General features: G+C 65.0%; 213 protein-coding genes, 1 pseudogene and 1 riboswitch (2 of these 215 running past the window's edge). Of the genes and pseudogenes, 97 read left to right on the forward strand and 117 right to left on the reverse strand.

The genetic code is table 11. The annotated features are described in order from the left end of the window. On the forward strand, positions 1–349 hold the 3' portion of the coding sequence (locus ACR42D_RS16100; protein ID WP_484567807.1) for a CBS domain-containing protein. It extends 143 nt beyond the left edge of the window; the window shows 349 of its 492 coding nt (coding positions 144–492); its start codon lies off the left edge, out of view; the stop codon is at positions 347–349. An 89-nt stretch (positions 350–438) separates the two neighbouring features. Here ACR42D_RS16100 and ACR42D_RS16105 read toward each other — a convergent pair whose 3' ends face one another. Both ACR42D_RS16105 and pyk read right to left on the reverse strand, forming a co-directional pair. Then, positions 439–1,449 carry an HD-GYP domain-containing protein gene (locus ACR42D_RS16105; RefSeq protein WP_484567808.1) on the reverse strand — a complete coding sequence of 337 codons (1,011 nt, stop codon included), beginning with the start codon at positions 1,447–1,449 and terminating at the stop codon, positions 439–441. Positions 1,450–1,456: 7 nt separating this feature from the next. Then, on the reverse strand, positions 1,457–2,899 hold the full coding sequence (pyk, locus tag ACR42D_RS16110; protein ID WP_484567809.1) for a pyruvate kinase: 1,443 nt from the start codon (positions 2,897–2,899) through the stop codon (positions 1,457–1,459). Positions 2,900–3,177: 278 nt separating this feature from the next. Between pyk and ACR42D_RS16115 the strand changes: the two genes are divergently transcribed. The 19 genes from ACR42D_RS16115 to ACR42D_RS16205 all read left to right on the forward strand — a co-directional run bounded on the left by ACR42D_RS16115 (position 3,178) and on the right by ACR42D_RS16205 (position 24,288). Then, entirely contained in the window at positions 3,178–3,624 is a 447-nt protein-coding gene (locus ACR42D_RS16115) for a division/cell wall cluster transcriptional repressor MraZ (protein WP_484567810.1), read from the forward strand. Next, a complete protein-coding gene (rsmH, locus tag ACR42D_RS16120) occupies positions 3,625–4,605 on the forward strand; it encodes a 16S rRNA (cytosine(1402)-N(4))-methyltransferase RsmH (protein WP_484567811.1) in 981 nt (326 codons plus the stop codon). Then, positions 4,602–4,883 carry a hypothetical protein gene (locus ACR42D_RS16125; protein ID WP_014322273.1) on the forward strand — a complete coding sequence of 94 codons (282 nt, stop codon included), beginning with the start codon at positions 4,602–4,604 and terminating at the stop codon, positions 4,881–4,883. The genes rsmH and ACR42D_RS16125 overlap by 4 nt, the downstream gene beginning before the upstream one ends. Before the next feature lie 52 nt (positions 4,884–4,935). Beyond that, positions 4,936–6,897 (forward strand): penicillin-binding transpeptidase domain-containing protein, encoded by a 1,962-nt coding sequence (locus ACR42D_RS16130; RefSeq protein WP_484567812.1) that lies wholly within the window; start codon positions 4,936–4,938, stop codon positions 6,895–6,897. Further along, positions 6,872–8,395: a UDP-N-acetylmuramoyl-L-alanyl-D-glutamate--2,6-diaminopimelate ligase gene (locus ACR42D_RS16135; RefSeq protein WP_484568472.1), complete on the forward strand. Its 1,524-nt coding sequence runs from the start codon at positions 6,872–6,874 to the stop codon at positions 8,393–8,395. The genes ACR42D_RS16130 and ACR42D_RS16135 overlap by 26 nt, the downstream gene beginning before the upstream one ends. Next, on the forward strand, positions 8,392–9,780 hold the full coding sequence (locus tag ACR42D_RS16140) for a UDP-N-acetylmuramoyl-tripeptide--D-alanyl-D-alanine ligase (RefSeq protein WP_484567813.1): 1,389 nt from the start codon (positions 8,392–8,394) through the stop codon (positions 9,778–9,780). The genes ACR42D_RS16135 and ACR42D_RS16140 overlap by 4 nt, the downstream gene beginning before the upstream one ends. After that, entirely contained in the window at positions 9,777–10,853 is a 1,077-nt protein-coding gene (mraY, locus tag ACR42D_RS16145) for a phospho-N-acetylmuramoyl-pentapeptide-transferase (protein WP_484567814.1), read from the forward strand. Before ACR42D_RS16140 ends, mraY begins: the two co-directional genes overlap by 4 nt. A 4-nt stretch (positions 10,854–10,857) precedes the next feature. Then, entirely contained in the window at positions 10,858–12,162 is a 1,305-nt protein-coding gene (gene murD, locus ACR42D_RS16150; protein WP_484567815.1) for a UDP-N-acetylmuramoyl-L-alanine--D-glutamate ligase, read from the forward strand. Then, positions 12,155–13,276 (forward strand): putative lipid II flippase FtsW, encoded by a 1,122-nt coding sequence (gene ftsW / locus ACR42D_RS16155; protein WP_484567816.1) that lies wholly within the window; start codon positions 12,155–12,157, stop codon positions 13,274–13,276. The genes murD and ftsW overlap by 8 nt, the downstream gene beginning before the upstream one ends. Before the next feature lie 2 nt (positions 13,277–13,278). Further along, positions 13,279–14,361, forward strand: coding sequence for an undecaprenyldiphospho-muramoylpentapeptide beta-N-acetylglucosaminyltransferase (murG, locus tag ACR42D_RS16160; protein ID WP_484568473.1), 1,083 nt, complete (start codon positions 13,279–13,281; stop codon positions 14,359–14,361). Positions 14,362–14,415: 54 nt separating this feature from the next. After that, positions 14,416–15,828: a UDP-N-acetylmuramate--L-alanine ligase gene (gene murC, locus ACR42D_RS16165; protein ID WP_484568474.1), complete on the forward strand. Its 1,413-nt coding sequence runs from the start codon at positions 14,416–14,418 to the stop codon at positions 15,826–15,828. Then, on the forward strand, positions 15,829–16,710 hold the full coding sequence (murB, locus tag ACR42D_RS16170; RefSeq protein ID WP_484567817.1) for a UDP-N-acetylmuramate dehydrogenase: 882 nt from the start codon (positions 15,829–15,831) through the stop codon (positions 16,708–16,710). Next, positions 16,707–17,600, forward strand: coding sequence for a cell division protein FtsQ/DivIB (locus ACR42D_RS16175; RefSeq protein WP_484567818.1), 894 nt, complete (start codon positions 16,707–16,709; stop codon positions 17,598–17,600). The genes murB and ACR42D_RS16175 overlap by 4 nt, the downstream gene beginning before the upstream one ends. A 40-nt stretch (positions 17,601–17,640) precedes the next feature. Beyond that, positions 17,641–18,879 (forward strand): cell division protein FtsA, encoded by a 1,239-nt coding sequence (ftsA, locus tag ACR42D_RS16180; RefSeq protein ID WP_338668172.1) that lies wholly within the window; start codon positions 17,641–17,643, stop codon positions 18,877–18,879. A gap of 80 nt (positions 18,880–18,959) precedes the next feature. Next, a complete protein-coding gene (gene ftsZ / locus ACR42D_RS16185) occupies positions 18,960–20,213 on the forward strand; it encodes a cell division protein FtsZ (protein WP_484567819.1) in 1,254 nt (417 codons plus the stop codon). Between the two features lie 34 nt (positions 20,214–20,247). Continuing rightward, on the forward strand, positions 20,248–21,915 hold the full coding sequence (locus tag ACR42D_RS16190; protein WP_484568475.1) for a radical SAM protein: 1,668 nt from the start codon (positions 20,248–20,250) through the stop codon (positions 21,913–21,915). Positions 21,916–21,934: 19 nt separating this feature from the next. Next, positions 21,935–22,696: a substrate-binding periplasmic protein gene (locus ACR42D_RS16195; RefSeq protein WP_484567820.1), complete on the forward strand. Its 762-nt coding sequence runs from the start codon at positions 21,935–21,937 to the stop codon at positions 22,694–22,696. A gap of 81 nt (positions 22,697–22,777) precedes the next feature. Next, complete coding sequence (locus ACR42D_RS16200; protein ID WP_484567821.1) at positions 22,778–23,518, forward strand: dienelactone hydrolase family protein; 741 nt, start codon at positions 22,778–22,780, stop codon at positions 23,516–23,518. 68 nt (positions 23,519–23,586) lie between these two features. Next, positions 23,587–24,288, forward strand: a complete 702-nt coding sequence (locus ACR42D_RS16205) for a M15 family metallopeptidase (protein WP_484567822.1) — start codon at positions 23,587–23,589, stop codon at positions 24,286–24,288. Between the two features lie 173 nt (positions 24,289–24,461). Here the strand turns inward: ACR42D_RS16205 and glyA are convergent, their stop codons facing one another. The 8 genes from glyA to ACR42D_RS16245 all read right to left on the reverse strand — a co-directional run bounded on the left by glyA (position 24,462) and on the right by ACR42D_RS16245 (position 31,525). After that, entirely contained in the window at positions 24,462–25,700 is a 1,239-nt protein-coding gene (gene glyA / locus ACR42D_RS16210) for a serine hydroxymethyltransferase (RefSeq protein ID WP_484567823.1), read from the reverse strand. A 450-nt stretch (positions 25,701–26,150) separates the two neighbouring features. Then, a complete protein-coding gene (gene fabF / locus ACR42D_RS16215; protein ID WP_484567824.1) occupies positions 26,151–27,389 on the reverse strand; it encodes a beta-ketoacyl-ACP synthase II in 1,239 nt (412 codons plus the stop codon). 106 nt (positions 27,390–27,495) lie between these two features. Further along, the gene (locus ACR42D_RS16220) at positions 27,496–27,729 is read right to left on the reverse strand and encodes an acyl carrier protein (protein ID WP_484567825.1); all 234 of its coding nucleotides are present in this window, start codon (positions 27,727–27,729) and stop codon (positions 27,496–27,498) included. A 36-nt stretch (positions 27,730–27,765) separates the two neighbouring features. Next, complete coding sequence (fabG, locus tag ACR42D_RS16225; RefSeq protein ID WP_484567826.1) at positions 27,766–28,509, reverse strand: 3-oxoacyl-[acyl-carrier-protein] reductase; 744 nt, start codon at positions 28,507–28,509, stop codon at positions 27,766–27,768. 140 nt (positions 28,510–28,649) lie between these two features. After that, on the reverse strand, positions 28,650–29,636 hold the full coding sequence (locus ACR42D_RS16230) for a beta-ketoacyl-ACP synthase III (protein WP_484567827.1): 987 nt from the start codon (positions 29,634–29,636) through the stop codon (positions 28,650–28,652). A 79-nt stretch (positions 29,637–29,715) separates the two neighbouring features. Beyond that, positions 29,716–30,765 (reverse strand): phosphate acyltransferase PlsX, encoded by a 1,050-nt coding sequence (plsX, locus tag ACR42D_RS16235; protein ID WP_484567828.1) that lies wholly within the window; start codon positions 30,763–30,765, stop codon positions 29,716–29,718. Next, positions 30,758–30,937, reverse strand: a complete 180-nt coding sequence (gene rpmF / locus ACR42D_RS16240; protein WP_484567829.1) for a 50S ribosomal protein L32 — start codon at positions 30,935–30,937, stop codon at positions 30,758–30,760. Before rpmF ends, plsX begins: the two co-directional genes overlap by 8 nt. Positions 30,938–31,003: 66 nt before the next feature. Next, a complete protein-coding gene (locus ACR42D_RS16245; protein WP_484567830.1) occupies positions 31,004–31,525 on the reverse strand; it encodes a YceD family protein in 522 nt (173 codons plus the stop codon). Positions 31,526–31,758: 233 nt separating this feature from the next. On the opposite strand from ACR42D_RS16245, the gene rpmB reads away from it, so the two are divergent. Next, positions 31,759–31,974 carry a 50S ribosomal protein L28 gene (gene rpmB / locus ACR42D_RS16250; RefSeq protein ID WP_319583315.1) on the forward strand — a complete coding sequence of 72 codons (216 nt, stop codon included), beginning with the start codon at positions 31,759–31,761 and terminating at the stop codon, positions 31,972–31,974. A gap of 298 nt (positions 31,975–32,272) precedes the next feature. After that, positions 32,273–32,566, forward strand: coding sequence for an SHOCT domain-containing protein (locus tag ACR42D_RS16255; protein ID WP_484567831.1), 294 nt, complete (start codon positions 32,273–32,275; stop codon positions 32,564–32,566). Between the two features lie 85 nt (positions 32,567–32,651). On the opposite strand, the gene gltX is transcribed toward ACR42D_RS16255, so the two are convergent. From gltX to ACR42D_RS16280, 5 genes are all read right to left on the reverse strand, one after another. Then, positions 32,652–34,049, reverse strand: a complete 1,398-nt coding sequence (gltX, locus tag ACR42D_RS16260) for a glutamate--tRNA ligase (RefSeq protein ID WP_484567832.1) — start codon at positions 34,047–34,049, stop codon at positions 32,652–32,654. Between the two features lie 282 nt (positions 34,050–34,331). Then, the gene (locus tag ACR42D_RS16265) at positions 34,332–34,553 is read right to left on the reverse strand and encodes a NifU family protein (protein ID WP_484567833.1); all 222 of its coding nucleotides are present in this window, start codon (positions 34,551–34,553) and stop codon (positions 34,332–34,334) included. Between the two features lie 121 nt (positions 34,554–34,674). Next, the gene (locus ACR42D_RS16270) at positions 34,675–35,742 is read right to left on the reverse strand and encodes an HDOD domain-containing protein (protein WP_484567834.1); all 1,068 of its coding nucleotides are present in this window, start codon (positions 35,740–35,742) and stop codon (positions 34,675–34,677) included. A gap of 102 nt (positions 35,743–35,844) precedes the next feature. Beyond that, positions 35,845–37,092 carry an OprD family outer membrane porin gene (locus ACR42D_RS16275; RefSeq protein WP_484567835.1) on the reverse strand — a complete coding sequence of 416 codons (1,248 nt, stop codon included), beginning with the start codon at positions 37,090–37,092 and terminating at the stop codon, positions 35,845–35,847. A gap of 114 nt (positions 37,093–37,206) precedes the next feature. Next, positions 37,207–37,833 carry an MBL fold metallo-hydrolase gene (locus ACR42D_RS16280; protein ID WP_484567836.1) on the reverse strand — a complete coding sequence of 209 codons (627 nt, stop codon included), beginning with the start codon at positions 37,831–37,833 and terminating at the stop codon, positions 37,207–37,209. Between the two features lie 77 nt (positions 37,834–37,910). Here ACR42D_RS16280 and ACR42D_RS16285 point away from each other — a divergent pair, with 77 nt between their 5' ends. Next, the gene (locus tag ACR42D_RS16285) at positions 37,911–39,083 is read left to right on the forward strand and encodes an SGNH/GDSL hydrolase family protein (protein ID WP_484567837.1); all 1,173 of its coding nucleotides are present in this window, start codon (positions 37,911–37,913) and stop codon (positions 39,081–39,083) included. An 87-nt stretch (positions 39,084–39,170) separates the two neighbouring features. On the opposite strand, the gene ACR42D_RS16290 is transcribed toward ACR42D_RS16285, so the two are convergent. The 7 genes from ACR42D_RS16290 to ACR42D_RS16320 all read right to left on the reverse strand — a co-directional run bounded on the left by ACR42D_RS16290 (position 39,171) and on the right by ACR42D_RS16320 (position 47,836). Continuing rightward, positions 39,171–40,004, reverse strand: a complete 834-nt coding sequence (locus tag ACR42D_RS16290) for an alpha/beta fold hydrolase (protein ID WP_484567838.1) — start codon at positions 40,002–40,004, stop codon at positions 39,171–39,173. A gap of 842 nt (positions 40,005–40,846) precedes the next feature. Then, positions 40,847–41,434 carry a hypothetical protein gene (locus tag ACR42D_RS16295; RefSeq protein ID WP_484567839.1) on the reverse strand — a complete coding sequence of 196 codons (588 nt, stop codon included), beginning with the start codon at positions 41,432–41,434 and terminating at the stop codon, positions 40,847–40,849. A 50-nt stretch (positions 41,435–41,484) separates the two neighbouring features. Continuing rightward, positions 41,485–42,633: an RHS repeat domain-containing protein gene (locus ACR42D_RS16300; protein WP_484567840.1), complete on the reverse strand. Its 1,149-nt coding sequence runs from the start codon at positions 42,631–42,633 to the stop codon at positions 41,485–41,487. Between the two features lie 455 nt (positions 42,634–43,088). Further along, positions 43,089–44,477 (reverse strand): sigma-54-dependent transcriptional regulator, encoded by a 1,389-nt coding sequence (locus ACR42D_RS16305; RefSeq protein ID WP_484567841.1) that lies wholly within the window; start codon positions 44,475–44,477, stop codon positions 43,089–43,091. Next, entirely contained in the window at positions 44,474–46,363 is a 1,890-nt protein-coding gene (locus tag ACR42D_RS16310) for a two-component system sensor histidine kinase NtrB (RefSeq protein ID WP_484567842.1), read from the reverse strand. The genes ACR42D_RS16305 and ACR42D_RS16310 overlap by 4 nt, the downstream gene beginning before the upstream one ends. 10 nt (positions 46,364–46,373) lie before the next feature. Further along, positions 46,374–47,192 carry a DUF4405 domain-containing protein gene (locus tag ACR42D_RS16315; RefSeq protein WP_484567843.1) on the reverse strand — a complete coding sequence of 273 codons (819 nt, stop codon included), beginning with the start codon at positions 47,190–47,192 and terminating at the stop codon, positions 46,374–46,376. Between the two features lie 158 nt (positions 47,193–47,350). Beyond that, complete coding sequence (locus ACR42D_RS16320; protein ID WP_484567844.1) at positions 47,351–47,836, reverse strand: Spy/CpxP family protein refolding chaperone; 486 nt, start codon at positions 47,834–47,836, stop codon at positions 47,351–47,353. A 285-nt stretch (positions 47,837–48,121) separates the two neighbouring features. On the opposite strand from ACR42D_RS16320, the gene ACR42D_RS16325 reads away from it, so the two are divergent. The 14 genes from ACR42D_RS16325 to leuS all read left to right on the forward strand — a co-directional run bounded on the left by ACR42D_RS16325 (position 48,122) and on the right by leuS (position 62,035). After that, entirely contained in the window at positions 48,122–48,319 is a 198-nt protein-coding gene (locus ACR42D_RS16325; RefSeq protein ID WP_484567845.1) for an FmdB family zinc ribbon protein, read from the forward strand. Positions 48,320–48,681: 362 nt separating this feature from the next. Then, complete coding sequence (locus ACR42D_RS16330) at positions 48,682–49,140, forward strand: deoxycytidylate deaminase (RefSeq protein WP_484567846.1); 459 nt, start codon at positions 48,682–48,684, stop codon at positions 49,138–49,140. Then, entirely contained in the window at positions 49,112–50,245 is a 1,134-nt protein-coding gene (ribD, locus tag ACR42D_RS16335; protein WP_484567847.1) for a bifunctional diaminohydroxyphosphoribosylaminopyrimidine deaminase/5-amino-6-(5-phosphoribosylamino)uracil reductase RibD, read from the forward strand. Before ACR42D_RS16330 ends, ribD begins: the two co-directional genes overlap by 29 nt. A gap of 61 nt (positions 50,246–50,306) precedes the next feature. Then, positions 50,307–51,059 carry a substrate-binding periplasmic protein gene (locus ACR42D_RS16340; RefSeq protein ID WP_484567848.1) on the forward strand — a complete coding sequence of 251 codons (753 nt, stop codon included), beginning with the start codon at positions 50,307–50,309 and terminating at the stop codon, positions 51,057–51,059. 120 nt (positions 51,060–51,179) lie between these two features. After that, the gene (locus ACR42D_RS16345; RefSeq protein ID WP_484567849.1) at positions 51,180–51,932 is read left to right on the forward strand and encodes a substrate-binding periplasmic protein; all 753 of its coding nucleotides are present in this window, start codon (positions 51,180–51,182) and stop codon (positions 51,930–51,932) included. A 65-nt stretch (positions 51,933–51,997) separates the two neighbouring features. Further along, positions 51,998–52,750 carry a substrate-binding periplasmic protein gene (locus ACR42D_RS16350; RefSeq protein WP_484568476.1) on the forward strand — a complete coding sequence of 251 codons (753 nt, stop codon included), beginning with the start codon at positions 51,998–52,000 and terminating at the stop codon, positions 52,748–52,750. Positions 52,751–52,795: 45 nt separating this feature from the next. Continuing rightward, positions 52,796–53,620, forward strand: coding sequence for a substrate-binding periplasmic protein (locus ACR42D_RS16355; protein ID WP_484567850.1), 825 nt, complete (start codon positions 52,796–52,798; stop codon positions 53,618–53,620). Between the two features lie 70 nt (positions 53,621–53,690). Then, the gene (locus ACR42D_RS16360; RefSeq protein WP_484567851.1) at positions 53,691–54,347 is read left to right on the forward strand and encodes a riboflavin synthase; all 657 of its coding nucleotides are present in this window, start codon (positions 53,691–53,693) and stop codon (positions 54,345–54,347) included. A 1,054-nt stretch (positions 54,348–55,401) separates the two neighbouring features. Continuing rightward, entirely contained in the window at positions 55,402–56,133 is a 732-nt protein-coding gene (locus tag ACR42D_RS16365) for a glycosyltransferase family A protein (RefSeq protein ID WP_484567852.1), read from the forward strand. Between the two features lie 115 nt (positions 56,134–56,248). Beyond that, entirely contained in the window at positions 56,249–57,022 is a 774-nt protein-coding gene (locus ACR42D_RS16370) for a GGDEF domain-containing protein (protein WP_484567853.1), read from the forward strand. A 251-nt stretch (positions 57,023–57,273) separates the two neighbouring features. After that, positions 57,274–58,485: a bifunctional 3,4-dihydroxy-2-butanone-4-phosphate synthase/GTP cyclohydrolase II gene (locus ACR42D_RS16375; protein ID WP_484567854.1), complete on the forward strand. Its 1,212-nt coding sequence runs from the start codon at positions 57,274–57,276 to the stop codon at positions 58,483–58,485. A gap of 77 nt (positions 58,486–58,562) precedes the next feature. After that, complete coding sequence (ribH, locus tag ACR42D_RS16380) at positions 58,563–59,030, forward strand: 6,7-dimethyl-8-ribityllumazine synthase (protein WP_484567855.1); 468 nt, start codon at positions 58,563–58,565, stop codon at positions 59,028–59,030. 3 nt (positions 59,031–59,033) lie between these two features. Continuing rightward, positions 59,034–59,483, forward strand: coding sequence for a transcription antitermination factor NusB (gene nusB / locus ACR42D_RS16385; RefSeq protein ID WP_484567856.1), 450 nt, complete (start codon positions 59,034–59,036; stop codon positions 59,481–59,483). Positions 59,484–59,533: 50 nt separating this feature from the next. Then, on the forward strand, positions 59,534–62,035 hold the full coding sequence (leuS, locus tag ACR42D_RS16390) for a leucine--tRNA ligase (RefSeq protein WP_484567857.1): 2,502 nt from the start codon (positions 59,534–59,536) through the stop codon (positions 62,033–62,035). An 84-nt stretch (positions 62,036–62,119) separates the two neighbouring features. Here the strand turns inward: leuS and ACR42D_RS16395 are convergent, their stop codons facing one another. Continuing rightward, the gene (locus ACR42D_RS16395; protein ID WP_484567858.1) at positions 62,120–63,490 is read right to left on the reverse strand and encodes an ankyrin repeat domain-containing protein; all 1,371 of its coding nucleotides are present in this window, start codon (positions 63,488–63,490) and stop codon (positions 62,120–62,122) included. Positions 63,491–63,664: 174 nt separating this feature from the next. Beyond that, positions 63,665–64,195, reverse strand: coding sequence for a cysteine hydrolase family protein (locus ACR42D_RS16400; protein WP_484567859.1), 531 nt, complete (start codon positions 64,193–64,195; stop codon positions 63,665–63,667). Positions 64,196–64,348: 153 nt separating this feature from the next. Between ACR42D_RS16400 and lptE the strand changes: the two genes are divergently transcribed. The 5 genes from lptE to lon all read left to right on the forward strand — a co-directional run bounded on the left by lptE (position 64,349) and on the right by lon (position 69,719). Next, positions 64,349–64,846 (forward strand): LPS assembly lipoprotein LptE, encoded by a 498-nt coding sequence (gene lptE / locus ACR42D_RS16405; protein ID WP_484567860.1) that lies wholly within the window; start codon positions 64,349–64,351, stop codon positions 64,844–64,846. A gap of 13 nt (positions 64,847–64,859) precedes the next feature. After that, positions 64,860–65,855 carry a DNA polymerase III subunit delta gene (locus ACR42D_RS16410; RefSeq protein ID WP_484567861.1) on the forward strand — a complete coding sequence of 332 codons (996 nt, stop codon included), beginning with the start codon at positions 64,860–64,862 and terminating at the stop codon, positions 65,853–65,855. 1 nt (position 65,856) lies between these two features. Next, positions 65,857–66,537 carry a RadC family protein gene (gene radC / locus ACR42D_RS16415; RefSeq protein ID WP_484567862.1) on the forward strand — a complete coding sequence of 227 codons (681 nt, stop codon included), beginning with the start codon at positions 65,857–65,859 and terminating at the stop codon, positions 66,535–66,537. 9 nt (positions 66,538–66,546) lie between these two features. Further along, entirely contained in the window at positions 66,547–66,810 is a 264-nt protein-coding gene (locus tag ACR42D_RS16420; protein ID WP_484568477.1) for an acylphosphatase, read from the forward strand. 392 nt (positions 66,811–67,202) lie between these two features. Further along, positions 67,203–69,719 carry an endopeptidase La gene (lon, locus tag ACR42D_RS16425; RefSeq protein WP_484567863.1) on the forward strand — a complete coding sequence of 839 codons (2,517 nt, stop codon included), beginning with the start codon at positions 67,203–67,205 and terminating at the stop codon, positions 69,717–69,719. Between the two features lie 73 nt (positions 69,720–69,792). On the opposite strand, the gene ACR42D_RS16430 is transcribed toward lon, so the two are convergent. Then, the gene (locus tag ACR42D_RS16430; protein ID WP_484567864.1) at positions 69,793–70,869 is read right to left on the reverse strand and encodes a linear amide C-N hydrolase; all 1,077 of its coding nucleotides are present in this window, start codon (positions 70,867–70,869) and stop codon (positions 69,793–69,795) included. A 370-nt stretch (positions 70,870–71,239) separates the two neighbouring features. Further along, positions 71,240–72,184: a tetratricopeptide repeat protein gene (locus ACR42D_RS16435; RefSeq protein ID WP_484567865.1), complete on the reverse strand. Its 945-nt coding sequence runs from the start codon at positions 72,182–72,184 to the stop codon at positions 71,240–71,242. A 238-nt stretch (positions 72,185–72,422) separates the two neighbouring features. Between ACR42D_RS16435 and ACR42D_RS16440 the strand changes: the two genes are divergently transcribed. The 3 genes from ACR42D_RS16440 to ACR42D_RS16450 are packed head-to-tail and all read left to right on the forward strand — an operon-like array spanning position 72,423 to position 74,023. Further along, on the forward strand, positions 72,423–72,671 hold the full coding sequence (locus ACR42D_RS16440; RefSeq protein WP_484567866.1) for an FmdB family zinc ribbon protein: 249 nt from the start codon (positions 72,423–72,425) through the stop codon (positions 72,669–72,671). Positions 72,672–72,705: 34 nt separating this feature from the next. After that, positions 72,706–73,638 carry a hydroxymethylbilane synthase gene (hemC, locus tag ACR42D_RS16445; protein ID WP_484567867.1) on the forward strand — a complete coding sequence of 311 codons (933 nt, stop codon included), beginning with the start codon at positions 72,706–72,708 and terminating at the stop codon, positions 73,636–73,638. A gap of 49 nt (positions 73,639–73,687) precedes the next feature. Beyond that, positions 73,688–74,023: a hypothetical protein gene (locus ACR42D_RS16450; RefSeq protein ID WP_484567868.1), complete on the forward strand. Its 336-nt coding sequence runs from the start codon at positions 73,688–73,690 to the stop codon at positions 74,021–74,023. Positions 74,024–74,472: 449 nt separating this feature from the next. On the opposite strand, the gene cobT is transcribed toward ACR42D_RS16450, so the two are convergent. Then, the gene (gene cobT / locus ACR42D_RS16455) at positions 74,473–75,540 is read right to left on the reverse strand and encodes a nicotinate-nucleotide--dimethylbenzimidazole phosphoribosyltransferase (RefSeq protein WP_484567869.1); all 1,068 of its coding nucleotides are present in this window, start codon (positions 75,538–75,540) and stop codon (positions 74,473–74,475) included. 145 nt (positions 75,541–75,685) lie between these two features. Here cobT and ACR42D_RS16460 point away from each other — a divergent pair, with 145 nt between their 5' ends. Beyond that, positions 75,686–76,519, forward strand: coding sequence for a WcbI family polysaccharide biosynthesis putative acetyltransferase (locus ACR42D_RS16460; protein ID WP_484567870.1), 834 nt, complete (start codon positions 75,686–75,688; stop codon positions 76,517–76,519). Positions 76,520–76,553: 34 nt separating this feature from the next. Here ACR42D_RS16460 and ACR42D_RS16465 read toward each other — a convergent pair whose 3' ends face one another. Then, positions 76,554–77,366: a class I SAM-dependent methyltransferase gene (locus ACR42D_RS16465; RefSeq protein ID WP_484567871.1), complete on the reverse strand. Its 813-nt coding sequence runs from the start codon at positions 77,364–77,366 to the stop codon at positions 76,554–76,556. A 191-nt stretch (positions 77,367–77,557) separates the two neighbouring features. Between ACR42D_RS16465 and ACR42D_RS16470 the strand changes: the two genes are divergently transcribed. Beyond that, positions 77,558–77,914 carry a hypothetical protein gene (locus ACR42D_RS16470; protein WP_484567872.1) on the forward strand — a complete coding sequence of 119 codons (357 nt, stop codon included), beginning with the start codon at positions 77,558–77,560 and terminating at the stop codon, positions 77,912–77,914. A gap of 3 nt (positions 77,915–77,917) precedes the next feature. Here ACR42D_RS16470 and ACR42D_RS16475 read toward each other — a convergent pair whose 3' ends face one another. From ACR42D_RS16475 to pyrR, 4 genes are all read right to left on the reverse strand, one after another. Next, entirely contained in the window at positions 77,918–78,169 is a 252-nt protein-coding gene (locus tag ACR42D_RS16475) for a sunset domain-containing protein (RefSeq protein ID WP_484567873.1), read from the reverse strand. Between the two features lie 96 nt (positions 78,170–78,265). Continuing rightward, entirely contained in the window at positions 78,266–78,868 is a 603-nt protein-coding gene (locus ACR42D_RS16480; protein WP_484567874.1) for a DUF883 domain-containing protein, read from the reverse strand. Beyond that, a complete protein-coding gene (gene thrB, locus ACR42D_RS16485) occupies positions 78,865–79,401 on the reverse strand; it encodes a homoserine kinase (RefSeq protein ID WP_484567875.1) in 537 nt (178 codons plus the stop codon). The genes ACR42D_RS16480 and thrB overlap by 4 nt, the downstream gene beginning before the upstream one ends. A 2-nt stretch (positions 79,402–79,403) precedes the next feature. Next, positions 79,404–79,946: a bifunctional pyr operon transcriptional regulator/uracil phosphoribosyltransferase PyrR gene (gene pyrR, locus ACR42D_RS16490; protein ID WP_484568478.1), complete on the reverse strand. Its 543-nt coding sequence runs from the start codon at positions 79,944–79,946 to the stop codon at positions 79,404–79,406. A gap of 162 nt (positions 79,947–80,108) precedes the next feature. Between pyrR and ACR42D_RS16495 the strand changes: the two genes are divergently transcribed. Then, positions 80,109–80,453 (forward strand): IscA/HesB family protein, encoded by a 345-nt coding sequence (locus ACR42D_RS16495; protein WP_484567876.1) that lies wholly within the window; start codon positions 80,109–80,111, stop codon positions 80,451–80,453. 385 nt (positions 80,454–80,838) lie between these two features. Beyond that, a complete protein-coding gene (locus ACR42D_RS16500; protein ID WP_484567877.1) occupies positions 80,839–81,159 on the forward strand; it encodes an IscA/HesB family protein in 321 nt (106 codons plus the stop codon). 564 nt (positions 81,160–81,723) lie between these two features. Here the strand turns inward: ACR42D_RS16500 and ACR42D_RS16505 are convergent. The 8 genes from ACR42D_RS16505 to ACR42D_RS16540 all read right to left on the reverse strand — a co-directional run bounded on the left by ACR42D_RS16505 (position 81,724) and on the right by ACR42D_RS16540 (position 91,125). Next, positions 81,724–82,962 (reverse strand): phenylacetate--CoA ligase family protein, encoded by a 1,239-nt coding sequence (locus ACR42D_RS16505; RefSeq protein ID WP_484567878.1) that lies wholly within the window; start codon positions 82,960–82,962, stop codon positions 81,724–81,726. Positions 82,963–83,223: 261 nt separating this feature from the next. Then, positions 83,224–84,024 (reverse strand): ABC transporter ATP-binding protein, encoded by an 801-nt coding sequence (locus ACR42D_RS16510; RefSeq protein WP_484567879.1) that lies wholly within the window; start codon positions 84,022–84,024, stop codon positions 83,224–83,226. A gap of 285 nt (positions 84,025–84,309) precedes the next feature. Then, complete coding sequence (locus tag ACR42D_RS16515; RefSeq protein WP_484567880.1) at positions 84,310–85,524, reverse strand: ABC transporter substrate-binding protein; 1,215 nt, start codon at positions 85,522–85,524, stop codon at positions 84,310–84,312. 91 nt (positions 85,525–85,615) lie between these two features. Next, on the reverse strand, positions 85,616–86,662 hold the full coding sequence (locus tag ACR42D_RS16520; RefSeq protein ID WP_484567881.1) for a branched-chain amino acid ABC transporter permease: 1,047 nt from the start codon (positions 86,660–86,662) through the stop codon (positions 85,616–85,618). Positions 86,663–86,664: 2 nt separating this feature from the next. Continuing rightward, positions 86,665–87,552, reverse strand: a complete 888-nt coding sequence (locus ACR42D_RS16525) for a branched-chain amino acid ABC transporter permease (RefSeq protein ID WP_484567882.1) — start codon at positions 87,550–87,552, stop codon at positions 86,665–86,667. Beyond that, on the reverse strand, positions 87,553–89,466 hold the full coding sequence (locus ACR42D_RS16530; RefSeq protein ID WP_484567883.1) for an AMP-binding protein: 1,914 nt from the start codon (positions 89,464–89,466) through the stop codon (positions 87,553–87,555). Between the two features lie 91 nt (positions 89,467–89,557). Beyond that, on the reverse strand, positions 89,558–90,355 hold the full coding sequence (locus ACR42D_RS16535) for an ABC transporter ATP-binding protein (RefSeq protein ID WP_484567884.1): 798 nt from the start codon (positions 90,353–90,355) through the stop codon (positions 89,558–89,560). Between the two features lie 113 nt (positions 90,356–90,468). Beyond that, positions 90,469–91,125 (reverse strand): CBS domain-containing protein, encoded by a 657-nt coding sequence (locus ACR42D_RS16540; RefSeq protein ID WP_484567885.1) that lies wholly within the window; start codon positions 91,123–91,125, stop codon positions 90,469–90,471. 260 nt (positions 91,126–91,385) lie between these two features. On the opposite strand from ACR42D_RS16540, the gene ACR42D_RS16545 reads away from it, so the two are divergent. Then, positions 91,386–93,059 (forward strand): cache domain-containing protein, encoded by a 1,674-nt coding sequence (locus ACR42D_RS16545; RefSeq protein ID WP_484567886.1) that lies wholly within the window; start codon positions 91,386–91,388, stop codon positions 93,057–93,059. A gap of 13 nt (positions 93,060–93,072) precedes the next feature. On the opposite strand, the gene ACR42D_RS16550 is transcribed toward ACR42D_RS16545, so the two are convergent. Beyond that, a complete protein-coding gene (locus ACR42D_RS16550; protein WP_484567887.1) occupies positions 93,073–95,745 on the reverse strand; it encodes a cobyric acid synthase in 2,673 nt (890 codons plus the stop codon). 233 nt (positions 95,746–95,978) lie between these two features. On the opposite strand from ACR42D_RS16550, the gene ACR42D_RS16555 reads away from it, so the two are divergent. Beyond that, positions 95,979–98,003: a molybdopterin-containing oxidoreductase family protein gene (locus ACR42D_RS16555; RefSeq protein ID WP_484567888.1), complete on the forward strand. Its 2,025-nt coding sequence runs from the start codon at positions 95,979–95,981 to the stop codon at positions 98,001–98,003. Between the two features lie 431 nt (positions 98,004–98,434). Here ACR42D_RS16555 and ACR42D_RS16560 read toward each other — a convergent pair whose 3' ends face one another. Further along, positions 98,435–100,576 carry a xanthine dehydrogenase family protein molybdopterin-binding subunit gene (locus ACR42D_RS16560; protein ID WP_484567889.1) on the reverse strand — a complete coding sequence of 714 codons (2,142 nt, stop codon included), beginning with the start codon at positions 100,574–100,576 and terminating at the stop codon, positions 98,435–98,437. Then, the gene (locus ACR42D_RS16565) at positions 100,573–101,037 is read right to left on the reverse strand and encodes a (2Fe-2S)-binding protein (protein WP_484567890.1); all 465 of its coding nucleotides are present in this window, start codon (positions 101,035–101,037) and stop codon (positions 100,573–100,575) included. The genes ACR42D_RS16560 and ACR42D_RS16565 overlap by 4 nt, the downstream gene beginning before the upstream one ends. Positions 101,038–101,313: 276 nt before the next feature. Here ACR42D_RS16565 and ACR42D_RS16570 point away from each other — a divergent pair, with 276 nt between their 5' ends. Both ACR42D_RS16570 and ACR42D_RS16575 read left to right on the forward strand, forming a co-directional pair. Further along, complete coding sequence (locus ACR42D_RS16570) at positions 101,314–102,555, forward strand: alpha/beta hydrolase (protein WP_484567891.1); 1,242 nt, start codon at positions 101,314–101,316, stop codon at positions 102,553–102,555. Beyond that, positions 102,552–103,352: an MlaA family lipoprotein gene (locus ACR42D_RS16575; RefSeq protein WP_484567892.1), complete on the forward strand. Its 801-nt coding sequence runs from the start codon at positions 102,552–102,554 to the stop codon at positions 103,350–103,352. The genes ACR42D_RS16570 and ACR42D_RS16575 overlap by 4 nt, the downstream gene beginning before the upstream one ends. Before the next feature lie 10 nt (positions 103,353–103,362). On the opposite strand, the gene ACR42D_RS16580 is transcribed toward ACR42D_RS16575, so the two are convergent. Next, positions 103,363–104,214, reverse strand: coding sequence for a LysR family transcriptional regulator (locus tag ACR42D_RS16580; RefSeq protein WP_484567893.1), 852 nt, complete (start codon positions 104,212–104,214; stop codon positions 103,363–103,365). A 114-nt stretch (positions 104,215–104,328) separates the two neighbouring features. On the opposite strand from ACR42D_RS16580, the gene ACR42D_RS16585 reads away from it, so the two are divergent. Continuing rightward, positions 104,329–104,913 carry a flavodoxin family protein gene (locus ACR42D_RS16585; RefSeq protein ID WP_484567894.1) on the forward strand — a complete coding sequence of 195 codons (585 nt, stop codon included), beginning with the start codon at positions 104,329–104,331 and terminating at the stop codon, positions 104,911–104,913. A gap of 342 nt (positions 104,914–105,255) precedes the next feature. Here the strand turns inward: ACR42D_RS16585 and ACR42D_RS16590 are convergent, their stop codons facing one another. The 3 genes from ACR42D_RS16590 to ACR42D_RS16600 form a co-directional block, all read right to left on the reverse strand. Beyond that, a complete protein-coding gene (locus ACR42D_RS16590) occupies positions 105,256–106,677 on the reverse strand; it encodes a carbon starvation CstA family protein (protein ID WP_484567895.1) in 1,422 nt (473 codons plus the stop codon). Between the two features lie 136 nt (positions 106,678–106,813). Next, a complete protein-coding gene (locus ACR42D_RS16595) occupies positions 106,814–108,514 on the reverse strand; it encodes a LytS/YhcK type 5TM receptor domain-containing protein (protein WP_484567896.1) in 1,701 nt (566 codons plus the stop codon). Positions 108,515–108,533: 19 nt separating this feature from the next. Further along, entirely contained in the window at positions 108,534–109,313 is a 780-nt protein-coding gene (locus ACR42D_RS16600) for a LytR/AlgR family response regulator transcription factor (protein WP_484567897.1), read from the reverse strand. A 237-nt stretch (positions 109,314–109,550) separates the two neighbouring features. On the opposite strand from ACR42D_RS16600, the gene ACR42D_RS16605 reads away from it, so the two are divergent. The 3 genes from ACR42D_RS16605 (at position 109,551) to ACR42D_RS16615 (ending at position 112,910) form a co-directional block, all read left to right on the forward strand. Then, the gene (locus ACR42D_RS16605) at positions 109,551–110,366 is read left to right on the forward strand and encodes a YkgJ family cysteine cluster protein (protein WP_484567898.1); all 816 of its coding nucleotides are present in this window, start codon (positions 109,551–109,553) and stop codon (positions 110,364–110,366) included. Between the two features lie 107 nt (positions 110,367–110,473). Beyond that, a complete protein-coding gene (locus ACR42D_RS16610; protein WP_484567899.1) occupies positions 110,474–110,803 on the forward strand; it encodes a cupin domain-containing protein in 330 nt (109 codons plus the stop codon). 178 nt (positions 110,804–110,981) lie between these two features. Beyond that, the gene (locus ACR42D_RS16615; protein ID WP_484568479.1) at positions 110,982–112,910 is read left to right on the forward strand and encodes a response regulator; all 1,929 of its coding nucleotides are present in this window, start codon (positions 110,982–110,984) and stop codon (positions 112,908–112,910) included. A gap of 188 nt (positions 112,911–113,098) precedes the next feature. Here ACR42D_RS16615 and lepB read toward each other — a convergent pair whose 3' ends face one another. Both lepB and lepA read right to left on the reverse strand, forming a co-directional pair. Then, on the reverse strand, positions 113,099–113,719 hold the full coding sequence (lepB, locus tag ACR42D_RS16620; RefSeq protein ID WP_484567900.1) for a signal peptidase I: 621 nt from the start codon (positions 113,717–113,719) through the stop codon (positions 113,099–113,101). Positions 113,720–113,743: 24 nt separating this feature from the next. Beyond that, complete coding sequence (gene lepA / locus ACR42D_RS16625; protein WP_484567901.1) at positions 113,744–115,549, reverse strand: translation elongation factor 4; 1,806 nt, start codon at positions 115,547–115,549, stop codon at positions 113,744–113,746. 387 nt (positions 115,550–115,936) lie between these two features. Here lepA and cfa point away from each other — a divergent pair, with 387 nt between their 5' ends. Then, positions 115,937–117,091 (forward strand): cyclopropane fatty acyl phospholipid synthase, encoded by a 1,155-nt coding sequence (gene cfa / locus ACR42D_RS16630; protein WP_484567902.1) that lies wholly within the window; start codon positions 115,937–115,939, stop codon positions 117,089–117,091. Positions 117,092–117,096: 5 nt separating this feature from the next. Here the strand turns inward: cfa and ACR42D_RS16635 are convergent, their stop codons facing one another. The 4 genes from ACR42D_RS16635 to ACR42D_RS16650 all read right to left on the reverse strand — a co-directional run bounded on the left by ACR42D_RS16635 (position 117,097) and on the right by ACR42D_RS16650 (position 122,172). Further along, complete coding sequence (locus ACR42D_RS16635) at positions 117,097–118,362, reverse strand: type II toxin-antitoxin system HipA family toxin (RefSeq protein ID WP_484567903.1); 1,266 nt, start codon at positions 118,360–118,362, stop codon at positions 117,097–117,099. Continuing rightward, a complete protein-coding gene (locus tag ACR42D_RS16640; RefSeq protein WP_484567904.1) occupies positions 118,352–118,693 on the reverse strand; it encodes a helix-turn-helix transcriptional regulator in 342 nt (113 codons plus the stop codon). The genes ACR42D_RS16635 and ACR42D_RS16640 overlap by 11 nt, the downstream gene beginning before the upstream one ends. 117 nt (positions 118,694–118,810) lie before the next feature. Continuing rightward, the gene (locus ACR42D_RS16645; protein WP_484567905.1) at positions 118,811–121,549 is read right to left on the reverse strand and encodes an ATP-binding protein; all 2,739 of its coding nucleotides are present in this window, start codon (positions 121,547–121,549) and stop codon (positions 118,811–118,813) included. 134 nt (positions 121,550–121,683) lie between these two features. After that, positions 121,684–122,172, reverse strand: a complete 489-nt coding sequence (locus tag ACR42D_RS16650; RefSeq protein WP_484567906.1) for a PocR ligand-binding domain-containing protein — start codon at positions 122,170–122,172, stop codon at positions 121,684–121,686. Between the two features lie 148 nt (positions 122,173–122,320). Here ACR42D_RS16650 and ACR42D_RS16655 point away from each other — a divergent pair, with 148 nt between their 5' ends. The 4 genes from ACR42D_RS16655 to sppA all read left to right on the forward strand — a co-directional run bounded on the left by ACR42D_RS16655 (position 122,321) and on the right by sppA (position 125,820). Then, the gene (locus ACR42D_RS16655; RefSeq protein WP_484567907.1) at positions 122,321–123,196 is read left to right on the forward strand and encodes a YitT family protein; all 876 of its coding nucleotides are present in this window, start codon (positions 122,321–122,323) and stop codon (positions 123,194–123,196) included. Continuing rightward, complete coding sequence (locus ACR42D_RS16660) at positions 123,197–124,021, forward strand: SAM hydrolase/SAM-dependent halogenase family protein (RefSeq protein WP_484567908.1); 825 nt, start codon at positions 123,197–123,199, stop codon at positions 124,019–124,021. Between the two features lies 1 nt (position 124,022). Then, on the forward strand, positions 124,023–124,754 hold the full coding sequence (locus ACR42D_RS16665; protein ID WP_484567909.1) for an adenosylcobinamide-GDP ribazoletransferase: 732 nt from the start codon (positions 124,023–124,025) through the stop codon (positions 124,752–124,754). Between the two features lie 82 nt (positions 124,755–124,836). Continuing rightward, positions 124,837–125,820, forward strand: a complete 984-nt coding sequence (gene sppA, locus ACR42D_RS16670) for a signal peptide peptidase SppA (RefSeq protein ID WP_484567910.1) — start codon at positions 124,837–124,839, stop codon at positions 125,818–125,820. 91 nt (positions 125,821–125,911) lie between these two features. Here sppA and ACR42D_RS16675 read toward each other — a convergent pair whose 3' ends face one another. The 5 genes from ACR42D_RS16675 to ACR42D_RS16695 form a co-directional block, all read right to left on the reverse strand. Beyond that, positions 125,912–127,024, reverse strand: coding sequence for an ABC transporter permease (locus ACR42D_RS16675; protein WP_484567911.1), 1,113 nt, complete (start codon positions 127,022–127,024; stop codon positions 125,912–125,914). A 4-nt stretch (positions 127,025–127,028) separates the two neighbouring features. Further along, positions 127,029–128,168 carry an ABC transporter permease gene (locus ACR42D_RS16680; RefSeq protein WP_484567912.1) on the reverse strand — a complete coding sequence of 380 codons (1,140 nt, stop codon included), beginning with the start codon at positions 128,166–128,168 and terminating at the stop codon, positions 127,029–127,031. 2 nt (positions 128,169–128,170) lie between these two features. After that, positions 128,171–129,916 (reverse strand): ATP-binding cassette domain-containing protein, encoded by a 1,746-nt coding sequence (locus ACR42D_RS16685; RefSeq protein WP_484567913.1) that lies wholly within the window; start codon positions 129,914–129,916, stop codon positions 128,171–128,173. A 2-nt stretch (positions 129,917–129,918) separates the two neighbouring features. Beyond that, positions 129,919–130,938 carry an HlyD family secretion protein gene (locus ACR42D_RS16690; RefSeq protein WP_484567914.1) on the reverse strand — a complete coding sequence of 340 codons (1,020 nt, stop codon included), beginning with the start codon at positions 130,936–130,938 and terminating at the stop codon, positions 129,919–129,921. Between the two features lie 62 nt (positions 130,939–131,000). After that, positions 131,001–131,498 carry a MarR family winged helix-turn-helix transcriptional regulator gene (locus ACR42D_RS16695; protein ID WP_484567915.1) on the reverse strand — a complete coding sequence of 166 codons (498 nt, stop codon included), beginning with the start codon at positions 131,496–131,498 and terminating at the stop codon, positions 131,001–131,003. Positions 131,499–131,667: 169 nt separating this feature from the next. Between ACR42D_RS16695 and ACR42D_RS16700 the strand changes: the two genes are divergently transcribed. Together ACR42D_RS16700 and ACR42D_RS16705 are read left to right on the forward strand one after the other, a co-directional pair. Then, complete coding sequence (locus ACR42D_RS16700) at positions 131,668–132,858, forward strand: pyridoxal phosphate-dependent aminotransferase (RefSeq protein ID WP_484567916.1); 1,191 nt, start codon at positions 131,668–131,670, stop codon at positions 132,856–132,858. 714 nt (positions 132,859–133,572) lie between these two features. Then, positions 133,573–134,250, forward strand: coding sequence for a substrate-binding periplasmic protein (locus ACR42D_RS16705; protein WP_484567917.1), 678 nt, complete (start codon positions 133,573–133,575; stop codon positions 134,248–134,250). 63 nt (positions 134,251–134,313) lie between these two features. On the opposite strand, the gene ilvD is transcribed toward ACR42D_RS16705, so the two are convergent. From ilvD to ribB, 3 genes are all read right to left on the reverse strand, one after another. Then, positions 134,314–135,975: a dihydroxy-acid dehydratase gene (ilvD, locus tag ACR42D_RS16710; protein ID WP_484567918.1), complete on the reverse strand. Its 1,662-nt coding sequence runs from the start codon at positions 135,973–135,975 to the stop codon at positions 134,314–134,316. Positions 135,976–136,302: 327 nt separating this feature from the next. Beyond that, positions 136,303–138,003, reverse strand: coding sequence for an FAD-dependent oxidoreductase (locus tag ACR42D_RS16715; protein WP_484567919.1), 1,701 nt, complete (start codon positions 138,001–138,003; stop codon positions 136,303–136,305). Between the two features lie 291 nt (positions 138,004–138,294). Continuing rightward, entirely contained in the window at positions 138,295–139,041 is a 747-nt protein-coding gene (gene ribB / locus ACR42D_RS16720) for a 3,4-dihydroxy-2-butanone-4-phosphate synthase (RefSeq protein ID WP_484567920.1), read from the reverse strand. Between the two features lie 126 nt (positions 139,042–139,167). Continuing rightward, positions 139,168–139,316, reverse strand: a riboswitch (FMN riboswitch). Positions 139,317–139,538: 222 nt separating this feature from the next. On the opposite strand from ribB, the gene ACR42D_RS16725 reads away from it, so the two are divergent. The 6 genes from ACR42D_RS16725 (at position 139,539) to ACR42D_RS16750 (ending at position 144,597) form a co-directional block, all read left to right on the forward strand. Next, positions 139,539–139,886, forward strand: a complete 348-nt coding sequence (locus ACR42D_RS16725; protein WP_484567921.1) for a hydrogenase maturation nickel metallochaperone HypA — start codon at positions 139,539–139,541, stop codon at positions 139,884–139,886. A 13-nt stretch (positions 139,887–139,899) separates the two neighbouring features. Continuing rightward, positions 139,900–140,559, forward strand: a complete 660-nt coding sequence (hypB, locus tag ACR42D_RS16730; RefSeq protein WP_484567922.1) for a hydrogenase nickel incorporation protein HypB — start codon at positions 139,900–139,902, stop codon at positions 140,557–140,559. Between the two features lie 117 nt (positions 140,560–140,676). Then, positions 140,677–141,684, forward strand: coding sequence for an alpha/beta hydrolase family protein (locus ACR42D_RS16735; RefSeq protein ID WP_484567923.1), 1,008 nt, complete (start codon positions 140,677–140,679; stop codon positions 141,682–141,684). An 85-nt stretch (positions 141,685–141,769) separates the two neighbouring features. Continuing rightward, complete coding sequence (locus ACR42D_RS16740) at positions 141,770–143,101, forward strand: sigma-54 interaction domain-containing protein (protein ID WP_484567924.1); 1,332 nt, start codon at positions 141,770–141,772, stop codon at positions 143,099–143,101. A gap of 311 nt (positions 143,102–143,412) precedes the next feature. After that, on the forward strand, positions 143,413–143,610 hold the full coding sequence (locus tag ACR42D_RS16745) for a NifB/NifX family molybdenum-iron cluster-binding protein (RefSeq protein WP_484567925.1): 198 nt from the start codon (positions 143,413–143,415) through the stop codon (positions 143,608–143,610). A 111-nt stretch (positions 143,611–143,721) separates the two neighbouring features. Then, on the forward strand, positions 143,722–144,597 hold the full coding sequence (locus ACR42D_RS16750; RefSeq protein ID WP_484567926.1) for a P-loop NTPase: 876 nt from the start codon (positions 143,722–143,724) through the stop codon (positions 144,595–144,597). 173 nt (positions 144,598–144,770) lie between these two features. Here the strand turns inward: ACR42D_RS16750 and ACR42D_RS16755 are convergent, their stop codons facing one another. From ACR42D_RS16755 to ACR42D_RS16765, 3 genes are all read right to left on the reverse strand, one after another. Next, positions 144,771–145,430, reverse strand: coding sequence for an IS1595 family transposase (locus ACR42D_RS16755; RefSeq protein ID WP_484566530.1), 660 nt, complete (start codon positions 145,428–145,430; stop codon positions 144,771–144,773). A gap of 414 nt (positions 145,431–145,844) precedes the next feature. Further along, complete coding sequence (locus tag ACR42D_RS16760; RefSeq protein ID WP_484567927.1) at positions 145,845–146,525, reverse strand: HD-GYP domain-containing protein; 681 nt, start codon at positions 146,523–146,525, stop codon at positions 145,845–145,847. A gap of 2 nt (positions 146,526–146,527) precedes the next feature. After that, entirely contained in the window at positions 146,528–146,851 is a 324-nt protein-coding gene (locus ACR42D_RS16765; protein WP_484567928.1) for a tetratricopeptide repeat protein, read from the reverse strand. Positions 146,852–147,106: 255 nt separating this feature from the next. Between ACR42D_RS16765 and ACR42D_RS16770 the strand changes: the two genes are divergently transcribed. Next, positions 147,107–147,565: a YbaY family lipoprotein gene (locus ACR42D_RS16770; protein WP_484567929.1), complete on the forward strand. Its 459-nt coding sequence runs from the start codon at positions 147,107–147,109 to the stop codon at positions 147,563–147,565. Positions 147,566–147,664: 99 nt separating this feature from the next. Here ACR42D_RS16770 and ACR42D_RS16775 read toward each other — a convergent pair whose 3' ends face one another. From ACR42D_RS16775 to rfaD, 8 genes are all read right to left on the reverse strand, one after another. After that, complete coding sequence (locus tag ACR42D_RS16775; protein WP_484567930.1) at positions 147,665–148,339, reverse strand: DUF47 domain-containing protein; 675 nt, start codon at positions 148,337–148,339, stop codon at positions 147,665–147,667. A gap of 45 nt (positions 148,340–148,384) precedes the next feature. Continuing rightward, complete coding sequence (locus ACR42D_RS16780; RefSeq protein ID WP_484567931.1) at positions 148,385–149,623, reverse strand: inorganic phosphate transporter; 1,239 nt, start codon at positions 149,621–149,623, stop codon at positions 148,385–148,387. 39 nt (positions 149,624–149,662) lie between these two features. Continuing rightward, positions 149,663–151,456 (reverse strand): HAMP domain-containing sensor histidine kinase, encoded by a 1,794-nt coding sequence (locus ACR42D_RS16785; RefSeq protein ID WP_484567932.1) that lies wholly within the window; start codon positions 151,454–151,456, stop codon positions 149,663–149,665. Between the two features lie 479 nt (positions 151,457–151,935). Then, a complete protein-coding gene (locus tag ACR42D_RS16790) occupies positions 151,936–152,157 on the reverse strand; it encodes a hypothetical protein (RefSeq protein WP_484567933.1) in 222 nt (73 codons plus the stop codon). A gap of 70 nt (positions 152,158–152,227) precedes the next feature. After that, positions 152,228–153,352, reverse strand: coding sequence for an alanine racemase (alr, locus tag ACR42D_RS16795; protein WP_484567934.1), 1,125 nt, complete (start codon positions 153,350–153,352; stop codon positions 152,228–152,230). Next, positions 153,352–155,229 carry a DNA mismatch repair endonuclease MutL gene (mutL, locus tag ACR42D_RS16800; protein WP_484567935.1) on the reverse strand — a complete coding sequence of 626 codons (1,878 nt, stop codon included), beginning with the start codon at positions 155,227–155,229 and terminating at the stop codon, positions 153,352–153,354. The genes alr and mutL overlap by 1 nt, the downstream gene beginning before the upstream one ends. Positions 155,230–155,311: 82 nt before the next feature. Continuing rightward, the gene (locus tag ACR42D_RS16805; RefSeq protein WP_484567936.1) at positions 155,312–157,699 is read right to left on the reverse strand and encodes an LPS-assembly protein LptD; all 2,388 of its coding nucleotides are present in this window, start codon (positions 157,697–157,699) and stop codon (positions 155,312–155,314) included. Between the two features lie 15 nt (positions 157,700–157,714). After that, a complete protein-coding gene (rfaD, locus tag ACR42D_RS16810; protein ID WP_484567937.1) occupies positions 157,715–158,695 on the reverse strand; it encodes an ADP-glyceromanno-heptose 6-epimerase in 981 nt (326 codons plus the stop codon). A gap of 234 nt (positions 158,696–158,929) precedes the next feature. On the opposite strand from rfaD, the gene ACR42D_RS16815 reads away from it, so the two are divergent. The 6 genes from ACR42D_RS16815 (at position 158,930) to ACR42D_RS16840 (ending at position 164,187) form a co-directional block, all read left to right on the forward strand. Next, on the forward strand, positions 158,930–159,982 hold the full coding sequence (locus ACR42D_RS16815; RefSeq protein WP_484567938.1) for an OmpA family protein: 1,053 nt from the start codon (positions 158,930–158,932) through the stop codon (positions 159,980–159,982). 72 nt (positions 159,983–160,054) lie between these two features. After that, positions 160,055–160,558 carry a hypothetical protein gene (locus tag ACR42D_RS16820; RefSeq protein WP_484567939.1) on the forward strand — a complete coding sequence of 168 codons (504 nt, stop codon included), beginning with the start codon at positions 160,055–160,057 and terminating at the stop codon, positions 160,556–160,558. A 204-nt stretch (positions 160,559–160,762) separates the two neighbouring features. Beyond that, positions 160,763–162,082, forward strand: coding sequence for a class I SAM-dependent methyltransferase (locus ACR42D_RS16825; RefSeq protein WP_484567940.1), 1,320 nt, complete (start codon positions 160,763–160,765; stop codon positions 162,080–162,082). Between the two features lie 177 nt (positions 162,083–162,259). After that, positions 162,260–163,450, forward strand: a complete 1,191-nt coding sequence (locus tag ACR42D_RS16830; protein WP_484567941.1) for an endonuclease/exonuclease/phosphatase family protein — start codon at positions 162,260–162,262, stop codon at positions 163,448–163,450. A gap of 75 nt (positions 163,451–163,525) precedes the next feature. Beyond that, positions 163,526–163,729, forward strand: a complete 204-nt coding sequence (locus ACR42D_RS16835; protein WP_484567942.1) for a YwbE family protein — start codon at positions 163,526–163,528, stop codon at positions 163,727–163,729. An 8-nt stretch (positions 163,730–163,737) separates the two neighbouring features. Continuing rightward, entirely contained in the window at positions 163,738–164,187 is a 450-nt protein-coding gene (locus ACR42D_RS16840) for a YaiI/YqxD family protein (RefSeq protein WP_484568480.1), read from the forward strand. Positions 164,188–164,619: 432 nt separating this feature from the next. Here ACR42D_RS16840 and ACR42D_RS16845 read toward each other — a convergent pair whose 3' ends face one another. The 12 genes and pseudogenes from ACR42D_RS16845 to ACR42D_RS16900 all read right to left on the reverse strand — a co-directional run bounded on the left by ACR42D_RS16845 (position 164,620) and on the right by ACR42D_RS16900 (position 177,133). Then, the gene (locus tag ACR42D_RS16845; protein WP_484567943.1) at positions 164,620–165,816 is read right to left on the reverse strand and encodes an FprA family A-type flavoprotein; all 1,197 of its coding nucleotides are present in this window, start codon (positions 165,814–165,816) and stop codon (positions 164,620–164,622) included. A 94-nt stretch (positions 165,817–165,910) separates the two neighbouring features. Further along, on the reverse strand, positions 165,911–166,099 hold the full coding sequence (gene rd / locus ACR42D_RS16850; protein ID WP_484568481.1) for a rubredoxin: 189 nt from the start codon (positions 166,097–166,099) through the stop codon (positions 165,911–165,913). 48 nt (positions 166,100–166,147) lie between these two features. Next, positions 166,148–166,360: pseudogene (locus ACR42D_RS16855) on the reverse strand (rubredoxin); the annotation flags it as partial. 93 nt (positions 166,361–166,453) lie between these two features. Further along, the gene (locus ACR42D_RS16860) at positions 166,454–166,843 is read right to left on the reverse strand and encodes a desulfoferrodoxin (RefSeq protein ID WP_484567944.1); all 390 of its coding nucleotides are present in this window, start codon (positions 166,841–166,843) and stop codon (positions 166,454–166,456) included. Between the two features lie 35 nt (positions 166,844–166,878). Beyond that, the gene (gene rbr / locus ACR42D_RS16865; protein ID WP_484567945.1) at positions 166,879–167,451 is read right to left on the reverse strand and encodes a rubrerythrin; all 573 of its coding nucleotides are present in this window, start codon (positions 167,449–167,451) and stop codon (positions 166,879–166,881) included. Between the two features lie 281 nt (positions 167,452–167,732). Continuing rightward, complete coding sequence (locus tag ACR42D_RS16870; protein WP_484567946.1) at positions 167,733–168,131, reverse strand: Fur family transcriptional regulator; 399 nt, start codon at positions 168,129–168,131, stop codon at positions 167,733–167,735. A gap of 241 nt (positions 168,132–168,372) precedes the next feature. Then, on the reverse strand, positions 168,373–170,394 hold the full coding sequence (locus ACR42D_RS16875; RefSeq protein WP_484567947.1) for a methyl-accepting chemotaxis protein: 2,022 nt from the start codon (positions 170,392–170,394) through the stop codon (positions 168,373–168,375). 9 nt (positions 170,395–170,403) lie between these two features. Beyond that, positions 170,404–170,889: a cytochrome c family protein gene (locus tag ACR42D_RS16880; protein WP_484567948.1), complete on the reverse strand. Its 486-nt coding sequence runs from the start codon at positions 170,887–170,889 to the stop codon at positions 170,404–170,406. Between the two features lie 144 nt (positions 170,890–171,033). Further along, on the reverse strand, positions 171,034–174,030 hold the full coding sequence (locus ACR42D_RS16885; RefSeq protein ID WP_484567949.1) for a phosphoribosylformylglycinamidine synthase subunit PurS: 2,997 nt from the start codon (positions 174,028–174,030) through the stop codon (positions 171,034–171,036). Between the two features lie 70 nt (positions 174,031–174,100). After that, positions 174,101–175,069 carry a polyprenyl synthetase family protein gene (locus ACR42D_RS16890; RefSeq protein WP_484567950.1) on the reverse strand — a complete coding sequence of 323 codons (969 nt, stop codon included), beginning with the start codon at positions 175,067–175,069 and terminating at the stop codon, positions 174,101–174,103. A 45-nt stretch (positions 175,070–175,114) separates the two neighbouring features. After that, entirely contained in the window at positions 175,115–175,804 is a 690-nt protein-coding gene (gene mqnB / locus ACR42D_RS16895) for a futalosine hydrolase (protein WP_484567951.1), read from the reverse strand. Between the two features lie 6 nt (positions 175,805–175,810). Then, positions 175,811–177,133: a nucleotide sugar dehydrogenase gene (locus ACR42D_RS16900; protein ID WP_484567952.1), complete on the reverse strand. Its 1,323-nt coding sequence runs from the start codon at positions 177,131–177,133 to the stop codon at positions 175,811–175,813. Positions 177,134–177,193: 60 nt separating this feature from the next. Between ACR42D_RS16900 and ACR42D_RS16905 the strand changes: the two genes are divergently transcribed. Further along, positions 177,194–177,400, forward strand: a complete 207-nt coding sequence (locus ACR42D_RS16905) for a DUF2065 domain-containing protein (protein ID WP_319583189.1) — start codon at positions 177,194–177,196, stop codon at positions 177,398–177,400. A 78-nt stretch (positions 177,401–177,478) separates the two neighbouring features. On the opposite strand, the gene ACR42D_RS16910 is transcribed toward ACR42D_RS16905, so the two are convergent. Further along, positions 177,479–178,423, reverse strand: a complete 945-nt coding sequence (locus tag ACR42D_RS16910) for a ubiquinone/menaquinone biosynthesis methyltransferase (protein WP_484567953.1) — start codon at positions 178,421–178,423, stop codon at positions 177,479–177,481. Next, positions 178,423–178,617, reverse strand: coding sequence for a hypothetical protein (locus tag ACR42D_RS16915; RefSeq protein ID WP_484567954.1), 195 nt, complete (start codon positions 178,615–178,617; stop codon positions 178,423–178,425). Before ACR42D_RS16915 ends, ACR42D_RS16910 begins: the two co-directional genes overlap by 1 nt. A gap of 269 nt (positions 178,618–178,886) precedes the next feature. Here ACR42D_RS16915 and ACR42D_RS16920 point away from each other — a divergent pair, with 269 nt between their 5' ends. Further along, positions 178,887–179,228 carry a DMT family protein gene (locus ACR42D_RS16920; RefSeq protein WP_484567955.1) on the forward strand — a complete coding sequence of 114 codons (342 nt, stop codon included), beginning with the start codon at positions 178,887–178,889 and terminating at the stop codon, positions 179,226–179,228. A gap of 170 nt (positions 179,229–179,398) precedes the next feature. On the opposite strand, the gene ACR42D_RS16925 is transcribed toward ACR42D_RS16920, so the two are convergent. Continuing rightward, on the reverse strand, positions 179,399–180,886 hold the full coding sequence (locus ACR42D_RS16925) for a sensor domain-containing diguanylate cyclase (protein ID WP_484567956.1): 1,488 nt from the start codon (positions 180,884–180,886) through the stop codon (positions 179,399–179,401). Positions 180,887–180,976: 90 nt separating this feature from the next. On the opposite strand from ACR42D_RS16925, the gene ACR42D_RS16930 reads away from it, so the two are divergent. Continuing rightward, positions 180,977–181,486, forward strand: a complete 510-nt coding sequence (locus tag ACR42D_RS16930) for a CreA family protein (RefSeq protein WP_484567957.1) — start codon at positions 180,977–180,979, stop codon at positions 181,484–181,486. A gap of 13 nt (positions 181,487–181,499) precedes the next feature. Then, a complete protein-coding gene (locus ACR42D_RS16935) occupies positions 181,500–181,751 on the forward strand; it encodes a hypothetical protein (RefSeq protein WP_484567958.1) in 252 nt (83 codons plus the stop codon). Between the two features lie 13 nt (positions 181,752–181,764). Here the strand turns inward: ACR42D_RS16935 and ACR42D_RS16940 are convergent, their stop codons facing one another. From ACR42D_RS16940 to ACR42D_RS16995, 12 genes are all read right to left on the reverse strand, one after another. After that, on the reverse strand, positions 181,765–182,709 hold the full coding sequence (locus tag ACR42D_RS16940; RefSeq protein WP_484567959.1) for a hypothetical protein: 945 nt from the start codon (positions 182,707–182,709) through the stop codon (positions 181,765–181,767). Positions 182,710–182,827: 118 nt separating this feature from the next. Further along, complete coding sequence (secA, locus tag ACR42D_RS16945; protein WP_484567960.1) at positions 182,828–185,374, reverse strand: preprotein translocase subunit SecA; 2,547 nt, start codon at positions 185,372–185,374, stop codon at positions 182,828–182,830. A 209-nt stretch (positions 185,375–185,583) separates the two neighbouring features. After that, positions 185,584–186,387, reverse strand: a complete 804-nt coding sequence (locus tag ACR42D_RS16950; protein ID WP_484567961.1) for a hypothetical protein — start codon at positions 186,385–186,387, stop codon at positions 185,584–185,586. A gap of 45 nt (positions 186,388–186,432) precedes the next feature. Beyond that, positions 186,433–187,341 (reverse strand): hypothetical protein, encoded by a 909-nt coding sequence (locus ACR42D_RS16955; protein WP_484567962.1) that lies wholly within the window; start codon positions 187,339–187,341, stop codon positions 186,433–186,435. Then, positions 187,341–188,159 (reverse strand): hypothetical protein, encoded by an 819-nt coding sequence (locus ACR42D_RS16960; protein WP_484567963.1) that lies wholly within the window; start codon positions 188,157–188,159, stop codon positions 187,341–187,343. Before ACR42D_RS16960 ends, ACR42D_RS16955 begins: the two co-directional genes overlap by 1 nt. Before the next feature lie 6 nt (positions 188,160–188,165). Beyond that, on the reverse strand, positions 188,166–189,308 hold the full coding sequence (locus ACR42D_RS16965; RefSeq protein WP_484567964.1) for a (Fe-S)-binding protein: 1,143 nt from the start codon (positions 189,306–189,308) through the stop codon (positions 188,166–188,168). A gap of 47 nt (positions 189,309–189,355) precedes the next feature. Further along, the gene (locus ACR42D_RS16970; RefSeq protein ID WP_484567965.1) at positions 189,356–189,907 is read right to left on the reverse strand and encodes a C-GCAxxG-C-C family protein; all 552 of its coding nucleotides are present in this window, start codon (positions 189,905–189,907) and stop codon (positions 189,356–189,358) included. A gap of 46 nt (positions 189,908–189,953) precedes the next feature. After that, positions 189,954–190,484 carry a rhodanese-like domain-containing protein gene (locus ACR42D_RS16975; RefSeq protein WP_484567966.1) on the reverse strand — a complete coding sequence of 177 codons (531 nt, stop codon included), beginning with the start codon at positions 190,482–190,484 and terminating at the stop codon, positions 189,954–189,956. Positions 190,485–190,515: 31 nt separating this feature from the next. Continuing rightward, on the reverse strand, positions 190,516–190,974 hold the full coding sequence (locus tag ACR42D_RS16980; protein WP_484567967.1) for a MauE/DoxX family redox-associated membrane protein: 459 nt from the start codon (positions 190,972–190,974) through the stop codon (positions 190,516–190,518). A 132-nt stretch (positions 190,975–191,106) separates the two neighbouring features. After that, positions 191,107–192,495 carry an FAD-binding oxidoreductase gene (locus tag ACR42D_RS16985; RefSeq protein WP_484567968.1) on the reverse strand — a complete coding sequence of 463 codons (1,389 nt, stop codon included), beginning with the start codon at positions 192,493–192,495 and terminating at the stop codon, positions 191,107–191,109. A 42-nt stretch (positions 192,496–192,537) separates the two neighbouring features. Then, positions 192,538–193,551, reverse strand: coding sequence for a DUF3089 domain-containing protein (locus ACR42D_RS16990; RefSeq protein WP_484567969.1), 1,014 nt, complete (start codon positions 193,549–193,551; stop codon positions 192,538–192,540). Positions 193,552–193,637: 86 nt separating this feature from the next. After that, positions 193,638–194,741: a Gfo/Idh/MocA family protein gene (locus ACR42D_RS16995; protein WP_484567970.1), complete on the reverse strand. Its 1,104-nt coding sequence runs from the start codon at positions 194,739–194,741 to the stop codon at positions 193,638–193,640. A gap of 135 nt (positions 194,742–194,876) precedes the next feature. Here ACR42D_RS16995 and ACR42D_RS17000 point away from each other — a divergent pair, with 135 nt between their 5' ends. The 3 genes from ACR42D_RS17000 to rsmI are packed head-to-tail and all read left to right on the forward strand — an operon-like array spanning position 194,877 to position 197,284. After that, positions 194,877–195,995 (forward strand): ABC transporter substrate-binding protein, encoded by a 1,119-nt coding sequence (locus ACR42D_RS17000; protein ID WP_484567971.1) that lies wholly within the window; start codon positions 194,877–194,879, stop codon positions 195,993–195,995. 33 nt (positions 195,996–196,028) lie between these two features. After that, positions 196,029–196,460, forward strand: coding sequence for a YraN family protein (locus ACR42D_RS17005; protein WP_484567972.1), 432 nt, complete (start codon positions 196,029–196,031; stop codon positions 196,458–196,460). Next, entirely contained in the window at positions 196,457–197,284 is an 828-nt protein-coding gene (gene rsmI / locus ACR42D_RS17010) for a 16S rRNA (cytidine(1402)-2'-O)-methyltransferase (protein WP_484567973.1), read from the forward strand. Before ACR42D_RS17005 ends, rsmI begins: the two co-directional genes overlap by 4 nt. A gap of 283 nt (positions 197,285–197,567) precedes the next feature. On the opposite strand, the gene ACR42D_RS17015 is transcribed toward rsmI, so the two are convergent. Continuing rightward, positions 197,568–197,783 carry a hypothetical protein gene (locus ACR42D_RS17015; protein WP_484567974.1) on the reverse strand — a complete coding sequence of 72 codons (216 nt, stop codon included), beginning with the start codon at positions 197,781–197,783 and terminating at the stop codon, positions 197,568–197,570. Between the two features lie 153 nt (positions 197,784–197,936). Between ACR42D_RS17015 and bioB the strand changes: the two genes are divergently transcribed. The 7 genes from bioB (at position 197,937) to smpB (ending at position 203,554) form a co-directional block, all read left to right on the forward strand. After that, complete coding sequence (gene bioB, locus ACR42D_RS17020; RefSeq protein WP_484567975.1) at positions 197,937–198,911, forward strand: biotin synthase BioB; 975 nt, start codon at positions 197,937–197,939, stop codon at positions 198,909–198,911. 5 nt (positions 198,912–198,916) lie between these two features. After that, the gene (locus tag ACR42D_RS17025; protein ID WP_484567976.1) at positions 198,917–199,498 is read left to right on the forward strand and encodes a biotin transporter BioY; all 582 of its coding nucleotides are present in this window, start codon (positions 198,917–198,919) and stop codon (positions 199,496–199,498) included. Positions 199,499–199,581: 83 nt separating this feature from the next. Then, positions 199,582–200,130, forward strand: coding sequence for a biotin transporter BioY (locus ACR42D_RS17030; RefSeq protein WP_484567977.1), 549 nt, complete (start codon positions 199,582–199,584; stop codon positions 200,128–200,130). 12 nt (positions 200,131–200,142) lie between these two features. After that, complete coding sequence (locus ACR42D_RS17035; protein WP_484567978.1) at positions 200,143–200,934, forward strand: PTS system mannose/fructose/sorbose family transporter subunit IID; 792 nt, start codon at positions 200,143–200,145, stop codon at positions 200,932–200,934. A gap of 48 nt (positions 200,935–200,982) precedes the next feature. After that, positions 200,983–201,288: an HPr family phosphocarrier protein gene (locus ACR42D_RS17040; RefSeq protein ID WP_484567979.1), complete on the forward strand. Its 306-nt coding sequence runs from the start codon at positions 200,983–200,985 to the stop codon at positions 201,286–201,288. Beyond that, a complete protein-coding gene (gene ptsP / locus ACR42D_RS17045; RefSeq protein ID WP_484567980.1) occupies positions 201,289–203,070 on the forward strand; it encodes a phosphoenolpyruvate--protein phosphotransferase in 1,782 nt (593 codons plus the stop codon). A gap of 4 nt (positions 203,071–203,074) precedes the next feature. Next, complete coding sequence (gene smpB, locus ACR42D_RS17050) at positions 203,075–203,554, forward strand: SsrA-binding protein SmpB (protein ID WP_484567981.1); 480 nt, start codon at positions 203,075–203,077, stop codon at positions 203,552–203,554. 212 nt (positions 203,555–203,766) lie between these two features. On the opposite strand, the gene ACR42D_RS17055 is transcribed toward smpB, so the two are convergent. The 9 genes from ACR42D_RS17055 to ACR42D_RS17095 form a co-directional block, all read right to left on the reverse strand. Then, positions 203,767–204,384, reverse strand: coding sequence for a hypothetical protein (locus ACR42D_RS17055; protein ID WP_484567982.1), 618 nt, complete (start codon positions 204,382–204,384; stop codon positions 203,767–203,769). A gap of 109 nt (positions 204,385–204,493) precedes the next feature. Then, positions 204,494–205,135: a ribonuclease HII gene (locus ACR42D_RS17060; RefSeq protein WP_484567983.1), complete on the reverse strand. Its 642-nt coding sequence runs from the start codon at positions 205,133–205,135 to the stop codon at positions 204,494–204,496. A 238-nt stretch (positions 205,136–205,373) separates the two neighbouring features. Then, positions 205,374–205,724, reverse strand: a complete 351-nt coding sequence (gene rplS, locus ACR42D_RS17065) for a 50S ribosomal protein L19 (protein ID WP_071544970.1) — start codon at positions 205,722–205,724, stop codon at positions 205,374–205,376. A gap of 58 nt (positions 205,725–205,782) precedes the next feature. Further along, the gene (trmD, locus tag ACR42D_RS17070; protein ID WP_484567984.1) at positions 205,783–207,078 is read right to left on the reverse strand and encodes a tRNA (guanosine(37)-N1)-methyltransferase TrmD; all 1,296 of its coding nucleotides are present in this window, start codon (positions 207,076–207,078) and stop codon (positions 205,783–205,785) included. Further along, on the reverse strand, positions 207,075–207,662 hold the full coding sequence (gene rimM, locus ACR42D_RS17075) for a ribosome maturation factor RimM (protein ID WP_484567985.1): 588 nt from the start codon (positions 207,660–207,662) through the stop codon (positions 207,075–207,077). The genes trmD and rimM overlap by 4 nt, the downstream gene beginning before the upstream one ends. 145 nt (positions 207,663–207,807) lie before the next feature. Further along, positions 207,808–208,041: a KH domain-containing protein gene (locus ACR42D_RS17080; protein WP_015414977.1), complete on the reverse strand. Its 234-nt coding sequence runs from the start codon at positions 208,039–208,041 to the stop codon at positions 207,808–207,810. Between the two features lie 110 nt (positions 208,042–208,151). Then, on the reverse strand, positions 208,152–208,391 hold the full coding sequence (rpsP, locus tag ACR42D_RS17085) for a 30S ribosomal protein S16 (RefSeq protein WP_484567986.1): 240 nt from the start codon (positions 208,389–208,391) through the stop codon (positions 208,152–208,154). 88 nt (positions 208,392–208,479) lie between these two features. After that, positions 208,480–210,015: a signal recognition particle protein gene (ffh, locus tag ACR42D_RS17090; RefSeq protein WP_484567987.1), complete on the reverse strand. Its 1,536-nt coding sequence runs from the start codon at positions 210,013–210,015 to the stop codon at positions 208,480–208,482. 126 nt (positions 210,016–210,141) lie between these two features. Beyond that, the gene (locus ACR42D_RS17095; protein ID WP_484567988.1) at positions 210,142–210,849 is read right to left on the reverse strand and encodes an SOS response-associated peptidase; all 708 of its coding nucleotides are present in this window, start codon (positions 210,847–210,849) and stop codon (positions 210,142–210,144) included. A 100-nt stretch (positions 210,850–210,949) separates the two neighbouring features. Here ACR42D_RS17095 and ACR42D_RS17100 point away from each other — a divergent pair, with 100 nt between their 5' ends. Together ACR42D_RS17100 and ACR42D_RS17105 are read left to right on the forward strand one after the other, a co-directional pair. Next, on the forward strand, positions 210,950–211,696 hold the full coding sequence (locus ACR42D_RS17100; protein ID WP_484567989.1) for a potassium channel family protein: 747 nt from the start codon (positions 210,950–210,952) through the stop codon (positions 211,694–211,696). Between the two features lie 116 nt (positions 211,697–211,812). Then, the gene (locus tag ACR42D_RS17105) at positions 211,813–212,787 is read left to right on the forward strand and encodes a 4Fe-4S binding protein (RefSeq protein ID WP_484567990.1); all 975 of its coding nucleotides are present in this window, start codon (positions 211,813–211,815) and stop codon (positions 212,785–212,787) included. Positions 212,788–212,790: 3 nt separating this feature from the next. Here ACR42D_RS17105 and ACR42D_RS17110 read toward each other — a convergent pair whose 3' ends face one another. Continuing rightward, entirely contained in the window at positions 212,791–213,126 is a 336-nt protein-coding gene (locus tag ACR42D_RS17110; RefSeq protein ID WP_484567991.1) for a TraR/DksA family transcriptional regulator, read from the reverse strand. After that, entirely contained in the window at positions 213,123–214,280 is a 1,158-nt protein-coding gene (locus tag ACR42D_RS17115; RefSeq protein WP_484567992.1) for a pyridoxal phosphate-dependent aminotransferase, read from the reverse strand. The genes ACR42D_RS17110 and ACR42D_RS17115 overlap by 4 nt, the downstream gene beginning before the upstream one ends. A 52-nt stretch (positions 214,281–214,332) precedes the next feature. On the opposite strand from ACR42D_RS17115, the gene ACR42D_RS17120 reads away from it, so the two are divergent. From ACR42D_RS17120 to ACR42D_RS17135, 4 genes are all read left to right on the forward strand, one after another. Next, positions 214,333–215,082: an SDR family NAD(P)-dependent oxidoreductase gene (locus ACR42D_RS17120; protein ID WP_484567993.1), complete on the forward strand. Its 750-nt coding sequence runs from the start codon at positions 214,333–214,335 to the stop codon at positions 215,080–215,082. A 70-nt stretch (positions 215,083–215,152) separates the two neighbouring features. Further along, positions 215,153–215,698, forward strand: coding sequence for a hypothetical protein (locus tag ACR42D_RS17125; protein ID WP_484567994.1), 546 nt, complete (start codon positions 215,153–215,155; stop codon positions 215,696–215,698). Positions 215,699–215,706: 8 nt separating this feature from the next. Then, on the forward strand, positions 215,707–216,648 hold the full coding sequence (locus ACR42D_RS17130) for a phosphotransferase enzyme family protein (RefSeq protein ID WP_484567995.1): 942 nt from the start codon (positions 215,707–215,709) through the stop codon (positions 216,646–216,648). After that, positions 216,648–218,093 (forward strand): protein adenylyltransferase SelO, encoded by a 1,446-nt coding sequence (locus ACR42D_RS17135; RefSeq protein WP_484567996.1) that lies wholly within the window; start codon positions 216,648–216,650, stop codon positions 218,091–218,093. The genes ACR42D_RS17130 and ACR42D_RS17135 overlap by 1 nt, the downstream gene beginning before the upstream one ends. Positions 218,094–218,220: 127 nt before the next feature. Here the strand turns inward: ACR42D_RS17135 and ACR42D_RS17140 are convergent, their stop codons facing one another. From ACR42D_RS17140 to hemL, 6 genes are all read right to left on the reverse strand, one after another. Further along, positions 218,221–218,679 (reverse strand): iron-sulfur cluster assembly scaffold protein, encoded by a 459-nt coding sequence (locus tag ACR42D_RS17140; RefSeq protein WP_484567997.1) that lies wholly within the window; start codon positions 218,677–218,679, stop codon positions 218,221–218,223. Between the two features lie 442 nt (positions 218,680–219,121). Then, complete coding sequence (locus ACR42D_RS17145; protein WP_484567998.1) at positions 219,122–220,519, reverse strand: hypothetical protein; 1,398 nt, start codon at positions 220,517–220,519, stop codon at positions 219,122–219,124. A 69-nt stretch (positions 220,520–220,588) separates the two neighbouring features. Next, the gene (locus tag ACR42D_RS17150; protein WP_484567999.1) at positions 220,589–220,996 is read right to left on the reverse strand and encodes a cytochrome c3 family protein; all 408 of its coding nucleotides are present in this window, start codon (positions 220,994–220,996) and stop codon (positions 220,589–220,591) included. 167 nt (positions 220,997–221,163) lie between these two features. Continuing rightward, on the reverse strand, positions 221,164–221,910 hold the full coding sequence (cobJ, locus tag ACR42D_RS17155) for a precorrin-3B C(17)-methyltransferase (protein WP_484568000.1): 747 nt from the start codon (positions 221,908–221,910) through the stop codon (positions 221,164–221,166). Next, positions 221,903–222,931: a cobalt-precorrin 5A hydrolase gene (locus tag ACR42D_RS17160; RefSeq protein WP_484568001.1), complete on the reverse strand. Its 1,029-nt coding sequence runs from the start codon at positions 222,929–222,931 to the stop codon at positions 221,903–221,905. Before ACR42D_RS17160 ends, cobJ begins: the two co-directional genes overlap by 8 nt. Before the next feature lie 148 nt (positions 222,932–223,079). Beyond that, on the reverse strand, positions 223,080–223,580 hold the end of the coding sequence (hemL, locus tag ACR42D_RS17165; RefSeq protein WP_484568002.1) for a glutamate-1-semialdehyde 2,1-aminomutase. Its footprint extends 759 nt past the window's final position; the window shows 501 of its 1,260 coding nt (coding positions 760–1,260); the start codon falls outside the window, past its right edge; its stop codon occupies positions 223,080–223,082.

The following is a 223,580-nucleotide window of genomic DNA, read 5'->3' on the forward strand; positions in this document are numbered from 1 at the left end:
CAAGGGCGGCAAGCTCAAGGGAACCATCAATCTCTGGCAGCTGTTCAAGGCGGTCAAGCAGTCCGTGCTCAAGGACGAGAACCTGACCCTGGACGGCGAGGTGGACTGGGACCAGCAGTTCGCCAACGCCTGCCTGATCTGCACCCAGCTGCGGCTCGACGAGTACATCATCCCCAACCCGCCGGTGCTCAGGCCCAACGATCCCATCCTGGTGGTCCTGGACGTGTTCCTCAAGTCCCGTCGCGACTGGGCCCTGGTGGTCGAGGCCGACAAGGTCATGGGCGTTGTCTACGTGACCGACGTGTACCGCGACATGACCCGCGACATGGTCCAGATCTTCAAGAAGTAGTTTTCGCGATTCCCCGAAACGCGCAGGGCCCGCTCCGGATGGAGCGGGCCCTTTATTTGTCGGTAATGTCCCGGCGTGCCGCGCCGGGGCTATTTCATCTTCAGGTCGATGAGCAGGAGCATCTGCAGCGCCTTGGTGATCTCGGAATCGTAGCGCGGGTCCTGGGCCAGGGCGTTGGCCGCCTGCACAGGGCTCATGGCCTCGGCGTAGGGCCGCTTGGTGATCATGGCGCAGAAGGAGTCGGCCACGGCGGTCAGCCGCCCCGGGAACTCCTGCTTGACCGACTTCAGCGGATAGCCCGATCCGTTCACCCGCTCATGGTGCTCGGTCACGCACTGGTCCATCTCGGCGTAACGCAGGCCGAGCTTGCCGAGCATCTCGAAGCCCACCTTGGTGTGGGCGTTGATCTTGTTGCGCTCGTCGCCGGTCAACGGCTTGTCCTTGGTGCGCAGGAAGGCGGGCACCTTGGCCATGCCCAGGTCGTGCAGGAAGAGCCCGGCCAGGACGCGATCAAAGGTGGCCCGTTTGACCCCGTCGGCGAACCCCTTCTCCTTGATCTTGCCCCACAGGGCCAGGCCGAGGAAGCCGGTGTTCATGGAGTGGTTCTCCAGGGTGTGCTCGCGATGCAGCCGCCGGACCAGCGCGCGGGCGCGGCGGATGTCCGCGTAGAGGTATTCGGACAAAACCATGAGGTCCACCCAGAGCTTGTCGAAGACCGCTTTCACGGGCTGCTCGAAAAACTCGGCCAGCCTGCGGGTCAGGGCCTGGGTGAAGATGTCCGCGATCTCCTTTTCCTTGAGATTCTTGTCCACCAGGACCAGGTCGAGCTGGAAGCTGATGTGCTTGACGTAGACCGGATGGTCTTCGCGGGAGACGAAGACCAGCCCCTCATTAGTCAGTCCGGCCAGTTCCTCCACCTGGTCGTTGGAAAGCCTGCCGCCCACCTTGTAGTAGGGCACCACCCGGGCGACATCCTCCTTGAAGGTGAAGATGTTCAGGGGGGGCCGGTATTTGTTGAAGCTGCCCAGGATATCTTGGCTGACCTGGTAATACTCCTCGTTGAGTCCGTCGGGAATGTCGTGCTTCTGGTCGGCTCGCATCTCTGGGCTAATCCTCTTCCTTGCTCAGTTTCTCGTACAGCTTGACCACGTTGGTCTGGGTGGCGGATTTGCCCTGCTCGGGCTGGCCCGCCGTGATGATGACGATGTCCCCTTCCGTGAACTCGGCGCACTGCCGGACAAAGACCTCGGCGCGCTCCTGATGGTCATGGATGACGTCCAGGGGTATGGCAGGGATAACCCCCCAGGACAAATTTGTGAAGTGCCTGACCACACGGTCGGACGACAGGGCGTAGACCGACTGCCTGGGCCTGCACGACGAGAGCAGCCGCGAGGTGGCGCCGGAAGTGGAGTGGCAGACGATGGCCCGGGCGTTGGTCTTGCCCGCCAGCATGGCCGCGGCATAGGCCAGGAAGGTCGAGGGGTTGTCCCTGGCCCCGCCCCGGTCCAGCTCCTCGGGCCCGGACTCGAACATGAAGGCCTCGATCTGGTAGGCGATCTTGCGCATGAACCGGACGGTCTCGCCCGGGTAGTTGCCGATGGCCGTTTCCTCGGAGAGCATGACGCAGTCCGCGCCGTCCAGGATGGCGTTGGCCACGTCCGTGGTCTCGGCCCGGGTGGCCATGGGCGAGTTGACCATGGAGAGCAGCATCTGGGTGGCCACGATGACCGGCTTACCCGCCTGGTTGCACTGTTTGATGATCCGCTTCTGGGCCACGGGCAGCTCGGCCAGGTCCAGTTCCAGGCCGAGATCGCCGCGCGCCACCATGATGCCGTCGGCCTCGGCTATGATCTCGTCCAGGCAGTCCAGGGCCGCGGTGCGCTCGAGCTTGGCCACGATGGGCAGGGGCTTGCCGTGTGTGAGCATCTCCTTGCGCAGATGGCGGATGTCCTCGGCCTTCTGCACGAAGCTCATGGCCACCACGTCCACGCCCAGTTCCAGGCCGATGACCAGGTCCGCCTTGTCCTTATCGGTCAGCGGGGCCAGCGGGGTCTTGGTGCCCGGAAAGGTGATGCCCTTGCGCGGCGGACACATGCCCGAATTGGTGGCCTTGAGGCGGATGAGGTTCTCGCCCTCGATCTTGACCACGTTGAAGCGAATCATGCCGTCGGACAGGGCCACGGGGTCGCCGACCTTCACGCCGTGGAACATCTCGGGGATGTCCAGGCAGATGAACGGCTCCTTCACGCCGTCGGCCTTGTCCGGGGTGCCGAGCAAAACCTCGGTCCCCTTGGTGACCTCGATGGCCCCCAGCCCCACGTCGCAGGTGCGGATCTTGGGGCCGGACAAGTCCTGGAGCACGGTCAGGGTCAGGCCGGTCTCCTTCTCCAGCCGGCGGATGATCTCGACCATCGTGGCGAAGAACTCCTTGCCGCCGTGGGAGAAATTGAGCCGGAAGATCTTGGCCCCGGACTCGACCAGCTCCTTGACCGCCTCGTAGGTATCGGTGCCAGGGCCGAGGGTGGCGATGATCTTGATATGCCTGTCCATGACAGCCTCCCCGCCCCGGCCCGCGCCTTGTGGGCGTCCCTGCCGGAGCTTGTCTTGTGTTTTGAATTTACAGAACAATTGCCGAAGGCACTCGTTCAAGAATGGTGCAAGTCTAGGCGCGGGGCGCAAAAAAATCAATGATACTCGGTGAATTTTGGCCGCCATTTCCGGGAGAACGGTTGACTTTCCCTTGATTTTCGCGCAGAGGTGGGAAGAAGTGGAATTTAGTGTAGACATAGTGTAAAGATGTGGAGCAAGCTGGCGCTCCGGGGAAAATGATGAAGTTTCGAGGTCACGCACACAGAAGCCTGGACGACAAGGGACGGCTGATCCTGCCGCCCGAGTTCCGGGATGCGATCCGGGAGGAATTGCCGGACGCGGTCATCGTGCTGACCATTTTCGACAAGCATGTCATCGGCATAACCCCGGACCAGTGGAACAAGCTCGAACGCGAACTGGAGTCCATCAAGTCGCCCAGCCGCGCGCTGCAGAACACCATTCGGCTGCTGAATCTGGGGTACACCGAGACCCCGGTGGGCAAGCAGGGGCGCATCGCCATTCCCGCGCACCTGCGCAAGTCCGGCAAGCTGGACAAGGAAGTGGTGGTCATCGGCGCGGGCAGGCGGCTGGAAATCTGGTCCGCCGAGGCATTTGAAGACCTGCTCGACCAGGACTACGACGTGTCCACGGAGCTGGCGGAAAACAACGTCTCCCTGCCCTTCTAGATGAAGACGGGAGAGGTCAACCCCGCCTCGCTGCACACCACGGTTCTTTTACATGAAGTGGTTCGGTGGCTGAATCCGCGCCCCGGAGGCCGTTACATGGACGGCACCCTGGGCATGGGCGGCCACAGCCTGGCGCTTCTTCAAGCGGCGGGCGAGGGGGCCGAGCTCGTGGGGCTCGACCGGGACCGGGAGGCGTTGGCGCTCGCGACCAAGCGGCTTGAGCCGTTCAAGGACCGCGTGCACCTCTTTCACCTGCCCTTTTCCCGGTATGAGGAAGCGCTCGACGAGGTCGGCTGGGAGTTTATCGACGGCGCGGTCCTGGACCTCGGCGTCTCCTCCCTCCAGCTGGACGAGGCTGATAGAGGATTCAGCTTCATCCACGACGGCCCCTTGGACATGCGCATGGACCCGGACGTCGGCCCCCCGGCCGAGGAACTGGTCAATACGCTGAAACACGGGGAGTTGGCGCGCATCATCCGGGTCTACGGGGAAGATCCCTTGGCCGGGAAGATCGCGTCCGCAATAGTGAGGGAACGGGAAAAGGGAGCGATCACGAGGACGCTCCAGCTGGCCGAGATAGTGCGGCTGGCCTACCCGCCGAAGATGCGGCACACGGCCCGCAACCACCCGGCGACCCGGACCTTCCAGGGACTGCGCATAGCGGTCAACAGGGAAACTGAGGAACTTGAACATTACCTTTCAACCATAGTCGGACGCCTGAAACCGGGCGCGAGGCTGGCCATAATCTCGTTTCACTCCCTGGAGGACAGGGCCGTGAAGCACGCATTTCGGGATGCCGCCAAGGGATGCAAATGCCCCCCGCATCAACTCCACTGCACCTGCGGCGGCGTGCCCGAAATGAAAGTGCTGACCAAGAAACCGGAGGCCGCCTCGGATGCCGAGAGGGATGCGAACCCCCGCGCGAGGAGCGCCAAGCTCCGGGTCGCGGAGAGGCTCGGCCCCGACGGAGAAGAAGCATGAGCAAGACCGACAAAACGCTCCTTTGGATGGTGCTGGGCCTCTTGGGCATGGCGCTGTTCCTCGGTTTGGGAGCGGTCTGGTTGAACATCGAGCGCATGGATCTGGCATACGACCTGCGCAAGATGGAGCAGAGCCTGGGCCGGAAAGAGGATCTGGCCGCGAAACTGACGGTTGAGAGGAACAACCTGGTTTCGCCCTACAGGCTGAAAAAGCTCGCGGGCCAACTCGGCCTGGGAGTGGCGGCGCCGGGCCAGATACGGCGCATTGCCTCGCAATAGCGACGCGCTTACGCCATACAACGCGCCGCCATAGTGGGAAACAGGGAATACGATGGCACAGGACAATACAAGGCGCACGGATCACAGCGGGATCAAGATGGGGTTCGTCACGGCCCTCTTCGCGATCGCCCTCGGTGCTCTGTGGGTGCGCACCGGCTGGGTGCAGCTCTACGAGGGCGACGCCCTGGCCGACCAGGCCTCCAGACAGAGCCTCGCCGCCGAATACGAATACGGCGAGCGGGGCCGCATCTTCGACCGCAACGGCGAGATGCTGGCCACGTCCGTGGAGGCCCAGTCCGTCTTCGCCCGTCCCCACGAGATAGAGAACGTGGACGTGGCCGCCGACACCCTGTCCCGGGACCTCAAGCTGTCCCGCCGCGAGGTCTACCGCAAACTCAAGTCGCACAAGAAATTCATCTGGATAAAGCGGCAGGTCTCGGACCGCGAGGCGGCCGCCCTGAACCGGGCCGACCTCAAGGGCATCCGGCTGACCACCGAATATTCCCGCATCTATCCCAACGGCCACCTGGCCGGGCAGCTGCTCGGCTTCACCGACATCGACGGCCGGGGCCGCGAGGGCATCGAGCGCATCTTCGACAAGCTCCTCGCCCCGAGCAAGGCCGAGTTCGTGGTCCAGCGCGATGCCACGGGCCGCCATCTCTACCTGGACGCCCACGGCCGGGAGATGGACGTCAACGGCCAGGACGTGCGCCTGACCATCGACACCCACATCCAGCACGCCGCCGAGCAGGCCCTGGCCAACTCCGTGGCCAAGTACGACGCCCGGGCGGGCATCGTCCTGGTGGTGGACGTCAAGTCCGGCGACATCCTGGCCATGGCCAGCGAGCCGTTCTTCAACCCGAACACGGTGCGCTCGTCCAAGCCGTCCCATCGCCGCCTGCGGCCCGTGACCGACATCTACGAGCCCGGCTCGACCATGAAGCCGTTTCTGATCGCCGCCGCCCTCCAGGAAGGGACCATCACCCCGGACACCCTGATCGACTGCGAGAACGGCCGCTGGAAGGTGGCCCGCCGGGTCATCCGCGACACCCACCCGTCCAGATGGCTCCCGGTCCACAAGGTTCTGCGCTACTCCTCGAACATCGGCATGGCCAAGATCGGCCTGAACCTCGGCTCCGGCGTGTACCACGACTATTTGACCAAACTCGGTTTCGGTGAGAAGACCCACCTCGGCCTGCCCGGCGAGTCCTCGGGCATCCTCCGGCCGCCGGGGTCCTGGACCTCCGTGGACCTGGCCTGCATCAGCTTCGGCCAGTCCATCGGCGCGACCGCCGTGCAGCTGGCCCGCGCCTTCCTCTGCCTGGCCAACCAGGGAGCCACCCGGGACCTGAATCTCATCGTGTCCCCCCGGACCGAGCGCAAGAACGCCTCCATCCAGGTCTTCACCCCCGAGACCGCCGCCACGGTCCTGAAGATGATGGAGGAGGTCGTCCAGGAGGACGGCACGGGCCGCAGCGCGCGCATCGAGGGCATCACCATGGCGGGCAAGACCGGCACCGCCCAGAAGGCTTCCAAGGAAGGCGGCTACGGCGATCAGTACCTGTCCTCCTTCGTGGCCCTGGTCCCGGCCCGGGACCCGGAGCTGCTGGTCATCACCATGATCGACGAACCGCAGAAGGCCAACTACGGCTCCATGGTCGCGGCCCCTGTCTGCCGCGAGGTGACCGTGCGCACCCTGGCCTACCACGGCCAGCTGTCCGAGACCCTGCACGCGACGGTGGAGGACGTGCCCACGGTGGACGAACTGGCCGACGAGCCGCTGGCCGAGGCCGTGCCCGCGCCCGTGGCCCGCATCGACGACGGCAAGGTTCCGAACATCGAAGGCATGCCCGTGCGCCGGGCGATCGAGACCCTGGCCAGGATGGGGATAGTCCCCGTGCTCAAGGGGAAGGGAATGACGGTCAAGCGCCAGGAGCCCGCAGCCGGGCGACCCTGGCCCGGAAACCGCAGCAAGGAGGGAGCGGATGATGTTTTTGTTCTCTGGCTCTCATAGCGAAAAGGAAAAGGAACGGGGCGTCATGGATTTCGAGACCCTGTTGGAAAAGGCGAGAAAAGGGATGGTCGTGCGCACGGATTCGCGCAAGATCCAGGACGGCGAGTGCTTCGTGGCCATGCCCGGCACGGCCGTGCGCGGAATCGACTACATCCCGGGCGCCATGGACAACGGCGCGCGCTACATCGTGGCCCCCGAGGCCGCCCGCGATCTGGTTGCCCCTGTGGTCGAGAAGCGGGCCGTGGCCGTGTACGTGAAAAACCCGGCCATCGCCCTGGGCGAACTGGCCCGGGCCCACTTCCAGGTCATGGACCGCGACCTCAAGCTGGTGGCCATCACCGGGACCAACGGCAAGACGACCACCTCCTACATCATCGAGCACCTGCTGGCCGCAAGCGGGCTCAAGGTCGGCGTGCTCGGCACGGTCAACTACCGCTGGCCCGGCTTCATGATGGACGCGCCCCTGACCACCCCGGACTGCTGGATGATCCACGAACTGCTCTTCAACATGAAGAAGGCGGACGTGGACGTGGCCGTCATGGAGGTCTCCTCCCACGCCCTGGACCAGTACCGCGTGGCCGGGCTGGACTTCGACGCCGCCGTGTTCACCAACCTGACCCAGGACCATCTGGACTACCACCACGACATGGAGACCTATTTCCGGGCCAAGGCCAAGCTCTTCGCCGAATACCCGCGCCTGGACAAGGCCGGGGTGATCAATTTCAACGACCCGTACGGCCGCCGCCTGCTCAAGGAGTGCGAAGGCGGCATCGGCTACGGCATCGGCGAGACCTCCCTGGTGCAGCGGGAGGTCGGCGACAAGCCCCTGGTCCAGGGGCGCATCCTGTCCATGACCGGCCAGGGCATGGAGATCGAGACCTCCTTCAAGGGCAAGACCTGGGTGGTCCAGTCCCCGCTGGTCGGCTCGTTCAACGCCCTGAACCTGCTGGCCGCCCAGGCCGTGGGGCTGCAGCTCGGCCTGAACTGCCGCGACATGCGCAGGCTGTCCACCTTCCCGGGCGTGCCCGGCAGGCTGGAGCGGGTCATGAACGACAAGAACCTGGACATCTTCGTGGACTACGCCCACACCCCCGACGCCCTGGAAAACGTCCAGAGCGCCCTGAAGAAGCTCGATTTCAAGCGGCTGATCACCGTGTTCGGCTGCGGCGGCGACCGCGACCGGGCCAAGCGCCCGCTCATGGCCGCGTCCGCCGCGCGCTACGCCGACGTGGCCGTGCTGACCTCGGACAACCCGCGCACCGAGGACCCGGCCGCGATCATGGACGATGCCCGCCCCGGACTGGCCGGGGCCAAACGCGTCATGGAGAACCCGGACCGGGCCGAGGCCATCAAAATGGCCGTGGCCGAGATGGAGCCGGGCGACGCCCTGCTCATCGCGGGCAAGGGGCATGAGGACTATCAGATCATCGGCACCACCAAGCGCCACTTCTCGGACAAGGAAGCCGCGCTCAAGGCCATAGAGGAATTGTATTCGTGAACCTGACCCTGGCTGAAGTCGCACGCTGCCTCGGCACCCTGGCCGACGAGGGATTCGAGAAGACCGTGGTCACCGAGGTGAAGACGGACTCCCGTACCGTGGAGCCCGGCGACCTCTTCTTCTGCATCGCGGGCGAGAATTTCGACGGACACGAGTTCGCCGGGCAGGCCGCCGAGAGCGGGGCCTGCGCCGTGGTCGCCTCGCGCATGATCGGCGAAGTGAAAGCGCCGATCATCATGGTCCGCGACACCAAGGCCGCCTTGGGCAGGCTGGCCGCCTGCTGGCGCGACACCTGCGGGGCGAAGCTCGTGGCCGTGACCGGCACGGCGGGCAAGACCACGGTCAAGGAGATGCTCCACGCCGTGGCCTCCCAACGTTTCGCCACGGCCAAGAACTACCGCAACTTCAACAACCAGATCGGGCTGCCCCAGTCCATGCTCAAGGCCTCGGCCGAACAGGAGCTGTGGATCATGGAGCTGGGCATCTCAAGACAGGGCGACATGGAGGAGCTGGCCCCGGTGGCCAGCCCGGACCTGGCGGTCATCACCAACGTGGGCCCCGGCCACCTGGAAGGCCTCGGCAACGAGGCGGGCGTGGCCCAAGCCAAGACCTCCCTGCTGCGCTATCTGCGCCAGAACGGCCGGGCCGTGATCTGCAAGGACTACCCGCTGCTCTGGAACGCCGCCCTGGAACTGGTCGACGCGCCCGTGGGCTTCTCGGGCCGGGACGACGCCGACACCGACTTTTTCGCCGTGTACCTCGGCTCCACGCCCGACGGGCAGGGGTGCTTCCGGCTGCGGACCCCGGACGGCGACGGCGAACTGAACGCCCCGTTCCGCGGGGCCCACTACGCCGAAAACCTGGCCTGCGTGGCCGCGGCCGCCCATTGTCTGGGATTGTCCCGCGACGACGTGGTCAAAGGGGTGCAAGCCATGGCCACAGACCCGCAGCGCTTCTGCTGCAAGATCGGCAAGGGGATCACGGTCATCGACGACACCTACAACGCCAACCCCCTGTCCATGGCCAAGTCCGTGCGCACCGCGCGGGAGATGGCCGGGGACCGGCCCCTGGTGTTGGTGCTCGGCGACATGCGCGAGCTCGGCAAGGAGGCCATGGCGCTCCACGAGGAGCTCGGCCGGGTCCTGCGCGAGGTCGCTCCGGCCATGGTCTTCTACAAGGGCGAGCACTTCCTGGACGTGGAGCGCGGCTTCGGCGGATACATGCGCGAGGCCGATAAACCCGAGGAATTTCTCGAGGCGTGGCGCGAGCTGTGCATCACCGAGGGCGTGGTCCTGGTCAAGGGGTCCCGCTCCCTGAAGATGGAGCGGTTCGCCAACGTCCTCTGCCGGTCGCTGGACGCCCGGCCCCAAGGAGGCGGCCTGTGATCTACAACCTGCTCGTTCCGCTGAGCACGGACGTCGGCGTCCTCAATGTCTTTAGGTACATCACCTTCCGTTCGGTCTGGGCCCTGTTGACCGCGCTGATCATCTCCATCCTGTTCGGACCGGCCATGATCCGCTGGCTGACCCGGATCAAGTGCGGCCAGTACATCCGCGAGGACGGCCCCAAACACCAGGCCAAGCAGGGCACCCCGACCATGGGCGGGCTCATGATCCTGCTGTCCGTGGGCGTGTCCACGCTGCTGTGGGCCGACCTGACCAACATCTATGTCTGGCTGACCCTGCTGGCCTTCGGCGGGTTCAGCGCCATCGGCTTCGCCGACGACTACATCAAGGTGGTCAAGCGGCGGAACAAGGGCTTGTCGGCCAAGGCCAAGTTCTCCCTGCAATGCTTGGTGGCGGCCACGGCCATCGCCCTGCTGATCAGCGAACCGGCCTACTCCACCCGGCTGTCCGTGCCGTTCTTCAAGAATTTCAACCCGGACCTTGGCTGGTTCTACCTGCCCTTCGCCCTGGTGGTCATGGTCGGCGCGTCCAACGCGGTCAACCTGACCGACGGGCTGGACGGACTGGCCATCGGGCCCATGGTCGTGGCCATGGCCTGCTTCGCCATCTTCATTTACGTGTCCGGGCACGCGACCATGGCCGAATACCTCCAGGTCCAAAACATCCAGGGCATCGGCGAGGTCACGGTCTTCTGCGGGGCCATGGTCGGCGCGGGACTCGGCTTCCTGTGGTTCAACGCCCACCCGGCCCAGGTCTTCATGGGCGACGTGGGCTCCCTGGGCCTGGGCGGCGCGCTCGGCTTCGTGGCCGTGCTGGCCAAGCAGGAGTTGCTCCTGGCCATCGTGGGCGGCGTGTTCGTCTTCGAGACCCTGTCGGTCATCCTGCAGGTCGGCTACTTCAAGCTCACCGGGGGCAAGCGCATCTTCAAGATGGCCCCCCTGCACCACCATTTCGAACTCAAGGGCATCCCGGAATCCAAGATCATCGTCCGGTTCTGGATCCTGTCCATACTCATGGCCCTGATGGCCCTGTCCACGCTGAAACTGAGGTAGAACCGTGAACCGCATCGTCCGCAACTTCATCAACGAGGCCATCCTCACCGGCAAACGGGCCGTGGTGGTCGGCACCGGCAAGTCCGGCCTGGCCGCCGCCCGGCTGCTCGACGTGCTCGGGGCCAGGGTGCGTGTGGTCGACCGCGACGAGACGGTCACCGAGGAGAAGCTCGGACCGCTGGCGGGCAAGGCCGAGCTGGTCACCGGCCCCCACGGGAAGGCGCACTTCGCGGACGCGGACATGGTCGTTTTCTCCCCGGGCGTGGCGGTGCGCAAGCTCGCCCCGGTGCTCGAAGGCATCCCGGCGCGCAATCTGGTGTCCGAGCTGGAGCTGGCCTCCTGGTTCATCGAGGCCCCGATCCTGGCGGTGACCGGTTCCAACGGCAAGACCACGACCACCACCCTGATCACCGAGATACTGGAAAAGGCGGGCCGCCGCGTGTTCACCGGCGGCAACATCGGCGTGCCCCTGTGCGAATACCTCCTGGACATGGACCCCGCCGAGATCATCGTGCTCGAGGTATCCAGCTTCCAGCTGCAGAACTGCCGCCTTTTCAAGCCGCACGTCGGCGTGTTCCTGAATTTCGCGGCCAACCACCTGGACTACCACCTGGACCTGGAAGAGTACCTGGACGCCAAGCTGCACCTGTTCAGCCGCATGACCCCGGGCGACACCGCCCTGCTGCACGAGTCCCTGCGCCCCCTGCTCGAAGGCCGGACCTTCACCGGCGCGCACATCGAGTGGTTCGGCCCCACCTCCCGGTTCGAGGCCCCGCACCTGCTGGGCGAGCACAACCGCTCCAACGTGGAGGCCGCCTGGCAGGCCGTCAGGCGTTTCGGGATCAGCGAGGAGCAGGCCGCCGAGGCCATCCGCGAATTCCGCCCCCTGCCCCACCGCATCGAGCCCGTGGCCGAGAAGAACGGCGTGCTCTACGTCAACGACTCCAAGGCCACTACCCTGGACGCGGCCGAGGCCGCCGTGCACGCCTTCGAGCGCCCGGTGCGCATCCTCATGGGCGGCGTGTGGAAGGGCGGCGACGTGACCAAATTCGCAAACGGCATCAAAGGGCATGTGGCCGCTGTCGGCCTGTTCGGCGGCTCGCGCGACATCCTGGAGCCGGAGCTGGCCAAGCATTTTTCCGTGACCTGGGACGAGACCCTGGAGGCGGCCGTCCGGCGGCAGGCCTCCCTGGCCGAACCGGGCGACGTGATCCTGCTCTCCCCGGCCACGTCGAGCTTCGACCAGTACGCGAACATGGCCGAGCGCGGCGCGGACTTCAAACGCGCGGTGGAGGGGCTCCATGGCTAGCACGCTGAACGCCAAGCAGGGCGGCGAAAGGGGCCGCATGGACTACTGGCTGCTGACCGCCACGCTGATGCTGGCCGGGTTCGGCCTGATCATGGTCCTGTCCTCGTCCGGCATCATGGCCGAGCGCATCTACGGCGACACCTATTTCTTCTTCAAGCGGCAGCTGATGTTCACGGGCGCGGGGTTGGCGGCCATGATCCTGCTGACCCGGATTCCGCTCAAGGCCGTCTACTCCCTGACCTACGTCTGGGTCGGACTGGCCATCGTCCTGCTCGCCCTGTGCGCCAGCCCGCTCGGGACCACCATCAACGGGGCCAGCCGCTGGGTGCGCGTGGGCCCGGTCAACGTCCAGCCCCTGGAATACGCCAAGGTGGCCCTGGTCCTGTACCTGGCCTACTTCTTCGCCCGCAAACAGGACCTGGTCCGAACCTTTTCCGTGGGCTTTCTGCCGCCGTTCTTCGTGACCGGTTTCCTGTGCGGCCTGCTCCTGCTCCAGCCGGACTTCGGCGGGGCCGTGGTCATGTGCGGCCTGCTCTTCTTCATGTGCCTGGTGGGCGGTACCCGGTTCAGCTACCTGTTCATCTCGCTCCTCTTCGCGGGCGGCGCGGGCTGGCTGCTCATTTCGTCCTCGCCCTACCGCTTCAAGCGCTGGACCGCCTTCCTCGATCCCTTCGCCTCGGCCCAGAACGAGGGCTACCAGCTGGTCCAATCCCTGTACGCCTTCGGCTCGGGTAAGATATTCGGCACCGGCATCGGCGCGGGCCAGCGCAAGCTCTTCTTCCTGCCCGAGGCGCACAACGACTTCATCATGGCCGTGGTCGGCGAGGAGCTCGGCTTCGTGGGCATGTCCCTGTTCTTCCTCCTGGTCGGCCTGTTCCTGTACCGGGCCTTCCGCGTGGCCATGAAACTCGAGGACCTGCAGGACCGGTTCACGGCCTTCGGCACCACCTGCATCCTGGCCCTGGGCATGGTCCTGAACCTGGCCGTGGTGCTCGGCACCGTGCCGCCCAAGGGCGTGGCCATGCCGTTCATCTCCTACGGCGGCTCCTCCCTGACCGTGTCCTTCATCTGCGCGGGCATCCTGCTCAACCTCTCCCGGAGGGTGCAGGCATGAGCCTGAACCGCGTCGTACTGACCACCGGCGGCACCTGCGGCCACATCTTCCCGGCCCTGGCCGTGGCCACGGCCCTGCGCGAGTACAACAAGGGCGTGCGCATCCTGTTCATGGGCGGCCCCGGCCCCGAGGGCGAACTGGCCCGCAGGCACGGCCTGGAGTTCCTGGAGCTGCCCGCAGGCGGCATCATGGGCAGGGGCGTCACCGGCCTGCTGTCCGGCCTGGGCTGGCTCGGCACGGGCATACCCAAGGCCGTGTACGAGGTCTGGCGCTTCCGGCCCGAGGCGGTCATCGGCTTCGGCGGATACGCGGGCTTCTGCCCGGTGCTGGCCGCGCGCCTGCTGGGCATCCCCACGGCGGTTCATGAACAGAACTCCGTGCCCGGCGTGACCAACAAGGTCCTGGGCAAAATGGTCAAACGGATTTTCCTGAGCTTCCCGGACGCCATGGGCGTGTTCCCGGCCGACAAGACCTTTTTGACCGGCAATCCGGTGCGGCCCGAGATATTCAAGGCGGGCGAGCGGCGGCGCGGCCGGATTCCCGGCAAGCGGCTGTTCGTCTTCGGCGGCGGCCAGGGTGCCCGGCCCATCAACGACGCGGTTATCGAGGCGCTGCCCAGGCTCATGGAGGCCGGGGTGGAGATCGTCCACCAGGCGGGAAAAATCGACTTTTCACGCGTGCGCGCCGCTTACCGGGCGGCGGGCGCGGACCCGGAGCAGGTCCGGGAATTCATCGACGACATGGGCGCCGAATACGCGGCCTGCGACCTGGTGGTCTGCCGGTCCGGGGCGTCCACGGTCTTCGAGATAGCGGCGGCCGGGGCCCCGGCACTGTTCGTGCCCTTCCCCCAGGCCACCCACGACCATCAGACAATGAACGCGCGCGCCATGTCGGACCTCGGCGCGGCCGTGCTGCTGCCCCAGTCGGGCTTGAGCGGCGCGGTCCTGGCCGACCGCGTGCTCGGGCTGCTCGCCGACCGCGAGCGCCTCGAATCAATGGAAACAGCGGCCAGGGGCATGGCCAGGCAATACGCGGCCCGCGACATCGTGGCCGGATTGACCGCCATGGCCGGGCAGGAGTTATAGATTATGGCAGCACAGGGACCCTATCTCACCGTGGGCGGCGAAGCCTGCCCGGCCATGCGGGCCAGGGTGAACAACATCCATATGGTCGGCATCGGCGGCTCGGGCATGAACGGCATCGCCGAGGTGCTCATCAACATGGGCTTCAACATCACCGGCTCGGACCTGTCCGCGTCGGCCGCGGTGCGCAGGCTGGAAAAGCTCGGGGCCACGGTCTTCATCGGCCACGGTGCCGACAACGTGGGCGAGGCCGACGTGCTCATCAAGTCCACGGCCATCCCGGACAAGAACCCGGAACTGGTCGAGGCCCGCGAGCGCGGCATCCCGATCATCCCCCGCGCCGAGATGCTGGCCGAGCTCATGCGGCTGCGCACGGGCATCGCCGTGGCCGGAACCCACGGCAAGACGACCACCACCTCGCTGCTGGCGACCATCTTCACCGAGGCGGGGTTGGACCCGACCGTGATCATCGGCGGCAAGCTGAACACCTACGGGGCCAACGCCCGCCTGGGCGAGGGCGACTACCTCATCGCCGAGGCGGACGAGTCGGACGGTTCGTTCCTGCGCCTGGCTCCGATCATCACCGTGGTCACGAACATCGACAAGGACCACATGGATTTCTACGACAACCAGGACGCCATCGACCTGTCGTTCATGCGCTTCATGAACTCGACCCCGTTCTACGGCATGAACGTGGTCTGCGGCGACGACGAGGGCGTGCAGCGGCTGCTCCCGCTGATCAAGCGGCCCTACCTGACCTACGGCCTGGGCAAGAACAACAAGCTGCGCGGCGAGATCATCAGCTCCCACCTGCGCTCCCTGTTCAAGGTCTGGCTCGACGGCGAGGAGTGGGGCGAGGTCACTGTGGCCCAGCCCGGCACGCACAACGTGCTCAACGCCCTGGCCTGCATCGGCGTGGCCCTGGAGGTCGGCCTGGAAAAGGACGAGATCATCAAGGGGCTGGGCAACTTCGGCGGCGTGGGCCGTCGCTTCGAACGCAAGGGCGAGAAAAAGGGCGTCATCGTGGTCGACGACTACGGCCACCATCCAGCCGAGATCGTGGCCAACCTGAAGACCGCCAAGGAGTGCTACCCTGACCGGCGGCTGGTGGTCGCCTTCCAGCCCCACCGCTTCTCGCGCACCCAGGCGTTGTTCGGCGAGTTCTGCAAGGCCTTCGCCGACGCGGACATCCTGCTGCTGACCGAGATCTACCCGGCTTCGGAGTCCCCCATCCCGGGCGTGTCCGGCCTGTCCCTGGCCCAGGGCATCAAGCAGGTCTCCGAGACCAAGGTGCAGTTCTTCCCGGACTTCGAGTCCCTGGAAAAACGGCTCAAGGACATTCTCAAGCCCGGCGACCTGTTCATGACCCAGGGCGCGGGGTCCATCTGGAAAATCGGCGAAAACTGGCTCGAACAGGAAGACGGCCCCGAAAACAGCCGTGAACACGGCAACGGAGACGAGGAGCGATAGATGCCTCTTGAACTGACCGCCAATCCCCTGCTCTCTCAGCGCACCACCCTGCGCCTCGGCGGCCCCGCCGTGGTCGAGGCGGTCGTGCGCGAGGCGGCCGACCTGGACGAGCTCTCGGCCTTCCTGACCAGGGAGACCCTGCCGCCGTTCGTCCTGGGCGCGGGCAGCAACCTGCTGGCCGGGGACGAGCCCCTGGAGCTGGCCCTGGTCCGCGTGGCCGACTGCCCGGGCCCGGAGCGCGTGGAGCGCGACGGGGAGGCGATCATCGTCCGCTGCGGCGCGGGAGCCCGGCTGCCCGGCCTGCTCGGCTGGGCGCAGAAGGCGGGCTTCACCGGCCTGGAAGGCCTGACCGGCATCCCCGGCACCGTGGGCGGGGCCGTGGCCATGAACGCGGGCTCCTACGGCGTGGAGATCGGCGACCTGGTCACCCGGGTGCGCGTCTGGTCCCCCACCGGCGGGCTCGCCTGGGTTGACCGCAGCCAGTGCGATTTCGGCTACCGCCATTTCTCTCCGGCGCAGGTGCCGGGCAAGTGTCTGGTCTGGGAAGTGGAGCTGACCCTCGGGGAATCCGACCCCAAGGGCGTGCGCCGGGCCATGCGCGACGTCTACGAAAAGAAGAAAGCCACCCAGCCGGTCACGGCCCGGACAGCGGGCTGCGTGTTCAAGAACCCGCCGGAAAAGAGCGCGGGCAGGCTGCTGGACGAGGCGGGCCTCAAGGGCGTGCGCCTGGGGCACATGGCCTTCTCGGACATGCACGCGAATTTTCTCGTCAACCTGGGCGGCGGCAAGGCCGCGGACGCGCTCGAGCTCATGGACATGGGCCGCCAGCGGGTCGAGGAGCAATTCGGCATAACTCTCGAACCGGAGGTCATCGTACTGTGAGCACCCTGACCATGGGCAAACAGAGCCGCCTGAACATCGGCGGCAAGCGCACCGCCCGCGGCAACACCCGCAAGCGCAGAAAATCCGCCAATCCCCTGCTGGCCGCCGACAGGTCTCCGCGCAGGCTGGCCGGGGCGGGCCGGTTCATGTTCCGCATGGTCATGCTCAGCCTGGCCCTGTCCATCGTGGCCGTGCTCGGCGTGGGGCTGCTCTACGGGTACCGCTACATCACCGCGCACCCCTATTTCGACCTCCAGGACATCCGCGTGGCGGGCAACGACCGGCTGAGCTACGAGACCATCCTCCAGACCGCCAAGGTGGAACTCGGCCGGAACTGCCTGGACATGAACGTGGGCGAGGTCAAGAACCGCCTGGACGCCAACCCGTGGATCGACTCCGTGGCCGTGCGCCGCGAGCTGCCCAACCGGCTGCTGATCGACGTGCGCGAAAAGGTCCCGGCCTTCTGGGTGCGCCAGGGCGACGGATTGTATTTCGCGGACGCGCGCGGCCGGGTCATCGCGCCCATGCACCCGGGCGAGCAGGCCTCCCTGCCGATTTTGAGCGTGGCCGAGGACCTGCCCGACGGGCCCGAGGTGCTGGCAGGCATCCTCAAGAAGATGGCCGACCAGCAGACCCCCTTCACCCAGGCCCAGACCGCCTGGATCAAGCTGACCAGCGCCCACGAGCTCGAGATCTACCTCGACGGCGCGGCGGGCGGCAGGGGGCTGACCGTGAAGCTGTCCATGGACCGCTGGGAGGTCCAGCTGGAACGGCTCAAGGTGGTCTGGCGCGACCTCATGCGGCGCAACGAATTCGACGCGGCCTCGATCATCGCGGCCAGCGGCGACAAGATATGGATACAGAAGCGCAACAACCCGGCAGCGGGTTAGCGCCCGACAATATCTCACAGGGAACAACCGAGGAGTCAGTATGGCAAGAAACGATCTCATAGTGGGCCTGGACGTGGGCACCACCAAGATATGCACCGTGGTCGGCGAGGCCACCGACAACGGCGTCGACATCATCGGCATCGGCACCGCCCCCTCCACCGGGCTGCGCCGGGGAGTGGTCGTCAACATCGAGAAGACCGTCCAGTGCATCAAGAAATCGCTTGAGGACGCCGAACTCATGGCCGGTTGCGACATCCGCACCGTGTACGCGGGCATCGCGGGCAGCCACATCCAGGGGTTCAACTCCCACGGGGTCATCGCGGTCAAGGGCGGCGAAGTGACCCAGCGCGACGTGGACCGGGTCATCGAGGCCGCCAAGGCCATCGCCATCCCCATGGACCGCGAGGTGCTGCACACCCTGCCCCAGGAATTCATCGTCGACGACCAGCGCGGCATCGCCGATCCGCTGGGCATGGCCGGAGTCCGGCTGGAAGTGAAGGTCCACATCGTCACCGGCGCGGTGACCTCGGCCCAGAACATCATCCGCTCCTGCAACCGGTCCGGCCTGGACGTGTCCAACATCGTCCTGGAGTCCCTGGCCTCCTCCAAGGCCGTGCTCTCGGCCGAGGAGCGCGAGATCGGCGTGGCCCTGGTGGACATCGGCGGCGGGACCACGGACATTGCGGTCTTTTCCAAGGACTCCATCAAGCACACCAGCGTGCTGGCGCTGGGCGGCCACAACCTGACCAACGACATCGCCTACGGGCTGCGCACGCCGATGATGTCCGCCGAAAAGATCAAGATGGACTACGGCTGCGCCATGGCCGACCTGGTCACCAGCGAGGAGATCATCGAGGTCCCCAGCGTGGGCGGGCGCGAATCGCGCAAGATGAGCAAGCGCGTCCTGGCCGAGATCTGCGAGCCCAGGTGCGAGGAGATACTCGCCCTGGTGGACCAGGAGCTGATCAAGTCCGGGTTCAAGAACATGATCGCCGCGGGCGTGGTTCTGACCGGCGGCACCGTGCTCATCGACGGCATGCAGGAACTGGCCGAACAGATTTTCGACCTCCCGGTGCGCATCGGCATTCCGGCCGAGGGCATCGGCGGCCTGGCCGAGGAGGTCAGGAGCCCCAAGTACGCCACGGCCGTGGGGCTCTTGCTCCACGGGGCCGAGGAGGAAGGGCTCCACAACAAGGTCCGGCCCTTCAAGATCCGCGACGACTCCGGTTTCGACCGCATCGTCGGCAGGATGAAGAAGTGGTTCTCGGACATCGCATAAACGAGGAATGATTTTGAGGATACAGGGAAAGAATCAACAGGGAAACGCTCAACAGGGAACAAACTGAGGAGGACATTGAAATGGAATATTTCGAAATCGAACATGAAACCAACGCCAAGATCAAGGTCGTGGGTTGTGGCGGAGGCGGCGGCAACGCGGTCAACAACATGATCCAGTCCGCGCTCAAGGGCGTGAAGTTCATCGTCGCCAACACCGACAGCCAAGACATCCACAAGTCCCTGGCCGAGCACAAGATCCAGATCGGCGAGAAGCTGACCAAGGGCCTTGGCGCGGGCGCCAACCCCGAGATCGGCCGGTCCGCCGCCATGGAGTCCATGGACCAGATCCGCGAGGCGCTGGACGGCTCGGACATGGTCTTCATCACCGCCGGCATGGGCGGCGGCACGGGCACCGGCTCCGCCCCGGTGGTGGCCCAGGTGGCCAAGGAACTGGGCGCGCTGACCGTCGGCGTGGTCACCAAGCCCTTCTACTTCGAAGGCAAGCGCCGCCTGGAACAGGCCGACGAGGGCACCCGCGCCCTGGCGGACGTGGTCGACTCCATCATCACCATCCCCAACGACCGCCTGCTCCAGCTGGCCGCCAAGAAGGCGTCCTTCTCGGACATGCTGAAAAAGGCCGATGAGGTCCTGTACTACGCGGTCAAGGGCATCGCCGACCTGATCACCGTGCACGGCCTGATCAACCTGGACTTTGCCGACGTCAAGGCGGCCATGTCCAATTCCGGCATGGCACTCATGGGCACCGGCATCGCCTCGGGCGAGTCCCGGGCCAAGGAGGCGGCCATGAAGGCGATCACCTCCCCGCTGCTCGAGGACGTGTCCATCGAGGGCGCCAAGGGCGTGCTGATCAACATCACCTGCGGCCCGGACATGCTCATCGACGAGGTCTCCGAAGCCGCCGACATCATCTACAAGGAAGCCCACGACGACGCCGAGATCTTCTTCGGAACGGTCTTCGACCCGGATGCGGGCGACGAGATGCGCATCACCGTCATCGCCACGGGCATCGAGCCCGCCATGGAGGAGCCGGAACCGGCCCTGTCCAAGGCCGAGCAGCAGAAGCTGCTTCTGCTCGGACCCCGCGGCGTGAACAAGGCCGCCGAACAGCCGCGCCGCTCCGGGCACCAGCGGGTCTTAAACACGGACCGCAACATCCCGGCGTACCTGCGCAAGGCGGGCGGTGAACTGAACACCACGGAGCTGCCCGCGCGGCAGGTCTCCCAGCGCGCCGTGGCCGGTCCCGGCGAGGAGGAGTTCATCTTCGAGGAAGACAACCTCGACGTTCCCGCGTTCATCCGCAAGAACGTGGACTAGACGCGATATGCGGCGCGTGTAAGGGGGTGCCCTCATCGGTACCCGTACCCTGTATCATGGCGTGTCGGAGCCCCCTGCTCCCGACCTCGGAGGACGGCTGCCCGTGGCGCTGGCCGTCCCCGGAGGCGACAAGGCGGCCCTGTCCGCGCTCGGCTGGCAGTCCGTGTACCGGACCCTGGCCGAAGCGCCCGGACTGGCCGTGGAGCGGGTCTTTCCCGACAAGCTCGGCACCACCGAGGGTGTTGATCCCCGGACGCGCGAATCAAAGAGCCCACTATCCTCATTCCCTGTAATAGCCTGGAGCATCACGTTCGAGGAGGACTTCCTCAGCCTACCTCGAACGCTCCTGGCAGCGGGCGTTCCGCCGCTTGCGGCGGAACGCCCATCTCTTCCCCTGGTCGTGGCCGGAGGCCCGGTGGCCTTTCTCAACCCGGCCCCCATCGCCCCGTTCGTGGACTGCTTCTGGGTGGGCGAGGCCGACGGTCGATTCCTTCATTTCTTCGACACCCTGCGCGAGCTGGTCTTTGACGGCGCGGACAGGGAGACCATCCTCGAAACGGTCAAGGACATGGACGGCGTGTACGCGCCGGGCCGGTCCAGGACCCCGGTCAAGCGCATCACCTCGGGCGGCCAGGGGCCGCTGACCGATCCCGCGTTCTCCTGCTTCATCTCGGGCCGGGCCGCCTTCCGCGACACCCTGCTGCTCGAGGTCAACCGGGGCTGCCCCTACGGCTGCCGGTTCTGCGCGGCGGGCTACATCTACCGGCCTCCGCGCCACGCCGAGCTCGACGAGCTCAAGCGCATCGTGGAACTGGCCGACCCGCCCAAGGTCGGGCTGGTGGGCACGGCCCTGACCGACTGGCCCGAGCTGCTGCCGTTCCTCAAGTGGCTGCACGAACGCAAAAAGAAATTTTCGCTGTCCTCCATGCGCGCGGACGGCATCACCGAGGAGCTGCTGGTCTACCTGCGCGAACGCGGCATCCGGACCATCACCCTGGCCCTGGAGGGAGCCAGCGAGCGGCTGCGCCGGATGATGAGCAAGAAGCTCGACCCGAAAGACTTCCTGAACGCGGTCCGGCTGTGCGCCCGGTACGGCGTGAACCACCTCAAGATTTACATGATCGCGGGCTGGCCCGGCGAGACCGATGAAGACTACGCCGAGCTGGCCGATTTCCTGGCCGAGATCGTGCGCATTCGAAGCGAGGAGCCCGGCGGGCGCAAGAAGCAGTTCATGCGCATCACCATTGGGGTCAGCTCGCTGGTGCCCAAGCCGTTCACCCCGTTCCAGTGGGCCCCGATGCTCTCCGAGGACGCGCTCAACAACCGCATGAAAGGGCTTGAGAAGCTGGCCAAGCCGTACAAGGGCGTGACCCTGCAGCACGACGACCCGTTCCAGGCCCGACTCCAGGGGCTGTTGGCGCGCGGCGGCGAGGAGCTGGCCGAATTCATCCTCCTGGCCGCCGAACACGGCGGCTGGAAAAAGGCGCTCAAGCTGTGGGACGGCGACCCGGCGGCCATCCTGGACCGCGAACGCGGGCAGGACGAGCCCTTTCCCTGGGAGGTCGTGGACATCGGCGTCAGGCGCGAATATATGTGGAAGGAATGGGAACGGGCCAAGGCCGCCAAGGTCAGCCCGGGCTGCTCGGCCCGGGGCTGCGGGCAATGCGCGGGCTGCGGCATGGAAACCCCGCCCGGACCATAGGCCCGAAAGGACACGCCGCATGCGCAACACCACTCTCCTCCTCGCTCCCCTCGCCCTGTTCGCCGCGCTGCTCCTGTTCTCCCCCGCCCCGGCCGCCGACCCCATCGTCATCTTCGGCAACGACTGCAAGCCGCCCGAGTCCTGGGTGGACAGAGGCCGCCCCAAGGGCTTGCTGGTGGACATACTGCACGAAATAGAGGCCCGCACCGGACTTTCCTTCGACATCCGGCTGGTGCCTTGGAAGCGGGCCTATATGAGCGCCCTGGAGGGGCGTGGCGGCATCTTCGGCCTGTCCAAGAACATGGAGCGCCTGTCCCTGTTCGACTTCTCCGAGGTCATGTACGTGGACGAGATGCGCCTGGTTGTCCTCAAGGGGCGGGAATTCGTCTACCGCTCGCCCGAGGACCTCAAGGGCATGACCCTGGGCGTCACGCGCGGAGCCTCCTACGGCGACGAGTACGACCGGGCCAAGGGCAGGCTGTTCATCCCCAGCGAGGACTCCGGCCCCATCTCCCGGCTGCGCATGCTTCTGGCCGGACGCATCGACGCGGCCCTGATCGGACCGGGCCCGGCCTCGGTCCGCTTCGCCATCAGCCAGGACAGCATGCTCCAGGAGAACCGCGACCAGTTCGTCATCCTGGACACCCCCTTTGTCCGGGACGACAACCACATCGGCTTTCCCAAGACATCGGAACGGCACGACGTGATCGACAAGATCAACCGCGCCCTGCTGGAAATGCGCAAAGACGGGACCATCCGGCGCATCGAGGACCGGTACTGACTGCCCGTTTTTCCTCACACCTGACACCCCACCTGTGGTATTCTCCCGGCAATGGACCCTATCCAAACCAAGGAGCAAGCCATGAACAAGCTATTCATCATATTGTCGTTGCTGCTGATTCCGTACACCGCCCTGGCGGCGGACGGACGAAACGTGGACTACGAGGTCAACGGCGAATCGTTCGAAGGGTATTACATCAGCCCGGCGGACAAGGCCCCGCTGGTCTTCCTGGTCCACGACTGGGACGGGCTGACAGACTATGAGGTCAAGCGGGCCGGGATGCTCGCGGACCTGGGCTACGCCGTGTTCGCCGTGGACCTGTTCGGCAAGGGCGTGCGGCCCGAGAAGATCGAGGACAAGAAGCGGCTGACCGGCGCGCTGTACGCGGACCGGCAGATGATGCGCACGCGGCTCATGGCCGGGCTGAACAAGGCCGCCGACCTCGGGGCCAACCTGTCCGACGCCGTGGCCATGGGCTACTGCTTCGGCGGCACGGCGGTTTTGGAGCTGGCCCGGTCCGGGGCGAAGCTCAAGGCGTTCGTGCCCTTCCACGGCGGCCTGGCCACGCCAGACGGGCAGGACTACAAGGCGACCAAGGGATTCATCCTGGTCTTCCACGGCACGGCGGACCAGTCCGTGCCCATGGCTCAGTTCGCGGCCCTTGCCAATGAACTGGAGGCCACGGGCATCCCCCATGAGATGACCACCTACTCCGGCGCGCCCCACGCCTTCACCGTGTTCGGCTCGGACCGCTACCGCAAGGACGCGGACGAAAAGTCATGGGCGCGGTTCACACAGTTCCTGGGCCAGACATTGCGGTAACCCGCCGGGGGGAGCTTTCCAGGGCTCCCCTCTGGCGTTGCGCGGGAAAAGGGGCTAGATAGACGGCCATGAAACACCGTCACGCACCGTCCGACCTTTACCGTGTATTCCCGGTCCTCCTGGCCCTCCTGCTGCTCTCGACCCCGGCTCTGGCCGAGCAGCGGCCCGAGAGATTCGTCACGCTCAACGAGTTCCTTCCGGGTGCGGTCTATGACGTCAAATACTACACGCGCGACAACTTCGTGGGCGCGCGGGTGGACGGCTACGAGGCCCCCAAGGTCCTGGTGACCGTGGAGGCGGCCACGGCCCTGAAAGCGGTCCAGGCGGACGTGGCGCGGTTCGGGCTGTGCCTCAAGTTCTTCGACGGCTACCGCCCGCAGCGGGCGGTGGACCACTTCGTGCGCTGGGCCGCCGACCTCAAGGACACGCGCACCAAGGCGGCGCACTACCCGGACGTGGACAAGCGCAACCTGTTCCGCGACGGGTACATCGCGGCCCGGTCCGGCCATTCGCGCGGCTCCACCGTGGACCTGACCCTGGTGGACCTGTCTACCGGCGTCGAACTTGACATGGGCACCCCGTTCGACTTCTTCGGCCCGGAGTCCTGGCCCGAGAACCCCGATTTCCCGCCCCAGGTCCGGGCCAACCGCGCTCTGCTCCGCGCCCTCATGCTCGGCCACGGCTTCAAACCCTACGAGGCCGAATGGTGGCACTTCACCCTCAAAGAGGAACCCTACCCTGAAACCTACTTCAACTTCCCGGTGGAATAGGCCACCCTTCCACCACGCTCTCCGCGAAGCGGCACTAAAAAGTTTTGGAGATTCTTAAGAACCTTTTCCAAAAGGTTCTTAAGCGGGTCCAGGGCAGCGCCCTGGCCGCCGGAGGCAAAAAAGCCCCGGTCCGCACACGCGGACCGGGGCTTTTAAAGCGTATAGATCTCGGCCTACCAGGCGTAGAGCGGGAATTCGCGGGCGAACTCTTCCACTTCCTCGGCGATGTTGGCCAGGGTCTTGTCGTCGTTCATGTTGTCGAGCGCGGCCACGATGGCTTCGGCGACCACGATCATGTCCTCTTCGATCATGCCCCGGGTGGTCAGGGCCGGGGTGCCCAGGCGGACGCCGGAGGTCTGGAACGGGGACTTGGTCTCGAACGGGATGGTGTTCTTGTTGGCGGTGATGCCCGCCTTGTCCAGGGCGATCTGGGCGTCCTTGCCGGTGTAGTCCTTGTCGGAGAGGTCGAGCAGCATCATGTGGTTGTCGGTGCCGCCGGAGACCAGCTTGTAGCCCGCCTCGGTCAGGGAGGCGGCCAGCTGCTTGGCGTTCTTGACCACCTGCTGCTGGTATTCCACGAAACCGGGGGACAGGGCCTCGCCGAAGGCCACGGCCTTGGCCGCGATGACGTGCATCAGCGGGCCGCCCTGGATGCCGGGGAAGATGTTGGAGTTGAGTTCCTGCTCCAGGTCGTCGGAGCTCAGGATCATGCCGCCGCGCGGGCCGCGCAGGGTCTTGTGGGTCGTGGTCGTGGTGTAGTGGGCGTGCTCGATGCAGGACGGATGCTCACCGGCCGCGATCAGGCCCGCGATGTGGGCCATGTCGACCATGAGCTTGGCCCCGACCTCATCGGCGATGGCCCGGAAGCGGGCGAAGTCGATGACGCGCGGGTAGGCGGACGCGCCGGCGATGATCATGGTCGGCTTGTGCTCCTTGGCCAGCTTCTCGACCGCGTCGTAGTCGATGGTCTGGGTGTCCTTGTCCACGCCGTAGTGAACCATGTTGAAGAGCTTGCCCGAAAAGTTGACCGGGGAGCCGTGGGTCAGGTGGCCGCCGTGGGACAGGTCCATGCCGAGCACGGTGTCGCCGGGTTTGCAGGCCGCGAAGTACACGGCCATGTTGGCCTGGGAGCCGGAGTGCGGCTGGACGTTGGCATAGGCCGCGCCGAACAGCTCCTTGGCGCGGTCGCGGGCCAGATCCTCGACCTCGTCCACGAACTCGCAACCGCCGTACCAGCGCTTGCCCGGATAGCCTTCGGCGTATTTGTGGGTCATGACCGAGCCCTGGGCCTGGCGCACGGCGGTGGAGACGAAGTTTTCGCTGGCGATGAGCTCCAGCTTGGAGACCTGGCGTTCGATCTCGTCGGCAATGGCGGAGGCGACCGCCGGGTCCTGGATAAACAGCTCTTCCATGGTGATATCCTCGTGAAGTAAAATGTGGATGCGAATGGCTTCCCAGCCCAAGCGAGGCGGCTGGCGATCCTCGCGCCACAATCAACGGTCACGGCTTTTTCACCGCTCCCGGCAGGCGCTCCCGCCGTGCCCCGTGCACTGGAGATCCGTCCTTATATCAATACGGAACACTCGTTCAAGCTGTCCCGGTTGTGCCATGGGGAGGAGGAAGAATGCCTCTGGACTCCCCTTCAAAACTTTTTATCGCCGCTTCGCGGGGTGCGGCGCTAACCCTTACGCCCGCCCCTTGTATCCGGCATGTGGACGATAAGGCAAGAAGCTTTGCCCCATTAATCCGAATTTACTTCCCTGCCCGCCCCTCGCGAAGCGACCCGAAAAGTTTGGGAGGGTGAGGGGGGAGGCAAACAAAAAAGGGCCGCTTGAGCGGCCCTTTTATTTGCTGATCGTCGCTTACCCGGTGAAGCGTTTGAACAGGACACAGGCGTTGGTGCCGCCGAATCCGAAGGAGTTGGACAGGGCGTATTCGGCCTGAATCTCCCTCGGCCCGTCGGCGCAGACGTCGAGGTCGCATTCGGGGTCGGGTGTTTCGCGGTTCATGGTGCCGGGGATAATGCCCTCGGCCAGGGTCTTGACGGCGAAGACCGCCTCGACGCCGCCCGCCGCGCCGAGCAGGTGTCCCATCTGGGACTTGTTGGCGCAGATCTTGATGTTGTAGGCGTGGTCGCCGAAGACTTTCTTGATGGCCCGGGTCTCGCAGAGGTCGTTCAGGTAGGTGGAGGTGCCGTGGGCGTTGATGTGGTCGATCTCGGAAGGATCGACCTTGGCCTCGCGGATGGCGGCGGACATGGCGTAGGCCATGCCAGCGCCGTCTTCGGGCGGCGCGGTCATGTGGAAGGCGTCGCCGGACGCGCCGTAGCCGACCACTTCGGCCAGGATGTTGGCGCCGCGCGCCCGGGCGTGCTCCAGGCTTTCCAGGAGCAGCAGGCCGCAGCCTTCGCCCATGATGAAGCCGGTACGATCCTTGTCGAACGGCCGGGAGGCCAGCTCGGGCTCGTCGTTGCGCACGGACAACGCCTTCATGGCGTTGAACCCGGCCACGGCCAGGGGCGAGATGGTGGATTCGGACCCGCCGCAGATCATGGCGTCCACACGGCCCATGGCGATGTCGGTGTAGGCCGTGCCGATGCCGTGGGTGCCCGAGGCGCAGGCCGTGGTGGTGCAGATGTTGGGACCCATGGCGCCGGTCTCGATGGAGACCTGGCCCGCGGCCATGTTGGCGATGAGAATGGGGATGAAGAAGGGCGAGACCTTTTTGGGCCCGCGATGGAGCAGCTTCTCGTGGCAATCCTCAATGGTCTGGATGCCGCCCAGTCCGACGCCGATGATGGTACCGACCCGGGGCCGCTCGTCTTCGGGAATGGTCCAGCCGGCGGTCTTGAAGAGCATGCTGGCGGCGGCCACCGCGTACTGGGTGAACGTCTCCATACGGCGCACTTCCTTCTTGCCGATGAACTCGGTCGGATCGAAATCCTTGACCTCGCCGGCGATGGTCGTGGCATAGTCCGTGGTGTCGAACTTCGTGATCTGGCCGATGCCGGATTTTCCGGCCAGGAGGTTCTGCCAGCTGGTCTCGACGTCGTTGCCAAGCGGCGTGACGGCGGCAACACTGGTAACAACTACCCTGTTCATAATACCTGCCCGTTGATGTGTCTGGGTTGGGAGAATGAAAAGGAGCGTCCTACACCACCGAGGTGCGTAAGACGCTCACAATATATGTACTTTTACTCGGTCAAGCTTAGATGGCCTTCTCGATGTGCGAGATGGCGTCGCCGACCTTGAGGATCTTCTGAGCTTCTTCGTCATCGATTTCCAGGTCGAATTCCTCTTCCATGGCCATGATCAGCTCGGTCAGGTCCAGGGAGTCGGCGCCCAGATCTTCGACAAAAGCGGCGGTCTCGACGACTTCGTCTTCGGACACACCCAGCTGATCCACGATGATCTCTTTCACTTTCGCTGCTACGTCGGACATAGTTTCCTCCACTACACAAATGAGTTTTTTGCTAGATTACATGTACATGCCGCCATTCACGCCCAGCACCTGGCCGGTGATGTAACCGGCTCCGGGGCCGGCCAGGAAGGAGACGGCGGCTGCGATATCCCCGGACTGCCCGAGGGTTTTTAATGGAATTTGTTCGAGCATGGCCTCGACCACCTTTTCCGGCAGCTCGGCGGTCATGTCGGTCTCGATGAAACCGGGGGCCACGGCGTTGACCGTGATGTTGCGACCGGCCAGCTCGCGGGCGGCGGACTTGGTCAGGCCGATGAGGCCGGCCTTGGCCGCACAGTAGTTGGCCTGACCCGCATTGCCCATCTGGCCGACCACGGAGGTGATGTTGATGATCCGTCCCGAGCGCTGTTTGCCCATGATCTTGGACGCTTCCTTGAGGAAGACGAAGCAGCCGGTGAGGTTGATGTGGAGGACCTTGTCCCAGTCCTCGTCCTTCATGCGCATCATCAGCCCGTCGCGGGTGATGCCCGCATTGTTGACCAGGACCTGGAGATCGACCTTGCCCTTGATCTCGTCCTTGAAGAACGCGGCGATGGCGTCCCGGTCGGCGGAGTCGAGCTGGAAGGCGCGGGCCTTGCCGCCCGCCTTTTCGATGGACGCGACCACCTCGTCGGCGGCCTCGGGACGGCTGACGTAGGTCAGGAAAACCTCGAAACCGTCGGCGGCCAACTGCTCGGCCACGGTGCGGCCGATGCCTCGGGAACCGCCCGTAACCAGGGCGACTTTGGGAAGATCGCTCATCAGGTACCCTCTTGTCGTTCTCTTGTGGTCAGGACCCCATATCCCAATTGCTTACGGACTGCAAATTGGCACCGGGATCGTAACCAAAAAGTTTATTCCCCATTTGCCTGCAAAAAGCAAACAAACAGCCGTTTTAAATTCTAGAACCGGATCAGGGCCGAGCCCCAGGTGAACCCGCCGCCGAAGGCCGGGATGAGGACCAGGTCGCCGGGCTTGATGAACCCGGTGTGCACGGCCTCGGTCAGGGCCACGGGGATGGCGGCCGCGGAGGTGTTGCCGTACTTGTGGATATTGGAGAAGACGCGTTCCTCGGGGATGTCGAAGCGGCGTCCCACGGCGTCGATGATGCGGTAGTTGGCCTGGTGCGGCAGGAGCACGTCCACGTCGTCCTTCTTCAGCCCGTTGCGCTCCAGGATGGCCTCGGAGATCTCGGTCATGTTGCGCACGGCGTGCTTGAAGACCTCGCGGCCCTGGAACTCGACGAAATATTCAGGGCCCACGGCTTCGCCCAGCTTGTAGGAATAGGCCGACCCGCCGCCGTTGACCGTGAGCAGGTCGCCCAGCGAACCGTCGGCCGCGAGCATGACGTCCAGGACCTCGGGCCCCTCGCCGGGCTGTCCGGCGGTCAGGACCGCCGCGCCCGAGGCGTCGCCGAACAGGACGCAGGTGGCCCGGTCCTCCCAGTTCATGCGCCGGGTAATGACCTCGCTGGCGACCACCAGGACCTTGGAATCCGGCTCCAGGCAGATCTGCCCGCGCGCGGTCTGCAGGGCGTAGAGGAAGCCGGAACAGGCCGCCTGCACATCCATGCACATCTGACCGGTGATGCCGAACCGCTCCTGCAGCCGGCAGGCGGCGGACGGGATCACGGAATCCGGCGTGAAGGTGGCGCAGATGATATGGGTCAGCTCGGACGGCTCGATGCCCGCCTCTTCCAGGGCCTGCATCGAGGCCTCGAGGGCCAGGTCGGAAGCGGCCTGATCCTCGGCGGCGAGGTGCCTTTCCTTGATCCCGGTGCGGGTGGTGATCCACTCGTCAGAGGTATCGACGATTTTTTCGAGATCGGCGTTGGTCAGGACCTTTTCAGGGGCGTAAAGGCCAAAGCCGCGAAGGATGAAATGAGTCATGGATTGGGTGTTTATGACAATGGTACGACGCGGTCAAGCTGCGCAAGATTTTTCACATCCCGTAGGGATGCGCACTGCGTCAGGCCGCGTCCCTGTCGGGCTTGGCGGCCAGCCCCTTGTGGGCGGCCACGCCTTCGGCCAGGTGGCCGTAGGCATTGTTGCGCACGCTGGTGGCGGCCATGCGGATGCAGTTGGTCATGGCCAGCTCGTTGGACTTGCCGTGGGCCACGATGACGATGTCGCGCAGGCCGAGCAGCGGCGCTCCGCCGTATTCGGCGTAGTCCACGATCTTCTTGAACCGCTTGAACGCGCCGAAAGACAGCAGCGTGCCGAGCATGGACAGCCAGCTGGACTTGAGCTCGTCCTTGAGGATGCGGCTCAGGGAGCGGGCCAGCCCTTCGGAAAGCTTCAGGGCCACGTTGCCGACAAAGCCGTCGCAGACCACGATATCCACCTCGCCGGTGAAGATGTCGCGTCCCTCGACGTTGCCGATGAACCTGAGCTGCGACCGCTTGAGCAGGTCGAAGGCCTCGCGCACGGCGGCGTTGCCCTTGCCCTCCTCCTCGCCGATGGACAGGATGCCCACGGACGGGTCCTTCACGCCCAGGACGTGCCGGGCCAGGACCTCGGCCATGAGGCCGAACTGGAGCAGATGCTGCGGCTTGGAGTCCACGTTGGCGCCCACGTCGATGAGCACCACCGGGTTCTTCTCGGTGGGCAGAATGCCGGCCAGGGCCGGACGCTGCACGCCGGGGATGCGCCCCAGGACGAACATGCCGCAGGCAACGGTCGCGCCGGAGTTTCCGGCCGAGACCACGCCGTTGGCCTTGCCTTCCTTGACCAGGCGGCAGGCCACCTGGATGGAAGAGTCCTTCTTGCGCCGCAGGGCGTCGGCGGGCTTGTCGTCCATTTCGACCACCTGGGAGCAGTGGACCACTTCGATGTCCAGCCCATTGGTGTCGAGCTTGGCGAGCTCGGCGCGCACCTTCTGCTCGTCGCCGACGAGCACGATGGCGATGCCTTCACGCGCGGCGCTGACCGCGCCGGGCACGACGACGCCGGGGCCGAAATCGCCCCCCATGGCATCCACGGCTATGCGTGGAATCCGAGTCTCTTCGGTCTTAGGCATTTTCGCCGTCAATGACCTGGCGTCCCTTGTAGGAGCCGCAGACAGAGCAGGCGCGGTGGGGCAGAGTGGGCTCGCCGCACTCGCAGTAAATGACGTTCGGAGCGGCAACCTTGTCGTGGGAACGGCGCATGCCCTTACGGGACTTGGACGTTTTCTTCTTGGGGACAGCCATGATATATACCTCGTATTGATTTGTTCTCAGCCATTTGCCACGGAGCCGGACTCCGGGCAAGGGGCGTTACTTTATCTTCAAGTCGCGGAAAACCGCAAGCCTTTCGTCGCCCTCTTCCGGCTGGCAGGTGCACTTGCCGGTATTGAGGTTGGCGCCGCAGCCGGGGCAGATCCCCTCGCATCCATCCGAGCACAGGGGCTTGAACGGCAGCGACAGGGCGAATTCCTCCCACAGGAGGGAGCCCATGTCGAGCTGCAACTGGCCGTTGTCCACGCGCATGCGCGGCTCGCCCTCGGCGTCTTCGCCGTCGGGCAGCTGCTCATAGGCGTCGAACGCCGCGTCGATCTCGAAAGGATACGGCTCGGCGCAGCGGTCGCAGACCAGCAGGACCGAACCCTTGAGGGTGCCGCGGATCAGCGCCCCGTCCTCGGACTGGGGCATGACCGTGTACTCGGCCACCAGGTCGCGGTCCGGACGGATGGACAGCTTGAATTCGCGCCACGCCTCGCGCCAGAAGTTCTGGTCGTCGAAGGTGAAGCCTCGGCCCTCTGCGGCAATGTCGCTTATAGTCAGCCAGAATTCAACCATGGTCTTCTCCGTTTTTTTCCCGGTCCTTTCCATACCGGCAGGGCCCGGCCCCACGGCCGGACAACCGGTGCTTCCTATATGGTAATAAAATCCCCTGTCAAGAAAAAAACCCTTGCCATTTGTTGCCGGGCTCGGTAAGGATTCTCTCCCGCCGCCTGGACAAGCTACCATTTTCCAGCGGCCCATTACGAGCGAAAACAAATTATTTCCTTAGAATACATTAGGAGGTCGCAATGTCCCAGGTTTGCGATATTTGTGGAAAGGGTCCCCAGAGCGGCAACAACGTGAGCCACTCCCACATCAAGACCAAGCGTCGCTTCATGCCCAACCTGCAGAAGGTCCGCCACCAGCTGGAGTCCGGACAGGTTGTCAGCATCAAGGCCTGCACCCGCTGCATCCGCAATGGTGCCGTGGTCAAGCCCGTGGCCAACCAGAAGCCCGAAGCCTAACCGCCGCAACACATTTCGTTTGCGAAAAGTTGCCGCCGAATCCTCGGCGGCAACTTTTTTGCGTCCTGTGAACGGCGGCCCATGCCGCCCCGCCGCCTCCGGTCACCGCGCGCCTCGGCGCGCATCCCCCACCCTGCTTCTTCACCCATTGTGCAGGTTCCTGCCCGTCCCGGGCGCAACCCCTTGCACGTTTGCACTTTTCCAGCTTGACCACTCACCATATAAGTCGCTGTAATTCCATACCAAAAACTTTGGCACGGTCCCTGCTTTCTTTAGGCAAACACGCTCTGGAGGCTTCATGGATTATCTGACCACATACGCGAACTGGTGTACCGGCCCGGGATTCGGGCACGGCCCGATGTTCGGCGGCGGGTTCGGCACCATGGGCATGGGGTTCGGCTTTCCCGTCGGGGGGATCGTCCAGCTCCTCATCCTGGGCATGATCATATACTTCACGGTGCGCCTGATCCGGAAACCCGCCACACATTCCGGTCCCGGCACGCCGGTGGATGTCCTCAAACGCCGATACGCGGCCGGTGAACTCGACCGGGAGACGTATCGCGCCATGAAGGATGAGCTCCGCAACAGCTAATGGACATACACACCTCCCCAAGCAAAGGCCCCCGCCGGACTCTCCTTCCGGCGGGGGCCTCCTCGTGCCTTGGATGCGATGAAACCTACAGTTCGACCGCCCGCTTGATCCGGGCCAGGGTCTGCTCCTTGCCGAGCACGACCATGGTCTCGAACAACCCCGGAGACTGGGTCTTGCCGGTGATGGCCACGCGGATGGGCTGGGCGATAACCTTGAACTTGATGTCCTTGTCCTCGATGAATTGCTTGTGCACGTCCTCCAGGGCGGACTCGGTGAACTCGGAAAGACCCTCCATGCGCTCGGCGATCTCGGCGAGCAGCGGCTTGGTCTCCCCGGTCAAAAACTTCTTCACCGCGCTCTCGTCGTAGGGCAGGAACGCGGCGTCCACGATGAACGGGCGGGCCTGCTCCAGCATGTCGATCACGGACTTGGCCCGGGGCTGCAACAGGGGCGCGATCTTCGCGAACCGCTCGCGGCTCACGGACTTGGCCTCCTCCTCGCCCACCTCGCGGGCCAGGAAGTCGCAGAGCATCCCGGCCAAGCGGTCCGGGTCGGCCTTCTGCATGTACTGGCCGTTGACCCACTCGAACTTGGTCAGGTCGAAAACCGACGGCGAGTTGCCCAAGCCGTCCGTGGTGAACAGCTCGACCATCTCGTCCATGGTGAACAGCTCCTGGTCGCCGTGGGACCAGCCCAGCCGGGCCAGGTAGTTGGTCACGGCCTCGGGCAGGTAGCCCATCTTCTCGTACTCCATGACCGACAGCGCGCCGTGGCGCTTGGAAAGCTTCTTCTTGTCCGGGCCCAGGATCATGGGCACGTGGCCGAACTCCGGCACGTCCCAGCCCATGGCCCGGTAGATCAGGATCTGGCGCGGGGTGTTGTTCACGTGGTCGTCGCCGCGCAGCACGTGGTTCACGCCCATGTCGTGGTCGTCCACCACCACGGCCAGGTTGTATGTCGGCGTGCCGTCCGAGCGGCGCAGGATCATGTCGTCCATCTCGGTGTTCTCCACCGAGATGAATCCCTTGACCATGTCCTTGTACCCGGTGGCGCCCTCCTGCGGGGCCTTCAGCCGGACCACGCCCGAGGTCAGCCCCTTGTCGCGGCAGGTGCCGTCGTACTTGGGCTTGCGGCCTTCCTTCATGGCCTTCTCGCGCATGGCGTCCACGTCCTCCTTGCTACAGTCGCAATAGTAGGCGTGGCCCGAGGCGATGAGCTGGTCGATGACCTCGTTGTGCCGGTCCGCACGCTCGGACTGGAACACGATCTCGCCGTCGTGCTCAAGCCCCAGCCAGCGCATGGAGTCGATGATGGCGTCGGTCGCCTCCTGGGTGGACCGCTCACGGTCCGTGTCCTCGATGCGCAGGCGGAACTCGCCGCCCATTGAGCGGGCCAGCAGCCAGGAAAACAACGCGGTGCGCGCACCGCCGATATGCAGGAACCCGGTGGGGCTCGGCGCGAAACGGGAAACGATCTTGGTCATGTGAATGCCTCCGGCGGCCAGGGAACCTTTTGAAAAAGGTTCCCTGGACCCTCCAAAACTTTTTAGCGCCGCTTCGCGGATGGTGCGAACGCGGCGGGTGTTTCTAGTATGTAATATGTCGATCCGATGCCTCTCGGCCCACCCACTCCCCTTCGCGAAGCGACCCAAATAGTTTAGGAGGGAGAGAGGGGATGGGGGTCCGGGGGAAGGGGGGAGAGGGAACCCTTTTCTGAAAGGGTTCCCTCTCCCCCCTTCCCCCGGCCGCCGGAGGCATCATCACCGCTATACGGCTTCGACGCCCTTCACTTGGGGGAGTTCCTTGAGGATAATCCGTTCGATGCCGTTTTTCAGGGTCATCTGGGACATGGGGCATCCTTTGCAGGCCCCGGTCAGGCGGACCTTGACGATGCCGGAGTCGGTGACTTCGACCAATTCCACGTCGCCGCCGTCGCCCTGGAGCATGGGACGGACCTTGTCCAGCACGGCTTCCACTTTATCTCGCATGACAAAACCTCCGTGAATTCGGGTTCGGTCGGAACATCTACGGCCTGGCGCGCCGGTTGTCAAACCCGGCGCGCGGGCCGGCGGGTTTATCGGGATTCGGGGGCCCTGTCGAGCGGCCCGGCTATTGGTCGAGGAGGATGGCGAAGGCCTCGTCGAGTTCCTCGTCCAGGTCCTCGACCATCTCGTCCATCAGCTCCGCGGTGAAGTTCATGGAGGCCCAGACCTCGGGGCACGGGGGCTGGACAAAGAACTCGCCGCTGGAGCCGACGCCCAGGCCGGTGGCGATGGTCTCGGCGCAGTGCACCAGGAGCGGCTCGGCCTCCTTGTGGCCCTTCTTGGGCTGGTGATGTTCCAGCACGGCGGAGACCAGGATATAGGGGAAATTCCACTTGCGCAGGAGCATGCCGCCCAGGGTGGCGTGGTCGAACCCGAGCAGTTCCTTTTCCTCGACGAACAGGACCGCGTCCTTGGCCCGGGCGTGGGCGTGCACGGCCGTGGCCCGCTCCGGCTCCACCTGGAGCAGGATGAGCTGGCCGATGTCGTGCAGCAGACCGGACACGAAAGCGCGTTCCGGGTCGCCCTGGCCGGTGATGCGGCACAACCGCCGGGCGATGAGGCCGCAGCAGATGGAGTGCTTCCAGAACTGCTCCATGTTGATGACTTCGGCGGGCACGTCCTTGAACAGGGACATGACCGAGGTGCCCACGGCCAGGGTGGACAGCTGGTTCACGCCGACCACGGTGACGGCCCGCGAGATGGTGTCGATCTGCATGGGCAGGGAATAGAAGGCGGAGTTGACCATGCGCAGGAGAAAGGCGGTCAGACCGGGGTCCTGGCTGATGATCTCGGCCAGGTCGTCGGCCGAAGTGGACCGGGAGCTGATGGCCTGCTGCAACTCCAGGAAGACCTGGGGCAGGGCCGGAAGCTGGTGGTCGTGCCGCAGGATGTCCAGAGGGTCCAGGGCCTGGACCTCGGGCAGCGGAGACTCGGCCTTAAGCCGTTCGTACCGGTGCGGATTGGCGGTCATGTCCGCGGCCACGCGCTTGACCCCGAGACGGGCCAGCCGCTTCAGGGAGTCATCCGGTTTCTTTATGAACTTGAACCGCTTGTTGAGCAGTTTTTTTGCCGCTTCGAGGGTTTCGGGCGCGTACGCCTTGTCGGCCTTCACCCGGGCGCTTTCTTCAGCCATCTGTCGTTCCTTAGTGGTTATGGAAGCCAGCCGACTGCAACATAATAGAAAGCACGTAGGATATAAAGCCCTTTTTGCCGAAAGCCGGAAGCCTCGCCCCTTCTAGAGCAACTGGAAGTTGTATTGCAGCCGCAGCCGGACCTGGTAGCCGTCCCGGCCGCCCATGCTCTCGTCCGCGTCCTGGTAGGAGAACCGGCTGAGCGCGGTGAGCCCCTTCAGGTCGCCGTCGAAGTCGTAATAGAGATCCAGGTCGTACTCGTTGCGGTCGAAGGAGGCGTTGCGCCCCGTGTCCGGCGTATCGCCGAAAACGGCCTTGATATCGGCCCGGTAGCCGTCCCAGCCGATGTGCGAAAAGTCGTAGGCCAGGCCGAGCAGGAGCGCCTTTTCCCCGGCCCGCGCAAAGTTGTAGGCCATCATGTTGTTGAAGAACGGATAGGTGCCCCAGGAGCTGCGGATGCCCTCCGAGTCGTCCACGATGGTCCCGCCCAGGTCGAAGGTGAAGCCGCCGTACATGAGCGAGCCCATGAGCCCGGCCTCGCCCGTGCTGTAGTCGCCCCTGAGCTGGTCGCCCACGCTGCGCTGGTCCACGCCCTGGAAGAGCAGAGAGTAGTGGACGCCTTCGGGGTCGCCGAAGGTGTACTTGAGCTGGGTGAAAAAGGTGTTGTCCAGGTCCGGGGCGTAATAGTTCCAGAAGCGCAGCGGCAGGTAATCGAAGGGTTTCCAGTCGGCCCCGGCCATGACCACGCCCCGGTCCTTGTCCCGCAGCCCGGCCATGTAGCTCATGGACTTGAACAGCTCGGTGTCGCGGCCCTTTTCCTTGTCCACCCAGAACAGGGACAGTTCCAGGTTGTCGATGTCGCCGGATTTCAGCCCGTAGGCCTCGAATGTCTGGGGAAGCATCCGGCTGTCGTTGCCGTTGATGAACGGGGTCTCGATGCGCTGCCGCCAGACGCGGGCTTCGGTCCCCGCGTACCGGGCCTTGAGGTACGCCTCGCCCAGGGCCGCGAACCCCTCGTTGTCCGAGGAAAGCAGCCCGGTGCCGCCCTGGTCCTCCTGGTTGAACTCGCCGGTCAGGGGCGCGGTGCCGTACACGGCCGCGCCCGCGCCGAAGTGGTCGGCAATCCACGGGGTCTCGTACTTGAGCCAGCCGCCCAGGGCCAGGGACTCCTTGATGTTGTCGAACTCCTGCCCTGTCGTGGTCTTGTTGCGCTGGGTGAAATAATAGAGCCGGACCTGGCCGGTGACGGTGCCCCACTCTGAGGGCTTCTTTTCATCGGCTGCGTAGCCGGGCTGAACGAGGATCAGAGAGAGGAGACAGGCCAGAACAAGATGCGAAAGTTTGGCGGACACGGCGAAAATCCTTGCGTTGAGACCTAAGAATACGGGGGACGCACCCCGAACGATGGGCTCACGCTACATCATCGGCGCGGGAAAGGTAACCATTATCTGGCCGGAATTAAGGGCTTAAAAAATAAAATGCGGATTGTTCGCCTTTTCGTGGCACACGGTGGTCATGGGCCCGTGGCCGGAATAGACGCGGGTGTCGTCCGGCAGGGTGAAGATGCGCGAACGGATGGAGCCGAGCAGCTCCGACGAGCTGCCGCGCGGCAGGTCGGTGCGGCCCACGGCGATCATGAACAGCAGGTCGCCCACGAATACGCACCCGGCGGCCGGGAAGAAATAGGACAGGCTGCCCGGCGTGTGGCCCGGCGTGTCCAGAACCAGGAGCGGCTGGCTCAGGGCGGTGCGCCGCCCCGGCACAATGGGCGTGTACGGGAAGTCGATGAACCGCGCGAACTCGCGGCAGCCGCCCGCCTCGAAGGAGAATTCCTTGAGGAACTCGTCCTCCCCGCTGGCATAGACCGGAGCGGGATGGGCCTCAAGCAGTTCCTTGACCCCGCCGATATGGTCCAGGTGAAAATGGGTCAGGTACACGCCTTCCAGGGTCAGGTTCAGGGCCTTGATGCGCTCGATCAACCGGCCCGGCTCCAGGCCGACGTCCACGACCACGGCGCGGCCGTCCAGACTCACCAGGTAGCAGTTGGTCTCGTCCGGACCGAGGATGAAGGTTTCGATGGTCAGTCTGGCCATGGCTTGCCCTGTCCCGCTTCCACGCGTATGCAGAAGATGACGTTAACGATTTCGCAAGGATAAGAACAAGGTAAAGAATGCTGTACTTTCTGGGCAACTGTCAAATGGATTTCCTGTCCCGGTCCGTGGCCGGGCTCGGCCTGCCTGTCGGACACTCCGAGCTGGCCTCGCCCATGACCCACGCCAGCCACCCGGACGGGATCCCGCCCGCCCTCGCCCGCTTGGTCCGCGAGCACGGCCTGGCCGACGCCTTCAACGGACGCCGGCCCGAAGACCAGTTCGGCCTGCCCGGACAAGAAAGCCAGCCGCCCGCCCTGCTCGTCCTGAACCTGTTCCATGAGACCGCTCCGCTCTTTAGGCACGAACGGAACGGCTTCATCTTCCACATGAACCCGGCGGCCTGGCGCGCCGCCCCGGTCCTGGTCGCCTGGATGGAGACCAACTGCCGCGCCATCGCGCCCAACCCGGCCACCTACCTGAAACGGTTCGGCCAGTTCCTCGCCTACATCCGCGAGCGGCTGCCGGACACGCCGATTCTCCTTGTCACCCGCCTGAACCATTACCCGGCATTCGGCCCGGCCCCGCATTCCTATCTGGAGAACTGGACGGCCCTGAGCCGCGAGGCCCCGGCACACTATGCTGTCTGGGAACGCGAACTGGGCGTGCGCACCCTCGACGTGAACCGCGTGTTCGGCGGGATATGGCGGGAATCCGGGGACGGCATCGAAACGCATTGCCCGTTTCTCAAGATCGAACTGGAAGAACGCGACGGCACGGTCACCGGCCTGCGCGCCTCTCGGGACGTGGAGCACATCGGCCCGCTGTGGGCCCGGCTGGCCGACAAGGTCGCGGACTTCACGCAGACCGGGGAAATCCGCTACGACGAGACGGAAACCACAGTGCCCGAGTGGGACCGGGCGTGGCAGCCCGCGGTCCTGGACGACGAGGCGGTCATCGACCGCTTCGCCAGCGAGCGCAACTACCCCTGGGCCGAGGCGGTGGGCAGCTTCTTCATGGACCTCTCCCGCGACCGCACCCCGCTGCTGGCCGCGTCCGGCGAATTCATGCCCGTATGCCACAACACCCTGCACATGGTCCGCGCCTACGGCCGCATCTTCAAGAATCCGCTGCTGGCCACCTTCTGCGACACCCACCGTCCGGCCGCCGAAGCCTTCGCCGACAACGGCCCCCTGTACCGAGCCGACTACCTGGCCCGTCTGGACGAGATCCGGGCGCATGCGTTGAGCTGACGGCATCGGCGGCGGAAGCCCGAGAAAGACGAGGACCGGCTCGGCAACGCCGAACCGGTCCTCTTGACGCATGCAGCGCCTGTCAGATCAGTTGTCCTGAATGAATTCGAGAATGTCCTTGTTGATGACGTCCGCATACGTCGTGGCCATGCCGTGGGGGTACCCCGGATAGGTCTTGAGCGTCCCGTTGCTGAGCATCTTGATCGAACGCATGGCCGAGTCCTTGATCGGCACGACCTGGTCGTCCTCGCCGTGCATGACCAGGGTGGGAACGTCCATCTTCTTGAGGTCCTCGGTGAAGTCGGTCTCCGAAAAAACCTTGACGCAGTCGTACTGCGCCTTGACCCCGCCCATCATGCCCTGGCGCCACCAGTTGAGGACGATGCCGGGCTGGGCTTCCACGTTGTCGCGGTTGAATCCGTAGAACGGCCCGGAAGCGATGTCATGGAAGAATTGCGCCCTGTTCTTGAGCAACTGCTCGCGGAAGCCGTCGAACACTTCAAGAGGCGTGCCCTCGGGGTTGCTGTCGGACTTGACCATGATCGGGGGCACCGCGCCGATCAGGACGGCCTTGGCCACCCGCCCCTTGTCCGCGCCGGCCACGTAGCGGGCGACCACGCCGCCGCCGGTGGAATGGCCGACCTGAATAGTGTCGCGCAAATTCAGCTTGTCCACCAACTCGGCGGTATCCGCCGCATAGTGGTCCATGTCGATTCCGGCCCCGACTTGCGAGGACCGGCCGTCACCCCGACGGTCAAACGCGATGACGCGAAAGCCCTTGTCCAGGAAGTAGAGCATCTGCGAATCCCATTCGTCGGCGGTCAAGGGCCATCCATGATGGAACACGATCGGCTGTGCGGACTCGGGGCCCCAATCCTTGTAATAAATATCAACGGCGTCTTTGGTTTGGAATATAGCCATGATTACATCTCCTTTGGTTTGCGAAAGCGATTCCACCCGGCTTCATGATCCCGATGAAAACAGTTTAAGGGACAACATAACACGGCTTGGATAAAAAATCTCGTCGTTCCCGTGAAAAAGGCGAAGTCTTGGCGGAACGCCGGGCAGGCCGACAGTCATTCGGGATCGTGGGAAGCGATGCGCACTCGCTCCCATCGCCAGCCTACGGAGGCAACCGCCCCCCTACCGGGCAAACGACCTGGCCGACCGGGGCGAAATCCGGGCGCACGCGCCGGACTGCGGGATCGCCCCCCGCCGTCCATGGAGGGGCGGGGAGACACCGCAAAACAAGAGGCCCCGTATGAAACGGGGCCTGTACTTTCATGCTTGTTTCTTCAACTCGGGATGGCGCACGTAGAAACCTTCCAGAGGTTCCATGGGAGTACCGCATCGAGGGCACGTTCCGTCTCGTGCTTTGGCAAGAGGCAGCGCGGTTTCGCAATGGGGGCAGACTGTAATCGGTTCGCTCCTCTTTCTCCCACAAAATGCGCCAACAATCATAAACACTCCGACACCACCGACACTGACACCCATCGCGAGGAGATACCGCCCCCACTCCCAACAATATCCGAAACGGGTACAGTATCCGAGATCGAATACCATAGTCGAGGCAACCAGCAGACTAGCGACCCCACCAGCCAGAGGCAGTAGGCTGAGACTTTTGTTTGCCCGAACGCTTTTCTCTTTTTGAGATTGAGTCATATATTTGTTTCCCCCCCTTCTATTGCGATTGTTGCGGTTTGCCCTTCGACCGTTTCGGGAGGCATATTCGGGCTAAACGGGTCCGTCGCAATCCTGCCTTTTCATCGGGGCGGATCAGGTGCTATTGCCGCAGCCGTCACGGTACAAAAGGTGAGCAGAAGTGCGAAAGAGCCGATGAGGGCAGTGAGGACCATCATGAGCGAAGAGGTTGAATGCCATATGGTTAGCAAATAATTGAACGGGACATACAAGGAAATGGTCGCGACAATGAAAGCGATTTTACCGGCTCCCTTCAACCTCCGAGATTCACCCGTGGCCACTCTTACAAGGAGCGGGGAAAAGGCGGTATATGCTCCTGAAAAAGACAAGACAGCCAACACGCGAACATAAAACGCCGACTGGCCCAATTGGACAGCGACCGCCAGCACAATGGACACAATGAGAAAGACAAGTAGCAACAAGAGCGAGTATCTCATGTTTCTCCAAGAAGCCATCAATCCAAAATACTCTCTGATAGTAATGGATTTCTCGCTGCTTATAGCGATCAAGAGCGGTGAAGCCACAAACGCGAACACGACAAACGCGAAAGGGCTGTTCTCCAAAACGACCACCATGAAATAGAATACAATTCCGGAAAATAATATTACGCGGCTGTTGTTCAGCAACCGAGTAGTGACAAACTGTAACATTGGCACCTCAAAAGGGACTGACGACAGGATTCGCCGCCAGCCCCCTCATGTCATTTCTTCCATGTTTGATTGTAATATTCGTCTATTTTCTCACCGCGTTTGCCGAACCGGCCTTCTTGTATTTCTTCAATCCGCTGATCGTATTTCCCAATACCATTTTCCCAGATACGCGTTCCAGCTTCCAAGAGAACATCCTTTACGCCTCCACTTGGAGGGAGAAACACATCCGCCGCTTCTCTACCAATTTTATTGATTGTGGGTGCCGCTCTCAAGAAGGGACCAGCCAATTGTACCCACAATCCCAATGGGTCGTTACTATTAACCGGGTCATCAAGACAATACCCGTACCAGTCCGGGTCGCCGCCCTTGTCCCCGATGGGGTCCGGCGCGGTCCACCTGCCGGTCCTGACGTCGTAGTCCCGCCACCCGAAGCGGACGAAGCCCAGGTCCCGGTCGTGCAGGCCGCCTGCAAAGCCGATGGGCAGGCGCAGGCTCGGGTTGGTGTCCTCGATGATGCCGCCGAACGGGTCGTACAGCACTTCCTTTATCACGTTGTCGTCCACGTCGGCAACCACGCGCAGGGAGCCGACCTGATCGTAGAAGAGCCCGGCCACGATCCCGTCGTCGCGGCGCATGGCGAAGGGCGTGCGCTCGCCGTCGCGGTAGGCGAATTCGTAGGCGTGTTGTCCGTCGTGGAAGGCGGCCAGGCGCACGAAATCGAGCCACTGGTAGGCCTCGACGAGCTGGCCGTTCCGGTACTTGGCCACGCGTTGCCCGTCCTCGTCGTGGGCAAAGGTGAAGACCTTGTCCCGGTCCTCTTCCTCGGCTTTGAGCAGCCGATAGTCCGGGCTGTACTCGTACAGGGTGTACACGCCCTTGTCCGACCAGATGGACCGGAAACCGCGCTCGTCATGGGAGTACTGCCCGCCCCCCGCGCGCATCAGCCGGTTGTCCGAGGTGTATTGGTAGTCCCGGTAGTTCGCCCCGGCCGTGGCGGGCAGGTAATCCCGCACCCGGCGGCCTTCGCGGTCGTACCAGCATTGGCAGATCAGCCGCCCGTCCAGTTTGGCCTCGGTCAGCCGCCCGCCGTCGTCATACGCATAGGTCCAGGTGGACTTGCGCCCCCTGACCGTCTCGGTTTTCTCCACAATCCGCCCGTCCGGGCCGCGCCTCACGTCACAGGTATATGGTGCTGCCATGGCAACCTCCTGGTTTCGCCCCCGAGGTCCATCCCCAGGAATCCAAACCAGCATACCCCCGGTTTTCGCCAACACCCTGTTTTGTCGAAGAATGACGCCCAAAAGCACCAGATAAGCATAAAAAAGCAACTTGACAGGGGGAGGAAGAATGCCTCCGGGCCTACAGCCGTTGGCGAGTCTTCGAGCCCTACGGATGAGGACAGCAGCGATCGGCCAGAGGGGAAACTTTCGAGAAAGTTTCCCTCTGGACTCCCCTTCAAAGCTTTTTGTGTGCCTTCGGCAAGGACGTGCGAACGCAACAAGACGGCCTCCGGCTCAAAAAGGCCGAAACACATCAACCGGCCCCGCCGAAGGCGGAAATAAAAAGTTTAGGAGGGAAAGGGGGATGGGGGTCCGGGGGAAGGGGGAAAGGGAAGCCCTTTTCAAAGGGTTCCCTTTCCCCCTTCCCCCGGCCGCTAGCGGCGGGTCAAACCGTACTTTTTAAGCTTATATTGCAGGGTGCGACGGCTGATGCCGAGGGCTTCGGCGGTGCGTTCGCGGTGGTTGCCGTTTTCCTCGAGGGCCTGGATGATGGCCTGTTTTTCAGCCTCTTCGAGGTTGGCGGGCGTGGGCGCGGGCCGTCCGGCGTGGTGGAACTCCATGTCGATGACGTTTTCGCGCGCGCCGGTGATCTGGGGCGGCAGGAGATCCGGGCCGAGCGCGTCGGACCGGGAGAGGATCAGGGCGCGTTCGAGCACGTTTTCCAGTTCACGGACGTTGCCGGGCCAGTCGTAGCCGGACAGGGCGTCGAGAAAGGCCGGGGTGACGGTACGGATGATCTTGTTGTTCTTGTTGCCCAGCCGCCGGAGCAGGAAACTGACCAGAAGCGGCAGGTCCTCCTTGCGCTCGCACAGGGGCGGGATGCGGATTTCGAGCACGGCCAGCCGGTAGTAGAGGTCTTCGCGGAAGCGGCCCGCCTCGACCTCTCTTTTCAGGTTCCGGTTGGTGGCCGCGATGATCCGGGTGTCCACCTGGATGGTACGCACCGAGCCCAGCGGCTCCACGGTCTTTTCCTGCAAGGCGCGCAACAGCTTGGCCTGGAGCGGAGCGGGCATTTCGCCGATCTCGTCCAGGAACAGGGTGCCGCCGTCGGCCAGCTGGAACCGGCCGGGCTTGTCCTTGACCGCGCCGGTGAAGGCGCCCTTTTCGTAGCCGAAGAGTTCGGACTCCAGCAGGTCGTCGGGCAGGGCCGCGCAGTTGACCTTGATGAGCGGCTTGTCGGCCCGCAGGCTGGCCTTGTGCAACCCTTCGGCCACCAGCTCCTTGCCGGTACCGCTGGGGCCGAGGATGAGCACCGTGGCCTCGGTGGGTCCGGCCTGGCCGACCAGGTTGCGGACCAGTTCGATGCCGGGGCTGGCCCCGATGAAATCCGGCTCACTGCCCACCTCGGCGCGAAGCCGGGCGTTCTCGTCGAGCAGCTTGTGGTATTCGAACGCCTTGCCGAGCACGGCGGTCAGCTCGTCGTTGTCCGCGGGCTTGGTCAGGTAGTCGAAGGCCCCGCGCTTCATGGCGTCCACGGCGCTGCCCACGGAGCCGAAGGCGGTCAGCAGGACCACGGGCATGGAGGGCCGCCGGACCTGGAGCTCCTTCAAAAGCTGCATGCCGTCCATGCCGGGCATCTTCATGTCGACCATAGCCACGTCCGGGTAGGTGTCGGACTCGGCCTCCTCGGCCAGCACGTTCAGGGCGCGCTCGCCGGATTCGGCCTCGAGCACGGTCCAGCCGTCGTCCTCGAGCACGGCGCGGACCATCATGCGATGGCCCGGCTCGTCGTCGACGATCAGCGCGATACGTTCTTCGTTCATGATTCCAATTCCTTATCTGGGGAGGGCTGCGGATCCGGGAAGAAAAGCTTCATCTCGGTCCCATGGCCCTGTTCGGATTCGATGATCACCCGGCCCTTGTGGGCGCGCATGATGTTCTGGACGATGGCCAGCCCAAGGCCGGTGCCGGTCTTCTTGCCGGTGACGAATGGCTTGAACGCCTCGTCCTGGATGGTCGGGTCCATGCCCGGCCCGTCGTCGGCCACGATGATCCAGACGCCCTTGTGGCCGCGCATGGAGACCAGCCGGACGTGTCCGGGCTTGTCGCAGTCCGCGCACCCCTGGATGGCGTCCAGGCTGTTGGAAATAAGGTTGAGCAGGACCTGCCGCAGCGCGTCCGGGTCGGCCCAGACCGGCTCGGGGCCGAAGTCGAACTCCGGCTCGATGAGCTTGTCCTCGAAGTCGAAGCGCATGAGCTGCCTGAGCGAATCGCCGACCTTGGCCAGATCGATGAAGGACGGGTCCAGCTGGCGCGGCCGGGCCAGGTAGAGCAGGTCCGTGACCACGCGGTTGAGGCGGTCCGCCTCCTGGACCATGGCTGTGGCGTACTGGTCGAGCGGGGCCTGGCCCTTGAGCTTGGTGGCGAAGAGCTGGGCGAAGCCGCGCAGGGAGGAGAGCGGGTTGCGCACCTCGTGGGCCACGCCCGCGGCCAGGGAGCCGATGGCGGCCAGCCGCTTGGCCTCGTTCAGGTCCTCCTCCAGGGAGCGGATCTGGGTGCGGTCGCGGATGAGCACCAGCTTCTGGGCTTGGTCCGGCCCGTCGCTGCCGCCGTATTCCTGGAACGGCAGGAAAAGTATCTCCAGCTGGCGGCCCTGGTAGTCGAACTGCTCCCACTCCACCGGGCCGGACGGCTGGTTCTCGTTGGTCTGCAGGCCGAAGTCGAAGTCCTGCCAATAGGTGCCCACGATCTCGGGCGGACGTGGAGGACCGTCCTCGCCCTTTTTGGCCGCGCCCGCCCTGGGCCCGGACTCGGCGTCCCCGGTTTCGGGGTCCTCGTCCGGCTCCGGGGCGAGCAGCTGGCGGGCCGAGCGGTTGGCGGCCAGAATCTCGCCGTCCTCGGCCAGGGTGACCAGGCCGTCTGGCATGTTGTCCAGAAGCTTGTTCTGGAACCGCTCCAGGCGGATCAGCTTGCGGCTGGCCCCCCGGCGGCGCAGGTAGGCGAAGGCCAGGGACCAGAGGACCACGGCGGCCAGGAAGACGTAGCCGGTCTGGTAGGTGGCGGCCTGGCGGTACTGGCGGAACTGGCGCATGTGCTTTTCCGCGTTGAGACCGACCACCAGGTAGACCTGGGACTGGGTGTTGTCGAACATCATGCCCGGCCCCATGTCGTCCATGTGGCCCTGGTTCAGGTTGCGCGCGCCGTCCTGGCCGTTCACGCCGAGCAGGGCCGCGATGCCGGACCGGACCTGAAGCCCGGACAGGAGCACGCTGGTCTTGTCCACCTCGGCCATGACGTGCCAGGCGCGGCCGGGCTCAATGTCCTCGGCCACGGCCTCGGGCAGCTGGAAGATGGGATGCTTGCCCTTCTTGACCGAGGTCACGATGGGATGCCCGGCGCGGTTGAACAGGGTCACGAACTCGATGTCGTCGGACTTGGCCAGCTCGGTGAAGAGCTCTTCGGTCATGGTCCGGAACAGGGTCGAGGACTGGTTGCCCATGCGCAGGGTGCGGGCGATGCGGAAGATGTTGTTGTCCACGCCGCGCAGGATGGAGTTGCCGGTCATGACCATGTGGTCCTCGACGATCCGCCGCTGCTGCGCGATGGATTGCCAGGTCAGGTAGAGGCTGCCCAGCCCCAGCACGATGAGCGCCAGGACCAGGGCGACCAGGGGCCCCTTCTCCCTGCCTTCCGGGTGAACTACATCCATACGGCCTCTGTTACTTGCCCTTGACGATCAGGTAGATGTCCCTGGGCGACATGTCGTGCTCGCCCGCCAGGCTCTTGAAGGAGGACTCCGGGGTGGCGTCGATGCCCGCGCCCCTGAGCCGGGCCAGGACCTCTTCCAGCTCCAGGCCGTAGGTCTTGCAGACGGCGGTGACCGTCAACTTGCCGGTGCCTTCCGGCGGCTGGGCGGGCATCAGGGAAAAGGGATCGCCCCCCTGCCTGGAGCGGATGATGTCGTAGACGTGCTGCGGGCTCACGCCGCGCGACCGGGCGATGTCCTTGATCAGGGAATTCTCGTTGATGGACGAATCGAACCCGGCCTCGTGCAGGGCGGTCACGGCCATGGCCGCGTCCAGGCCGAGGAAGCCGCAGAACTTCTTGAGCGGGCTGGTCTCGGCGTGGCCGTACGGCGGGTTGCCGTAGGTCTCGGTGGCCTGCTCCTTGATCTGCGCGCCGTAGTCGAGCAGCGTGCTCATGGGCGGCACGCCGATGAGCGTGCCCGCGAAGACCAGAAAAACCAGGATGAAGCTGACGATCATGGGCCCGGTCATGACCACCAACTCGCGCGAGCGGTTCTTCATGTAGTTCATGATCGGCTTCCAGTTGAGCCAGATGTGCAGGATCAAGGCGAGGAGGAACAGGGTGCCCACGGTGGTGTGCACGTCGCCCCACTGGCTCTTGGTCATGCCCAGCAGATGCCAGTCGGCCCAATAGGCCACGCGGCCTTCGGGCACGATGTACAGGATAACGCTGGTGATGGTCGTGACGACAAAGGACAGAAGCGCGGTGAGGGACGTGATTTTTCGGAACATCCAGGGACCTCCTCAAGAAAAATGATACGTTGCCGCCAATCCCCTGCACGCCCGCCATCGCCTGCAGATGATTACTCGCGGGACAGGCGGCCCCACGCCGCCTATCCCGCAATATCCTGTTTTCCGGGTTATCGGAAATATCGTTTCAATTCAACGGCCTAGTACATTCCTCTGTCCATGCCCTGGCCGCGCATGCCGCGTCCCTGGAAGGAGCCGTCGCACCCTCTGCCGTAGCCGGGGCCGGGGCAGGCGCCGAAGGAGGCGATGCCGGTGGTCTTGACCAGTTTGTCGGACATGTCCACGCGCAGGTCACGCAGCTTGTTGCGCAGGCTGGAGATGTCGGTGACCAGCTTGGTGATCGCCTCCTCGTCCGCCTGGCCGCCGTTGATCATGGCCTGGAGCACGGACTGCTTGGCCCAGATCCGGTTGCGGACGGTCTCGAACTGGGGCTGGTACTCGTCGATCACGGCCTTGACCTCGGCCTGCTTCTCCGGGGTCAGCTGGCTGAACGCCGGGCCGTAGCCCGGGCCGCCGCACGGACCGGCAAATCCCCGGCCCGCATTGGGTCCGGCCACCGCGAACGCGGCCAGCCCCAGGATCAGGACCGCCGCCAGAGCCGAGATGGAGATACTTTTTTTGGACATTTCGTCGCCTCCTAAAAAATGATGCTTTCATGCGAACAGGAAGAAGAGAGTGTGTGTGATCTTCTTGTCCCCCGACAAAGCATCGCCCGTGCCAAACGCCTAACCATAGGGAATACAGCCGGTTAATTGTGACAGACCGGAGACTCTGCACTTATTTTGTGCAGCTTGATGCACGCATATTGCACACATTTTGTGCAATGTGCAAGGACGCGTCCCTTGACAAGGTCCCTATCCTGCACAATCTACAACACATCGACAGAGAATATGTGCGCCGGAGATACGATCATGCCCATCTATGAATATATCTGTAAGCAGTGCGGGGCCGAGTTCGAGGAGCTCGTGTTCGGCGGCGAGGCCGTCCCCTGTCCTGAGTGCGGCGCGACGGAGACCGAAAAGCTCATGAGCGCCTGTTCCGCCAAGGTGGAGGGCGGCCTGAATCTCGACGCCCTGCGGGACTCGGGCTGCGGCTCGGGCGGCGGCTGAGGCTAGCGGCGCGTCCCGGTCCGGGACGCATCACTTTTCGAAAGGCCCGGCCGCATCGCGCGGTCGGATCTTTTTTTGGCCGGGAGAGAAATCAGGGTTGGAAGCCGCTTCGCGGCGTTTGTTAGGTGATTTCGCCTCCGGCGGGCAGCACTAGCCCTTAGGCGAGTCATCGAGCCTTAAAGACAGCAGCGATAGGGTTCGCACCCTTGCATCCCGTTTATGCGCCTTCGGCGCGGGTTTATTTGCGCTTCGCCAGGGGGATGGGCGGGCCGGGGCGGCGCAAAGGGCGGGCGTTTCCTTTCGGGACGAGAAGTGATAGGTGGTCCGAACCGACCTCCACTTCGAAACGAACGAGGAAACCCATGCCCAACAGACTGCCCTGGCCGGAATATTTCATGCGCATAGCCCATCTGGTGGCCCAGCGCTCCACCTGCACCCGCCGCGCCGTGGGGGCCATCGCCGTGCGCGACAAGCGCATCCTGGCCACCGGCTACAACGGCGTGCCCACCAACATCGCCCACTGCGAGGAGGTCGGCTGCCTGCGCGACCAGCTCGGCATACCGTCCGGCGAGCGGCACGAACTGTGCCGGGGGCTGCACGCCGAGCAGAACGTCATCATCCAGGCCGCCACCAACAATCTGGACCTCAAGGGGTGCGACATCTACTGCACCACCAAGCCCTGCATCCTGTGCACCAAGATGCTCATCAACTGCGGCGTGCAGAATATCTACTACGCCGAAAACTACCCCGACGATCTGTCCGAAGCCATGCTCGAAGAGGCAGGAGTGAACCATGTCTTCATGGAAGGCGACTTCAAATAGCGAAGCGTTCTTGGACCGGGCCGTGCATCTGGCCCGGCGCGGGCGCGGGGCCACGGCCCCGAACCCGTGCGTCGGCGCGGTGCTGGTCCGCGACGGCGCTGTCGTGGCCGAGGGCTGGCACACCCGGTACGGCAAGCTCCACGCCGAGCGCGAATGTCTGGCCGACGCCCGCAAAAAGGGCGTGGACCCGCGCGGGGCGACCATGTACGTCACCCTGGAGCCGTGCAACCATCACGGCAAGACCCCGCCGTGCACCGAAGCGCTCATCGAGGCGGGCGTGGCCGAGGTGGTGGTCGGCGTCCGCGACCCCAACCCGGTGGCCGCCGGCGGCGTGGAAAAGCTCCGCAGCCACGGCATCGAGGTCACCGTGGGCGTGCTCGAAGACAAATGCCGGGACCTCATCGACGACTTCCTGCTCTGGCAGAACACCCACTCGTCCTACAACATCCTGAAGATGGCGGCCACCCTGGACGGCAAGATCGCGGCCAGGGACCGCAGGCCCGAACCGGTCTCCTGCCCCGAATCCTTCGCCCGGGTCCACGACCTGCGCTCCATGGTGGGCGCGGTCATCGTCGGCGGCAACACCTTCTACGCCGACAATCCCAGCCTGACCTGCCGCAAGGAGAACCTGCCCGCCGACTTCGTCCAGCCCTGGGGCGTGGTGGTCACCTCCCGGCTGCCCGACGACCCGAGCCGCTTCACCCTGCTGCGCGAACGGCCCGAGCGGGCCATCTTCATGACCTCCAGGACCGCGGCCCACAGCCCGCAAGCCGACGTCCTGCGGCGGCGCGGCACCTCGGTCTGGCCCCTGCCCGGCCGGGCCGGAGCGCTGTCCCTGTCCTGCGGCTTCGAGCGCCTGCGCTACGACTGCGCCTGCCACTACACCCTGTGCGAGGGCGGCGGCCGGTTCGCCATGACCCTCATCCAGCAGGGTCTGGCCGACGAGATCGTCCATTTCGTGGCCCCGCGCATCCTCGGCGACGAGGACGCCCCGGCCGCCTACTCCGGCCGCCAGGCCCCGTCCATGGCCCAGGCCCTGGATTTTCGCATCGCCGATCTGGAGCCCGTGGGCACGGACCTGATGCTCACCCTGCGCAGCCGCTGAGGCCCCGCCCGGCACAAGGCCGAAGCTTGCCTTGTCATCCCCGCTTGGCTATTATTGTTGGATGATGGTAACCAGTCTCGTTGTCGTGCCGCTGCTCGCCTGCCTGCTCCTGGCCTCGCCGGGGCAGGCGCATGAGTCGAGCGACCCCGCCGAGGGTCTCACCTACCTGACCGAGGAGTTCAGGCCCCTGAACTATACGGTGGACGGCAGGCCCACCGGCCTGTCCGTGGTCCTGCTCAAGCTGATCTGGAAGGAGATGGGCGTCCCGGAACAGCCCATCCAGGTCATGCCCTGGCCGCGCATCTACGACAGCGCCCAGCGGGACCAACACGTGGTCATCTTCTCCATGTACCGGACCGAGGAGCGGGAGGCCTCCTTCAAGTGGGTCGGGCCCATCGTCAAGGGCAGGCTGGCCCTGTTCGCCCTGCGCTCCCGAAACCTCAGGCCCGGCTCGCTCAAGGATTTGGCCGGCCACAAAATCGCCTCCCTGCGCGACATCGCCGCGGCCACCAAGATGCTCCGGGCCGGATTTCCCCTGGTCTACACCTCCAGCGCCGAGCACGCCTTCCAGCTCCTCGAATCGGGCCGCGTGGACGCCCTGGCTCTGGACGAATTCAAGTTCCGCCAGACCATTACGGCCACGAACGCCCCACCGGACGCCTTCGAGGCCATCCTGGTGCTGAGCGAGGACTCCCTGTACTACGCCTTCAGCCGGGACGCCTCGGACGAACTGATCGCCCGGTTCCAGCGGGCCCTGGACACCATCGTCAAGCGGCCGGTCTACCGCAACCTGCTCAACTTCTACGTGTACTGAACCGCGCCCTGTTCACGGACCTTCCGGCTCGGGCGCGCGACGGCGGCCGCGCCCCCGGAGCAGAGGGACCGGACCGGCCTCAACCTTGCCTTAACATTACCGCTCGGTTAGAAATACAGCATGTTGCTTGCAAGGCTCGTCGCCGCGCCGCTGTTCGTCGGACTGCTCATGGCCTCACCGGGCCTTGCGCAGGCTTCAGACGACCCCGCTGCGGGAATCACGTATCTGGCCGAAGTATACAGGCCGTTCATCTGCATGGACCAGGGCAGGCCCACCGGCCTGGCCGTGGACCTGCTCAAGCTGATCTGGCGGGAGATGGACGTCCCGGAACAGCCCATCGAGGTGATGCCGTGGCCACGCATCTACGACTGCGGCCAGTGGAACAGGCAGGTCGCGATATTCTCGGTCTACCGGACCAGGGAACGGGAAACCATCTTCAAATGGGTCGGCCCCATCGCCAGAGGACGCCAGGCCCTCTTCCGCCTGCGATCGCGAAACCATGAGAAGCTGTCCCCCGGCGGCATGACAGGCCTGAGGATCGCCTCCCTGCGCGACACGGCCTCGACCTCCAAGGTCCTTCAGGCCGGAATCATCCCGACCTACGCCAGCCACGCCGAGCACGCCGTCCAGCTCCTGCAATCGGGACGCGTGGACGCCATCGCCCTGGACGAATCCCGCTTCCGGCACACCATAGCCGCCATGGGCCTCTCGGCCGAGGATTTCGAGACCGCCCTGATCCTGAGCGAGGACCCCCTGTATTACGCCTTCAGCCCGGACACCGACGACGCCCTGATCGACCGGTTCCAACGGGCCCTGGATGCGGTCACCAAGCGCCCTGTTTACCGGACGCTGCTCGATCGCTACGCGGATTAGGGCTTTTCAGCCCCCCGCTCCTTTTCCCGCTTGTCTTTCCTCCCGCCGTCGACTACCCCGTGACAATGCTCCGCCACCTACCGCCGTTCCTCCTGCTCGCCATCGCCCTGCTCGCGGCCGTTCCGGCCCGGGCCGCCGCACCCGCCGATCCGGCCGCGCACCTGACCTACATGACCGAGCAGTACTGGCCCATGAACTACGCCCGGGACGGCCGACTCACCGGACTGGCCGTGGAACTGCTCAGGCGCATGTGGCGGGAGATGGGCGTGCCGGAGCAACCCATCGAGCTGTTCCCCTGGCCCAGGGCGTACGACATGGGCCACGTCGATCCCCGGACCGTACTCTTCTCCATGTACCGGACCAGGGGGAGGGAGCGGGACTTCAAATGGGTGGGCCCCATCGTCCGGGGCAAGACCGAAGTCTTCACCATGCGCTCCCGCCATCTGGGCGCGCGCTCCCTCAAGGATCTCGGCGGCTGGCGGCTTACCGCCGTGCGCGACGTGGCCTCGGCCAACATCCTGCTCGACGCGGGGTTGCCCTACACCGGCTCGGGCTCGCCGGACACGGCCATCAAGATGCTACGGCGCGACCGGGTGGACGCCGTGGCCATGGACGCCATGCAGTTCCACCACTTCGCCGCCCGCATGGGCTGCCCCACGGGCGAGTTCAAGCCGATCATGACCCTGTGCACCGATCCGCTCTATTTCGCCTTCAGCCTGGATACGCCGGACGCCCTGATCCGCCGCTTCCAGAAGGCCCTGGACGCCGTGACCCACACGCCGGGCTACCGGGCGCTGCTCAACAAATACCTGAACTGACGTCGTTGATTTACAGCCCCCGTTTCTCCTGCTAGAGGTCGAAACATGCAGCCCCGTCAACGCCGTCTCCACCGATCCACAGCCGCCGGGGCCGCATACTTTCCGGCCGGGCCGCTGGCGGGCCTGGCCCTCTGCCTCCTGCTCCTTTTCCCGCCTCTCCCGGCCTCGGCCGCGAACCGCAGGTGTCCGGCGGACCGGCTGGCCGAATACGCATGGCTGACCGAGGAGTACTACCCGTTCAACTACGAGGAGAACGGAGTCATGAAGGGGGTCGCCGTGGACCTGCTGCGCATGGTCTGGGCCGAACTCGGCACGCCCGAGCAGCCCGTGGAGTCCATGCCCTGGGCCAGGGCCTACGAGCGGGTGCGGCACGAGCCCGGCACCGCGCTCTTCTGCGTGGCCCGGACCCCGGAACGGGAGAACGCCTTCCGCTGGGCCGGCCCCATCGCCTCGGCCCGGTTCGCGCTCATCGCCCGCAAAGAGCGGCGCATCAGCCTCACCTCCCTGGACGACATCAAGGGGCTGGCCGTGGGCACCGTGCGAGAGGACATCTCGGACGCCCTGCTCGCCGGGTACCGGAGCGTGGCCCGCATCCAGCCCGTGGCCCGCATGCGCCAGAACATCGACAAGCTCATGACCGGTCGCCTGGACATGGTGGCCTACGAGGAGGGGTGCTGGCACCAGATCACGGCCCGGGAGGGGCTCGATCCGGACAGCTTCGAGATCGTGTACGTCCTGCGGGAGACGCCGGTCTACTTCGCCTTCCACCCGGACACGCCGCCCGAGTTGGTGGACGCTTTCCAGGCCGCGCTGGACAAGGTCAAGGAGCGGCCCGGCTACCAGGACCTGCTCGGCGCTTTCCTGCGCTAGCCGCTGATTTACACCCGCTCCCCGGCCTGCTACAACGGCCGCATCCAACGCCTGAAACGAGGTATTTTGTATGTTCACCGGACTGATCATGGGCATGGGCCGCATCGAGGCCGTCGAGGCCAGGGGTTCCGAAACGCGCTTCCGCATCCGCCCCCTGTTCGAGATGGCCGACATGGAATTGGGCGAATCCATCGCCGTGAACGGCGCCTGCCTGACCGTGGAGACTTTTGCCGACGGCTGGTTCACCTGCTACGCCAGCCGCGAGACCCTGTCCGTGACCAGCCTGGGCTCCCTGCGGCCCGGGAGCACCGCCAACCTGGAACGGGCCATGGCCATGGGCGACCGCTTCGGCGGGCACATCGTGGCCGGGCACGTGGACTGCATGGCCGAGGTGGCCGAGGTGCGCCCGGCGGGCGAATCGAAGATATACCGCCTGTCCTTTGACGCGGCCCACGGCCGCTACGTCATCCCCAAGGGCTCGGTCACCCTGGACGGCATCAGCCTGACGGTCAACGACTGCGCCCCCACCTGGCTCGAGGTGAACATCATCCCCGAGACCCAGAAGGTCACGACCATCTCCGGCTGGACCCCGGGCACCAGGGTCAACATGGAGACCGACGTCATCGGCAAGTACGTGGAGCGGATGGTCCAGCCGTGGACCGCCGGTTCGGAAGCCGCCGAACCCGGCGGCATCACCATGGAGTACCTGCGGAAGAACGGCTTTTAAAAAAGCCGTTCTTTGGTCCCCTCGAAGAAGGGGGAAGAAGAGCACGCCTTATGGCGTGCTTTTTGGTGTGCCCGGAGGAGCGTCCGCGCATCCGCGTCCAGGCTTTGGGTTGTCCTCCTCACATTGTTTTTCGCCTTTACGGCGACTTCCTTTTTTGCTGGCGCAGAAAAAAGGAAGCAAAAACTGCGCTGTGGTGCGAGCGCGGCGGAAGCGGACCCAAGAGCCCGTAGGCGGCTTTCGCTGCCCGGATAGATGTCTGCTGCGCAGACTCGATCCGGTTTGCGCTTCGCCACCAGACACGGGCTCTAGGGGCCGCTTCCGATTGCTGGCCTACGCATGAATGTATTGGGTCGTGGCGTTTGGCTTGGCGTAAAGCCCGCCAGGAACTCATTGAGGCGCCCCTGGAGCGACTCGGACGCTTGCGTCCGACAGCGGCTCCCTCAATTACGAATCGCAGCACGGCCTCCCGCGTCCCGCCACACCTCTTCCTTTCACCCAAACGAGCCCTTGAACGTGAGGTTAGAAGCTGACCGCGAGGGGCGGCGGCTCTTCGAATCGTCGCGAGCGCAGCGAGCCTCGATTCGGGAGCCGCCCCGAGCGGATCAGCTTCTTGCCTCCCGTTCTCCGGGCGGCCGCCCCACACTCCAAGGCCCTTTTTTTCGTCTATTTTTTTGGGCCAGCAAAAAAATGGACCCCGCCGGGAGGGCATGGAGCATCGTGCAGGGGGCGCAGCCCCGCACGGCGGCTCTCGGAGGCTGAAGGGGTGCAATCCCTTCACCGGCTCTCGCGTGCCGCAGGCACGCTCTTCACCGCCCGGAGGAGTCTGCAACCCGCATACAAGTTATCCACACCCTATCATTTCGGTATTCAGAATAAACTCAAAATCACCGATATTCCGCGAAAATGAAGAAATCCCCCCGCTCCCCCTAAACAAAACAACTTCAACGCCGATACGTAGTAGGAAGCGCCGGGACCTTCCCGGCCTTGCAAAGAGCATCACAAGGGGCATGCCTGCCCCGCCAACCCCGCATGGACGCGGGAGGGAGACAACGGTATGGCCATGGACGGCGATATTCTGTTTTCGATCATCACGCCCTCGGCCGGAAATCGGCCGAACGCCCTGAAAAACGCGGTCTCGTCCGTGGAAAGGGCGGCCCGGTTCGCCGGGCTGGAGCGGAACCAACTGGAAATACTCATCGGGTTCGACGGAGCCAGGGGCGGCGCGCCCGCCTGCGACTACCCGGTTCGGACCTTCAGCCTGCCCGAAAGCCGCGACCGGGGGCACGGGGTCCGCAACACCCTGCTCAAGCTCTCGGGCGGGGAGAAAATCATCTTCCTGGACGACGACAACGTGCTCAAGCCGTGCGCCTTGAGCCGCTACCTGCGCCACCGGGACGCCGAGATGGTCATCGGACGGATCGACGCCCAGCTGGCCCTGGGCCAGCCCTGGCTGCCGGTCTTCGACGACGGGCCGCTGGTCAGGCCCGGCAACCTGGACCTGCTCTGCCTGTGCCTGTCGCGCAGGCTGGTGGTGGACCGCTGCGGCGGCTGGCGCTTCCGGGGCGAGTTCGACTCCTGCCAGCGGAACATGGCGGACTGGCACCACCGGGCGCGCAGCGTGACCGTCATCGAGGACGTGGTCGGCATCTTCGACGCCGGACGCAGCCTGGATCGCGCGGCCCTGTCCTCGCGGCAGAAGGCCCTGCTCGACGGGCTGATAGGCGAACGGGCGACGCCGCTCACCCGCCCGGTGGACCGGCGCGCGCCGGGCCTGGCCCTGGCGTAGCCCCTTTGCGGGGCCGGCCGGCTCCGCTGGATAACGTAGGGGCTCGGCCTCTTTCCTTTTTTTCGTGTTTTGGGTACAAGACAGACAAGTCCATACGCGAAACAAGGAAGGCAGCATGTCCCAGACTCTCAAAGGCCGCCTGCGGCAACAGGCCTGGCGGATTTTCCTGCTCCAGTGCGGCCTGTCCCTGACCGTCGTCGTTGCCGCCCTGCTGCCGGTCTCCCTGCTGCACGACCAGATGTACAACATGGCCGCCCTGATCCTGGCCGCCGCCCTCGTCCTGGGCATCGCCCTGTTCTGCGGGGCCCGGCTCATGCGCCTGCTCGAAGGGGCCCACGACAAGATCGCCGACCTGACCACCCACGACGACCTGACCGGCCTGCCCAACCGGAACTGGTTCTTCGACCGCCTGGACGAGGAGATCGCCCGGGCAGAGCGCTACGGCAACAAGCTCGCCCTGGTCATGGTCGACCTGGACCACTTCCGGCAGGTCAACGACGCCTTCGGCCATCCGCTGGGCGACCTGGCCCTGGCCGAGGTGGCCCGGCTGCTGGCCGCCAACGTCCGCACCTCGGACGTGGTCGCCCGCTACGGCGGCGAGGAATTCATGATCATCCTGCCCGAGACCGACGCGGACCGGGCCGCGCGGGCCGCCGAAAAGCTGCGCATGGTCGTGGAGGTCAACGACATCAGCCTGGAAGGCCCGGAGATCAAGGTGACCATCTCCTGCGGCGTGGCCGACCTCGCCTCGGTCAGCCCTCAGCGGGGCTCGCGGCGCGACGCCCTGGTGGTGGCCGCGGACAGGGCCATGCGCCGGGCCAAGCTCAACGGCCGCAACCAGGTGCTCGTGCACGCGCCCGAGCACGAACGCCAGCTCACATTGGTCTGACCGACTTTCGCCCTCGCCCGTTGCCAACGGCCGCGCAGTGACTATACTTGCGGGGAGCGGCCGGAACGGGCCCGGATCGTCCCCCTGTCCCGGCCTTTCTACAACCATCTGATATACATACGATTTCACCGGGGAATTTTCCCCTTCCCCAGCGAAGCCATTTACGCTAAATACATTGGTTCCCCGCCGGACGGCGTCGGGCGAGGATTTTCCGCACCCTTTACCGGGTAAACCATCATCGAGGTAGAAGCATGCCCCTCTGCAAAATCGAAGAAGCCATTGAGGATATCCGCCAGGGCAAAATGGTCATCATGGTGGATGACGAGGACCGCGAGAACGAAGGCGATCTGATCTGCGCCGCCGAGGCGGTCACGCCCGAGATCATAAATTTCATGGCCACCCATGCGCGCGGGCTGATCTGCCTGCCCATGTCCAACGAGATGGCCGACAATCTCGGCCTGGACCTGATGACCAAGAAGAACGAGTCCGGCTTCGGCACCAACTTCACGGTTTCCATCGAGGCGCGCGAGGGCGTGACCACCGGCATCTCGGCCAAGGACCGGGCCACCACCGTGCTGGCCGCCGTGGAAGACGGGGCGGGCCCCGACTCCATCGTCACCCCGGGCCACATCTTCCCCCTGCGAGCCAAGGACGGCGGCGTGCTGGTGCGCACCGGCCAGACCGAGGGCGGCTCCGATCTCGCCCGCCTGGCCGGGTTCAAGCCCGCCGCAGTCATCTGCGAGGTCATGAACGACGACGGGACCATGGCGCGCATGCCCGACCTGGAGAAATACGCCGACAAGCACGGGCTCAAGATCTGCTCCGTGGCCGACCTGATCGCCTACCGCATGAAGTTCGACGGCAAGTCCGTGACCAAGGTGGGCGAGGCCCATCTGCCCACCCGCTGGGGCAACTTCGAGTCCGCCGCCTTCCATTCCGAGGCCGACGGCAAGACCCATATCGCCCTGTACATGGGCGACATCCACCCCGACGAGCCGACCCTGGTCCGGGTCCACTCCGAGTGCCTGACCGGCGACGTGTTCGGTTCCCTGCGCTGCGACTGCGGCCCCCAGCTGCAGGACGCCATGTGCATGATCCGCAACGAGGGCAAGGGCGTGCTGGTCTACATGCGCCAGGAAGGGCGCGGCATCGGCCTGGGCAACAAGATCCGGGCCTACCACCTGCAGGACCAGGGGCTCGACACGGTCGAGGCCAACGTCAAGCTCGGCTTCCCGCCGGACATGCGCGAATACGGCACCGGGGCGCAGATCCTCGTGGCGCTGGGCGTGTCCAAGATGCGCCTGATGACCAACAACCCCAAGAAGATGGTCGGCCTGGAGGGCTATGGCCTGGAAATGGTCGAACGCGTTCCCATCGAGGTCGGCGCCTGCCAGCTCAACGAGCGCTACCTCAAGACCAAGCGCGACAAGATGCACCACCTGCTCAAGGTCGACAAAGACTAAAGCCCCGCAAGTTGACTTTTGGGGAACCGATAACATATTACACCGCTATATATTTCATACAGTAGGGAGAATACACCATGTCCGTGAAGACCATCGAAGGGATGCTGGACGCCAAGGGACTCAAGATCGCCATCGTGGCCGCCCGGTTCAACGACTTCATCGTTGACCGCCTGATCTCCGGCGCGGTGGACTACCTAGTCCGCCACGGGGCGTCCGAGGACGACCTGACCCTGATCCGCCTACCCGGCGCCTTCGAGCTGCCCATCGCCGCCCAGAAGCTGGCGCGGTCCGGCGAGTACGCGGGCATCGTCGTGCTCGGCGCGGTCATCCGCGGCGGCACCCCGCACTTCGACTACGTGTGCAGCGAGTGCGCCAAGGGCATCGCCCACGCCTCCATGGAGTCCGGCGTACCCATGGGCTTCGGACTGCTGACCTGCGACTCCCTGGACCAGGCTATCGAACGGGCCGGAGCCAAGGCGGGCAACAAGGGCGTGGAAGCCGCCTCCGCCCTGCTCGAGACCGTCCGGGTCCTGGAGCAGATCTAGCTCATGGGCTCGAAATCCAAGGGCAACAGGCCCGGCATCCGCAGGGTGGGACGCACCCTGGCCTTTCAGGTGCTCTACTCCACGCATTTCCTGGACAAGGACAACCCCCAGGACATGGACACCCTGTTCGACAGGAACCCCATGGTCCTGGAGCAGGAATCCGAGACCGCGTGCGCGTTTGCGCGCGACCTGGTCATGGGCGTGAACGTGAACCTGCACGACATCGACAAGACCATCGAAGCCCACTCCCAGCACTGGAAGATCGAGCGCATCGCCATGGTCGAGCTGTCCATCCTGCGCCTGTCCCTGTATGAGATGCTGTTCACCGACATCCCGGTCAAGGCGGCCATCAACGAGGCCATCGAGCTGTCCAAGACCTTCGGCGACGACAAGTCCCGTTCCTTTGTGAACGGCATCCTGGACGGCGTGGCCAAGACCTCGAACCGGTCCTGATCCCCGGCCTCCGGGCCACGCGAAACGACCACATTTTAGGATACACCATCATGGCATTAGGCAAATACTCCCCCGAGGACATCGAGAAGAAATGGCAGGGGATCTGGAAGGAGTCCGGCTGCTTCCAGGTCGAGACCGATCCGTCCAAGCCCAAGTACTACGTGCTGGAGATGTTCCCCTACCCGTCCGGCAAGATCCACATGGGCCACGTGCGCAACTACTCCATCGGCGACGTGGTGGCGCGTTTCAAGACCATGCAGGGGTTCAACGTCCTGCATCCCATGGGCTGGGACGCCTTCGGCCTGCCCGCCGAGAACGCGGCCATCAAGAACGAGACCCATCCGGCCACCTGGACCTACCAGAACATTTCCGAGATGCGCGAGCAGCTGCAGCGGCTGGGCTACTCCTACGACTGGCGGCGCGAACTGGCCACCTGCCGCCCCGAGTACTACAAGTGGGAGCAGATGTTCTTCCTCAAGTTCCTGGAAAAGGGACTGGCCTACCGCAAGGACTCCCCGCAGAACTGGTGCCCGACCTGCAACACCGTGCTGGCCAACGAGCAGGTGGAGGAAGGGCTGTGCTGGCGCTGCGACTCCGAGGTGGAGCAGAAGGACATGGAGCAGTGGTTCCTGCGCATCACCGACTACGCGGACGAACTGCTCAAAGACCTCGACACCCTGGAGGGCGGCTGGCCCGAGCGCGTGCTGACCATGCAGCGCAACTGGATCGGCAAGTCCTATGGCTCGGAACTCACGTTCCAGGTGAAAGACATGGACGAGACCATCGACGTCTTCACCACCCGGCCCGACACCCTGTACGGGGCGACCTTCATGTCCGTGGCCGCCGAGCATCCCCTGGTCGAGAAGCTCATCAGTGACGCCCCGAACAAGGCGGAGATCGAGACCTTCGTGACCAACATCCGGAACATGGACCGCATCAAGCGCGGGGCCGACGATCTGGAGAAGGAAGGCGTGTTCACCGGCAAGTACTGCGTCAACCCGGTGACCGGCAAGGACATCCCCATCTACGTGGCCAACTTCGTGCTCATGGGCTACGGCACCGGCGCGGTCATGGCCGTGCCCGCCCACGACCAGCGCGATTTCGAATTCGCCACCAAGTACGATCTTCCCAAGCAGGCGGTCATCAACCCGCCCGAACTGCAGGAGAAGGGCGAGAAGCTCGACGCGGCCAGCCTGACCGAGGCCTATTCCGCGCCCGGCTTTTTGATCCACTCCGGCGATTTCGATTCCATGCCCAACGAGGACGCCAAGAAGGCCATCGTCGAGCACCTGGACCAGTCCGGCAAGGGCAAGATGGCCGTCAATTACCGTCTGCGCGACTGGAACGTCTCCCGCCAGCGGTTCTGGGGCGCGCCCATCCCGGTCATCTACTGCGACGACTGCGGCGCGGTTCCGGTGCCCGAAAAGGACCTGCCGGTCCTGCTGCCCGAGAACGCCCAGGTGCGCAAGGACGGCAAGTCGCCCCTGCCCGCCATGGAGGAGTTCGTCAACTGCGCCTGCCCCAAGTGCGGCAAGCCCGCCCGGCGCGAGACCGACACCTTCGACACCTTTTTCGAGTCCTCCTGGTACTACATGCGCTACTGCGACCCGCGCAACGAGAGCGAACCGCTGGGCGCGGAGCACCTGGACTACTGGATGAACGTGGACCAGTACATCGGCGGCATCGAGCACGCCATCCTGCACCTGCTCTACTCCCGGTTCTTCACCAAGGCGCTGCGCGACTGCGGGTACGTCAAGAACGCCGAGCCGTTCGCCAACCTGCTGACTCAGGGCATGGTCCTCAAGGACGGCGGCAAGATGTCCAAGTCCAAGGGCAACGTGGTCGACCCCAACGCCATGATCAACCAGTACGGCGCGGACGCCACCCGGCTGTTCATCCTCTTCGCCTCCCCGCCGGTCAAGGAGCTGGAGTGGTCCGACCAGGGCATCGACGGCGCGTACCGCTTCCTGTCCCGCCTGTGGCGGCTGGTGGAGGAGCTGGAGGACGTGCTCACGCCCATGACCCCGGCCTCGGCGTCCCAGCCCGCGTCCGACGCGGCCAAGTCGCTGCGTTTCAAGGAGCACGACACCATCCGCCGGGCCACCCGCGACATCGAGAACGAGTTCCAGTTCAACACGGTCATCGCGGCCATCATGGAGCTGGTCAACGAGCTCTACCAGGTCAAGGACGAGCTCAAGGAAAGCGATCCGACGGCCCTGTCCTCGGCCATCGCCACGGCCGTGACCCTGCTCTCCCCGGTGGCCCCGCACATCTGCGAGGAGCTCTGGCAGGCCCTGGGCCACACCTCCCACATGACCTCCCAGCCCTGGCCCGCCTACGACGAAAAGGCCCTGGTCCTCGACGAGGTGACCATGGTCGTCCAGGTCAACGGCAAGGTGCGCGGCAAGTTCGAGGCCCCGAACAACGCGCCCAAGGACGCGGTCGAGAAACTGGCCATGGACCTGGAAAACGTCCAGAAGTTCATGGAAGGCAAGACCGTGCGCAAGGTCATCGTCATCCCCAACAAACTGGTCAACATCGTGGTCGGCTAGCCCGACAAATCATCGCAACGATAAAGGCCGGGAGGTGCAACCTCCCGGCCTTTTTGTTCACGCCTTGAAACGGATCTTTGTCCGCTACTTTCCCCCAACTTCCTTCAGGTAGGCCATGATATCCGTATATCCCCGGATCTCCGCGAATTTCAGCGGGGTATACTTGTGGAAGTCCAAGGCGTTGACGTCCGCCCCGTGCTCCACCAGGAAACGGCAGTTCTGCAATCTGCCACTGTTGGCGGCGACGTGCAGCGGAGTGCCTTTGTAATAATCCGTGGTGTTGACGTCCACGCCCGCGTCGAGAAAGACCTGCATTGCCGCCGGGTCCTTCCCTGCCGCCGCTGCGGTCAGGTACATGCCGCGCGGCTTGGCCCCCTTGCTCAAGAGCAGCCGGATCATCCCCGGATCGGATTTGGTGGCCGCCACCAGCAGCGGGGTGCGCCCGAAGACCCCCTTGGCATTCGGATCGGCTCCTCCCTCAACGAGGGCCGCCACGGCCTCCCCATGCCCGGAATCCACAGCCATGTTCAGGGGCAGCCCGTGTCCGCTCATGCGGTTGGCCTCCGCGCCCCGATCAAGGAGAATCCGGATCACGTCCGGGTTGCCCTGGCGCGCGGCCATGAGCAACGGAGCCCTACCCTGTGGGTCGGCGAGATTGGGATCGGCCCCAGCCTCGAGCATGGCCAGGACCAGATCGGGCTTCCCCTTGTCGGCCAGGAGGTAAAGCGGCGTGCGCCCGAGTTCGTCCATCACGTTTGGGTCGGCGCCCTGCCGCAACAGGGCGATCACGGCCGACTCCGCCCCCTTCTCGCAGGCATTGTGCAGCGGGGTCTTCCCCAAGCGGCCGGAGCTCTTGTCCCGCGCCTTACTACCCAGCAGGGCGACGACCTCGCCATGATTTCCGGCCGCCGCCTGGTCCAAGGCGCTCCGGCCGTGCCGGTCCCTGATGTCGGGGTCCGCGCCATGGCGCACAAGGAGCTTGCACAAATCAAGATGCCCCGCGCGGGCGGCCTGGTACAAGGGCGTGACGCCGTCGCTATTACCTATGTTCGGATCGGCCTTGTGCGTCAGAAGCAGCTCGACCACGGCCCCGGTGTCGTACACACTGCGCAGCCCCACCGCGCTAGACAGGGGGGTGCCGCCGCCCTTGGTCGCCAGGTTGGGGTCCGCGCCCTTTTCGAGGAGCAGCCGGACCACGTCCACCGCGTTATCGCCCGCGGCCATGTACAGGGGCGTGCCGCCGAATCGACTGTTCCGGACATTGGGATCGGCCCCGGCCTCGAGCAGGATACGGCACATCTCGAGCGTCTTGGCCGGGCCGTTGAAGCGGTAGCCGGACACGGCCCCGATCAGCGGCCCGCCTTTGCCGTCCTCGCCGTTGGGATTTACGCCTTCGGAGAGAAACCGCTGCACGGCCTTGACCTGACCCGAGGCCACGGCCATCCCGAATTCCATTGCCTCGGCCGAAACGGCCATAAGGAGGGGGAAAAACAGAAAAAGAAAAAACTGCGCACGCAAGGTTCGAAAAGCCACGGGGAATCTCCTCGGGTTTCGAAGCAGCGAGAGCAGTCGCCAGTGCGTATGTAATGACAGATTTTTCCGGCCCTGCCAACCCGGGTGACGCGATCTCTAGAAGATCATGTCCTTGGACGGGACCACCTTGCAGAACCGCCGGTTCAGGGTCTGGTTGTGGTGGGCCACTATCTGTTCGCCGGTGAGCACGCCGTTGTCGTAGGAGGTGTGGGCGTCGCCCACCAGCACGGACTCGTAGCCGTGGGCCAGGGCGCTGCGCACGGTGGTGTCCACGCAGCACTCGGTCTGCAGGCCGCAGAAGACCAGTTTTTTCGCGCCCAGCCTGTCCAGGATGGCCTTCAACTCCGTGTTCCAGAAGGCGTCGTAGGAATGCTTGCGCGACACGGTGTCGCCCGGTTGCGGGGCGATGGCCGGGTGGAAGAGCCAGTTGTGGGTGTCGGCCTCGAATTCGCTGCCCGCGCCCTGCGTGGTGTGCTGGACGTAGTGGACCGGCACGCCGTTTTCGCGGGCCGAGGCGATGAGCCCGGCAATGGTTTCGAGCACCCTTTCGCCTTCGAACGGGGGCATTCCCGGGGTTTCGAACATGATGTTCTGGACGTCGATGACGACAAGGACGGTTTCGGACATGTTTCCTCCGGGTTGCGGTACGTTTCCAGGCCCCTTGTTTTCACCATCCCGGAGGCCGCGTCAACCACCGGTGCCGGATCATCCGCCGACCCTCTGGACCTTTGCCGCGAATCCCTTTATCGTTCCCCAATCACTGAACACCTGGAGAAATTGATGTCCCTGCTTCGATATACGGCGCTCCTCATGCTCCTCGCCCTGTTGGCCGGTTGCGGCTACTCCTTCGGCGAAGGCGGCACCTCCGTGCTCGATCCGCGGTACCGCACCGTGGCCGTGGACGAGGTCCAAAACCCCACCACCCTGCCCTGGCTCGAACAGCGCCTGCGCAAGCTGCTGCGCGACGAGCTGCACAACCGGGGGACCATCACCTGGGTGGACGACAAGGACCAGGCCGACGCCCTGATCACCATCAACATCGAGCGGTACTATCGGCCCACCGCGGTCGAGGGCGTCAACGAACGGACCCTGCTGTCCGAGGCCATTTTCCGGTTCCAAGCGACCATCCGCTCGGCCACGGACAACTCCGTGATCTGGAGCTCGGGCCAGATATCCGAGAACTGGCCCTACGACTACGGCAGCGGACAGGAAGCGGACATGGAGGTCACCCGGCGCGGCATCCAGGTGCTGGCCGACCGCATGACCCAGGACTACTAGCCCCGGAAGAACCATGGCCAACCGCCCCCGATACCTCTTTCTCATCTGCCCCGATCCCCAGCTGATCAAGACCCAGGTGGACCAACGCCTGAAGGCCTCCGGCCAGGACGGCTGGGAGATCAAACCGTTCTGGGGCGATGACGACGATCCCCTGCCCCCGGCCTTCTGGACCGACCTGACCATCAAGTCGCTCTTCCCCCAACCCAAGGCCCTGGTCCTGCGCCGCGCCCACGCGCTCAAGGCGGACCAGTGGGACAAGCTCGACGCCTCGGTCAAGGGGCTGGGAACCGACATCTACCCGATCTTCTGCCTCGAGGGCGAATGGAAGGGCAAGAAGCCCCCCATCCCCCCGGCGCTCTCCCGGCGCGGGCTCTACAAGAAGGCCCGCGACGCGGGCTGGGTCTGGGAGTCCCCGGGCCTGGACCAGCGGTCCCTGACCGACTTCGTCAAGGGCTGGGCCGCCAAGGCCGGGCTGACCTTCGAGCCGGGCGCGGGCCAGGCCCTGACCATGGCCCTGCCCACGGACGCCGTGGCCGCCCGCCTGGAGCTGGACAAGATCGAGCTGGCCGCCGGCGACGAAAAGATCGTGCGCAAGGTGCACGTCGACCTGGTGGCCCGCACCGGCGAGATGCCCTTTTTCGACCTCATGGACGCCCTGGCGCAGCCCGGGGCCGAGGCCTCGGTCTGGAAGCGGGTCATCGACGACCACTCCAAGTCCGCCAAGGACCAGATGCTCTTCAACCTGATCGGATTCCTGGCCAGCCAGGCGCGCATGTACTGGCTGCTGGCCCACGGCGGCAAGGCCGCGGGCAGCCCGTTCATGCTCAAGAAAAAGGCCCCGCTGGCCAAACGCCTCGGCGCGCGCGGCATCGCCCGGATGATCGACCTGGCCATGGAGGCGGAACTCTCGCTCAAGACCGGCGAGCGCAAATACGAAGAGGCCCTGGACATGCTCATGGCCGGGCTCATCGACCTGTTCCAGCCCAAGGCCCAACCCCGACGGTACTGACATGAACAAGAACGCGCCCCACTATCTCGGCCATCGCCAACGCCTCAGGGAGCGGCTCGAAAACAACCCGCGCGGCCTGGCCGACTACGAACTCCTCGAACTGCTGCTGGCCATGACCCTGCCCCGGCGGGACACCAAGCCCCTGGCCAAGGAACTCATCGACCGCTTCGGTTCCCTCCAGGACGCCTGCTTCGCCCGGCCCGACCATCTCAACGGAATCAAGGGGCTCGGCCCGGCGGTCCGGTCCCAGTGGACGCTGCTCCAGGAATTTTACGCCCGCCTCGGCGAGGCCGGGGCCCGGCGCGGCCAGACCGTCAGCGCCCCGGACACCCTGGCCAAAGCTGCCATGGCCCGGCTCGGACACAAGGACACCGAGGAGTTCTGGACGGTCTTCATGGACACCAAGAACCGCATCATCGCCTGGGAACAGATGAGCAAGGGCACCACCAACGCCACCGCCATCTTCCCGCGCGAGATAGCGGCCGCCGCCCTGCGCCTGGAGGCCACCAACATCATCCTGGTGCACAACCACCCCGGCGGCGGCAGCGACCCGTCGTCCGAAGACATCCTGCTCACCGCCAAGGTGACCGAGGCGTGCGCCAGCCTCGACATAACCGTGCGCGACCACATCATCGTCACCGACCACGACTATTACAGCTTCAACGAATTCGGGAGGCTCTAGGTGCGCGAGATGGCCGCCATCGTTCGGGGCAGGGTACAGGGTGTCTGGTTCCGGGGCTGGACGCGCGAAACCGCCCAAGCCCTCGGCGTCACCGGCTGGGTGCGCAACCTGCCCGACGGGGCCGTGGAAGTCCTGGCCCACGGCACCGACCAACAACTCGACCAACTCGAAACCCAACTCTGGCAAGGCCCGCCCCTGGCCCGCGTCACCGCCATCGAATCCCGCCGCGCCGACACCGACACGCCATTGCCGAATTTCTCGGTGCGCCGCTGACGCGGCGAGGCCTCCGGCGGCCGGGGGAAGGGGGAAAGGGAACCCTTTGAAAAGGGCCTCCCTTTCCCCCTTCCCCCGGACCCCCATCCCCCTTTCCCTCCTAAACTTTTTACGCCGCTTCGCGGAACGTAGCAGCGCGACAAGGAGTGCTCCTTTTACTCGTCGCACGCCCTTGCGCGTTCGCACGGCCCTGCCGAAGGCACACAAAAAGTTTGGGAGGGTCCAGGGAACCCTTTTTAAAGGGTTCCCTGGCGGGGTCCGGGGCAGCGCCCCGGCCGCCGGAGGCAGCCATCACGAATAACAATTTACCATAATAATGGACTTGCCAACTCCGTTTGACGATATATGTAGGGTAACACCATCTGTTTGCACACAAATCAGAGGATATCCATTTGAGTCAAAAAAAGAAGAAAACCCCCATCCGTCCTTCGCGCATCAAGCGGCCGGAGTCGGATGTCGAGATCGATAAGTCCCCGGAAGTGACCGACGACAGCCGTGACGGCGAGGATCTGCCCGAGATCATCGAGGCGTTGACCGCCGGTCCCGGCACGTCCCTGTTCGGCGACGGAGAGGACATGTCCGGGCACAACCCGGCGGACATCCCGCAGGTCCTGCCCGTGCTGGCCGTGCGCGACATCGTGGTCTTCAACTACATGATCCTGCCGCTCTTCGTGGGCCGCGACAAGTCGGTCCAGGCCGTGGACGCGGCCCTGGCGGGCGACCGCTACATCCTCATCCTGACCCAGAAGGACGAGGGTGTGGAGGACCCGTCCCCGGACGACCTGTACATGACCGGCACGGTGGGCATGATCATGCGCATGCTGAAAATGCCCGACGGCCGCCTCAAGGTTCTGGTCCAGGGGCTGGCCCGCGCCAAGGTCAAGCGGTTCACGGCCAGCGAGCCGTACCACATCGCGGAGTTGTCCCCGATCATCGAGCCCGAGGCCGGGCCGCTCTCTCCGGAGCAGGAGGCGTTGGTGCGCTCCTCGCGCGAGCAGTCCGAGCGCATCCTGACCCTGCGCGGCATCTCCAGCGCGGACATCATGTCCGTGCTCAACAGCGTGTCCGATCCGGGCAGGCTGGCCGACCTGATCGCCTCCAACCTGCGCATGAAGGTGGAAGCGGCCCAGAAGATTCTGGAGTGCGTCGAGCCGTTCCGGCGGCTGGAGCTGGTCAATGAGCAGCTGCTCAAGGAGGTCGAGGTGGCCTCCATGCAGAACAAGATCCAGACCATGGCCAAGGAAGGCATGGACAAGGCCCAGCGCGACTTCTACCTGCGCGAGCAAATCAAGGCCATCAAGCGCGAGCTCGGCGACGAGGGCGACGAGTCCGAGGAGATGGAGGAGCTGCGCAAGGGGCTGACCGCGTCCGGCATGCCCAAGGAGGTCATGAAGGAGGCGTTCAAACAGCTGCGGCGGCTGGAGTCCATGCACGCCGAATCGAGCGAGGCCACGGTCATCCGCACCTATCTCGACTGGATGATCGACCTGCCGTGGAAGAAGCTCTCCCGCGACCGGCTGGACATCAAGAAGGCCGAGGAAATTCTCAACGCCGACCACTACGACCTGGAAAAGGTCAAGGAGCGCATCCTCGAATACCTGAGCGTGCGCAAGCTCAACCCCAAGATGAAGGGCCCGATCCTCTGTTTCGTGGGGCCTCCGGGCGTTGGAAAGACCTCGCTCGGGCGGTCCATCGCCCGTTCGCTGGGGCGCAAGTTCCACCGCATGTCGCTGGGCGGCATGCGCGACGAGGCCGAGATTCGCGGCCACCGGCGGACCTACATCGGAGCCATGCCGGGCCGGATCATCCAGGCCATCAAGCAGTGCGGCACGCGCAACCCGGTGATCATGCTCGACGAGATCGACAAGCTCGGCTCCGATTTCCGCGGCGATCCGTCCTCGGCCCTGCTCGAGGTGCTCGACCCGGAACAGAACTTCTCGTTCACCGACCACTACCTGAACGTGCCGTTCGACCTGTCCAAGGTCATGTTCGTGTGCACGGCCAACATGCTCGACTCCATCCCCGGCCCACTCATGGACCGCATGGAGGTCATCCGCATCCCCGGCTACACCGAGCAGGAGAAGACGGTCATCACCCGGCGCTACATCATCCCACGTCAGATCAGGGAGAACGGCCTGAACGACGACGAGTTGGTCATCTCCGACAAGCTGGTCTCCAAGGTGGTCCGCGAGTACACCCGCGAGGCGGGCCTGCGCAACGTGGAACGCGAGATCGGCACCCTGTGCCGCAAGATGGCCCGCAAGAAGGCCGAGGGCGAAAAGGGGCCGTTCAAGATCACGGCCAACAACCTGTACAAGCTGCTCGGTCCGCCGCGTTTCCTGGATGACGAAAAGGAACCGACCCTGCCTCCGGGCGTGGCGGTTGGGTTGGCCTGGACACCGGTGGGCGGCGAGATCCTGCACATCGAGGTGACGACCATGCCGGGCAAGGGCAAGCTGACCCTGACCGGCAAGCTCGGCGACGTGATGAAGGAGTCGGCCCAGGCCGCCCTGTCCATCGCCCGCGCCCGCGCCGACCTCTACGGCATCGACCCGAACTTCGCGGACAACCGCGACATCCACGTACACGTCCCGGCCGGAGCCACGCCCAAGGACGGCCCGTCCGCTGGCGTCACCCTGGTCACCGCGCTCATCTCCGCCCTGACCGACACCCCGGTCTCCCCGGACCTGGCCATGACGGGCGAGATATCCCTGCGCGGCCGCGTGCTGCCCGTGGGCGGCATCAAGGAAAAGATTCTGGCGGCGGTGTCGCGCGGCATGAAGAAGGTCCTCATCCCGGCCCAGAACAAGAAGGACCTGGCCGAGATTCCGGACGAGCTGCGCAAGCGCATCACCATCAAGACCATCGAGAAGGTGGACGAGATCTGGCCGCTGGCCAAGGCCAAGTAGCCCGTTCCCCCATACGAATGAAAAGGCCCGGACCAAATTGGTCCGGGCCTTGTTTTTTACGGAAAGCCCTCGCCTAACGCGGGGTCACGTCCTTGACGGCGTTGCCCGACGGCGCGGACACCGGGATGGGCGCGTAGTCCGAGCGGGTGAAATCGAGCCTCTTGAGGTCGATGGCCCGCAGGGTCTGGTCAGCGTAATCCGCGAAGTAGAGCACCCGGTTGGTCAGGTCCTCGATGGCCGTCCACTGCGTGTAGTCGGCCACTTCTCCCTGCGGGGTCTTGTCCCGGCTGACGCCCTTCATGACGTCCACCTGGTTGAGCAGGTGCCGGGCGAAGACCACGGCCTCCTCGGCGTTCTTGGGCTGATAGGCGAACGTGCCGAGCACGGCGGTGCGCACGAAGCGGGACGGCGGCGTGCAGTCGCCCGGCAGGCCGAACAACCCCGAGCCGTTGCCCGTGCCCTTGAAGGTCTTGCCGTTGAGCTCGAGCGCGGGCTGCATTTCGGCGGAAAGGTTGACGTAGTTGCGCATGTTGGCCCAATGGCCGGGCAGGGGCGGCTCGTTGGTCATGACGCCCAGCGGGTTGTCGTAGATGTTCAGCTTGCCGTCTATCCACTCGGCCACCATGCTGTTGCCCTGCGCGTCGTGCACGGCCAGGTGCAGCACCGGAATGCCGCCCAGCCCGGCCAGTTCCCTGCCCCAGACGAACACGCCGGGCAACGCCTTCTTGACCTCGGCCACGGTCTCGAAACTGCCGAGAATCCAGTCCGGCACCAGGGTCACGTCCAGGGCCTTGGCCTCGCTCCCCTTGGGCACGGCCTGGTAGCCGACCGACGGGAGCCAGAGCAGCTTGGCGGACAGCCCCTTCTCGTTCATGCCGTCGGTGGACGCCTCAAGCCCGAGGACGGAAAAGGCCACGAACCCATGACGCTGTTTCCACTGCATGCCCTGCTTCTTGCCGGGCGCCTCCGAACTCCACTGCTTACCCCGGGGGTAGACGGTCACCTTGGCCTGGTCGTTGACGCCGAAGTCCATGGACCGCCCGCCGACAACGGTCCCGTCCCCGGCCTTGACCACGAAGTCCGTGCACGCCATGGCCGGCGCAGCCGCCAGCAACAGGGCCAGCAACGATATAACCATACGGTATAGCATAAAAACTCCTACTGATAAGGGTGATCCCCACCCACCGGGCGGGGCAATCGAATGCACCCTGAATACCCCTCCCCCGCACAAAGTGTCGAGTCGTAAATAACATAATACCCAACTTGACGCCGCGCAGGTCGTGCCCCGGCCGGGGTTCCTTGATTTCGCAGAGGGAAAGATGTAGCAGACCGGGCCGACGCACCCTTGGAAGGCGCGGGTCGGGCGCCCTTTTCCTCCCGGAAATGGTTGATCCCCACGAAGCAAAACAGACCGCGCCGAAGGCGCAACATGGGGTGCAGGGGTGCGAACCCCTGTCCGCCGGAGGCGAAGTCACCCGACAACCGCCGCGAAGCGGCCTTCCAGTCCTGATTTGCTAGAACTAATCCTCGCTCCCGTGCCGCTTGAGCTCCACGTAGCCCACTCCGCCGGACCGGGCGCGGCCGGGTTCCACGGGGCGGCCGACGAGGGTGTCGTCGAGCTTGAGCCTGCCGGACCCGGCAGCCAGCAGCTGTCGGGCGCGGGCGGCCACGGCAGGCGGCACGGGCGGCTTATCGTAGCGGGCCAGCAGCCGCTCGTCCGCTTCCAGGCCGACTATGAGTTCGAGCAGGTCGTTGGTCACGGTCAGGGCGGGATTGAACTTGTGGGACTGGATCAGGTAATCCAGGGAGCGCGTCCAGTCGTTGTTCTCGTAGTGGGCGCGGGCCAGGTTGTAGAAGAGGTTCTCGTCGTCCTGGACGTATTCCAGGGCGCGGAGAAAGAAGGCGATGGCCAGGTCAAACAGGCCGCATTTGCGCAGGACGATGCCCAGGTCGTTGTACAGGAACTGGTCCCGTCCCTCGAAATCGGCCCCGCTGCGGGCGAGGTCGTTGAACAGGGAGGCGGCGCGGGCGGGCTCGCCCTGTTCCAGGTAGACCAGTCCCAGACCGAACAGCCCGTTGAACACGCGCCCGTCGATGGCCGAGGCCAGGGCGTCCTCCGGGGTGCCGCGCTCGAGCATGGCCGGGACGACCTGCTCCTCGAAGTAGGCCAGCTCGGGCGAATAGTCCTCGACCAGGTCGTCCAGAGTGATCAGCTCGGTCTCGCCTATGGGCAGGTGGCGGTCGCTGAGCAACCGGCTGGTGAAGTCGTCCTCGCCGGTCTGCTCCACGAAGCGGAAGGTCAGGCTCTCGTGGGTGCGGCTGTTCACGCCCATGCCCATCTTGACCGGGGTGGCGGCGGAGAAGACGCAGCGGACCAGGCCGCCCGCCATGAACACCCGGCCGGACGGACCGGCCAGGGACTCCTCTCCGTTGTCGAGATGCAGGGCAAAGAATTCGTCTTTCATGGACCCTCGGCAGGGGCTTGGGCGGGACCGAAGGGGCCCGCTTTTACGCATACTTTTCCTTAGCCGGGCGCGGGGTGCGGTGTAAAGCACGGATTTCGCGGACAGGGGTGGACACGGCGGGGTTCGGACTTACCTTATGTCCGGGCCGGGGGCGACGTTGCCAGTCCGGTCCTTTTCAGCTATGGAAACCCTCTGCCGGGAGCGCCCGGCCCATCAAAACACCGTTTCGGAGCACGACATGCCCATTTTCGAATACAAGTGCGATGCGTGCGGCAACGAATTCGAGGAACTCGTCTTCGACCGCGACGAATGTCCCCCCTGCCCCAAATGCCAGTCCGAAAAAACCGGCAAACTCATGAGCGCGGTCCGGTCCAAGGTCGGCGGCTTCTCGCCCGACGCGGGCGGCGATTCAGCCCCGGCGGCCCCCAGCGCGCCCTCTTCCGGCTGCGCCGGCTGTTCCGGCGGCAACTGCTCCAGCTGCGGCTAGCGTTCTCCTTTCACAGACCAAGGTTACATACAGCATGAAAAAGCTCACCATCGCCACCAGAGGCTCCGCCCTGGCCCTGTGGCAGGCCAATCACATCAAGGACCTGCTCGAGGCCGAACACCCCGGACTGTCCGTGGACCTGCTCAAGATCAAGACCAAGGGCGACAAAATCCTGGACGTGCCGCTGGCCAAGGTCGGCGGCAAGGGTTTGTTCGTCAAGGAGATCGAGGAGGCGCTGCTGGACGGCCGCGCCCAGCTGGCGGTCCACTCCATGAAGGACGTGCCCACCGAGCTGCCCGACGGCCTGGAGGTCGGCATCATCCCCGAGCGCGAGGAGTCCACGGACACCCTGTGCTCGGCCAAGTACGCCGGGCTGGACGAGCTGCCCCGGAATGCTGTGGTCGGCACCTCCTCCCTGCGCCGCCAGTCTCAGCTCAAGGCGCTGCGCCCGGACCTGCGCATCGAATCCCTGCGCGGCAACGTGGGCACGCGGGTGCAGAAGCTGCTCGACGGCGAGTTCGACGCCATCGTCCTGGCCACGGCCGGGCTGAAGCGTCTGGGCATGAAGGCCCCGCACATGGAGATCCTCGGCCCGCCGGACTTCCTGCCCGCCGTGGCCCAGGGGGCGCTGGGCATCGAGTTCCACTCCGAGAACCGGGAAGTGCGCGATCTGCTGGCCTTCCTGGACCACGAGCCGACCCGGCACCAGGTCCTGGCCGAACGCGGCTTCCTGACCGGTCTGGACGGCGGCTGCCAGGTGCCCATAGCGGCCTGGTCCGTGATCGACGGCCAGAACCTGCGCCTGACAGGCTTCGTGGCCGACGTGGACGGGTCCAACCCCATCCGGCGCATGGTCGAGGGCGACGTCAGGCATGCCTGGGACCTGGGCATGATCCTGGCAGGACAGGTCCTGGAAGCGGGCGGCAAGACGATCCTCGACGCGGTCTACGCCCGGGAAACCAAGTAATCCGCCCGGCACCCCTCTGTCCCACCGGCGGAACTATACATTTATTTATATGAAAAAGATCAGAAAAATAAAATTGTTGGGCGATCGTCAGCCGCGCGGGCCGATTCACGCCCTAAAGCTTTCTCAATATTTACCGATCAAGACGGCAAGGAATATGTTCAACACTCCATGGCAGGAGGTACGAATCATGGAAGTTGCCGGTTTTGAAGTACAGGGTCACACGATGGCCGAACAGATCAAGTCGATCCGCAAGGTTCGTCTCCAGCGCGAAGTGCTGGAGAACCCCGAAATGGCGCGCGAACTCGTCAAGGTCGAGTCCACGGGCACCTACAACGCGCGAGGCGATCTCGTACAGGCGGTCTCCACCGACTTGGGGGACGCGTAGTGTGTAGTGTGGCGAGTGCGAGTCGCTCAACCAAAAAGTAGGGCCGATCAGTTTGATCGGCCCTACTTTTTGGTTGAGCGACTCGCAGTGGAGGGGGGGGGCGGCTTCCGATAGCGGCGCGTCTGCACATTTTTTCCGGCCGCGCCAATCCTCACGGAGACGGCTACGCTGCGGTTGTCGCGGCCGGAAGAAAATGCACAGCCACACCACTCTCGAAAGCCTATTCCGAACGCGGGGGACTGAGCCGCTGTCGGGTGCTGCGCACCCGAATCGCTCCAAGAGGAAAGATGGGGTCCTCGGTTCATTGTTAAACTGAGGCTTTTGTGGCTTGTCACCCCGCGAAGCGGCGACAAAAAGTTTGGGAAAAGGAGGGGATGGGGGTCCGGGGGAAGGGGAGGAAAGAACCCTTTTCAAAGGGTTTTTCCTCCCCTTCCCCCGGCCGCCGAAGGCTACCTGCTTTCCGACACGCCGGCGGAGGCGAAGGTGGCCATCTGGTTGTAGATGTTGGCGGCGGCGCGGACGAGGAACATGGCGCAGGCCGCGCCGGTGCCTTCGCCCAGGCGGAAACCGAGATGGAGGTAGGGATTGACGCCCATGGCCTCGACCACGGCGGCGTAGCCGGGTTCGGCCGAGGCGTGGCTGAGCAGGCAGTAGTCCTTGACCGCGGGATGGATCTTCCAGGCGGCCAGGTAAGCGGCGGTGGAGATGAAGCCGTCCACGCAGACGAGCTGATGGTTCCTGGCCCCGCCCAGGATGAGCCCGGCCAGGGCGGCGATCTCGAAACCGCCCAGGGCGGCGAGGATGTCGACCGGATCGCCGGATTCGATGGTCTGTTTGTTGGCCTCAAGGCCGCGCCGGATGACGGCGGTCTTGGCCGGAAGGCTGTCCGGAGCCAGGCCCGCGCCGGGGCCGGTCAGCCCGGCGGGATCGAGGCCCAGGTAGGCGGAATACAGGGCCGTGGACGGGGTGGTGTTGGAGATGCCCATGTCGCCGGTGCCGATCACCTTGACGCCGTCCGCATGGGCGCGGTCGGCCAGGGACACGCCGAGCATGAGGGCCTCGAGGCACTGCTCGCGGGTCATGGCCGGGCCCTCGGCCAGGTTGGCCGTGCCGGGCGCGACCTTGGCCTGGATCAGGGCCGGGTGCTCGTCGAACGGCCCGCCGCAGCAGCCAGCGTCCACCACGAAGAGTTCCGCGCCCACGGTCTTGGCCAGGACGTTGATGCCCGCGCCGTCGGCAAGGAAATTGAGGACCATCTGGCGGGTGACCTCCTGGGGATAGGGCGACACGCCCTCGGCGTTGACGCCGTGATCCCCGGCCACGGTGTAGACCCGCATGGGGTCGGCCTGGGGCGGCTGGCCGCCCTGGATGAGATAGAGCCGCAGGGCCAGTTCCTCGAGACGGCCGAGGCTGCCCACGGGCTTGGTCAGGTGGTCGAGATGGGCCTGGCCCTCGGCCTCGGGCGCGCGGTCCACAGGGGATATTTCGTCGAGTATGCGCTTGAATGCTGTTTCCATTATGCGTTCCTTGCTGGTAATTTTCGGTCCGGGAGGCATACACCGGGGGCCGGGGGAATGCAAACCCCGGAACCCGTTGCGGTGATGGGATTTCCGTGCTATCCGTACGGAAATATTTGCCAATTTTCTTCGACCAGGAAAGTACATGAACCGGGAACTCTGTCTCATCCACGCCAACTGCCAGGGCGAACCGCTGCTGGAGCGGCTGAACTGCTGCCCGACCTTCCGCGAGCGGTACGAGTGCCGCCTGTACACCAACTACGTGCGCGAGCCCATTCCGGATGCGGATCTGGCCCGCTGCTCCCTGTTCCTGTACCAGCACCTGGGCCCCGACTGGGGCGAGTTGGCCTCGGAATCGCTCATGGGCAGGCTGCCGGACCACGCGCGAGCCCTGTGCGTCCCGAACATGTTCTTCAAGGGGTACTGGCCCACCTGGTCGGGCCGGGCCGGGTTCGACTACCGCTGCGAGCTGCTCGACGGCTACATCGACGCCGGGCTGTCCACGGACGAGATCATCCTGCTCTACCTGCGCGCCGACCTGGCGGCCAAGCTCGACCTGGAGGCGCTGCTGCGGGCCACGCTCACGCGCGAGCGCGAACGCGAGGCGCACACCCCAATCAAGTACATGGCCCTCATCGAGGAGCGCTTCAGCCGCGAGCCGCTGTTCAACACGGTCAACCATCCGGGCACGGCGCTTATGGACCACGCCGCGCGCGGCGTGCTGCGCGAACTCGGCCTGCCCGGGCCGGACGCGGACGGACTGGCCGCGCTGGGCGATCCGTTCCCGGATTTCGAACAGCCCATCCACCCGTCCGTGGCCGCCTTTTTCGGCTGGGACTTCGCCGGGCCGGGGCGAGAGTACGAGGTATACGGCCGCAAGCTGTCCTTCGCCGCCTGGACCGCCAACTACGTCCACGCGCGGCAACACGGCATCACCGACTTCATCGGATTTCTGCTGGGCGCTGCGAACACCCCCTAGAAAACGAGGCCCCCGGCGAACCGGGGGCCTTTCTTTATGCCTTGCGGGCCGAGACCAGGGCCATGGCGTCATCGGGCTGGGGCCAGTCCGCGTGGGACCGCACGCCGCTGAAGCCCGCCTCGCCGAGCAGGACCGCCATCTCGTTCCCGGTCCATGCCTTGGTGGTCGAGCGGTAGGACACCGGCTCGGCGCGGCCGTCGATACGCACCAGGAAGCGCTGCCGGGCCACGCCCTGCTCTTCGAACCAGTCGTTCTCGGTCAGGCAGACGTAGGGCTCGTCCGCGAACAGGCCGCCCTCGGGAGCGCGAACCTCCACGGCCTGACCCAGGCCCACCGAGCGCACGGCTTCGAACCGCTGGCGTTCGATGAGCAGCAGCCCGCCCGGCGCGAGCGCGGTATGCGCCTTGGCCAGCAGACGACGCGCCTGAGCCGGGGAGAAGACGTTGAACTCGCCATAAAGCATCATGACCAGGTCGAAAGGGCCGCCGAAGTCCGCCTCGGTCACGTCGGCCAAGCGGAATTCGCAATTGGCCGGGCCGTGTTGCCGGGCGTGGACGATGGACGCCGGGCTGAAGTCCAGCCCGACATAGCGGCGGCAGCGCGGCGCGAGTTGCCGGGCGTACAGGCCGGGGCCGCAGCCGAGGTCGAGCGCGGCGGGTTCGGGCGCGGGGAATCGGGCCGCGATCCAGGCCGACTGGGCCTCGACCACGGACAGCTTGCGGCTGGCCAGATGGTGCGCCTGGGAGAGGTGCTCCTTGAGGATGCGCGCGCTGAACGCGGGATCGTTCCAGGGAATCTTGTAGCCGTCGTCCCACAGGGACGTTATATCGTATAGCCTATTTTTCATGGTTCGCTCCAAATGAGTGGAAGGAGTCGCCGGACGCGGCGACGGGCCGAAACCGTATGGCAGGGCTAGGAGCGCATGGGCACAGGGGTATCCCGGACCGGGCATGCCGTCAACCCGGCCCGCCATCGAACGTTAAGTTTTGTTAAGGAGTGTCCGATAGGAGGTGTACGCGACCATCACGGAGGAAGGTCATGTACATACGGATGGACACCACACAGGTCGAGGGCGGCTCGGTTTTCGGACCGTTGCCCGAGGAGGACGCGCGGGAGCAGGCCATGTACTGGCCCGGCGACGCCGTGGACATCTCCGAGGAGGCGGTCAAGGCCTTCCGCGAGGCGGCCATCGAACCGATCAAGAACGGGACCTTCACCCTGGACCGGCTGGAGCAGCGCATCAACACGGTCCGGGCCGAGATCGCCCAGATCTGGAGTTCGGCCCTGCCCGACCACGAAAAGTACATGCAGATATCGGCCCGCGAAAACGAGATCGCCCTGCTCCAGGCCGGGCAGTTCACCTTTGCCAAGGCAGGATTCACGCTGTCGGTCTAGGGCTTACGGCTTGCAGACCTTGCACGGGCGGAACCCCGCTTTGAGGGCCGCCTGACGCGTGGCGAAGTACACGACGCAGTTCTTGCAGTTATAGTAGCGGCAGCCGGGCCGGTGGAAGATGTGCGAATTGCGGTTCCCGTGGTACTCGGCCGCGGCCACGGCAACGGGTTCGTTCCGGACCACGGGACGTTCCCCGGCCGCCGACCCGACGGCCATGAGAAGCAGCAGGAGCGCACAGGCAAACAGCTTTTTCATGGCTCCCTCCTACTCCCGGAAGGAAGAAAAATCCAGACCGCGAAAAAAAGCTGCCGGAAACAATTCCGGCGGCTTTTCTTTTTCCCGTCCAAAAGACTATTTCAATCGCGGCGGGCCGAGCACGATCATCTCGGCGATGGTGTGGTCCACCTTGGGGAGCATGCGCAGGTTCTTGCCCACGAACTGCATTTCGAGCATGACCAAGTCCTTGTACATGGGGGTGCGGTCCACGAACGGGGGATTGTCCATGCCCTCGGTCAGCTCCTGGCAGCGGTAGCAGCCCGGAAAACGGACCTCCTGGCCCGTGTGCCGGGTCAGCAGGTTGGGCACGCCGTGCATGCGGCAGATCATCAGCCGGTGCTCGTACAAGCCGCAGACGCCCTGCTTCTCGTCGATGTTCAGCGGGCACATGACGTGCGGGCGCTCGCCGCGCGACAGGGCGGCCTGGGCCTGCTCCACGTAGTCGCGCGCCCGTTCCCTGATCGCTTCGAGCCGATCGGCGGGGAGCTTGTTCAGCCCTTCCCACATGTAGGCCCACTCCACGTAGGTGTGGTGTTGGAAAAAGGACAGGCAGCAGTTGTCGGTGCAGCCCTCGCAGGTCATGCCGATGGGGCCGGCCGCCTCGTCGTAGCGGGCGACCATCTTGTCGTATATGGCGGCCAGCTTGCGGAAGGCGGCCTTGGGGGTCGGTTTGTTCATGCTAGGTGAAGGTGTTGAAGGATGATGTCCACGCATTCGTCCGGCGCGCACCGGTCCGTGCGGACCGTCAGGTCGGCCGCCTCGCGGTACAACGGCAGCCGCTCGTTGTAAAGGTCGCGCATGGTCTTGCCCGGGCCGATGGCCAGCCCCCGGTTCTCGCCGTCGCCCACGCGCTCGATGAAGGTGGCCTCGTCGATGTCCAGCAGGACCACCGGTCCGAGCCGCTTGAGCCGCTTCACGGCCCTGGGGCCGTAGATGACCGAGCCGCCTGTGGAGATGACCGTGCGCGTCAGGTTCAGGTCCGAGACCAGCCCCTCCTCGATACGCAGAAACTCGTCCAGCCCGTAGGTGTCCATGATCGCCTGGAGGCCCAGTCCGTAATAAGACTCCATGTAGCGGTCGGTGTCCAGCTGGCCCCAGCCGAGCCGCTTGGCCAGCAGTCCGCCCAGGGTGGACTTGCCCGCCCCGGCCATGCCCACCAGGGTGATGCACGGGCTGCTCACTTCGTCGCGCTGGATGGGCGTGAAGGCCATGCCTACTCGCCCCGGACCAGACAGACCCGGTCCTCGCCGTCGCGCTCGTTGACCAGCACGTTGACGTGCTCGTCGCCCATGGTGTCCAGCCGCTTGCCCACGTAGTCCGCCTGGATGGGCAGCTCGCGGTGGCCCCGGTCCACCAGGACCAGCAGCTCCACCCGCTTGGGACGGCCGTAGTCGAGGATGGCCTCCAGCGCGGCGCGCACCGTGCGGCCGGAATAGAGCACGTCGTCCACCAGCACGATGGACGTGCCCTCCACCTCGAAGCCGATCTCCGAACAGTTGATGGTCGGGGCCAGCTCCAGGTTGGTGGTCCAGTCGTCGCGGTACAGGTTGATATCGAGCTTGCCCAGCGGGACCTTGCGGCCCAACCGCTCGTCCAGGAGCAGCTTCAGCCGCTCGGCCAGGTCCGCGCCCCGGCGCTGGATGCCCAGGATGGCCAGGGACTCGTCGTCGCCCCTGCGCTCGTAGATCTCGACGGCCAGCCGCTCCAGGGTTCGGCTCATCTCCTTGTCGGACAATATGGTGCCGCAGTCTTTCATCATCTCGGCCTCGCATGGCTTAGCGGTTGAAGGAACATAGGAAATTAGCCCATCGACAAGGGGTGGTCAACTCCGCCCCGGGCCCGCAGCAACTTTCGATTTGACAAAGGGTACTATTGATCTTACCTCTTCATCTCCCGACCCAAATTAGGAGGCATTATAATGATCGAAGTCACTGAAGCTGCCCAGAAGCAGCTTGACGGCTACTTCCAGGACAAGGAAGCGTCCCCCATCCGCGTGTATCTCGCGGCCGGAGGCTGAGCGGGCCCGCGCCTGACCCTGGCTCTGGATGAGCCTAACGATAAGGATGACGTGTCCGAGGCCGCTGGATTCACCTTCCTGGTGGAAAAGGACCTGTTGTCCCAGACCGGCAACATCAAAATCGACATGACCTACTACGGATTCGTCGTGGAATCCGAGAACCCCGTGAGCGGAGGCGGCTCCAGCTGCGACTGCTCCTCGGCCGGTTCCTGCGGTTCCGCCGGCTCCGGCGGCTGCGGCTGCTAGCTGGCGATAAGCGGCGATCCACTTCGTTGCTGCAAAAAGCCCGGACCCTCGCGTATTGAGATACGCGTCGGTCCCGGGCTTTTTTTGCGCCTCGCGGCTCACCACTTCTCGCCAGCTAGCCCACCTCCCGCTAGGGGAATAAGACGAAAGCTCGGCCGGAAACTCGCGTATACAGATCCGGGCCGGGTCTTATTTTCGCCTCGCGGCGGACGGGTGACAGCCGGGCGGGCTGTACATGTACCCCCAGGGGGTTATTTTCCATTTTTATCAGCTGCAATTACACATGGTTGTCCGGGCTCTGCGGGCGTGGTGATCGTTTTTCTCTTTACAACGGATAGATGATCCTTATTGTTTTGAGGAACGAAACCAATCCAGGAGAGTAACTATGATCACTGTTTCCGAATCGGCCCAGAGCGAACTGACCAAATACTTCGCGGACAAGGACGTCCAGCCCATCCGCGTGCACCTGGCCGACGGCGGTTGCGCCGGACCGCGCCTGTCCCTGGCCCTGGACGAGCTGCGCGACGGCGACAAGTCCTTTGAGCAGGGCGACTTCACCTTCCTGATCAACGAGGAACTGGCCCAGGCCTCGGGCGCCGTGTCCATCGACATGACCCCCTACGGCTTCCAGGTCTCCTCCGAGAACGAAATGGGCGGCGGTGGCTGCGGCTGCTCCTCCTGCGGCACCGGCTCCTGCGGGTGCTAGCTGGCGATAAGCGGCGATCCGCTTCGTTGCTGCAAAAGGCCCGGACCCTCGCGTATTGAGATACGCTTCGGTCCCGGGCCTTTTTTGCGCCTCGCGGCTCACCACTTCTCGCCAGCTAGCCCATCTCCCGCTCAGGGAATCAGCCAGGGAGCGCCAGGGACGCCCGCATTCGCGGGCTGCTGACGCAGGAAAGGCGTAAAAGAAAAGCCGAGTTATGCTTTCCCTCTGAAGAGCACAACCCGACAGCCCCCTTACGCCTTCAGAACAGAAAAAACCTTACCCCTCACATCCTCCCCCTGGAGCACCTTCGGGTGCCCCCGGCACCCGAACCGGCTCTCGCGCCCGCACGCCATCAGGCTTGGGAGAGTGGTGCAGATGTGCATTTTCTCGGGCGCAGCCGCCCCGCAGTCGTACATCGGTACGGCGAGGACGCGGCAAGCCCGAAAAATGCGCAGATGCGCCGCTATCGCAAGCCGCGCCCGAAGAATACCAAGAAAAAGGGCGGTGCTCGCATGGCACCGCCCACTTCGATTAGGACCGCAATCCCGGCCCTGACAGCCGGGTTTAATCGAAAGTCCTTTCATCGACGAGACGGGGCGCATCATCCGGCAAGGTGCCGGGAGCGCAGGTCTCGACGACTGGTCGCAATTTCATCAAGGCCTGGAAGTCGGCCTCGAAACTTTCCGTATCGAAAGTATGGGCCGTTTCGGCCAACACCAGGAGTACGTCCCTGCCATTAACATGTTTTACACGAATCTGCCAACCGGAAATGGCCGGGAATCTCGAAAAGAGCGTGGCGGCCTGCCCCGGATAGATGAACTGGCCCTTGACTTTGGCCGTGTCGTCGGCCCGCCCTTTCCATCCGGAAAGCTTTCTGGCCGTGCGCCCGCAGGCGCACATGCCCAGGTCCATGGACGACAAATCGCCCGTGGCCAGCCGGACCAGCGGGTAGTCGGTGAAGAACGGGGTGACCACCACCTCGCCCACCTCGCCGTCGGGCACTGGCAACCCGGTGGCCGGGTCGCATATCTCCACGTGGCGGGAATTGGACAGATGCATGCCGCCCAGCTCCCGGCACTCGTAGGCGATGCAGCCCACATCCGCCGTGCCGTATCCCTGGCGGATAGTGATGCCGAACATCTCCTCCACCTCGGCGCGCAGCGTCTCGGGCAGCGGTTCGGCGGCCACGTACGCCTTTTCCAAATGGAAGTCCTCCTGCGGGTCGAGCCCCATGGCCCGGGCCTTCTCGCCGATGACCTTGAGGTAGCTGGCCATGCCGATGAAGGCGTTGACCGGCAGCCGGGTCATGAACTCGATCTGCTTCTCGGTGTTGCCCGGACCGGCCGGAATGACCGCGCAGCCGATGTCCTTGAGCGGCTCCTCGAGCATCAGCCCGGCCGGGGTCATGTGGTAGGAAAAGGTCATCTGGGCCAGGTCGCCGGGCCTGAACCCCGCAGCGAAGAACCCCTCGGACCACGCCCAGTAGTCCGGCTCGCGCCCCTCGGGATCATAGATCGGGCCGGGCGACTGGTAGATGCGCGACAGCTCGCCCGGCTTGGCCGCCAGGAACCAGCCGATGCCGTGCTCCCGCTGCCACTTGATGATGTCCCGCTTGCGCAGGGGCGGGATCTTGGCGTAGTCGTCCCAGTCCTTGAAATCCTTGGCGCACGCCCCGAGTTCCCGCAGCCGCGCCTGGAACTCGCCCGACGACCGCTCGGCCGCCAGGAGCACCTCCCTCACCCCTTTCCACTTGCGCTTCATCCGCTTGTCGCGCGGCTCCGTCTCATACTCGGTGTAGTACATGGATGAATGCCTCCCGAACCCCGTTCCAGTCGTTGTCGCCGCTCCGCCGGGTGCGGAGAAACCTGCCGATTCTTTTGTTCTGGAGCCTACGACAGATGCCACATTTTTGCCACCACTCTCCCCTTATCATTCCTTGAAAAGGCTTGGGAGAGTGGGTCAGCCGTGCATTTTTCGAGAGGGGATTTGACCGCAGCGTAGCCTTCTACGTGAGGATCAAATTCCCTCTCGAAAAATGTGCGGATGGCCCACTATCGCAAGCCGTCAACCAAGCCAGCGTTTTCTTCGGCGATAGTGTTTGACGTCGCGATAGCTCTTCTTGTCCCCGGCGCTGCCCATGCCGAGGTAGAATTCCTGGACGTCCGGGTTGTTGAACAGGTCCTTGGCCGTGCCGTCCATGACCACCCGGCCGTTCTCCATGATATAGGCGGTCTCGGCCACGGACAGGGCCGCGCGGGCGTTCTGCTCCACCAGCAGAATGGTCACGCCCTCCTTCTCGTTGAACCGCCTGATGATGTCGAAGATCTCCTCCACCAGCAGCGGGGCCAGCCCGAGGGACGGCTCGTCGAGCAGAAGCAGCCTGGGCTTGGCCATGATCGCCCGGCCGATGGCGCACATCTGCTGTTCGCCGCCGGACATGTACCCGGCCAGCTGTTTGCGCCGCTCCTTGAGCCTGGGGAAATACTCGTAGACCAGGGCCAGCGAATGGCCCATGTCCGAACCGGGCCGGGTGAACGCGCCGCAGCGCAGATTCTCCTCCACGGTCAGGTCCTCGAAGATGCGGCGGCCCTCCATGACCTGGAACACCCCCTGGCGCACGATATTCTCGGGCGCCAGCCCCTGGATGGGCTGGCCGCGATAGACCACCGCCCCGTCCGTGACCTCGCCGTCTTCACATTGCAGCAGACCCGAAATCGCCTTCAGCGTCGTGGACTTGCCCGCCCCGTTCGCCCCGAGCAACGCCGTGATCCGACCCTCCGGACAGGCCAGGGACAACCCCTTCAAGACCAGCACCACGTCGTTGTAGACCACTTCCAGATTCTCGACTCTGAGTATGTTGTTCAAGATTGCCTCCGGCGGCCTGAGGGGAAACTTTTGAAAAAGTTTCCCCTCAGGACTCCCCTTCAAAACTTTTTATCGCGCCGCAGGGCCTGCGTGCGAAATCGTCATATTTATGGGCGGCGGGAGACATACCGAGCCAAAATCCGACTTGTCGCGCCCGCACCATCCACGCCGCCATGGCGTCCCATCATGTTCCGCCCCCTTCCCTGGCGGCGTGGCCCAAAAAGTTCTGGAAGGGGGTCTGGGGGAAACCTCTTCCAAGAGGTTTCCCCCAGCTCTTCATATCGCCTAGTGGCCGAGCCAGTCTTCTCGGCGTTCGAGGATTTGTTCTTTCACGAAGGTCAGTTTGCCGTCCTGGATGGTGTAAAGGAACACGGCCATGTTCGGGCGGTGATCGTCGGGGTAGTAGGAGATGAGCGGGGCCAACCCCATGGGGTCGTATTCCCGCAGGGTTTCCAGGGATGTCTTGAGGGTTTCGCCGGTCAGCTCGCCGTTGGCCAGCGCCCGTTTCATGCCTTCGGCCATGACCAGGATGGACACGAAGCCGCGCGTGTAGTGGGTCATCTGCGGCTGGTTGTTGGTGATCTCCATGACGGCCTTCATGCCCGGCACATCCTGGCCGTAGACCGCGGCGGCCTGGTTGGAATAGGAGCCGTCCGCGTCGGCGCCCGCCAACTTGGGCAGGGTCTCGTCCGTGCCCCAGATGTCGGTGAAGAAAACGGTATCCAGGCCGATGTTCTTGGCCGACTTGAGGATGACGGAGGTGGACGGCGTGGTCCCGCCGATCCAGCAGAAGTCGGGCGCCTTTTCCTTGATGGGCAGCAGCTCGGTGGTGGCGTCCATGGCATTCAGGGCCACGTTGGCCTCGCCCACGATCTCGTAGCCGATTTCCTTCGCGTATTCCTTGCCGCCCGGAATGGGGGCCAGTCCGTACGGGTGGTCGGGGTAGATGAAGGCGACCTTGGGAGCGCGCGTCTCGGTCCAGTTATCCTTGAAGTACTTGAGCGCGGCGCGCAGCTGGGTGGTGTAGTCGGCCGCGATGAAGAAGTTGTACGGGGCCACTTCGGGGTTGGTCAGGTGGGCCGAATAGGAGGCGGACAGGTTGGGAACCATGTCCTTGGCCAGGGTACGCACCAGCGCCTCGGTCACGGCCGAGCCGAACCCCTGGATGCAGACCACGTGGTCGGTGTTGACCATCTTCTTGTACAGGGAGAGTCCCTGCTGCACCTTGTATGCGGTGTCCTGCAGATCGAATTCCAGGGGACGTCCGTTGATGCCGCCCTGCTTGTTGATGTACTCGACCCCGCCCTTGAGCCCGTCGGCGTAGGGCACGCCCACGGACGATGTCGGCCCTGACAGGTCCACCAGGCCGCCGACCTTGATGGGCGTGGCGTCCTGTTTCGCGGTTGCGGCCGGTTTTTCGTCTCCGCCTCCGCAGCCGACCAGCATCAGCCCGGCCAGGAGCAGGATGCAGACTGCGGTTATGATTTTTCCAACCCTCATGTGGTACTCCTCGAGGTTGAAGTTGATGCGCCCTTCCCCGGACGCCTCGTATGTCCACCCGCCGCCCGGCGGCGGGGTTGCGACCGCACCCCTAGTGGGCGAACGGATAGAGTTTCCAGTAGGCCTTGACCAGCCGCCAGCGGTGGGCCAGCCCTTCCGGCTCGAAGATCAGAAACAGGATGAGCACCAGACCGAACACGCCCTCGCGCAGGGCCACGATGTACTGGGCGATGTCCGGCAGCACGGCCGAGACCGTGTTGGACAGGCCGGTCAGGACCTCGGGCAGCAGGACGATGAACGCGGCCCCGAAGACCGAGCCGAGCACCGACCCCAGGCCGCCGATGACGATCATGGCCAGATAGGAAATGGACAGGCCGATGTTGAACTGCTCGGCCGAGATGTAGCCGGTGTAGTGGCCCCACAGGCCGCCTGCCACGCCCGCCAGGAACGAACTCACGCCAAAGGCCACGAGCTTGTAGCGGAACAGGTTCACGCCCACGATCTCGGCGGACAGGTAGAAGTCGCGGATGGACACGAAGGCCCGGCCGTACTTGCTGCGCATGATGTTGGTGACCATGAGCAGGGCCCCGGCGGCAAAGGCGAGGAGCAGGAAGTACATGCGCACCTCGGTGTCGAAGGAGAACCCGAGGATGGACGGCGGCTCCAGGAGCAGCCCGTTGGACCCGCCGGTCAGCGCCCCGCCGTGCAGGAAGACGTATTCGAGGACCAGCTGGGCGGCCAGGGTGGCGATGGCCAGGTAGATGCCCTTGAGGCGCAGGGACGGCACGCCGAAGACCATGCCGACCATGGCCGTGACCAGGCCGCCGGTCAGGATGGCCAGGGGGAACGGCACGCCGTGGACCGAGCACTGCCCGGCGGCGTAGGCCCCCACGCCGAGGAACGCGCCGTGGCCGAGCGATATCTGGCCGCACACGCCGGTCAGCAGGTTGAGCGACACCGCGCCGATGACCGAGATGAAGATCAGGTTCATGATCGAGGTCAGGTGCGTGTTCAGGATGAACGGCGCTGCGCACAGCAACGCCAGGAACAGGGAGACCATGAGTTTCTGGAACCCGGACGGGAAGACCTGGGTCTCGGCCTCGTAGGAGGTGAAGAAGAGTCCGCATTTGCCCTGCATGGCTAGACCCTCTCGATCTCTTTGGTGCCGAACAGCCCGTACGGCTTGATCATCAATATGACCACCAGGATGATGAAGGCCGCGACCTCGCGGAAGCCGCCCAGGCCGAGGAACTGGCGGGCCGCGCCGTCGCAGACGTTTTCGAGCACGCCGATGATCAGGCCGCCCAGCGCCGCGCCGAGCAGGGAGTCCAGGCCGCCGAGGATGACCGCCGGGAAGACCTTGAGCCCCAGGTGGCCGATGTGCGAGTTGATGCCGTTGATGTTGCCCAGGATGACCCCGCCCACGGCGGACACGACACAGGCGATGCACCAGCTCATGGCGAAGATGTTCTTGATGCCGATACCCATGGACTGGGCGGCCTGCTGGTCGAACGCCGTGGCCCGCATGGCCACCCCGGTGCGCGAGTACTTGAAGAAGAGGGAGAACACGGCGAACAGCACCCCGGACAGGATGAAGGCCGCGATGTACACCGGGGCCACGGGCAGCCCGGCGATCATGACCGGCTCGGTGGGCAGGACCTGGGGGTAGACCCTGATCTGCGTACCCCAGAAGAGCTGGACCAGGGACTTGAGCACCGAGCTCATGCCGATGGTGACCATGATGACCGAGATGTGCTCCTCGCCGATGAGCGGCCGCAGGACCATGCGCTCGATGGCCAGGCCGAGCAGGACCGAGAAGGCCAGGGTGATCAGGAAGGCCCAGATGAACGGGATGTGGAACTGGACCGTCAGGGCGAAGCAGACATAGGCCCCGACCATGACCAGCTCGCCCTGGGCGAAGTTGACCACCTTGGTGGCCTTGTAAATGACCACGAAGCCGAGCGCCACCAGGGAGTAGATGGAGCCGACCACCAGGCCGTTGACGATGAGTTGCAGGTAATATTCCACTTAGCCCTCCATGTCTTGGATGCGGATGTCGCCGCACATCCGGCGGACGCAGCCGTCCTGGTAGGTGATCTCGGTCTCGAGGCTGAGCGCGCAGACGTCGGTGTAGAGCGCCTCGATGAGCGCGCCGTACCGCTCGCCGATGGTCCCGCGCTTGACCTTGCGCGTGCGGGTCAACTCGTTGTCGTCCGGGTCCAGCTCCTTGTAGAGCAGGCAGAACCGGCGGATGCGCGTCTCCTCGGGCAGGGTCGCGTTGGTCCTGGCCACCTCGTCCCTGATCAGGGCGTAGACCTCGTCCTTGGCCGCCAGGTCCTGGTAGGTGGTGTAGGTGATCATCCTGGACTCGGCCCAGTGGCCGACGATGGCCATGTCGATGCACAGGATGGCGGCCACGAAGTCGCGGCCGTCGCCCAGGACCACGGACTCGCGCAGAAACGGCGAGAACTTGACCTTGTTCTCCAGGAACTGGGGCGAGAACCGGGTGCCGTCGGCCAGGTGCATGACGTCCTTGAGGCGGTCGATGACCACCAGCCTGCCGTTGTCGTCGAAGTAGCCCGCGTCGCCCGAGAGCAGCCAGCCGTCCTCGGTCAGGGTCTCCCGGGTGGCCTCGTCGTTCTTGTAGTAGCCCAGGAACACGGCGGGCGAGCGCGACAGGATCTCGCCGTCATGGGAGATGCGCACCTCGGTCTCGGGGATGGGCGCGCCCACCGAGGTGAAGTCCACCTCGCCCTCCTTGTGGATGCAGGAGATGCCCGCGATCTCGGTCTGGCCGTAGATCTGCTTGAGATTCACCCCGATGGCGTGGAAAAAGCGGAACACGTCCGGCCCGAGCGCGGCCCCGCCCGTGGTGGCGCTGCGCATGCGCGAGAAGCCCAGCCGGTCGCGCAGGGCGCGGAACAGCCCCTGGTCGGCCAGCAGGTACTTGAATTTCAGCCACGGGGATGGGGTGTCGCCCGCGAAGACCGTGTCCACATACTCGTAGCCCACGGGCAGGAAGCGGTTGTACAGCCAGCGCTTGACCGGGGTGGTTTCCATGATGTCGCCCGCCACCTTGGCCGCGATGGACTCGTACACGCGCGGCGGGGAGAAGATGAAGTGCGGGCCGATCTCGCGCGAGTCGGCGGAGGCCGTGTCCGGGGTCTCGGGGAAATTGACGCAGAACCCGAAGAGCAGGGCCGAGGCCACGGCCATCATCTGCTCGCCCATCCAGGCCAGGGGCAGGAAGGAGACGAACTCGTCGTTCGCGGTCTTGGGATCGTACTTGCCCAGGTTGTGGGCCATGGACAACAGGTTCTTGTGCGACAGCACGGCCAGCTTGGGGCGGCCCGTGGTGCCCGAGGTGGTGGCGATCAGGCACGGATCGTCCGGCCTGCCCCGGCGGATTCGCTCCTGGAACCGGGCCAGGCAGTCGCCGCCCTTCTCGCGCCCCAGCCGCCGGACCGCGTTGAAGCTCTTGAGACCCTCCACCCGCGACTCGTAGGCCTTCAGTCCCTTGGGGTCGTGGTAGACGATGTGTTCGAGGTCCGGCAGCCGCTCGCGGAAGGAGAGCATCTTGTCCACCTGCTCCTGGTCCTCGGCCACCACCAGCCGACACCCGGACAGATCGAAGACGTACTCGATCTCCTCGGCGGGCGAGTCCTGGTACAGGCCCAGCGCCATGCCGCCCAGTCCCTGGATGGCCAGCTCGGCCCAGATCCATTCGGGGCGGTTGTTGCCGATGAGGATGACGATGTCCCCCTTGCCGAGATCCAGGGCTTCGAGCCCGCAGGCGAACTCGGCGGTGATGCGCAGGGAATCCTCCCAGGAGACGGCCTGCCAGACGCCCCATTCCTTTTCGCGCAGGGCGGTCTTGCGGGGCCGGTCCCCGGCCTGCCGGGCGAGCAGCCTTGGCAGGGTGGTCATGTACGGTTTGGCCATGAAACGTCCTCTTGTCCGGCCAAGGGCCGGGGCTTCCTTGTCTGGTTCGCGACGGGCCGGCGGGGCGGCGCGCCCTGCCGGTCGGCGTCGGCTATCTGCCCATGAACGCGGCGTCTTCGGTGCCCAGGTAGGCCTTGATGACGTCCGTGTTCGCCTGCACTTCATCCGGCGAGCCCTCGGCGATCTTGGAACCGAAGTCGATGACCACGACCTTGTCGGAGATGTCCATGACAACTCCCATGTCGTGCTCGACCAGCAGGACGGTGACGCCCCACTCCTCGGCTATGTCCAGGATATATCGGGCCATGTCCTCGGTCTCTTCGAGGTTCATGCCCGCCATGGGCTCGTCCAGGAGGATGAGTTTGGGCTCGGCGGCCAGGGCCCGGCCGAGCTCCACGCGCTTGCGCACGCCGTACGGTAGTCGCCCGGCGTGCTGGTGGCGGTATGGGGATAGGTTCAGGAAGTCGATGACGTCCTCCACCCGGCGTCGGTGGCGGCGCTCCAGGCGCACGGTCCGGCCGAAGTGGAGGATGGACGAGAGCAACCCGTAGTCGATGCGGCTGTGCCGCCCGACCATGAGGTTGTCGAGGACGGAGAGGCCCTTGAACAGGGCGATGTTCTGGAATGTCCGGGACAGTCCCAGCTCCGTGCGCTTGTGCGCGGGCAGGGAGAGCAGACATTCGCCGTCCAGTTGAATGGAGCATGCGCCGCGCGCCGCGCCGTCGGGCGTGTAGCGGCCGCTGATGCAGTTGAGCATGGAGGTTTTACCGGCCCCGTTGGGGCCGATCAGGGACGCGATGGTCCCCTGTTCCACGGAAAAGGACACGCCCATGAGCGCGGCGATGCCCTTGAAGGTGAGCGTAACGTCGCGGACGTCGAGATAGGCCATAATCGTTCCATTATGGTCTCGGAACCCCCTGTCCCACGCGACGTCCGCACGGCCCGTCGGTGAATTCCAAAACACCGTCCGGGTCCATATGCTGCCGGGAGGCCAGTCGGGCCCTAGGTCCACTCCTCCTCGAAATCCTCGGGAGCGACCAGTTTGTAGCCCCGATCCTCGAGCGCCGCGGCGACCGTGGACGGGTCTTCGGTATCTATTCGGACGACCACGATGCGGCGTCCGCTGTAAAAGAAGGTGCCGGTGGAGATGATCGAAATCTTCATGTTGGCGATGACCCCGGCGACCTCGTAAAGTACGCCGGAACGGTCCTCCACCTCGAGGGTCAGGCGGCTGCCGCCCTCGCGATATCCCATCTCCTCGGCCAGAACGTCGAGCATGACGTTGCGGTTGATGTAGCCGATGAGCTCGCCGGTCTCGCCGACCACGGCCAGCCCGGCCAGATTCATCTCGTACATCATGTCGGCCGCGCCCTCGATCTCGGTCTCCGGGGCCACGGTCTTGATGTCCGTGCGGTAGATCTTCTCCACCGTGAGCTTGCTCATCAGGTAGTTGAGCTCGTGTTTCTCCAGGGAAGTCATGATGCTGGGCAAGGCGGCCGAGATGTCTTCCTTGCGCACGTAGCCGACCAGCTTGCCATCGTCGTCCACCACCAGGAGCATCCAGAGCTTGTTGTCCTCAAGCTGTTTCTGGGCGTCCTTGACCAGGGTCTGGGGGGTGACCTTGACGAAGTCGCGAAGCATTTTCAGTCCGACGTACATGTATTCCTCCTTGGCAGGGCAGCGCGTGCTCTGAGTTCTGTAAATGGCATGGATTCGTCCAGGCTGGATACACGTTTTCATTGAACGGCGCAATTCCAACCGTGAGCGGCGCGTTCCGGGACAAGCCCGCCTCCGCAAACGGCGAAGCGACAGCCCCCCGGCCTTGACCCTTTTGCATATCAAAGAGTAACTATGATATGCAGGGGAAGGTAAAGCCGCCGTTTAGCGGTGAGGCTACCTTCGTCAGGGGGCCAGCATTCATGTTTTTCAAGAGCAAACACCCGACCGACCAGGGCAAGCCGCCCGGCGAGGATCACGCGATCCCCGCGGGAGGAATCCGCATATTCCTCGTCCTGCTCCTGGTCGTGCTCGCCCTGCTGGCCCTCGGGGGAACGCTCCTCTACCATGTCGAACGGAACGACTACCTCGATAGGCTCGGTGCCGTGGAGGTCAACTCCCTGGACCGACAAAGCGGCGCCATATCCAGGGAACTTGACCACTTAGCGGGCGACATCCTGTATCTCTCCAAACAAAACGAACTCCTCGAACTTCTGGACTCAGGCGGCCAAAAGGCTTTTCTGGAAATGGAGCGGGAATACCTGCAACTGGTTCAGTTCCGACAGGAATACGACCAGATCCGCTTCCTGGACAAGTCCGGCCGGGAAAGAATCCGGGTGAACTGGGCCGACGGAAGCCCTCAGGCCGTGCCGCAAAGCCGGCTTCAGGACAAGGGGACGCGCTATTATTTCAAGGAGAGCTTCGCCCTGGGCAACAACGACATCTTCCTCTCCCCCATGGACCTCAATATGGAGCACCAAAAGGTGGAGGTGCCGTTCAGGCCCATGCTTCGCGTAGGCACGCCCGTCTTCGACTCCTTGGGGCGCAAGCGGGGCATCGTCCTGATCAACTACAACGCGCGGAACATGCAGGACCGCATACTGGCCGCCGGAGACCCCGCCGAGGGGCTTACCATGCTCCTCGACTGCCGGGGCTACTGGCTCTTGAGCCCGGACAAGAACCAGGAGTGGGGGTTCATGTTCCCGGATAAGCTCGACGTCTCCTTTGCCCGCCTGTTTCCCGACGAATGGGGTCGCATGAAAGGCGAGGATCAGGGCCAGTTTCTCACGGCCAACGGCCTGTACACCTTCTTGAAGGTATCCCCCCTGGCCGACATGCAGGTTCGCGATTCCCGATTGCACTCCTCCCCCTCCCCGGGGCTGACCGACAGAGGCAACCAATCCTATTCCTGGACGCTCATTTCCTGGGTTCCCACCCCGACCTTGGATAAGCAGGCCCACACCCTGCTCTTCAAGCTGTTCATCGGCGGCGGCGCGCTCCTCGCCCTGATCGGCTTCGGCGCATGGCATCTGGCCATGGCCGTTTCGCGGCGGCGGCTGTACCAGGAGCAGCTCGAGGAGGCGGCCATGTTCGACGCCCTGACCGGCCTGCCCAACCGCAAGCTTTTCTTCGACCGGCTGAACGAGTCCATGAGCCTGTCCGTCCGGTATGAGCGCAGGCTGGCCCTGCTGTACATCGACCTGGACGGCTTCAAGGCGGTCAACGACACCCTGGGGCACGAGGCGGGCGACGAAGTGCTCAAGCGGGTCAGCGCGCTGTTAATTGGCCTGGTGCGCCATTCCGACACCGTGGCCCGGCTGGGCGGCGACGAGTTCGTGGTGATGCTGAACGAAGTAGCCAACGTGGGGGACGCGGCCCTGGTGGGCGAAAAGCTCGTCTCGGCCCTGCGCGCGCCCTTCTCCCTCAGGGAAGGCCCGGCGGCTATAGGCGCCAGCGTAGGCGTCTCCGTCTACCCCGAGCACGGCACATCCGCCGATGTCCTGATCCAGAAGGCGGACCAGGCCATGTACGTCTCCAAGCACAAGGGCAAGAACACCTGCACCATGGCCGATTCGTCCCGCTGCGCGGACGCCTGAGCCCTCTCCCGGATCAACCCATGCGTCTGAACAGCGGGACCTGGGCGCAGCAGCCCGACAGCCCGAGCGCCCGGTAGACCGCGTCCATGTCCACGGCCTGGCGGACCACCGAGGCCAGGTGGTCCAGGGCGTCCTCCAGACCGAAGACGGACTGGACCCCCTCCAGCGGGGACAACCCCTTGTCCATGCGCAGCTGGTCGATGAACCAGCGGCGGAACTCGTCCGCGTCGAACAATCCATGCAGATAGGTGCCGATGATCCGGCCGTCCGGGCGCATGTAGCCCAGCGGCTCGCCCGCGCTGTCGCGCAGGGCCACGCGCAGGTCGTCGGACAGGGGCTCGGTATGGCCGTGGTGGATCTCGTAGCCGTGCACGGACAGACCCGAGGCCGAATGCGTGCCCCATGTGCGGGTCAGGGTCTTTTCCGGGGCCAGGGTGGTCTGGACCGGCAAAAGGTCGAAACCCTCCACGCGGGTAGTCTCGGACTCCAGGCCGTAGGGGTCGTCCACAAGGCGGCCGAGCATCTGGAACCCGCCGCAGATGCCGACGATGCGGGTGCGGCCCTCGGCCAGCTCGCGCAGCACGGCGGCCATGCCCGTGCCCTTCAAGGCGCGCATGTCCGGCACCGTGGACTTGGAGCCCGGGATGATCACCGCGTCCGGCGTGCCCACGTCGCGGGCGTCTGCGGCCACGCGCACGCGCACGTCCGGCTCGTTGTACAGCGGGTCGATGTCGTTGAAATTCGAGATGCGCGGCAGGTCCAGGACCACGATGTCCACGCACTGGTCCTCGGGCAGCTTGTCCGCCTCGGGCCGGAACCCCTCCTTGAACGAGACCGAGTCCTCCTCGGGCAGCCCGAGGCCGTGGATGTACGGCACGGTGCCGAGCACCGGCTTGCCCGTGCGCTCGAACATCTGGCCGAAGGCCGGGTCGAGCAGCGAGGCGTCGCCCCGGAACCGGTTGATGACGTACCCCTCCACCAGGTTGCGCTCTTTGGGCGTGAGCAGGCTCATGGTCCCGACGATGGAGGCGAAGACCCCGCCCCGGTCGATGTCGCCGGTGAGCAGGACCCGCGCCTTGGCGTACTCGGCCATGGCCATGTTGACGATGTCGTGGTGCTTGAGGTTGACCTCGGCCGGGCTGCCCGCCCCCTCCAGGACCATGACGTCGTGCTCGTTGGCCAGGGAGTCGTAGGCCGCCTTGACCGCGTCAAAGGCGCGCGGCTTGAACTCCACGTACTCGCGCACGTTCATGTTGCCCACGGGCCGGCCCATGACGATCACCTGGGAGCCGGTGTCCGAGCCGGGCTTGAGCAGCACCGGGTTCATGCGCACGTCCGGGTTCAGGCGGCAGGCCATGGCCTGGGTCACCTGGGCCCGGCCCATCTCCCCGCCCTGGTCCGTGACGTAGGAGTTCAGCGACATGTTCTGGGCCTTGAACGGGGCCACGTCGAACCCGTCCTGGAGAAAGATGCGGCAGAAGGCCGCCGCCAGCACGGACTTGCCCGCGTTGGAGCTGGTCCCCTGGATCATCAGGGCCGGGGTCTTGCGCGCGCGCCGGACCAGCGGAGCGCGCGCCGTGCCCGCCACCGCCTCCATGGCCCGGATGAGCCGCTCGTTGTCCTCGCGGCCGCGCACGGCCACCCGGAACCATTTGTCGTCCAGGCCGGTGTAGTTGCCGCACAGCCGGATGCCGATGCGGTGCTCCATGAGCAGCCGCTCCTGCAAAAACGTCGCGTCCCGGCCCACGCGGTCCATGCGGCAGAACAGGTAGTTGGCCGCGCCGGGCAGGACCTTGATGCCCGGCACCTGCCGCAGGCCGGAGGCCAGGGACTCGCGCAAGAGCCGGGTCTGCTCGCGGGTCTCGGCCAGGTAGGCGTCGTCCTTGAGGCAGCGCTCGCCCACCTTCTGGGCCAGGGTGTTCACGGACCAGGCGGGCATGTTGTGACGGATGCGCAGGATCACGTCCGGGTCGGCGAAGGCCAGCCCCAGCCGCAGGCCGGGAATGGCGTAGGACTTGGTCAGGGACAGGACCGTGATCACGTTGGACGGCCGGTCGCGGATCAGCCGGTCCGCGTCCCCGGGAAGGAATTCGGCAAAGGACTCGTCCACCACGAAGGTGGACTGGGGGAACATGGTCGCCACCTCGCGCAGGTCGTTGGCGGACACGAGGGTGCCGGTGGGATTGTTGGGCGAGCACAGAAAGACCAGGGAGGGCGTGGTCAGAAGCGGCCCCATGGACGGGAAATCCACCGTGAAGTCGTCGGTAAGCGGCGGCTCGGCCACGGGCAGGCGGTGGGCCCGGCAGGACCGCGCGTAGTCCACGTAGGTGGGCGACGGGATGACCGCCTGACGGAACCCCTTGAGCCCGGCGATGGCAAAGAGCAGTTCGGACGCGCCGTTGCCCGCCGTCACCTGGGTGGGCCAGACCTTGTAGCGCTCGGACGCGGCCATGATCAGCCGGGTGCACTCCGGGTCCGGGTAGGCGTCCACCTCCTGGAGCGCCTGACCGACCACCTGGCCGAGCCATGGCGGCGGCCCCAGCGGATTCACGTTGGCTGAAAAGTCGAGGATGTCCTCCACCGCGCACCCGGCCGTCTCGGCCATGCGCCTGCGGTTCCCCCCATGGGCGAACTTCCGCTCGTCCAACACCTCGGGTATCCCCGCGAAAAGATTCTGCTTATCCATGAAAATCCTGTCGCCTGCGCGTCAACTGTAGAAAATTTCGAGACTTTTCATTGGAATACGCGCAAAGCGGGCGGGTGTCCACTTGCAAAGGACGGCGATGGCCTTCCGGGGTTGCCTCCATTCACAAATCCGATTGGCAATCGCTCCCGCTTTGTGCGACCCTGCGCGAGCGTTTCGTCATGCTTTTCGGCGGGCGCGTTCCAAGACATCTCAAGACCAAGGCGGATAGCATCATGTGGAAGCGTGCGGTGTGCACCAAGGACTGCCCGGATACCTGCGGGCTGCTGGTCAAGGTGGAGGACGGCAGGATCACCAAGGTCAAAGGCGACCCGGAACACCCCTACACCCAGGGGTTCATCTGCAAGAAGGGGGCGCGGTTCCCGGAACACGTGCACGGCGCGGCACGGCTGACCACGCCGCTGAGGCGCACCGGCCCCAAGGGCGGCGGCCAATTCGCCCCGATCACCTGGGACGAGGCCCTGGACGAAGTGGCCGCCAACATCCGGCGCGTGGCCGACGAGTTCGGGCCCGAGGCCATCCTGCCCTACACTTACGCCGGGCACATGGGCATGGTCCACCGCAACGCCGGACACGCCCTGTTCAACAAGCTCGGCGCGAGCCGACTGGACATGACCATCTGCAGCGCGGCGGCCATCGCCGGGTTCAACGCCTCCCTGGGCTCCGGGCCGAGCACCGATATCCCGGAGGCCGCCAAGTCCGATTTGATCGTCATCTGGGGCAACAACACCCTGGTGACCAACGTCCACGCCTGGCCGCACTTCACCCGGGCCCGCAAGAACGGCGCGAAGATCGTGGTCATCGACCCCTACCGCAACGCCACGGCCCGCGAGGCGGACAGCCACCTCATGCTCCGGCCCGGCACGGACGCGGCCCTGGCTCTGGCCGTCATGCGCGTGCTCATCGACGAGGATATGATCGACCACGATTTCATCCGGGCGCAAACCATCGGCTTCGACCAACTCAAAGAGCGTGTTCAGGAATGGCCGCCGTCGCGAGCCGCCGAGGTCTGCGGCCTGTCCGAGGCCGAGATCATCGAATTCGCCCGCGCCTACGGCTCGGCCCGCGCCCCGTACATCCGCACGGGCTGGGGCCCGGCCCGGCAGTTGGCGGGCGGCATGGCCATGCGGACCCTCTGCCTGCTCCCGGCCCTGGTCAACGCCTTCGCCAAGCCCGGCGGCGGCATCACCCGGTCGCTGGGCGGCGCGCCCGGCAATGCCCCTTCCCTGACCCGCGACGACCTGCGGCCCCCGAACACGCGCATGGTGAACATGGTCCACCTGGGCCACGCCCTGACCGAACTTAACGACCCGCCGGTCAAGCTGCTCTACAATTACCTGTCCAACCCGGCGGCCGTGGCCCCGCAGTCGGCCCAGGTCATGGCCGGTCTGGCCCGCGAGGATCTGTTCACCGTGGTCCAGGAAATGTACATGACCGACACCGCCCGATTCGCGGACGTCATCCTGCCCGGCGCGAGCTTCCTGGAGGTGGCCGACCTGTACCGCTGCTACGGCCACAACTACATCCAGATCGGCAGGCCGGTCATCGCCCCCGTGGGCGACTGCCGGTCCACCCTGGGCATCTTCCAGGACCTGGCCAAACGGTTGGGCTACACCGAGGAGGTCTTCACCCTGACCGAGGACCAATGCATCGAGCGCTTCCTGGCCGAGTCCGCCGACTCGCCGTACCTGGCGGGCGTGGACCTCGACGCCCTGCGCCGGGGCGAGCCGATCCGCCTGAACATCCCGGCCAATCCCTTTGCCCAGGGCTTCAAGACCCCGTCCGGCAAGGTCGAGTTCTTCTCGCAGGCCATGGCCGACCAGGGGTTGGACCCGCTGCCCGACGGCACCCCGGTGCGCGACCCCGAGGGCGGCGACCAGTACCCGCTCGAATACCTCACCCCGCCCCACCCCCTGCTGCTCAACTCCGCCTTCAACGAGGTCGAGTCCATCCGCGAGCGGACCGGCGGCCCCTCGGTGCTCATCCACCCTGAAACCGCCGCCGCGCGGGGCATCATCCAGGGCATGACGGTACGCGTGTTCAACGGGCGCGGCCAGAACACCGCCCGGGCCGAGGTCACCGAGGACACCCGCCCGGACCTGCTCGTGGCCGAAGGACTGCACTGGCCGAACCGAAAGCCCGGCGAGGGCTCCAACCAGCTGACCAGCCAGCGATTGACCGACATGGGCAACACCTGTGCCTTCCACTGCAACAGGGTGGAGGTTGAGCCTGCCGGCTAGAGGGGAGCGGCTTCCGATAGCGGCGCGTCTGCACATTTTTTCCCGGGGGGCTTTCATCCTCACGTAGGAGGACTACGCTGCGGTGAAAGCCCCCCGGAAGAAAATGCACAGCTGCACCACTCTCGAAAGCCTATTCCGGGGCGAATTGGCGGCCGAAGAAAGAGCCGCTGTCGGGTGCTGCCCATCCGAATCGCTCCAATGGAGTGAAGAATCAAGAGCCCCAGACTCGAGTATGAGCCGGGGGCTTTCCTATGCACGACTACCCCGCGAAGCGGATAGAAAAAGTTTCGGAAAGGATGGGGATGGGGGTCCGGGGGAAGGGGAAGGAAAAGCCCTTTTCAAAGGGTTTTCCTTCCCCTTCCCCCGGCCGCCGGAGGCAACCAAAAAGCCGCCCAAGGGCGGCTTTTTGATTATCAACGAGTAGAGCCAGGCTAGGTCTTTTTCAGCTTGGCGGTGTCCAGGGGCAGGTCCCTCAACCGGACGCCGGTGGCGTTGAAGATGGCGTTGGCCACGGCCGGGGGGACGGAGGGGACGCTGGGTTCGCCGATGCCGCCCGCCTTGACTCCGCTGTCGGCCAGATGGAACTCCATCTTGGGCACCTGGGTCATGCTCAGGATCGGGTAGCCGCTGTAGTTCTCGGTCTGCGCGCCGCCGTCGGCGAAGTGCATGGCCTCGTTGAAGGCCATGGACAACCCCATGACCGCGCCGCCCTCCATCTGGGCCGTAAGCGCGTCCGGATAGACCGACATGCCGCTGTCGACCACGCCGACGATGCGCTGCACGGTGACGTTGCCGGTAGCGCGATCCACGGTGACCTCGGCCATGTGTGCGACCACGGTCTCGAAGCACTCGGCCATGGCCACGCCGCGCCCCACGCCTTCGGGGGCCGGGGTGTTCCATCCCGACTTCTCCGCCAGCAGGCTCAAGGCCCTGTGGGACCGGGAGCCGGGCTCGAGCATGGACAGGCGGAACTCGACCGGGTCGCGGCCCGCCTTGTGGGCCAGTTCGTCCATGAAGGATTCCACGGGGAAGACGTTGTTGGAATAGGCGATGGAGCGCAGCCAGCCGACGCGCATGGGCAGGTCCACGAGCGCGTAGTCCACGAGGAGGTTGTCGAGCTTGTAGGGCATGTCGTCGAGCCCCTGGATGGACGAGGAATCCATGCCGTCCTTGACCGCATCGGGCTGCACCCTGGACAGGATGGAGGGCGAGGCGATCTTGTGCCGCAGGGCCGTGAGGTTGCCCTTGGCGTCCAGCCCGCCCCGTGTCCGGCAGACGCTGGCCGGGCGGTAGACGTCGTCGCCGAACTCGTCCTCGCGGGTCCACATGAGCTTGACCGGTCGGGACACGGCCTTGGACAGGGCCACGGTCTCGGCGACCACGTCGGACTCGATGCGCCTGCCGAACCCGCCGCCGCAATAGGTGGTCATCAGTTCTATCTTGTCCTCGGGCAGCCCGGTGACTTGGGCTGCGGCCTTAAGCGAGTCGGTCTGGCCCTGGATCGGGACCCAGATGCGGCAACGGTCCTTTTCGACAAAGGCCGTGCAGTTGGACGGCTCGAGCTGGGCATGGGCCATGAACGGCACGGAGTAGGCGGCCTCGATGGTCGTCGCGGACTCGGACAGGGCCTTGTCCGCGTCGCCCCGGCTCTTAATGGCGCCGGTCCCGGCCATCTTGCGCTTGAAGAGCTCGGCGATGTATTCGTCGCTCAGTTCGGGCAAGGTGCCCTTGGACCACTTGGTGGCCAGGGCCTCCCGCCCCTTGAGGGCGGCATAGGTGTTGGTCGCGAGTACGGCGATCTTGTCGTCCTGGCGCAGGACCTTTTCCACGCCCTTGACCGCCATGGCCGCCTTTTCGTCAAACGACTCGGGTTTGGCCCCGTAGCTCGGCGGGCGGTCCATGACCGCGATAAGCATGTCCGGGACCTTGACGTCCAGGCCGAACGCGGTGCGCCCCTGGACCTTGTCGACCATGTCCAGCCGCTGCCGGTAGGTGCCCATGATGGCGTAGTCCTTGCGCTCCTTGAAAGGCGGCTTGTCCGGAACCGGCTGCTTCGCGGCCGCGCCGACCAGTTCGCCGTAGCCCAGGCTGCGCCCGTCCGGGCCGATCACGCGGCTGGCCTCGGCCCTGCAGCGGGCCGGGTCCACGCCCCATTGCTCGGCTGCCGCGCGGATGAGCATGAGCCGGGCGGCCGCGCCCACGGAGCGCAGCAGGTCCCAGCGGTGCCGGATGCTGGTGCTCCCGGCGGTCAGCTGGACGCCCCAGACCGGGTCCTTGAACACGTCGGCGGCCAGGGCCATCTGCACACCCACCCGGCTCCAGTCCGCGTCCAGCTCGTCGGCCACGATCATGGCGATGCAGGTGTGCGTGCCCTGGCCCAGGTTGGTCTGGCCGACCCACACGGTGATCCCGCCGTCCGGGGCTATCTCCAGAAAGGCGTGGGGCTTGAAGGTCTTGTCCGCGGCCAGGGCCGGGGAAAGGTTGACGAGGGTCATGCCGCCGGGCACGGCCACCACGGCCAGGGCCAGGCAGCCGTTCTTCAGGAATCGGCGTCGGGTCATTTCCTTGGTCATGACTTGCTCCCCTTCTTCATGGTTTGCGCGGCCTGCTTCATGGCCGGAAGGACCCTCGGGTGGGTCCCGCAGCGGCAGGTGAAATCGTCCATGGCCGAGGCCAGGCCCGCTTCGGACGTATCCCCGCCGTGGGTGAGCACGTCCACGGCCTGAAGCATCATGCCGGGCTGGCAGTAACCGCACTGGGGCACCTGGTGCTCGATCCAGGCCTGCTTCACGGGATGGTCCTCGGGCAGCCCTTCGATGGTCACCACCTTGCCCTCGCCCACCGCGGAGACCGGGGTCACGCAGGACCGCTCGGCCGCGCCGTCGATGAGCACGGTGCAGACACCGCACATGCCTTCGCCGCAGCCGTATTTGACGCTGGTCACACCGATGTCGTCGCGCAGGACCCACAGAAGCGGGGTGTCCGGATCGACGTCTACCCGATGGTCTTTGCCGTTGACGTTGATGACAATCATGTTCCCTCCGGTTGTTTGACGGGTTGGACAAGGAGCGCCAGGACGCCCGGGTATTCCGATTACCGCCTACATAGCACATTGTGCCCGATCAGACAGCATCTTCGATGCAAAAAATCATCCTCACCCCCTAGACCGGAGAAATCCGTTGAGAACCTCGAGTATTCTCTGATATCATTGCTTTTCCCCCCCGCTCAGGCTAGTAAGATCGAGCATTTCCGGACAGGCCCGTCACTTTTTAACCGCGAGATTATGCGAACGGCCCTAGCCCTAATCTTCATGTTGCTGTTCCTGCCGACGGCCGCCCCGGCTGCGGAGGACGCGCCCTATCCCTTCACCGACCCGTACCGGGCCACGGTGCTGGGCACGCCCGCCGACGTGCGCTACCGGTTCGCGGACCCGGTCCGGCCGGACGTCCGGGCCATCCGCATCGAGGGCCGCCAGGTGCCCGAGGTCTTTTCCTACAGCCGGGACATGTTCTTCACCACGGCCCTGCAGGACCACCCCGCCCCGCTCATGTTCGTCATCGCGGGCACGGGCGCGGAGCACAATTCCGGAAAGATGGCCTTCCTGACCCAGGTCTTCTTCGAAGCCGGGTACCATGTGGCAGCCCTGTCCTCGCCCACGCACATGAACTTCGTCATCAGCGCTTCGGAGCACCGGGTGCCGGGCTACGTGCCCTATGACGTGGCCGACCTGAACCGGGTCATGGGCTGGGTCCGCGAGGAGCTGTCCAAGGAGTGCGGGATCACCGGGTACAGCGTCTCCGGGTACAGCCTGGGCGGACTGCACGCGGCCTTCCTGGCGAAGCGGGACGCCGAGACGCATGAGTTCGGCTTCACCCACGTGCTGATGATCAACCCGCCCGTGTCCCTGTACACCTCGGTGACCCGCCTGGACTCCTGGCTGACCTGGGAAAACCTGGGCCGGACCACGGTGCACCGGGAGATCGAGGGGTTCATCGACCGCTTTTCCGACTACTACCTGCACGCCGACGTGACCGACCTGGACGACGATTTCATGTACGACATGATCACGGACATCCATCTCAGCGAGCGCGACCTCAAGACCCTGATCGGGGCCGCCTTTAGGGTCTCGTCCGCGTCCATGATCTTCTCCTCCGACGTCTGCCTGCAGGCCGAATACCTGGTCCCGCCCGACCACTATCCGCTGAAGACGTCCAGCCCGCTGCTGCCCTACGCCCGGCAGGCCTTCAACATCCCGTTCGAGGGTTATCTGGACGAATACCTGCTGCCCTACCTGCGCTACAACGACCCGACCGTCACCCGGGCCGGGGCGCTTGAGCGGTGCAGCCTGGAGTCCATCCGGGACTGGCTCGAGAAGACGGACAAGGTCGTGGTGGTGGGCAACAGGGACGACGTCATCCTGGACGGGAAGGACGTGCGCTTCCTGGAGACGGTCTTCGGCAGCCGGGCGCATCTTTTCGAGCACGGCGGGCACTGCGGCAACATGATGTACCCGGCGTTCGTCCGGGTGATGCAGGACATGGTGCGCCCATGAACGCGCGAAACGGTTGCCTGCTCGCCTCGGCCCTGCTGGCCCTGCTGCTCCTGGGCGGGTGCGGCCCCAAGGTGGTGGACGTGACCGACCCGCAGGCCGGGTTCCCGACCGCCGGGTTCAAGGCCTCGGCGCATCACTGGCCCCAGGCCGACTCGCAGTCCCTGCGCTTCCTGGACATCTACGACCCGTGGGAGCCCATGAACCGCAACCTGTACGAGATCAACGCCACCCTGGACAAGTACGTCATGCTTCCGGCGACCAACGTGTACAAGCTGGTCCTGCCCGCGCCGGTGCGCACCGGGGTGAAGAACTTCTTCGCCAACCTCAACGAACTGCCCACCGCGTTCAACAGCCTGCTGCAGGGACGGTTCAAAAAGGTGGCCATCTCGTTCTCGCGCTTTCTGATCAACTCCACCTTCGGCCTGCTCGGCGTGCGCGACCTGGCCTCGCACAACGAGAAGCTGCCGCGCCAGAACGAGGACGTGGGCCAGACCCTGGGCTACTGGGGGCTTGGACCGGGCCCGTACTTCGTCATGCCGATCATGGGCCCGTCCAACGTGCGCGACACCGTGGGCTTCGGCGGCGACATCCTGGTCCTGTACGTGGAGGTGGAGATGCTCTACCAGGCCGCGGGCATTGAGAACCAGACGCCCCTGGACCTGGCGGACCTGGTCCTGCGCGGCTTGAACATCCGGGCCAACACCGCCTTCAGCTACCACTCCACCGGCTCGCCCTTCGAGTACGAGATGGTCCGGTTCATCTACACCAAGAAGCGCGAACTGGACATCCAGCGGTAGGCGCGCCCGTTCAGCTGGAGGCTTCGTCCTCGGCGAGGAAGGCGGCAACCACATGCTCCCTGAAGCGGGCCACGTGCCCGGACAGGGGATTGCCCCGGGTATGCAGGACGATGCTCGACGGCGGCAGCGCGGGCAGGCCGTGCCGCGCGTCGTAGGCCGCCAGGTCGGACGGAAGCGTGCGCCCGATGGCCGGGGTTATGGCCAGCCCCGCGCGGGCCGCGTCCAGGACGCCGGACAGCCCCCTGCTCTCGTAGACGATCCGGTAGGCGCGCCCGGCATCCGTCAACGCCCGCTGTGCCCATTCATGAAAAATACACCCTTCCTCCACCGCCAGGGGAAGCACCCGGTCCAGGTCAAAGTCCGGGCGGGCCGCCCAAACCAGCCTGTCCCGGCAGATGACCTGCCCGCCCTCATAGTCGTCGGTGCACAGGCCGATATCCAGCTCCCCCTCGTCCAGCCCCTTCCTGACCACGTCGCTCGTGCGGCAGTGCACCTCCACGAAGACGCCCGGATCGGTCCGCGCGAACCCGGCGAGCAGCTTCGGCAGCAGCCCCAGGGTGTAGTGCTCGGGCGATCCGAACCGGACGATCCCCTCCGCCCGCGCGTCCGAGAGCGCCAGCACGGCGGCGTCATGGTGCCGCACGATATCCCGCGCATGGGCGACCAGCAGCTTCCCGTCCGGGGTGAGCCTGGCCGTCTTCCCGTCCCGCACGAACAAGGGGCGGCCCACTTCCTCCTCGAGCCGTCTGATCTGCACGCTCACGGCCGATTGCGAGCGGTTCACCTGCTCGCCCGCCCTGGTGAAACTCCGGGTGGAGGCCACAGCCAGAAATGTCCGTAAATACTCGGTCGGCAACTGCATTCGATGCAACCTGTTCATCGTTTTAAAGAAAACAATTCATTTCACACATCGTTTATGCGGGCTTAGCCTTGCCGTCAATCATCAACGCCAACCGCAGAACGACAAGGAGCGAAAATGGACATACTGACGCTGCTCGGCAGCCCCAGGGCCAGGGGGAACACGGCCACCATACTGGAGAAGGCGGAATCGGAATTCAGGGAACAGGGGCACCGCGTGAGCCGGATTCACGTCGCCCGCCGGGAGATCAAGGGATGCCTCGGATGCAACCAATGCAGGCAGTTCGCCGACCGGATCGCCTGCGTGCGGCAAGACGACGCGACGGAAATCCTGGAACGCATGATCGAGGCGGATGTGATCGTGTTCGCGACCCCGGTGTACTACTGGGGCATGACCGCCCAGCTCAAGGCCCTGGTGGACCGGACCAATGCGCTCATCACGCGGTACGGGGAACCGGAGCAGACCTCCCTGGTCCGGGGGAAGGGATTCGCCCTGCTGGCCACCGGCGCGGGGATTTACGAGAACAACGAACCGGTCTTCACGACCTTCCGCATGACCGTCGCGGCCCTGCAGGGCAGGCTGGTCGGCGAACTGCACGTGGGCGAATGCCGGGAGCCCGGCGACATGACCGACGAGACCAAGGCCAGGGGGACGGCCTTCGCCAGGCGGGTCCTGGAGCAATCCCTCCCGGCCCGGACATAGCCCCACAGGCGGGGAGGCCCGCTTTTGTCCGGCGGCTCAACCGCGTTCCAGGGCATGCTCAATGAAATCGAGCACCCGGACCGTGAACGGGCCGTCGGGCCGGTCGAGATCGCGGAACGAGGCGAAATGGTTCCTCCCCTCCTGGACGAGCAGCTCACCGTCATTACCCCGTTTGCGCCATGCGGTTAGGTATTCCCGCGCCTGCCGCCGGAATTCGGAGGATTCCTCCCCGCCCCCTGAGACGCAGGGTGCGTCCGGAAATGTCAACGGCGCACGCGAAGAGGCCCGCTCCTTTCGGGAGCGGGCCTCTTCCTATTGCAATGCCTATGTCGCCCGTTGCGGCTAGGCGGAGGTCTCCGCGGCGGTCTTTCCGGAGAAGACGTACTTGAACAGGAAGATGGCGAACGCAACCGCCGCGCCGATCAGGCCGATGATCACGGAGGTGTCGTAATCCAGTCCGAAGCCGATCTTGGCGTTGGCGATGAAGGTCACACAGACCGCGGTCATGAAGACTGCGGGCAGGGTGGCGATCCAGTGCAGCTTGCCGCGCTGGGCCAGGTAAGCGGCGGACGCCCACAGGACCAGGGCGCTCAGGCACTGGTTGGAGAAGCCGAAGTACCGCCAGATGGTCGAGAAGTTCTGGGTGGAGATGACGTAGCCGATGACGAACAGCGGCACGGAGATCAGCAGGCGCTTGCTGACCGCCTCCTGCTTCATCTTGAAGGTCTCGGCCACGATCAGGCGGGTGGACCGGAACGCGGTGTCGCCGCTGGTGATCGGCAGGACGATGACGGCCAGGATGGCCAGGCCGCCGCCGATGGAGCCGAGCAGGGAGTGAGAGACCTCGGCCACGACCGCGGACGGGGAGCCGGAAGCGATGACCGCGGACAGGGCCTGCGGGTTGTCGTAGAAGGACACGCCCAGCGCGCACCAGATAAGGCCGATGACGCCTTCGATGATCATGGAGCCGTAGAACACGGCGCGGCCCTGGCGCTCATTCTCGACGCAGCGGGCCATGAGCGGAGACTGGGTGGAGTGGAAACCGGAGATGGCGCTGCACGAGATGGTGATGAAGAGCAGCGGCCAGATGGGCTTGTCGCCGGGATGCATGTTGCTGAAGCTCAGATTGGGCAGCACCTGGTGGCTGGAGAACATCAGCGCGATGAACAGGGCGGTGGTCATGGCCAGGAGCAGGAAGCCGAGCAGCGGGTAGATGCGGCCGATGATCTTGTCGATGGGCAGGATGGTGGCCAGGAAGTAGTAGCCGAAGATGCAGGCCACCAGCAGGCCGGTGTTGATGCCGGTCAGGCCGTTGAGGAGCTTGGCCGGGGAGAGCACGAAGACCACGCCCACGAGCATGAGCAGGATGAACGAGAACAGACGCATGACCTGGCGGGCGGGCATGCCGAGGTACTCGCCGACCACCTCGGGGATGGACGCGCCGTTGTTGCGCACCGAAAGCATGCCGGAGAAATAGTCGTGCACCGCGCCGCCGAAGATACAGCCGATGACGATCCAGATCATGGCCACCGGGCCGTAGAGCGCGCCCAGGATGGGGCCGAAGATGGGGCCGATGCCCGCGATGTCGAGCACCTGGATGAAGATGAGCTTCCACTTGGGCATGACCATGTAGTCGATGCCGTCGGCCATGGAGACGGCCGGGGTCACGCGGTTTTCATCCGAACCGAAGATACGGTCCACGAACGTGCCGTAGACGAAGTACCCCGCGATGAGAAGGGCTATGCAGCCGAAGAAAAAGAGCATGTTTCACAACCTCCGATGAAATGTTACGCCGCCGGGCGGCGACTTTCATATAGGAGATTCCGTGAAGAGGATGCGACGGTTCCTGTCCGAACCGTCCGTTTTTCGGTCTGAAAAACCGTATCGGCTGACTGAGCGGTCAGGCGCGGGCGGGCACATGGAGCACGATGGTCGTGCCCCGGCCCGGGGTGCTGTCCACGCTGGGGGCGTACTGGCGGCCGTAGATGTGCTCCATGCGGCTCAAGCAGTTGCGCATGCCGATGCCGCCGTTCACCGAGTCCGCGCACTCGGTGTTCAGGACGCGGTCCAGGGTCTCGCGGTCCATGCCCACACCGTCGTCGGCCACGCGGACCTCGAGGCAGCCGTTTTCGCGCCGGGCGGTGAGCCGGACCGTGCCGCCCCGCTCCCGGCCGAGCACGCCGTGGCGGATGGCGTTCTCCACCAGGGGCTGGATGGTCAGCGGCGGAATGGGCCAGTCCTCGCACCCGGCCTCCACCTCGGACTCCACCCGGACGCGGTCGCCGAAGCGGGCCTGCTCGATGGCCAGGTAGGAGCGCACCTGCTCCAGCTCCTCGCTCAGGGGGATGAACCCCCGGCTCAGGTCCAGGTTGCGGCGCATGTACAGGGACAGATCCATGAGCAGCTCGCGGGCGCGCTCGGAATTGGTCCGGCAGAACGAGGTGATGGTGTTCAGGGAGTTGAACAGGAAATGCGGGTTGATCTGGGCGTGCAGGCGGCGGATTTCGGCCTGGGCCAGCATCTGCTCCTTGATCTGGATGTCCTCCAGCTCCACCTGGGTGGAGAAGAGGTTGGCCAGCCCGGCGGCCACCTCGAACAGGGTGGCGTTGAGCGGCCGCTCGCGGCTGCCGTAGAACTTGAGGGTGCCGACGATCTCGTCGTTCTTCTTCAGCGGCACGATGATGGCCGAGGTCATGGGGCAGTCGTCCTGGTTGCAGCCGATGGCGTCGGCGCTGTGCAGGAAGGTGGGCTGGCCGGTGCTGAGGACCTCGCGGGTGGCGTTGGTGCGTATCTCGCACCCGGCCAGGTGGTGGTCGTCGCCCGCGCCGATGTGGGCGAGCACGTCGCTGGTGTCGGTGATGGCCACGGCGGCCACGCCCACCCGCTTGTAGATGATCTCGGCCGTGGCCGCGGCGGTCTCCAGCGACAACCCCAGGCGCAGGTAGCTGACCGCCATGTTGGCGATGTCCAGGATGATCTGTGCGTGCAGGGACTCGCGCCGTTCGCGGTCGCGGGAGAACAGGTTGACGACCTCCACGAACAGGGCCGCGCCGAACGCGTTGACCAGGACCATGGGCGGAGCGATGAGCTTGACCAGCTCCCAGGCCACGGGGAACGGCCTGGACATGAGCAGGAGCAGCCCCATGTGCATGGTCTCGCCCGCCAGGGCCAGGACCGAGGCCATCCGCCAGTTCATGGCCTTGTCGCCGTATTTCCAGGCGATCATGCCCGCCACGAAGCCCTCGATGGCCGTGGCGATGCCGCAGGGATAGGCGCTGAAGCCGTTCAGATCGAAGACGATGCGGTGCACCCCGGCGATGAGCCCGGCGCCGATGCCGACCACAGGCCCGCCGAACAGGCCGCCGGAGATGACCACCATGGCGCGCAGGTTGGCCACGGAGTCGAAGACCGCGTTGCCGGTGTAGGTACCGAGGATGCCGAGCAGGCCGAAGAGGATGGTCACCAGGACCGTGCGCAGCCGGGAGCTCTCGCTGGTGAAGTGCATGCGCCGCACGGGCATGATGGTCATGAACAGGAAGACCACGCCCACCATGAGACCGAACCGCTCGGCCAGGGTCAGGGTGATTTCATAGGTGTTCAACGCGTTCTCCTACATTCACCTAGAGTTCCATGGCGTCTTTGAACGGACGCACCCGGGCCTTGCTGACCGTGATCTCGGTCTCGGCCTCGTCGCGCATGGTCAGCACGTACTTGCCGTTGAACCAGGGGGCGTAGGTCCGCACCAGCGCCAGGTTGACCAGCTGGGACCGGTTGGCCCGGAAAAAGGGAAATCCCTCCAGCCGCTCCTCGAGGCGGTCCAGGGTCACGTCGCTGGCGCAGGGGTAGAGGGCCTCGCGCGTCTTGGCGTGGATCCGGCGGTTCACGCAGTCGAAATAGACGATCTCCTGGGGGCTCAGGAGGATGTTGCGGCCCGAGTGCTCCACGCTGATGCGCGTCACGCCCGGCTTGATGCCCGCGCCCGCCAGCAGCCTGCGCAGGACCTCGCTCGACTCCCGGTTCTCGCTGGCGGCCAGCCGCCTGCGCACCCGCTCCAGGCTGTCGGCCAGCCGCTTGGGGTCCACGGGCTTGAGCAGGTAGTCCACCGCGTTCTCCTCGAAGGCGCGGATGGCGTAGTCGTCATAGGCGGTGACGAACACGACCAAGGGCTGGCCGTCCATGGCCATGACCTCCTGGAGCACGGAAAACCCGTCCCGGCCCGGCATCTGGATGTCCAGGAAGACCAGATCCGGGCGCTTGGCCGCGATACTCTTGACCGCGTCCGCCGCGTTGCCCACAGTGCCGACCACGTCGATGTCGCCGTGGGACGAGAGCAGGTAGTTCAACTCGTCCCGGGCGGGCGGCTCGTCGTCCACCAATATGGTCCGTATGATGTTGTTCATAATCATTCCTGCGTACGGGGGTACGCAAGGACGAAGTAAGGCATGCGCGGCCAGTTGGCAAGCCCGCACGACACCGCGCACCGGTTCGGCTTCCTCATTCCCGGCGGGCGCACCGGAAAACAGCACGCCCTCCGGGCTCGCGGCGACTATATATCTTGACAACATGGCCCCTCTGACCCGAAGGAGGTTATGGAGGGAAGCCCCTCCGAAATACACCGACCATTTCAGAGGTGACCCATGGCCGCCCGCTCCCGTTCCAAGACCGGCAAGGCGAAGCGTTCGCTCCGGCGTCCGGCCCGCAACAACCCCGCGCTCCCCCTGGCGTCCCCCGAGGCGCAGCGGGAGACCCTGGCCGACCGCCTTTCGCAGGAGCGCGCGGCAGCGTTTGTGGCGGCTCTGCGCCCGCAGGGCGAGGGTGCCGACCATACGGTCAAGGCGCTGCACGACGCCGGGCGCGAGGCGTATGACGTCTGCGAAGCCATGCTGGACGAGCTGGAGCTGGACCCGCCGCTGGCCTGCAAGCGCGGCTGCATCCACTGCTGCTACAACCAGGTGGCCCTGACCGAACCCGAGGCCCTGTTCCTGGGGCTGCACCTGCTGGGGACGCGCTCGCCCGAGCGGCTGCGGGACCTGGCCGACAAGGCGCAGAGACTGGCCGATGACCTGACAGGCAAGAGCTGGCAGGAGATCGGCATGATCCGCCACAAGCTGCCCTGCCTGTTCCTGGAGGACGGCGGCTGCTCGGTCTACCCGGCCCGCCCCCTGGCCTGCCGGGGCTGGAACTCGGTGAACGAGAAGATGTGCCTGCTCAGCAACCTGTCCGGGGACGCCCTGACACCCATCGAGAACCATCCCATTGTCCGGGAGATCGCGGACGGCATCCAGACCGGCCTGCTGCGCGGCGCAAGCGGGCTGGGCCTGGAGGCCGGCTACCTGCTCATGGCCCGCGCCACGGCCCTGCTCCTGTCGGGCGACCCGGAACAAGGGGTCATGGACACCACCGCCGACTGGCTGGACGGCAAGCCCTTCTTCGGGCGCAAGGCCAAGTGGTGACCGGCCCGTAGCCCCGCAGCGAGAAAGATATCGCGAACGCAAAGAGATCTTCCTCTGAAAGCTGGCCCACATCGCACGTCGGGTGTATAAGCCATACAGGAGGTCCCATGAGCAAGAACAAGAAGATCGGCGTCTCTTTCCCTGTCGAGGAATCCATTACGTATGCCGACGACTCCGTCGTAAGCCAGACCCTGCTGAACAAGGACACGGGAACAATCACCCTTTTCGCCTTTGACCAGGGGCAAGGCCTGAGCGAACACACCGCCCCGTTTGACGCCGTCGTCCACATCCTGGATGGCCAGGCCAGAATATCCATTGGCGGAGAGCCCCACGTTGTCGGCAAAGGCGAGATGATCATCATGCCCGCGAACATCCCCCATGCGCTGCAGGCGGAGCAAAGATTCAAGATGCTTCTGATCATGATTCGCGGCGAGTAAAAACAGCAATCTCCGATGGGATTGCATGTTCCCGTGAACTGCGGTTCGGTGCAAGGTAGGTATTTTCCCCTCTAAGCGCCTGGACAGAAGCCGCAACTTATGCTGTTATTTTTTACAAAATATGGAGTTGTCGATACAATTAATCTTATTTATCACAATTGGTTAAGTATTGAGAGCCATGCCTCGACTTAATGAACTCACCCTGCCGGTCAAACGATGGACCTTTCTCATTCTTGTCTGCTGGACATGTGTCAGCATTTTCTTTGTCGAATACACTTTTCATCTTCTCGAGGAATCCACCTTGGCGCAGGTCCGCACCAAGGCGCAGGAAGCGTTCAACAAGGACCAATCCTTCCGCTTCTGGGCCACCATGCACGGCGGCGTGTATGTTCCCATAACGGAGAAGACGCCCGCCAACAAATACCTGTCGCAGGTGGAAGAGCGGGACATAACCACGCCTTCGGGGCGGGAACTGACCCTCATGAATCCGGCTTACATGGTCAGGCAACTCAATGAGTCCTTCGGCTCCCTATACGGCGCCCAAGGGCACATCACGAGCCTCAACCCGTTGCGCCCGGAGAATGCCCCGGACGAGTGGGAAAGAGCGGCTCTCCTCCAGTTCGAAAACGGCGCGGATGAAGTCTATGCGATCCAGAATACAGGCGGGGAACGATTCGCCCGCCTGATGCAGCCCATGCAAGTGACCCGTGGATGCCTCAAGTGCCATGCCCACCAAGGCTATAAGGTCGGCGATGTCCGAGGCGGCGTGAGCGTAAGCGTTCCCATGGCTCCTTTCCTCGCCGCTCAGGCCGACCTCAAATTCAAATCGGGTCTTGTCGTTTCCGGGCTCTGGTTTTTCGGCGTCTGCCTCGTCCTTTTCGGTTCCTCGCTCCTCGCCCGGAACTTCCGGGAACGGGACATCCTGACCCGCAACCTTGAAACAGCCAAGACGAATGCGGAATCGGCCAACTCGGCCAAGTCCGTCTTCCTGGCGAACATGAGTCACGAAATCCGGACGCCGCTCAACGGCATCATGGGGATGCTGCAGCTTTTCAAGTCGACGCCCTTGACCGCGGAGCAATCGGAATATGTGGATGCGGCCCTCCAATCAAGCCAACGGCTGACATTCCTGCTCTCGGACATCCTCGACCTTTCCATGATAGAAAAAGGGGTTCTCACGTTCCGCCATGAACCGGTGGAGATCGCCTCCCTGGTCGACTCCATCCGGAATCTGTTCACGGTCGCAGCCAAACAGGCGGGGATCGACCTCGTTTTATCCGTGGACCCGGATGTGCCGCAACGCATCATGAGCGACCCGACCCGCCTGCAACAGCTTCTCACCAACCTGGTCGGGAATGCCATAAAATTTACCCCCAAAGGCAGTGTCCGGTTATCAATCCACAACCTGAAGCCCTCTCCTTCGGGCCAATGCAGACTGCTGTTCGTGGTCGGCGACACCGGAGAAGGCATACCGGACGACAAAATCTCGCACATATTCTCCCCCTTTGCCCAGGCGTCCGAAGGATACACGCGAAACTACCAGGGGGCCGGGCTCGGCTTGGCCATCTGCTCCCGGCTGGTGGACGCCATTGGCGGTTCCATATCGGTCAGCAGCCAATTGGGCCAAGGCACGGACGTATACTGCAGCCTGACGTTCGACCTCGTCCCGGGCGACCCGGTCGCAATTCCCGACACGCGGTCTGATGATACCCAGCCCTATTATGACATGGCTATCCTCCTGGCCGAAGACGACCAGGTCAGCAGAATGGTGGCCGAGCGGCTGTTGAGCAAGAGCGGCTGCCACGTCACCTGCGCCAGAGATGGCCGGGAAGCTCTCGACATCCTGAAAGGCGACCACTTCGACCTCGTGGTCATGGACATCCAGATGCCGGTCATGAACGGCCTGGAGTCAACCAGGGCCATCCGCAACGGCGAGGCCGGGGAATGGTGCCGCGGCATACCGATCATCGCCATGACGGCCTACGCCATGGACTCGGACAGGAAGCGCTTCAACGAGGCCGGAATGGATGACTATATCCCCAAGCCCGTGGACAATGAGACCCTGCTGGAAACATTGCGCAAATATTCCATTCTCTTGAAATCATAGCCAGCCCCGATTCGTCGGTCGACCCGGGACAGGACCTGATCGACACCACGGCCGACGGGCTGCGCGGCAGGCCCTTCTTCGGGCGCAAGGCCAAGTGGCGAGCCTCCCGGTATCGGACCGCCCAAGACAATCGCGCACAAAAAAGCCGCTCCAAAGAGCGGCTTTTTCATTCCGTATTGAACCGTCGGCTAGTTCAGCAACGTGCCGATTCGATTGAAGCGGATGTCGGTCAACGAGCCCCAGGACCAGTAGATGACCAGGGCCTTGCCCACGATCTTGGACCGTTTCACCGGGCCCCACCAGCGGGAGTCGTAGGAGCCCTCGCGGTTGTCGCCCATGACGAAGTACTCGCCCTCGGGGATGACCACCGGGCCGAAGTTGTCGCGCACGGGCAGGGTGTCGGCCTTGGTGTGCATCACGTACGGCTCGTCCAGGGGCTGGCCGTTGATGTAGACCACTTTGTCGCGCACCTCCAGGGTCTCGCCCGGCAGGCCGATGACGCGCTTGATGAAGTCCTTGGACTCGTCCTCCGGGAACAGGAAGACGACGATGTCGCCGCGCTGCGGGTCGCCGGTCTTCATCAGCACCTTGCCGTCCGTGGTGTCGAGCCAGATGTCGGACGGCAGGCGCACGTCGTAGGCGAACTTGGAGACCAGCAGGTGGTCGCCGATCTGCAGGGTCTCGAGCATGGACCCGGACGGAATCTTGAAGGCCTGGACGATGAAAGCGCGGATGACGAAGGCCAGGAGCAGAGCCACCACGATGGCTTCCAGGGTATCACGAAACGATTTGAGAGAGCTTTGAGTCATGGGATTCCTTATTGGGAGGGCCGACTAGTCCTCGTCGGCTTTCAGTACGGACAGGAACGCTTCCTGGGGGATTTCCACGTTGCCCATGCGGCGCATGCGCTTCTTTCCCTCTTTCTGCTTTTCCAACAACTTGCGCTTCCGGGTGATGTCGCCGCCGTAGCACTTGGCGGTGACGTCCTTGCGGAAGGGCGCGTTGCGTTCCTTGGCAACGATCTTGTTGCCGATGGCGGCCTGGATGACCACCTCGAACATCTGGCGCGGGATGCTGCGCTTGAGCTTGAGCGCGAGCGAGCGGCCGATGCGGGCGGAGTTCTCACGGTGCACAATGCAGGAGAAGGCGTCCACGGGGTCGCCGTTGATCAGGATGTCCAGCCGGACCAGGTCCGCCTCGCGGTAGTCGATGACCTCGTAGTCGAGGGAGGCGTACCCCTTGGTGGAGGATTTCAGCTTGTCGAAGAAGTCGTACATGACCTCGGCGAACGGGATCTCGTAGGTGATGACCACGCGCGTGGAGGTGATGTAGGCGATGTTCTTCTGGATGCCCCGCTTCTCCTCGCACAGGGCCAGGACCGCGCCCACGTACTCGTTGGGCACGTGCACCTCCAGGCGCACGAACGGCTCGTGGATCGCCTTGATGCGGGTCGGGTCCGGCAGCTTGGACGGGTTGTCGATGATCAGGTCCTCGCCGGTCACGGTGGTGACCTTGTAGATGACCGACGGGGCCGTGGTGATCAGCCGGGCCTCGAACTCGCGCTCGAGGCGTTCCTGGATGATCTCGATGTGCAAGAGCCCCAGGAAGCCGCAGCGGAAACCGAAGCCGAGGGCCTGGGAGGTCTCGGGCTCGTAGGTGAAGGCCGCGTCGTTGAGCTGGAGCTTTTCGAGCGCCTGCTTGAGGGTCTCGTATTCGGCGGGCTCCACCGGGTACAGGCCGGAGAAGACCATGGGCTTGACCGGCTTGAAGCCGGGGTACGGCACGGCCACCGGGTTGTCGGACAGGGTGATGGTGTCGCCCACGGGCGCGTCGCCGAGCTCCTTCATGGAGGCGCACAGGAAGCCGACCTCGCCCGGACCCATCTCCTTGATGTCCTTGGCCTCGGGCATGAACGCACCCAGCCGGGTGACCTCAAAGGACTTGCCGCTCGAGAATATCTTGATCCGGTTGCCCTTTTTCAGGGTGCCGTCGATGATCCTAAAGAGGACCACCACGCCCTGGTAGGAGTCGTACCAGGAGTCGAAGATGAGCGCCTTGAGCGGCGCGTCCGGGTCGCCCGAGGGCGGCGGCAGCAGATGGATGACCGCGTCGATGACCTCCTGCACGTTCAGCCCGGTCTTGGCCGAGACCATGATCGGGTTGGAGCAGTCCAGGCCGATGACCTCCTCGATCTCCTTGCTGATCAGCTCGGGGTCGGCGCTGGGCAGGTCGATTTTGTTCAGCACCGGGATGACCTCGAGGTCGTTGTCCAGCGCCAGATACACGTTGGCCAGGGTCTGGGCCTCGACCCCCTGGGTGGAGTCCACCACCAGGAGCGCGCCCTCGCAGGCGGCCAGGGACCGCGAGACCTCGTAGGAGAAGTCCACGTGGCCGGGCGTGTCGATGAGGTTGAGGATGTATTTCGACCCGTCGCGGTCGGTGTACGGGATGCGCACGGTCTGCGCCTTGATGGTGATGCCGCGCTCCCGCTCCAGCTCCATCTTGTCCAGGTACTGGTCCTTTTTCTCGCGGTCGCCGACCATGCCGGTGATCTCGAGAATGCGGTCCGCCAGCGTCGACTTGCCGTGGTCGATGTGGGCGATGATGCTGAAATTGCGTATTTTATCGATCTTGCTCATGATTTCCATTCGTAATGGGAATTTTCCGCCGGGCAAGGGGCAAGACCCCGTCCACCGGGCGCCGGAATGGTCTTGTAAGGCATTTGCACCCGGCTGTCCAATATATATGGGCGGCGGACGCCGGGCGCAACACTGTGCAGGACTTTGCCCTCCCCGGCCCACTCCTTCGGCCGCCCGCGCGCCGGGCACCCCCTTCAAGACCGGAACCAGGCCAGATGGGAACCGAAAGTATTGTGTCTTTTCAGGCGCATTGCGGAGTAATCGTCATTTTCCGCCAGCCCCTCTTGTTCCAGGCCCGGTGAAGTGCTACGTAATTCATAAACGTAAAAACCATGCCCGGAGCGCGGGAGGCAAGGCGACGGGCACCATGTGCAAGGAGTCTTCGAGATGTCTGCAAGCAGAGCTATATTGTCCGACCTGCTGGCCGAGGCAGGCGTGGCCGTGAACGGGAGCGACCCATGGGATATCCGGGTCCAGGACGAACGACTTTTTCACGACATCCTGCTCAGGAAGAACCTGGGCCTGGGCGAGGGATACATGCGCGGCTGGTGGAACTGCGAGCGGGTGGACGAGTTCATCTGCCGCGTGCTCAAGACCGGCGCAGAGAACCGGGTGCGCGACTCATGGCGGTTGGTGGTCAAGGCCCTGCCCTCGCTTGTCTGCAACCTGCAGAGCCTGTCGCGCGCCCGGATGGTGGCCGAACGCCACTACGACCTGGGCAACGACCTGTTCCAGGGGTTCCTGGACCCCCACCTGCAATACAGCTGCGCCTACTACAAGGGCATGAACGGCTGCCCCGAGACCCAGACCGACGAGGAGGTCTCCCGCGACCTGGAGCGGGCGCAGGAGGCCAAGATGCGGCTGATCTGCGACAAGCTGGAGCTTGAGTCCGGCGACCGGGTCCTGGACATCGGCTGCGGCTGGGGCGGGCTGGCCCGGTTCATGGCCGAGGAGCGCGGCTGCTCCGTGGTGGGTGTGAACATCTCCAAGCAGCAGATCGCCTTTGGCCGCGAGTTCTGCGCGGGCCTGCCGGTGGAAATCCGCGAGATGGACTACCGGCTCCTGGATGAGACCTTCGACAAGATCGTGTCCGTGGGCATGTTCGAGCACGTGGGCCCCAAGAACTACCCGGCCTTCATGCGCACCGTGGCCCGCTGCCTGAAGCCGGACGGACTGTTCCTGCTGCACACCATCGGCAGCAACACCTCGGGTCCGGGCCTGGACCCGTGGATCGCCACCTACATCTTCCCCAACGGCTGCCTCCCGTCCATCGCCGAGGTCTCCAAGGCCGCGGAAAAGCACTTCGTCATGGAAGACCTGCACAACTTCGGCCCCTACTACGACCGCACCCTGATGAGCTGGCTGCGCAACTTCCGCCACACCTGGCCGAGCCTTCGCGACAAGTACGGCGACCGCTTCAAACGCATGTGGGAGTATTACCTGCAGTCCTGCGCCGGAGCCTTCCGCGCCAGGGATATTCAGCTGTGGCAGTTCGTGTTTTCGCCCATCGGGCGGAGCCAGCCGGAATGCCGGTGGGGATAGACCCCTCACATCTCCATGGAAAACGGATTCAAGAACTGTCTGCCCCAGAGCGCGGCCCTGTCCACTTCGGACAGGGCCGCTTCCTCGCAGACCGTGTCCCAGTTCTCGCGGATGGATTCGACCATGGCCTCGGCCATGGTCCGGGCCTCCGCTTCAGTGAGCAGGAAGGACCCGGCGGCTGCCAGGCAGGTCTTGAGGCGACTCAACCGGTCGCTGCCGTGGATGAGCATGGCCTGAGTGGCCTCGTTGCCCGAGCGCCCCTGGGGGCAAATGTCATAGGCCGGGGTCAGGGAGAGGGTAGAACCGTTCCAGAAGGCGGCATGATTGCGCGCGTGGTCGTCGGTATTACCGGACAGAACGTTGAAGAGCAGGCGTGAAAAGAGTTCCCTGAGCGTCTCGCGCGGCGCGTCGAAACGGTGGCGGATGATCTCGGCCAGAATCTCGTAGCCGGCATAGCGGGCCTGCATCTCGTCCAGCCCGAACAGGGTCAGGGCCGAGACCATGGCCCTGCGCGTCCAACCGTTGTCCGTGGATTCGCGGTCGAATCGCCGGACGAGCAGGACGTCCTTGCCGCCCGCCGCCGCCAACCGGACCGGAGCCGCATCGATGCCGCAGAGTGCGGCCAGGCGCATGGCCGCATACTCCGCCTTGACCACGTTGAAATAGGTGTCCGTGGTCGAAGAAAACTTGGCCACGTACTTTTCGCCCCCATCCTCAATGAGCACCTTGGGCCGGGCTCCGCCGATGGAGCTGCCGTGGAGCAGCGCCTGATCCAGGGCGGGCGACAAGGGGACGCCCCGCTCCACGCGGTCCGCCGAGGCAAGCAGTTCTTCCAGGGTGGCGCTCTGCCCCGCGCGCGGTGCGTAATCGACCGCCGAGGCTTGGAAATCCAAAGCGCCGATGCGGTCGGAGCCCGATTCCAACAGGTAGGTCAATTCGTCCAGGGCGTCCGTATCCGCCTCGCGTCCTCCACCGCCCAGAAGCCGGTTCAGGATAACCCGGCGTCCCCAGGCGTCCGGCGCGGCGTCGCGGATGCAGCCCGGCATGAGCAAGCCGTCCGGCAGAGGCAGCACGCCCCGGCGCAATGGCAACTCCGGCTCGTACAAGGAAATAGCCTGGGGGTCACCATCCACTCTCTCCAGGTAGGACCGGCCGTAGTTGAACCGGAGATACGGCCCTTCGGCCTCCAGCTTCCCGGCCACCACCGGCTCGGTTTCGCCGGGCAGCCAGACCCAGACAAACGCCTCCCGGACCGCGCTCTCAGAAGTCATCGTCCACCTCCCTTGTCTTCACGCGCACCGATCGGGGCAGCAGCCGCAGCTTGTCCTCCATCTGCCGGACCTGCCGGGCCAAGGCCGGCGGCTCGGCCTCGAACAACGGCACGCCCACAAGGCTTGCCGCCTCGAAAACCCCGCCTATCCGGCAACTCGGATCGCCGTTTTCAATGCGTTGAAGGGTCCGACGGGAAACCCCTGCCCGATCGGCCAGTTCCCGCGCCGTCCAGCCGCGCTCCTTGCGCCCTGTCCGAATCAGTTGCCCGAGCAGGACCACCGCCTCCAGGGCGTAGCGGGAATATGCCGTTTCCGAACGCTTGGTCTTCATCCTTCACCTCGCATGAATGGGTCATTAAATACCCATATAATAGCTTTATGGGCAATATATAACCCACTAATATAAACATGGCAAGAGAGGGGGAGAGCCTTTCCTGTTGGACGGCGTCTAGGGAGCCACCTTCCTGAGCGCCCGCTCCAGGTCCGACTTCTCGAACGGCTTGGCCAGGTATTCGTCCATGCCCGCCTGTAGGGCGCGGACGCGGTCGTGGCCGGCGGCGTGGGCCGAGAGGCCGATGATGGGGATGGTTGCGACGTGGGCGAGTTCCGGGGTCGTGCGGATGGCGCGGGTGGCGTCCAGGCCGTTCAACAGCGGCATCTGCACGTCCATGAGCACGGCGTCGAAGGGGTGGTCGCGCAGCTGGGCCAGGCAGTCGCGGCCGTTCTCGGCCTCGGTCACGGTGTGCCCCATGCGCTCCAGCAGGCGGCGGGCCATGATCCGGTTGACGCGCTCGTCCTCCACCAGGAGCAGGCGCAGGGGCGCGCCCGCCTCCGGGCCGGGGGCCGGTTCGGCCGTATCCTCGAACTCGTCGATGTCCCCCACGGACAGGGTGCAGCGGATGGACGTGCCCCTGTCCGGCTCGCTCTCCACCTCGCAGTTGCCGCCCATGAGCCGGACCAGCTTGCTGACGATGGGCAGCCCCAGCCCCGTGCCCTGATAGGTCCGGGTCATGGAGCCGTCCACCTGGGAGAACGGGGCGAAGATGCGTGAAAGGTCCTCCTCGGCGATGCCGATGCCGGTGTCGTGCACGGAGAGAAGCAGCCGATTGCGCCCCGGCTCGGGGTGCCACAGCTCGCAGGCCTCCACGGTGATGACCCCCCTGTCCGTGAACTTGACCGCGTTGCCCACCAGGTTGAAGAGGATCTGACGGATGCGCCCGGCGTCGCCCAGGTAGTATTTCCGGGCCGAGGGGTCGATGTCCGCCCGCAGCTCCAGGTCCTTGTCGCGCGCCTGGAGCTTGAAGAAATCGAGGCTCTCCTCCACCAGCCCGGCCAGGTCGAAGGGGGCCTCGCGGATGTCCAGCTTGCCCGCCTGGATCTTGCTGAAATCGAGCAGGTCGTTGAGCACGCGCAAGAGGTTGGCCGATGAATGCAGGGCCGTGTCCACGAAGTCCCGCTGCTCGTCGCTCAACCCCGAGGTCTGCAGCAGCTGGAGCATGCCCATGACACCGTTGAGCGGGGTGCGCACCTCGTGGCTGATGTTGGCGATGAACTCGTCCTTGACCCGGTTGGCCGACTCGGCCGCTTCCTTGGCCTGGACCAGCCGCTCCTCGAATTGCTTGCGGTCGGTGATGTCCGCGTGCGTGCCGACCATGCGCTCGGGCCGCCCGTCCCGCGTCCAGGCGATGGTCTTGCCCCGGGCCATGACCCAGGTCCAGCCCCCTTCATTGTTGCGCAGCCGAAACTCGATGCGGAACTCCTCGCCGGACCGCATGTGCGCTTTCACCCGGGTCTCGGCCTCGTCCCGGTCGTCCGGGTGGAGCAGGTTGTACCAGGACTCGTAGGACGGGGGAAAGGCGTTCGCCTCGTAGCCGAGCATGGCGTAGTAGCCGGGGCTGAAATAGACCTTGTCCGCGTCCAGCCACCAGTCCCACAGCCCGTCGCTGGTGGCCTCCAGGGACATCTGCAGCCGCTCCTCGCTCTCGCGCAGCCTGATGCGGGCCCGGCGCAGGCTCGACACGTAGGCCAGCAGCAGGCAGACCAGCGCGGCCAGGACGGCCACCGCGCCCGCAACCAGGGAGAGCTCCGTCTTGTGCTTGGCCCACAGCGAGTCCGGGGCGTTCAGGAGCCGGGTGTCGGCGGGCAGGTCATCCGGGTCGATGCCGAACCGCTTGAGCACGTTGTAGTCGAAGACGAACTGGTTGGCCTCGCCGCCCTCGACCACGGACAGGTCGCGGACCGGCGTACCGTCGAGAATGGCCAGGGCCATCTGCGCGGCCCTGCGCCCCTGCTCGAAGTGGGAGATGATCTTGCCGCCCAGGACGCCCATCCCCAGGCCGTGCTCCCACAGGTCATAGATCGGAACCCGCGTATTGTCCTGGATGCGCCGGAGTCCTTCGTCGAAGGACACGGTCGCGCCCGAGGCGTCCTTGTAGGCCGAGAGCAGGAGTATGGCGTCCGACGGGCCCAGGGCGCGGGTCCGCTCGGCCAGCCCGGCCCAGGTCAGGTCGGTCAGGGACAGGACGGCCAGGCTCCGGTTGGGAAACTCGACCCGCTGGGACAGGTAGGTCAGCAGGTCCGCCCCGCCGCTGGTGGTCCCGTCCACCACGGCGTACATGGTCCGCAGGCCGGGCTGCAGATCGAACGCGGTCCGGAGGGTCGCCCCCATGGAAACCGCTTCGATGACCCCGGTGACGTTGTCGTCGTCCCCGGCGGAGTGGGCCAGGGACTGGTCGTTGACCCCGAAGAAGACCACCGGAATGCCTGGAAACAGTTCCTTGCGGTTGGCCAAGGCGAAGCGCAGGGCGTTGTCGTCGGCGGTCAGGATCAGGTCGTAGGCGGGCAGGCGCGAGAGCTTGTCGGCAAGCATGGCGCGGAAGGCGGCGATGTCCTCGGGCGCGCCGAACCGCTTGGAGTCCATGTACTCCACATCCAGGTCCACGTCCGCCGGATCGAAGACCGACTCGATACCCTCGATCTGATGAAAGAATGTAGGGAAACCGGGATGGTAGGAACTGATCAGCAGGACCTGCGGACCGGACCAGGACTGCACGACCTTGGCCGAGGCGTCCACCCCGGCGGCCCGGACGGACGCCGCGAGGCAGAGGACGAACAGCGCGGCGGGCACGGCCCTGAGGGCCGCGGACGCCGCGAGGACAAGAGCCCGCTCATTCACCTTCTCCATCATCACACCCTCATCTGTTTCCGCCGGATTATATTGCAATACCCACAGGCGGTCACGTGGAGCAATTATTACTTGCCCGGCCGGGCAAAAAAAAGCCGCCCGGAAGGCGGCTTGGATGCAATACGCCCGTATTCGGGCTAGGCCAGCAGCGCGTCCAGGCGTTGCGTGATGAACGCCTGAATCTCGGCCAGGCGCGCCTCGTCGGCGGGGCGCACGGTCCTGACCCGCTCGGCGATGGCCGCCTCGTCCAGGCCGCTCATCATGCCGATGGTGAACTCGTCCACCTCCTCGTCGGCGGGCACCAGGCCGCAACCGCCCACCGCGCCCACGACCTCGCCCTCGACCTTCACGGGCACGCTGACGCGGACCATGCCCGCGTCGCAGTATTCGACGAACGGCTCGCCCTTTTTCAGCAGCTGGGTGAACATCTGCCCGGCCGTGGCGCAGATGGCCCCGAACCCCTTCTCGTCGTTGCGGATGGCCCGGCACAGGTCGTTGCCCCAGGTGTTGCCGAGCAGCCGGCGGCCATCACTGTCCATGATGTCCGCGTTCAGGCCGAAACGGTCGTGCAGTTCCTGCTGCAATGCGGCCAGGTCCTCTTCCGAAATCAAATCCTTGAGCGTCATGCGGAGTACTTCCCGAAACTGAAGTTGTTGGGCGAAAGGCCCCAACCGGTTTACAGCGAATCACGGCCCCGCGCAAGGGACGCGGGCCGGTCGGTTTTTGGTTTCCAGCCCGGACAAAACCCGCTAGAACATGTGGCGGAGATCGACAATGACCAACACGTTCAAAGACACGCTGCGCGGCATGACCTTCGGGGTGCCGTGGAACCTCGCCCTGCTCACCCTGGGCTCCTTTCTCATCGCCTTCTCGGTCAAGGCCATCGCCGTGCCCCACGGGCTGCTCACCGGCGGCATGTCCGGCATCGCGCTGTTGTGCTACTACGCCTTCGGCGGGCTGACCACGGGCCAGTGGTACTTCGCCCTGAACCTGCCCGTGTTCATCCTTGGCTGGGTCTTCGTCAGCAAGCGGTTCTTCTTCTATTCGCTCTACGGCATGGTCATCTCGTCCGTGTTCATCGACGCCATCCCCTACACCCTGCACATGAAGGACATCTGGCTGGCGGTCATCACCGGCGGCGGGATCATGGGCGCGGGCGTGGGCATCGCCCTGCGCTCGCTGGGCTCCACCGGCGGGTCCGACATCCTGGCCGTCATCTGCAAGGAAAAGTTCAACATGTCCATGGGCTCCTTCGAGTTCTGGTTCAACATGCTCGGCTTCGTGGCCGGCTTCATCTACCTGGACATGAACATCGTCTTCTACTCCATCGCCATGACCTTCGTCATCGCCTTCGGCATCGAATACGTGCTCGGCATGTTCTCCGAGCGCAAGATGGTCATGATCGTCTCGGACCACCATGCGGCCATCAACGCGGCCATCCTGACCGACCTGGACCGGGGCGTGACCATCCTTGAGGGCACGGGCGGCTACTCGGGCGATCCGCGCAAGGTGATCATGACCATGATCTCGTCCATGCAGCTCAAGGAGCTGGAAGAGCTGGTCTACACCATCGACCCGGACGCGTTCTTCATCATGGGCTCGCACTTCCACGTGCAGGGCCAGGGGTTCTCGTCCAGGAAGGTCTACTAGATGATTTTCAAGGCAGAAAAGAAGGAGACGCCGCCGCCCCGGACCATCGGGCTGATCACGGACTTCGGCCTGACCGACCCCTACGTGGGACAGGTCAGGGCGGTCCTGGCCCGCAAGGCGCCCAACTGCCCGGTGGTGGACATCTCCCACCACGTGGCCCCGTTCAACGTGGCCCAGGCCGGGTTCTTCCTGGCCGCCAGCTACGAGCATTTCCCGAGCGACGCGGTCATCCTGGCCGTGGTCGATCCGGGCGTGGGCACGGACCGGCGCATTGCCTGCCTGGAGATCGGCAACCGGCTGCTGCTGGCCCCGGACAACGGGCTGCTCACCCTGGCCCTGAACCGCGCCTGGTCCGAGGTCCGCGCCTATGACCTGACCAAGGCCATGGACGCGCCCAGGAAGGTCGCGCACACCTTCCACGGCCGGGACGTGTTCGCCCCGCTGGCCGCCTGGCTGGCCCTGGGCGGCAGGCCCGAGGGCGTGGGCCGGGAGATCGATCCTGCGGACCTGGTCACGCAGACCTGGTCCAGCCCCGAGATAGACAGCGGCCGGGCCTCGGCCCACGTGGTCCACATCGACCGCTTCGGCAACTGCGTGCTCAACCTGGAGGCGGGCTGCCTGGGCACGCCGAACGGGCTGCGCATGGAATCCCCGGCGGGCGGCCCCCTGGCCTACGCGGTCAAGTACGCGGACATGCCCGAGGGCGAACCCGGCCTGCTCGAAGGCAGCCAGGGGTTCCTGGAGCTGGCCGTGAACCAGCGGTCCGCCGCGAAACGATTCGGCCTGTCCATGGGCGACGCCGTGGAACTGGCCTGGGAGGCATGACGTGCTGCGCGACTTTATCGACACCCTCGGCTTCCTGACCCGGCTGGCCCCGGCGCGGGTCATCCCGGAATCGGCCATGAACCGGTGCATCCGCTGGATGCCCCCGGCCGGTCTGGTCCTCGGCCTGCTCATCGTCCTGCCGCTGTGGCTCGGCCTGTTCGCCGCCTCCCCGTGGATCCAGGCGTGGCTCATGGTCGCGGCCTCCATCTACCTGACGCGCGGCCTGCACATGGACGGGTTGGCCGACGTCTGCGACGCGGTGACCACCCACACCGACCCCGCGCGTTTCTGGCAGGTGGTCAAGGACAGCCGCACCGGCGCCTTCGGGGTCATGGGGCTGGTCATGGCCCTGGCCGGGCAGGTGGTCCTGTTCCACGCCATGCTCGCGCGGGGCGAGTACTGGGCCGCGGCCTGGGCCTTCGTCCTGGGCCGGGCGGCCGCCGTCTGGCTCGCCTACCACGTGCGCCATCTGGTCCGTCCGGGCCTGGGCAAGCTGTACATCGACGGGGCCACCCTGGGCGTGGCGCTCACGGCCACCCTGTTCACCTTCGCGGCCGGATGGATCATGGCCGGGCTGCCCGCCACCCTGGCGTCCACGGTCATCGCCACCCTGGCCCTGCTCTGGCTGTACCGGCTGGCCGAGCGGGTCGGCGGCGCCAACGGCGACTTCCTGGGCTGCGCCGTGATCCTGGGCGAGCTGGCCGCCGGACTGGGCTTCGCCCTGGTCATGTAGCCCGTTTCACCCGATCTTTCCTTGGCAAGCCTCCGGCCCCCCGGTAGGATGCCGGTCATAAACCGACATCCCGGAGGATATCATGCATAAACGACTTCCGTTCCTATCCGCCCTGCTGCTCGCCCTGTTCCTGCTGCCGGGCTGCGCCCCCAAGATCAAGCTGTTCGCCTCCCCGGCTACCGAGCCCCTCAAGGAGTACGTGGTCGACGGCACGGCCGAGGGCAAGATCGCGCTCATCCACCTGCGCGGCTTTCTGTCCACCGAACCGGCCCAGGGCATGCTGCGCTCCCAGCCGAGCGCGGTGCAGGAGATGGTCAACGCCCTCAAGCTGGCCGAGGCCGATGACGAGGTCGGAGCCGTGGTCGTGGCCATCGACTCGCCCGGCGGGACCACCACCGCCTCGGACGTGCTCTACCACGAACTGACCGACTTCAAGAAACGCACGGGCAAGCCCGTGGTCGTGGCCATGTTCGACGTGGCCGCCTCGGGCGGCTACTACGCGGCCCTGCCCGCCGACTGGATCGTGGCCCATCCCACGACCATCACCGGATCGGTGGGCGTGGTCTTCATGCGGCCCAAAGTGAACGGCTTGCTCGACAAGGTCGGCGTGGGCGTCGAGGTCTCCAAGTCCGGCCGAGACAAGGATATGGGCTCGCCGTTCCGGCCCACCACCGAAGAGGAAAAAGCCTTGTTCCAAGGGATCATAGACGACATGGCCACGCGTTTCTACGCCCTGGTCCAGGCCCACCGCCACCTGACCCCGGCCAACCTCGAAACTGTCAAGACGGCGCGGGTCTTCACTGCGAACCAGGCCTTGGCCATCGGCCTCATCGACCAGATCGGCTACATCCAGGACGCCTTTGTCAAGGCCCGCTCGCTGGCCGGGCTGGCCCCGGACTGCACGGTGGTCACCTACCGCCGCGACCTGTACCCGGACGACAACCCGTACAACACCATGGACGCGGCCGAGCCGTTCAAGCCGACCCTGCTCGGCGTGGACGCCAGCTTCATCCTGCCCCCGCGCGCGGGCTTCTGCTACGTCTGGGAAGGCGGCGTGACCCGTTAGGCCCTGACCCCGATTCGCCACACGGCACATGAAGGCCCCGGCTCCATATGGAGCCGGGGCCTTTCCGGTGCGTTGCCGGTCGGCCGGGCGATCAGTAGATGCGGTTGCGGAACATGACCACGGCCAGGGCCATGCAGGCGAGCCCGATCAGAGCCAGGGGCCAGACCTGCATGAGCAGCACGTAGGTCGGCGAGTTCTCGATGAACACGCCCCGGATCAGGACCAGGACGTAGCGCAGGGGGTTGACCAGGGTGATCCACTGCACCGGCTCCGCCATGTTGGCGATGGGCGTGGCGAAGCCGGACAGGAGCACGGACGGCATCAGGAACAGGAACGAGCCGAGCAGGGCCTGCTGCATGGTCACGGACAGGGACGAGATCATCAGCCCCACGCCCACGGCCGCGAAGATGAAGAAGGACAGCCCCAGATAGAGCAGCCCCAGGTTGCCGCGCAGGGGCACCTCGAACCAGTAGACTGCGGCGAGCATGATCAGCGAGGCCTCGAACATGCCGATGATCAGCCCCGGCGCGGCCTTGCCTATGAGAATGCCGATGGGCGACAGGGGCGTGACCAGCAATTGGTCGAAGGTCCCGTGCTCGCGCTCGCGGGCCACGGACAGGGCGGTCACCAGCATGGTCACCACCATGGAGATGAGGCCGACGATGCCGGGCACGAAGAAGTCCCGGCTGAGCGCGTTTTCATTGTAGTAGATGCGCGAGACCAGGATGGACGGGCTGGCCTTGCCCGCCCTGGCCAGGCGCGCGGCGTTGTACTGGCCGACCACGTTGCTCAGATAGTTGCCGATGATCCCGGCGGTGTTGGAGTTGCGCCCGTCCAGCAACACCTGCACCGGAGCGGAGCGGCCCGCCTTGAGGTCCTTGGCGAAATTCTGCCCGATGCGCAGGACGAAGCGCACCCTCCGGCTGTCGATCATGTCCCGGATGACCTTTTCACCCCGCACCTCGCCCACCATGTGAAAATACGGAGACCCGGACACCCCGGACAAAAACTCCCGCGACTCCACGGACCGGCTCAGGTCCTCGAAGGCGTAGGGGATGTCGGTCAAATCGAAGGTGGCCGCGTAGCCGAACAGGATCAGCTGGATGATCGGCGGGCCGATGACCACGGTGCGGCTCTTGGGGTCCTTGAACAGGGTCAGGAACTCCTTGATGATCAGGGCGAAGATGCGGCGCACGTTTTCCATGGGCTCACTCCAGGCTCTTGCGGGTCTTGCGGAAGGCCAGGGTCATGAACACCAGGGCCAGGACGATGAGCCCCGCCAGGTTGGGCAGCAGGACCGAGGCCACGTTGCCCGCCAGAAACAGGGTCTGGACGATGTTCACGAAATACTTGGCCGGGACGATGTACGAGAGCACCTGGATGAAGATGGGCGTGCTGGACAGCTCGAAGATGAACCCGGACAGGAAGAACGACGGCAGGAAGGCGGCCAACAGGGCGATCTGCCCGGCCACGAACTGGTTCTTGGCCGTGGACGAGATGAACAGCCCGAGCCCCAGGGTCCCGACCATGAACACGCCGCCCAGCAGCAGGAGCAGCAGGAGGGAGCCCCGGAACGGGACGTGGAACAGGAACACGGCCATGACGATGCACAGGACCACGCCGCCCATGCCGAGCATGAAATAGGGGATCAGCTTGCCCAGGACGATCTCCAGCCGCCTGACCGGGGTGACCAGCAGCGCCTCCATGGTCCCCCGCTCCCACTCCCTGGCCATGACCATGGCGGTCAGCAGGGTGCCGATCAGGGTCATGATGATGGCCATCAGGCCCGGCACCAGAAAGTTCTCGCTGCGGATGGCCTCGTTGAACCAGATGCGCTGCTCGAGATCGACCAGCCCTATCCGCGTCAGGTCCCTGGCCCCGGGCAGGGTCCGCGAGACCGAGGTCAGCCAGCGGTTCCAGGTCATGGTCACGTAGCCGACGACCTGCAGGGCGCGGTTGGAATCCACCCCGTTGACCACCAGCTGCACCGGGGCCTGGCCGCCGGTCATCAGGCGGCGGGTGAAGTCCGACTGGAGACGGATGACCGCGTCCACCTTCCTGTCCAGGAGCATCCGCTCGGCCTCCTCCCAGGAGGTCGTGGGCACCGGGCCGAAATACTCGGAGTGGCGGAAGCGGGCCAGCAGGCTCGAGGCCGTGGGGTCGGGCTTGTCCATGACAAAGGCCACGGGCAGCTTCTTGGGGTCCAGGCTGATGCCGTAGCCGAAGAGCAGGAGCATGACGATGGGAATGACGAAGGCCAGGGCGATGCTCGAGGGGTCGCGCACGATCTGCAGCCATTCCTTGACCAGCAGGGCGCGCAGCCGGTTGAAGTCGAGTCCGTTGCGCACGGTCATCCCTCCTTTTTCCGTTCCCGGTGGTCCTCCACCAGCTTGATGAACGCCTTCTCGATGGTCGCGTCACCGTCGGTCCCGGCGTACCGGCGTATTTCGTCCGGCGTGCCCTGGGCCAGCAGCTCCCCGGACATCATGATCAGCATGCGGTCGCAGTACTCGGCCTCTTCCATGAAGTGGGTGGTAACCACCACAGTCACGCCCTGCTCGGCCAGGGAGTTGATCCGGGCCCAGAACTGCCGCCGGGCCAGGGGATCGACCCCGGAGGTGGGCTCGTCCAAAAAGAGGATGTCCGGCTCGTGCATCAGGGCGCAGGCCAGGGAGAGACGCTGGCGGAAGCCGAAGGGCAGCTCCCCGGACGTGGTCTCGGCCTGGCCGGCCAGGTCCAGTTCATCCAGCGCCCACCGCACCCGCTCCTCGCGGCGCGTGCCGGACAGCCCGTAGACCTTGCTGAAGAAATTCAGGTTCTCGAGCACCGAGAGCTGGCCGTAGAGGGAGAACTTCTGGGCCATGTAGCCGAGGTTCTTGCGCGCCTTGGCCGCGGCCTTGCGCAGGTTCAGCCCGCCCACTTCCAGGGTCCCGCCCGTGGCGGGCAGCAGGCCGCAGAGCATGCGGAAGGTGGTCGACTTGCCCGCCCCGTTGGGCCCGAGCAGGCCGAATATCTCCCCCCGCTTGACCGAGAAGGTCAGCCCCTTGACCGCGTAGAAATCGCCGAACCGCCGTTCCAGGTCGGCCACGCTGATGGCCGCGCCGTCGCCCCCGCCGCGCACCGTGCTCACGTTCAGGGCCGGCGGGGCGGCTTCGGTGTCGCGGTTGAGCAAAAGCATGAAGCCGTCCTCGAACAGGGGCTCGCTCTCTTCCGGATCCCCGGCCCCGGCCTCACCGAACAGCGCCCGAGGCATGTCCGCGTCCTTGGTGACCACGCGGACCCGGCCCGATTCCAGGGTGGCGTCGACGATGCCGGGCTTGCCGAACAGGCGGCTCTGAACCACGCGCGGGGTGTCGTCGGGCGTGACCCGCCAGGTGCGGCCGCGCGCCTCCCCGATGAACGAATCCGGCGTGCCCTGCCCGATCATCTCGCCGTCCTGGAGGATGAAGACCTGGTCGCAACGGGCCGCCTCGTCCAGGTAGGCGGTGCTGACCAGCACGGTGATGTCGTCCTGGCGCACCAGGGTGTCCACGATGGACCACAGCTCGCGCCGGGACAGGGGGTCCACGCCCACGGTGGGTTCGTCCAGGAGCAGGAAGCGCGGCGTCTTGAGCAGGGAGCAGGCCAGGCCGAGCTTCTGCTTCATGCCCCCGGACAGCCGCCCGGCCAGCCGCTTGGTGAACGGGGCCAGGTTGGTCATGGACATCAAGGACTCGTAGCGCTCGCCGCGCACGTCGAGCCCCACGCCCTGAAGGTTGGCGTAGAGATCCAGGTTCTCCTGCACGGTCAGGTCCTCGTACAGGCCGAACCGCTGGGGCATGTAGCCGATGGCCGACTGGATGTCCTGGGCCCGTTCGACCGAGTCCATGCCGAGCACGGCCACGCTGCCCTCGTCCGGGGCCATGATGCCCGTGGCCAGACGGATGAGCGTGGTCTTGCCCGCGCCGTCCGGCCCGAGCAGGGCATTGACGCTGCCTGGCTCAAGGGTCAGCGAGACCCCGCGCAGGGCCTCCACCCGGCCCTTTCCGCGCGCGAAGCTCTTGCGCAGGTCCTTGATCTCCAGGGGAAATGAGACGTTTTCTTCCGGCATGGTCATGCCTAGTTCCCGGCGGTGTCCTGCGCGGCCGCGTCGGCCGTGGTATCGAAATGGACCGTGACCGGCATGCCCAGCCGCAACTCGTTGTCCGGGTCATGGACGTTCAGCCGGACTTCGTAGACCAGGGAGGTCCGCAGTTCCGGGGTCTCCACGGACCGGGGCGTGAACTCCGCGGTGGAGGAAATGAATCCGACCCAGCCCTCAAACCGCCTTTCCGGCCAGGAGTCGGCCACGGCATAGCCGCGCATGCCCGGCTTGAGCAGCCCGAGCTTGTCCTCGGGCACGTAGGTCCTGACCCACTTGGGGTCCATGACGCCCAGGGTGAAGACCGGGCTCTGGGCAGAGGCCATGTCGCCCGGCTCCAGGTTGCGGCTGCGGACCACCGCCTTGGTCGGCGCGTACAGCGCACTCTCGGCCAGCTGCACGTTAAGCACTTCCAGGTCGGCCTGAAGCTTGTTCAGGGAGGCCTTGGCCGAGGCGATCTCCTCCCACCGGGCTCCCTTTTCCATGAGGATGCGGTTCTGCATCGCCACCTGGTACTTGGCCTTGGCCACGTCGTACTGGGCCAGGGCGTCGTCCAGGTCCTGCTGGGCGTTGGCCCCGCTCTTGAGCAGCCGCGACTGCCGGTCGTAGGTCCGCTTGGTCAGGTTGCGTTCGGCCAGGGCCTGGCGCTCCTCAGCCAGGGCCTGTTGGATCTCCTCGGGCCGCGACCCGTTCTCCAGCTGGATGACCACGTACTTTTGGGCGTCCGCCCCGGCCTGGACGGCCTTGATCTGGGCCTCCAGCCGTTGGGTCTTAAGCTGGGCCAGCTTCTGCCCCTCTTCGACCACGTCGCCCTCCTCCACCAGAACATCCCGGATCCGCTCGCTTTCCTTGAAGGCCAGGTTGACCTGGCGGATGTCCACGTTGCCGTAGAGCGCCAGCGCGCCGGTATCCGCATCCGGGCAGTACGCCCTGTACGCCCAGTAGCCGCCTGTGCCGAGGAGGACCAAAGCCAATATGATTATGACGATCTTACGCATACCGTAACGACTTCCTGTTTTTTTGGGGCGCGGAGCTTTCGGGCCTTGCGCCCATTGTCGCATCAAGCGTCATCCAGGGGAAACAATTTTTCAATCAGCCGCTTGAACTCGATTTTTTCCGTCTCATCCAGGGGCGAGAGCGTCCGTTCCATGAGCCCGAGGCACTCGGGCAGGACCCGCTCCACCAGGGCGGCTCCCTTTTCGGTCAGGACCACCATGCTCTGCCGCCTGTCGTCCTCGTCCGGCTGCCGGGAGACCAGCCCCTGGCCCTCCAGCCCGCGGATCAGCCCGGACATGGTCGCCCGGGTGATGCCCTGCTCGCTCGCCAACTCCGAGGGCAGGGCCTGCCAGACCTCTCTTCGCCGCAGGAGCATGAGCACGATCCAGCGGCTGTGGCTCAGGCCGTGCGCCTCCAGCACACGATCCAGCCGCAGCAGACATTCGCTGCCCAGAGCCAGCAGGCGGACGAATATCTGCACCCCGTTCACATCGGCGCTCGGCAGCACGGCCCGCAGCCGGTCGACCATCGCCTCGTCCGGAAAGTCTTTGAGGAAAAACATGACACCATGATAGTTAGGCCCCTAATTATTGTCAAGGGGGTCAGCCGGAAAAGGCGACCGGTCCGTTTCACGCGTGCGACCAGCCGCCACTGGCCGTCCATAGCGTGTTGCAAGTGATGGGGGGTTGCCGTAATGTGTGGGCTTCACCCGAATTCCAAGGAGTTTTCCCATGCAACTTATTTCCACCCAGATAGCGGGGTACATGGAGCGGTCCTCCTGGATCCGCAAGATGTTCGAAGAGGGCATTGCCCTGAAGAAGAAATTCGGCGAGGACGCGGTCTGCGACTTCAGCCTGGGCAACCCGGACCTGCCCCCGCCGCCCGCCATCAAGGAAGGGCTCCTGGAACTGGCCGAACAGGCCGACAAGCCGTTCTTCATGGGCTACATGCCCAACTTCGGCTATCCCGACGTGCGCGAAAAGCTGGCCGCCGAGGTCTCCAAGGAGCAGGGCACGCCCGTGACCGCCGACTGCCTGGTCATCACCTGCGGCGCGGCCGGTGCGCTCAACTCGTTCTTCCGGGCCGTGCTCGAACCCGGCGACGAGGTCATGACCCCGGCCCCGTTCTTCGTGGAGTACGGCTTCTACTGCGAAAACCACGGCGCGAAACTCGTCACGGTCCCGGCCAAACCCCTGACCTTCCAGCTCGACCTGGAGGCCATGGACAAGGCCATCACCGACAAGACCCGCGTGGTCATGCTCAACTCGCCCAACAACCCGTCGGGCGCGGTCTACGACAAGGCGTCCCTCGAAGCCCTGGCCGCCATCCTCGAAAAGCACAACGCCAAGCGCGAACGGCCCATCTACATCCTGGCCGACGAGCCCTACCGGTTCCTGGCCTTCGACGGCGTGGACGTGCCCAGCCTGCTGCCCATCTACAAGTACACCGTGGTCTGCTCGTCCTTCTCCAAGAACCTGTCCATGGCCGGTGAGCGCATCGGCTACGCCCTGGTCAACCCGGCCATGGAGGACAAGGCCACCCTGGTCGGCGCCATCACCCTGACCAACCGCATCCTCGGTTTCGTCAACGCCCCGGCCCTGGCGCAGAAACTCATGGCCCACGCCCTCGGCTCCGGCGTGGATATCTCCATCTACGACGACCGCCGCAAGGCCATGGCCGAAGTGCTGGACGCCGCAGGCTACGAATACACTATGCCCAAAGGCGCGTTCTACTTCTTCCCCAAGGCGCCCGGCGGCGACGACGTCAAGTTCTGCGCCGCACTCCAGGAGGAAAAAATCCTGGCCGTGCCCGGCTCCGGGTTCGGCTACCCCGGCTTCTTCCGCCTGTCCTTCTCCGTGGAGGACAAGATCATCCCCCGCTCCAAACAAGGCTTCGCCGCCGCCCTGGCCAAATTCAAATAGCCGGACGTCTGATACTATATAAAAGGAGTGGACGCGCTTTGCGCATCCACTCCTTTTTTTGCCTCCGGCGGCCGGGGGAAGGGGAAAAGGGCTTTCCCTTTCCCCTTCCCCCGGACCCCCATCCCCTTTCCCTTCCTAAACTTTTTAGCGCCGCTTCGCGGATAGGCGAGGCGCGGGGAGGCGGCTTTTTGCCGACTCTGTTCGAGGTCCGCCTTTTTTTGGGGCTGAGCCGATGGGATACGTGGGTGATCATTCCGGAGCGAATATCGGCGGGGTTAAAAATTTTGGTCGCATCACCCTGGTCCGGCGGGAAAGTTTAAAAACTTGTACCGGCCGCCTGTGCGGCGGCATTTGATCCTGTGGTTCTTGTTGGCATTTAATAGTCTGTAATATTTGGATTAAAAATTTTTCTGCAAGGAGCTACGTAGTTTGGCACGGCCGATGCAATAAGAATAGCATCTTCCTTTTTTTGCACCGAGAAAGTCACAGGCCTCCGCAAGGAGGCCTTTCTCGTTTCAGAGGGGAGCATTATCCTCGGACTGTATTTTGCGGATGCGAAAAACGGGCTTTCCTGCTATCTCACCGTCCATGAATTGGTTATCGAGTTTATCCTTCGCATTCTTACTCCTCTTTTTCCCATATTTCCTTCAGGATACGAGCCAGGCAGCCGTTTCGGGCGACCTGCGGGTGCTGGCCGAGCCCAACGGGCGGGCGGTGCGGACCGTCGACGGCGAACTCGACGGCTGGGCCGTGGACATCGTGCACGAGCTCATGCACCGCACGCACTGCCGGGCCCACATCGAACCCATGCCCTGGGCGCGGGCCTACGCCATCGCCCTGGACAAGCCCGACGTGGTCCTGTTCCCGGCCACGCGCACCGAGGAGCGCGACCCGCTCTTCCACTGGGTGGGGCCGATCTTCCGGGTGCACTGGTGCTTCCTGGCCCGCAAGGGGTCCGGGATCACCATCCATTCCCTGGACGACGCCCGCAAGGTCGGGTCCATCGGCACCTACATCGGCGACGCGCGCGACCGCTATCTGACCGCGCAGGGGTTCACCAACCTGCAACGGACCACCAACGACGCGACCAACTACCGCAAGCTGGAATACGGGCGGCTGGAACTCATCGTGGGCTCCGACACCGGCCTGGCCTCCATGGTCGACGCCGCCGGGATCGACCCGGACAATTTCGAGGAAGTCTTCCCGCTCAAGGAGGTGGACCTGTACGTGGCCCTGTCCCGCGACACCCCGCCCGAGACCGTGGCGGCCTGGCAGCGGGCCTTCCGGGACCTGCGCGGCGACGGCACCCTGGCCGACATCCTGGCCCGCTGGCATCCGGGCGTGAAGCCGCCCCTGGACGAGCGGCTCCCGTGGCGCTACAAGACGAACTGAGCATGAAAAAAGCCGGTCCGGGCAATCCCCGAACCGGCTTCTTCATTGGCGTGATGCGCCCGGCTATTTCTCGTAGACCGCGCCGCGCGAGGCCGAGGTGACCAGCTTGGCGTAGCGCCGCAAGAACGGCGACGTGATCTCCTTGACCACGGGCTTGTGGATCTTTTGGCGCTCCTCGAGCTCGGCGTCGTCCACCAGCAGGTTGATCTTGCGGGCCGGGATGTCGATCTCGATCCTGTCGCCCTCGCGGATCAGCCCCACCGGGCCGCCCGCAGCGGCTTCCGGGGAGATGTGGCCGATGGCCGCGCCGCGCGTGCCGCCCGAGAACCGGCCGTCGGTGATCAGCGCCACGGACTCACCCAGCCCCATGCCGGAGATGGCCGAGGTGGGGGTGAGCATCTCGCGCATGCCCGGGCCGCCCTTGGGGCCTTCGTACAGGATGACGACCACATCGCCGGGCTTGATCTCGTTGCCCAGGATGGCGGTCACAGCCTCCTCCTCGCTGTTGAAGACCCGGGCCACGCCGGTGTTCCGCATCATCTCCGGGGCCACGGCGGACTGCTTCACGCAGCACCCCTCGGGCGCGATGTTGCCGTACAGGATGGCGATGCCGCCCTCCTTGGAGTACGGCTCGTCGATGGGCCGGACGATGGTGTGGTTGGTCACCTTGGCGTCCATCTCCTTGAGGTTCTCGCCCAAGGTCTTGCCGGTCACGGTCATGACGTCGAGGTTGAGCAGGTCCTTCTTGACCAGCTCGCTCATGACGCCCGGAATGCCGCCGGACTCGTCCAGGTCCTGCATGTAGTGCGGACCGGCCGGGGCCAGTTTGCACAGGTTGGGCGTCTTCATGCTGACTTCGTTGAACATCTGAAGCGAAAGATCGAGGCCCGCCTCGGCGAACAGGGCGGGCAGGTGCAAGGTGGTGTTGGTCGAACAGCCGAGCGCCATGTCCATGGTCACCGCGTTGTGCACGGACTTCTCGGTGACGATGTCGCGGGGGCGAATGTTCCTTTCGAGCATTTCCATGACCTGCATGCCCGCCTTCTTGGCCAGACGGATGCGGGCGGACATGACCGCCGGGATGGTGCCGTTGCCGGGCAGGGCCAAGCCGATGGACTCGGCCAGACAGTTCATGGAGTTGGCCGTGAACATGCCCGCGCACGAGCCGCAGGTGGGGCACGCGCCCGCCGTGTATTCCTCCAGCTCCTCCTCGGTCATCTGTCCGGCGCGGACCTTGCCCACGCCCTCGAACACGGTGATCAGGTCCGAGGTTTTCTTGTGGCCGGCCAGCATGGGGCCGCCGGACACGAGCACGGCCGGGATGTTCAGGCGGAGCATGGCCATGAGCATGCCGGGCACGATCTTGTCGCAGTTGGGGATGCAGACAATGGCGTCGAACGGATGGGCCGTGGCCATGATCTCCACCGAGTCGGCGATGATCTCGCGGCTGGGCAGGGACATCTTCATGCCCTCGTGGTTCATGGCCAGCCCGTCGCACACGCCGATGGCCGGGAACTCGAGCGGCGTGCCGCCCGCCATGCGGATGCCCGCCTTCACGGCTTCGGCGATGGTATCTAGATGTACGTGACCGGGGATGATCTCGTTCTGGGCGTTGCATACGCCGATCAGGGGCCTGTCCATCTCTTCCTTGGACAGCCCGCTCGCATACAGCAGCGAACGGTGCGGGGCCTTTTCCAATCCACCAGTCATCTTCTTGCTACGCATCTGAATACCTCTCGGGTTACGGAAATTCGGGCAGCCAGTTCACTACCGATAAGGGCGGCCTGTCAACTTTTTTCACTTTCCGCGCATGTATTAGGGCCGCTCCCACGGGCCCGCATGCTTATGGAAGAGGCTTCGCTGACGAGGTCGGCCTGGGGGCCTGTCCGGGGGCTTCGGCCGAAAACGGGAAAGCCCCGCCGGTCGCCCGGCGGGGCCTTGTCCTGAAGAAGGGATGGCAGGGGAAGTGCTCGTTTTCTTTCAGGAGATGGTGTTGTCCGGGCGTTCCCGGTCTGTTTCGCCCTGGGCGACGGTTGGGGTTTCGGTTGGGGCCTAGCGGCCCATATCCACTTTGAAAGGCCAGGCCATGATGCCGCCTTCCATGACTTTGACGTTGGTCCAGCCCCGGGCCTCGAGGATGCGCTGGGCCTCGTAGCCGCGCATGGAGATCTTGCAGAAGGCGATGATCTCCGCGTCCTTGTCCTCGGGCAGTTTCGACTGGGCATCGCGCAGCCCGCCCAGGGGGATAAGGGTCTCCCCCACGTTCAGGCGCATGGTCTCGAACTCGCCGGGGGCGCGCACGTCCAGAATGAACGGCGTCTCCCCGTTGTCCAGTTTGGCCTTGACCTCCGCGTTGCTGATGCCGGTCATCCGGCCGCACATCTTGTTGTCCAGGATGTGGGCCGTGGTGATGAAGTGGTCGATGGCCAGGGAGAACGGCGGGGCGTAGGGCAGGTCCGCCGTGTTGATGTCCAGGACCGTGTTGCCGTTCATGACGGCCATGGCCGCCTCGGCCAGCTGGCGGTTGACCTCGCCCGGCCCCACGCACTGGAAGCCGAGGACGCGGCCGGTCCTGGCATCGGCCACCATCTTGGAGACCAGCAGACGCGCGCCCATGAAGCCGGGCCGGTCCAGGCTGGCGTTGGTGGCCGTGACCACCTCGAAGCCCTCGTCCCGGGCCCGCTTCTCGGACAGGCCGGTGGCCCCTGCGGACAGGTCGAAGACCTTGCAGATGCCGCTGTTCACCGTGCCGGGGAAGGTCCGCGTATCGCCCAGGACCATATTGTCCGCGGCCACGCGCGCCTCCAGGTTGGCCAGGTCGCCGTACGGAGCGAAGGTCTTCTTGCCGGTGATGCGATGGTTGATCTCCACGCAGTCGCCCGCCGCATAGATATGCGGATCGGACGTGCGCATGTACTCGTCCACGGTGACGCCGCCGAATGCGCCGATGGCCAGGCCCGCGTCCCGCGCCAGGTCCGCGTTGGGGACCACACCGATGGAGACCACGGCCAGCTGGCAGGGGACCTCGGTGCCGTCCTTGAGCCGGACGCCGGTGAGTTTTCCGCCCTGGCCCAGGAACTCGGCCACGCCGTTGTCCGTATGCACGGTCACGCCCTTGGACACGACGTGCTTCTCCACCAGCTTGGCCATCTCCCAATCCAGGAACATGAGCAGCTGGGAGAGCATCTCCACCACGCTGACGTTCATGCCGGATTGGGTCAGGGCCTCGCAGACCTCGATGCCGATGAGCCCGCCGCCCACGATGACGGCGTCCCTGACCCGCCCGGAATCCACCAGGCCGCGCAGCCTGTCCGCATCGCGCATCTCGGACAGCGAGCAGACGCCGTCCAGCTCGATGCCCGGTATGGGCGGGCGGCGCGGGGTGGCGCCGGTGCAGAGGATGAGCTTGTCGTACGGCACGGTCGACGCTTCTCCGCTGCCCAGATCGATGCTGGACACGGTTCTTTCCTCGCGGTTGATGGCGGTCACTTCCGTATTCACCTTTGCGTTCACGCCCTTGGCTGCGGCAAAGAACGCGGGGTCGCGCACCACGCCCGTGGGCGTTGCCAGCAGCGAGTCTCTTTCATCGAAGTCGCCTCCGATGTAGTAAGGGTAGCCGCACGAAGCCATGGACAGTTCAGGGGCCTTCTGCAACAGGGTCACTTCGGCCTCGGCGTCCAAACGCCTGGCCCGCGCGGCGGCCTTGGGTCCGGCGGCGGAGCCGCCTATGACAACGATCTTTTGTGCACTCATGCCATTTCTCCTTTGGGTATCTCCTTCCGGCCGGGGCCGGGGGATACGGTGGCGTTGTTTCGGTGCCCAAAAGCGAATCATTCCGGGGCCGGATCGACCCCATCTCCTTGATGAAGCCATCCTACGCCGCAGCCGGACGCGGTCCATTGATCGAGATCAATGCCGCGCCTTTTTTTCGAAGGAGAAAAAGATGTTCGGGGGAAACCCCACAGGACAACGAAAAAGGCCCCGCCGGGCGAAACGGCGGGGCCTTGGTTTTAGGAGAAGAAGGTTGAGGTGTCGGTATCCGGTCTACGGCCTGTCAGAGCGGCCCGAGGCGAAGGTTCCGCTGGGGAACATCGCGGTGGGCTTGGCCACGGCGGACAGGTTTTCGGGCATGACCATCTGGGCGTCGATGTCGCCGATGTGCTCGCGGTAGGCGATGATGTCCTGGACCGTGCACATGGCCATCTGGTGCTTGATGGCAAAGGCCACGATCTCGTGCAGCTTGGCCATGGTCCCGTCCGGGTTGGTCAGCTCGCAGAGCACGCCGCACGGCTCGAGACCGGCCAGACGGTTCAGGTCCACGGTGGCCTCGGTGTGGCCGCCGCGCTCGAGCACGCCGCCGGACTTGGCGCACAGCGGGAACACGTGGCCCGGGCTGGCCAGGCTGGCGGGCGTGGCGTCCGGGGCGATGGCCGCCTTGACCGTGGCCACCCGGTCCGCCGCGGACACGCCGGTGGTCACGCCCTGAGCCGCCTCGATGGAGATGGTGAAGGCCGTGTTGTAGGCGCTGGTGTTGTTTTCGACCATCATGGGCAGGCCGAGGGAATTGATCTTGTCTTCGGTCAGGCACAGGCAGACGATGCCGCTGCACTCGCGGATGAGCATGGCCATCTGTTCGTTGGTCAGGGTCTTGGCCGCGAAGATGAGGTCGCCCTCGTTTTCGCGGTCCGCGTTGTCCGTGACCAGCACCCCGTTGCCCTTGCGCAGGGATTTGAGCGCTTTTTCGACCCGCGAGATGGGGCCGCCGAACTGTTTGAGGATTGGCTGATCCATCATGAATCTCCTTCAATAAAGAGTATGAATGAATCAGGGCGCATAGACAGGCGGACGGACGCAAGCGCCCGCCGCGGCGACCGGAGGCCCAGGCGAAGGAACCGCCCGGCATCGGCCGCTGGACTGCCTCATTCTCTTCATTCCGGACTGTTACCGTCGGCCCCGGATTCGCACCGGGTCTGCTGGACCCCCTCCACCCGGAGGGGCGCTCGCGGGCTCACCGGCATAGCCGGATCACCGCCGGTGGGGACTTCCACCCCGCCCTGAGAACAAGTTGGCTATAGCCATAAAACCGAACTGACCGCCAAGTCAACCAATACCGGTACAAATCAGCGGGGTTTTGTCCGCCCGTCCGGACGGGGGCGCGCAACCGTGCGAAGACACGGGCGATCGGTCTCAAAAGGAAGACCGCCCCGTCCGCACCGGGACCGCAAAAGGCGGCCCGACATCCTTGCCCACATCCGGTTTTCGGTGTAGTGCTCACAGCCATGCATGAAATGTCGATTGTCGAATCCATCCTCGGCATCCTGCGCGAAGAGATGGTCAAGTATGACGGCCAGAAGCTCAAGAAAGTGACCCTCAAGAACGGCCGTCTGGCCGGGGTGGTCACCGAGTCCCTGCAGTTCGCCTGGGAGGCGCTGATCCCCGGCGGCGAATTCGACGGGGCCGAACTCGAAATCATCGAGGTGCCGGTGAAGGTGGCCTGCGGCGAATGCGGAGAGGTATTCAGCCCGAAGCACACCCGGTGCATGCCCTGCCCCAAGTGCGAGGCCCTGCTGGGCCACAAGGTGCTGGAGGGCAAGGAGATGCTCATCGACTCCATCGAAGTGGACGACCAGCAATAAAGAAGGAGTGATTATGTCCAAGGAAGTGACCATAGTCCGCAATGTGCTCGAGGCCAACGACCGGCTGGCGGACGAGCTGCAGAAGAATTTCCGGGTTAAGAAGATCCTGTGCCTGAACCTGATGAGTTCCCCGGGCGCGGGCAAGACCACCCTGCTCGAACGGACCCTGAGCGACCTCAAGGACGAGTTCAAGATGGCCGTCATCGAGGGCGACCTGCAGACCGACAACGACGCCCAGCGCGTGGCCGCCACCGGGGCCCAGGCCGTGCAGATCAACACCGAGGGCGGCTGCCACCTGGATTCCGGCATGGTCATGGACGCGCTCAAGGCCATCGACACCGAGGGGCTGGACATCCTGTTCGTGGAGAACGTGGGCAACCTGGTCTGCCCGGCCGAGTTCAACGTGGGCGAGGACTACAAGGTCACCCTGCTGTCCGTGGCCGAAGGCGACGACAAGCCCGAGAAATACCCGTTCATGTTCCACATCTCGGCGGTCATGCTCCTGAACAAGGTGGACCTGCTGCCCTACGTGGACTTCGACCTGAGCAAGGCCGAGGCGCACGCCAAGAAACTGAACAAGGACATCGAGGTCATGCCCATCTCCGCGCGCACCGGCGAAAACATGGAGCAGTGGTACGACTGGCTCCGGAAGAAGCGCGCCGAGAAGCTGTAGACGCTTACCCGAAACCGATCTCCAAAGGGCCTCCCGACCGGGCGGCCCTTTTTCTTTGCGGTTGCCCGGCCCGACCGGGCCGCGCTATGATCCGGAAAACCGTCCAAGGAGCATTCCATGAAACGACCGGCGTTCTTCGCGTTTATTGCCTGCCTGCTCTGGGCCGTCCCGGCCATGGCCGGGGTGGGCCTGACCGAAGTTGTCTTCAAGGACGCGCAACGCGGACGGACGCTGAAGACCCATGTCTGGTATCCCTGCGACGGCGGCCAAACCGAACGCTTTGCGGAAAACGTGGTCTTCGAGGGCATCGACGCGGTCGGGGACGGGAAGATCAAGTCCGGGAAGTACCCCCTGTACGTCCTGCTCCACGGGACCACGGGCAACTGGCGCAACCTCTCCTGGCTGGCCGCGCGGCTGGCCGAAAACGGGGCCGTGGTCTGCGCGGCCGACCATCCGGGCTACACCTCGGGCGTCGGCACCCCGGCCTCGCTCCTGCGCGCCTGGGACCAGCCCCTGGACGCAAGCTTCCTGGCGGACGGGATGCTCCGCTCCCGCTTCCGGGAGGTCATCGATCCGAGCCACATATTCGCCGTGGGCTATTCGCTCGGCGGCTACAGCGCCCTGGCCCTGGCCGGGGCAAGGCTCGACCTGCGCCGCTATGTCGAGTTCTGCGCCAAGGACCAGGACAGCTCAAGCCGCTACTTCCGCGCCGCCCTGCCCGGCCTGACCGAACAGGATTTCACCTACGCCGCCCAAGACCTCACGGACGCCCGGTTCAACAAGGTCGTGGCCGTCGCGCCGGGATTCGTGGAGTCGTTCACGCCCGCATCCCTCAAGGGGATCACCATCCCGGCCCTCATCATCGGCGGGGGAAAGGACCGGAACATTCCGCCCTCCACCCACTACTATCCCCGGTTCGAGGACTTCCCGCCCAACGTGGCCTACCGGGAGATACCGGACGCCCAGCACTTCAGCTTCATGCAGATATGCCAGCCGGGCGCGGTCAAGATCCTGGCCGAGGAGGACGCGGCGTTCGTCTGCGAGGACCACGGCAGCGACCGGCGGGCCATCCACGATCAGCTGAACCGCTACGTCGTGGAGTTCCTGCAACCCGAGGCCGACTGACCGGGCCGGACGCCCAACCGGCACCAGGCGAATTTTTCGCCCGGTTTTTGTTGGCAACCCGGTTTCCCGGTTGTACGGTGAGCCCATGCCGTTTCCCAAGAACCTCCCCCTCGAGGCCGTGTTCGCCTCCATCGCCGACGGGCTGTTCACCGTGGACGCGGACTGGAACGTGACCTATTTCAACGAGGCCGCCCGGCGCATCACCGGCATATCCGAGGAGGACGCCCTGGGCCGCAAGTGCTGGGACGTGTTCCGCTCGTCCCTGTGCGACGGCCGGTGCGCGCTCAAGGCGTGCATCCACCAGGGCGGGCGCATCGTCAACAAGTCCATCTTCATCGTCCGCTCGGACGGCACCACCCTGCCCGTGTCCATTTCGGCCGCGCCGCTCAAGGACCGCGACGGCAAGGTGGTCGGCGGGGTGGAGACCTTCCGCGACCTGACCGACATCCACGTCTCGCGCCAGCAGGCCAAGGACATCTACCGCTTCGAGAACATCGTGGGCCGCTCCCAGGCCCTGGAAAAGATATTCCGCATCCTGCCGCAGATCAGCCGGTCCGAGGCGACCACCCTACTGCTGGGCAAGAGCGGCACGGGCAAGGAGCTCTTCGCCCGAGCCATCCATTCTCTGAGCCCGCGCAAGGACGGGCCGTTTGTCGCCGTTAACTGCGGGGCCCTGCCCGACACCCTGCTCGAATCCGAACTGTTCGGCTACAAGGCGGGCGCGTTCACCGATGCGCGCACGGACAAGCCGGGCCGGTTCGAGCTGGCCCACGGCGGCACGGTTTTCCTGGACGAGATCGGCGACATGCCCCAGAACCTCCAGGTCAAGCTGCTGCGCTTCCTCCAGGAAAAGACCTTCGAGCCCCTGGGCGGCGTCAGCCCGGTCCACGCCGACGTGCGCGTGGTGGCCGCCACCAACCGCGACCTCGAGGACGCCGTGGCCGAAGGGACCTTCCGCCAGGACCTCTTCTACCGCCTCAACGTGGTCACCCTGACCCTGCCGCCCCTGACCGAGCGCCAGGAGGACCTGCCCCTGCTCATCGACCACTTCCTGGCCGAGTTCAACGGCCTGCGCGACAAGGCCATACGCGGGATCAGCGAGGACGCCCTGCACGTGCTCATGCGCCACGACTTCCCGGGCAACGTGCGCGAGCTGGAAAACATCCTCGAATACGCCTTCATCCTCTGCCCGGACGGGTTCATCCAGGTGGAACACCTCCCGGAATACCTGCACCCGGAAGGACAACGCCAGGATACCCCCGACGGACTGTCCGGCACCATGGACGACATCAAGCGCCGGGCCGCCCGGCAGGCCGTGCGCCGCAACAATGGCAAACGCATGGCCGCCTGCCGCGAACTGGGCATCACCAAGGACACCCTGCGCCGGTTGCTGGCCGAGCCGGATACGGGCGAATAACTCGTCTATCCTTCTGCACAATGGGCGAATTAATCGTCCATTCTTATTTTCTCCATACTTGCAATATCCTGTTTTAACAGACTATTATTCTTGGCACGGTCTATGCTCATCTTCGATCAACCGGTTCGGGTCCTGCCGGAATTTTTTGGAGAGAGATGATGCGATCGGATTCCGCCAAGCTGATCTGCCTGGCGTGCTACCAGGACCGACTGGCCTCCGTGTGCGAGAACGCGGACGGATACAAGCTATTTGAAATACGCGACCATAAATCTTACCCCGCAGGCCTCCTATCCCTTCCCTCAAAGGACCCTATGGACAGGACATCCGCCATATTGGCCTGCGGGGTAACCATTTTTCTGTGCGGCGCCATCTGCAACCGCACCCGCAACGCCCTTGAACAAGCAGGAATCACGGTTATCCCCTGGCTGACCGGCACCGAATCCCAGGTGCTGGAAGGGTATCTGCGCGGCGGGCTGGCCGATCTGGCCATGCCGGGAGTCGCGGTTTGACTTTTCCCCCACTGTGGTTATCTCTCTGTAACCCGGCCGCGGCCGTTCGCCGGCCGGGTTCTACATGTACTTCTAGGGCGGCTACGGGTCGCCGTTTTTCGGGAGAATCATATGAGCGATTGTCAAGGATGTGCGTCCGCCTCGCCTGACGGAACCTGCACCAGCGCCACGGGCTGCGACAAGCCCGAAGATCAGAAACTGCAAAAGACCCTGAGCCGCATCAAACACAAGATCGTGGTCATGTCCGGCAAGGGCGGCGTGGGCAAGTCCACCGTGGCCGCCAACATCGCCGTGGCCCTGTCCCTGGCCGGCAAGAAGGTCGGCCTGCTCGACGTGGACGTGCACGGCCCCAGCGTGCCCCGCCTGCTCTCCCTCAAGGGCCAGCAGCCCCACATCGGCGACCAGGTCATGGAACCCGTGCCGTGGAGCAAGAACCTGTCCGTCATGTCCCTGGGCTTCCTGCTCCAGGACGACCGCCAGGCCGTCATCTGGCGCGGTCCGGTCAAGATCGGGCTCATCAAGCAATTCGTCGAAGACGTCATGTGGGGCGACCTCGACTACCTCATCGTCGACTGCCCCCCGGGCACCGGCGACGAACCCCTGTCCACCCTGCAGACACTCGGACCCACCGCCATGGCCGTCATCGTCACCACCCCCCAGGGCGTGGCCATCGACGACGTGCGCCGGTCCGTGTCCTTTGTCGGCGAGGTCGGCAACCGCGTGCTCGGCATCGTCGAAAACATGTCCGGCTTCGCCTGCCCCGACTGCGGCAAGGTGCACCAGATCTTCAAGTCCGGCGGCGGCGAAGACCTGGCCAAGGAGTCCGGCGTCCAGTTCCTCGGCCGTATCCCCCTGGACCCCGCCGTGGCCGACTCCGGCGACGAAGGCTACCCGTTCATGAAAGTCCATCGCGATACCGCCACCGGCAAGGCCATGGAACACGTCATCGCCCCCATCCTCGCCCTCCCCGACCCGCCCAAGGCGTAGCCGGGATTATCGCCAATTTAAAAGTGAGGACGCGCTGCGCGCGTCCTCACTTTTTTTTGCCTCCGGCGGCTGGGGGAAGGGGAGGAAAAACCCTTTGAAAAGGGTTCTTTCCTCCCCTTCCCCCAGACCCCCATCCCCTCCTTTTCCTAAACTTTTGGGGCTGACATAGATAACTATGCCGCATTGTGCCTTTTTATCCATTTTTTCAGGATAGATAACTGCTCTTTTGGGGAGCCGTAATTAAACCTGAATTCGCACTCTTTCAAATACAGCCAAAAATACTTGCGAGGAATACCGTTGTACTTCCTCAGATGGCGCTTACTTTGGTTCCAGAAGTTCTCAATGCCGTTGATATGGTTATGCCCATCAACATAGCGTTTGAGATGATTAATACGATAGTGTTTAAATTCAGACACATCGAGCACCTTGTAGGATGACAAACCATCCGTATACACCACGCTGTCAGGCTGAACCTGCAAGTCGATTATCCCTTTCAAGGTCTTGGTTTTAGTGTCGGGGATTATTTCAGCGTACACCATCCCATTGCGCTTAAGAATGCCAAATACTGGGACTTTACCAGCAGCCCCCCGCCCTCGAATGCCACGGCGATAGCCGCCAAAATAACTCTCATCAACTTCTACCTCTCCGGCAAACATCTCAACGGAAGGCATCTGCTCTGCGATAATCTTCCGTAATCTCTGATAAAAAGTGATCGCGGTGTTGCGGTTTACACCTACCAGTTCACTGGCTGTGCGGGCTGGGGTGCCAGCAACGAAATGCTCAATCAGACGACCGGATATATGAGCCGACAAACGCGATCTTTTTAGCCTCATAGTCCCCCCTAATACGACGAGAGATCTATGTCAGCCCCAAACTTTTTGGTGCCGCTTCGCGGGGACGGGAGCGGAAGTAACCGACTCTCTTCACGGCCAGGTCCAAGACGCCGCCTTCTCAATATCCCTTATCCCTCGCCCCGCCTGGCGGCGTGGGCAACCGTCCCGCAGGGTTCGCGCCGGACGACCCTCCGAGGCCCACGGACGTCCGGCGCGAACCCTGCGGGACACCGCCAGCCCGCGACCAGCCAAACCCTTCACACCACCCACCTTCGCCGCAGGCGACACAAAAAGTTTGGGAGGGTCCAGGGAACCCTTTTCAAAGGGGTCCCTGGCGGGGCCTGGGGCAGAGCCCCAGCGGGGTCCGGGGCAGCGCCCCGGCCGCCGGAGGCATCAACCGCCATCATCCCCTCGCTACCCGCTCTCCACGGTGCTGACGAGCCGCAGAATCTTGCCGGACGCGCGGCGAAAGGCGTCCACCACGGCGGGGTCGAACTGGGAGCCGGCGCAGCGTTCTATTTCGCGGCAGGCGCGGTCGGTGTCGAGGGCGGAACGGTAGGGACGGTTTTGGAGCATGGCGGACAGGGAATCTGCCACGCTGATGATGCGCGCGCCGAGCGGGATGGCCGCGCCCCCGAGGCCGTGTGGGTAGCCTTTGCCGTCCCAGCGCTCGTGATGGTGCAGGACCATGTGGACCACGCCGATCCGTTTGAGGGCGGAGACGGGTTCGAGGATGGCGGCACCGGCCTCGGGATGTCGGCGCACGGCCCGCCATTCGGCGGTGGTCAGGGGGCCCTGTTTCCTGAGCACCGAGTCGGGCACGCCGATCTTGCCGATATCGTGGAGGTGCCCGGCCACGTGGATGACGGCGGCCTGGCTTGGTGTCAGCCCCATGGCCAGGGCCAGGATGCGTGCGATCTCGGCCACTTCGTCCGAATGCATGGAGGTGTGCGGGTCCTTGGCGTCGATGGCGTTGCCCAGGGACTCGGCGAACTGGTGCAGGGCCGTGGTCACGAAATGGGTCGGGTCCGGGCAGGCCGGAGACGGCCCCGGCATGGGAGGAAGGGCTGCCGGGGCCGTGCGGGACGGATTCATGGCTAGGCGGCCCTGCCTTTGGTCAGGACGGTCAGGGAGTCGAGATTGCGCATGATGACGCGGTGCAGGACGTTGCCTTCTCCACCGCCTTCCACGGCGCGCCCGGCCGCGATGCGGAAGCTGACGCGCGCCTCCTCGTATTTGCCGGACATCTGATAGACCAGGGCCATGTTGTTGCGCACCTTGGCCTCATGCAGCGGCGAATTCATGGCCCGGGCCAGGTTGTCCGCCTGGGTCAGCTGGAACAGTGCGTCGCCGGGACGGCCCTCATTGCAGGCGCGCATGCCTTCACGGTTGAGGATACCGAGTTTTTTGAGATCGCTCATTCGCTTCTCCTTGGGTTGGATGTTTCCCGGCCTCGCCATGGGCGGACCGGCCGATACATCGACCCTGCAGAGAAGCGCGTCTCCCGCCCGGACGGGAAAACCCTGTGTTCAGTGCGTTCGGCATGGGAGGACAATATTGAAAACAATTTTCATTTTCAAGACTTTTCTACATTAATTTTCCCCGCCCCGGAGAGTGGCCGACACGCTGGCGCGGCGGATAAAATTTGCGTAGGATGCCGAAAACATGGAGTCGTCATGCCGCGCAAAATCTTTCGCCTTGTCCCGGCCCTGCTGGCCGCTGTCCTGACTATCGCCGCCCTGGGCGGCTGCACCGCCGCCACCACCGCCGAGAAGCAAGCCGCGCCCGTCAGCCAGTCCAGCGGGGCGGCCGCCCTCAAGGTCTCGGTCTCGTACCGCGAGCGCATGCTCCTGCCGCCGGGCTGCGTCCTGCTCGTGGAGCTTGAGAACATCTCCCAACTCAGCCCTGAAGACAACGCGGTGGCCAACACGTTCATCCCGGTCAAGGCCGCCCCGCCCTTCAAGGCGGTCGTCAAGTACGACCCGGAAAAGATCATCAAGCAGCTGCGCTACGCGGTCTCGGCGCGCATCGTGCTCAAGGGCCAGGTGCTCTTCTCCGGCTCCGTGCGCATCGATCCCCTGTCCTGGCCCGAAGGCAAGCCCGTGGAGATCACCGTGGTCATGGCCAAGCGCTAGGCGCTCCCGTCTCGGTCCCTGTACACAGGACGCGAAAAGGCCCGGCGCATGGCGTCGGGCCTTTTTGTCTTCGCTGGTGGCGCACGGCGGCGCGGCGGACTATCGGGCGATCATGGAGCGCAGCAGCTCGGCGCAGTTCTCCGTGTTGTGCCCCATGTTGTCGAGGCAGTCCACGAAGTGCAGGAGCTGGTAGATATCCTTGAAATCGATGTCCTTGTCGTAAATTTTTGTCTGCAGGTCGTTCTTGCGGCGACGGACCTCGTCGCGCTCCCTGCGGACCTTGCGGAAGCACTCCTTGGTGCCCTCGCGGTCCAGGGACTCGCCGTTGAGCAGGGCGATGGTGGACTTGAGCGCCGGGCCGAGGAGCACGGTGCACTTGGCCACGGAATCCAGGAGGTAGATCATCTCCTTCTGGACGTCTTCGGGGATGGCCACCGGACGCATGGCCAGCCAGTGCAGGGCGTCCTGGGCCGCGTCCAGCACGTTGTCCTGGCTCTTGGTGTAGGACAGGAACAGGTGTTTCTCCACGGCCATGAACAAGCCCTTGGGCAGGTGGTTGCGGATGTTGCGCTTGATGGAGTCGGCGTGGTTCTCGATCTCGTCCACGGCCTTGGTCAACTCCTTGAACTCGCGGCACACCCCGCCGGAAACATAGCATTCAAGGGATTCGTCGATGGCGGCGATGCACTCGGCGATCTTGTCGTAGTGCTCGACCAGCCCGTCCATGGGGGAGCGGCTGCCGAGCAGACCGAAGAAGGGAATTCTCAATGTCATATGGTGACCTCTACTAAAAAGGGTTATTGCAGTTGTAGTCGTAACCTAGCTGTAACACAACCATTTGAGCAGCACAAAGATAACAATGCTGGTCAGGGCGGCGATGGGGACGGTCGCCACCCAGTAGGCGACGATGCGCAGCAGGACCCGGAAATCCACGGCCGAAAAGCCGCGCGCCAGGCCCACGCCGACCACGCCGCCCACGGCCGCGTGCGTGGTGGATACCGGCAGGCCGAGATTGGAGGCGACCAATACGGTGGACGCGGCCCCGAAGTCAACGGCAAAGCCGCGCGTGTTGGTCAGGGTCGTGATCTTCTCGCCCACCGTGGCCATGACCTTGTGCCCGAGCACGGCGATACCCACGGCGATGCCGAGGCCGCCCAGGACGAGCATGGGCCACGGGACCTCGGCCTTGGCCAGGAGCATGTGCTCCTTGGCGATGAGGTAGATGGCCGCCACCGGGCCGATGGCGTTGGCCACATCGTTCGCGCCCTGGGACAGGGCCACGTAGCAGGACGTGCCGACCTGCATCTTGCGGAAAATCCGCTCCACGCCTTCCGCGCCCTCCTCCTCGTCCAGCACGAACCGGGACACGAAGCGGCGGGCCGCCGCCCAGGCCGCGAAGGACAGGGCCGCGGCGATGGCCAGCGAGGTCAGCCAGTGCAGGCCGAGCGCCTTGCCCGCCGGGGTCTTGTATAAAAAGGACAGGGAGATCATGGACAGGGTGATGGCCACCCAGATGGGCGCCCACTTCTTGGCCTGTTGGATGAAGTGGCGCTGGAACAGAATGTAGCGCCGGATGTGGGTGAAAATGAAATAGGCGATGGCCGCGGCAAAGAACGGGGAGATGATCCAGGACAGGACGATGCCGCCCATCTTGAGCCAGTTGACCACATCCGGGCCGCCCGCCACCAGGCCGAATCCGGTGATGGCCCCGACGATGGAGTGCGTGGACGAGACCGGCAGCGACGTCAGCGTGGCCACCAGCACCCATAGCCCGGCGGCCAGCAGCGAGGCGAACATGCCGATCATGATCAGCTTGGGGTCGGCGATGACCGATGGGTTGATGATCCCCTTGCTGATGGTCGCGGTCACGTGGGAGCCGAGAAAGACCGCGCCCACGAAGTTCAGGATGCCCGCGATGAACACGGCCTGCTTGACCGTGATGGCCCTGGCTCCCACGGCCGAGGCCATGGAGTTGGCCACGTCGTTGGCCCCCAGGTTGAACGCCATGAGGAACCCGGCCCCCACGGACATGTATAGAAACAGATCGTATATATCCATCGTATCGCCCCTCTTTCGAGGGAATTGGTTAGAGGTTGCCTACAGAGCCGTTTCCCCCGGCTTGTTCAGGCGGAAGCAGAACCGCGCGCCCCGAATGTCTTCGCCGTAGCCGTCGTGCCAGATGTCGCCGCCCAGGTTCTTGACGATGCGGCGGCAGATGGCCAGGCCCAGCCCGGCGCTGCCCGACCCGTCGATGGTGTTCTCGTCCACGCGGTAGAACCGCTCGAACACCTTGGTGGAGTGCTCCCTGGAGATGCCCGGCCCCTGGTCCTCCACGCAGAAGACGATGGACTCGCCGTCGTCCTCGGCGCTGACCGTGATGACCCCGTCCTCGGGGCTGTACTTGACCGCGTTGTTGAGCAGGTTGTGGAAGACGTGCAGCAGCCCGTCGGTCTCGCCCATGACCATCATGTCGTCCTCCGGGGTCCGGGTGCGGAAGGTGATCCCCCGCTCACCGGCCCACACGACCAGGTCGTCGATGGCCCGGGAGAGGTGCTCGCGGCCGGACAGGGGAGCCAGCTTGACCCGCTTGCCCGCCTGCTCGGACTTGGCCAGGGCCAGCATGCTGGAAATGACCTTGTCCATGTGGTCCGCGTTCTTGAGCACGGTCTCCAGAAATTTTCGCGCCGCCTCGGGATCGTCGGGCGGCATGTCCAGCAGGGTCTCGGTATACCCCTTGATGGAGGTCAGCGGCGTGCGCAGCTGGTGGGAGGCGTTGGCCACGAAGTCCTTGAGGCCCTTCTCGCTGCGCTTCATCTCGGTAATGTCGTAGAAGACGAGGATGACCTTGCGCACCCCGTTCTGGTCCAGGAACCGCTCGGCCGTGACCTCGACGGTCCGCGTGTCCATGATGTCGATCTGGATGGACCGGGGCCCGGCCTCGGGTTCGGCGATGACCTGATCCACCAGGTCCTGGATCTCGAAGCGCCGGATGACCTCGATGGGCGAGCGGCCCACGGTGGACGCGGGCAGGTTGAACATCTCGTCCAGGGCGGCGTTGAAGGATTCGATGCGCCCGTGGGCGTCCAGGGTGAGCACGCCCTCGCGCATGCCGCCGAACACGGCCTGCAACTGGCCCTTCTGGTCCTTGATGAGTTCGATGTTGCGCTCGATGGACTGGGCCATGGCGTTGACCGATTCGGCCAGGGGCTTGAACTCGCCGCCGGGCAGGACGCGCAGCCTCTTGGAGTAGTCGCCCTCGCCGATGGACCGGGCCAACTCGGAAAAGGCCCGGATGTCGCGGCCCATGTTGTGGGACATGATCGCGCTGAGCAGCACGGCCACGGCCAGGGTGCCCAGGAAGAGCCAGATCAGGTTGGTGCGCAGCAGGTCGAGCCGCGCGCTGACGTGGGAAAACGGCACGGCCATGCGCAGGATGCCCGCGTCCACGACGGGCACGCCCGAAAACTTCCTGGCCACGTAGAGCATGTCCTTGTTCAGGGTGTCGGAGTGACGCACGTTGACGCCCCAGCCGTCCTTGAGCGCGGACAGGACCTCGGGCCGATGGCTGTGGTCGTCCATGGAGCCGAGGTCGGCGAAGGGCACCTCGGAGTCGGCCACCACCTTGCCGCCCACGATGTAGGTGATTCGGGAGTTGAGCTTGAAGGCCAGCGCGTCCAGCCACTCGGCGAAGTCCTGCTCGGAATCGAACAGGGAGTGGTCCTGGATGAGCCACTCGATGGCTTCGATCTGGTGCCGCGTGCGGATCTCCGCCTCGGTGACCAGTTCGTCGCCCACGATGCTCGTGGAGTAGAAGAAGACCACGGCCATGGCCATGAGGAGCAGCCCCCAGGTCCACAGCAGTATCCGCATCTGAAAAGAGCGCAGTTTCATTGCCCCGTCCTTGATGGCGCGTTCAGCGGTTACAATGTTGATCGACGAGATCAAGTACCTTTTTCGCCGAACGCGTGCGCTGTGTAACACAATCGTAACCGAATTGTAATGTTTCCTAATGTTACAGTTATGTGACAAACGGGGTCGAAAATGACAAGAAAAAGCGGCTGAAAAACGACCCATTCGGCCAGCTCGCAACCATCCGTTTTCCAGCCTCAATCATCTGTATTTATTAATTAGTTCTGAAAAACGATCACGCAAGGACTCCCGCGTTCCGGCAATCCCGGCGCCGGGTGCGCCCCATTGTCGCATCGCCCGCGCGCGCACCGGGACCGGCGCGGCGGATCCGGACAATGTCCCGGCCGGTGCCGGAGCCGACAAAATGGTCGATTCGCCCCCTGACCACGCAAAAGGCCCGGCCCGGGGCGCGGCTCATCCGCACTCCGGGTCGGGCCCGAAACTCGCTTGGCGCGCGCAGGCTAGAAGCCGCGCATGCACTCCATGAGGTAGGTGGAGACCTCCACGCGGCAGACCCCGTTCTCCACGACGAGACGCACGTTGTTCTCCGGGATCAGGGCCATGTCCTCGGCCACGTTCAGCCACTTGCCCTCGACCCACTCCGGGGTCACGCCGTTGGCTTCCATCTCCCTGACGGGGTAGCTCTCGGCCACGACCCATTCATCGTCTTGCACAGCAGGCATATCTTGCTCCCCGGCCCCCTCCCGCGCTCGCGCGCCCGGCGGCCTCTCGTTGTTCGTTACCGGAAAAAAACTACACGTACTCGCGGCGGTTCTGCCCGAGCAGGCAGAAGGCCTCGTAGGTGATGGTGTCGCCCCATTCGGCCAAATCCTCGGGGGTCACGGGACGCTCGCCCGGTCCGCCCAGCAGCCAGGCCTCGTCGCCCGACAGGACCTCTATCCCTTCACCCATAAGATCGGTCACGTCAACCGCGGTCATCTGCATGCACACCCGCCCCCGGATGGACACGCGCTTGCCGTGCAGGACCATCTCGCCCTTGTTGGACAGGGCGCGGCTGTAGTTGTCGGCGTAGCCCACGCCCACGATGGCCACCACCGAGTCGCGCTCGGCGGTGAAGGTCCAGCCGTAGCTGATGGACTCGCCCTTTTTCAGGGGATGGACCTGCATGACCGGAGCCGTGACCTCCATGGCGGGCAGGAGCTTGCCGGGCAGCCGTTCCTGCCCCGCCCCTTCCAGGGGATCGCAGCCGTACAGGCCGATGCCCAGCCGCATGGAGTCCAGGCGGCAGTTGTCGTGGACCAGGCCTCCGGCGGAGTTGGCCAGGTTGGCCTCCACCGTGAAACCGGCCCTGGCCAGGCCGTCCAGGGCGGCCTGGAACCGCTTGGCCTGCAGGGCCACGTCCTTTTCCTGGCCGGGTTCGTCGGCCCGGGCCAGGTGCGAGGTGGCCATGACCGGCGTGACCGGGGTCCCCTTGAGCAGGGCCGCGACCTCGTCCGCCTCTTCGGGCAGGAATCCCAGGCGGCGCATGCCGGTGTCGAACTTGAGCCCGATATCCAGGGGGCCGTTCTTTTCGGCTGCGGCCAGGACCCGCTTCAGCTGGGTGAAATGGGAGATGGGCGTGATGATCCGGTGGTCCCACAGGGCCTGGACGTCCTCGTCGGAGACGGGCCCGAGCAGGGCCATGATGCGTTTGCCGCAGCCGGACTCGCGCAGCTTGGCCGCCTCGTGGACAAAGCCCACGGCAAAGGTCTCGGCCCCGTCCTGCTCCAAGGCGCGGGCCACCTCGACCAGACCGTGGCCGTAGGCGTCGGACTTGATGACCGGGATGACGTTGTCGTGGATTCGGGTGAACAGGCGGTAGTTGTGGCGCAGGTTGTCGAGGCGGATGCGCACGCGGAGCTTGTTGTAGTCTATCATCACTTTCTCTTGAACAGTTTTTCCAGGTCGTTCGGCGTCCAGCGCAGGACCACGGGCCTGCCGTGGGGGCAGAACTCGCGCTCCGGCGTCTTGAGCCAGGTTTCCAGCAGGGCAAGGGCCTCGTCCACGGCCAGCGGCTGATTGGCCTTGATGGCGGTCTTGCAGGACATCATGGTCCACAGATCGTCCAGCCCCCTGGCCTTTTCCGCCAGGGCGTCCCTGAGATACTCCCGCGCCTCGCCGGTTTCAAGTGTCGGGGGGATGCCCCGGACCAGCGCCTTGGCCGGGCCGTCCATCTCGATGACGAAGCCCATGGCGCGCAGGTCCTCGCGCAAGTCGGCCAGGACCTCCGCCTCGCTGGGGTGCAGGGGCAGTTCCAGGGCCAGGGCCAGGGGCTGGGAGTCGCCCTTCTTGCGCTGCTCGCGCATGGCCGCCAGCAGGACCCGCTCGTGGGCCGCGTGCTGGTCCACCAGCTCCAGGTCCGGCCCCCGGCGCAGGACCAGGTAGGTGTCCGCGATCTGGCCGAGGTAGGTGTAGCCGCTGCCCGCCAGGGTGGCGGGCCGCAGGGCGTCGGGCCCGGGCTCGCGGGCCAGGGACGGCGCGGGGCCGCCTCCCCCTTCGGGCGCACCGCCCTCGTCGCGGAAGGCCTGTGGCGTCACGGGCAGGTCCAGGGCGCGGGCCCGGTCCTCGGTGAACGCCCTGTAGGTGGAAAATTTCGCGTCCTGGAACGCGGACGGCCGGTGCGCGGACCGGGACGGCTCGGACGAACCGCCCGGAGCGGACGGCGCGGCCTCCCGGTAGGCGGGAGAGCCCGAAAAGCCGGACGGCATGGAGGAGCGGCCCGGCTCGGGCGCGGCGCAGCCGGTCCGGATCTCCCCGTCCGGGTCGGACAGGGCCTGGAGCACGCCGGAGCGGATGGCCGAGAACACGCGCCGCTCGTCGATGAAACGGACCTCGAGCTTGGCCGGGTGCACGTTCACGTCCACCTCGTCGCGCGGCACCTCCAGGAACAGGACCATCTGCGGGTATTCGCGGGACAGGAGCATGCCCTTGTACGCCTGGCGCACGGCCGAGAGCATCAGCTTGTCCTGCACCGGGCGGCCGTTGACGTAGAGCAGGATGCGGTCGCCGCGACCCTGGGCGGTGTTCGGCGACCCGGCCGCGCCGTGGGCGCGGTAGCCGTCGCGGCCGCAGTTAAACGGCCTGAGCCCCTGGCACACGGCCGGGGGCCAGAACGCGGCCAGCCGGTCGGCCAGGGTCTGGCCGGGGGGCAGGCGGAAGAGTTCGCGCCCGCCCACGGTCAGGGAAAATCCGGTCTCCAGATGGGCCAGTGCCACGCGCATGAGCACGTCCTGGCAACGGCGGTTCTCGGTGGACTCGGTCTTGAGGAACTTGAGCCGGGCCGGGGTGGCGGCGAACAGGTCGCGGACCTCCACGCGGGTGCCCGAAGCGAGCGCCGCCGGTCCCTTGGACGCGACCTCGCCCGCGCGGACCTCGATGAAGGAGGCCTCGTCCGCGCCCCGGGCGCGGGAAGTCATGGTGAACCGCGAGACCGAGGCGATGCTCGGCAACGCCTCGCCCCGGAAACCGAAGGAGCCGATGTCGGACAGGTCGTGGAAGTCGCGAATCTTGCTGGTGGCGTGCCGGGTCACGGCCAGCTCCAGCTGGTCCGCCGGGATGCCCGCGCCGTTGTCCTGGACCACCAGGGACGAGCGGCCGCCCTGCTCCACGGTCACGTCGATGCGGGTGGCCCCGGCGTCCAGGCCGTTCTCCACCAGTTCCTTGACCACGCTGGCCGGGCGCTCGACCACCTCGCCGGCGGCGATCTGGTTCTTGAGCCCCGGGGGCAGCACTCGAATTTCAGGCAATGCGCTCATGTCTTCTCTGGTCATCGTCTCAAGGTAAGCATCGGGCCCGGCGGGGCAACCCCCGACCCTCTGGAAAAGCCCCTGCCGCCCCCTAGAAGTTGAGCAGGTCGAAGCCGACCGAGAAGCGGTTGTCGTTGGGCCGCTGGCTGTAGGTGAAATGCAGGGTGTAGCACTCGGCGGCCCAGTCCAGGGTGATGGTCCGCTCCAGGTCCCGCTCGCTGATGAAATCGTGGCGGTACAGGGCTTCCAGGGCAAAGGTGTCGTTGATGTTCCACTTGCCCCCGAGCTTGAGCGCGGACACGTCGTCGTCGCGGGTGCGTTTGTACTCGTCCAGGCTCTGCAGGAAGTCGTAGCCCACGGTGATCTCGCCCAGGCCGTCCTTGTAGAAGCGGATGGAGTTCTCGGTCTGGGTCATGTCGCCCTTGTAGGGAGAGAACCAGTAGCGGGTCAGGATGTCCACGAAGTTGGCGGGCTTGATCTTCAGCTCGGTCATGATGTCCGAGAACGGCCGGCGCTCGTAGCGGTCGCGTTCGTCCGTGCGCTGGGCCTCGCGGATGTCGTAGGACTGCTCCACCCTGAAGAGCAGGAAGTCGAGGTAGTCCTTGGCCACCCGGGCCACGGGCTCGCCGTCCGAGCCGGGCGACAGGACCACGCTGTCGCGGCGGCGGTCCAGCACGCTGGTCAGGGAATAGGTCACCGCGTTGCGGCCGTCCTGCCGGTCGTCGGTGTCGAAATACGGAAGCTTGTCCTGGCCGGTGGGGCGGTTGGTATAGGTGTACTCCACCCGGGGGATGATCGAATTCTTCAGCCGGGTCCAGCGCGACGTCCCGGCCAGGCTCTGGTCCGCCTTGGGCAACTCGGCCAGATCAAACGTCCGGGTCATCTCCGAAAAGGCCGTGAACCCGCCGGTCCAGGTGGTCCGGGTCTGGAAGCCGTCCTTGATCTTGGAGGTGTCGATGTTCTCGTCGCGTCCGCCCGTGCCGACCACCGTCATGTTGCCCACGTTTTCGCGGCTGGTCAGGGAATAGGCGGTCTCCTGCATGGAGACCGAGGGGATGAGCGTCACGTAGCGGCTCTTCATGGGATATTTCAACTCGGGCGAGATGATCGCGCGGTGGCCCGCGTCGCCGTACTCGCGGTGGAAATAGTCGTATTTGGCGTCCAGGGACCCTTCGAACCCGGCGCCCAGGGACTGCTGCCAGGCGTAGGCGTTGAGCTCGGGCAGGATCTGGACGGTCGGGTCCTCGCTGCTCGGGTTGTTGCCGTTTCTATAGGCCAGGTTCTGGTCGTACTGGGTCAGGCCGACCACGCCGAACCGGTCCCAGCTCCGGCTGACGTACAGCTTGTTCAGCCGGTGCAGGGAGTCCTTGTTCTCGATGTCGCGGCCGAACACGTCCAGGAACTCCTCGCGGGTCTTGTCGTATCCGTTGGGACCGTCCTGGAACTCGCGCAGATAGTTCTGGTCCGAGACCAGGTCGAGATCGACCTTGATCTTCCACTGCGGGCTGCCCAACCAGCCGTCGTACTTGCCGCGCACCCACCAGCGGTCGCGGTTCTTCCGGGTCAGGCCGTCGCCCCGGTAGTCCTTCCACTCGTCGGACTCTTTGGACGCCCGGATGTTGTCGTTCAGAAAATCCGCCTGCCACATCCCACGCGACGAGGCGTCCTCGGTGTGCCGGAACTCCACGCCCTGCATGTAGCCGCGCCGGCTCATGTAGTTCTGGTAGAAGGTGGCGTCCATCTCGTCGTTGATGACCCAGTAGTACGGCAGGTTGACCTGCAGGCCGAGCTTGTTCGAGCTGGCCATGTACGGCATCAGGAAGCCGCTCTGCCGGGGGCCCCGGCCGGGCAGGGCCATGTACGGCCAATAGAAGACCGGGACGTCCTTGATCCGGAAGGCTGAGTGGTACAGGCGCACGCGGCCGTCCAGGCTGATGTCGCCCTCCTCGCTGGTCACGGACCAGGCGGGCCGTTCCCCGGAGCAGGCGGTCACCTTGGCGTTCTTGAAGGTGTAGGAGTCGCCCACGGACTTGCCCACCCGCTCGGCCTCCACGTAGATGTGCGGCTTGGCCATGAACAGCTTGCCGTTCTTGAGCCAGCCGGTCATGTTGTTCAGATCGAACTCGCCCTCGTCCGCCTGGAGGAAGTCGCCGCCCCAGTGGGCCCGGATGTTGCCCTTGAGAAAGACCCAGCCCGTGGTCTGGTAGTAGCGCGCGAAGTCGGCGCGCAGCTGGTCCTCGCCCAGGCTCAGGGAGACGTTGCCGAAGGCCTCCACGTACTCGCTGGTGTGGTCGCCCACCACGCGGTCCGCCGAGAACGTCCATTCGTCCTGGGCGGGCGTCTGCACGGGCGCGTCCGGCACGTACTTCCTGACCTTGTTCGGGTCGGGCGACTTGCCGATGATCGTCCACGGCAGGCACAGCGACAGGACGAGAAGCGCCCCGAAGGCCAGCGATATGCGTGAAAGCTTGCGTTTCAAAAAATCGTCCTTCGGCTACCGGGACCGGAGGTACCTGTCGTCCTTGTCCAAGTAATTTTGGACGTAATCCCTGGCCCCATCCTCCAGGCTCGTCATTTTGACGGTGCAGCCCGCAGCCTTGAGCTTGTCCATGTTCGCCTGGGTAAAGTACTGGTACTTATCGCGAATCGCCTCGGGCATCGGGATATATTCGATGTCCGGCTCGCGGTTCATGGCGGAAAACACGGCATTCGCCAAGTCATTCCAGGTCCTTGCAGTTCCCGTACCGATGTTGAAGATGCCGCCCTTGTCGCGGTTCTCCAGAAACCAGGCCATGATGTCCACGCAGTCCTTGATGTAGACGAAGTCGCGCTTCTGGCCGCCGTGGGGGTACTCTTCGCGGTAGGATTTGAACAGCTTGAGCTTTCCGGTCTCGAGGATCTGGGAGTGGGCCTTGCAGATGACCGACTTCATGTCGTCCTTGTGGTACTCGTTGGGCCCGAAGACGTTGAAGAACTTCAGCGAGACGATTTTGTCGAGCAGCCCCGCGTCCTTGGCCCACAGGTCGAAGAGCTGCTTGGAGTAGCCGTACATGTTCAGGGGACGCAGCTTGTCGATGCCGTCCTCGTCATCGTCGAAGCCGAACTCGCCGTTGCCGTAGGTGGCCGCGGACGAGGCGTTGATGAACCGCGCGTCGTGGGCCATGCAGAATCGGCAGACGTACTGCGTGTAGCGGTAGTTGTTCTCCATGAGGAAGTCCGCGTCCAGCTCGGTGGTCGAGGAGCAGGCGCCCATGTGCACGACCGCCTCGGTCTCGAACGGGTCGTCGCCCTCGAGGATGAACTTGAGGAACTGGTCCCGGTGCAGGTAATCCTGGTATTTCAACCCGACGAGGTTGTTCCACTTCTCGCTGGTGGACAAATTGTCCACCACGAGGATGTCGTCAATGCCCATCTGGTTGAGCTTCCAGACCATGGCGCTGCCGATGAAACCCGCGCCGCCGGTGACTATATACATGGCTACTCCTTGATGCCTCTGTGACGCCCAGGGGCGTAAACGCTTCTACATACTGTGTTCAAGGGCGGGACGCAACCGCAAGTACCGGCTGTTTCCCTGGACAGTCACAGGCTTTATGATACCATACTGTACGTGCGCACTTGCGGGGTACCCCTGTTTTGCGTATACAATGATAACAGGTCCCCCTGATGCGGTGATCCAAAGTTTGCCAATAATCTCTAAAGGAGTGAGATCATGACACAATCTAGAAAACTGTTGTTATTCATGCTGGCTGCGATGTTGACTTTCTCCTTCGCGTTTGCCGCAACCGCCAACGCCAAGATGGTCAAGAAAGTCGATAACTTCATCTTCTTCGTCGACCAATCCGGCTCCATGGCCATGCGCAACGCCGACGGCGTCAAGAAAATTGAAAAGGCCAAAAGCGACATGCTGGCCCTGAATGCCGCCATCCCTTCCCTCGACTACAATTCGGCTGTGCTCCTGTTCGCCCCGTTCGAAGTGCGGTGCGCCCCCAAGGCGTACTCCGACGCCAACGTGGCCGCAGCGGTCAACGGCATCGACTCGGATTACCAGATCTTCAACCGCCGCACCCCCATGGGCACCGGCCTTGACGACATCAACCCGGTCCTGGGCAAGATGTCCGGCAAGACCGCGCTGATCATCTTCACCGACGGCGAGTCCAACTACGGCTCCGACCCGGTGGCCGAGGCCAAGAATCTGTACGCCAAGTACGGCTCCAACCTCTGCGTCCACGTGGTCAGCTACGCCGACTCCCCCGAGGGCCAGGCCGTGGTCGACGGCATCCGCGCCGCCTTCCCCTGCACCGTGCCCGCCGACGGCGCGACCTTCACCGACGCCACCGCCCTGAACAAGTACGCCAAGGACGTCTTCTACGCCGACGTGGCCGAACCCGCTCCGGCCCCGGCTCCGGCCATGGCTCCGGCCCCGGCCAAGGAAGTGGTCTCCTTCAACCTGAACTTCGGCTTCGACAAGTACCAGATCACCGACGAGATGATCCCGGTGCTGGAACAGGCCAAGATGATCCTGGACGAAGACCCGGCCGCCACCTACGAGATCTCGGGACACACCGACTCCACCGGTACCGAGGCCTACAACCAGGGATTGTCCGAGCGCCGCGCCAACTCCGTCATGAAGTGGCTGACCGACAACGGCATCAACGCCAGCCGCCTGGAGGCCAAGGGCTACGGCGAAATGTCGCCCAAGTACGACAACGCCACCAAGGAAGGCCGCAAGCTCAACCGCAGGGTTGAAATCCAGACCAAGTAAGAGTATACGGAATCCAGGTTGGGCGGCACTCCGCCGCCCAACCTCCTGCTCTGGTTGGAAGGATTCAAAGCCATGCACAAATTTTTCGCTTATGCCTTTTTGGCCGTGTTTCTGACCGGGGCTTTTTTTGCGGCCACCGAACAGGCCTCCCTGGCCCAGGATCTGGCCTCCATCTCCCCGGGCGACGCCAGCGCCAAGATCAACACCAAGAACATGCCCCTCTACCTCGACGAGGGACTGGTCTCCAAGAACGCGGACTTCAGCAAGTTCGCCAGGGTCAGGGCCAAATCCCTGGACCGCAACCACCGTCTGGCCCGCTCCCGCATGCAGATCACCAAGCAGGCCGACGGCTCCTATCTGGCCCGCTACCACGCCATCGACATGGACTCCATCGTCACCAAGGTCCGCCGCTCCTCGTCCAAGACCGTGCCCTTTGTCGGGGTCATGAGCTTCTGCGAACTGGTCATGGAGGCAAAGGGCGAATCGCCTTCCGCCTGCCAAAAGGCCGAGTTCACCCCGGTGACCGTGATCCCCAACCGCCAGATATTCAGCTTCCGCAAGGGCGCCTGGCAGTAACCTTCCGCTCTCCCTTTTCCCGCGCGGCCCCGGCCGCTCTTTTCGCGCGTGCGCCGTCCGGCTTGCCCCTATCCGGCGTACCGCCGTGGCCGGAGCAGGCCTTGCACCGATTTACGTTGCCTCGCCAAGAGATTGCATGTAAAAAAACTTACCTGTTATAGTCACATACCCGGCAGCCCCCCCCACAACAATCGGAACGATCCCATGAGAGAATTCATCCTAGGCACGGCCCCCATTCATCACGTGGAAAAGGCTGTTGCCGAGATCATGGCCTCGAATCCGGAAAGCCGCTGCCACCTCTTCGTCAAAAAGGACTACTTCGACCGATTCCGCAATGCGGACATTCCTTTGCACGACTTGCGCAAGATCTCCGTCCACAACGCGAACCTTTTCTACAACATCCTGACGCTCAGGCCTTCGACGATCCATGTCGTTGTCGGGGAGCACTATTTCCATTCGAACGTGATTGCCACCTTGCGCACCTGGAAGAAATTCCTGAGACTGTCGTTCAAGACCAACATCTACCACGCTGCCGAACCCGGCAATGTCGCAGCCAAACAGGCTGTCGACACATACAGGGCCGTGCACCTTGACGGGAGCGATGCGTTTTTCAACGTCAAGCTGGACATATCCGCATCCTACACCGAACAGGACCGCTGGTTGGGCGGGGTGGCCAAGATGCCCGACCGCTCCACCATTTTCCGGGATTTCCTCAAGCTGCAGTGGTTCAAGGCACTGCATGCGCTCAATCTTCACGAAGCCCTGGTGGCGAACGACCTCCTCGGCGACTGGCTGACGGACTTCAACGACTACTGGGTCGGCGTCCTGGGTTGCAGGCCGATGCGGGTAACGGACTTTCACTTCCTCCTCCAACACTACAGGGTCAAGCAGCGGAACGCCGACGAATACACGCTACAGACGCGATGTGAACATTCGAACGCCTGGAAGGACCCCTGCCTGCTGGCCCAGACATTCACCCTGGTCTACAACAACGCGCTCAACCCTCTGAAATTCCGCGCCGTGTGCGAACGCATCAACAGGCACGACAGGGTGCTCGAATTCGGGTGCGCCATGGCCCCGGCCTACAACACCTATCGCCATTTTTATCAGCACAAGAAGGCCAACTGGGTGTTGTCGGATATCGAGAACTTTCCTTTCCATTACGCCAGGCACCGCTTCGCCCGCGATGAGAACGTCGAAGCCGTCCACCTGATAGCGCCCGAACACTACGAAGACCCGCTGCACGACCTGGACGGCCGGTTCGACATGATCATCGTCCTGACCGTCTTCGAGCACCTGCACAGCCCGCTCGTGACGCTCAAGCACCTAATCTCGAAACTCAAGAGCGGCGGGCTCCTCGTCTTCGATTACATCCGGTCCGAGGCCAAGGGGCTGGATTCGGTCCAGGGCCTCGAACAACGGCAGGATACCCTGCGCCACATCCGCAACCACATGATTCTCGAGGAAGGCGACCTAGCCGAATCGGTCTCTTCGACATCCATGTGCTTCGCCCGAAAGCCTTAGCAGGAACCGCTCCTGCCGCGCTCTCGCCCCACTTCAAGCTCCCGCTCCCAACACGCCTGCCGCGTGCTCATTAAATTTTGCGTCCCCGGTTGCCCTGGCCCCGGTTCCCGGATACAGACAAGGTGATACCCGCCGCCTTGAATCGTTCGGGCGGCCACCTTTGCCAAGGGGGGCGAGATGATCAACTACTGGCCGCTGAAGTTTGAAACCGCCGACATGCGCCGCCGCACCGTGGACGGGCTGCGCGCCCTGCGCGGGCTGGTCCGCGACAACATGCCCGGCTCCACCCTGCACGACACCCTGGTGCTCGGCACCTGGAACATCCGCAACTTCGACGACAACCGGTTCGGCCACGGCCCGCGCATCAAGGAGTCCCTGTACTTCATCGCCGAGGTCGTCTCGGCCTTCGACGTCCTGGCCGTGCAGGAGATCTGCCGCGACCTCGGCCCGCTCAAGCAGGTCATGCGCCTGCTCGGCCCGGGCTGGGATTACGTGGTCACCGACGTGGCCGAACAGGACGGCGGCAACCGCGAGAGGCTCGGGTTCATCTACAACAAGGCCAAGGTCCGCTTCAAAGGCGTGGCCGGGGAGATGGTCCTGCCTATCAAGGACCTGATCGCACACGGCGACAAGCGCATGCAGCCCTCGCGCTCGCCATTCGGCTGCGAGTTCCAGGCGGGCTGGTTCCGCTTCCTGTTCACCACGGTACACATCTATTTCGGCAAGGAGAGCCAGGGCACCCCGGAGTACGCCCGGCGCGTGGCCGAGATCGACGCCGTGGCCGCCAACATCGCGGCCCGCGCCGAAAAGGAGCCGTGCAGCTACATCCTGGTGGGCGATTTCAACATCGACGAGATGGGCGATCCCTCGGGCAACGCGCTGATCCGCAACGGCTTTCAGGCCGCCCAGAACAACGTGGGCTCCAACGCGGACAAGACCCGGTTCTACGACCAGATATCCTGGCTGCCGCGCAAGGGCACGGTCCGCCAGACCCGCTCCGCCCGAAACCAGGGCGTCCTGGACGTGCTCTCCGCGGTCATGAACGAGGACCAGTTTCCGGACTACCGGCAGGCCGTCGAGGCCACTGTCCAGTGTCAGCTCGACAAGGCCCGGACCGAGCGCGCCCTGCGTCTGGCCAAGTCCAGGGACGTCTCTGACCAGGACAAGCGCATCGCCAAGCTGACCGCCCTGCTGGCCGACGCCGACGCGCTCAAGGACTACTATCTCAAGACCTGGCGGACCTTCCAGATCAGCGACCATCTGCCGCTGTGGGTGGAGCTGTCCGTCGACTTCAGTGCCGAATACCTGACCCGGCTGCGGAACATGACCGGCACCCAGACCCGGGACAACGCTGAGATCCCCATGTAGCGGCTGGACAAACCGGGCCCGGACCCGCATGATGCGGACTCCCGAAAACCCGTGATCCACCGAAGGAAACCAGACATGGACGGAAGAAACCGCAAGGACGTGCGCCCCGGTCAGCGCGTCAACATCGTGCTCAAGAAAGACCAGCGCACCGGAAAACTGACCGAGGGCACGGTCGCCAACCTGCTGACCAAGTCGCCCACCCACCCGCACGGTATCAAGGTCCGCCTGGCCGACGGCCAGGTCGGCAGGGTCAAGGAAATCCTCGGACAGGAGAATTGACCATGGCCCTGCGCATCTGGGTGGACGCCGACGCCTGCCCCAACGCCATCAAGGAAATCCTGTTCAAGGCCGCCCAGCGCCGCCAAATCCCGCTGACCCTGGTGGCCAACACGCCGCTTCGGGTGCCGCCGTACCCGCTCATCGACACCATCGTCGTGGGCGCGGGCTTCAACGTGGCCGATGACGAGATCGCCCGCCGCGTCAACCCCGGCGACCTGGTCGTCACCGCCGACATTCCCCTGGCCGACGCTATCGTGACCAAGGGCGCCACCGGCCTCAACCCGCGCGGCGAACTCTACACCGAAGACAACGTCAAGGGCCTGCTGCGCATGCGCAACCTCATGGAGGAACTGCGCTCCGCCGACCTCGCCCCCGGCGGCCCCGCCCCCCTCGGCCCCAAAGACAAACAACAATTCACCAACCACCTCGACCGCTTCCTGACCAAGGCCGGTAAATAAGACGCCTCCGGCGGCCGGGGGAAGGGGAAGGAAAACCCTTTGAAAAGGGCTTTTCCTTCCCCTTCCCCCGGATCCCCATCCTTTCCGAAACTTTTTGGTGCCGCTTCGCGGAATGCCAAACGTACCAATACCCTCCGGTGCATCCTTGAAGCGAAGGCCCCTGCCTTCCTCTTTGGAGCGATTCGGGTGCGTAGCACCCGACAGCGGCTCTCTCCCCCGTGCTAGCACAAGGCTTTCGAGAGTGGGTCAGCTGTGCATTTTCTTCCGGGGGCTTTCACCGCAGCGTAGCTGTCTACGTGAGGATGGAAGCCCCCGGAAAAAATGTGCAGATGGCCCGCTATCGGAAGCCGCCCACCTGCCAGCTCCTGAGAGACAAAAAAAAGCCCCGCCAATTAATGGCGGGGCTTTTTTTTGTCTCTCAGGAGCTGGCCGCTACAACTTAGCTTTAATCGCTGCGGCGATGGTTTTACCCTGCTCATAGCATTTGTTGAGGACCTCGTGATCCGGGATAAACTGGTTCTTGACCGGTTCCACGATCTCCATGTTCATGTCCTCGAGCCACTGGGTCAGGACCTTGACGCATTCGCCGGACCAGCCGAAGGAGCCCACTGCGGAGCCGATCTTGTTCTGGGGACGCAGACCCTTCATGTAGGTCAGCATGTCGGCCATGAGCGGCAGGATGCCGTTGTTGTGGGTCGGCGAACCGACGATGACCGCGGCGGCGTCGAAGACCTCGGCCATGACGTCGGAGTGGTGGTTGTTCTTCATGCACATCAGGCGCACGGAAACGCCCTCGTCGGCCAGGCCGCAGGCCACGGCCTCGGCCATCTTCTCGGTGGAGTGCCACATGGTGTCGTAGACGATGACCGCCTTGTTTTTGGGCTTCTGCTCGGCGTAGGCCTGGTACTTCTCGATGGCCCAGGCGCAGTCGTCGCCACGGAACATCAGGCCGTGGTCCGGGCAGATGGTCTCGATCTCCAGCCCCATCTCCTTGATGGTCGCCAGGGTCTTGAGGACCACCGGGGAGTACGGCAGCACGATGTTGGCGTAGTAGTTGGCCATGAGCTCTTCCAGACGGTAGCGGTCCACCTCGTCGGCCCAGCGCTCGGACGTGGCCCAGTTCTGGCCGAAAGCGTCGTTGGTGAAGGCGAGCTTCTCCTCCGGGCAGTAGGTCAGCATGGAATCGGGCCAGTGGAGCATGCGAGTCTCGAGGAACGAGAGGGTCCGCTTGCCGATGGAAAGATCGGTGCCGGTGGGGGTGACCTCGACAGGCCAGTCCTCGTACTTGAAGTGAGCCTTCATGGCTTTCTGGCCCATGGGGGAAGTGAAGATCTTCTCGGGCTGGTATTTCTCCACGACCTTGGCCAGGCAGCCGGCGTGGTCGGGCTCGAGGTGGTTGGCCACCACGTAGTCGATCTTGCGGTCGCCGAGCACCTGGGCGATGTTGCACTGCAACGTGCCCCAGAACTCCTCGGCCACGGTGTCGATCAGGGTCACCTTCTCATCCACGATCAGAAAATTGTTGTAGGTGGTTCCCTTGTGCGCCTTGGAATAGCCGTGGAAGTCGCGACGGTTCCAGTCGACGGCGCCGAGCCAGAAAATGCCTTCCTTGATTTCAACAGGTCTCATTGTCTTCTCCACATTGAGCGGTTACTCAACCGCCATGGTAAAAAAAGGAGCGCGTACCGGGGTGCGCGCTCCCTGCCCGCAGACGGGCCGAAAATTAATCCTCGGGTACGAAGCTGTCCTTGTCCGCACCGCAGACAGGGCAGGTCCAGTCGTCGGGCAGATCCTCGAACTTGGTCCCGGCCGGGATGTCGGAATCGGAATCGCCCTGGGCCGGATCGTACACATAGCCACAAATCTCACAGACGTATTTCTGCATGGGATCAGTCTCCTTTTGGTCGCCCATATTCGCAGCAGCGGCTGCCGCTGTCAACTTTTCGGTATCGGTTTCTACAGGTAATTCACAATCGGATTTGGTGGAGCCCGGTCCCACCAGGGGCCGGAAGCACTTCTTGGTGCCGCCGCAGATGGGGCAGCGCCAGTCGTCCGGCAGGTCTTCGAATCGGGTATCCTTGGGGATCTTCCCCTTCCGGTCGCCCTTGTCCGGATTGTAGATATAGCCGCAATTGACGGTCTGGCATTGGTACATCTCTTCGGGCAGGGCCATGGCTCCCTCCTGGGATGAAAAGGGGCGGGCCTTGCAGCCCGCCCCCCGTGATGTGCGTGCGGGTCCCTCGCGGGCCCCTTCCACCGGATTCGCCTACGCGGTGGCGGCCCACAGGCCGTGCAGGTTGCAGTACTCGCGGGCCTTGAGGTCGCCGGACAGGCCGCAGATGCAGAATTCGGCCTCGGGCTTGTCGCCGGGCTTGAGCATCTTGGTCAGGACCTTGTCGCCCACCTGGAGCTCGATCCATTCGATGTAGTGCTTTTCCTCCATGGGATGGGCCACGGAACCGACCTTGACGGTGACCTTGTCGCCGTCCTTCTCGATGACGGGGACGTGCTTTTCCTTGGCGGCGTCAACGGTGTTTTCGGTCATCTGAACCATATCCTCGCCGCAGCAGACCAGGTCGCCGCCGCCTTCGTGAATGGCCATGACGATATTACCGCAAACATTACACTTGTACACTTCGCCCAGTTTGATAGCCATGTCGAATCCTCCTTAAGGATGAGTTGAGATTATGTTTACCAGTTGGTGTCTTTGAGTTCGAAATGGGCCTGGGGATGGTCGCAGGCCGGGCATTTCACGGGAGCGGTGGAGCCCCTGTGGTTGTAGCCGCAGTTCTGGCAGCGCCAGACCACTTCCTCTTCCTTGACGAAGACGTGGTCGGTCTCGATGTTCTTGATCAGCGCCCTGTAGCGCTCCTCGTGGTAGCGCTCGGCCACGGCGATGTTCTCCATGACCGCGGCGATCTCGTTGAAGCCCTCCTGGCGGGCCACTTTGGCGAAGCCGGGGTACATGTCGGTGTTTTCCTCATGCTCGCCCTCGGCGGCGGCGTAGAGGTTCTCGAGCGTGGTGCCGATGACCCCGGCGGGAAAGGAACCGGTCACCTCGGCGGTGCCGCCCTCAAGGAACTTGAACAGCCGCTTGGCGTGTTCCTTCTCATGCCCGGCGGTCTCCTCGAAAATCTTGGAGATCTGCACGTAGCCTTCCTTCTTGGCCACGCTGGCGAAATAGGTATATTTGTTGCGAGCCTGGGACTCGCCGGTGAAAGCGTACATCAGGTTCTTCTCAGTCTGGGTCCCTTTCAGTGACATGGTTCCTCCTTATGGAATCTATCCTTGGTTTTCCGATTCACCACGCACCTTACACAATATTACGCTCATTGTCGTATCTTTATGTGAAATGGTGCGGGTTTTTATTCTTCGGTCATTTTTTTCTCCCGGCAAAACTCCGGGTTACACTCAACTTGAGAATAGTTACTACATAGGATGCATCCGACTGTCAAGCGGATAGGGCAATGATTTCACCATAAATAAAGCCGGTTGCCCCCAGGGGCAACCGGCTTTGAGCCGTGCGAACGGCTATTTTCCGAAATTTACTGCCGCGCGGCCTGGCACTTGGGGCAGATGCCCACGAACTCCACGTTGGTGGTCAGGATCTTGTAGCCGCTGGTGCAGCTCTCCGGGATGACCGGGATATCGATCTCGCACTCCACGTCGGCCACGGCGGTGCAGACCTCGCAGCGGATATGGGGATGCGGCTCAGGAGTGCCGTCAAAGCGCTTCTGCTCGCCGGGGGCGCCCAGTTTGAGCACCAGCCCCTTGGACGACAGGAACTCGAGGTTGCGGTAGACCGTGCCCAGGCTGATCCTGGGGATGATCTTGCGCACCATGTCGTAGACCTCATCCGCCGTGGGATGCGACTTGACCTTGCGCAACTCTTCCAAAATCACTTTCCGCTGTTTGGAAAGCCTGAAACCCATCTCTTGAGCCATGGACGTCCTCCATATTTGATAACAATTACTATTCCCCCAGTTCGGCTTTGTCAAGGGGAATCGCCGCCAGCGGAATGTATGGCTCATTATACCAGAATCGGATTTACTGCAAACAGGCCGACAGGCTATGCCATAGTGGCCCGTATTTACAGAATAACCGCATCACTTGCAGCGGTCCGCGCGGCCTTCTGCCGACGCAAAAAGGCCCGGCCGGAGCCGGGCCTTCGGGATTGTCTTGCCGCTAGTCGCGGAACTTGGCCACCAGACCGGCCAGCTTACCGGCCAGTTCCGAAACCTCCTGGATGCCCTGGTTGGACTTGCGGATGCCGGCCAGGACTTCCTGGGAGAGGTTGTTGATCTGGGTCACGCGGGTGTTGATCTCGTCCGAGGTGGAGGACTGCTGCTCCGCCGCCGTGGCGATGCCGTTGACCATGTCGGCGATGGAGTTGGAATGCTTGACGATCTCGTCGAGCACGCCGCCCGCCTCCCGGGCCATGTCCGAGGTGTTCAGGACCCGCTTCTTGGCCGTGTCCATCTCCTTGACCACGTTGCTGGTGGACTGCTGGATCAGGGAGATGGCCCCCTCGACCTCCTTGGTGGCGTCCATGGTCTTCTCGGCCAACTTGCGGACCTCGTCCGCGACCACGGCGAAGCCTCGTCCGGCCTCGCCCGCGCGGGCCGCCTCGATGGCCGCGTTGAGCGCCAGCAGGTTGGTCTGGTCCGCGATGTCGTTGATCACGGCCATGACCTGGCCGATGTTCTCGGCCCGGCTGGACAAGGCGGCCAGGGCCTTGGCAAGGTTCTCGGTGATGGCGGCCACGGAGTTGATCTCCTCCACGGTCTTGCCCACCACCACGCCGCCCGAGGCGGCCACCTTGTTGGCCTGGTCCGAGGCCTCGGCGGTCTCGGAGGCGTTTCGGGCCACCTCCAGCACCGTGGCGTTCATCTCCTCCATGGCCGTGGCCACCTGACTGGTCTCGTTGGCCGAGGTGTCCACCCCGTTGGCCAACTGGTCCATCTGGGTGGACAGGATGTTGGAGGCCTCGTTGAGCTTGTTGGCCACCTCGGTGACCTCGTTGGCCACCTCCAGGAGGTTCTGGCGCTGCTGTTCGATGTTCCTCCTGTCCTCTTCCTCTCGCGTCAGGTCGATGAGCACGCAGATGACGCCCACGGTGTCGCCCTCGGCGTCCTTGAGGGGGGAGGCCTCGAACAGGAGCGGGAAGGTGGTGCCGTCCACGCGCGTGAAATGAAAGCGTCCGTTGAGCGGCTCGCCCGACGTGATGACGTCGCCCGCGTTGCAGGTGGAGCCGTCATCGGACTCGCAGGCGAAGACCTCGGACACGGGACGGCCCTTGAGCTCTTCTTCGCCCAGGTCGAGGATGGCCTGCAGGGGCGGGTTGACGAATTGCAGCTTCTGCTTGTCGTCGGTCACGAACAGGGGGACCACGATGCCGCTGAGCACGCTCTGATTGTATTCGAGCTGGTTCTTGATCTGGCCGACCATGGCCCCGAGGTAGCGGGACAGGGAGCCGAGCTCGTCGGTCCCGGCCACTTCGAACCGGGCGTCCAGGTTACCGCCCGCCACGTCCTCGGCCGTGGCCGCGATGGAGGTGATGCGGTTGACGATGGCCTTGCGCATAAAGATGATCAGCGCGGTCAGCAGGGCCAGGACGCCGAGCACCGAGATGCCCGCGGACTTGAGCTGGTTCTCAAGCAGCGCGTTGTACTGCGGGCTGACGTCGATGGCCACGACCATGGAGCCGAGGATATCATGGCTCCGACCGTGGCAGTGGTAGCAGAACGGATTGTTTTCAATGGACTTGACCTCGACGAAATGGCGCTTGCCGTCGATGTCCTCAAGCTTGCCCTCGGCCAGTTTCTCGTCGAGCCCCTTGGCCACCAGCTCGGGCAGCCCGGCCTCGGGGCGTACATCGAATATCTTCTGGCGCTCGGCCTCGGTCACGGTGGAATAAGTGATCTCGCCCTTGTAGTCGGTCAGGTAGACCTTGATGTCCGGATAGCGCTCTGACATCTGCAGGAACTTGAGTTCGGTGCCCTCGTTGTCGCCCTTGGACATGGGGTCCTCAATGGCGATGTAGAGCATGTCCGCCACCCGTTCGGCGGCGATTGCCACTTCCTGGAGCGTATGATCTTTTGTGGACAGGGAGCTGTAGGCGAACAACCCGGCAAAGGCCAGGATGGTCAGCAGGGACGACAACAGGATGAGCTTGACGCCCAGGGAGCGCGTGATGAAATTGTCCATGCCGGCCTCCTAATGCGCCCCGCCGAACAACAGCGGCTTGAAGTCAAAGGCCGAAACCCGCTCGGGGTTGTGGCACACAGCACAGTCGTCCAGACTCAAATTCCTCTTGATCAGGTCCGTGTCGCCCCCGGACTCGACATGGTCGTAGCCCGGCCCGTGACAGACCTCGCACCCGGCCTCGGCCATGTTCGGGGTCTTCTCGAAGCTGACGAACCCGCCCGGCTTGCCGTATCCGGTCATGTGGCAGCCGTAGCATTCGGCCAGCTCCTCCTTGGTCAGGTCGTCCATCATGATCTTGACGGAATCCCCGGAGTGGGCCTTCTTCGCGAATTTCTTGTAATTGCCGTATTCCTTCTCGTGACATTCGCTGCACGCTTCGGAACCGACGTATTGGCCGGATTCCGTCCGGCCCGTACCCGTCCAGGCAACGGATACGACAAGGGCTGCCAGCGAAAACGCGCAGCAGCCCTTGATCCAAAACGATCTATTCAACATGAACCAACCCCCATAGCTATAAGGCCAAGCGCCGCAACCAGCCGGGCACCCTCAACCCGGCAGAGCCAAATATGCCGTCACCATAGAGACTTATTCACTTTTGGTAAAGGCTTGACGTAGGGGATTGTGTTCTGTTCGCTCAATTTACCAGGCCAGGGTCTCCTTGAAGGCGCGGGCCAGGTCCTCCACGTTCGAGTCCAGGACCTTGCGCCCGGACAGGGTGGCGTTCAGGGCGGGAGATTCCGAGACCTTGCCGATGCGGGCGCAGGCCTGTCCGGCGAACAGGGCCTCGAACCGCTCGCAGTCGGCCGGGGCCACGGAGACCACCAGGCGGCTGGCGGATTCGGCGTACAGCAGGCCGGTCAGGTTGAGCTCGCCGCAGGCGGGCACCTTGTCCAGGTCCACGTCCGCGCCCAGCCGTCCGCCCACGCACATCTCGGCCAGGGCCACGCCCAGGCCGCCGTCCGAGCAGTCGTGACAGGCGGTGATCAGCCCGGCCTGGGAGGCCGCGAACACGGTCTCGTAGCGTTTCTTTGCGGTCAGCAGATCCACCTGGGGCACGCGGGCGTCGGAGAAGCCGAGCTGGTCGGCGATCTCGCTGCCGCCCATCTCGGGTTTGGTCAGGCCGAGCACGTAGATCGCATCGCCCGGCTTCTTGAAGTCCGAGGTCAGGCACTTGTTCACGTCCGGGATGACGCCGATGATCGAGAAGAGCACGGTGGGCGGAATGGAAATCTTGCGGCCCCCGCCCTTGTAGTCGTTCTTCATGGAGTCCTTGCCGGACACGCAGGGCACGCCGAAGCCGAGGCAGAAATGGGCCAGGGCCTGGTTGGCGCGGACCAGCTGGGCCAACTTATAGTGGCCGTCCGGGGTGGACTCGGACTGGACCGGGTCGCACCAGCAGAAGTTGTCCACACCGGCCATGTAGGAGACGTCGCCGCCCACGGCCACCGCGTTGCGCACGGCCTCGTCGATGGCGTTGGCCATCATCCAGTAGGTGTCGTAGTCCGAGAACTGCGGGCAGATGCCGTGGGAAACCACCAGCCCCTTGTCGGAGCCATATTCAGGCCGGATGACGCCCGCGTCGGACGGGCCGTCGGCCTTGACGCCGACCATGGGCTTGACCGCGGACTTGCCCTGGACCTCGTGGTCGTACTGCCGGACCACGTACTCCTTGGAGCAGATGTTCAGCCGCCCGAGCATGGCCTTGAGCAGGCCGTCTTGGTCGTCGGCCACGGGCACGGCGTCCTGGGCGATCTCGGGCCGCTTCCAGACGGCCTTGAGTTCCATCTGGGGCACGCCGTTGTGCAGGAAATCCATATCCAGGCAGGTGACCAGCTTGTCGCCATAGCGCACCAGGTACTTACCCGAGTCGGTGAAGGTGCCGAGCGCGGTGGACTCCACGTCCATCTCGTCGGACAACCGCATGAACTCGTCGAGCTTGTCGGCGGGCACGGCCATGGTCATGCGCTCCTGAGCCTCGGAGATGAGGATCTCCCACGGACGCAGCCCGTCGTACTTGAGCGGGGCCTTCTTCAGGTCCATGTCGAACCCGCCGGAATCCTCGGCCATCTCGCCCACGGAGGAGGACAGGCCGCCCGCCCCGTTGTCGGTGATGGCGTGGTACAGCCCGAGGTCGCGTGCGCGCATGAGAAAGTCGTACATCTTGCGCTGGGTGATGGGGTCGCCGATCTGGACCGCCGTGGCCGGGGAGCCCTCGTGCAGCTCCTCGGACGAGAAGGTCGCGCCGTGGATGCCGTCCGCGCCGATGCGGCCGCCGGACATGACGATAACGTCGCCGGGCAGGGCGCACTTTTCATAGGACGGGTGGCCGGACACCGTGACCGGCATGGTCCCGATGGTGCCGCAGTAGACCAGGGGCTTGCCCAGGTAGCGCTCGTCAAAGACGATGGACCCGTTCACCGTGGGGATGCCGGACTTGTTGCCGCCGTGCTCCACGCCCTCGCGCACGCCCTCGAACACGCGGCGCGGGTGCAGCAGCCGGGGCGGCAGCTCGCCCTCGTGGAACGGGGAGGCGAAGCAGAAGACGTCGGTGTTGCACAAGAGGTTCGCGCCCATGCCCGTGCCCATGGGGTCGCGGTTGACGCCGACGATGCCGGTCAGGGCCCCGCCGTAGGGATCGAGCGCGGACGGGGAGTTGTGGGTCTCCATCTTGACGCAGACGTTGATGGACTCGGAGAACTTGATCACGCCCGCGTTGTCCTTGAACACGGACAGGCAGTAGTCGCCGCCCTCGCGGGAGGCCGCGTTGCGCTGGCGGATCTGCTTGGTCGAGCCCTGGATGAAGGTCTTGTACAGGCTGGAGTACTCGACGGTCTTGCCGGTCTCGGTGTTCTCGTACTCGATCTTGGCGGAGAAAATCTTGTGCTTGCAGTGCTCGGACCAGGTCTGGGCCAGGACCTCGATCTCGGCGTCCGTGGGATCGGCGGACAGGCCGATCTTCGCGCGCTCGGCCACCACCGCCGGGTCGGCGAAATAGGCGCGGATGTCGTGCAGCTCCCTCAGCGACAGGGCCAGGGTATTGGCCCGGGAAAAGTCCATCAGTTCGTCGTCGGACATGGCCGACAGGGGGATGATGGCGACCTCGTCCGAGGCCTGGCCCGTGACCCGGGCGGCCTTGGCCTCGAAGCCGGGATTCTCGGCCCACTGGGCCGCGGACTTGTACTCGAAGCGCTGGATCAATTCGTTGGCCAAGAGGTCCTTGGCGATGTGGCGCGCGTCCGCGTCGTCCATGTCGGCCTGGATGAGGTACTGGCGCGAGGTGTAGACCTTGATCCCCTCGCGCTCGCCCTTGGACAGTCCCAGGACCACGCCCATGGTCTCGCGGGCGGTGCGGCCCTCGTTGTCGGTCACGCCGGGCCGGAAACCGACCTCGATGATCCAGTCGAAGTCCCGCGCCAGGGGCTTAAGCGAGACCTCGTGCAGGACCGGGTCGTGCAGCGCGGCCCGCTCCAGGACCAGGTCCACCTGCTCCCTGGTCGCGCCCTCCACGGTGAACACGTTGACGATGCGCACGTCGCGCACGTCCATGCCGAGTTCACTCTTGATCTTGCGGGCGACCCTTTCGCCCAGCACGTCCCGGACGCCTTCCTTCAATCCAACGATCACACGACAAAGCATATCTGGCCTCTCCTCTCGGAATGAAAAGCTGTAGGGCCGGCCTTCCCTCGCGGATGACCGGCCCTGAAAATCACTTGGTTCGGGTCAATACAAAATCCGCTGCCTGCTTGAGCACGACCAGCTCTTCGCCGGGCGCGAACCCGTCCAGGCACGCCTTGGCCTTTTCCACGTACAGGGCGGCCTCCTCCCTGGTCTTGTCCGAATAGCCCCCCTCCCGGACCTGGTCCAGGACGTCGGCGGCCTGGGCGTCGCTCAACCCTCCGTCCTTCAGGGCCTCCAGCAGGGCCTCGGCACCTGCCCCGTCGCCCTCCTCCATGAGCAGGATGAGCGGCAGGGTGACCTTGCCCTCCTTGAGGTCGCCGCCCTCGGGCTTGCCCGTCTCGGACGTGGGCGAGGCGTAGTCCAGGGCGTCGTCCACCAGCTGGAAGGCGATGCCCAGGTTCAGGCCGAACTCGCCGGCCGCGTCCTCCTGCTCCGGGGTGCTCCCGGCCAGGGCCGCGCCGCACCGGCAGGCGCACTCGATGAGCCGCGCGGTCTTGCCGATGATGATGCGCATGTAGGTCTCGCGATCCAGGGACGGATTGCGCGAAAATTCGATCTCCTCGATCTCGCCCGCGGCGGTCTCCATGATGCCCTTGGCCAGCAGCCAGGACAGGCGCGGATTGCCGTAGCGCGCGCCCATCTCGTTGGCCAGGGCGAGCAGGGCGTCGCCCGCCAGGATGGTCTCGGTCCGGCCGAAGACCAGATGGGCCGCGTCCCGGCCGCGCCGCAGTTCGGCGTCGTCCAGGTAGTCGTCGTGCAGCAGGGTGGCGGAGTGAAGCAGTTCCAGGGCGCTGGCGATGGCGTGGTAGTCGTCCTTGCCGTAGCCGAGCGAGCGGGCGAACAGGAGCGTGAGCATGGGCCGGATGCGTTTGCCCCCGGACCCGATGATGTACTTGGCGACGTCGCGGACCAGCCCGTTGAGCTGGTCGGCCTCGCGGTCGAGAAAAGCATTTATTCCGGGAAGTTCCCGTTGAAAGAAGCGCAGAAGTTCGTCCATAAATATGTACTATGTCAGGTTGCGGGTTGCGGGGCAAGCCCCGTATTACGCGGCAAACAGGGTGGCCGCCGCGTTGTGAAGCGACCTCAATGCGCCCTTCAGATTCCAGTCGCCGGGTTCACGGGAACCCACCAGGTTGGAGATGGTCCGCACCTCCAGGAAAGGGAGCCCGCGCAGGGTGGCGGCATAGGCGGCCGCAAACCCCTCCATGTTCTCCATCTGCCCGTTGCAGGCGATCTTCAACCAGCCCGCCCGTTCAGGGGTCCCGGTCACGCCGGACACGGTCACACCGGCGACGCGCATCCATCCGCCGTCCAGGGTCAGGCCCATTTCCGCAGCGTCGCGCACCGGAAACAGCTTGAGCCGGTTCCAGATCCTGCCGCCGCCCGTCTCGGCCTGAGCAAAGCCCAGCCCCTTGGGATCGGCCGCGCCGAGCTCGTCCAGCAGGCCGTATTCCGGCCAGGTCTCCTGCCACGCGTAGCAGGTGGAGCCCATGGGCGTCTCGCCCAAATCATACCCCCCGGCAATGCCGAGATCGACCACCCCGTCAACGTCCGGACGCACCAGCCACTGCCCGGTGCGCAAGCCCGTGTTCAGCAGCCCCACGCCGGTCACGCCCAGGAGCACGGTCCGGCCGCCGACCTCGTATTCGGCCGTCTCGCCCTGGCCCACGGCGGGCGCTTCCGGGAAGGCGGCCCGCATCTCGTTGGCCGTTGCGGTCAGGACCAGGAGCACAAGAACCTACAGCCGCCAGCAGGCGACGGATTCGGCCTCAAGCTCGGCCCGGTCGAAAAATCCCTTCACGTCCACCACCAGGGCCCTGGCCGGGTCGGCGAACCAGCCCTTCAGCTCGCTCACGGCAATGTCCTTATAAGCCGCGTGCGGGACGGCCAGGATCAGCGCGTCCAGGTCGCGCAGCTCGTCGAGGGAGCACAGGGACACGCCCAGCTCAAGCTCGGCCTCCTCATGGTCGGCCTCGGCGTCGTGCACCAGCACCTCCACGCCGTAGTCGTCAAGCTCGGCCAGGATGTCCACCACGCGGGTATTGCGCAGGTCGGGCACGTTCTCCTTGAAGGTCAGGCCGAGCACGCCCACGCGCGCGCCCATGATCTTGCAGTCGTTCTTGATCAGCCGCTTGATGGTCGCCTCGGCGATGTACTTGCCCATGTTGTCGTTGATCTCTCGGCCGGCCAGGATGACGTGGGGGTGCAACCCCAGGGCCTGGGCCTTGAAGGTCAGGTAGTACGGGTCCACGCCGATGCAGTGGCCGCCCACCAGGCCGGGCCGAAACGGCAGGAAATTCCATTTGGTGCCGGCGGCCTCGAGCACGTCCAGGGTGTCGATGCCCATCTGCTCGAAGATCAGGGCCAGCTCGTTCATGAGCGCGATGTTCAGATCGCGCTGGGTGTTCTCGATGACCTTGGCGGCCTCGGCCGTGCGGATGTTCGGGGCCAGGTGGGTGCCCGCCTTGACCACGGTGCCGTAGACCTGCTGGAGCAGCCTGCCGGTGGGTTCGTCCTGCCCGGCCACGACCTTGGCGATGGTCTCCAACCGGTGGACCTTGTCGCCGGGGTTGATGCGCTCGGGCGAGTAGCCCACGGTGAAATCCGGGCCGCAGGTCAGGCCGGACTCGGCCTCCAGGATGGGCACGCAGACCTCTTCGGTCAGGCCGGGGTAGACCGTGGACTCGTAGACCACCACGGAGCCGGGCTGGAGATGCTTGCCCACCGAGGTGGAGGCCCCGCGCACGGGGCGCAGGTCCGGGGTGCGAAATTCGTCGATGGGCGTGGGCACGGCCACCAGGATGAGCCGGGCCTTTTCCAGGTCGTTGAGGTCGGCGGTGAAGGTCAGGTCTACGTCGTCGCCCACGGTGGAGAAATCCACTTCGTTGGTGCGGTCCAGGCGCTGCTTGAGTTCGGCCACGCGCTTTTCGGACACGTCCACGCCGAGCACCCGGAAATGCCTTCCCAGGGCCACGGCCAGCGGCAGGCCCACATAACCCAGCCCGACCACGGCAATGGCGTCTTCCTTGGTCTGCAACCGCTCAAAATCAACCATGCTCATTATGTGTCTCCTTGACTCCCCGGGTGGACACCGATCGGGTTCTGTGGCTTACTGGCCCCCATGAACATCGACTGGTCGCTTCTCATCGCCGCCATCGGACTGGCCCTCGTCTTCGAGGGCATACCCTATTTCCTGTTCGCCGAGCGGATGCCCCGGCTGCTTACCCGGCTGGCCATCCAGCCGCCCAAATTCCTGCGTTTCATCGGGCTTGCGGCCATCATCCTCGGCCTGCTCGTCATCTCGTTCGGCCGCTCTTTATCCCAATAAGGCAGGGGCTGTCCAGAAAGCCCGGCCCAATCCCCCGGCGGGGCAAGGCTTTCCGACGCCGCGCCGGACTGCGGCCCACTAACCCTTATTCGTCTTTTTCGGAGCGCCCTTTTTCTTCGGAGCGCCCTTTTTGGGGGCCGCCTTCTTTTTCGGGGCAGCCTTCTTGGCGGGCGTTTTCTTAACGGTACCCTTCTTCGCCGTCGCCGCTTTCGGGGCGCTCTTTGCCGAAGCCGCCGCTTTCGGGGCTGCCGGTTCCGGGGCAGCTTCGCTCTTCAGCCCGCCCGGGGCCTGGGCCACGTGCAGGTAGACGATGCCGGACATCATGGGGACGTTGTAGACCCGCTCGAAACCGGCTTCAAGCAGTTCCTCGCCCAAGGCCCGCTCGTCCGGGAAACTCTTTATGGTTTCGGCAAGATAACGGTAAGCGCCCGGATCGCCGGAGATGCGGTCGCCGAGAAACGGCAGGACCTTGTCCAGGTAGAAATTGTACAACCCCTTCCAGACCCGTTTCGAGCCGGTGCCGAACTCGAGGATGCACAGCCGCGCGCCGGGCTTGAGCACCCGCAGAAACTCCGCATAGGCGTCCTGCCGGGGCAAAATGTTGCGGATGCCGAAGGCGATGGTCGCCGCGCTCATGCAGTCGTCGGGCAGCGGCAGGCTCCGGCCGTCGGCCTGGACCGGAAAGATGCGCTCCTCGCGGCCCTTTTTCAGCTTCTTGGCCTTGCCGTTCTCGAGCATGGGCAGGGCGAAGTCCAGCGCCGCCACCTTGCAGTCGGGGTATTGCCGCAGCAGCTCCACGGACACGTCCATGGTCCCTGCGGCCAGGTCCAGGACCGTGCCGCCCGGCTCGGGACGGGCCGCCTTGGCCAGCCGGTAGCGCCAGTAGATGTCCTGGCCCCCGGACAGGGCGTGGTTCAGGAAGTCGTACCATCCGGCGATGCGGCCGAACATGTCCGCCACCCGCTTGCCGTGCTCGGCATGGGTGGAGGCCCCGGTGTGGGACGCGCATTCGGGACGGGCCATTACTCGGCCTCTTCCTCGATGATCGCCTGGCGCGAGCCGTCCCCGGCGGTCACGCCGGTGATGGTGCGCATGATGTCCTTGTAGATGACGTCGAAATTCTGTCCGAAATTGGAGGGGGAGATGCGCCCCACCTCGATGAACTTGATGACCACTTCCTTGGCCACCTGCAATGCCTGCTTGTCGTACTTGTCCATGGTATACGCTCCCGGTCGTCAAAGGAAAAACCGCCCGGTGGGAAATGGCCTTGACCAACATAGTCAGGGTAGCCGGGCGGAGAAAAAGGGAGAAACCGGAAAGCCCCTCTCTTTTTTCGGGGTCAGTAGCATGGGCCGGGCCGGTTCGTCGAGGGGTTTAGGGAGCGCGGGCGTCTGCCGCCGCAAGCGGATTTTGCTGGACGGCGAAGGGGTTCCGTCCTACCAATGCTCGACCCGGCCAGCCGGGTACTCCGCGCCCCGAGGTGCCCATGAGGATTCCGCTTTACACCGCCCTGCTGCTCACTGCCTCCAACGTGTTCATGACCTTTGCCTGGTACGCCCATCTCAAGGAGCTGAACCAGCGCCCGTGGTACGTGGCCGCCCTGGTCAGCTGGGGCATCGCCCTGTTCGAATACCTGATCCAGGTCCCGGCCAACCGGCTGGGCTACACGACCCTCTCCCTGCCGCAGCTCAAGATCATGCAGGAGGTCATCGCCCTGGCCGTGTTCGCCCCCTTCTGCCTGCTGTACATGCACCAGCCCCTCAAACTCGACTACCTCTGGGCCGCCCTCTGCCTACTCGGCGCGGTGTATTTCATATTTCGGTCGTGACGGACTGATATGGAAAATCCGTAGAGGAAGCCGCTTTGCGGCGATGGTTGGGACTTCGCCTCCGGCGGGCAGCACTGGCTCTTAGGCGAGTCCTCGAGCCTTGGAGATAGCGACAGCAGCGATAGGGTTCGCACCCTTGCATCCCGTTTATGCGCCTGCGGCGCGGGAGGTTATTTGAAGGGGCAGCTGCCGCTGTCTTCGGACAGCCGGTTGCGGCCCTCGTGTTTGGCCCGGTACAGGGCCGCGTCCGCCCGCTCCAGGACGCGGGCCGGGGTGGACAGGGCGCCGTCGTGGACGTACAGGCCGATGCTGGAGGTGACCCGGTGTTCCCGGCCGTCCACGGTGAACGGGGTGGAGGACACGCTCTCCAGAATGCGCTCGGCCACGCCGCGCGCCGCCGTGCAGCGCTCGCCCGGCAGGAGGATGACGAACTCGTCGCCGCCCAGCCGGGCGATGATGTCCTGGCCGCGCACGGCCGACACGCAGCGCTCGGCGAACCCGCCCAGGATCACGTCGCCCGCGTGGTGGCCGTAGGTATCGTTCAGAGTCTTGAAATTGTCGATGTCCAGAATGAGCACGGCAAAGGGCGAGCCCCGGTCCACGCCCCGATCCAGCTGATCCTGCAACTCGCGCCAGAACACCCGCCGGTTGAGCACCCCTGTCAGCGGGTCGGTGACCGCCTCTTCCCTCAGCCGCTCCTCCTCCTGCTTGCGCGCCCGGATGTCCACGGCGATGCCCGCCAGCTGCTCGGACCGCCCGCCCGTGCCACGCCGCAGGTTGCCGATCAGCTCCACCCAGCGCATGTCGCCGCAGTCCGTGAACAGGCGCAGGTCCTGGCGGAAGACGTCCTTGTCCCCGGCCATGTGCCCGCGCACGGCCGCCAGCAGTCCGCGCCGGTCCAGGGGGTGGACCAGGCGCAGGGCCGCGCGCAGCGAAAGATTGATGTTCTCGGTGGGCATGGGCACGGAGTGGATCAGCTCGGCCGCGCACCACAGCTGGCCGGTGGTGAAATCGAAGGACCAGGCCGAGCTGTCCGTGATCCGCCGCAATATCTCGAACTGCTTGCGCTTGGCGCTCAGGCGGTCGCGCAGCACGGCGTTGGCGATCAGGTACCCCGCGGTGCGCAGCAGCGCGATCTCCGCGTCGGTCCAGTCGTACTCCCGCTCGCAGTCGTCGAACCCGAGCGTGCCCCACCACTCGTCGTCGACCATGATCGGGATGGTCAGCATGGACTTGATCCGCTGCACCTCCTGGCTGTCGCGCAGCCAGCCCGGCTCCAGCCTGCCGGTCAGGACCTTCTGCCACTCCCCGCGCCTGCGGCTGTGGATCATCCTGCGGTAGCCGGGCCGGTCGATGGGATTGGTGAACATGGAGAACATGGGCATGCCGATCTGCTTGTATCTGGGCGCGGCGGCCCACTCGAAAGTGTAGTTCTGGGTGATGTGCGTGTCCGTCAGCTCCAGGGTCTGGAAGATCCACACCCGGCTCACACCGGTGACCCGCCCGAGCGCGGCCAGCAGGTCGTTGACCCCCTCGGGCCACCCCTTGCCCGAGGTCAGCTCCTCGGCGCTGCGGGCCATGGCCGAAAGAAGCGCGGCGGTGCTCCCCTCCTCGTAGGAAGTTCCCAGCCCGTCGAATGTCCCCGTCTGTATAGGCATAACGGCCACAGTCCACACCATCGGGGCGTCCAGGTCAAGGAACGATAATCACTCTTGCCATCCTTGCCGCCTGTTGATACATGAGGTTCAATGCATTCTCTAGACTTTCTCAAGAACAGGCGCAGAAAGCGCGCCCGGCTGTTCCGGGCGCTCCTGCTGGTCCTGTTGGCGTGCGGCATGTTTCCCGCCCCCGTGGCCTCCGAGGTCATCGGCAGCGTGGACACGGTCTTCCACATGTTCTCGCGGGACGACGACATCGTGGTCGAGGCCTTTGACGACCCGGACGTGGCGGGCGTGACCTGCTACCTGAGCCGGGCCCGCAAGGGCGGGGTCAAGGGCATGATCGGCGTGGCCGAAGACCCGTCCGACGCCTCGCTCATGTGCGTGGCCACCGGGGACATCGAAGTGCCCGAGCGCGTCAAAAGCGGCAAGGCCGACGGGGACAGGGTGTTCAAGAAGGGCACCTCCCTGGTCTTCAAGTCCATGCAGGTGGTCCGCTTCTACGATCAAAAGCGGGACGTCCTCGTGTACATGGTCTACAGCGACCGGGTGGTCGAGGGTTCGCCCAAGAACAGCATCACCTGCGTCACGGTGCGGTGACAAGGAGGCGGCAATGAGCAGGGACGAATTATCGCGGCTGGTGGGCGACGCCCTGGCCGATCCGGACCTGATCCGGGAGGCCATGACCCTCAGGGACCGGCCCGCCCTGGAGTCCTTCGTGCGCGGGCGGGGCTACGCCCTCTCCCCGGACGAGATGGACGAGGTCTGGGAGCTGGCCCGCAAGGTTCTGGGCGGCGAGGACGTGGACGCGGCCCGCTGGCGCATGGCCACCGTGGGCAACGAGCACCTCGCGACGCAGGACTAGCCGCCCCGCCGGATCAGAACCGCCAGAGAATCCGGGCGAATCCGCCCAGGGCGTTGTCCAGGTCGTGGGACGACTTGTACGAGCCCGCCTTGTTGTACAGCTTGTATTTCCGATTATAGTGGTATTCCGGCCCCACGCTGAAGGTCAGGGCCTTGTTCGGCATGTATTCCAGGTAGAGACCGACCTTGGACCGGACCACGCTGAGATAGCCGTCGCCGTAAATCGGGTTGTCCGGGGCCAGCCGGTAGGTCTTCTCCTGGGTGGAGACGGCGAAGTTCAGGGCGATGCGCTCCGAGCCCGGCTCGGCGTCCTGGAGCAGTCCCACGGACTGGAGCGTCTTGCGCAGGGTCTTCTGCGACACGGCCACGGCCAGCCCCAGCTCCACGTCGCCGAACAGGTCGCTGTTCAGGGCGGACAGTGCCACGGTCCGGGCGGTCAGCCCGAGCATCCAGCCGTCCCAGAAGTCGTAGGCCGCCCCGCCGTCCACGCCCACGCCCACGGCGCCGGGCGCGACCTTCTCATAGGAGGCGTTCACCTCCGCATTGACCCAGTACCGCCATTTGTCCGTGAGCCGGTTGTTCAGCAGCCGGGCCCGCAGGGTGATGTCCTGGAGGGTCTCCCAGGGGGTGATGCCCCCGCCCGCGCCGAACCGGCGGCCCAGGTCGTCCTTGCCCGACCAGTCGAAGTAGTCGATGTCATAGGACAGATGAAAGATGGAATAGTCGGCGGCCAGGGAGGCGCGGGTCACGCTGACGCTGCCCAGCCCGTTGCTGAAGTCCGCCCGGGCCACGTGGCCCAGCCCGCCCTGCAGCTGCAGGTCCTTGCTCACGTTGGTCGGCGCGGCCACCAGAAAGCCCGGCTCGTTGCCCATGGTCACATTGGATTGGGCCAGGGCGCGGGGCGAGAAGGCCGACAGGGCGGCGAGGAGCGCGGCAAGGAGGACGAGGGCGCGAAACATGGCGCGGAAAATACACTCTCGCCCCGGCGAAGGCAATACCGCCGAGCCGGGGGCCGGAGGCGAAAAAGCCCGGCCCGGCGGGTGCCGGACCGGGCTTGCCATGCCGTGATCGCCGGGGCTAGGCCCCGCAGCACTTCTTGTATTTCTTGCCGCTGCCGCAGGGGCAGAGGGCGTTGCGCGACACCTTGGCGTCCTTGCGCACGGTGGCGGGCTTCTTGTCTGCCGCGGACTCGCTGTCCGTGTACTGGAGGTCGTCCGTCTCCTCGTGCTTGAACTCGTCGTCCTTGACCTCGGCCTGGATGCGCAGGTGGGAGAAGGAGCGCAGGGCGCTCTCCTTGATGGTGTAGATCAGCTCGGAGAAGAGCTCGAAACCCTCGCGCTTGTACTCCTGCTTGGGGTCCTTCTGGCCGTACCCGCGCAGGCCGATGCCGTCGCGCAGATGGTCCATGTTCAGCAGGTGCTCCTTCCAGTTGCGGTCCAGGGAGTCGAGCAGGAAATAACGCAGGATCTCCTGGTAGTGTTCCGAGGTGGAGGCGCGCAGGTAGGCGAATATCTCGTCCACCCACTTGCGGGCCTGCTCCATGTCGGGCAGGCCGGACTTGGACCACTCCGGGAAGCGCTCGAAATTGAAGACCTCCTCCAACCGCGCCCGGACCGATTCCTCGATCTCCTTGTCCGGACCGCCCTTGGCGTCCAGGGCGGGCTCGAGGATCTCCTCCAGGAGGTCCTCGGCGTACTCCGTGGCGATGGGCTCGACCTCCCGGGACTCCATGAGTTCGCGGCGCAGGCCGTAGATGGCCTCGCGCTGCTGGTTCATGACGTCGTCGTATTCGAGCAGCTGCTTGCGGATTTCGTAGTGGTGGCCTTCCACGCGGGTCTGGGATTTCTCGATGGCGTTGCTGACCATCTTGTTCTCGATGGCCATGCCGTCCTCGAGGCCGAGCTTCTCCATGATGCCCTTGAGGCGGTCGGAGCCGAACAGCCGCATGAGGTCGTCGTCGAGCGCCAGGTAGAAGCGGGACGAACCCGGATCGCCCTGACGGCCCGCGCGGCCGCGCAGCTGGTTGTCGATGCGCCGGGACTCGTGGCGCTCGGTGCCGATGATGTGCAGGCCGCCCAGTTCGCGGACGCCCTCGCCGAGCTTGATGTCGGTGCCGCGACCGGCCATGTTGGTGGCGATGGTCACCTTGCCCTTGTGGCCCGCTTCCAGGACGATCTCGGCCTCGCGCTCATGCTGCTTGGCGTTGAGCACGTTGTGCGGGACCTTGCGTTTCTTGAGCAGGTTGGAGAGCAGCTCGGACTTCTCGATGGAGACCGTGCCCACCAGGGTGGGTTGGCCGGACTTGTAGCACGCCTCGATGTCCGCGGCGATGGCCTTGTATTTCTCTTCCTGGGTCTTGTAGATGGAGTCCGGGTTGTCCTTGCGGACCATGGGCATGTTGGTCGGGATGACGATGACGTCCAGGCCGTAGATCTGCTGGAACTCCACGGATTCGGTGTCCGCCGTACCGGTCATGCCGGCCAGCTTGTCGTACATGCGGAAGAAGTTCTGGAAGGTGATGGAGGCCAGGGTCTGGTTCTCGGCCTCGACCTTGACGTTCTCCTTGGCCTCGATGGCCTGGTGCAGCCCGTCGGACAACCGGCGGCCCGGCATGAGGCGGCCGGTAAACTCGTCGACCAGCACGACCTGGTCGTCCTTGACGATGTATTCCACGTCCTTGATGAAGCAGTGGTGCGCCTTGACCGCCTGGAGCACGTGGTGCTGGAGCGAGATGTTCTGCGGGTCGAACAGGTTGTCCACGCCGAGCAGCCCCTCGATCTTCTCCACGCCCGCGTCGGTCAGGGTGATGGACTTGGTCTTCTCGTCCAGGACGAAGTCGCCGTCGGGCACGGCATCCTTGTCCTCGGGGTCCATGGGGCTGGACTTGACCAGCTTGGGCACGATGGCGTCCACGCGGCGGTACAGGCCCGACGACTTCTCGCCCGGCCCGGAGATGATCAGCGGGGTCCGCGCCTCGTCGATGAGGATGGAGTCCACCTCGTCCACGATGGCGAAGTTGAGCGGCCGCTGGACCAGCTGCTCCTTGTAGAATTTCATGTTGTCGCGCAGGTAGTCGAAGCCGAACTCGTTGTTCGTCCCGTAGGTGATGTCGGCCGCGTAGGCCACCTGGCGTTCCTGGTCGGTCAGGCCGTGGACGATGACGCCGTAGGTCAGGCCGAGGAAATTGTAGAGCTGGCCCATCCACTCGGCGTCGCGCGAGGCCAGGTAGTCGTTGACCGTGACCACGTGCACGCCCTTGCCGGACAGGGCGTTGAGGACCACGGCCAGGGTGGCGACAAGCGTCTTGCCCTCACCGGTCTTCATCTCCGATATCTTGCCCTGGTGCAGGACGATGCCGCCGATGAGCTGCACGTCGAAGTGGCGCATGGGCGGATCGAAGGCGCGTCTGCCCGCCTCGCGGACCAGGGCGAAACACTCGGGCAGCAGATCGTCGAGGGTCTTCTCGCCCGCGGCCACCTGCCCTTTCCAAGCCGCGATCTTGACCGGAAAGTCGCTGTCGGCCAAGGCCTCCATCTCCGGTTCGAGCGCATTGATCTGCGCGATGATCGGCTTGAGTTTCTTCAGGTATCGGTCGTTCTTGGAACCGAAGATCTTTTTGAGCATGTATGGGTTCTCCAGAAAATCTTTGGCGGCCCTTCAGTGCGCGGCCGCGAACGCTGTAGTGCAAGATAACGTCGGGAAACGGAAAGTCAACGCGACAATCGTGTGACAGCCCCTGTTCCGGGCGGACACAAGGGATAGCACAAAGCGGGCCGGGCGTAAAAGGGACGGCTCCGGGCCCTTCCGGGACGGAAAAACAACGGCGGAAGACGTCACCCGGCGCGCCCGGTTTCCCCCGCGCCGGTCCGCAACTCCCGGTACCAGGCCGCGCCCACGGCCCAGCCCAGAACGGATACGCAGCACTGGACCGGGACCTGGAGCCACTTCGAATATATCAGGGTGAACAGGCTGGAGGGAAAACCGTGGGACAAAATGTCGGACGGCAGCCGCCGGGCGGCCCACCACAACAGCGCAGTCAAAAACAGGGTTCCGGCCACCGAACGCGAGAGCCCCCAGGAACGCCGGAAGGACACGCGCTCCCCGGCGGCCGCGCCCGCCAGGGTGAACCCGAAGCTGCAGAGCAGGTACAGCAGCGGCAGCGCCCCCACATAATAGGATGCGGTCCACAAGAAAAAGGGATTCTTCCCGAAGACCGGCTCGGCCAGCCACTGCACGCCCCAGCCGAGCAGCCCCCACGCCAGGCCGAAGCAGAGGTAATAGCAGAAGGCGTAGGGCAGCGCCCGCAGGAACCGGCGCGAGAAATCCGGCCCGAAAAACCCGCGCTCCCCGTCCCCGCGCAGCACGGCGCCCGCCACGACCACGACCAGGGCCAGACCCAGCAACGCCCCCAGGACCGACCACGACCAGCCCGCAGTGTACAGGTACGCGCCCTCCAGCCGCCGCAAGGGCAGCAGCTTGGAGGCGAACGACCACAGATACAGGATCACGGCGCTGACTATAAAGGGCAGCGGCTCGGCCCGCATGCGCCCGAAGGCCGCGCGCAGGACCCCGCCGATCCGGCGCAGGGCCGTCCGCCAGGTCTCCTCGGCGCGTATGAACCAGGGGGAATCGGGCACGGGCTACGTTGTCACCGCTGATGCCGAGGGGAAATAATCACGGTCTTATTCGCCCTCCGGTAAATCCGCGTACGGTCCTACGCCCGAACCGGCGCGCGGGTCGGGACCATTGCCGGGGGCGCTTCCGGACGCGAATTCGAAGGCCGGGCCCGAACCGGCCACGGGACCGGCGGCGCGCAGGCGCAGTTTCTCGTACCAGACCGCGTTCATGACCAGCATGACGATCCAGGAGAACAGGTCCAGGGCGAAGGTCAACAGGCCCATAATAATCAGGCCCGCCCCCAATTCGCCGGGAGCGGAGGAAAAAACGAACAACTGGAAGATTCCGCCCAGGACGATGACCGGCACGGCGATCAGCATCATGGCCCCGAACATGCGCCAGGAGTGGCCCCGGGTCAGGGCCAGGGCCTCGCGCACCCGGACCGCCTCGCCCACGGCCGCGGCCGGGATCATGATCCCGAGGCGCAGCATGATGGCCAGGACGATGGCGTAGCCGACAACGACCACGCAGAAACCCAGCAGCATGGGCATCGGCGACAAGGACGCCCCCCCGCCCTGCGGTACATACATGTAGATCAACGCCCCGAGGGGAATCATGAAGACGAACATGACCGCGAAGAGCAGGGCCACGATGATCAACCCCCGGACAAAGACCCGGCCTATGGCGGGCCAGAAGGGTCTGGGCAGAACCGTGCCCGTCCCGCGCTGCATGGTCACGGCCAGATGGTTGGACGCGGTCACCAGGAACAGCATGCCCAGGAGGTGCACGCAGAACGTCAGGAAGAACAACAGGAAGGACACCTGCCCGACGCCGGTCGACACCGCAGTGGCCACCATGCCCGCCGCCACGGGGACCATGCTGATCAGCAGCAGCCCCGAAAACGTCCACTTCCGTCTCCAGCTCAAGGCCACGGCCTGTTTGGCCACGGCAAAGGGCGAAATCTTTTTCGACATCACACTTTCTCCCATGTTTCCTGATTCTGAACGAGTCCGGCGTCCGTTGACAGCGGCGGGCCGGAAACGGTTTCCTCCGGGACGAGCGCCTTCGCGGCTGCCTCATGCCGTTCCCTGAGCCGGACATACCAGGCCGAATAGATCATGATCGTGAACAGCAAAAATGCCTCGCTCACGGCAAACGCGAGGAGCCATGCCGGTTTATGAATGGGGGCCGGTCCGCCATCGGGCGAATAGAAGAGGATGGCCAACCCGAAATAGGAGACCAGGCAGGGGAGCGTCGTCACGATCATCCGCAGCGTATGTTTTTTGCCCAAACGCCAGGCAAGCGAGTAATCGTACTGGTCATCCACGGCGATCGCCGTCAGGACGAAGCCAAAACGAAGGAAAAGGATCATCATGACCACGTCATTGATCAGCGAGAGAAAATCCGGGGTATTGGGCGAATCGAAAAGGATCAAAAGGCCCATGCCGGGGAAAAAACCGATCACAAACGCCAGCAGCTTGGTGACGATGCCGATGGCCACAACTCCCATGACGAACTTCCAGAACTTCCCGACAGGCTCTTCCCGGCCCCGCAGACATTGAATGGTGCGGTGCATAATCCGGCGATACAGCCAGGGATTGACCAGCACCATGATCAGGATCGGCACCCACATGACGACGGAGGAATGCTTGCTCAGGACGTCGGGGGCCATGATGGACACATAATCGGCGGCCATGGCGAGAGGAAGGAGGGGAAGATAGGCGGCCGGGGCCATCCTGAACGCTCGAAGCGCGTCCTTCATGACCGCTACCGGCGAAATCTTGTCCGACATGTATACCTACCTTATGGTTTCAAGCCAGTGGCCCACCGCCACCCCGTCCGGTGCGGTGGCCGAGAGTTGGGCCAGGCAGGCCGAACATCCGGAGAGCACCGCGTCCGCGCCCTTAAGCGCGTCCCAGCATTGCCGGTTGACCGGCTCGGTCAGGCCGGGCGCGGCCAGACGCATGATCCCGCCGAAGCCGCAGCACTGTTCGTCCGTGACCCTGACAAGCCGGTCGCCCAGAACCCGGCGCAGGAAATCCCGGTCCGAATCCATCGGCCCGGCGTGGCACGGGTGGTGATATCCCAACCGTTCCGGCACGTTGCCGGATATCACGAATGCAACACCGCGCATAGCAACCGACAACGGCAGTAGGGAATCCATCCATTGCGCGGACTCGGCCTCGGTCTCGAAACAGTCGTAGGCCCTGAGCCCGGCCAGGCAGGAGGCGCAGAAGACCGCGATGCGCGGACGGCCCGCCTCGCGCCAGACCGCCAGGTTGCGCGCGGCCATGGCCGCGGATTCGTCCGCGAACCCGGCCCCCTTGAGGCCCGAGCCGCAGCAGGCGAAGTCGCCGGGCAGGACCTCGACGCCCAGGCCGTCGAGCAGCTTGAGCGCGGCCATGAGCCAGCGGCCCTGCACGAAATTGGCCGTGCACCCCGCGAACAGGAGCAGCTTCTCGCCGCGCAGGGTGTCCGGGTAGGACGTCGGCGTCAGAAAGGGTTCGAGTCCGGGCCCGCCGGTCATGTCCGCGAGCATCTTGAGCATGGGGCCGAGCTTCTCGGTGCGGAACCGTTCGGGCACCAGCCCGGCGGCCTTGGCGCTGGGGGACCAGAGCTGGCGGGCGCGGATCAGCCAGGTCTTCCACAGCCAGGACTTGAAATTCGGGTGCGCGGCGCGCAGCGCGGCCACCAGGCCGGGCACGTCCTGGCCCTGGGAGCAGACCTCGCGGCACCGGCCGCACCCCAGGCAGAGCCCGGCCAGCCTGGCCACGTCGGTCTCGGACAGCCTGTCCGGGTCCTCGGCCAGGACCCGGCAGAGGTCGGACTTGGAGCGCGGGCCGAGCTCCTCGCGCCCGGTGGCCTTGAGCAGCGGGCAGGCCTGGAGGCACTTGCCGCACAGGATGCAGTGGGAAACGTGTTGGGAGATTGGTTCGGCCATGGCCTAGGTCCTACCCGCGTCGGATTGCCTTGGCAACCGGTCCGGGGTCAGCGGAAGAGCCGGTTGATGACCCGGCGCACCAGCCCGCGCCCCTTGGAATCCCGGACCGCCAACCGGCGCCGGTCGGCGCGTTCGGCCAACTCCGGACGGGCCTCGATAAGTATCTCAGCGACCATGCGCGCGGCATCCCCGGTGAGCCCGGCGCACTGCTGGAAATGGGCGGCCTCGTCGTCCTTGACCGGTTTTATCAGCACGCGGCAGCAGGTGGACTTGTGCGCGTCCTTGAACCGGGCGTGCAGCGCGTTCACCGCCTCGCGCACCTTGTCCGCGTCGCGGTAGGCCCTGCCCTCGCCGCCCAGGAAGAGCCCCAGGACCAGGGCCCCGCCGCTGACCGCTCCGCACAGGCACCCCGCCCCGCCCTGGCCGATGGACAGCCCGGAGGTCAGCCCCACCGCCTGCTGCTCGGTCAGTCCCCCGTCCAGCCCCTCGTTGAAGGCGAGCAGGACGGCGTCGGCGCACAGGTGCTGCCGGGTGCGGTAAAGGTTCTCGGCGCGGGCCGCGATGGTGTCGGCCAGGGGGGATTGCATGGTATCGGTCATGAAAAAAGGCCTTTGCACCGAGGATTCGGTGCAAAGGCCGGGTTGACTAGTCTTCGGTCTCCACCGGGTAGCCCTTGCCCTTCCAGGCGAAGATGCCGCCGGGCTGGCGGATGACGTTGGTGTAGCCGAGCTTCTTGGCCCAGATGGCCCCGTTGTGGCTGCGGGTGCACTTGACGAAGCCGCAGTAGACCACGATGGGCACGTTCTTGTCCGGGCCGAGCAGGGCCTCGTAGTCGGCCTCGGTCTTGCCCGCGGTCTTGGTGGTGTCCCAGGTCTCCATCAGCGGAACCGGGAACTCGAAGGCCACGGCGCCGGGGATGTGATTCTTCTTGTAGCTGGCCTCGTACGGCATGGTGTCCACGATGATCATTTTCTTGCCCGAGTCGATCCACGCCTTGAGATCCTCGGAGTTGATCACGTCGTAACCGCCCTGCTGGACTTCCCGGACCAGCTTGACGGCCCCTTCCTCCTTGACCGCCTCATCCTCGAACTTGTCGCCGAACAGCCCGGCAAAGGCCGAGGACGCGGTCAGCAACAGGGCCGCACAAACAAACAACAGCAATACATTCCTACGCATGAAACTCTCCTTGGGAACCACAATAAGATTGTCAGGACAGGACGCGTCCGCTCGCGAACCTCCGCCACCAGTAACAGTACAGAATCCCGGCCAGCATGAGCAGATCGCGGTAAAACGCGATCCGCAACCCGCTGAAGGCCTCGGCCTCGGGGTCGCCCGGCCCGTAGCAGCCGCAATCGATGTCCAGGCCCAGGTGCAGGCCGTAGCCGAGCACGGCCAGGAAGACCACGGTCAGGACCGCGATGGTCTTCAGGCTGCCCCGGAAATCGAACACCAACCCGGCGCCCGCCACGATCTCCACCACAGGCAGGATGTAGGCCACGGGCATGACCAGCCCCCGGGGCACAAGCCCGAAGGCGTCGATGACCACGGCCAGCTGCTCCGGATCGGTCAGCTTGATGACGCCGGCCACCAGGAACAGCCCGCCCAGGATGACGCGCGCGGCGCGGTACAGCCAACGGGAGGACAATACGGACAATACGGGATTCATAGTGAATTCCCATATCATGTTGATATAACTATGAACAAATCGAGATAAGCCGGAGTATCAAAAACATCTATAGACTAATTCTATATCAGACGGGGGAAGTGTATTCGCGGGACCGCCAAAAGGCGGCGCGCCCTACCACCCTTTGCCGGGATTCATGATCTCGTTGGGGTCGAAGACGCGGCGCACGGCCTCCATGTAGTGGAGCTGGTCCGCGCCGAGCTGTTCGGGCACGAAGGACGCCTTGGTCAGGCCGGTGCCGTGTTCGCCGGAGATGGTCCCGCCCAGTTCCACGACGGCCCGGAACAGCCGCTCCTTGACCCGGTGGGCGGCCTCCACCTCGCCGGGACGGCTGGCGTCGTGCATGATGCTGGTGTGGATGTTGCCGTCGCCCAGGTGCCCGTAGCAGAGTACGGGCAGCCCGGCGTCGGCCCCGGCCTTTTGCGCGATGTCCACCAGTTCGGGCACCCGGCCGCGCGGCACGGCCAGGTCCTCGGAGAGCTTGTTGGGCCGCAGCCGGTAGGAGCCGGGCGAGATGTCCCGACGCGCGGCCCAGACCGCCTCCTCGGCCGCGCCCTCGCCCACCTCGACCGAGACCGGACGCAGGGGCGCGAGCGCCTTTTGGAGCCGGTCTATCTCGGCGGCCACGCCCTCGGGGGTGCCGTCGAACTTGAAGAGCAGCGCGGCCCGCGCCTCTTTCGCCAGGGGGATGTCGCCGCCCAGGCGCACGGCCTTGATGGTCGTCGCGTCCATGAATTCGCAGGCGCAGGGCAGCAGCCCGGCCCCGAACACGGCCTTGGCCCCGTCCATGGAGGCGGCCAGGTTCACGAAGCCGACCAGGACCGAGCTCGACGTCTCGGGCAGGGGGATGAGTTTGACCGTGGCCCGGGTGATCAGCCCGAGCTTGCCGTCCGCGCCCACGAACAGACGCTTGAGGTCCAGGCCGACCACGTCCTTCTGGGCGCGGCCGCCCATGGCCAGCACCTTGCCGCCCGGCAGCACTGCCTCCACGCCGAGCACCCAGTCGCGGGTCACGCCGTACTTGACGGCCCGCAGCCCGCCCGCGCAGGTGGAGATGTTCCCGCCCATGGTGGATATCTTCACGCTGGCCGGGTCCGGGGGATAGAACAGCCCCTTTTCGGCGCACGCCTTCTGAAAGTCCGAGGTGATCACCCCGGGCTCCACCTCGGCGGCGAAGTCCCGCTCGTCGATGTCGATGATCCGGTTCATGCGCAGCAGGGAGACGGTCACCCCGTGCAGCAGCGGCACGGTGTTGCCCACCTGGCCAGTGGCCCGCGCGCGGGGGTATATGGGCATGCGCTCGGCGTCGGCCCATTGCAGCAGCTCGGCCACCTGCTCCCGGCACTCGGGCCGGACCACGGCCCACGGCATGGAGCGCATGCGGCTGGCGTCCGTGGAAAAGGCGTTGAGTTGCCCGGGATCGAGCACGCACCCGTCTCCGGGGAACAGATCGGTCAGAAACGCCCGGTGGGCGTCGGTCAGGGACTCGGCGTATCGCGGCATGGTGCGAACCTACGAGGGCGGTCCCCGGCTGTCAATGGCCCCCTACGAGCCGTGGCCCTTGAGATAGGCGTCGATACGCGTCTGCACGTTGCGCTCCAGGTTGCGGAACCAGAAGGCGTAGTCGAACTTGTGCAGCACGCCCGGCGGGAAATGGCCGATCTCCATCTTGTCCGGCGGCACGGTCTCCAGGGCCCCGTTGTCGAGGTTGATGCGCGCCCCGGCGTACTGCGGGACCATGCGCAGGACCTTGCCCTTGAAATCGTCGAAGAAGACCGCGCCCAGGTTCAGGTTCCTGTCGGCCATGGTGTCGTCGGTCCGCCAGTTGAGCGGGTTGATGCAGATGGCCCCCTCCCGCAGCACGGGCGACCCCGTGGCCCCGGGCTCCTGGGTGTTCCAGGACACGATCACCCCGGTGTCGTCGGCTCCCGTGGCCGGGCGGAGCCACGGGTATTTCCGCAGGTCCTCGCGGGTCACGGAGTAGCCGATGACGTAGGCGGCCACGAGTTTTTCACGCAGGACCGGGTCCCTGAACCGGCTGCGCAACAGGTCGAGCAGGACCACCGACCCCTGGCTGTGCCCGGCCAGGATGAACGGGCGGCCCTGATTGAGGAAATTCAGGTAGTAGTCGAAGGCGCGGTGCACGTCGTCGGCCCCGACGCGGAAATAGGGGTTCAGGGTCATGTCCGTTTCCGGGTCGAGCGCGGCAAAGGATACCTGGCGGTAATAGGGCGCATACAGGTTGGCCGCCCCGGAGTAGACCCCGGCCTGGGCCTTGAGCAGCCCCTGCACGTCCGCCCGCAGCGCCTGGTTGAACACGTCCATGTTCAGGGGCGTGGTCTCGGGATAGATGGTCGGGTAGACGTAGAAGACGTCCACCGCCTTGCCGGGGTTGTCGGGCAGCGCGGCCCAGCTGATCATCCGCCCGTAGTCCGGGCAAGCGGGCAGGCAATCGACCGGCGCCCCGGTTTCGGGCGCGGCGGCCGTGGCGGCCTGGACAGGGCCGAACGCAGCCGGACAAAACACCAGGAAAAGAATAAGGGTCCTGATCAAGCGCATGGGCATCTCCGTGTCTTGTTTTCCGTGTACGTACCAACTGCGGGCGCGAGAGAAGCCCGCAAGCGCCCTTCCCGCCCGCCGGTTTCCTACCCGACTTCCATCCAGGCGGCGTCGTTGCGCGAACTCTCCAGGCACGCCTCAATGAACTCCACGCCGCGCAGCCCGTCCTCCCCGGTGGGAAAATCCACGGCCGCGCCGGTGGCGATAGTCGCGCAGAACGACCGGTAGATGTTGGCGAACGCCAGCAGCCATCCCTCGGGGTGCCCGGCCGGGGTGTGGGAATAGGCCATGGCCCCGGGCAGCATGTCCGGTGCGCCCCGGGTGATGATCCGGGCGGGCTCGTTCAGGGGCGTGTAGCGCAGGTGGTCCGGGTCCTCCTGGAACCATTCCAGCCCGCCCTGGTCGCCATACACGCGCAGCCGCAGCCCGTTGACCGCGCCGGTGGCCGCCTGGGAGTACCAGTACAGCCCGCGCGCGCCGGTGTCGTATTCGGTCAGGATGGTCCCGTTGTCGTCCAGCGCGCGGCCCTCCACCAGGGAATCGAGCCGCGCGGCCAGCCGGGTCAGGTTGAGCCCGGTGACGTGGGGCACCAGATACTCGATGTGCGAGCCCACGTCGCCCAGCGACAGGGTCCCGCCGCCGCGCTCGGGGTCGGCCCGCCAGGACGCCTGGATGTGGCCCGTGGTCTCCAGCGGCTCGGCCAGCCATCCCTGGGGATACTCGCAGTTGACGAAGCGGATCTCGCCGACGTCGCCGCGCGCGATCATCTCGCGCATCTGCCGGACCATGGCATAGCCCGCGTAGGTGTAGGTCACGCCCAGGACCAGCCGCCGCTCGCGGGCCAGGTCCACCAGCTCGCGAGCCTGGGCCGAGGTGTGCGTGAACGGCTTGTCGCACATGACGTTGATGCCGCTTTGCAGGCACGCCCTAACGTTGGGGTAATGGGCCTCGTTGGAGGTGACCACCACCGCGAAATCGATGTCCCCGGCCTCGAGCCGGGCCAGCTCCTCGGGCGTGGCGTAGATCCGGTCCTCGTCCAGGCCGAGCTCCGCGCCCAGGACGCGGCTCTTCTCCAGATCGCGGGAAAAGCACCCCGCCACCAGCCGGGCCTGTCCGTTCAGGGCCAGGGCCCGCCGGTGCACCTGGCCGACAAACGCGCCGGGACCGCCGCCGATCATGGCATATCGCATACGCGCCTCCTGCCACCGACATAGCCCAAAAAACGGCTTGCCGAAAGGGAGAATGCAACTGCGCTCTTGCCTCCTTTCTTCCCAGCGGATACTGTCGGTCAACCAATGGCGGTACACTATTGAGGACAACTCCCGGTGAAGCCCTTTCTCGCCGCGATCATACTAAGCCTCTTCCTGACGCATATCCCATCTCCCGTCCTGGGAGCGGACGCCGTACGCGCGCCGTCCGTGATGTTCTTCTCCCCGGCGGACGTGGCCGACCGCCCCTTCTGGCGCATGTTCTTCGAATTCATGCGGGCCGCGGCGGACAATCTCGGCCTGGACCTGCGCATCATCCCCTCGGACAACAGGTTCCTGGTCCCAATAAATGCGCGCGCCGCACTGGCCGAGGAAGTGCCGGACTACGCGATCTACGTCTACCAGGCCAAAACCACCGTTGACCTGCTCCCGCTGCTGGAGCGGGCGGGCGTCAAATCCATCATCTGCAACACCCGGCCGGTGGAGAGCGAACAGGCGGCGGTGGGCCGCCCGATGGAGCGGTTCGCGCACTGGATCGGCCAGATCTCCCCGGACGACCGCGAGGCGGGCTATCTCTCGGCCAAGCTGCTCATCGAGCAGGGGCTCGCCCTGGGCCTGACCGCGCCGGACGGGAAGCTCCACATGGCCGGCCTCGGCGCATACGAAGTCATCTCCCCGGCCTCCCTCAGGAGAAAGGGCATGGAAGAGGCCGTCGCCAAAGAGCCGCGCGCGGTCGTGGACCGCTTCGTCATCGCCGACTGGCAACGGGCCAAGGCCCGCTACAAGGCGGAACGGATGCTGGACATGTACCCCCTGGCCCGTGCCTACTGGGCCGCCAGCGACAACATGGCCCTCGGCGCCATGGACGCCGCCCGGACACACGGACTGATTCCGTCCGTGGATTTCCTGACCGTAGGCGTCGGCTGGACCGAGGAGGGCATCCGGGCCGTGCGCGAGGAAGAGATGTTGGCCACTGTCGGCGGGCACTTCATGGAAGGAGCCTGGGCCCTGATCATGGCCCTGGACGACTACAATGGCCACGTTTTCGCGCAGCCGGTCCAGAGCTCCCACATGAAAGCCATCACCCGCGATAATCTGGATACGTACCGCCCGGTCCTGACGCAGGACAACTGGAAGCGGGTCGACTTCAGGCGGTTCTCCAAGACCTGCAACCCCGACCTCGCGGCCTACGAGTTCACTCCCGAGGCCGTGCTCCAACAACTGGCCGGGAAATAGGCACCGCTCCCGTCTGGCAAGGCGGGCTGCCCTATGCTATCCCTCCAAGGCATGGGATTCTTCACGAAACTGCTGTCCGGCCGGACCATGGACGGCCGGACCGAACACCGGGGCTCCCCGGGCGAGGACGCGGCCGCGCGGCACCTCGCGTCCAAGGGGTACAAGGTGCTGGACCGCAACTGGCGCTTCCACCAGTGGGAGCTGGACCTGGTCTGCCGCCACCGCGACACCGTGGTCTTCGTGGAGGTCAAGACCCGGCGGGCCGGGGCCATGGGCGCGCCGGGCGAGGCCCTGACGCGCAAGAAGCAGGCGCGGCTGATCAAGGCCGCCAGCCATTACCTGACCGCGCACGACCTCTGGGACGAGCCGTGCCGGTTCGACCTGGCCTCGGTCACGGACACGGGCGCGTCCCTTTCCGTGGAGATCGAGGAAAACGTCTTTCAACTGGACGGGCAGAGAGCATGAGCGATACCGGCACCCTTTACGTGGTGGCCACCCCCCTGGGCAATGCGGACGACCTGTCGCCACGGGCGCGGGCCATACTGATGGACGCGGACGTGGTCCTGGCCGAGGACACCCGGCGGGCCGGGCTGCTCTTTCAACGGCTGGGACTGACCCGGCACGGCAGGCTGATCTCGTTTTTCGAGCACAACGAGGACAAGAAGCTGCCCAAGGTCCTGGACCAACTGGCCGACGGCTTGACCGTGGCCCTCATCTCGGACGCGGGCACCCCGCTCTTGTCCGACCCCGGCTTCACCCTGGTCCGCGCCTGCCGCGACGAAGGGTACCGGGTCACGCCCGTGCCCGGCCCGTCCGCGCCGGTCACCGCCCTGTCCGCGTCCGGGCTGCCGCCCCTGCCCTACACCTTCCTCGGCTTCCCGCCGCGCAAGAAGAGCCAGACCGAAAAAATGTTCCGGGCCCACCGAGACACCGGGGCCACCCTGGTCCTGTTCGAGCGCAAGACCCGCCTGGCGGGCACCCTGGCCATCGCCCGCGACATCCTGGGCGAACGCGATTTCTGCGTGGCCCGCGAGCTGACCAAGGAGTACGAGGAGTTCCTGCGCGGCAATCTCGGCGCGCTCGACGACTTCGATTTCGAGCTGCGCGGCGAGCTGACCGTGATCATCGCGCCCGGCGGTGACGACGGCGAGGCGGAGGAGGCGATCATCCTCGAGCGCATAGCCGAAGAGACCGAGGCCGGAGGCAAGCCCAAGGAGATCGCCCGGCGCGTGGCCGAGCGCAGCGAAGGCTGGACGGCCAAGGCGGTCTATGCCTTGATGCGGGACTGATTTTGAGGCGGGAGAAAGGCGAAATCAGGTTTTGAAAGCCGCTTCGCGGCGAGTGTAGGGTGACTTCGCCTCCGGCGGGCAGCACTAGCTCTTAGGCGAGTCCTCGAGCCTTAGAGACAGCGACAGCAGCGATAGGATTCGCCCCCTTGCATCCCGTTTTGCGCCTGCGACGCGGTTGTCAGGCTTCGCAATAGGGGACCGAATCTCGATAAAAAAACCGGAAGGCCGGAAGCGGGGGTGAATCCGCTTCCGGCCTTCCGGTTGAAACCGGCCGAGGGCTGGGCTACACGCCGTACAGGGCGTCCTTGTGGAAGAAGCAATAGAAGTCGTCCGACTCGGCGAACAGCGCGGGATGCTTCCGGCCGAACCGGCGGATCGTGCGGATCGCGGTCGGGCAGCAGGCTTTGAAAAACGAACCGACCACCGGTCCCAGGCTCGCCAGAAACGCCATCAGGGCGAAAGACAGTACTCCGTCCACAAAGAAGAAATCGAATTCCATACTTGAAACCTCCAGAAATAGTTCAGTCCATATGGTAACCATTTTTCTATTGCAAGCAACCCCCTTTGATAAATTCTTTAATTCACATTCGCACGCCAGGCGGGCATTTCCGGGCGACTTGACTTCTCTGCCCGACTGCCCCACAACGCCCCCATGAGCCTCGAATCCATTGCAAGCAAAGCCTTTGACGGGATCCTGCCCTCCGACGCGGAGATCTTGTGCCTTATTGAACAAGCGCCGGAACGCCTCCCGGAGCTCCTCGCCCACGCCCACAATATCCGCGCCGCGCACCTGGGCGATGAGGTCGGCCTGTGCGCCATCGTCAACGCCAAGTCCGGGACCTGCTCCGAGGACTGCGCCTTCTGCGCCCAGTCCGGGCACCACGCGGCCGAAAGCCCGGAGTATCCCCTGCTCTCCCCGGACGAGATCGCCGATGCCGCCGCCCGAGCAAAAGAGGCGGGCGCGACCCGCTTCGGCATCGTGGCCTCGGGCAAGCTGGTCGGCGGACGCGACATGGACGGCTTCGAGGCGGCCATCCGCCGCGTGGCCGGACTGGGCATGATCCCGGACCTGTCGCCGGGCATCCTGGAGCGCGGCCAGCTGGCCCGGCTGAAACAGGCCGGGCTGCGCGGCTACCACCACAACCTGGAGACCTCGGCCACGCACTTCCCGAAAATGTGCTCCACCCACCGCTACGAAGAGGACGTGGACGCGGTCCGGGCCGGGCTTGACGCCGGGCTGTACGTCTGCTCGGGCGGCATCTTCGGCATCGGCGAGACCTGGGACGACCGGGTGGAGCTGGCCCTGCTCCTGCGCGAGCTCGGCGTGCCGTCCGTGCCCATGAATTTCCTGACGCCCATCCCGGGCACCCCGCTCGAAGGCCGGGCCCCGCTCTCGCCCGAGGAGGCCCTGACCATCGTGGCCCTGTACCGCTTCCTGCTCCCGGACCGCCATCTGCGCATCTGCGGCGGACGGCCCACGGTCTTCGGTGCCGACAGGCAGCGCGAGCTGCTCACCGCCGGGGCCAGCGGCCTGATGGTCGGGGACTACCTGACCACCAGGGGCGGCGACGCGGCCTCGGACCTCGAGGACATCCGCCGGGCCGGACTGGTCCCGGCAAAGGAGTGATCCCCATGGCGGACGTGACGCCGCGCGGCGCCCCCCGGACCCAGCCCCCGCTGGCCGACCTGCACCGGCTGGTCTGGACCGCGCTCATGGCCGCCCTCATCGGGGCCGGGGCGTACCTCATCTTGCCCATCGGCCCGGTGCCGGTGTCCATGCAGCCGTTCTTCATCTTCCTGGCCGGGTACCTGCTCGGGCCCCGCCACGCGGCCCTGGCCATGGCGCTCTATCTCCTGGCCGGAATCGTCGGCCTGCCCGTGTTCGCGGGCGGCAAGTCCGGACTCGGCTACCTGCTCGGCCCCACCGGCGGCTACCTGATCGGCTTTCCGGGCACAGCCCTGATCTGCGGCCTGGCCCGGACCCGGGAGGGCGGGCTGCCCTGGGCGCGCGGCATCCTCGCCGGGCTGGCCGGGGTGGGGTTGGTCTACGCCACCGGCGCTCTCTGGCTCAAGGCCGTCCTCGCCCTGACCTGGACCAAGGCATTGGCCCTGGGCGTACTGCCCTTCATCCCCTGGGACATCCTCAAGGTCATGGTCGCCCTGGCCTGCGCCCGGCACATGGTCAGGCTCGGATTGACGCCCGGCCAGAGGTAAGTGCAAACCCCCGTACCTACTGGACAGACCCGATTGTCTGTGCTTTGATGCGCTCCCGTGAACAACCTGTTAGGATGCGCAAAATGAACACCACGCCGCTGACCGATATCCACCGCCTGACCTGGACGGCGCTCATGGCCGCCCTCATCGCGGCCGGGGCCTGCGTCAACCTGCCCATCGGGCCGGTGCCCGTGTCCCTGCAGACCTTTTTCGTGGCCCTGGCCGGGTTCACGCTCGGCCCCAAACGGGGCGCACTGGCCGTGGGGCTGTACCTCCTGGCCGGAGCCGTCGGCCTGCCCGTGTTCGCGGGCGGCAAGTCCGGGCTCGGCCACCTCTTCGGCCCCACCGGCGGCTTCCTCATCGGCTTCGCACCCTACGCCCTGGTGGCCGGGCTGGCCCGCACCGACGGCGGCATCTCCTGGGCGCGCGGGTTCGTCTTCGGTATCCTGGGCATGGCCCTGCTCTTCGTCATGGGCGCGGCATGGCTCAAGTTCTCCCTCAACCTGACCTGGGCCCGGACCTGGGCCGTGGGCGTGGCCCCGTTCCTGCTCTGGGGGCTGATCAAGACCGCCCTGGCCGTGATCACCGGCCGGTACCTGGTCCGCGTCAACCTCCTGCCCGCCCGGGCGTGATCCCGGATGGCCATGGCGGTTCACGGCATCTCTCCCATACGGGCCGACTCCCGGACGGTGGCCTTCCTGCGCAGTTTCGTGCGCTGCTACCTGACCGGCGCGGCCTTCAACACGCGCGGCATGCAGAACATCGGGCTGATGTACGCCATGCTGCCCGGGCTGCAAGCCATCCACGAGGACCCCAAGGACCTGAAGGCGGCGCTCAAGCGGTACGCCCGCCACTACCAGTCGCACCCGTTCTGGACCCCGTGCATGGTCGGCATCCTGCTCAACGTGGAGACGACCATCAGCGCGGGCCATTTCCCGCCGCGCATGCTGGCCAAGGTCAAGGACACCACCAGCTACACCCTGTCCGCCATCGGCGACTCGGTATTCGCGGGCAGCGTGCTCATCTTCTGGGCCCTGTCGACCATCTGCCTGCTCCTGTCCGGCTTCCCGGTCCTGGCCTTCGCCATCGGCCTGATCTTCTTTCTCGGGCTGCAAATCTTCCGCGCCTACACCTTCGTCTGCGGGGTCAAGCACGGGTTCCGTTTCCTGGAGCGGCTGCGGCGCTGGGACCTGATCAACTGGGGCACCAAGGTCAAGTACGCCAACGCGGCCCTGCTCCTGTGGCTGTGGACGCTCATCTGGCCGCGCCCCTACGACTGGTGGGAGTTCGCGGTCGGCCTGGCCGCGCTCATGCTCTTCGGGCGCTACGTGCGCACCGGCCTGCTCTCGCGGGTCCTGGCCGTGGCCGTTTTCGTGGGCCTCACAGAAATTTTCCCGTGGGTGGAGACACTGGCCAAAAACGCTTTTGGCTTGTGATTTCCCTCCCGATCAGACATAAACACGACGTGAAAAGCAGGTTTTGATATGACGGATGAAAACACCATGACCGACGAGGCTCCGGGATACCTGTCCCGGAAGGTGGTCGTCTCCTCGGAGAACGGGCTGCACGCCCGGCCCGCCGGACGGCTGGCCCAGGAGGCCCAGACCTTCGACGCCGAGATATCCCTGGTCGTCGAAGACCAGTCGGTGGACGCCAAGTCCATCCTCGATATCCTGACCCTGGCCGCGGGCCCGGGCAACCTGGTGGAACTGCGCGCCAAGGGCGCGGACGCCGAGGCCGCGCTGGACCGGCTCGAGGCGCTGTTCCTGAACAAATTCGAAGGGGCATAAATGGCTGACTCGACCCTCACGGGCATACCGGTCGCCACCGGCATTGCCATCGGCAAGGCCTTTTTCGTCAACCGGAACCATATGGCGAACCTGCCCCGGCAGATCGTCGCCGCCGAAGACATGCCGGAGGAGATAGAGCGTCTCCACGCCGCCTTCAAGTCCGTCGAGACCGAACTGGCCGCCATCCGCGAGCAGGTCCCGGAGGAGCTCAAGAGTCACGGTTCGCTCATCGACACCCACCTGATGATGCTCAAGGACCCCAAGCTGTCCGGGGCAGCCGAAAAATATATCGAGACCCTGGGCCTGAACGCGGCCTGGGCCCTGGAAAAGGCCGTGGCCGACCAGGAGGCCGCCTTCGAGGCCATCAAGGACCAGTACATCCGCGAGCGCATGCAGGACGTGCGCGTGGTCGCGGAAAAGGTCCAGACCAAGCTCATGGGCGTGAAGACCGACCTGGCCTCCATCTCGGGCAGGGCCATCATCATGGCCCACGACCTGACCCCGGCGGACACCGTCGAGCTCCAGGTAGACAAGATCATGGCGTTCGCCACCGTGCGCGGCGGCAAGACCTCGCACACGGGTATCATGGCCCGGTCGCTCGGCATCCCCGCCCTGGTCGGCGTGGGCCGCCTGGAGGAGGTCCACGACGGCGACCTGGTGGTTATCGACGGCCTGACCGGCAAGATCGTGGTCAACCCCACCGAGACGGAGCTGGCCGAATACAACGAGCGGGCCGCCCTGTTCGAGGACTACACCCGCAAGATCCGCCGCCACTGCCATCTGCCCGCCGAGACCTTCGACGGCTCCCGCGTCAACGTCTACGCCAACATCGAGTTGGTCGAGGAAGTGACCGCCGTGCTCGACAACGGCGGCGAGGGCGTGGGATTGTACCGCACCGAATACGCCTACCTCAACCGGACCACCCTGCCCACCGAGGACGAGCTGGCCGAGAAATACATCGACCTGGCCGCGATCATGGCCCCGCGCAAGGTGGTCTTCCGCACGCTCGACCTGGGCAGCGACAAGTTCATCTCCACCTTCGGCGAGCTCAACGAGACCAACCCGGCCATGGGCCTTCGCGCCATCCGCTTCTGCCTCAAGAACCCCCAGCTGTTCAAGACCCAGCTGCGGGCCATCCTGCGCGCCTCGGCCTACGGCAACGTCTCGCTCATGTTCCCCATGATCTCGGGCGTGAAGGAGGTTCGCCAGGCCAAGGCGTGGCTGGCCCAGGCCAAGGCCGAACTGCGGCGCGAGGGCGTGGACTACGACCCGGACATGCCCGTCGGGACCATGATCGAGCTGCCCGCGGCCGTGATGATCGCCGAGTTCCTGGCCCACGAGGTGGACTTCTTCTCCATCGGGACCAACGACCTGATCCAGTACTCCATCGGCGTGGACCGGACCAACCGGCACGTGTCCTACCTGTACCAGCCCCTGCACCCGGCCACCCTGCGGGCCATCAAATTGGTGGTTGACGCCGCGCACCAGGCGGGCATAGAAGTGTCCCTCTGCGGCGAGGTGGCCTCGGACCCGTTCTGCGTGCCCATTCTGCTCGGCATGGGCATCGACTCCATCTCCATGACCCCGCAGGCCATTCCCGGCATCAAGCGGATCATCCGGCAGACCAACATGCACGACTGCCGACTGCTCCTCAAGGACGTCCTGGAATGCCGCACGGTCAGCCGCATCAACAACCTGGTGATGGACAACATCTTCAAGCACTTCCCGGAAGAAGTGACCTTCTTCTCCTCGCTGCTCGAAAACGACGAGCTGCCCAGCTAGCATCATGGCCAAAAAGAAAACCAAGACCGCCACGCCCGGCACCATTGCCGTCAACAAGCAGGCCCGCCGCCTCTACGAGATCCTCGAGACCTTCGAGGCGGGCATCTCCCTTGTCGGCTCCGAGGTCAAGTCCCTGCGCGGGGGCCAGGTCTCGTTCAAGGACGGCTACGTCTCCTTCCGGCAGGGCTCGGCCTTCCTGGTGGGCGTGCACATCGCCCCCTACGAAAAGACCGGCGTCTACGACCAGCACGACCCGGAACGCCCGAGAAGGCTGCTCCTGCACAAGCAGGAGATCGTCAACCTCCAGGCCAAGACCGAACAGAAAGGGTTGTCCGTGGTGCCCATGAAGATGTACTTCAGCCACGGCAAGGTGAAGGTCCAGCTCGGCCTCGGGCGCGGCAAGAACGTCCACTCCAAGAAGCAGGACCTCAAGGACCGCGACATCGCCCGCGATACCCAACGCCAACTGGCGGCGTATAAGTAAGGTTCGCCTCCGGCGCCCGGGGGAAGGGGAGAGGGGGACCCTTTGGAAAGGGTCCCCCTCTCCCCTTCCCCCGGGCCCCCATCCCCTCTTCCCTCCTAAACTTTTTGGATACGCATTCGCGTGATTGCGGGTTGCGCGCAGGCGTGCGCCTTTGCCTCACGCCGTCGATCGAGAGAGTACGGCGAATACGAGTTCTTGAGCCAGGGTCGTCGCTATTCGGTTGCCTGGTCGCCCGTTGTCGCGCTGCGGCGGGGGCGGGTCGGTCTTCTGGGCGGACGCTTGCGGCGCGTCGGCGCGGCTGTGGTGGAAGGTTCGCCCCGCACGCTGTCGGTCTGGCTGGTCACGGACCGGATGACCTGGGGCACGAATCGCTCCGAGAACCCGGCCACGAAGCTCCAGAACATGACCTTGGCCATGTCCTGGCCGCTGACCGGGCTGGTCTGTTGCAGGAAGGCGGGCAGGTCCACGGCCCGGTCGTTGGTGAAGGCCGGGATGTAGAACTTGGGGAAGATCGGCAGGTCGAGTATGCCGGTCAGGAAGATGACGTAGAGCACCAGGGCGAAGATGCCCCCGAACAGGGGGATGATCAGCACCGAGGCCCAGGACTTGGAGAGAATGTCCAGCTCGTCGTCCTCGATGCTCCCCAGCCGCTGCTGGATGGACACAAAACCGCCCATGATCCCGCAGCCGAAGACCACGGCCGTGATGAACACGTTTTTCCCGAACCACATCCCGCCCGCGAACAGAAGCGAGGTCGCGCCCAGGGCTATGCCGGAATAGATCAGCAATTGCCGGGAGATGAGCATGATATGCTGTCTGCGCTCGTTCATGAGTCCTCCTCATCCGCGCAAGGCCGGACGGCGCACGGATATGCGCCATCGCTACCACGAACAGGGGATCGAGACAACCGGCCCGCCGAAATCGGGCACCAAGTGGGGATCAGAACAGGCTGGCCTGCCGCTGCGGCTTGTCCTCGGGCCGGACCTTCTTGAAGGTCAGCCGGTGCATGCGGCAGGGGCCGAGCTTTTGGATGGCCTCCACGTGGACCTTGGTGCCGTAGCCCATGTGGGCGTCCAGGCCATAGCCGGGATAGCGCCGGGCCAGCCGGACCATGAGATGGTCGCGGAAGGTCTTGGCCAGGATGGAGGCGGCGGAGATGGCCGGGACCTTGCCGTCGCCCTGGATGACGTATTCCTGGGGGATGTCGCGCCCCAGCGCGTAGTGCGGGATAAGCTTGTCGCCGTCGATGCGCAGAAAGCGCGGCTCTCCCCTCATGGCCCGTACGGCCCGGCCCATGGCCCGGAACGTGGCTTGCAGAATATTGATCTCGTCGATCTCCCACGGCCAGGCCACGCCCAGCCCCCAGGCCACGGCCTGCTCCCGGATGAGCGGATACAGCGTCTCCCGCTTCCCGGCGGTCAGCTTCTTGGAATCATTCAGCCCCGGCAGGTCATACTCCACCGGCAAAATACACGCCCCGGCGACCACCGGTCCGGCCAGACACCCCCGCCCGGCCTCGTCCACGCCCGCGATCTCGGCCGCCGAGTAACTCCGTCCGCCAAACAACAACACCTGCGACATCAAAAACCTCCGGCCCACCTTGTGCCCCATTCCGGGCCGAAAAGCCACACCCCCAAACCACAAAAGCCCGGAGTGTCGCTAGACACTCCGGGCATATATATCCATGTAACACCGGGTAATTTTTTGGAGAGGTGGTGAGATGCGGCGACGCGAGCGGAAGCCGGGGCCGAAGCGTATCTTAATACGCGAGGGTCCGGGTTTCGCGAGCGGCGTCGCAGATCGCCGCCTATCCGAAAAATTACTCCCAGATCTGCTTGGACTTGATGCGGGCGGCCTTACCGCGCAGGTTGCGCAGGTAGTAGATGCGGCTCCGGCGAACCTTGCCCTCGGAGACCACTTCAACGCGGTCGATGTAGGGGGAGTTCATGGGGAACACGCGCTCCACGCCGATGCCGTCGGAAATCTTGCGCACGGTGAAGGTGGAGTTGGTGGTGCCGCGGCGGCGGCGCAGGACCGCGCCCTGGAAGACCTGAATGCGCTCTTTCTCGCCCTCGATGATCCGGTAGTGCACCTTGACGGTGTCGCCGGCCTTGAACTCGGGGATATCCAAGCGGATGTGTTCGGCTTCGATTTTCTTGATGATGTCCATGGTATGCTCCTTAAAATTATAGAGTGCTGGACGGTCGGCCCGCGGCCGTCATCCGCCTCTAGTACTCATCCGCGATCAGCCGGTCGACGATGATGGCGACCGCGCTTCTGACCGAAAGATGGTTGTAGTCATCCAAATACCGAAGCGGCCGTACAATGCCGTCCGTCTTGGAGAGGACTTCTTCCGCCAGACCGTGTCCGGTACCAAATATCAATAATACCGGAGAGTTGGCGAGCCAGCTTCGCACTTCGCCAAAGGTCAGGGCGGGCTGGGCTTGCTTGCGGCGATCCAGTCTTGCTGACGTGGCCGCGAGGCGGGGACATTGCCCTGTTTGGGCCTCGATGTCAAGGACCGCCCCTTCGATATCGTCAAAAACCTTGACCTTGGAAAAGGCCTCGGCCCGGTCCGGATTGGCCTTCGCCCCGGCCCCCTCGCGCCAGTGGCCGAGCAGCTTCTCGGCCAGCGCCTTCTGGTCCTCGATGGGCGTGGTGGCGTAGAACCCGCCCAACCCGTAGCTGCGGGCCACGCGGGCCATGTCGTGCAGGTCCAGGTTGGTCACGGACACGGCCACCTTTTCGCCGAACTTGTTGACCACCGGGTAGTGGCACAGGGCGATGTACAGGTTGCGGCCCAGCCGGGTCCGCGGCAGGGTGCGCAGAAAATCGATGTCCTCCACGGTCAGGCCCGCCGTGGGCAGAATGTCCGGCCTGTCGCGCAGGGTGGCGGTCAGGGACTGCTCCCGCCTCCAGGCCTCGATCTTGCCGTGGTCGCCGGAACGCAGGACCTCGGGCACGGTCAGTCCCTCGAAATCCTCGGGCCGGGTGTAGTGCGGATATTCGAGCAGCCCGGCGGAAAAGGACTCCTCGTCGCCCGAGTCCTCGTGGCCCATGAAGCCGGGAAGCAGCCGGGCCACGGACTCCACCAGGCAGACCGCTGCGGCCTCGCCGCCGTTGAGCACGAAGTCGCCCACCGAGACCAGCTCGATGGGGTAGAGATCGAGCAGCCGCTCGTCGATGCCCTCGTAGCGCCCGCAGATCAGGGTCACGTCCTCTTCACGGGAGAGCTCGCGGGACAAAACCTGGTTGAGGGGCTTGCCGCGCGGGGAGAGCATCAGGATGCGCCCCTTGGACTCGATGGAGTCCAGCGCCTTGATCATGGGGTCGAGCTTGAGGAGCATGCCGGGCCCGCCGCCGAAGGGGCGGTCGTCCACGGACTTGTGCACCCCGCCCGCGAACTGGCGGACGTCGACATAGTCCAGGCCCACCAGGCCGGTCTCCACGGCCTTGGACATGAGCCCGCTGTCCAGCGGGGACTCGAAGAAATGCGGGAAGATGGAGACCAGGTGGAAATTCATGAACCCTGCTTTTGGGAGCGCGGCGGACGGCGCTTCTTCTTTTTGGGCGGTTCGGGATTGAGGTACAGATCGAGCAACCCCTCGGGCGGCTCGATGACGATGGTCTCCGCGTCCAGGTCGATATCCAGGACGAACTCGGGCACGGCGGGCAGCAGAATCTCGACGCCCGCGCCGTTCTCGATGACCCAGGTGTCCTGCTCGCCGGTCTCGTAGTATCCCTTGAGCTCGCCCACCTCGACGCCGTCCTCGAGGACCACGCGGCAGCCGATCATCTGGTAGAGATAGTGCTCGCCCTCGTCCGGCTCGGGCAGGTCGGCCTCGCGGACCAGGATCTCGCGACCGCGCAGGGCCTCGGCCTGGTCCCGGTCGGTGATCTGGGGCGAGGTCAACAGGACAAGGTCCTTGTGCTCACGCCAGGAACTGACCTCAAGGGGCTTGGGGCGTCCCTTGGGGGCCGACAGGTACAGCGGCACGTCGTCGAAAAGGGTCGGGGAGTCCGCATAACTTCTTATGCCGAACTCCCCTCGAATTCCGTGCGCCTTGACCACCCCGCCCACGGGGATGAAACCGGGCTCTTCTTTCATGGGCCACCGTGTGGTTGCTGCAAAAGACCGGGGCCGCCGCGCGGGGGGTGCCCGCACGCCGGTCCAGGGTCGTTCGCGTCTCGCCTCGGGCCGCCTGGGCCCGCACGCGGACGTGCAAATGTAAGCCGTTCGCCGAAGGGAAAGGCTACTCGAGGATCTCCAGGACGGAGCGTTTCCGCGCCTTGGTGGAGGCGGCACCGAGCAGCGTGCGCATGGCTCTCGCCGTGCGGCCCTGCTTGCCGATGACCTTGCCCAGATCCTCCTTGGCCACCTTCAGTTCGATGACCGAGGTCTGCTCGCCTTCGACTTCGGAAACGTGCACTTCGTCCGGGTTGTCCACCAGGGACTTGGCAATGTACTCAATCATCTCTTTCAACATGACGTCACCTCCGGTGCAGGCGCGTCGCCGCGCGCCATGAATATGAGCTGCCAAACGTGGTCCGGACCCTGCAGGTCGGGCCGGCGGGCCCGCCTGTGAAAAAGCGCAAGCTACTTGCCGGCTTTCTTCAGCAGAGAACGAACCGTATTGCTGGGCTCAGCGCCCTTTTCCAGCCACTTCTCGATCTTCTCCATGTCCAGCGCGATCTCGTTCGGCTCGACCATGGGGTTGTAGTGCCCGAGGTATTCGACGGGGCGTCCATCGCGGCGCACGGCGCTGTCGAGGGCCACCACGCGGTAGAAGGGACGCTTCTTGGAACCCATCCGGGTCAGTCTGATTTTCATTGCCATGGTTCTTATACTCCCAATAGTTGATTAATACGTTTTTGCCTACTTTATGGCAAGTTTTATCACTTGCAGGACATGAAGTCCCGGTCACTTACTTTTTCTTTTTCTTCTTATTCTTCTTTTTGTTCAGCTTTTTCTTCTTGCGCTCTTTGAGCGTCTTCTTGGAGACGGTGCGCTGGGCGCCTTCCTCCTCCATGCCGGGCATACCGGGCATCCCCGGCATTCCAGGCATTCCGGGCATGCCGCCGCCGAGCGCGCTCATGTCGGGCATGCCGCCCCCGCCCAGGCCGGGCAGCTTGGGCAGGCCGAACTTGCCCTTCTTCTTGCCGCCGCCCATCATGGACTGCATGACCTTGCTCATCTGCTTGAAATTCTTGATGAGCGCGTTGACGTCCGCGACCTTCACGCCCGAGCCCCGGGCGATGCGGTCCTTGCGGCTCGCGTTCTTGAGCAGATCGGGCTGGCGGCGCTCCTTCAGGGTCATGGCGGAGATGATCGCCTCGGTGCGCTTCATCTCGTCCTCGGGCAGGGCGTTGTCGCCCAACTGCTTCATGATGTTGCCCATGCCGGGGATCATCTTGAGCAGCCCTTCCATGGACCCGAGCTTCTTGAGCTTGCGCATGTGGCCCAGGAAGTCCTCGAAATCGAACTCGGCCTTGGCCATCTTCTCGGCCATGGCCTTGGCCTCGTCCTCGTCGATCTGGCCCTGGGCCTTCTCGATGAGGGTCATCATGTCGCCCATGCCGAGGATGCGCGAGGCGATGCGGTCCGGGTGGAAGAGCTCCAGGTCGGAGAGCTTCTCGCCCACGCCCACGAACTTGACCGAACGGCCGGTCACGGTCTTGATGGACAGGGCCGCGCCGCCCCGGGCGTCACCGTCCATCTTGGTCAGGACCACGCCGGTGATGCCGAGCTTCTCGTTGAAGCTTTCGGCCACGGTGACGGCGTCCTGGCCGGTCATGGCGTCGGCCACGAACAAAATTTCCTGGGGCTCGCACTCGCGCTTGATGTTCTCAAGCTCGTCCATCAACGTCTCGTCGATGTGCAGGCGGCCCGCGGTGTCGAACAGGATCAGGTCGCAGCCGAGTTCCTCGGCCTTGGCCATGGCGTCCCTGCAGATGTCCACCGGGTTCATGTCCGTGGTGGACGGGTAGACCGGCACGTCGAGCTGCCGGGCCAGGGTGTTCAGCTGGTCGATGGCCGCCGGGCGGTAGACGTCGGCGGGCACCAGGTACGGCTTTTTGCCGTGCTGCTTGCGCAGGAACATCGCGATCTTGCCCGACGAGGTCGTCTTGCCCGAGCCCTGCAGGCCGACCATCATCAGCTTGAGCGGCTTGGCCTTGAGGTCCAGGTCCTTCTGTTCGCCGCCGAGCAGCTCGATGAGCTCCTCGTTGACGATCTTGATGAAGTGCTGGCCGGGCTCGAGCCCCTTGAGGACCTCGTCGCCGAGAGCGCGTTCCTTGACCTGGTCAACGAACTGCTTGACCACCTTGAAGTTGACGTCGGCCTCGAGAAGCGCGAGACGCACCTCCCTCAGACCCTCCTTGATATTGTTCTCATCAAGGGTCTTTTTGCCGCCCAACTTGGAGAAGGTGGCGCCGAGTCTTTCTTGCAGGCTCTCGAACAACGGATCAACTCCCTGGAATTACTAAATTTATTCTTTTCGCCTGCGCGAGGACCACCGTCCAGCGCGGGCAAAGAGGACGTTTGTTAAGCCAGATTCCCCGGATAGTCAAGGGCGGCGGGGGATGGCTCACAGGAGGGAGCCCTGCTTGGGGGGCGTTGGCGGCCCGTCGCCCGGGGCGGGTTCGAGCAGTTCCGGGCCGTCCGTGACCGGGCTGCTCACCCGCCGGTTCACGGGCCAGGCGCGCATGGCCCGCGCCGGGTACGGGACCAGCAGCCGGGCCAGATCACCGCGCTCGGCGGCCGGGTCGAGCCAGGCGGTCCAGGCGTCCGGGGGCAGGATGACCGGCATGCGGTCGTGGACCTTCGCCATGACCGCGTTGGACGGGCAGGTCAGCACGGCCAGGGTCTCCAGGACCTCGCCGGTTCTCGGGTCGGTACGGCTCGCGCCGATCCCGGCCAGGGCGAAGCAGCCCACGCCGTGAAGGGCGAAGGCGAACGGGATGCGCTCCCCGCCCTCGCGCCGCCACTCGTAGAAGGCCTGGGCCGGGACCAGCAGCCGGTGGGCCCGCGCGCCCTCGCGGAAGGACGGCTTGTCGAACACGGTCTCGGCGCGGGCGTTGATCAGCCGTGCACCCACGCCGGGGTCGTCGCCCCACGGCGGGACCAGCCCCCAGCGGCGACGGGTGAAGCCCCGCCCGTCCACGGCGAGCACGCCCGCGTCCGGGGCCACGTTGTAGCTCGGGGCGTAGTCGTCCGGCGCGGGGAGGCCGAAGACCTCTTCCAGCCGTTTTTTGGGGATGCCCAGGGCGAATCGTCCGCACATGGCGGCCAGCATACCCGGTTGCGCCGCCTTTCGCCACCCCGGCCGAATCGGGGGACGAATGTTGCGCGCCGACCGGGAATGTGCGAACAATCCATGGCAGATGGAAAAATTCATGGAATCGCTCTTCGTCCGGGTCTGGCTGACCCATTTCGTGCCCGCCTTCTTTGTCGGGGCCGTGTTCCTGCTGTCCGTCAAGGACCTGCCCGCGCCCAGCCTCATCCCGGCGGGCGGTGCCGGGGATCTGGTCAAGGCCGTGCTCAACGGCGCGGTCGTGAGCCTCGCGGTCCTGCTCTTTCATCGCTGGCGGGACCGACGCATGCGCCACCTGTGGCCGGACGCCTCGGCCGCCTATGCCGGGCCGCGGCTGCGCTGCGCCGTCCTGGTCGGCTTCCTGGCCGGGGCCGCGGACATCCTCCTGACCCTGAGCGAATGGGGCATCCTCTTCCTGGCGCTCCTGGTCCTGTCCGTCCTTGTCTGGAACCTGCGCGCCTTCACCCGGCGCAGCGTGGTCCTGCTCAGGCCCGGCAGCGAGATCACCTGGGTCGACGTGAACGAGCTGCTGCGCATCTACCTGGCCACCCTGATCGGCTTCACCCTGGTCAACGCGGCCGTGGACGGGCTGCACGTCCTGGCCGGAAACACGCCCCCGTTCAACTTCATGGGCGGAGGCGGCGAACTCTTCCTCAACGCCCTGTATTACACGGTGGTGACCATGACCACCCTCGGCTTCGGGGACATCGTGCCCGGCACCTCGGACGGCAAGGTCCTGCTGATCATCCAGAGCCTGACCAGCTACTTCATGTTCGCCTTCATGATCGGCATCATCACCCGGGGCGTGACCTCCGGCCGCGACCGCTGACCGGCCCCCGCCCCATGCGGCCGTATCCGGAGCGGGCCGCTTTGTGCACCCCGGTGCAAGCGGTTGCCAGCCGGGCGCGATGGGTATAGGGGACCCGCCAGACAAGAAAGGTTCCCATGAAAATCACTCCCGACCGTTTCCGGCTGGCCGTCCAGGCGGCCTTCACCCTCTTTTCCCTGTACGCGGGCTACCGCTTCATTCTTTTCCTGGACTGGGCCACGGGCCGCACGGACGCGTTCACGCCCAAGCCGGGCGCGGTGGAGGGCTTTCTGCCCATCAGCGCCCTCCTCGGCTTCCGACGGTTGTTCTCGTCCGGGTTCTGGGACCGCGCACACCCGGCCGGGCTGGCCATCTTCCTGGCCGCCCTGGTCATGGCCTTCCTGTTCCGCAAGGGGTTCTGCGGCTACGTCTGCCCGGTGGGCTTTCTGTCCGGACTGCTGGAGCGGGCCGGACGCAGGCTCGGGCTGGCCAAGGTGCCGCCCCGGCGGCTGGACCTCTCCCTGCACGCCCTCAAATACCTGGGCATGGGGGCGTTCCTGTTCACAGTCTTCTCCATGGCCCCGCGCACGCTGGAATCCTTCCTGCGCAGCCCGTTCAACATGACCTCGGACGCGCGCATGCTCGACTTCTTCCTGCACCCGTCCGGCATGGCCCTGGCCGTGCTCTCCGCCCTCATCCTGCTCAGCATCGCGGTGCGCAACTTCTGGTGCCGGTATCTCTGCCCCTACGGCGCGCTGCTCGGGCTCTTCGCCTGGTTCGGGCCGGTGCGCGTGCACCGCGACAAGGACGCCTGCGTCCACTGCGGCAAATGCTCGGCCAGCTGCCCCTCGGGCATTTTGGTGGAGAAGAAGGAAGCGGTGCTCACCCCCGAGTGCATCGGCTGCGGCCAATGCGTCGGGGCCTGCCCGGTGAACGGGTGCCTCGGCTTCCGGACGCTGGGCATGCGCATCCCGTGGCAGACTGTCGCCGTGGGAGCCGTATTGGTGCTGCTCGCGACCAGGGTCTGGGCCGGATACGCCGGGGGGTGGGACAACCCCCTGCCCCCGGAGATGCTCAGACGCGTCTACCAGGCGGGCGCGGGGCTGATGTAGCGCCTACTCGGCGCAATCCACACAATAGGGAGACTCGGGCATGGCCTTGAGCCGGGCCATGGGAATGGGCTCGCCGCAGTCCAGGCACAGGCCGAACTCCTCGTCCTCGTCCACCCGTCTGAGGGCTTCCTCCAGACGGACCAGCCGGACCCGGGCCTTGGACAGCTGGGCCTCGGCCACGGACTGGTTGACGATGGTGTCCATGCGCGAGATGCGCCCGATGGCGTTGTCCGGGGCCACGGGCTTGACCAGTTCCTCCAGCCGGGGAATCTCGGCCTTGAGCGCGTCCATTTCCTCTTCGGCGAACCGCTTGAATTCCTTTTTCTGCGCTTCGGTCACGAGAGTCTCCCCAGCCGTTGCATGGCGTCTTCGAGCACATCCATCTCCTTGGCGAAGCAGAACCGCGCCAGGGTCTCCCCCACCGGGCCGGAGTAGAAGGCCGAGCCGGGCACGCAGGCCACGCCGGTCTTTTCCAACAGGTACAGGGCGCGCTCCTTGGCCGTCCCCCCGGGCAGGGAGGTCACGTCGGCCAGGGTGTAGTACGCCCCGTCCGGGACGTGCGGGGTCAGCCCGACCGAGCGCAGGACGTCGCAGAACCGGTCCCGCTTCATCTGGTGGTCGTCGGACACGCCCTGGTAGTAGTCCGGGCCGAGTTCCTCCAACCCCTTGGCCGCGCCGATCTGCAACGGCGCGGGCGCGCAGACGTAGACCAGGTCGCTGAAGTGGCCGATGGCCAGGGCCCACTCCGGGTCGCACAGGGCGTAGCCCAGCCGCCAGCCGGTCACGGCAAAGACCTTGGACAGCCCCGAGATGGTGATGGTCCGCCTGGCCATGCCCGGCAGGGTGGCCGGGGCGATGTGCTTTTTCCCGTCAAAGACGAAGTGCTCGTAGATCTCGTCGGTGAACACGAACAGGTCGTGGGACTCGGCGAAGTCGGCGATGAGTTCCAGTTCCTTGCGGTCGAAGACCTTGCCCGCCGGGTTGGACGGGGTGTTCAGGATGATGGCCCGGGTCTTCGCGGTCACGGCCCGCTCAAGATCTTGCGCGGTGAAGCCCCACTCCGGCGGCTCCAGGGTAATGTAGACCGGCTTGATGCCGAGCGAGACCATGGTCACGATGTGGTAGCCGTAGTACGGCTCGAAGACCAGGACCTCGTCGCCCTCGTCAAGGAGAGCGAGACAGGCGGCGTAGAACGCGCCCGTGGCCCCGCAGGACACGACCACCTGATTCTCCGGGTCCAGGTCCATGCCGGTATACCGGCGCTGCTTGGCCGCAATGGCCCCGCGCAGGCGTGGCAACCCGTCGAAGCGGGTGTATATGTTGGTGCCGTCGCGCATGGCCTGCTCCGCGCCCTCGACGACCGGGGCGGGGACGGGCAGGTCGCACACGCCCTGGGCCAGGTTCACGCCGGACACGCGGGCGCATTCCAGGGTCATGTTGCGGATCTCGGATTGGGCCACAAGCGGTCTGCGCTTGCTCACTTTCAGGGTCATGGGGTACTCTCGGGTTGAAACGGGTATTACATACAATAAGGACAGACCATATATGACTTCACTGCGGAATAAAACCCTGATCCTGACCGGCGCGTCCATGGGCATCGGCGCGGCCCTGGCCGAAAGTCTGGCCAGGGAAGGCGTGAACCTCGTCCTGAACGCGCGCACCAGAGAGAAGCTACTGGCGGTCCGCGACCGCTGCCGCGCCTTGGGAGTGCGCGCGGAATGCGTGGCCGGAGACGCGTCAGACGACGCGGTGGCCGAGCAATTCGTGGACGCGGCCCAGGATATCGGCGATTTCTACGGTTTCATCCACGCCGCCGGGGTGCTCGCGCCCGGACCGGCCGTATGGGAGCTCCCCGCCGACCGCTTCCGCGAGGTGGTGGACAGCTCCCTGACCTCGGCCCACCAGCTCATGCGCCACGCCGTGCCGCCCCTGCTCGAGCGGGGCGAGGGGCTGGCCGTGTTCTTCGGCTCCGGGGCGGCGGATCGTGCCCAGACCGGCATCGGGGCGTACTGCGCGGCCAAGGCGGGCGAGGAGCACCTGGCCCGCCAGCTGGCGGGCGAGGCCCCGGCCATCACCACGGTCATCTGGCGGCCCGGGGTGGTCGAGACGCGCATGCAGGCCGACGCCCGCACGGCCGTGGGCTCGGCCGCCGCGCCCCTGCGCGAACTGTTCGCCTCCTGGCGGCGGGACGGGCTGCTCCTGACCCCGGCGCAGTCCGCGCGCGGCCTGGTGGACTTCCTCCAGGGCGATCCCCGCGCCTTCCACGGCAAGGTCGCGGACATACGCAAAATCTGAACGCGGGTTGACGCTGGGCGCACATCCCCCTATAGCCGGTAATACGTCAAACTCTTTTAAGGAGAATCCCATGAGAGTCCTCGCTTCCGCCCTGCTGTCCCTGCTGATCCTGGGCCTGCTCGCCGCCTGCTCCGGCAACGACGCGGCCGACGATCCCAAGCTGTCCGACCAGGGCAAAGAGGTAATCCAGGCCGTGGGCGGTCCGTTTTCCGCCGACGAATTCGAGAAATTCCTGGCCGACCTGCCCAAGATTCCCGGCCTGACCGCCCATGGCGCGCAGGACATGAGCAACGCTTCGGACGCGGCCATGAACGCGGCGGTCAAGGACGCCATCACCGGCCTGGGTTGGGACGAGGACCGCTTCCTGTACATATACAGCCACGCCATGACCATGGTGAACCTGGACCAGATGCAGCGCATGACCGGCCAGATGCAGGCGCAGCTCAAGGACATGCCCGACGAGCAGCGCAAGGCCATGGAGCAGATGCTCTCCCAGCAGATCGGCGGCCAGCTGGACGCCGTGCGAGCTGAGGTCGACAAGCAGATTCCGGACTCGGAACAGGCCATCGTCCGCGACAACATGGATGCGCTCATGCGCGTCATGGGCATGCGGTAGGTCAGGCCATGACCGATCTACTCTCACTCTGGGGACTGGCCACGGGCCGCAGGCGCACGGACATCGTCCTGCCCGGCAGCCCCGAGCGCTGCCTGTCGCGCCGCGCCGTGGAGGATACCCAGGGCCGCGTCTGGATGCTCGAGACCCTGCGGCCCGGACAGTTCGGACGGCGCGAACGCATCGGCCGCGCCCTGGACAGGCTGTCCCGCGCCGGACTGCCCGCGCCCGCCTACCTGGCCGGGCCGGACGGCCGCTTCGTGGTCGAGCACGAGGACGGATACCACCAGCTCTCCCCGTACATCCCCGGCGACCCCCTGCCCCAGCCCGAATACATCGAGGACGGCGCGCGCGGCGAAAGCCTGGGCACGTTCCTGTGCCGGTTGCGCGAGGCCTCGGGCTCGGTGCGCGAATTCGACGACGAGCCGCCCTTTGTGCTGGAGGCGTACGTCAACGAACTCATGGCCGCCATGGCCGGACGCCGCCCGGACCTGCACCGGGCCCTGACCCCGGTCCTGCCCGCCCTGGTCCCGCTTTTCGAGGCCTGGCACGGACTGCCCTCGGCCCTGTGCCACGGGGACTTCCATCCCCTGAACGTCATCTGGCACGGCCGGTCCGCCGTGGCCGTCATCGACTGGGAGTTCATGGGCATCCGCCCCTGCCTGTTCGATGCGGCCAACTGCCTGGGCTGCGCGGGCATCGAGGACCCGCCCGCCCTGGTGCGCGGACTGGCGCCGGCCCTGTTGCGGACCCTGCGCCAGGGCATGTGCCTGGACAAGACCTCCCTGGCCCTGCTGCCCGAGCTGGTCCTGGGCCTGCGCTTCGCCTGGATGTCCGAATGGCTGCGACGCAAGGACGAGGAGATGGCCGGGATCGAGGTCAGCTACATGCGCCTGCTGGCCAACTCCCTGGACACCCTGCTCCCGGCCTGGAAGAAACTGCTCGGAGAATGATGCGCTTCATCAACACCTACGCCCGGCTGCCCGAGTCCTTTTTCGAGCGGATCGCCCCGGAACCGGTGGCCGCCCCGGCCCTGATCCGCCTGAACCGCGATCTGGCCGCGCGCCTGGAGCTGGACCTGCCCGGCGATGAAGCGGCCCTGGCCGAAATCTTCACCGGCAACCGGCTGCTGCCCGGCTCCGAGCCCCTTGCCCAGGCGTACGCGGGCCATCAGTTCGGCCAATTCGTACCCCAGTTGGGCGACGGTCGGGCGCACCTGCTCGGCGAGGTGGAAAACGAGGCGGGGGAGCGGTTCGACATCCAGCTCAAGGGGTCGGGCCGGACCCGTTTTTCGCGCGGGGGCGACGGTCGCGCCCCGCTCGGCCCGGTCATCCGCGAGTACGTGGTCAGCGAGGCCATGCACGCACTGGGCGTGCCGACCACCCGCGCCCTGGCCATGGCCGCCACGGGCCAGCCCGTGTTCCGCGAGGACGAGCTGCCCGGCGCGGTCATCACCCGCGTGGCCTCCGGATTCGTGCGCGTGGGCACCTTCGAGTATTTCGCGGCCCGGCGCATGGAGGACGAGCTGCGCGCCCTGGCCGACCATGTCATCGAACGCAACCACCCGGCCGCGCGCGAGGCCGACACCCCGTACCTGGCCCTGTTCGAAGCCGTGTGCGCGGCCCAGGCCGACCTGATGGCCCGGTGGCTCTGTCTGGGGTTCGTGCACGGGGTCATGAACACGGACAACACAGCCGTGAGCGGGGAGACCATCGACTACGGCCCGTGCGCATTCCTGGATTACTACGACCCGGCCATGGTCTTCAGCTCCATCGACCACATGGGCCGCTACGCCTTCAACCAGCAGCCCACGATCATGGCCTGGAACCTGGCCTGCCTGGGCGGCTGCCTCCTGCCCCTGCTCGACCCGGACGAGACCAAGGCCCGCAAAGCGGGCGAGGCTGTCCTGGAACGGTTCATCCCGGGCTTCACCGAGCACTACCGCCAGGGGCTGTGCCGCAAGATCGGCCTGCCTGCCGACGAGGAGTCCTTTATCCTGGCCCGGCAGCTACTGGACCTCATGCGCCGCAGCCGGGCCGACTTCACCAACACCTTCCGCGCGCTGTGCGACGCCCAGGCGGCCCCGGCCCCGTTCACCGGCCTGTTCGCCACGGCCGAGGAGGTCGCCACCTGGCTCAACGACTGGCTCCAACTCCTGGAACAAAGCGACTCGGCGGATACCGCCCGCGAGACCATGCGCGCGGCCAACCCGGCCTACATTCCGCGCAACCACCGCATCGAAGCGGCCATCCGGGCGGCTCTGACCGGGGATTTCGCGCCCGCCGACCGGCTCATCGAGGTCCTCAAACGCCCCTTCGAGGACCAGCCCGAAAACGGTGAATACGCCGAGCCGCCGCGCGCCGAGGAGCGGGTCACCCAGACCTTCTGCGGCACCTAGCCCGCAGGCGGCCCCGATCCGGGGCCGAGACATCCTGTGAGTCCCGCCGCACGAGAGCCGTGCGCGGTCCGTTCCTATCCGTTAAGTGGCCGAAAAAGCGCCTCAAGGGAGCGCGTTCACAGGGCCGTCATTCCGATTTGGCCCGGGCGGCGGTCTTCCTGTAATAGCTGCCCAAGGCCTCGACCAGGGCGTTGGCGGCCAGCCAGGCGCAGTGGCGGTCGTCCTCGGGCAGGCGGTCCGTCCCGCCCAGCCCTTCCAGGACGGTCTCGCCGGTGACGGCGGCCAGGTCCTCGCAGCGCTTGCCCACGGCCAGTTCGGCGGCCATGGAGCCGCTGATGGCGCTGGAGCCGCAACCGTCGGTGGCGAACCCGGCGTCCACCACGATCTCGTCCTCTATCTGCAGGTATATCCAGATGGTGTCGCCGCACCCGCCGGTGGACGAGCCCTCGTAGTCGGCCCCTGCGGGCTCCCCCCGGTACGGCTGGTCCCGCCACCGCTCGAATCCGGCCTGGCCGTAGGCCTCGACCGCCTCTTCGTTGATCTTGTCCTGCAGTTCATTCACGATGTCGTCAAAGCTGGGCATCATCCCGTCCATTTGCTGATTGGTTAGCCGCCGTTCCCGTCCCGATCCCTCGTGCAGCTTGTTAGCAGCCCGGATTCCGTTCAGCAACCGCTAACCCCAATCAACACAAGCCGCACTGCTCAAAATGCCACAAAAAAAGACCCCAACCAACCAGTGAGGTCTCCTCAAATCTTCTTTCCATCCTGGAGCGATTCGGGTGCGCAGCACCCGACAGCGGCTCTCTTATCGCGCCAGCACAAGGCTTTGATTCGCCCCGTCCTGGGGCTCACCCCTTCGGGGCGTTGCGGAAAGACCGCAACGCCCAAATCCGCTGTCCTGCGGATTTGTCGAGAGTGGGGCAGCTGTGCATTTTCTCGGGGGCAAAGCAACCGCAGCGTAGCCGTCTACGTGAGGATTGTCGCGGCTGGAAAATGTGCAGATGGCCCGCTATCGTAAGCCGCTTAGGCTAGTCCTCCAACTCAGAGGCCAAGGCCGCGATCTCTTCGCGGATGATCTTGGCCGCCTCGGCAGGCACCAGCTGGGCGATCTCCTCGCGCAGGCGGCGCTCCAGCTCCTCGACACGGCCTTCGAGCTGGCGGACCGTGGCCTGGAGGCTCTCCAGGGTGGGTTCGCCCTCCTCGCGGGTCTCGGCCAGAAGCATGTCCACGTCCGCGTCCACGGCCATGCCCGCGTCGGGCGGCATGGCTTCGGCGGCCAGGTCCTCGTCCAGGGACCCTTCGTCCAGGTCCATGACCATGTCGTCGTCCAGGTCCGCGTCCGCCTCCTCGGCGTCCATGACCCCGGACACGTCCACCTCGACGTTGTCCAGCAAGCTGTCCACGTCCTCGATGTCGTCGTCCTCGAGCTGGTCCAGGCCGGTCAGCTCGGCGTCCACCGGGGGTTCCGCCGCCTCGTCGAACAGATTGCCCTCCACCACGGCGGGCTCTTCGAGCTCGACGGGCTCCTCGGCTTCGATGTCGAGGTCGATTTCGGGCTCAAGCTCAATCTCAGGCTCAAGCTCAATCTCAGGCTCAAGCTCAATCTCAGACTCAAGCTCAATCTCAGGCTCAAGTTCAATCTCGGGCTCGTCCATGATGGCCTCGATGTCCTCGGCGGCGACCGCCTCGTCCACCGGCGTCTTGGACGCGGGCTCCTCGGCCATGGCGGCCAGCAGGTCGTCGGTCATATCCCCGGCATCGAGGGAAATTTCATCTCCGGGCTCCGAGGCCGCCTGCTCCTCGATCAGGTCATCCAGATCGAGGATCGGCTCGTCCTCGTCCTCCATGGGTTCGGGGGCCTCGGCGGCCTCTTCCACCAGGTCGTCGAGATCGATGATCTCCTCGTCCTCGGCCTCCACGGACTCGGCAAGGTTCTCCTCGGCGATGTCGTCCACCAGGGCCTCGACCTCGTCGGCGCTCTGCGCGGCGGTCTCGCCCGCATTGGCCTCCTCGACCAGGTCGACCACCTCGTCGAGCATGATCAGGTCGTCCTCTTCGGCACCCTCGTCGTCGGCCTCGGCTCCGGGCTCCTCGACCAGGTCGTCCAGGATCAGCAGGTCCTCGTCCCCGGATTCGTCTTCGGATGCGTCCGCGACGGATTCCTCCACCACGTCGTCCAGGACCAGGAGTTCCTCTTCGGCGTCGCCGCCGGACTCCACCTGATCGTCGAGCACAATGGGACCGCCGCTCTCGTCCACGACGGGAGCGTCCTCGAGATCGTCGGCGAACAGATCCTCGAGCTCCTGCTCGAAATCCGCGTCAACGGTATCGGGATCAAAGCCCTCGCTGTCCGCAACGGGTTCGTTCAGCACGTCGCGCACGTCGGCGTCGTCATCTTTGGGAGGAGGCGGTGGGGCCGGAGTCATGGAGACCTCCAAAGGAGTTTAAAAAGGGGGGCCGTTCTGCACAGCCCCCCTTGAATTCACCCTAAAGGCTTATTTGGGGTGGCATTCCTTGCAGCTGACCGGAACGGCCTTGCCGGCCTTCTTCTGCACCTTGTGGCAGCCGAGGCAGGAAGCTTCGGACTTCTTGCTGTGGAAGGCGGCGTAGAAGCCGGTGGGCTCCTTCTTAGCGGCCTTGCTGGCGTCGGCGTGACAGCCTTCGGCTGCGCAGCTCTTGGCCTCGTCCGGGGACTTGGCCTTGTGGTGGCAGACCAGACAGTCCAAACCGGAATCCACGTGTTTCTTGTGCGGGAAAACCACGGGCGTCTTGGTCGCTTTGGCGCCGGCGGGGACTTCCATGGTGATGGTGTCTGCGGGCGCGTTGGCGGCGATGACCACGGGCAGGCAGAAAACACACACCAGGGCGGCCACCATCAGGCTGATGATGAGAGATTTCTTCATTTACCTAGTTCCTCCTGTTGCATAAAAAATAAACAGTCACACTCTCTACTATGCGGGATAAATAAGTATCCACCCCCTGTCAAGCGGGGGCTGCCATCGTAGACCCTTGCTTTTACCCGATAAAGCCCCTTGAGCGCAAGGGGGGAATTGCACTTTGATCCAGACGTTTAGAGTGCGTATTTGCGGTGATAGCCGCGCGGGGTGAGCATGCGGCCGTCCACCAGGCGGGTAGCGGAGTTGCCGACGATGAGCACGGTCTGCATGTCCACCCGCTCCACGTCCACGGCCTTGAGCGGCACGGCCTCGACGAGCTGGCCCACGCGGTACGCCTTGCGGACCATGCCCACCGGCGTGCTCGGCCTGCGGAACCGGCCGATGATGTCCAGGGCCTCACGCAGGTGGTCCGAGCGCTTCTTCGAGCGGGGGTTGTAGATGGCGATGACGAAATCCGCGCTGGCCGCCGCCTGGAGCCGCTGTTCGATGCGCTCCCAGGGGGTCAGCAGGTCGCTCAAGGAGATGGAGGCGAAGTCGTGCATGAGCGGCGCGCCGAGCAGGGCCGCCGCCGCGTTGAAGGCGGCCACGCCGGGGACGACCTCGAACGGCACGGTCTGGAGCAGCCCCTCGTTTTCGAGCACTTCCAGGAGCAGCCCGGCCATGGCGTAGATGCCCGCGTCGCCGGAGCAGACCATGACCGTCCTGCGCCCGGCCCGGGCGTGCTCCACGGCCTGCCGGGCGCGGTCCACCTCGCCCATCATGCCGGTGGAGACCACAATCTTGCCTTCGAGCATCTCATCCGGGACCAGCTCAATGTACCCCTTGTATCCGGCCACGACCTCGGCCTCCTCGATGGCCCAGCGGGCCGCCGGGGTGAGCAGGGACAGGTCGCCCGGTCCGAGACTGACCGCCTTAAGCACGGTTGCTCCGGGCCACGGCCAGGGTCACGGTGTTGGTCTTCTCCTTGGTAACGACCAGCTCCCCGCCGTGGGAGGCGAGCAGGGCCGAGGCCTCGGCCACGCTGGGCACGCCCATGTGCGCCTGGACCCGGTCGGACGGCGTGGGCGCGTCCACGGCCGCGAGCTGGGCCGTGGAGTAGAAGACCGGCTCCACGCCGAACTCCTCGGCCGCTTCCAGCAGCCCTGCCTCGTTGCGCTTGGCCTCCACCGAGCCCACCGAGGCGATGGATTCCATGGAAAAACCGTATTTCTTGAACACCATGTAGACGTGGTCGAGGATCTCGTAGGTGGTGATGTCCCTCCGGCAGCCGATGCCCAGGTGCAGCACTCTAGGGTGCAGGGCCAGGCTCCCTTCCGGGGCGTCGTTGTGCCAGGAGACCCAGATGCCGGGCTTGGCGTCGTTCCAGTCCCCGTAGCCGACCTTGCCCTCGAACCCGGCGTTCCAGGCCAGGCCGAGCCAGTCCTCGGGGTCGTAGAGCTGGACCACGCGGTCCTCGAGCAGGGCCATGTTCACGTCCTTGACCTTGCCGATGGTCCCGATGGCCAGACCCTTGGCCATGGCCAGGCTGTCGATGGACAGGACCCCGGCCGCGTCCGTGGCCGTGGTGATGACCGACTGCCCGCCCATGGTCCGGGCGCAGCGGTCGGCCAGTTCGTTGGCCCCGCCCAGGTGGCCCGAGAGCAGGCTGATGGCGAACAGCCCGGTCTGGTCCATGCAGACCACGGCCGGGTCGGTCTCCTTGGATTGCAGGTGGGGGGCGATGCAGCGCACCACGATGCCCGCGGCGGCCACGAAGATGTGGCCGTCAAAGGCGTTGAAGGTGGCCGAAACGAGCGTCTTGAGGGACTCGAACGAGATGGCGTCCTCGGCCTCCAGGTTCTTGGAGGCGTAGAGGGTGCCCGGCAGTCTGGCGGCCAACCGTCTGCCCACGGCCAGTCCCTGGGTGGTCAATGCGTATATGGCGATTTTCTTGGCTGGCATTGCTATTATTTAGCAGCAACCGACCCTTGGGGGAAGAAAAAACCGCACGAAGCGGGGTGTTTTTTCCCGGCTCGCCGCACGCTTCACGAAAAACGGGCCGGGACCCCGAAGGATTCCCGGCCCGGTGCGTAAGCAATGTCGGCGCGGCCTAGAAGGTCACGGCGCGGGCCGCGTCCAGCGTCTTCTCGAAGTCTTCGTCCGAGTGGGCGAAGGAGGTGAAGGCGCACTCGAAGCCCGCCGGGGCCAGGTAGACCCCCTGGGCCATCATCTGTTTCCAGTAGACGGAGAAGGTGTCCTGGTCGCACTGGCCGGACTCGATCATGTTGGTCACGGGCCTGTCCGAGAAATACATGGTGAAGGCCGAGCCCGCCTGGGCCACGTAGACCGGCTTGCCCTTGGACTCGACGATGGCGGCCAGCTCACCGGTCAGCGCCTTGGTCTTCGCCTCCAGGGCCGCGTAGTCGCACTCCCGCAGCCGCTTGAGGGTGGCCAGCCCGGCGGCCATGGCCACGGGGTTGCCGGACAGGGTGCCCGCCTGGAACACGCCGCCCACCGGGGCCATGTGCTCCATGATCTCGCGCTTGCCGCCGTAGCAGCCCACCGGGAACCCGCCGCCGATGATCTTGCCCAGGGTGGTCAGATCCGGGGT

Source organism: Pseudodesulfovibrio sp. lm2024 (genome assembly GCF_051175575.1).
In the GTDB taxonomy this organism is placed as follows: domain Bacteria; phylum Desulfobacterota; class Desulfovibrionia; order Desulfovibrionales; family Desulfovibrionaceae; genus Pseudodesulfovibrio; species Pseudodesulfovibrio caledoniensis.

What these genes read in the sequence shown, in the direction of transcription:
- ACR42D_RS16465 (WP_484567871.1), bottom strand. Translation starts at nt 77,366, where the DNA reads ATGAAAAATAGGCTATACGATATAACGTCCCTGTGGGACGACGGCTAC.
- smpB (WP_484567981.1), top strand. Translation starts at nt 203,075, where the DNA reads ATGGCCAAAAAGAAAACCAAGACCGCCACGCCCGGCACCATTGCCGTC.
- ACR42D_RS16355 (WP_484567850.1), top strand. Translation starts at nt 52,796, where the DNA reads ATGCAGCCCCGTCAACGCCGTCTCCACCGATCCACAGCCGCCGGGGCC.
- ACR42D_RS16535 (WP_484567884.1), bottom strand. Translation starts at nt 90,355, where the DNA reads ATGGCCTATCTCGACGTCCGCGACGTTACGCTCACCTTCAAGGGCATC.
- ACR42D_RS17100 (WP_484567989.1), top strand. Translation starts at nt 210,950, where the DNA reads ATGGAATCGCTCTTCGTCCGGGTCTGGCTGACCCATTTCGTGCCCGCC.
- ACR42D_RS16635 (WP_484567903.1), bottom strand. Translation starts at nt 118,362, where the DNA reads ATGACTTCTGAGAGCGCGGTCCGGGAGGCGTTTGTCTGGGTCTGGCTG.
- ACR42D_RS16745 (WP_484567925.1), top strand. Translation starts at nt 143,413, where the DNA reads ATGGACAGGACATCCGCCATATTGGCCTGCGGGGTAACCATTTTTCTG.
- ACR42D_RS16615 (WP_484568479.1), top strand. Translation starts at nt 110,982, where the DNA reads ATGCCTCGACTTAATGAACTCACCCTGCCGGTCAAACGATGGACCTTT.
- ACR42D_RS16570 (WP_484567891.1), top strand. Translation starts at nt 101,314, where the DNA reads ATGTTGCTGTTCCTGCCGACGGCCGCCCCGGCTGCGGAGGACGCGCCC.
- ACR42D_RS16610 (WP_484567899.1), top strand. Translation starts at nt 110,474, where the DNA reads ATGAGCAAGAACAAGAAGATCGGCGTCTCTTTCCCTGTCGAGGAATCC.
- ACR42D_RS16575 (WP_484567892.1), top strand. Translation starts at nt 102,552, where the DNA reads ATGAACGCGCGAAACGGTTGCCTGCTCGCCTCGGCCCTGCTGGCCCTG.
- ACR42D_RS16995 (WP_484567970.1), bottom strand. Translation starts at nt 194,741, where the DNA reads ATGCGATATGCCATGATCGGCGGCGGTCCCGGCGCGTTTGTCGGCCAG.
- ACR42D_RS17095 (WP_484567988.1), bottom strand. Translation starts at nt 210,849, where the DNA reads ATGCTGGCCGCCATGTGCGGACGATTCGCCCTGGGCATCCCCAAAAAA.
- ACR42D_RS16300 (WP_484567840.1), bottom strand. Translation starts at nt 42,633, where the DNA reads ATGGCAGCACCATATACCTGTGACGTGAGGCGCGGCCCGGACGGGCGG.
- ribH (WP_484567855.1), top strand. Translation starts at nt 58,563, where the DNA reads ATGTCCGTGAAGACCATCGAAGGGATGCTGGACGCCAAGGGACTCAAG.
- murB (WP_484567817.1), top strand. Translation starts at nt 15,829, where the DNA reads ATGCCTCTTGAACTGACCGCCAATCCCCTGCTCTCTCAGCGCACCACC.
- ACR42D_RS16775 (WP_484567930.1), bottom strand. Translation starts at nt 148,339, where the DNA reads ATGACATTGAGAATTCCCTTCTTCGGTCTGCTCGGCAGCCGCTCCCCC.
- rsmI (WP_484567973.1), top strand. Translation starts at nt 196,457, where the DNA reads ATGAGCGATACCGGCACCCTTTACGTGGTGGCCACCCCCCTGGGCAAT.
- ACR42D_RS16555 (WP_484567888.1), top strand. Translation starts at nt 95,979, where the DNA reads ATGTGGAAGCGTGCGGTGTGCACCAAGGACTGCCCGGATACCTGCGGG.
- ACR42D_RS16725 (WP_484567921.1), top strand. Translation starts at nt 139,539, where the DNA reads ATGTCGATTGTCGAATCCATCCTCGGCATCCTGCGCGAAGAGATGGTC.
- ACR42D_RS16900 (WP_484567952.1), bottom strand. Translation starts at nt 177,133, where the DNA reads ATGAGCATGGTTGATTTTGAGCGGTTGCAGACCAAGGAAGACGCCATT.
- ACR42D_RS16475 (WP_484567873.1), bottom strand. Translation starts at nt 78,169, where the DNA reads ATGAAAAAGCTGTTTGCCTGTGCGCTCCTGCTGCTTCTCATGGCCGTC.
- ACR42D_RS16750 (WP_484567926.1), top strand. Translation starts at nt 143,722, where the DNA reads ATGAGCGATTGTCAAGGATGTGCGTCCGCCTCGCCTGACGGAACCTGC.
- ACR42D_RS16530 (WP_484567883.1), bottom strand. Translation starts at nt 89,466, where the DNA reads ATGGCCAAACCGTACATGACCACCCTGCCAAGGCTGCTCGCCCGGCAG.
- ACR42D_RS17160 (WP_484568001.1), bottom strand. Translation starts at nt 222,931, where the DNA reads ATGCCAGCCAAGAAAATCGCCATATACGCATTGACCACCCAGGGACTG.
- ACR42D_RS16265 (WP_484567833.1), bottom strand. Translation starts at nt 34,553, where the DNA reads ATGCGAGATAAAGTGGAAGCCGTGCTGGACAAGGTCCGTCCCATGCTC.
- ACR42D_RS16245 (WP_484567830.1), bottom strand. Translation starts at nt 31,525, where the DNA reads ATGGTTGAATTCTGGCTGACTATAAGCGACATTGCCGCAGAGGGCCGA.
- ACR42D_RS17060 (WP_484567983.1), bottom strand. Translation starts at nt 205,135, where the DNA reads ATGTCGCAGGTGTTGTTGTTTGGCGGACGGAGTTACTCGGCGGCCGAG.
- ACR42D_RS16470 (WP_484567872.1), top strand. Translation starts at nt 77,558, where the DNA reads ATGTACATACGGATGGACACCACACAGGTCGAGGGCGGCTCGGTTTTC.
- ACR42D_RS16980 (WP_484567967.1), bottom strand. Translation starts at nt 190,974, where the DNA reads ATGAATCCCGTATTGTCCGTATTGTCCTCCCGTTGGCTGTACCGCGCC.
- ACR42D_RS16820 (WP_484567939.1), top strand. Translation starts at nt 160,055, where the DNA reads ATGCACAAATTTTTCGCTTATGCCTTTTTGGCCGTGTTTCTGACCGGG.
- ACR42D_RS16760 (WP_484567927.1), bottom strand. Translation starts at nt 146,525, where the DNA reads ATGAATCCGTCCCGCACGGCCCCGGCAGCCCTTCCTCCCATGCCGGGG.
- ACR42D_RS16420 (WP_484568477.1), top strand. Translation starts at nt 66,547, where the DNA reads ATGGCCGCCATCGTTCGGGGCAGGGTACAGGGTGTCTGGTTCCGGGGC.
- ACR42D_RS17130 (WP_484567995.1), top strand. Translation starts at nt 215,707, where the DNA reads ATGACCGATCTACTCTCACTCTGGGGACTGGCCACGGGCCGCAGGCGC.
- ACR42D_RS16920 (WP_484567955.1), top strand. Translation starts at nt 178,887, where the DNA reads ATGAGGATTCCGCTTTACACCGCCCTGCTGCTCACTGCCTCCAACGTG.
- rimM (WP_484567985.1), bottom strand. Translation starts at nt 207,662, where the DNA reads ATGAAAGAAGAGCCCGGTTTCATCCCCGTGGGCGGGGTGGTCAAGGCG.
- ACR42D_RS16105 (WP_484567808.1), bottom strand. Translation starts at nt 1,449, where the DNA reads ATGCGAGCCGACCAGAAGCACGACATTCCCGACGGACTCAACGAGGAG.
- ACR42D_RS17115 (WP_484567992.1), bottom strand. Translation starts at nt 214,280, where the DNA reads ATGACCCTGAAAGTGAGCAAGCGCAGACCGCTTGTGGCCCAATCCGAG.
- ACR42D_RS16480 (WP_484567874.1), bottom strand. Translation starts at nt 78,868, where the DNA reads ATGAACAAACCGACCCCCAAGGCCGCCTTCCGCAAGCTGGCCGCCATA.
- ACR42D_RS16905 (WP_319583189.1), top strand. Translation starts at nt 177,194, where the DNA reads ATGAACATCGACTGGTCGCTTCTCATCGCCGCCATCGGACTGGCCCTC.
- ACR42D_RS16345 (WP_484567849.1), top strand. Translation starts at nt 51,180, where the DNA reads ATGTTGCTTGCAAGGCTCGTCGCCGCGCCGCTGTTCGTCGGACTGCTC.
- ACR42D_RS16505 (WP_484567878.1), bottom strand. Translation starts at nt 82,962, where the DNA reads ATGTACTACACCGAGTATGAGACGGAGCCGCGCGACAAGCGGATGAAG.
- ACR42D_RS16785 (WP_484567932.1), bottom strand. Translation starts at nt 151,456, where the DNA reads ATGAAACTGCGCTCTTTTCAGATGCGGATACTGCTGTGGACCTGGGGG.
- ACR42D_RS16640 (WP_484567904.1), bottom strand. Translation starts at nt 118,693, where the DNA reads ATGAAGACCAAGCGTTCGGAAACGGCATATTCCCGCTACGCCCTGGAG.
- ACR42D_RS16965 (WP_484567964.1), bottom strand. Translation starts at nt 189,308, where the DNA reads ATGGCCGAACCAATCTCCCAACACGTTTCCCACTGCATCCTGTGCGGC.
- ACR42D_RS16685 (WP_484567913.1), bottom strand. Translation starts at nt 129,916, where the DNA reads ATGACCATGCCGGAAGAAAACGTCTCATTTCCCCTGGAGATCAAGGAC.
- ACR42D_RS16690 (WP_484567914.1), bottom strand. Translation starts at nt 130,938, where the DNA reads ATGCGTAAGATCGTCATAATCATATTGGCTTTGGTCCTCCTCGGCACA.
- ACR42D_RS16700 (WP_484567916.1), top strand. Translation starts at nt 131,668, where the DNA reads ATGCAACTTATTTCCACCCAGATAGCGGGGTACATGGAGCGGTCCTCC.
- mutL (WP_484567935.1), bottom strand. Translation starts at nt 155,229, where the DNA reads ATGAGCGCATTGCCTGAAATTCGAGTGCTGCCCCCGGGGCTCAAGAAC.
- rbr (WP_484567945.1), bottom strand. Translation starts at nt 167,451, where the DNA reads ATGTCACTGAAAGGGACCCAGACTGAGAAGAACCTGATGTACGCTTTC.
- ACR42D_RS17005 (WP_484567972.1), top strand. Translation starts at nt 196,029, where the DNA reads ATGCTATCCCTCCAAGGCATGGGATTCTTCACGAAACTGCTGTCCGGC.
- ACR42D_RS16315 (WP_484567843.1), bottom strand. Translation starts at nt 47,192, where the DNA reads ATGTTCCGAAAAATCACGTCCCTCACCGCGCTTCTGTCCTTTGTCGTC.
- ACR42D_RS16955 (WP_484567962.1), bottom strand. Translation starts at nt 187,341, where the DNA reads ATGTCGAAAAAGATTTCGCCCTTTGCCGTGGCCAAACAGGCCGTGGCC.
- ftsA (WP_338668172.1), top strand. Translation starts at nt 17,641, where the DNA reads ATGGCAAGAAACGATCTCATAGTGGGCCTGGACGTGGGCACCACCAAG.
- ACR42D_RS16580 (WP_484567893.1), bottom strand. Translation starts at nt 104,214, where the DNA reads ATGCAGTTGCCGACCGAGTATTTACGGACATTTCTGGCTGTGGCCTCC.
- ACR42D_RS16655 (WP_484567907.1), top strand. Translation starts at nt 122,321, where the DNA reads ATGACCAACACGTTCAAAGACACGCTGCGCGGCATGACCTTCGGGGTG.
- ACR42D_RS16205 (WP_484567822.1), top strand. Translation starts at nt 23,587, where the DNA reads ATGAAACACCGTCACGCACCGTCCGACCTTTACCGTGTATTCCCGGTC.
- rsmH (WP_484567811.1), top strand. Translation starts at nt 3,625, where the DNA reads ATGAAGACGGGAGAGGTCAACCCCGCCTCGCTGCACACCACGGTTCTT.
- hypB (WP_484567922.1), top strand. Translation starts at nt 139,900, where the DNA reads ATGTCCAAGGAAGTGACCATAGTCCGCAATGTGCTCGAGGCCAACGAC.
- ACR42D_RS16675 (WP_484567911.1), bottom strand. Translation starts at nt 127,024, where the DNA reads ATGGAAAACGTGCGCCGCATCTTCGCCCTGATCATCAAGGAGTTCCTG.
- nusB (WP_484567856.1), top strand. Translation starts at nt 59,034, where the DNA reads ATGGGCTCGAAATCCAAGGGCAACAGGCCCGGCATCCGCAGGGTGGGA.
- ACR42D_RS16125 (WP_014322273.1), top strand. Translation starts at nt 4,602, where the DNA reads ATGAGCAAGACCGACAAAACGCTCCTTTGGATGGTGCTGGGCCTCTTG.
- ACR42D_RS16325 (WP_484567845.1), top strand. Translation starts at nt 48,122, where the DNA reads ATGCCCATCTATGAATATATCTGTAAGCAGTGCGGGGCCGAGTTCGAG.
- ftsZ (WP_484567819.1), top strand. Translation starts at nt 18,960, where the DNA reads ATGGAATATTTCGAAATCGAACATGAAACCAACGCCAAGATCAAGGTC.
- ACR42D_RS16560 (WP_484567889.1), bottom strand. Translation starts at nt 100,576, where the DNA reads ATGACCAAGGAAATGACCCGACGCCGATTCCTGAAGAACGGCTGCCTG.
- ACR42D_RS16590 (WP_484567895.1), bottom strand. Translation starts at nt 106,677, where the DNA reads ATGCTCTTTTTCTTCGGCTGCATAGCCCTTCTCATCGCGGGGTACTTC.
- ACR42D_RS16790 (WP_484567933.1), bottom strand. Translation starts at nt 152,157, where the DNA reads ATGCCTGCTGTGCAAGACGATGAATGGGTCGTGGCCGAGAGCTACCCC.
- ACR42D_RS16870 (WP_484567946.1), bottom strand. Translation starts at nt 168,131, where the DNA reads ATGGCTCAAGAGATGGGTTTCAGGCTTTCCAAACAGCGGAAAGTGATT.
- plsX (WP_484567828.1), bottom strand. Translation starts at nt 30,765, where the DNA reads ATGCCTAAGACCGAAGAGACTCGGATTCCACGCATAGCCGTGGATGCC.
- ACR42D_RS17145 (WP_484567998.1), bottom strand. Translation starts at nt 220,519, where the DNA reads ATGACTCCGGCCCCACCGCCTCCTCCCAAAGATGACGACGCCGACGTG.
- ACR42D_RS16305 (WP_484567841.1), bottom strand. Translation starts at nt 44,477, where the DNA reads ATGAACGAAGAACGTATCGCGCTGATCGTCGACGACGAGCCGGGCCAT.
- ACR42D_RS16330 (WP_484567846.1), top strand. Translation starts at nt 48,682, where the DNA reads ATGCCCAACAGACTGCCCTGGCCGGAATATTTCATGCGCATAGCCCAT.
- murC (WP_484568474.1), top strand. Translation starts at nt 14,416, where the DNA reads ATGCGGGCCAGGGTGAACAACATCCATATGGTCGGCATCGGCGGCTCG.
- ACR42D_RS16830 (WP_484567941.1), top strand. Translation starts at nt 162,260, where the DNA reads ATGATCAACTACTGGCCGCTGAAGTTTGAAACCGCCGACATGCGCCGC.
- ACR42D_RS16695 (WP_484567915.1), bottom strand. Translation starts at nt 131,498, where the DNA reads ATGTTTTTCCTCAAAGACTTTCCGGACGAGGCGATGGTCGACCGGCTG.
- ACR42D_RS16350 (WP_484568476.1), top strand. Translation starts at nt 51,998, where the DNA reads ATGCTCCGCCACCTACCGCCGTTCCTCCTGCTCGCCATCGCCCTGCTC.
- ACR42D_RS16310 (WP_484567842.1), bottom strand. Translation starts at nt 46,363, where the DNA reads ATGGATGTAGTTCACCCGGAAGGCAGGGAGAAGGGGCCCCTGGTCGCC.
- pyrR (WP_484568478.1), bottom strand. Translation starts at nt 79,946, where the DNA reads ATGAAAGACTGCGGCACCATATTGTCCGACAAGGAGATGAGCCGAACC.
- ACR42D_RS16220 (WP_484567825.1), bottom strand. Translation starts at nt 27,729, where the DNA reads ATGTCCGACGTAGCAGCGAAAGTGAAAGAGATCATCGTGGATCAGCTG.
- ACR42D_RS16765 (WP_484567928.1), bottom strand. Translation starts at nt 146,851, where the DNA reads ATGAGCGATCTCAAAAAACTCGGTATCCTCAACCGTGAAGGCATGCGC.
- ACR42D_RS16930 (WP_484567957.1), top strand. Translation starts at nt 180,977, where the DNA reads ATGCATTCTCTAGACTTTCTCAAGAACAGGCGCAGAAAGCGCGCCCGG.
- ACR42D_RS16845 (WP_484567943.1), bottom strand. Translation starts at nt 165,816, where the DNA reads ATGAGACCTGTTGAAATCAAGGAAGGCATTTTCTGGCTCGGCGCCGTC.
- lepB (WP_484567900.1), bottom strand. Translation starts at nt 113,719, where the DNA reads ATGACTCAAAGCTCTCTCAAATCGTTTCGTGATACCCTGGAAGCCATC.
- ribD (WP_484567847.1), top strand. Translation starts at nt 49,112, where the DNA reads ATGTCTTCATGGAAGGCGACTTCAAATAGCGAAGCGTTCTTGGACCGG.
- fabF (WP_484567824.1), bottom strand. Translation starts at nt 27,389, where the DNA reads ATGAACAGGGTAGTTGTTACCAGTGTTGCCGCCGTCACGCCGCTTGGC.
- lepA (WP_484567901.1), bottom strand. Translation starts at nt 115,549, where the DNA reads ATGAGCAAGATCGATAAAATACGCAATTTCAGCATCATCGCCCACATC.
- ACR42D_RS16440 (WP_484567866.1), top strand. Translation starts at nt 72,423, where the DNA reads ATGCCCATTTTCGAATACAAGTGCGATGCGTGCGGCAACGAATTCGAG.
- ACR42D_RS16735 (WP_484567923.1), top strand. Translation starts at nt 140,677, where the DNA reads ATGAAACGACCGGCGTTCTTCGCGTTTATTGCCTGCCTGCTCTGGGCC.
- ACR42D_RS16915 (WP_484567954.1), bottom strand. Translation starts at nt 178,617, where the DNA reads ATGGACAAGTACGACAAGCAGGCATTGCAGGTGGCCAAGGAAGTGGTC.
- ACR42D_RS16200 (WP_484567821.1), top strand. Translation starts at nt 22,778, where the DNA reads ATGAACAAGCTATTCATCATATTGTCGTTGCTGCTGATTCCGTACACC.
- ACR42D_RS16815 (WP_484567938.1), top strand. Translation starts at nt 158,930, where the DNA reads ATGACACAATCTAGAAAACTGTTGTTATTCATGCTGGCTGCGATGTTG.
- ACR42D_RS16430 (WP_484567864.1), bottom strand. Translation starts at nt 70,869, where the DNA reads ATGCTATACCGTATGGTTATATCGTTGCTGGCCCTGTTGCTGGCGGCT.
- ACR42D_RS17135 (WP_484567996.1), top strand. Translation starts at nt 216,648, where the DNA reads ATGCGCTTCATCAACACCTACGCCCGGCTGCCCGAGTCCTTTTTCGAG.
- ACR42D_RS16740 (WP_484567924.1), top strand. Translation starts at nt 141,770, where the DNA reads ATGCCGTTTCCCAAGAACCTCCCCCTCGAGGCCGTGTTCGCCTCCATC.
- ACR42D_RS17055 (WP_484567982.1), bottom strand. Translation starts at nt 204,384, where the DNA reads ATGAACGAGCGCAGACAGCATATCATGCTCATCTCCCGGCAATTGCTG.
- ACR42D_RS16960 (WP_484567963.1), bottom strand. Translation starts at nt 188,159, where the DNA reads ATGTCGGACAAGATTTCGCCGGTAGCGGTCATGAAGGACGCGCTTCGA.
- ACR42D_RS16285 (WP_484567837.1), top strand. Translation starts at nt 37,911, where the DNA reads ATGCTGTACTTTCTGGGCAACTGTCAAATGGATTTCCTGTCCCGGTCC.
- ptsP (WP_484567980.1), top strand. Translation starts at nt 201,289, where the DNA reads ATGGCTGACTCGACCCTCACGGGCATACCGGTCGCCACCGGCATTGCC.
- ACR42D_RS17025 (WP_484567976.1), top strand. Translation starts at nt 198,917, where the DNA reads ATGGCGGACGTGACGCCGCGCGGCGCCCCCCGGACCCAGCCCCCGCTG.
- rpmF (WP_484567829.1), bottom strand. Translation starts at nt 30,937, where the DNA reads ATGGCTGTCCCCAAGAAGAAAACGTCCAAGTCCCGTAAGGGCATGCGC.
- ACR42D_RS16990 (WP_484567969.1), bottom strand. Translation starts at nt 193,551, where the DNA reads ATGCGCTTGATCAGGACCCTTATTCTTTTCCTGGTGTTTTGTCCGGCT.
- ACR42D_RS16130 (WP_484567812.1), top strand. Translation starts at nt 4,936, where the DNA reads ATGGCACAGGACAATACAAGGCGCACGGATCACAGCGGGATCAAGATG.
- ACR42D_RS16825 (WP_484567940.1), top strand. Translation starts at nt 160,763, where the DNA reads ATGAGAGAATTCATCCTAGGCACGGCCCCCATTCATCACGTGGAAAAG.
- ACR42D_RS16450 (WP_484567868.1), top strand. Translation starts at nt 73,688, where the DNA reads ATGAAAAAGATCAGAAAAATAAAATTGTTGGGCGATCGTCAGCCGCGC.
- ACR42D_RS16435 (WP_484567865.1), bottom strand. Translation starts at nt 72,184, where the DNA reads ATGAAAGACGAATTCTTTGCCCTGCATCTCGACAACGGAGAGGAGTCC.
- fabG (WP_484567826.1), bottom strand. Translation starts at nt 28,509, where the DNA reads ATGAGCGATCTTCCCAAAGTCGCCCTGGTTACGGGCGGTTCCCGAGGC.
- ACR42D_RS16585 (WP_484567894.1), top strand. Translation starts at nt 104,329, where the DNA reads ATGGACATACTGACGCTGCTCGGCAGCCCCAGGGCCAGGGGGAACACG.
- ACR42D_RS16460 (WP_484567870.1), top strand. Translation starts at nt 75,686, where the DNA reads ATGAACCGGGAACTCTGTCTCATCCACGCCAACTGCCAGGGCGAACCG.
- ACR42D_RS17015 (WP_484567974.1), bottom strand. Translation starts at nt 197,783, where the DNA reads ATGGAATTCGATTTCTTCTTTGTGGACGGAGTACTGTCTTTCGCCCTG.
- cobT (WP_484567869.1), bottom strand. Translation starts at nt 75,540, where the DNA reads ATGGAAACAGCATTCAAGCGCATACTCGACGAAATATCCCCTGTGGAC.
- ACR42D_RS16320 (WP_484567844.1), bottom strand. Translation starts at nt 47,836, where the DNA reads ATGTCCAAAAAAAGTATCTCCATCTCGGCTCTGGCGGCGGTCCTGATC.
- ACR42D_RS16295 (WP_484567839.1), bottom strand. Translation starts at nt 41,434, where the DNA reads ATGTTACAGTTTGTCACTACTCGGTTGCTGAACAACAGCCGCGTAATA.
- rfaD (WP_484567937.1), bottom strand. Translation starts at nt 158,695, where the DNA reads ATGTATATAGTCACCGGCGGCGCGGGTTTCATCGGCAGCGCCATGGTC.
- ACR42D_RS16890 (WP_484567950.1), bottom strand. Translation starts at nt 175,069, where the DNA reads ATGGACGAACTTCTGCGCTTCTTTCAACGGGAACTTCCCGGAATAAAT.
- hemC (WP_484567867.1), top strand. Translation starts at nt 72,706, where the DNA reads ATGAAAAAGCTCACCATCGCCACCAGAGGCTCCGCCCTGGCCCTGTGG.
- ACR42D_RS16875 (WP_484567947.1), bottom strand. Translation starts at nt 170,394, where the DNA reads ATGGACAATTTCATCACGCGCTCCCTGGGCGTCAAGCTCATCCTGTTG.
- ACR42D_RS16910 (WP_484567953.1), bottom strand. Translation starts at nt 178,423, where the DNA reads ATGGCCCGTCCCGAATGCGCGTCCCACACCGGGGCCTCCACCCATGCC.
- ACR42D_RS16365 (WP_484567852.1), top strand. Translation starts at nt 55,402, where the DNA reads ATGGCCATGGACGGCGATATTCTGTTTTCGATCATCACGCCCTCGGCC.
- sppA (WP_484567910.1), top strand. Translation starts at nt 124,837, where the DNA reads ATGCATAAACGACTTCCGTTCCTATCCGCCCTGCTGCTCGCCCTGTTC.
- ACR42D_RS16550 (WP_484567887.1), bottom strand. Translation starts at nt 95,745, where the DNA reads ATGGATAAGCAGAATCTTTTCGCGGGGATACCCGAGGTGTTGGACGAG.
- ACR42D_RS17105 (WP_484567990.1), top strand. Translation starts at nt 211,813, where the DNA reads ATGAAAATCACTCCCGACCGTTTCCGGCTGGCCGTCCAGGCGGCCTTC.
- bioB (WP_484567975.1), top strand. Translation starts at nt 197,937, where the DNA reads ATGAGCCTCGAATCCATTGCAAGCAAAGCCTTTGACGGGATCCTGCCC.
- ACR42D_RS16290 (WP_484567838.1), bottom strand. Translation starts at nt 40,004, where the DNA reads ATGGCTATATTCCAAACCAAAGACGCCGTTGATATTTATTACAAGGAT.
- ACR42D_RS16770 (WP_484567929.1), top strand. Translation starts at nt 147,107, where the DNA reads ATGCCGCGCAAAATCTTTCGCCTTGTCCCGGCCCTGCTGGCCGCTGTC.
- pyk (WP_484567809.1), bottom strand. Translation starts at nt 2,899, where the DNA reads ATGGACAGGCATATCAAGATCATCGCCACCCTCGGCCCTGGCACCGAT.
- ACR42D_RS16860 (WP_484567944.1), bottom strand. Translation starts at nt 166,843, where the DNA reads ATGGCTATCAAACTGGGCGAAGTGTACAAGTGTAATGTTTGCGGTAAT.
- ACR42D_RS16975 (WP_484567966.1), bottom strand. Translation starts at nt 190,484, where the DNA reads ATGCGTAGGAATGTATTGCTGTTGTTTGTTTGTGCGGCCCTGTTGCTG.
- ACR42D_RS17035 (WP_484567978.1), top strand. Translation starts at nt 200,143, where the DNA reads ATGGCGGTTCACGGCATCTCTCCCATACGGGCCGACTCCCGGACGGTG.
- ACR42D_RS16515 (WP_484567880.1), bottom strand. Translation starts at nt 85,524, where the DNA reads ATGAGGGTTGGAAAAATCATAACCGCAGTCTGCATCCTGCTCCTGGCC.
- ftsW (WP_484567816.1), top strand. Translation starts at nt 12,155, where the DNA reads ATGGCTAGCACGCTGAACGCCAAGCAGGGCGGCGAAAGGGGCCGCATG.
- ACR42D_RS17080 (WP_015414977.1), bottom strand. Translation starts at nt 208,041, where the DNA reads ATGTTGAAAGAGATGATTGAGTACATTGCCAAGTCCCTGGTGGACAAC.
- ACR42D_RS16600 (WP_484567897.1), bottom strand. Translation starts at nt 109,313, where the DNA reads ATGAACAACATCATACGGACCATATTGGTGGACGACGAGCCGCCCGCC.
- ACR42D_RS16395 (WP_484567858.1), bottom strand. Translation starts at nt 63,490, where the DNA reads ATGGAATTCGGGATGGCCGTGGCCTCGGGTCAGGTCAAGGCCGTGCAG.
- rd (WP_484568481.1), bottom strand. Translation starts at nt 166,099, where the DNA reads ATGGGCGACCAAAAGGAGACTGATCCCATGCAGAAATACGTCTGTGAG.
- ACR42D_RS17120 (WP_484567993.1), top strand. Translation starts at nt 214,333, where the DNA reads ATGACTTCACTGCGGAATAAAACCCTGATCCTGACCGGCGCGTCCATG.
- ACR42D_RS16650 (WP_484567906.1), bottom strand. Translation starts at nt 122,172, where the DNA reads ATGACGCTCAAGGATTTGATTTCGGAAGAGGACCTGGCCGCATTGCAG.
- ACR42D_RS16270 (WP_484567834.1), bottom strand. Translation starts at nt 35,742, where the DNA reads ATGGCTGAAGAAAGCGCCCGGGTGAAGGCCGACAAGGCGTACGCGCCC.
- ACR42D_RS16410 (WP_484567861.1), top strand. Translation starts at nt 64,860, where the DNA reads ATGGCCAACCGCCCCCGATACCTCTTTCTCATCTGCCCCGATCCCCAG.
- ACR42D_RS16280 (WP_484567836.1), bottom strand. Translation starts at nt 37,833, where the DNA reads ATGGCCAGACTGACCATCGAAACCTTCATCCTCGGTCCGGACGAGACC.
- ACR42D_RS16540 (WP_484567885.1), bottom strand. Translation starts at nt 91,125, where the DNA reads ATGTACGTCGGACTGAAAATGCTTCGCGACTTCGTCAAGGTCACCCCC.
- ACR42D_RS16520 (WP_484567881.1), bottom strand. Translation starts at nt 86,662, where the DNA reads ATGCAGGGCAAATGCGGACTCTTCTTCACCTCCTACGAGGCCGAGACC.
- rplS (WP_071544970.1), bottom strand. Translation starts at nt 205,724, where the DNA reads ATGGACATCATCAAGAAAATCGAAGCCGAACACATCCGCTTGGATATC.
- ACR42D_RS16400 (WP_484567859.1), bottom strand. Translation starts at nt 64,195, where the DNA reads ATGTCCGAAACCGTCCTTGTCGTCATCGACGTCCAGAACATCATGTTC.
- ACR42D_RS16500 (WP_484567877.1), top strand. Translation starts at nt 80,839, where the DNA reads ATGATCACTGTTTCCGAATCGGCCCAGAGCGAACTGACCAAATACTTC.
- ACR42D_RS16115 (WP_484567810.1), top strand. Translation starts at nt 3,178, where the DNA reads ATGAAGTTTCGAGGTCACGCACACAGAAGCCTGGACGACAAGGGACGG.
- ACR42D_RS16135 (WP_484568472.1), top strand. Translation starts at nt 6,872, where the DNA reads ATGTTTTTGTTCTCTGGCTCTCATAGCGAAAAGGAAAAGGAACGGGGC.
- lptE (WP_484567860.1), top strand. Translation starts at nt 64,349, where the DNA reads ATGTCCCTGCTTCGATATACGGCGCTCCTCATGCTCCTCGCCCTGTTG.
- ACR42D_RS16925 (WP_484567956.1), bottom strand. Translation starts at nt 180,886, where the DNA reads ATGCCTATACAGACGGGGACATTCGACGGGCTGGGAACTTCCTACGAG.
- ACR42D_RS16230 (WP_484567827.1), bottom strand. Translation starts at nt 29,636, where the DNA reads ATGACTCATTTCATCCTTCGCGGCTTTGGCCTTTACGCCCCTGAAAAG.
- ACR42D_RS16935 (WP_484567958.1), top strand. Translation starts at nt 181,500, where the DNA reads ATGAGCAGGGACGAATTATCGCGGCTGGTGGGCGACGCCCTGGCCGAT.
- ACR42D_RS16545 (WP_484567886.1), top strand. Translation starts at nt 91,386, where the DNA reads ATGTTTTTCAAGAGCAAACACCCGACCGACCAGGGCAAGCCGCCCGGC.
- gltX (WP_484567832.1), bottom strand. Translation starts at nt 34,049, where the DNA reads ATGACCAAGATCGTTTCCCGTTTCGCGCCGAGCCCCACCGGGTTCCTG.
- ACR42D_RS16885 (WP_484567949.1), bottom strand. Translation starts at nt 174,030, where the DNA reads ATGCTTTGTCGTGTGATCGTTGGATTGAAGGAAGGCGTCCGGGACGTG.
- ilvD (WP_484567918.1), bottom strand. Translation starts at nt 135,975, where the DNA reads ATGCGTAGCAAGAAGATGACTGGTGGATTGGAAAAGGCCCCGCACCGT.
- ACR42D_RS16715 (WP_484567919.1), bottom strand. Translation starts at nt 138,003, where the DNA reads ATGAGTGCACAAAAGATCGTTGTCATAGGCGGCTCCGCCGCCGGACCC.
- ACR42D_RS16755 (WP_484566530.1), bottom strand. Translation starts at nt 145,430, where the DNA reads ATGAGGCTAAAAAGATCGCGTTTGTCGGCTCATATATCCGGTCGTCTG.
- ACR42D_RS16660 (WP_484567908.1), top strand. Translation starts at nt 123,197, where the DNA reads ATGATTTTCAAGGCAGAAAAGAAGGAGACGCCGCCGCCCCGGACCATC.
- ACR42D_RS17030 (WP_484567977.1), top strand. Translation starts at nt 199,582, where the DNA reads ATGAACACCACGCCGCTGACCGATATCCACCGCCTGACCTGGACGGCG.
- ACR42D_RS16985 (WP_484567968.1), bottom strand. Translation starts at nt 192,495, where the DNA reads ATGCCGCGATACGCCGAGTCCCTGACCGACGCCCACCGGGCGTTTCTG.
- glyA (WP_484567823.1), bottom strand. Translation starts at nt 25,700, where the DNA reads ATGGAAGAGCTGTTTATCCAGGACCCGGCGGTCGCCTCCGCCATTGCC.
- ACR42D_RS17140 (WP_484567997.1), bottom strand. Translation starts at nt 218,679, where the DNA reads ATGATGCCCAGCTTTGACGACATCGTGAATGAACTGCAGGACAAGATC.
- ACR42D_RS16940 (WP_484567959.1), bottom strand. Translation starts at nt 182,709, where the DNA reads ATGTTTCGCGCCCTCGTCCTCCTTGCCGCGCTCCTCGCCGCCCTGTCG.
- ACR42D_RS17150 (WP_484567999.1), bottom strand. Translation starts at nt 220,996, where the DNA reads ATGAAGAAATCTCTCATCATCAGCCTGATGGTGGCCGCCCTGGTGTGT.
- trmD (WP_484567984.1), bottom strand. Translation starts at nt 207,078, where the DNA reads ATGAATTTCCACCTGGTCTCCATCTTCCCGCATTTCTTCGAGTCCCCG.
- rpmB (WP_319583315.1), top strand. Translation starts at nt 31,759, where the DNA reads ATGTCCCAGGTTTGCGATATTTGTGGAAAGGGTCCCCAGAGCGGCAAC.
- ribB (WP_484567920.1), bottom strand. Translation starts at nt 139,041, where the DNA reads ATGGATCAGCCAATCCTCAAACAGTTCGGCGGCCCCATCTCGCGGGTC.
- alr (WP_484567934.1), bottom strand. Translation starts at nt 153,352, where the DNA reads ATGATAGACTACAACAAGCTCCGCGTGCGCATCCGCCTCGACAACCTG.
- leuS (WP_484567857.1), top strand. Translation starts at nt 59,534, where the DNA reads ATGGCATTAGGCAAATACTCCCCCGAGGACATCGAGAAGAAATGGCAG.
- ACR42D_RS16605 (WP_484567898.1), top strand. Translation starts at nt 109,551, where the DNA reads ATGGCCGCCCGCTCCCGTTCCAAGACCGGCAAGGCGAAGCGTTCGCTC.
- ACR42D_RS16375 (WP_484567854.1), top strand. Translation starts at nt 57,274, where the DNA reads ATGCCCCTCTGCAAAATCGAAGAAGCCATTGAGGATATCCGCCAGGGC.
- rpsP (WP_484567986.1), bottom strand. Translation starts at nt 208,391, where the DNA reads ATGGCAATGAAAATCAGACTGACCCGGATGGGTTCCAAGAAGCGTCCC.
- ACR42D_RS17040 (WP_484567979.1), top strand. Translation starts at nt 200,983, where the DNA reads ATGACGGATGAAAACACCATGACCGACGAGGCTCCGGGATACCTGTCC.
- ACR42D_RS16255 (WP_484567831.1), top strand. Translation starts at nt 32,273, where the DNA reads ATGGATTATCTGACCACATACGCGAACTGGTGTACCGGCCCGGGATTC.
- ACR42D_RS16195 (WP_484567820.1), top strand. Translation starts at nt 21,935, where the DNA reads ATGCGCAACACCACTCTCCTCCTCGCTCCCCTCGCCCTGTTCGCCGCG.
- ACR42D_RS16565 (WP_484567890.1), bottom strand. Translation starts at nt 101,037, where the DNA reads ATGATTGTCATCAACGTCAACGGCAAAGACCATCGGGTAGACGTCGAT.
- ACR42D_RS16370 (WP_484567853.1), top strand. Translation starts at nt 56,249, where the DNA reads ATGTCCCAGACTCTCAAAGGCCGCCTGCGGCAACAGGCCTGGCGGATT.
- ACR42D_RS16780 (WP_484567931.1), bottom strand. Translation starts at nt 149,623, where the DNA reads ATGGATATATACGATCTGTTTCTATACATGTCCGTGGGGGCCGGGTTC.
- ACR42D_RS16360 (WP_484567851.1), top strand. Translation starts at nt 53,691, where the DNA reads ATGTTCACCGGACTGATCATGGGCATGGGCCGCATCGAGGCCGTCGAG.
- radC (WP_484567862.1), top strand. Translation starts at nt 65,857, where the DNA reads ATGAACAAGAACGCGCCCCACTATCTCGGCCATCGCCAACGCCTCAGG.
- ACR42D_RS16835 (WP_484567942.1), top strand. Translation starts at nt 163,526, where the DNA reads ATGGACGGAAGAAACCGCAAGGACGTGCGCCCCGGTCAGCGCGTCAAC.
- ACR42D_RS16970 (WP_484567965.1), bottom strand. Translation starts at nt 189,907, where the DNA reads ATGACCGATACCATGCAATCCCCCCTGGCCGACACCATCGCGGCCCGC.
- secA (WP_484567960.1), bottom strand. Translation starts at nt 185,374, where the DNA reads ATGCTCAAAAAGATCTTCGGTTCCAAGAACGACCGATACCTGAAGAAA.
- ACR42D_RS17125 (WP_484567994.1), top strand. Translation starts at nt 215,153, where the DNA reads ATGAGAGTCCTCGCTTCCGCCCTGCTGTCCCTGCTGATCCTGGGCCTG.
- ACR42D_RS16880 (WP_484567948.1), bottom strand. Translation starts at nt 170,889, where the DNA reads ATGTTGAATAGATCGTTTTGGATCAAGGGCTGCTGCGCGTTTTCGCTG.
- ACR42D_RS16645 (WP_484567905.1), bottom strand. Translation starts at nt 121,549, where the DNA reads ATGATGGAGAAGGTGAATGAGCGGGCTCTTGTCCTCGCGGCGTCCGCG.
- cfa (WP_484567902.1), top strand. Translation starts at nt 115,937, where the DNA reads ATGTCTGCAAGCAGAGCTATATTGTCCGACCTGCTGGCCGAGGCAGGC.
- thrB (WP_484567875.1), bottom strand. Translation starts at nt 79,401, where the DNA reads ATGGCCTTCACGCCCATCCAGCGCGACGAAGTGAGCAGCCCGTGCATC.
- ACR42D_RS16340 (WP_484567848.1), top strand. Translation starts at nt 50,307, where the DNA reads ATGATGGTAACCAGTCTCGTTGTCGTGCCGCTGCTCGCCTGCCTGCTC.